The 230,686-nt window shown below is 71.4% G+C and carries 197 protein-coding genes, 2 tRNA genes and 3 pseudogenes (1 of these 202 cut by a window edge); 88 read left to right on the top strand and 114 right to left on the bottom strand.

The window, feature by feature from the left end:
- The 3 genes in view from OP04_RS32810 to pseI are tightly spaced (each overlapping or abutting the next) and all read left to right on the top strand, a layout consistent with a single transcriptional unit that may run on beyond the window.
- On the top strand, window positions 1-686 hold the end of the coding sequence (locus OP04_RS32810) for a hypothetical protein (protein WP_033343755.1). 1,009 nt of this gene lie to the left of the window's left edge; 686 of the gene's 1,695 nt are visible here — the last part of the coding sequence; the start codon falls outside the window, past its left edge; the stop codon is at window positions 684-686.
- Window positions 683-1,210, top strand: a complete 528-nt coding sequence (locus OP04_RS32805) for a GNAT family N-acetyltransferase (protein WP_051799443.1) — start codon at window positions 683-685, stop codon at window positions 1,208-1,210. The genes OP04_RS32810 and OP04_RS32805 overlap by 4 nt, the downstream gene beginning before the upstream one ends.
- Entirely contained in the window at window positions 1,207-2,262 is a 1,056-nt protein-coding gene (pseI, locus tag OP04_RS32800; RefSeq protein ID WP_051799442.1) for a pseudaminic acid synthase, read from the top strand. Before OP04_RS32805 ends, pseI begins: the two co-directional genes overlap by 4 nt.
- Window positions 2,263-2,307: 45 nt before the next feature.
- Here pseI and OP04_RS32795 read toward each other — a convergent pair whose 3' ends face one another.
- The 5 genes from OP04_RS32795 to OP04_RS32775 all read right to left on the bottom strand — a co-directional run bounded on the left by OP04_RS32795 (window position 2,308) and on the right by OP04_RS32775 (window position 8,895).
- Window positions 2,308-3,000 carry a GH12 family glycosyl hydrolase domain-containing protein gene (locus OP04_RS32795; RefSeq protein ID WP_232323825.1) on the bottom strand — a complete coding sequence of 231 codons (693 nt, stop codon included), beginning with the start codon at window positions 2,998-3,000 and terminating at the stop codon, window positions 2,308-2,310.
- Between the two features lie 74 nt (window positions 3,001-3,074).
- Complete coding sequence (locus tag OP04_RS32790; RefSeq protein ID WP_157240685.1) at window positions 3,075-4,121, bottom strand: SGNH/GDSL hydrolase family protein; 1,047 nt, start codon at window positions 4,119-4,121, stop codon at window positions 3,075-3,077.
- 161 nt (window positions 4,122-4,282) lie between these two features.
- Window positions 4,283-6,973, bottom strand: a complete 2,691-nt coding sequence (locus OP04_RS32785; RefSeq protein WP_198154056.1) for a fibronectin type III domain-containing protein — start codon at window positions 6,971-6,973, stop codon at window positions 4,283-4,285.
- Window positions 6,974-7,198: 225 nt separating this feature from the next.
- Complete coding sequence (locus tag OP04_RS32780; protein WP_033343751.1) at window positions 7,199-7,963, bottom strand: SDR family NAD(P)-dependent oxidoreductase; 765 nt, start codon at window positions 7,961-7,963, stop codon at window positions 7,199-7,201.
- The gene (locus OP04_RS32775) at window positions 7,951-8,895 is read right to left on the bottom strand and encodes an aldo/keto reductase (RefSeq protein WP_033343750.1); all 945 of its coding nucleotides are present in this window, start codon (window positions 8,893-8,895) and stop codon (window positions 7,951-7,953) included. The genes OP04_RS32780 and OP04_RS32775 overlap by 13 nt, the downstream gene beginning before the upstream one ends.
- Window positions 8,896-8,988: 93 nt before the next feature.
- Here OP04_RS32775 and OP04_RS32770 point away from each other — a divergent pair, with 93 nt between their 5' ends.
- On the top strand, window positions 8,989-9,822 hold the full coding sequence (locus OP04_RS32770; protein WP_033343749.1) for a hypothetical protein: 834 nt from the start codon (window positions 8,989-8,991) through the stop codon (window positions 9,820-9,822).
- Window positions 9,822-11,687, top strand: a complete 1,866-nt coding sequence (locus OP04_RS32765; RefSeq protein WP_157240681.1) for a hypothetical protein — start codon at window positions 9,822-9,824, stop codon at window positions 11,685-11,687. Before OP04_RS32770 ends, OP04_RS32765 begins: the two co-directional genes overlap by 1 nt.
- 53 nt (window positions 11,688-11,740) lie before the next feature.
- Here OP04_RS32765 and OP04_RS32760 read toward each other — a convergent pair whose 3' ends face one another.
- Window positions 11,741-12,937: an acyl-CoA reductase gene (locus tag OP04_RS32760; protein ID WP_033343747.1), complete on the bottom strand. Its 1,197-nt coding sequence runs from the start codon at window positions 12,935-12,937 to the stop codon at window positions 11,741-11,743.
- On the bottom strand, window positions 12,934-13,998 hold the full coding sequence (locus OP04_RS32755) for a LuxE/PaaK family acyltransferase (protein ID WP_033343815.1): 1,065 nt from the start codon (window positions 13,996-13,998) through the stop codon (window positions 12,934-12,936). The genes OP04_RS32760 and OP04_RS32755 overlap by 4 nt, the downstream gene beginning before the upstream one ends.
- 96 nt (window positions 13,999-14,094) lie before the next feature.
- Between OP04_RS32755 and OP04_RS32750 the strand changes: the two genes are divergently transcribed.
- Both OP04_RS32750 and OP04_RS32745 read left to right on the top strand, forming a co-directional pair.
- Window positions 14,095-14,826 carry a cytidylyltransferase domain-containing protein gene (locus OP04_RS32750; RefSeq protein WP_033343746.1) on the top strand — a complete coding sequence of 244 codons (732 nt, stop codon included), beginning with the start codon at window positions 14,095-14,097 and terminating at the stop codon, window positions 14,824-14,826.
- 38 nt (window positions 14,827-14,864) lie between these two features.
- Window positions 14,865-15,842 (top strand): PseG/SpsG family protein, encoded by a 978-nt coding sequence (locus OP04_RS32745; protein ID WP_051799452.1) that lies wholly within the window; start codon window positions 14,865-14,867, stop codon window positions 15,840-15,842.
- 398 nt (window positions 15,843-16,240) lie between these two features.
- Here the strand turns inward: OP04_RS32745 and OP04_RS32740 are convergent, their stop codons facing one another.
- A complete protein-coding gene (locus OP04_RS32740; RefSeq protein WP_033343814.1) occupies window positions 16,241-16,921 on the bottom strand; it encodes a GOLPH3/VPS74 family protein in 681 nt (226 codons plus the stop codon).
- A 59-nt stretch (window positions 16,922-16,980) separates the two neighbouring features.
- On the opposite strand from OP04_RS32740, the gene OP04_RS32735 reads away from it, so the two are divergent.
- Window positions 16,981-17,472 carry an NUDIX hydrolase gene (locus OP04_RS32735; protein ID WP_085066955.1) on the top strand — a complete coding sequence of 164 codons (492 nt, stop codon included), beginning with the start codon at window positions 16,981-16,983 and terminating at the stop codon, window positions 17,470-17,472.
- A gap of 337 nt (window positions 17,473-17,809) precedes the next feature.
- Here OP04_RS32735 and upp read toward each other — a convergent pair whose 3' ends face one another.
- The gene (gene upp / locus OP04_RS32730) at window positions 17,810-18,442 is read right to left on the bottom strand and encodes a uracil phosphoribosyltransferase (protein ID WP_033343743.1); all 633 of its coding nucleotides are present in this window, start codon (window positions 18,440-18,442) and stop codon (window positions 17,810-17,812) included.
- Complete coding sequence (locus OP04_RS32725) at window positions 18,423-19,871, bottom strand: glycosyltransferase (RefSeq protein WP_198154055.1); 1,449 nt, start codon at window positions 19,869-19,871, stop codon at window positions 18,423-18,425. The genes upp and OP04_RS32725 overlap by 20 nt, the downstream gene beginning before the upstream one ends.
- 120 nt (window positions 19,872-19,991) lie before the next feature.
- On the opposite strand from OP04_RS32725, the gene deoC reads away from it, so the two are divergent.
- The 8 genes from deoC (at window position 19,992) to cydC (ending at window position 29,152) form a co-directional block, all read left to right on the top strand.
- Window positions 19,992-20,930 (top strand): deoxyribose-phosphate aldolase, encoded by a 939-nt coding sequence (deoC, locus tag OP04_RS32720; protein WP_033343741.1) that lies wholly within the window; start codon window positions 19,992-19,994, stop codon window positions 20,928-20,930.
- A 5-nt stretch (window positions 20,931-20,935) separates the two neighbouring features.
- Entirely contained in the window at window positions 20,936-22,372 is a 1,437-nt protein-coding gene (locus tag OP04_RS32715; RefSeq protein ID WP_033343740.1) for an aldehyde dehydrogenase family protein, read from the top strand.
- A gap of 130 nt (window positions 22,373-22,502) precedes the next feature.
- A complete protein-coding gene (locus tag OP04_RS32710; RefSeq protein WP_033343813.1) occupies window positions 22,503-23,306 on the top strand; it encodes an aldehyde dehydrogenase family protein in 804 nt (267 codons plus the stop codon).
- Window positions 23,307-23,340: 34 nt separating this feature from the next.
- A complete protein-coding gene (locus OP04_RS32705; RefSeq protein ID WP_051799441.1) occupies window positions 23,341-23,874 on the top strand; it encodes a Uma2 family endonuclease in 534 nt (177 codons plus the stop codon).
- A gap of 34 nt (window positions 23,875-23,908) precedes the next feature.
- Entirely contained in the window at window positions 23,909-24,280 is a 372-nt protein-coding gene (locus OP04_RS32700; RefSeq protein WP_051799440.1) for a BlaI/MecI/CopY family transcriptional regulator, read from the top strand.
- Window positions 24,277-25,182, top strand: coding sequence for a M56 family metallopeptidase (locus OP04_RS32695; RefSeq protein ID WP_033343739.1), 906 nt, complete (start codon window positions 24,277-24,279; stop codon window positions 25,180-25,182). Before OP04_RS32700 ends, OP04_RS32695 begins: the two co-directional genes overlap by 4 nt.
- Window positions 25,183-25,265: 83 nt before the next feature.
- The gene (gene cydD / locus OP04_RS32690; RefSeq protein ID WP_033343738.1) at window positions 25,266-26,924 is read left to right on the top strand and encodes a thiol reductant ABC exporter subunit CydD; all 1,659 of its coding nucleotides are present in this window, start codon (window positions 25,266-25,268) and stop codon (window positions 26,922-26,924) included.
- Window positions 26,925-27,433: 509 nt separating this feature from the next.
- Window positions 27,434-29,152, top strand: coding sequence for a thiol reductant ABC exporter subunit CydC (gene cydC, locus OP04_RS32685; protein ID WP_085066954.1), 1,719 nt, complete (start codon window positions 27,434-27,436; stop codon window positions 29,150-29,152).
- A gap of 601 nt (window positions 29,153-29,753) precedes the next feature.
- Here cydC and OP04_RS32680 read toward each other — a convergent pair.
- Entirely contained in the window at window positions 29,754-31,283 is a 1,530-nt protein-coding gene (locus OP04_RS32680; RefSeq protein WP_063746725.1) for an MFS transporter, read from the bottom strand.
- A gap of 144 nt (window positions 31,284-31,427) precedes the next feature.
- Window positions 31,428-31,745: a PadR family transcriptional regulator gene (locus tag OP04_RS32675; RefSeq protein WP_033343737.1), complete on the bottom strand. Its 318-nt coding sequence runs from the start codon at window positions 31,743-31,745 to the stop codon at window positions 31,428-31,430.
- A 160-nt stretch (window positions 31,746-31,905) separates the two neighbouring features.
- Here OP04_RS32675 and OP04_RS32670 point away from each other — a divergent pair, with 160 nt between their 5' ends.
- The 3 genes from OP04_RS32670 (at window position 31,906) to OP04_RS32660 (ending at window position 36,724) form a co-directional block, all read left to right on the top strand.
- Window positions 31,906-32,895, top strand: a complete 990-nt coding sequence (locus OP04_RS32670; protein WP_085066939.1) for a DNA primase — start codon at window positions 31,906-31,908, stop codon at window positions 32,893-32,895.
- A 37-nt stretch (window positions 32,896-32,932) separates the two neighbouring features.
- Complete coding sequence (locus tag OP04_RS32665; protein ID WP_033343736.1) at window positions 32,933-35,353, top strand: hypothetical protein; 2,421 nt, start codon at window positions 32,933-32,935, stop codon at window positions 35,351-35,353.
- Between the two features lie 210 nt (window positions 35,354-35,563).
- Entirely contained in the window at window positions 35,564-36,724 is a 1,161-nt protein-coding gene (locus OP04_RS32660; RefSeq protein WP_198154054.1) for an ABC transporter substrate-binding protein, read from the top strand.
- Between the two features lie 151 nt (window positions 36,725-36,875).
- Here OP04_RS32660 and OP04_RS32655 read toward each other — a convergent pair whose 3' ends face one another.
- The 4 genes from OP04_RS32655 to OP04_RS32640 all read right to left on the bottom strand — a co-directional run bounded on the left by OP04_RS32655 (window position 36,876) and on the right by OP04_RS32640 (window position 41,866).
- Window positions 36,876-37,448, bottom strand: coding sequence for a GTP-binding protein (locus OP04_RS32655; protein ID WP_033343734.1), 573 nt, complete (start codon window positions 37,446-37,448; stop codon window positions 36,876-36,878).
- Window positions 37,449-37,464: 16 nt separating this feature from the next.
- Entirely contained in the window at window positions 37,465-37,842 is a 378-nt protein-coding gene (locus tag OP04_RS32650; protein WP_033343733.1) for a DUF742 domain-containing protein, read from the bottom strand.
- A gap of 110 nt (window positions 37,843-37,952) precedes the next feature.
- Window positions 37,953-38,357 (bottom strand): roadblock/LC7 domain-containing protein, encoded by a 405-nt coding sequence (locus OP04_RS32645; RefSeq protein WP_033343732.1) that lies wholly within the window; start codon window positions 38,355-38,357, stop codon window positions 37,953-37,955.
- Window positions 38,354-41,866, bottom strand: a complete 3,513-nt coding sequence (locus OP04_RS32640) for a sensor histidine kinase (protein ID WP_085066953.1) — start codon at window positions 41,864-41,866, stop codon at window positions 38,354-38,356. The genes OP04_RS32645 and OP04_RS32640 overlap by 4 nt, the downstream gene beginning before the upstream one ends.
- 172 nt (window positions 41,867-42,038) lie before the next feature.
- Between OP04_RS32640 and OP04_RS52240 the strand changes: the two genes are divergently transcribed.
- Window positions 42,039-42,683, top strand: a complete 645-nt coding sequence (locus OP04_RS52240; protein WP_085066938.1) for a uridine kinase family protein — start codon at window positions 42,039-42,041, stop codon at window positions 42,681-42,683.
- A gap of 35 nt (window positions 42,684-42,718) precedes the next feature.
- Here OP04_RS52240 and OP04_RS32635 read toward each other — a convergent pair whose 3' ends face one another.
- The gene (locus OP04_RS32635) at window positions 42,719-43,807 is read right to left on the bottom strand and encodes an adenosine deaminase (RefSeq protein WP_033343731.1); all 1,089 of its coding nucleotides are present in this window, start codon (window positions 43,805-43,807) and stop codon (window positions 42,719-42,721) included.
- A gap of 59 nt (window positions 43,808-43,866) precedes the next feature.
- Between OP04_RS32635 and OP04_RS32630 the strand changes: the two genes are divergently transcribed.
- On the top strand, window positions 43,867-44,703 hold the full coding sequence (locus OP04_RS32630) for a putative RNA methyltransferase (protein WP_033343730.1): 837 nt from the start codon (window positions 43,867-43,869) through the stop codon (window positions 44,701-44,703).
- Here the strand turns inward: OP04_RS32630 and OP04_RS32625 are convergent.
- The 8 genes from OP04_RS32625 to OP04_RS32590 all read right to left on the bottom strand — a co-directional run bounded on the left by OP04_RS32625 (window position 44,695) and on the right by OP04_RS32590 (window position 53,462).
- A complete protein-coding gene (locus OP04_RS32625) occupies window positions 44,695-45,375 on the bottom strand; it encodes a DUF4272 domain-containing protein (RefSeq protein ID WP_033343729.1) in 681 nt (226 codons plus the stop codon). The two genes, OP04_RS32630 and OP04_RS32625, sit on opposite strands and share 9 nt — an antisense overlap.
- A gap of 114 nt (window positions 45,376-45,489) precedes the next feature.
- A complete protein-coding gene (locus OP04_RS32620) occupies window positions 45,490-46,800 on the bottom strand; it encodes a thymidine phosphorylase (protein WP_033343728.1) in 1,311 nt (436 codons plus the stop codon).
- Between the two features lie 14 nt (window positions 46,801-46,814).
- Complete coding sequence (locus OP04_RS32615; protein WP_033343806.1) at window positions 46,815-47,516, bottom strand: cytidine deaminase; 702 nt, start codon at window positions 47,514-47,516, stop codon at window positions 46,815-46,817.
- Between the two features lie 58 nt (window positions 47,517-47,574).
- Window positions 47,575-48,837, bottom strand: a complete 1,263-nt coding sequence (locus OP04_RS32610; protein WP_408606803.1) for an ABC transporter permease — start codon at window positions 48,835-48,837, stop codon at window positions 47,575-47,577.
- Window positions 48,838-48,839: 2 nt separating this feature from the next.
- Complete coding sequence (locus OP04_RS32605) at window positions 48,840-50,093, bottom strand: ABC transporter permease (RefSeq protein WP_033343726.1); 1,254 nt, start codon at window positions 50,091-50,093, stop codon at window positions 48,840-48,842.
- Window positions 50,090-51,733, bottom strand: coding sequence for an ABC transporter ATP-binding protein (locus tag OP04_RS32600; RefSeq protein WP_332309693.1), 1,644 nt, complete (start codon window positions 51,731-51,733; stop codon window positions 50,090-50,092). Before OP04_RS32600 ends, OP04_RS32605 begins: the two co-directional genes overlap by 4 nt.
- A 102-nt stretch (window positions 51,734-51,835) precedes the next feature.
- On the bottom strand, window positions 51,836-52,900 hold the full coding sequence (locus OP04_RS32595; protein WP_085066952.1) for a BMP family lipoprotein: 1,065 nt from the start codon (window positions 52,898-52,900) through the stop codon (window positions 51,836-51,838).
- Window positions 52,901-53,186: 286 nt separating this feature from the next.
- Window positions 53,187-53,462: an SCO4848 family membrane protein gene (locus OP04_RS32590; RefSeq protein WP_408606801.1), complete on the bottom strand. Its 276-nt coding sequence runs from the start codon at window positions 53,460-53,462 to the stop codon at window positions 53,187-53,189.
- Window positions 53,463-53,640: 178 nt separating this feature from the next.
- Here OP04_RS32590 and OP04_RS32585 point away from each other — a divergent pair, with 178 nt between their 5' ends.
- Window positions 53,641-54,351, top strand: coding sequence for a DUF305 domain-containing protein (locus OP04_RS32585; RefSeq protein ID WP_033343724.1), 711 nt, complete (start codon window positions 53,641-53,643; stop codon window positions 54,349-54,351).
- A 462-nt stretch (window positions 54,352-54,813) separates the two neighbouring features.
- Here the strand turns inward: OP04_RS32585 and OP04_RS32580 are convergent, their stop codons facing one another.
- On the bottom strand, window positions 54,814-55,695 hold the full coding sequence (locus OP04_RS32580) for a LysR family transcriptional regulator (RefSeq protein ID WP_033343723.1): 882 nt from the start codon (window positions 55,693-55,695) through the stop codon (window positions 54,814-54,816).
- A 73-nt stretch (window positions 55,696-55,768) separates the two neighbouring features.
- On the opposite strand from OP04_RS32580, the gene OP04_RS32575 reads away from it, so the two are divergent.
- Window positions 55,769-56,047, top strand: coding sequence for a CBU_0592 family membrane protein (locus OP04_RS32575; protein ID WP_033343722.1), 279 nt, complete (start codon window positions 55,769-55,771; stop codon window positions 56,045-56,047).
- A gap of 703 nt (window positions 56,048-56,750) precedes the next feature.
- Here the strand turns inward: OP04_RS32575 and OP04_RS32570 are convergent.
- A pseudogene (locus OP04_RS32570) lies at window positions 56,751-58,118 on the bottom strand (LVIVD repeat-containing protein); the annotation flags it as partial.
- A gap of 213 nt (window positions 58,119-58,331) precedes the next feature.
- Between OP04_RS32570 and OP04_RS32565 the strand changes: the two are divergent.
- Window positions 58,332-59,384 (top strand): LacI family DNA-binding transcriptional regulator, encoded by a 1,053-nt coding sequence (locus OP04_RS32565; RefSeq protein ID WP_033343721.1) that lies wholly within the window; start codon window positions 58,332-58,334, stop codon window positions 59,382-59,384.
- A gap of 209 nt (window positions 59,385-59,593) precedes the next feature.
- On the opposite strand, the gene OP04_RS32560 is transcribed toward OP04_RS32565, so the two are convergent.
- The 4 genes from OP04_RS32560 to trpS are packed head-to-tail and all read right to left on the bottom strand — an operon-like array spanning window position 59,594 to window position 62,473.
- Window positions 59,594-60,019 carry a hypothetical protein gene (locus OP04_RS32560; RefSeq protein ID WP_033343720.1) on the bottom strand — a complete coding sequence of 142 codons (426 nt, stop codon included), beginning with the start codon at window positions 60,017-60,019 and terminating at the stop codon, window positions 59,594-59,596.
- 7 nt (window positions 60,020-60,026) lie between these two features.
- Entirely contained in the window at window positions 60,027-60,923 is an 897-nt protein-coding gene (locus OP04_RS32555; protein ID WP_232323823.1) for a YihY/virulence factor BrkB family protein, read from the bottom strand.
- Window positions 60,924-60,933: 10 nt separating this feature from the next.
- A complete protein-coding gene (locus OP04_RS32550) occupies window positions 60,934-61,455 on the bottom strand; it encodes a 2'-5' RNA ligase family protein (RefSeq protein WP_033343719.1) in 522 nt (173 codons plus the stop codon).
- Between the two features lies 1 nt (window position 61,456).
- The gene (gene trpS, locus OP04_RS32545; protein WP_033343801.1) at window positions 61,457-62,473 is read right to left on the bottom strand and encodes a tryptophan--tRNA ligase; all 1,017 of its coding nucleotides are present in this window, start codon (window positions 62,471-62,473) and stop codon (window positions 61,457-61,459) included.
- 135 nt (window positions 62,474-62,608) lie between these two features.
- On the opposite strand from trpS, the gene OP04_RS32540 reads away from it, so the two are divergent.
- Both OP04_RS32540 and OP04_RS32535 read left to right on the top strand, forming a co-directional pair.
- Window positions 62,609-63,253 (top strand): RNA polymerase sigma factor, encoded by a 645-nt coding sequence (locus OP04_RS32540; protein WP_232323822.1) that lies wholly within the window; start codon window positions 62,609-62,611, stop codon window positions 63,251-63,253.
- Entirely contained in the window at window positions 63,243-64,505 is a 1,263-nt protein-coding gene (locus OP04_RS32535) for a WD40/YVTN/BNR-like repeat-containing protein (RefSeq protein WP_033343718.1), read from the top strand. The genes OP04_RS32540 and OP04_RS32535 overlap by 11 nt, the downstream gene beginning before the upstream one ends.
- A 273-nt stretch (window positions 64,506-64,778) precedes the next feature.
- Here OP04_RS32535 and galK read toward each other — a convergent pair whose 3' ends face one another.
- The 11 genes from galK to OP04_RS32480 all read right to left on the bottom strand — a co-directional run bounded on the left by galK (window position 64,779) and on the right by OP04_RS32480 (window position 76,577).
- On the bottom strand, window positions 64,779-65,906 hold the full coding sequence (gene galK, locus OP04_RS32530; protein WP_051799438.1) for a galactokinase: 1,128 nt from the start codon (window positions 65,904-65,906) through the stop codon (window positions 64,779-64,781).
- Window positions 65,903-66,880 carry a UDP-glucose 4-epimerase GalE gene (gene galE, locus OP04_RS32525; RefSeq protein ID WP_033343716.1) on the bottom strand — a complete coding sequence of 326 codons (978 nt, stop codon included), beginning with the start codon at window positions 66,878-66,880 and terminating at the stop codon, window positions 65,903-65,905. The genes galK and galE overlap by 4 nt, the downstream gene beginning before the upstream one ends.
- Before the next feature lie 174 nt (window positions 66,881-67,054).
- Complete coding sequence (gene cysN, locus OP04_RS32520) at window positions 67,055-68,347, bottom strand: sulfate adenylyltransferase subunit CysN (RefSeq protein ID WP_033343715.1); 1,293 nt, start codon at window positions 68,345-68,347, stop codon at window positions 67,055-67,057.
- A 2-nt stretch (window positions 68,348-68,349) separates the two neighbouring features.
- A complete protein-coding gene (gene cysD, locus OP04_RS32515; RefSeq protein WP_033343714.1) occupies window positions 68,350-69,261 on the bottom strand; it encodes a sulfate adenylyltransferase subunit CysD in 912 nt (303 codons plus the stop codon).
- Window positions 69,262-69,321: 60 nt separating this feature from the next.
- Window positions 69,322-70,122, bottom strand: a complete 801-nt coding sequence (locus tag OP04_RS32510; RefSeq protein ID WP_033343799.1) for a 3'(2'),5'-bisphosphate nucleotidase CysQ — start codon at window positions 70,120-70,122, stop codon at window positions 69,322-69,324.
- A 159-nt stretch (window positions 70,123-70,281) separates the two neighbouring features.
- Complete coding sequence (locus OP04_RS32505; protein ID WP_408606800.1) at window positions 70,282-71,967, bottom strand: sugar transferase; 1,686 nt, start codon at window positions 71,965-71,967, stop codon at window positions 70,282-70,284.
- Window positions 71,968-72,095: 128 nt separating this feature from the next.
- Entirely contained in the window at window positions 72,096-72,698 is a 603-nt protein-coding gene (gene pth / locus OP04_RS32500; RefSeq protein ID WP_033343713.1) for an aminoacyl-tRNA hydrolase, read from the bottom strand.
- Between the two features lie 126 nt (window positions 72,699-72,824).
- Window positions 72,825-73,433, bottom strand: coding sequence for a 50S ribosomal protein L25/general stress protein Ctc (locus OP04_RS32495; protein ID WP_033343712.1), 609 nt, complete (start codon window positions 73,431-73,433; stop codon window positions 72,825-72,827).
- Between the two features lie 421 nt (window positions 73,434-73,854).
- Window positions 73,855-74,835 (bottom strand): ribose-phosphate diphosphokinase, encoded by a 981-nt coding sequence (locus OP04_RS32490; protein ID WP_033343711.1) that lies wholly within the window; start codon window positions 74,833-74,835, stop codon window positions 73,855-73,857.
- Between the two features lie 77 nt (window positions 74,836-74,912).
- Window positions 74,913-76,391 (bottom strand): bifunctional UDP-N-acetylglucosamine diphosphorylase/glucosamine-1-phosphate N-acetyltransferase GlmU, encoded by a 1,479-nt coding sequence (glmU, locus tag OP04_RS32485; protein WP_033343710.1) that lies wholly within the window; start codon window positions 76,389-76,391, stop codon window positions 74,913-74,915.
- Window positions 76,392-76,505: 114 nt separating this feature from the next.
- Window positions 76,506-76,577, bottom strand: a tRNA-Gln gene (locus OP04_RS32480).
- Window positions 76,578-76,715: 138 nt separating this feature from the next.
- Between OP04_RS32480 and OP04_RS32475 the strand changes: the two genes are divergently transcribed.
- Complete coding sequence (locus OP04_RS32475) at window positions 76,716-77,396, top strand: TetR/AcrR family transcriptional regulator (RefSeq protein WP_033343709.1); 681 nt, start codon at window positions 76,716-76,718, stop codon at window positions 77,394-77,396.
- A 939-nt stretch (window positions 77,397-78,335) separates the two neighbouring features.
- On the opposite strand, the gene OP04_RS32470 is transcribed toward OP04_RS32475, so the two are convergent.
- The 7 genes from OP04_RS32470 to OP04_RS32440 form a co-directional block, all read right to left on the bottom strand.
- Window positions 78,336-78,791, bottom strand: coding sequence for a DUF4383 domain-containing protein (locus tag OP04_RS32470; protein ID WP_051799437.1), 456 nt, complete (start codon window positions 78,789-78,791; stop codon window positions 78,336-78,338).
- 169 nt (window positions 78,792-78,960) lie between these two features.
- Window positions 78,961-79,404 carry a hypothetical protein gene (locus tag OP04_RS32465; protein ID WP_033343707.1) on the bottom strand — a complete coding sequence of 148 codons (444 nt, stop codon included), beginning with the start codon at window positions 79,402-79,404 and terminating at the stop codon, window positions 78,961-78,963.
- Window positions 79,405-79,519: 115 nt separating this feature from the next.
- Window positions 79,520-81,322 carry an ABC-F family ATP-binding cassette domain-containing protein gene (locus OP04_RS32460; protein ID WP_033343706.1) on the bottom strand — a complete coding sequence of 601 codons (1,803 nt, stop codon included), beginning with the start codon at window positions 81,320-81,322 and terminating at the stop codon, window positions 79,520-79,522.
- An 18-nt stretch (window positions 81,323-81,340) separates the two neighbouring features.
- Window positions 81,341-82,291 (bottom strand): 4-(cytidine 5'-diphospho)-2-C-methyl-D-erythritol kinase, encoded by a 951-nt coding sequence (locus OP04_RS32455; RefSeq protein WP_033343705.1) that lies wholly within the window; start codon window positions 82,289-82,291, stop codon window positions 81,341-81,343.
- Window positions 82,292-82,404: 113 nt separating this feature from the next.
- A complete protein-coding gene (gene rsmA, locus OP04_RS32450; RefSeq protein WP_033343704.1) occupies window positions 82,405-83,250 on the bottom strand; it encodes a 16S rRNA (adenine(1518)-N(6)/adenine(1519)-N(6))-dimethyltransferase RsmA in 846 nt (281 codons plus the stop codon).
- A gap of 225 nt (window positions 83,251-83,475) precedes the next feature.
- Complete coding sequence (locus OP04_RS32445) at window positions 83,476-83,661, bottom strand: DUF397 domain-containing protein (protein ID WP_033343797.1); 186 nt, start codon at window positions 83,659-83,661, stop codon at window positions 83,476-83,478.
- Window positions 83,657-84,544: a helix-turn-helix domain-containing protein gene (locus tag OP04_RS32440; protein WP_033343703.1), complete on the bottom strand. Its 888-nt coding sequence runs from the start codon at window positions 84,542-84,544 to the stop codon at window positions 83,657-83,659. Before OP04_RS32440 ends, OP04_RS32445 begins: the two co-directional genes overlap by 5 nt.
- 333 nt (window positions 84,545-84,877) lie before the next feature.
- Between OP04_RS32440 and OP04_RS53800 the strand changes: the two genes are divergently transcribed.
- From OP04_RS53800 to OP04_RS32430, 3 genes are all read left to right on the top strand, one after another.
- Window positions 84,878-85,162, top strand: coding sequence for a hypothetical protein (locus tag OP04_RS53800; RefSeq protein ID WP_157240677.1), 285 nt, complete (start codon window positions 84,878-84,880; stop codon window positions 85,160-85,162).
- Window positions 85,156-85,422 carry a hypothetical protein gene (locus OP04_RS32435; RefSeq protein WP_033343702.1) on the top strand — a complete coding sequence of 89 codons (267 nt, stop codon included), beginning with the start codon at window positions 85,156-85,158 and terminating at the stop codon, window positions 85,420-85,422. The genes OP04_RS53800 and OP04_RS32435 overlap by 7 nt, the downstream gene beginning before the upstream one ends.
- Before the next feature lie 95 nt (window positions 85,423-85,517).
- Complete coding sequence (locus OP04_RS32430) at window positions 85,518-85,895, top strand: SDR family NAD(P)-dependent oxidoreductase (RefSeq protein WP_085066932.1); 378 nt, start codon at window positions 85,518-85,520, stop codon at window positions 85,893-85,895.
- 7 nt (window positions 85,896-85,902) lie between these two features.
- On the opposite strand, the gene OP04_RS32425 is transcribed toward OP04_RS32430, so the two are convergent.
- Both OP04_RS32425 and OP04_RS32420 read right to left on the bottom strand, forming a co-directional pair.
- Window positions 85,903-86,751 (bottom strand): TatD family hydrolase, encoded by an 849-nt coding sequence (locus tag OP04_RS32425; protein WP_051799448.1) that lies wholly within the window; start codon window positions 86,749-86,751, stop codon window positions 85,903-85,905.
- Between the two features lie 44 nt (window positions 86,752-86,795).
- Window positions 86,796-88,844: a PAS domain S-box protein gene (locus OP04_RS32420; RefSeq protein WP_033343700.1), complete on the bottom strand. Its 2,049-nt coding sequence runs from the start codon at window positions 88,842-88,844 to the stop codon at window positions 86,796-86,798.
- Window positions 88,845-88,952: 108 nt separating this feature from the next.
- On the opposite strand from OP04_RS32420, the gene OP04_RS32415 reads away from it, so the two are divergent.
- A complete protein-coding gene (locus tag OP04_RS32415; protein WP_033343699.1) occupies window positions 88,953-90,239 on the top strand; it encodes a hypothetical protein in 1,287 nt (428 codons plus the stop codon).
- Between the two features lie 5 nt (window positions 90,240-90,244).
- Here OP04_RS32415 and metG read toward each other — a convergent pair whose 3' ends face one another.
- Window positions 90,245-92,041 carry a methionine--tRNA ligase gene (gene metG / locus OP04_RS32410; RefSeq protein WP_033343698.1) on the bottom strand — a complete coding sequence of 599 codons (1,797 nt, stop codon included), beginning with the start codon at window positions 92,039-92,041 and terminating at the stop codon, window positions 90,245-90,247.
- A 215-nt stretch (window positions 92,042-92,256) separates the two neighbouring features.
- On the opposite strand from metG, the gene OP04_RS50345 reads away from it, so the two are divergent.
- The gene (locus OP04_RS50345; protein WP_051799436.1) at window positions 92,257-93,756 is read left to right on the top strand and encodes a hypothetical protein; all 1,500 of its coding nucleotides are present in this window, start codon (window positions 92,257-92,259) and stop codon (window positions 93,754-93,756) included.
- Here OP04_RS50345 and rsmI read toward each other — a convergent pair.
- A complete protein-coding gene (gene rsmI / locus OP04_RS32400) occupies window positions 93,695-94,531 on the bottom strand; it encodes a 16S rRNA (cytidine(1402)-2'-O)-methyltransferase (protein ID WP_033343697.1) in 837 nt (278 codons plus the stop codon). The genes OP04_RS50345 and rsmI overlap by 62 nt on opposite strands.
- Window positions 94,532-94,617: 86 nt before the next feature.
- Between rsmI and OP04_RS32395 the strand changes: the two genes are divergently transcribed.
- The 4 genes from OP04_RS32395 to OP04_RS32380 all read left to right on the top strand — a co-directional run bounded on the left by OP04_RS32395 (window position 94,618) and on the right by OP04_RS32380 (window position 102,224).
- Complete coding sequence (locus OP04_RS32395) at window positions 94,618-96,198, top strand: dolichyl-phosphate-mannose--protein mannosyltransferase (protein ID WP_033343696.1); 1,581 nt, start codon at window positions 94,618-94,620, stop codon at window positions 96,196-96,198.
- Window positions 96,199-96,283: 85 nt separating this feature from the next.
- Window positions 96,284-97,888 (top strand): dolichyl-phosphate-mannose--protein mannosyltransferase, encoded by a 1,605-nt coding sequence (locus OP04_RS32390; protein WP_033343695.1) that lies wholly within the window; start codon window positions 96,284-96,286, stop codon window positions 97,886-97,888.
- A gap of 797 nt (window positions 97,889-98,685) precedes the next feature.
- A complete protein-coding gene (locus OP04_RS32385; RefSeq protein ID WP_033343694.1) occupies window positions 98,686-100,017 on the top strand; it encodes a hypothetical protein in 1,332 nt (443 codons plus the stop codon).
- Window positions 100,018-100,019: 2 nt separating this feature from the next.
- Window positions 100,020-102,224: a bifunctional polysaccharide deacetylase/glycosyltransferase family 2 protein gene (locus OP04_RS32380; protein WP_408606806.1), complete on the top strand. Its 2,205-nt coding sequence runs from the start codon at window positions 100,020-100,022 to the stop codon at window positions 102,222-102,224.
- A 16-nt stretch (window positions 102,225-102,240) separates the two neighbouring features.
- On the opposite strand, the gene OP04_RS32375 is transcribed toward OP04_RS32380, so the two are convergent.
- A complete protein-coding gene (locus OP04_RS32375) occupies window positions 102,241-103,482 on the bottom strand; it encodes a GAF domain-containing sensor histidine kinase (RefSeq protein ID WP_033343693.1) in 1,242 nt (413 codons plus the stop codon).
- A 347-nt stretch (window positions 103,483-103,829) separates the two neighbouring features.
- Here OP04_RS32375 and OP04_RS32370 point away from each other — a divergent pair, with 347 nt between their 5' ends.
- Window positions 103,830-106,127: a beta-xylosidase/alpha-l-arabinosidase gene (locus OP04_RS32370; protein WP_332309692.1), complete on the top strand. Its 2,298-nt coding sequence runs from the start codon at window positions 103,830-103,832 to the stop codon at window positions 106,125-106,127.
- A gap of 94 nt (window positions 106,128-106,221) precedes the next feature.
- A complete protein-coding gene (locus OP04_RS32365) occupies window positions 106,222-107,145 on the top strand; it encodes an NADP-dependent oxidoreductase (RefSeq protein ID WP_033343692.1) in 924 nt (307 codons plus the stop codon).
- An 18-nt stretch (window positions 107,146-107,163) separates the two neighbouring features.
- Here the strand turns inward: OP04_RS32365 and OP04_RS32360 are convergent, their stop codons facing one another.
- The 7 genes from OP04_RS32360 to OP04_RS32330 form a co-directional block, all read right to left on the bottom strand.
- Window positions 107,164-108,612 carry a glycoside hydrolase family 43 protein gene (locus OP04_RS32360; RefSeq protein ID WP_033343691.1) on the bottom strand — a complete coding sequence of 483 codons (1,449 nt, stop codon included), beginning with the start codon at window positions 108,610-108,612 and terminating at the stop codon, window positions 107,164-107,166.
- A 97-nt stretch (window positions 108,613-108,709) separates the two neighbouring features.
- Entirely contained in the window at window positions 108,710-110,137 is a 1,428-nt protein-coding gene (locus OP04_RS32355) for an endo-1,4-beta-xylanase (RefSeq protein WP_033343690.1), read from the bottom strand.
- Between the two features lie 148 nt (window positions 110,138-110,285).
- Window positions 110,286-111,299, bottom strand: a complete 1,014-nt coding sequence (locus tag OP04_RS32350) for a LacI family DNA-binding transcriptional regulator (RefSeq protein WP_033343689.1) — start codon at window positions 111,297-111,299, stop codon at window positions 110,286-110,288.
- 199 nt (window positions 111,300-111,498) lie between these two features.
- Window positions 111,499-112,494: a galactofuranose ABC transporter, permease protein YjfF gene (yjfF, locus tag OP04_RS32345; RefSeq protein WP_033343792.1), complete on the bottom strand. Its 996-nt coding sequence runs from the start codon at window positions 112,492-112,494 to the stop codon at window positions 111,499-111,501.
- Window positions 112,491-113,552, bottom strand: a complete 1,062-nt coding sequence (locus tag OP04_RS32340; protein WP_033343688.1) for an ABC transporter permease — start codon at window positions 113,550-113,552, stop codon at window positions 112,491-112,493. The genes yjfF and OP04_RS32340 overlap by 4 nt, the downstream gene beginning before the upstream one ends.
- Entirely contained in the window at window positions 113,549-115,084 is a 1,536-nt protein-coding gene (locus OP04_RS32335) for a sugar ABC transporter ATP-binding protein (protein ID WP_033343687.1), read from the bottom strand. The genes OP04_RS32340 and OP04_RS32335 overlap by 4 nt, the downstream gene beginning before the upstream one ends.
- 343 nt (window positions 115,085-115,427) lie before the next feature.
- A complete protein-coding gene (locus OP04_RS32330; protein ID WP_033343686.1) occupies window positions 115,428-116,420 on the bottom strand; it encodes an ABC transporter substrate-binding protein in 993 nt (330 codons plus the stop codon).
- Between the two features lie 390 nt (window positions 116,421-116,810).
- Here OP04_RS32330 and OP04_RS32325 point away from each other — a divergent pair, with 390 nt between their 5' ends.
- Both OP04_RS32325 and OP04_RS32320 read left to right on the top strand, forming a co-directional pair.
- Window positions 116,811-117,929 carry a LacI family DNA-binding transcriptional regulator gene (locus tag OP04_RS32325; protein WP_033343685.1) on the top strand — a complete coding sequence of 373 codons (1,119 nt, stop codon included), beginning with the start codon at window positions 116,811-116,813 and terminating at the stop codon, window positions 117,927-117,929.
- A 511-nt stretch (window positions 117,930-118,440) separates the two neighbouring features.
- Window positions 118,441-119,676, top strand: a complete 1,236-nt coding sequence (locus OP04_RS32320) for a pyridoxal phosphate-dependent aminotransferase (RefSeq protein ID WP_232323820.1) — start codon at window positions 118,441-118,443, stop codon at window positions 119,674-119,676.
- Between the two features lie 82 nt (window positions 119,677-119,758).
- Here the strand turns inward: OP04_RS32320 and OP04_RS32315 are convergent, their stop codons facing one another.
- Window positions 119,759-121,858, bottom strand: a complete 2,100-nt coding sequence (locus OP04_RS32315) for a glycosyltransferase family 39 protein (RefSeq protein WP_085066930.1) — start codon at window positions 121,856-121,858, stop codon at window positions 119,759-119,761.
- Between the two features lie 53 nt (window positions 121,859-121,911).
- Window positions 121,912-122,730 (bottom strand): annotated as a pseudogene (locus OP04_RS32310) (dolichyl-phosphate beta-glucosyltransferase); the annotation flags it as partial.
- A 119-nt stretch (window positions 122,731-122,849) separates the two neighbouring features.
- Between OP04_RS32310 and OP04_RS32305 the strand changes: the two are divergent.
- The 4 genes from OP04_RS32305 to OP04_RS32290 all read left to right on the top strand — a co-directional run bounded on the left by OP04_RS32305 (window position 122,850) and on the right by OP04_RS32290 (window position 128,113).
- Entirely contained in the window at window positions 122,850-124,565 is a 1,716-nt protein-coding gene (locus OP04_RS32305) for a hypothetical protein (RefSeq protein WP_157240675.1), read from the top strand.
- Between the two features lie 236 nt (window positions 124,566-124,801).
- Entirely contained in the window at window positions 124,802-125,278 is a 477-nt protein-coding gene (locus OP04_RS32300) for a hypothetical protein (RefSeq protein WP_033343684.1), read from the top strand.
- Window positions 125,279-125,420: 142 nt separating this feature from the next.
- Window positions 125,421-126,377 carry a hypothetical protein gene (locus OP04_RS32295; RefSeq protein ID WP_033343683.1) on the top strand — a complete coding sequence of 319 codons (957 nt, stop codon included), beginning with the start codon at window positions 125,421-125,423 and terminating at the stop codon, window positions 126,375-126,377.
- Complete coding sequence (locus tag OP04_RS32290; protein ID WP_051799433.1) at window positions 126,374-128,113, top strand: M16 family metallopeptidase; 1,740 nt, start codon at window positions 126,374-126,376, stop codon at window positions 128,111-128,113. Before OP04_RS32295 ends, OP04_RS32290 begins: the two co-directional genes overlap by 4 nt.
- 7 nt (window positions 128,114-128,120) lie before the next feature.
- Here the strand turns inward: OP04_RS32290 and OP04_RS32285 are convergent, their stop codons facing one another.
- From OP04_RS32285 to OP04_RS32265, 5 genes are all read right to left on the bottom strand, one after another.
- A complete protein-coding gene (locus OP04_RS32285) occupies window positions 128,121-128,759 on the bottom strand; it encodes a pyridoxamine 5'-phosphate oxidase family protein (protein WP_033343682.1) in 639 nt (212 codons plus the stop codon).
- Between the two features lie 131 nt (window positions 128,760-128,890).
- Window positions 128,891-130,213: a UDP-glucose dehydrogenase family protein gene (locus OP04_RS32280; RefSeq protein ID WP_085066928.1), complete on the bottom strand. Its 1,323-nt coding sequence runs from the start codon at window positions 130,211-130,213 to the stop codon at window positions 128,891-128,893.
- A 20-nt stretch (window positions 130,214-130,233) separates the two neighbouring features.
- Window positions 130,234-131,337: a right-handed parallel beta-helix repeat-containing protein gene (locus OP04_RS32275; RefSeq protein ID WP_232323819.1), complete on the bottom strand. Its 1,104-nt coding sequence runs from the start codon at window positions 131,335-131,337 to the stop codon at window positions 130,234-130,236.
- Window positions 131,334-133,190 carry a right-handed parallel beta-helix repeat-containing protein gene (locus tag OP04_RS32270; protein ID WP_051799432.1) on the bottom strand — a complete coding sequence of 619 codons (1,857 nt, stop codon included), beginning with the start codon at window positions 133,188-133,190 and terminating at the stop codon, window positions 131,334-131,336. Before OP04_RS32270 ends, OP04_RS32275 begins: the two co-directional genes overlap by 4 nt.
- Window positions 133,187-134,473, bottom strand: coding sequence for a glycosyltransferase (locus OP04_RS32265; protein WP_033343680.1), 1,287 nt, complete (start codon window positions 134,471-134,473; stop codon window positions 133,187-133,189). The genes OP04_RS32270 and OP04_RS32265 overlap by 4 nt, the downstream gene beginning before the upstream one ends.
- A 735-nt stretch (window positions 134,474-135,208) precedes the next feature.
- On the opposite strand from OP04_RS32265, the gene OP04_RS55940 reads away from it, so the two are divergent.
- Together OP04_RS55940 and OP04_RS52230 are read left to right on the top strand one after the other, a co-directional pair.
- A complete protein-coding gene (locus OP04_RS55940; protein WP_232323818.1) occupies window positions 135,209-139,000 on the top strand; it encodes an RHS repeat domain-containing protein in 3,792 nt (1,263 codons plus the stop codon).
- A gap of 257 nt (window positions 139,001-139,257) precedes the next feature.
- Window positions 139,258-141,294, top strand: coding sequence for an RHS repeat-associated core domain-containing protein (locus OP04_RS52230; RefSeq protein ID WP_408606805.1), 2,037 nt, complete (start codon window positions 139,258-139,260; stop codon window positions 141,292-141,294).
- Between the two features lie 705 nt (window positions 141,295-141,999).
- Here OP04_RS52230 and OP04_RS32255 read toward each other — a convergent pair.
- The 3 genes from OP04_RS32255 to OP04_RS52225 are packed head-to-tail and all read right to left on the bottom strand — an operon-like array spanning window position 142,000 to window position 151,141.
- Complete coding sequence (locus tag OP04_RS32255) at window positions 142,000-142,914, bottom strand: fatty acid desaturase family protein (protein ID WP_033343679.1); 915 nt, start codon at window positions 142,912-142,914, stop codon at window positions 142,000-142,002.
- Between the two features lie 25 nt (window positions 142,915-142,939).
- Window positions 142,940-143,839 (bottom strand): pyridoxal-phosphate dependent enzyme, encoded by a 900-nt coding sequence (locus tag OP04_RS32250; protein WP_051799430.1) that lies wholly within the window; start codon window positions 143,837-143,839, stop codon window positions 142,940-142,942.
- A 9-nt stretch (window positions 143,840-143,848) separates the two neighbouring features.
- Window positions 143,849-151,141, bottom strand: a complete 7,293-nt coding sequence (locus tag OP04_RS52225) for a non-ribosomal peptide synthetase/MFS transporter (RefSeq protein ID WP_035086949.1) — start codon at window positions 151,139-151,141, stop codon at window positions 143,849-143,851.
- Window positions 151,142-151,552: 411 nt separating this feature from the next.
- Here OP04_RS52225 and OP04_RS32240 point away from each other — a divergent pair, with 411 nt between their 5' ends.
- The 4 genes from OP04_RS32240 (at window position 151,553) to OP04_RS32235 (ending at window position 156,651) form a co-directional block, all read left to right on the top strand.
- Complete coding sequence (locus OP04_RS32240; RefSeq protein ID WP_085066925.1) at window positions 151,553-152,998, top strand: ATP-binding protein; 1,446 nt, start codon at window positions 151,553-151,555, stop codon at window positions 152,996-152,998.
- Window positions 152,999-153,611: 613 nt separating this feature from the next.
- On the top strand, window positions 153,612-154,964 hold the full coding sequence (locus OP04_RS53795; RefSeq protein ID WP_157240673.1) for a hypothetical protein: 1,353 nt from the start codon (window positions 153,612-153,614) through the stop codon (window positions 154,962-154,964).
- A 357-nt stretch (window positions 154,965-155,321) separates the two neighbouring features.
- Window positions 155,322-156,116, top strand: a complete 795-nt coding sequence (locus OP04_RS53790; RefSeq protein ID WP_157240671.1) for a hypothetical protein — start codon at window positions 155,322-155,324, stop codon at window positions 156,114-156,116.
- Complete coding sequence (locus tag OP04_RS32235; protein ID WP_085066924.1) at window positions 156,109-156,651, top strand: type II toxin-antitoxin system VapC family toxin; 543 nt, start codon at window positions 156,109-156,111, stop codon at window positions 156,649-156,651. Before OP04_RS53790 ends, OP04_RS32235 begins: the two co-directional genes overlap by 8 nt.
- Before the next feature lie 21 nt (window positions 156,652-156,672).
- On the opposite strand, the gene OP04_RS52220 is transcribed toward OP04_RS32235, so the two are convergent.
- Window positions 156,673-156,909 (bottom strand): DUF397 domain-containing protein, encoded by a 237-nt coding sequence (locus OP04_RS52220; protein ID WP_085066923.1) that lies wholly within the window; start codon window positions 156,907-156,909, stop codon window positions 156,673-156,675.
- Entirely contained in the window at window positions 156,897-157,736 is an 840-nt protein-coding gene (locus OP04_RS32230) for a helix-turn-helix domain-containing protein (protein WP_051799429.1), read from the bottom strand. Before OP04_RS32230 ends, OP04_RS52220 begins: the two co-directional genes overlap by 13 nt.
- 206 nt (window positions 157,737-157,942) lie before the next feature.
- Here OP04_RS32230 and OP04_RS32225 point away from each other — a divergent pair, with 206 nt between their 5' ends.
- From OP04_RS32225 to OP04_RS32215, 3 genes are read left to right on the top strand one after another with little or no spacing between them, the layout of a single operon-like run.
- A complete protein-coding gene (locus OP04_RS32225) occupies window positions 157,943-158,317 on the top strand; it encodes a hypothetical protein (RefSeq protein ID WP_157240669.1) in 375 nt (124 codons plus the stop codon).
- A 3-nt stretch (window positions 158,318-158,320) separates the two neighbouring features.
- Window positions 158,321-158,764, top strand: coding sequence for a hypothetical protein (locus tag OP04_RS32220; RefSeq protein WP_157240667.1), 444 nt, complete (start codon window positions 158,321-158,323; stop codon window positions 158,762-158,764).
- Between the two features lie 3 nt (window positions 158,765-158,767).
- Window positions 158,768-159,034, top strand: a complete 267-nt coding sequence (locus tag OP04_RS32215; protein ID WP_157240665.1) for a hypothetical protein — start codon at window positions 158,768-158,770, stop codon at window positions 159,032-159,034.
- Here the strand turns inward: OP04_RS32215 and OP04_RS32210 are convergent.
- Both OP04_RS32210 and OP04_RS32205 read right to left on the bottom strand, forming a co-directional pair.
- Window positions 159,031-159,567 (bottom strand): ATP-binding protein, encoded by a 537-nt coding sequence (locus tag OP04_RS32210; RefSeq protein ID WP_033343674.1) that lies wholly within the window; start codon window positions 159,565-159,567, stop codon window positions 159,031-159,033. The two genes, OP04_RS32215 and OP04_RS32210, sit on opposite strands and share 4 nt — an antisense overlap.
- Window positions 159,564-160,415: a GntR family transcriptional regulator gene (locus tag OP04_RS32205; protein WP_033343673.1), complete on the bottom strand. Its 852-nt coding sequence runs from the start codon at window positions 160,413-160,415 to the stop codon at window positions 159,564-159,566. The genes OP04_RS32210 and OP04_RS32205 overlap by 4 nt, the downstream gene beginning before the upstream one ends.
- Before the next feature lie 219 nt (window positions 160,416-160,634).
- On the opposite strand from OP04_RS32205, the gene OP04_RS32200 reads away from it, so the two are divergent.
- The 9 genes from OP04_RS32200 to OP04_RS53785 all read left to right on the top strand — a co-directional run bounded on the left by OP04_RS32200 (window position 160,635) and on the right by OP04_RS53785 (window position 169,334).
- Window positions 160,635-160,889 (top strand): DUF6284 family protein, encoded by a 255-nt coding sequence (locus OP04_RS32200; protein WP_051799428.1) that lies wholly within the window; start codon window positions 160,635-160,637, stop codon window positions 160,887-160,889.
- Window positions 160,889-161,092: a hypothetical protein gene (locus OP04_RS32195; protein WP_033343672.1), complete on the top strand. Its 204-nt coding sequence runs from the start codon at window positions 160,889-160,891 to the stop codon at window positions 161,090-161,092. The genes OP04_RS32200 and OP04_RS32195 overlap by 1 nt, the downstream gene beginning before the upstream one ends.
- Window positions 161,089-161,811, top strand: a complete 723-nt coding sequence (locus OP04_RS32190) for a hypothetical protein (protein WP_033343671.1) — start codon at window positions 161,089-161,091, stop codon at window positions 161,809-161,811. Before OP04_RS32195 ends, OP04_RS32190 begins: the two co-directional genes overlap by 4 nt.
- Window positions 161,812-161,911: 100 nt before the next feature.
- Complete coding sequence (locus tag OP04_RS32185; RefSeq protein WP_051799427.1) at window positions 161,912-163,999, top strand: cell division protein FtsK; 2,088 nt, start codon at window positions 161,912-161,914, stop codon at window positions 163,997-163,999.
- Window positions 164,000-164,389: 390 nt separating this feature from the next.
- Window positions 164,390-164,671 (top strand): hypothetical protein, encoded by a 282-nt coding sequence (locus OP04_RS32175; RefSeq protein WP_033343670.1) that lies wholly within the window; start codon window positions 164,390-164,392, stop codon window positions 164,669-164,671.
- Window positions 164,672-164,699: 28 nt separating this feature from the next.
- On the top strand, window positions 164,700-166,655 hold the full coding sequence (locus OP04_RS32170; RefSeq protein WP_157240692.1) for a DUF3987 domain-containing protein: 1,956 nt from the start codon (window positions 164,700-164,702) through the stop codon (window positions 166,653-166,655).
- 189 nt (window positions 166,656-166,844) lie between these two features.
- Complete coding sequence (locus OP04_RS32165; RefSeq protein ID WP_051799426.1) at window positions 166,845-167,201, top strand: helix-turn-helix domain-containing protein; 357 nt, start codon at window positions 166,845-166,847, stop codon at window positions 167,199-167,201.
- 26 nt (window positions 167,202-167,227) lie between these two features.
- A complete protein-coding gene (locus OP04_RS32160) occupies window positions 167,228-168,754 on the top strand; it encodes a tyrosine-type recombinase/integrase (protein ID WP_033343668.1) in 1,527 nt (508 codons plus the stop codon).
- A gap of 7 nt (window positions 168,755-168,761) precedes the next feature.
- The gene (locus OP04_RS53785) at window positions 168,762-169,334 is read left to right on the top strand and encodes a hypothetical protein (RefSeq protein WP_157240663.1); all 573 of its coding nucleotides are present in this window, start codon (window positions 168,762-168,764) and stop codon (window positions 169,332-169,334) included.
- Between the two features lie 368 nt (window positions 169,335-169,702).
- Here OP04_RS53785 and OP04_RS32155 read toward each other — a convergent pair.
- The 6 genes from OP04_RS32155 to OP04_RS32130 all read right to left on the bottom strand — a co-directional run bounded on the left by OP04_RS32155 (window position 169,703) and on the right by OP04_RS32130 (window position 175,976).
- Window positions 169,703-169,779: transfer RNA gene (locus OP04_RS32155), tRNA-Ala, on the bottom strand.
- Between the two features lie 86 nt (window positions 169,780-169,865).
- A complete protein-coding gene (gene sepX, locus OP04_RS32150; protein ID WP_033343667.1) occupies window positions 169,866-170,723 on the bottom strand; it encodes a divisome protein SepX/GlpR in 858 nt (285 codons plus the stop codon).
- A gap of 123 nt (window positions 170,724-170,846) precedes the next feature.
- The gene (locus tag OP04_RS32145; RefSeq protein ID WP_408606804.1) at window positions 170,847-171,485 is read right to left on the bottom strand and encodes a GNAT family N-acetyltransferase; all 639 of its coding nucleotides are present in this window, start codon (window positions 171,483-171,485) and stop codon (window positions 170,847-170,849) included.
- A gap of 7 nt (window positions 171,486-171,492) precedes the next feature.
- Window positions 171,493-172,815, bottom strand: a complete 1,323-nt coding sequence (locus OP04_RS32140) for a molybdopterin molybdotransferase MoeA (RefSeq protein WP_033343665.1) — start codon at window positions 172,813-172,815, stop codon at window positions 171,493-171,495.
- The gene (locus OP04_RS32135; RefSeq protein WP_033343664.1) at window positions 172,812-173,741 is read right to left on the bottom strand and encodes a UTP--glucose-1-phosphate uridylyltransferase; all 930 of its coding nucleotides are present in this window, start codon (window positions 173,739-173,741) and stop codon (window positions 172,812-172,814) included. Before OP04_RS32135 ends, OP04_RS32140 begins: the two co-directional genes overlap by 4 nt.
- A gap of 51 nt (window positions 173,742-173,792) precedes the next feature.
- The gene (locus OP04_RS32130; RefSeq protein ID WP_033343663.1) at window positions 173,793-175,976 is read right to left on the bottom strand and encodes a GGDEF domain-containing protein; all 2,184 of its coding nucleotides are present in this window, start codon (window positions 175,974-175,976) and stop codon (window positions 173,793-173,795) included.
- An 86-nt stretch (window positions 175,977-176,062) separates the two neighbouring features.
- Here OP04_RS32130 and OP04_RS32125 point away from each other — a divergent pair, with 86 nt between their 5' ends.
- Both OP04_RS32125 and OP04_RS52215 read left to right on the top strand, forming a co-directional pair.
- Window positions 176,063-176,689: a 5-formyltetrahydrofolate cyclo-ligase gene (locus OP04_RS32125; protein ID WP_033343662.1), complete on the top strand. Its 627-nt coding sequence runs from the start codon at window positions 176,063-176,065 to the stop codon at window positions 176,687-176,689.
- A gap of 129 nt (window positions 176,690-176,818) precedes the next feature.
- Entirely contained in the window at window positions 176,819-177,169 is a 351-nt protein-coding gene (locus OP04_RS52215; protein ID WP_085066921.1) for an FmdB family zinc ribbon protein, read from the top strand.
- A gap of 91 nt (window positions 177,170-177,260) precedes the next feature.
- Here the strand turns inward: OP04_RS52215 and OP04_RS32115 are convergent, their stop codons facing one another.
- Window positions 177,261-177,443, bottom strand: a complete 183-nt coding sequence (locus tag OP04_RS32115; protein WP_033343660.1) for a hypothetical protein — start codon at window positions 177,441-177,443, stop codon at window positions 177,261-177,263.
- An 83-nt stretch (window positions 177,444-177,526) separates the two neighbouring features.
- On the opposite strand from OP04_RS32115, the gene OP04_RS32110 reads away from it, so the two are divergent.
- Window positions 177,527-177,826: a hypothetical protein gene (locus OP04_RS32110; protein WP_033343659.1), complete on the top strand. Its 300-nt coding sequence runs from the start codon at window positions 177,527-177,529 to the stop codon at window positions 177,824-177,826.
- Here the strand turns inward: OP04_RS32110 and OP04_RS32105 are convergent.
- Window positions 177,823-178,290 (bottom strand): DUF2231 domain-containing protein, encoded by a 468-nt coding sequence (locus tag OP04_RS32105; protein ID WP_033343658.1) that lies wholly within the window; start codon window positions 178,288-178,290, stop codon window positions 177,823-177,825. The genes OP04_RS32110 and OP04_RS32105 overlap by 4 nt on opposite strands.
- Before the next feature lie 169 nt (window positions 178,291-178,459).
- Between OP04_RS32105 and OP04_RS32100 the strand changes: the two genes are divergently transcribed.
- Window positions 178,460-178,888: a Fur family transcriptional regulator gene (locus tag OP04_RS32100; protein ID WP_033343657.1), complete on the top strand. Its 429-nt coding sequence runs from the start codon at window positions 178,460-178,462 to the stop codon at window positions 178,886-178,888.
- A 389-nt stretch (window positions 178,889-179,277) separates the two neighbouring features.
- Here OP04_RS32100 and OP04_RS32095 read toward each other — a convergent pair whose 3' ends face one another.
- The 10 genes and pseudogenes from OP04_RS32095 to OP04_RS32055 form a co-directional block, all read right to left on the bottom strand.
- Entirely contained in the window at window positions 179,278-180,210 is a 933-nt protein-coding gene (locus OP04_RS32095) for a RecB family exonuclease (protein ID WP_051799424.1), read from the bottom strand.
- A gap of 29 nt (window positions 180,211-180,239) precedes the next feature.
- Window positions 180,240-180,860, bottom strand: coding sequence for a MarC family protein (locus tag OP04_RS32090; RefSeq protein ID WP_033343656.1), 621 nt, complete (start codon window positions 180,858-180,860; stop codon window positions 180,240-180,242).
- A gap of 28 nt (window positions 180,861-180,888) precedes the next feature.
- Complete coding sequence (locus tag OP04_RS32085; RefSeq protein ID WP_033343655.1) at window positions 180,889-181,737, bottom strand: PHP domain-containing protein; 849 nt, start codon at window positions 181,735-181,737, stop codon at window positions 180,889-180,891.
- A gap of 14 nt (window positions 181,738-181,751) precedes the next feature.
- Window positions 181,752-182,933, bottom strand: a complete 1,182-nt coding sequence (locus OP04_RS32080; protein WP_157240659.1) for a hypothetical protein — start codon at window positions 182,931-182,933, stop codon at window positions 181,752-181,754.
- Window positions 182,930-183,649 (bottom strand): SigE family RNA polymerase sigma factor, encoded by a 720-nt coding sequence (locus tag OP04_RS32075; RefSeq protein ID WP_408606799.1) that lies wholly within the window; start codon window positions 183,647-183,649, stop codon window positions 182,930-182,932. Before OP04_RS32075 ends, OP04_RS32080 begins: the two co-directional genes overlap by 4 nt.
- 92 nt (window positions 183,650-183,741) lie before the next feature.
- Window positions 183,742-184,359, bottom strand: a pseudogene (locus tag OP04_RS32070) (PH domain-containing protein); the annotation flags it as partial.
- A 73-nt stretch (window positions 184,360-184,432) separates the two neighbouring features.
- On the bottom strand, window positions 184,433-184,594 hold the full coding sequence (locus OP04_RS54915) for a hypothetical protein (protein ID WP_198154052.1): 162 nt from the start codon (window positions 184,592-184,594) through the stop codon (window positions 184,433-184,435).
- 117 nt (window positions 184,595-184,711) lie between these two features.
- Entirely contained in the window at window positions 184,712-185,449 is a 738-nt protein-coding gene (locus OP04_RS32065) for a DUF6758 family protein (protein ID WP_332309691.1), read from the bottom strand.
- Window positions 185,382-186,059, bottom strand: a complete 678-nt coding sequence (locus tag OP04_RS32060) for a TrmH family RNA methyltransferase (RefSeq protein WP_051799423.1) — start codon at window positions 186,057-186,059, stop codon at window positions 185,382-185,384. Before OP04_RS32060 ends, OP04_RS32065 begins: the two co-directional genes overlap by 68 nt.
- A gap of 12 nt (window positions 186,060-186,071) precedes the next feature.
- Entirely contained in the window at window positions 186,072-186,584 is a 513-nt protein-coding gene (locus OP04_RS32055) for a hypothetical protein (RefSeq protein WP_033343652.1), read from the bottom strand.
- 669 nt (window positions 186,585-187,253) lie between these two features.
- Here OP04_RS32055 and trxA point away from each other — a divergent pair.
- Complete coding sequence (gene trxA, locus OP04_RS32050) at window positions 187,254-187,613, top strand: thioredoxin (protein ID WP_033343651.1); 360 nt, start codon at window positions 187,254-187,256, stop codon at window positions 187,611-187,613.
- A 70-nt stretch (window positions 187,614-187,683) separates the two neighbouring features.
- On the opposite strand, the gene OP04_RS32045 is transcribed toward trxA, so the two are convergent.
- Both OP04_RS32045 and OP04_RS32040 read right to left on the bottom strand, forming a co-directional pair.
- On the bottom strand, window positions 187,684-188,493 hold the full coding sequence (locus tag OP04_RS32045) for a sugar phosphate isomerase/epimerase family protein (RefSeq protein ID WP_033343650.1): 810 nt from the start codon (window positions 188,491-188,493) through the stop codon (window positions 187,684-187,686).
- Window positions 188,490-189,638 (bottom strand): Gfo/Idh/MocA family protein, encoded by a 1,149-nt coding sequence (locus OP04_RS32040; protein ID WP_033343649.1) that lies wholly within the window; start codon window positions 189,636-189,638, stop codon window positions 188,490-188,492. The genes OP04_RS32045 and OP04_RS32040 overlap by 4 nt, the downstream gene beginning before the upstream one ends.
- A 150-nt stretch (window positions 189,639-189,788) precedes the next feature.
- On the opposite strand from OP04_RS32040, the gene OP04_RS32035 reads away from it, so the two are divergent.
- From OP04_RS32035 to OP04_RS32015, 5 genes are all read left to right on the top strand, one after another.
- Window positions 189,789-190,808 carry a LacI family DNA-binding transcriptional regulator gene (locus OP04_RS32035; protein ID WP_033343648.1) on the top strand — a complete coding sequence of 340 codons (1,020 nt, stop codon included), beginning with the start codon at window positions 189,789-189,791 and terminating at the stop codon, window positions 190,806-190,808.
- Window positions 190,809-190,949: 141 nt separating this feature from the next.
- Window positions 190,950-192,008: an Rv2578c family radical SAM protein gene (locus tag OP04_RS32030; RefSeq protein ID WP_033343647.1), complete on the top strand. Its 1,059-nt coding sequence runs from the start codon at window positions 190,950-190,952 to the stop codon at window positions 192,006-192,008.
- 25 nt (window positions 192,009-192,033) lie between these two features.
- The gene (locus tag OP04_RS32025; RefSeq protein WP_033343646.1) at window positions 192,034-192,444 is read left to right on the top strand and encodes a CoA-binding protein; all 411 of its coding nucleotides are present in this window, start codon (window positions 192,034-192,036) and stop codon (window positions 192,442-192,444) included.
- 10 nt (window positions 192,445-192,454) lie between these two features.
- A complete protein-coding gene (locus tag OP04_RS32020; protein WP_232323817.1) occupies window positions 192,455-193,282 on the top strand; it encodes a TIGR02452 family protein in 828 nt (275 codons plus the stop codon).
- An 18-nt stretch (window positions 193,283-193,300) separates the two neighbouring features.
- Window positions 193,301-194,038 (top strand): hypothetical protein, encoded by a 738-nt coding sequence (locus tag OP04_RS32015; protein ID WP_033343645.1) that lies wholly within the window; start codon window positions 193,301-193,303, stop codon window positions 194,036-194,038.
- On the opposite strand, the gene OP04_RS32010 is transcribed toward OP04_RS32015, so the two are convergent.
- Entirely contained in the window at window positions 193,952-194,902 is a 951-nt protein-coding gene (locus OP04_RS32010) for a GntR family transcriptional regulator (RefSeq protein ID WP_051799422.1), read from the bottom strand. The two genes, OP04_RS32015 and OP04_RS32010, sit on opposite strands and share 87 nt — an antisense overlap.
- Window positions 194,903-195,020: 118 nt before the next feature.
- Here OP04_RS32010 and OP04_RS32005 point away from each other — a divergent pair, with 118 nt between their 5' ends.
- The gene (locus OP04_RS32005; RefSeq protein WP_033343644.1) at window positions 195,021-196,121 is read left to right on the top strand and encodes an FAD-dependent monooxygenase; all 1,101 of its coding nucleotides are present in this window, start codon (window positions 195,021-195,023) and stop codon (window positions 196,119-196,121) included.
- On the opposite strand, the gene OP04_RS32000 is transcribed toward OP04_RS32005, so the two are convergent.
- On the bottom strand, window positions 196,118-196,933 hold the full coding sequence (locus tag OP04_RS32000; protein ID WP_033343643.1) for an SDR family NAD(P)-dependent oxidoreductase: 816 nt from the start codon (window positions 196,931-196,933) through the stop codon (window positions 196,118-196,120). The two genes, OP04_RS32005 and OP04_RS32000, sit on opposite strands and share 4 nt — an antisense overlap.
- A gap of 109 nt (window positions 196,934-197,042) precedes the next feature.
- Between OP04_RS32000 and OP04_RS31995 the strand changes: the two genes are divergently transcribed.
- A complete protein-coding gene (locus tag OP04_RS31995) occupies window positions 197,043-197,621 on the top strand; it encodes a DUF4190 domain-containing protein (RefSeq protein WP_033343642.1) in 579 nt (192 codons plus the stop codon).
- A 15-nt stretch (window positions 197,622-197,636) separates the two neighbouring features.
- The gene (locus OP04_RS31990) at window positions 197,637-197,951 is read left to right on the top strand and encodes a DUF4190 domain-containing protein (RefSeq protein ID WP_033343641.1); all 315 of its coding nucleotides are present in this window, start codon (window positions 197,637-197,639) and stop codon (window positions 197,949-197,951) included.
- A 49-nt stretch (window positions 197,952-198,000) separates the two neighbouring features.
- On the opposite strand, the gene OP04_RS31985 is transcribed toward OP04_RS31990, so the two are convergent.
- Genes OP04_RS31985 through OP04_RS31975 form a run of 3 tightly spaced genes read right to left on the bottom strand, consistent with a single transcriptional unit; the run spans window position 198,001 to window position 200,381 of the window.
- A complete protein-coding gene (locus OP04_RS31985; protein ID WP_033343640.1) occupies window positions 198,001-198,930 on the bottom strand; it encodes an HpcH/HpaI aldolase/citrate lyase family protein in 930 nt (309 codons plus the stop codon).
- A gap of 29 nt (window positions 198,931-198,959) precedes the next feature.
- Window positions 198,960-199,469, bottom strand: coding sequence for a hypothetical protein (locus OP04_RS31980; RefSeq protein WP_051799421.1), 510 nt, complete (start codon window positions 199,467-199,469; stop codon window positions 198,960-198,962).
- Window positions 199,470-199,493: 24 nt separating this feature from the next.
- Entirely contained in the window at window positions 199,494-200,381 is an 888-nt protein-coding gene (locus OP04_RS31975) for a DMT family transporter (protein ID WP_232323816.1), read from the bottom strand.
- Window positions 200,382-200,591: 210 nt separating this feature from the next.
- Between OP04_RS31975 and OP04_RS31970 the strand changes: the two genes are divergently transcribed.
- Window positions 200,592-201,290 (top strand): HAD family hydrolase, encoded by a 699-nt coding sequence (locus OP04_RS31970; RefSeq protein ID WP_033343638.1) that lies wholly within the window; start codon window positions 200,592-200,594, stop codon window positions 201,288-201,290.
- Window positions 201,291-201,300: 10 nt separating this feature from the next.
- Window positions 201,301-201,795, top strand: coding sequence for a hypothetical protein (locus OP04_RS31965; RefSeq protein WP_033343769.1), 495 nt, complete (start codon window positions 201,301-201,303; stop codon window positions 201,793-201,795).
- Between the two features lie 290 nt (window positions 201,796-202,085).
- Here OP04_RS31965 and OP04_RS31960 read toward each other — a convergent pair whose 3' ends face one another.
- Window positions 202,086-202,958 (bottom strand): PhzF family phenazine biosynthesis protein, encoded by an 873-nt coding sequence (locus tag OP04_RS31960; protein WP_033343637.1) that lies wholly within the window; start codon window positions 202,956-202,958, stop codon window positions 202,086-202,088.
- Window positions 202,959-203,044: 86 nt separating this feature from the next.
- Here OP04_RS31960 and OP04_RS31955 point away from each other — a divergent pair, with 86 nt between their 5' ends.
- The 3 genes from OP04_RS31955 to OP04_RS31945 all read left to right on the top strand — a co-directional run bounded on the left by OP04_RS31955 (window position 203,045) and on the right by OP04_RS31945 (window position 206,319).
- Window positions 203,045-204,316, top strand: a complete 1,272-nt coding sequence (locus OP04_RS31955; RefSeq protein ID WP_033343636.1) for a magnesium transporter MgtE N-terminal domain-containing protein — start codon at window positions 203,045-203,047, stop codon at window positions 204,314-204,316.
- Window positions 204,309-204,923 carry a DUF1003 domain-containing protein gene (locus OP04_RS31950; protein ID WP_051799420.1) on the top strand — a complete coding sequence of 205 codons (615 nt, stop codon included), beginning with the start codon at window positions 204,309-204,311 and terminating at the stop codon, window positions 204,921-204,923. The genes OP04_RS31955 and OP04_RS31950 overlap by 8 nt, the downstream gene beginning before the upstream one ends.
- Before the next feature lie 244 nt (window positions 204,924-205,167).
- Window positions 205,168-206,319 carry an Mrp/NBP35 family ATP-binding protein gene (locus tag OP04_RS31945; protein ID WP_033343635.1) on the top strand — a complete coding sequence of 384 codons (1,152 nt, stop codon included), beginning with the start codon at window positions 205,168-205,170 and terminating at the stop codon, window positions 206,317-206,319.
- 102 nt (window positions 206,320-206,421) lie between these two features.
- Here the strand turns inward: OP04_RS31945 and OP04_RS31940 are convergent, their stop codons facing one another.
- Window positions 206,422-206,856: a Sec-independent protein translocase family protein gene (locus OP04_RS31940; protein WP_033343634.1), complete on the bottom strand. Its 435-nt coding sequence runs from the start codon at window positions 206,854-206,856 to the stop codon at window positions 206,422-206,424.
- A gap of 73 nt (window positions 206,857-206,929) precedes the next feature.
- Complete coding sequence (locus tag OP04_RS31935) at window positions 206,930-208,186, bottom strand: S1C family serine protease (RefSeq protein WP_033343767.1); 1,257 nt, start codon at window positions 208,184-208,186, stop codon at window positions 206,930-206,932.
- A 328-nt stretch (window positions 208,187-208,514) separates the two neighbouring features.
- Between OP04_RS31935 and OP04_RS31930 the strand changes: the two genes are divergently transcribed.
- Complete coding sequence (locus OP04_RS31930; protein WP_033343633.1) at window positions 208,515-209,129, top strand: O-methyltransferase; 615 nt, start codon at window positions 208,515-208,517, stop codon at window positions 209,127-209,129.
- On the opposite strand, the gene OP04_RS31925 is transcribed toward OP04_RS31930, so the two are convergent.
- Window positions 209,113-210,603: a leucyl aminopeptidase family protein gene (locus OP04_RS31925; RefSeq protein ID WP_033343766.1), complete on the bottom strand. Its 1,491-nt coding sequence runs from the start codon at window positions 210,601-210,603 to the stop codon at window positions 209,113-209,115. The two genes, OP04_RS31930 and OP04_RS31925, sit on opposite strands and share 17 nt — an antisense overlap.
- Window positions 210,604-210,713: 110 nt before the next feature.
- Complete coding sequence (locus tag OP04_RS52205) at window positions 210,714-210,881, bottom strand: DUF3117 domain-containing protein (RefSeq protein WP_007455245.1); 168 nt, start codon at window positions 210,879-210,881, stop codon at window positions 210,714-210,716.
- Between the two features lie 293 nt (window positions 210,882-211,174).
- On the opposite strand from OP04_RS52205, the gene OP04_RS31920 reads away from it, so the two are divergent.
- Window positions 211,175-211,981, top strand: a complete 807-nt coding sequence (locus tag OP04_RS31920) for a PaaX family transcriptional regulator (RefSeq protein WP_033343632.1) — start codon at window positions 211,175-211,177, stop codon at window positions 211,979-211,981.
- Between the two features lie 53 nt (window positions 211,982-212,034).
- Window positions 212,035-212,826, top strand: a complete 792-nt coding sequence (locus OP04_RS31915) for an enoyl-CoA hydratase-related protein (RefSeq protein ID WP_033343765.1) — start codon at window positions 212,035-212,037, stop codon at window positions 212,824-212,826.
- A gap of 784 nt (window positions 212,827-213,610) precedes the next feature.
- Here OP04_RS31915 and OP04_RS31905 read toward each other — a convergent pair.
- From OP04_RS31905 to ndhC, 5 genes are all read right to left on the bottom strand, one after another.
- The gene (locus OP04_RS31905) at window positions 213,611-214,171 is read right to left on the bottom strand and encodes a hypothetical protein (protein WP_051799419.1); all 561 of its coding nucleotides are present in this window, start codon (window positions 214,169-214,171) and stop codon (window positions 213,611-213,613) included.
- A gap of 61 nt (window positions 214,172-214,232) precedes the next feature.
- Window positions 214,233-214,814 (bottom strand): DNA-3-methyladenine glycosylase I, encoded by a 582-nt coding sequence (locus tag OP04_RS31900; protein ID WP_033343630.1) that lies wholly within the window; start codon window positions 214,812-214,814, stop codon window positions 214,233-214,235.
- A 32-nt stretch (window positions 214,815-214,846) separates the two neighbouring features.
- Window positions 214,847-215,344, bottom strand: a complete 498-nt coding sequence (locus OP04_RS31895; RefSeq protein WP_033343629.1) for an SRPBCC family protein — start codon at window positions 215,342-215,344, stop codon at window positions 214,847-214,849.
- The gene (locus tag OP04_RS31890; protein WP_085066915.1) at window positions 215,341-215,835 is read right to left on the bottom strand and encodes a DivIVA domain-containing protein; all 495 of its coding nucleotides are present in this window, start codon (window positions 215,833-215,835) and stop codon (window positions 215,341-215,343) included. The genes OP04_RS31895 and OP04_RS31890 overlap by 4 nt, the downstream gene beginning before the upstream one ends.
- Before the next feature lie 53 nt (window positions 215,836-215,888).
- Window positions 215,889-216,266, bottom strand: a complete 378-nt coding sequence (gene ndhC, locus OP04_RS31885) for an NADH-quinone oxidoreductase subunit A (RefSeq protein ID WP_033343628.1) — start codon at window positions 216,264-216,266, stop codon at window positions 215,889-215,891.
- Window positions 216,267-216,538: 272 nt separating this feature from the next.
- Between ndhC and OP04_RS31880 the strand changes: the two genes are divergently transcribed.
- Window positions 216,539-218,383, top strand: coding sequence for a 2-oxoacid:acceptor oxidoreductase subunit alpha (locus tag OP04_RS31880; protein ID WP_033343627.1), 1,845 nt, complete (start codon window positions 216,539-216,541; stop codon window positions 218,381-218,383).
- Complete coding sequence (locus tag OP04_RS31875; RefSeq protein WP_033343626.1) at window positions 218,376-219,392, top strand: 2-oxoacid:ferredoxin oxidoreductase subunit beta; 1,017 nt, start codon at window positions 218,376-218,378, stop codon at window positions 219,390-219,392. Before OP04_RS31880 ends, OP04_RS31875 begins: the two co-directional genes overlap by 8 nt.
- 40 nt (window positions 219,393-219,432) lie before the next feature.
- On the opposite strand, the gene OP04_RS31870 is transcribed toward OP04_RS31875, so the two are convergent.
- From OP04_RS31870 to OP04_RS52200, 3 genes are all read right to left on the bottom strand, one after another.
- Complete coding sequence (locus OP04_RS31870) at window positions 219,433-219,990, bottom strand: phospholipase (protein WP_033343625.1); 558 nt, start codon at window positions 219,988-219,990, stop codon at window positions 219,433-219,435.
- Between the two features lie 416 nt (window positions 219,991-220,406).
- Window positions 220,407-223,148, bottom strand: a complete 2,742-nt coding sequence (locus OP04_RS31865; protein ID WP_085066914.1) for an adenylate/guanylate cyclase domain-containing protein — start codon at window positions 223,146-223,148, stop codon at window positions 220,407-220,409.
- 308 nt (window positions 223,149-223,456) lie between these two features.
- The gene (locus OP04_RS52200) at window positions 223,457-223,669 is read right to left on the bottom strand and encodes an FmdB family zinc ribbon protein (RefSeq protein ID WP_033343624.1); all 213 of its coding nucleotides are present in this window, start codon (window positions 223,667-223,669) and stop codon (window positions 223,457-223,459) included.
- Between the two features lie 383 nt (window positions 223,670-224,052).
- Here OP04_RS52200 and OP04_RS53780 point away from each other — a divergent pair, with 383 nt between their 5' ends.
- The 3 genes from OP04_RS53780 to OP04_RS31845 all read left to right on the top strand — a co-directional run bounded on the left by OP04_RS53780 (window position 224,053) and on the right by OP04_RS31845 (window position 230,059).
- Window positions 224,053-225,621, top strand: coding sequence for a lytic transglycosylase domain-containing protein (locus tag OP04_RS53780; RefSeq protein ID WP_051799418.1), 1,569 nt, complete (start codon window positions 224,053-224,055; stop codon window positions 225,619-225,621).
- A gap of 69 nt (window positions 225,622-225,690) precedes the next feature.
- The gene (locus OP04_RS31850) at window positions 225,691-226,695 is read left to right on the top strand and encodes a GNAT family N-acetyltransferase (RefSeq protein ID WP_033343623.1); all 1,005 of its coding nucleotides are present in this window, start codon (window positions 225,691-225,693) and stop codon (window positions 226,693-226,695) included.
- Between the two features lie 115 nt (window positions 226,696-226,810).
- A complete protein-coding gene (locus OP04_RS31845; protein ID WP_033343622.1) occupies window positions 226,811-230,059 on the top strand; it encodes a lamin tail domain-containing protein in 3,249 nt (1,082 codons plus the stop codon).
- Here the strand turns inward: OP04_RS31845 and OP04_RS31840 are convergent.
- Window positions 230,046-230,663, bottom strand: a complete 618-nt coding sequence (locus OP04_RS31840; protein WP_085066943.1) for a helix-turn-helix transcriptional regulator — start codon at window positions 230,661-230,663, stop codon at window positions 230,046-230,048. The two genes, OP04_RS31845 and OP04_RS31840, sit on opposite strands and share 14 nt — an antisense overlap.
- Window positions 230,664-230,686 lie beyond the last annotated feature (23 nt).

Raw genomic sequence — 230,686 nt, 5'->3', positions numbered from 1 at the left:
AGCTGCTGGCCGCCTGCGCGGCCCATGACCTTCCGGCGGTACGGGAGTTGCTGCGCGCCTATGCGACCTGGCTGGCCGCCACACCGTCGGCGTTCGCGACCTGCGACAACGTGCTGGCCGACGGCGACCGGCACGAGCTGCTGGACCCGTCCTGGCACCTGTCCGCGCCGATCGGGGCCGACGAGGCGCTGGCGCGGGCGCTGCGCGGGTTCGCGGTCACGCTGCTCACCTCCGGTCTGCCGCACCCGTGGCCGGCCAGCCTGGACGTGGAGAGCCTCACCGTGTCCCTGGCCGCGGCCGCGGGACGGCCGCTGACCAGGGAGGACGCGCGCGCGGCGGTGGCGTTGGAGTGCGAGATCCAGGCCGCGCGCCAGGTGCTGCCGGAGCAGGCCGAGCAGGAGCTGCGCTGCGAGCTGGGCACGGTCACCGCGCGGCACACCGCGCTGGCCGCGCGCGACTGGCGGTCGATGACCGGCGCGATGGACCGGCTGGCCGGGGAGCTGGCCGAGGCGCGCGACGAGATCACCTGGTGGGAGGAGCGGGTCCGCACCTCCACCCGCGAGCACGAGCGCCACCTGCACCGGTACCGCAGCTCGCGCAGTTTCCTGGTCGGCCGCGCGGTCACCGCGCCGCTGCGGCTGGCCCGCCAGACCGTCCGACGCGTCGCCGGGAGCAGTGACACATGAGTGCCGTCCCCACCATCGAACTCCGCCCGGCCCAGGACGCCGACCGGGACATGATCCTCGGCTGGCGCAACCACGCGGCGGTCCGTCAGGCCAGCTTCACCACGCACGTGATCGCCGTGGACGAGCACGCGGCCTGGTGGTCGCGCGTGGCCGCGGACGACGCCCGGCAGGTCCGCATCGCCTGCGACGGGGAGACGCCGGTCGGCGTCGTGATCTTCACCGAGCGGGACGGCGGCGCGGACTGGAGCTTCTACCTGGACGTGGACGGGCTGGAGGCGCGCCGCGCGCTGCTGCCCACCTGGATCGCCACCGAGGTCGCCACGCTGGACCACGCGTTCGGGCCCGCCGGGTACACCGAGCTGCGCGGCGAGGCGCTGGCCAGGAACTCGGCCGTGGTCAGGCTGCACGAACGCTTCGGCTTCACCGTCACCGGCGAGTACCAGCGCGAGGTGGACGGCGAGCCCGAGACGGTCCGGCGGTACTCGCTCACGGCCGCCGCCTATCGAAAGGAAGTCCCCGCATGACGGTTCGCCAGACGCGCATCGACCAGCAGAACATCGGCACGGCGTACCCCCCGTTCGTGATCGCGGAGATGTCCGGCAACCACAACGGCGACCTGGACCGCGCGCTGCGGATCGTGGATGCGATCGCGGACGCCGGGGCCAGCGCGCTGAAGATCCAGACGTACCGCGCGGACACGCTCACCATCGACGTGGACGGGCCGCGTTTCCGGATCAGCTCCGGGCACGAGCTGTGGGGCGGCGAGAACCTCTACCGGTTGTACGAGCGGGCGCACACGCCCTGGGAGTGGCACGAGCCGATCTTCGACCGGGCGCGGGAGCGCGGGCTGATCGCGTTCTCCAGCCCGTTCGACCCGACCGCGATCGATCTGCTGGAGAAGCTGAACGCGCCGGCGTACAAGATCGCGTCGTCCGAGATGGTGGACCTGCCGCTGATCCGGCTGGCCGCGTCCACCGGCAAACCGCTGATCATCTCGACCGGCATGGCGAACGTGGCCGAGATCGACGCGGCCGTCCGGGCCGCGCGCGGTGCCGGCTGCGCGAACCCGATCCTGCTCAGCTGCACCGCCACCTACCCGGCACCGGTCGAGGCCGCGAACCTGCGGCGCATCCCGGTGCTGGCGGACGCGTTCGACACGATCGCCGGGCTCTCCGACCACACGCCCGGCATCGGCGTGGCGGTGGCGTCCGTGGCGCTCGGCGCCTGCGTGATCGAGAAGCACGTGACGCTGGACCGGGCCTCAGGCGGCGTGGACGCGGAGTTCTCGCTGGAGCCGGCGGAGCTTTCGATGCTGGTCGTGGAGGCGCGGCGCGCGCACGCGGCGCTCGGCTCGCCGCGGATCGGCGCGGACCAGTCCGAGGAGGAGGGTCTGCGCTACCGGCGGTCGCTCTACGTCGTCGAGGACGTGGCGGCCGGCGATGTGGTCACCCGGGACAACGTGCGGTCGATCCGGCCGGCCGGCGGGCTCGCGCCCGGCGACATCGACCTGGTGCTGGGTCGCACGTTCCGCGCCGCTCACCCCAAGGGCACGCCGTTGACCTGGGACATCGTCTAAGAATGCGATCGGGGCCGCCGCGCGGGCGGGGCGCGCGGCGGTTCCTCAGGACGCGGTGACGGAGAACGAGTTCGTGACGAAGTCCTTGCCGCCGGACGAGCTGGTGATCTCGTAACCGAACTGGACGTTGCCCACGGTCACGTCACCCCACCAGCCGTTCGTGCGCAGCCACTGGGCGATCGCCCGGATGTCGACCGTGCCGGAGCTGGTGTTGCCGGTCCGGACGAACGAGTAGACGTTGTTGGCGCCGTTGGACCCGCGGTAGATCTGCCAGGTGTGGCCGCCGACGCTCTGTGTGGTCTGCAGCGTGCCGAGCGGGCCGACCGCGCCGTACTTGTTCATCCACAGCATGATCTCGTGGGCGTTGTCCGAGGACCAGATGTCGTACGCCGTGGTGAACGCGACGCCGCTGGTCGGGACCGTGACGTTGAAGCTGCTGGTGGTGGTGCCCAGCGCGCTGACCTTCTTGCCGACGTACTTCGTCGCGTTCGGGTACGACTTGATGCCGCCGGTGTTCGGGTGGTTCGCCCAGACGCCCCAGTTGCTGTACGAGTTCGCCCAGATGGACTGTGCGCCGTAACCGGAGCCCCAGATGTTGTTGTAGAGCGTGTAGCCGCCGTTGGTCCAGGTGGCCCAGCGGTCGCTGGAGCCCCAGACGGCCGCGTGGGCGGGCGCGGCGACGGCGAGCGCCAGCACGCTGACGAGCGCCATGGCCAGAAGACGTGCGGTACGCAGCACGGTGACACCTCCGATGATTCCGCGCGACCGTACCCACGTTAGTTTTGGCTTCAAACGAAGTCAAGTGACCGACATCAATGCCTGCCGACGGCCAGCAAGCGCCTGGCCAGCAGGTAGATCGCCGCGCCGGCCGAGACCAGCGCCAGGCCGGCCAGGATCTCCATCACCACGTCCGGCCCGGTGAGCGGCAGCGTGCCACCGCCCCCGCCGGACCCCGGCGCCGCGATCGCGGACTCCGACGGGCCCGGCGTCACGGTGCCGGACGGCGGCGGGGAGGCCGGGCCGTCCCGCTCGGTGATCCACTGCGCCACGTCCTGCGGCGTGCCGACCGCCTTGGTGAACAGCGGCAGGTAGCCCTCGGCCTGCCCGGCCGGGTTCGGGTGCAGGATCGTGCCGTCGGCCTGGCCCTCGAACCCGGCCACCCACGGCGTCGTGGAGCAGATCTCGTGCGCGGTGAACGCGGGCTCGACGTCCACATAGGCGATGCCGGCCAGCTTCGCCTGCGCGGCCAGCACCGTGTTCAGCCCGCCCATCACGCGGTTGCCGATCCCGCGGATCTCCGCGGGGATGTCCGGCGTGCCGCAGTCCCCGTCCACCGAGAACGGCTGGGGATAGCCGGTCAGCACCACCTTCGCCTGGGGCGCACGCTCCTTCACGGTGGTCAGCACGGTCCCGACCGCGGACGGCAGCGCGGACTGCAGCGCCTCCTCGATCCGGGCCTGAGCGGCCGCGCAGTCCGCCGCCCGCGCCGGGTCCAGGCAGACGGCGAACGCGCCGGTCACGCCCAGATCGTTCGCCCCGACGGTGATGCTGACCAGGTCGGTCTCCCCGGTCAGCGCGGCGGCCGCGGCCAGCACGTCGGCGGTCTTGGCACCGCTGCACGTCGCGGTGGTCAGCCGGGCCAGACCCGGGTCCGTGGCGGTCCAGAGCCGGGAATAGGCCCCGGCCGTGTTACGGCAGGCGTCCAACGGCGTCCCGGCGCCCACCCCGGCGGCGTACGAGTCACCGAGCGCCACGAAGTCCACCATGGGCAGTGCGCTCGCGGCGGCGGACGCGGGCGCGGGCGCCCCTGCCAGGACCACCAGCGAAACGGCCGCGGCCGTGCGCAGAATACCGGACAACAACAAGACGATCTCTCCTCAGCACGCCCGTGGAAACGCTTCCAGCAGGCTGGCACTCCCGGTAGCTCAGGGGAAGACCACTTACTGTTCACTCACCGGAATACAGGGGAACACCCCGCCGGCCCGGAGGCCGACGGGGTGCGCCCGTGTTGTCGTACCGCTTACCAGATCTTGATGTAGGCGTTCTGCCAGCGAACCATGTTGTCCTGGCCCCAGCCGCCGGCCAGGAGGCGCTTGCCGCCCTTGGTCGCGTTGGCCGGGATCTGGATCGCCGCGGCGAACGTACCGTCCGCCTTGGCGGTCGCGCCGCCCACCTTCCACTTCATGGTGCCGGAGTAGAAGTACACCCAGACCGACTCGCCCGGCTTCCAGCCGTAGCCGGTGACCGTGGTCCACGACGTCGGGTACAGGTTGTACCCGCCGCTGCTCGACAGGCCGCCGCCGGTCGGCGAGGTCGCCGGCCAGACGATGGTCGGCAGAGCGGCGTCCGGCGTACCGGTGACACCGGTCGACCAGTCACCGTTGACCTCGCCCTTGACCGCGCGGACCGTGACGGTGTACTGCGTGCCACCGGCGAGACCGCGGATGGTGCAGACCTTGTTCTCGGCGCCGATCGCGGCGCACCAGAACGACTTGCCACCGGCGACGGCCATCGCCTGGTACTTGGTGGCACCCTCGACACCGTTCCACATGACCCGCAGGCCCTGCGCCACCTTCATCACCGAGACGCCGCCCGGGACGCCGGGCTTGTCGCCCGTGCCGCCGCCGATCGCGTCCGTGGTGACCTCGGAGCTACCGGCAGCCGCCGTGTTCGCCCAGATGGTGTACTTGGTCCCCGCCGCGCCGGCGTCGAAGACGCACTCGAGCGGGGTGGCGGACGACAGGATCTCGCAGGAGTTACCGGCCGGAACCGACTTCACCGTGTAGCTGGTGATGCTCAGCGCGGTGCTGGTCGGCGCCTTCCAGGAAACCTTGACCTTGCCACCGTCGATCGCCTCGGCCTTGGCCTCGGTGACCGGTCCGGGCGGACCGGCGACGACAGCGCTGCTGGTCACGGTCTTGGAGTCGTCGTTACCGGCGACACCCAGCGCCTTGATCGAGAACGTGTAGCTGGTGCCACCGGTCAGACCGTTGACGGTGCAGCTGACCACGTCGTCCGTGGCCATGTAGGCCGCGGTGCACATCTTGTTGTCCGGCGACGAGTTGACGCTGTAGGACGCGATACCCGCACCCAGCGCCGCCGGGCGGCGGAAGCTGACCTTCACCGCACCCGGACCGGCCGGCGTGGCGCCGGCGAGGTACGGGACGCCCGGCGAACCGGTGGCGGAGGTGACCTTCTCGCTGTCCGAGAAGTAGTTCACGTCGGACGCGAGCGTCCGCACCCAGTAGGAACGGGTGCCCGCGGGCAGCGGAACCTCGTACTCGCACTCCGTGGACGTGGCGGTCACACCGGCGAGCGCGTTGCAGGCGGCGGAGATGTCGCCCTCAGCGCTGCTGTAGACCCTCAGCGAGCCCACCGGCACCTGGTTCCCGGTCGGCAGCGCCCAGGTGACCTTCACCTTGTTGGTGCCGATCGGCTCCACCTTGACCCCGGTCGCGGCGGACGGACGTCCGACCACGTCGTAGGAGTCGGTGTAGCTGGTCGGCGTGAGCGCACCGGCGATCGAGCCGCCCAGCGCCTTGACCTTGAACTTGTAGCTCCGGCCGGCCTCGAGACCGGTGATGGAGCAGCTCGTGTTCGCAGTGCTGACGCAGGTGTCCGTGACGGCCTTGACCGCCGGCGACGCCTCCACCGTGTAGAGCGGCGCGGGCGTCGAGTTCATCTTCTGGTTCGCCGCGTTGTACTGCGGCGCGGTCCACTGCAGCAGGATCGACGGACCGGTCATCATGGCCGGCGGCGACACGAGCTGCGGCATCGACGGCGAACCACCCCAGTAGGTGGTGGTGGCCGCGGCCGAGATGCCGACCGAGTTGTTCGCCAGCACCCGGACCGAGTACTGCTCGCCGTCGACGAGGTCGGTGACCGCGCAGCCCGCGAGGGCGGTCACGGCCGCACAGGTGTAGCTCGGCGGCGTGGCGATCGCCGAGTTCTTCGGCGTCACCGTGACGGTGTAGTTGTCCACCGGGCCGCCGGACGAGGCCGGCGTCCACCAGACCGTGCCGGTGTGCGTGAACGGCGCCAGAGCGGCCGCGTCACTGGTCGCGTCCACGACCACGTCGAGCGGCGCGCCCGGAACACCGGGCGTGATGGCCGCGGACGCGGTCGACGACGTGGTGCCGGTGTCGCCGCCACCGATGGCGTTGACCCAGAACGTGTACGCCTTGGCCGGGTCGAGACCCTCCACGACACACGTGGTCGCCGAGGTCGCGCAGCCCGCGCTGGTCGGCGTCGTGGTGACCGTGTAGGAGCTCGCGCCCGCGGCCATGGTCCACGACAGGTCCACCTTGCCCGAGCCGGAGACGGCCGGGTAGCCCATCGTCCAGGTCGGCTTGGCCGGCGGGCCGGGCGTCGCGGAGGAGGAGGCGGTCGCCGCGGTGCCGCGGGACGTCGACTCCGCGGTCTCGTAGCCCGCGACGTCGACCGAGTAGGTCTTCAGCGCGGTGAGACCGCCGATGAGGCAGCTGGTGGTGCTGACGTTGCAGGTTGCGGTGTTGCCATCCGTGTCCGTCGCCGTGGCGACGTAGTGGTTGACGGTCGCGCCGGCAATCGCGTTCCAGGTGACCCAGATCGAGTTCTGCTTCGGCGTGACGGTCACCCCGCCCGGGGCGGCCAGGGCCGCCGAGGCCGGCGCGGCCAATAGTGTTGTTGACAGAGCACCTGCGAAGGCCACGGCGCCGAGACGGGCGCTCAAGCCTTCCCGTGATGCCCAGCGTGAACGCGTTGCGCGTTCGCCGCCATGGACTATCGACATTCTTCGTACCCCCGTGTGGGTGCGGCCGGCACCTGTTTTGACCGGCGGAGACTCTCCGTAAGGTAAGCCAGCACGGAGGGTGATTGTTGGCGTTTCGCGCAGATCGGTTGTGACTTGCGCTCGGAAGTCACGATTCGGTCCCAACGGGGGCGTTCCGGCCCGCATCTACCAGGCGGTCCGGCCACCATCGATGACAACGTTCGCACCGGTCACATACGACGACCGGGGTGACGCCAGGAACAGCAGCGCGGTGGCCAGCTCGGACGGCTCCCCCACCCGGCCCAGCGGCGTCTGCTCCCCGAGCCGCCGCACCAGCGCCGGATCCCCGCCGGCACCCGGAAACGCGCCGGGGGTCAGCGTGTTCACCCGGATGCCGAGCGGGCCCAGCTCCACCGCGGCGTACCGCGCCAGCTGCACCAGACCGGCCTTGACCGCGCCGTAGTAGGGCGGGTTCCCCACGGCCGGGTCGTCGTAGACCGGACGTGGGCTGACCAGGCCGTACATGGACGACACCGCGATCACCGAGGGCGAGCCGTCCACGGCCGCCTTCACCATCAGGTCCCGGGTCGCGCCGACCAGCCGCTGAAACGCGGACAACGCCAGGTCCGCCGCCTCCGCGTAGTCCCGCGGCGTCGCCGTGGCCAGCGAGCCGGACCGGCCGACGTGCGCGTTGTGTACCAGCACGTCCAGCCGTCCCGTGCTGTCACGAAGCTCCCGCGCCAGCCCGGCGACCGCGGCGGTCGAGGTCACGTCGCAGGCGTGCGAGAGACAGCCGTCCACCGGGCCCCCGGAGCGGGACACCGCCCACACGGTCGCGCCGGCCGCGGACAGCACGGCCGCGAAGACGCGACCGAGCCGGCCGGTCGCGCCGGTCACCACGGCGGTCCGGCCGGTCAGGTCGAAGAGCGCGGCCGGCGTCACGGCGTCCACCGCGCCGGGTCAAGCAGATCCAGCGGTACGGCCGGCAGCTCCGCCAGCACGAACGCGCGCTCGTCCGCGGTCAGCGGCGTCCGGGCCGCCAGCGCCGCGTTCGCCCGCAGCTGCACCTCCGTGTCCGCGCCGACCACCACGGACGTCACCCACGGCAGGCCCAGCACGTACGCCATGCACAGGTCCGCGCGCCCGTCCCGGCCCAGCGCGGCCGCGGTCCGATCCAGCACGCCCACCACCCGGTCCCGGTCCGGCGGTGTCAGATGCGGCCAGCGTGTGCCGGAACCGGCCGCCAGCAGCCCCTGGAGATACACGCTGCGCACGGTCACCACCAGGTCCGGCCGCTCCGCCAGCGAGGCGGCCAGGTCCGGCGCGGTCCACCGCCGGTCCAGCACGTTGCACGGCAGCTGCACGTATCCGAGGCCGGGCAGCCGCAGCACGGCGCGCAGCTCCGCGGGCGACTGCACGCTGACCCCGACCCGTTCGGCGAGGCCGCTCTGGGCGTACCGGCGAAGGGTCTTCCAGCCCGCGCCGCCGACCGCCAGCGCGTCCGCGGCCCGGTGCAGCAGGATGGTCAGCGGCTCCCCCAGGTGCCCGGAGCTGCGGACCACACTGGCGGTGACCGCGTCGGCGAGCGAGGACTCACCGCTCGCGACCGCGCCGAGCGGTGCCACCTTCGTGATCACGCCCAGGCCGGAGCGGGCCGCGCCGATGCGGCGCTCGCTCTCGCCGTACGCGCGTGCCGTGTCGACATGGGTGATGCCGCAGGAGACCGCGGCGTGCAGGAGCGAGGCGGCGGCCGCGTCGGACAGGCCGCCGGTGGTGTTGGCGATGCCGTAGGCGCCGCCGAGTTGAGCGCCGCCGAGCACGAGCGCGGATTGCCGGTAACCGCCCCGCTCTCGCACGGGCAGCGCTGCGCGCAGGTCCGTCATGCAGGGACCAACGGTGAAGTCACCGTTCGGGAATCGGCGCGTTGGTCACTGCGGAAACGTCGCCGTCGAGCCCCGGGAGCTGTGGGCCACCCCATGCATCATGCGAACTACTACTACGGGCATGCGCACGTGCTCGCCCGGTACTGCGGCCTCACCGATCCGGCGCACCCGCCGCGGATGCTCGGATATCTGCAGCACGGCTGGAACATCGGGGACGGGATGGCGCCGGGCGTGCCGCTCGTGGACGGCAGCCCGATGTTCGTCTGGTCCGAGGAGACCCGCCGCCGGTCGGTCTCCCAGGGCCGCCGCAACGTGCTGGCGATCGGGGCCCCGTTCGCGTACCTGACCGAGATGACGCCGGATGCGGGCGCGCCCCGGGAGGGCACGATCTTCTACCCGTTCCACGGGTGGGAGGGACAGCAGGTCATGGGCGACCACCAGCGCCTGATCGACGAGGTGAGGTCCGTTGAGGACGGTCCGGTCACGGTCTGTCTCTACTGGAACGAGCACCGCGTCCGCGGCATCCGCCGGCTCTACGAGAAGGCCGGCTTCCGGGTGATCTGCCACGGCTACCGCGGGTTCTGGTGGCGTGACCACGACCGTGAGTTCCTCGGCCGTCAGCTCGCGGAGCTGCGCCGGCACCGCCGGGTCGTGTCGAATCGGCTGTGCAGCGCGATCTGGTACGGCCTGCTGGCCGGCTGCGACGCGGCCGTCTACGGCGACCCGATGGTGCTGGAGGACGGCGACCTGACGTTCGGCGGCGAGCCCCGGCTGCGCCGCCAGTGGCCCGAGGTCTACGGCTACGCCACCGACCGGGAGACCTGCCGGGCGCTCGCCCGCCGGGAACTCGGCGCCGACAACCTGGCCCGGCCGATGGAGTTGCGCAACGCGCTCGGCTGGGCCGAGCCCCTGGAGAGGTGCGCCTGATGTCCGACCGTCCCGCCGCCCTGCTGCCCGAGCCGGCCCACGCCGCGCCGGAGCCGCCGATCCCGGGCCAGGTGAACCCGGCCGCGGCCGTGCTGACGAACCTGATCCGGATCGGCGACGAGATGTTCGCCTGGTCCGACGCGGTGACCGGGTACAGCGGCGCGCTCCGGCACCTGGTGCGCACGCTGATCGCCGGGCCCGGCACGCACGCGCTGATCGCCGGCCCGCACCACGACGAGATGATCACCTCGCTGGTGGACTCCGGCGCGGAGGTGACCTGCCTGGTCCGCTCGCTGCGCGACGCGGAGGCGCTGGCGCTGCGGTTCCCCGCGGTCGGCGTGCTCTGCGGCAGCGCGTCCCGGCTCGGCCCGGCCCACCGGTACGACCTGGTCGTCTGCCTGGACGGCCTGGACCGGCTGAACTCGGCCGAGGGCACGCCGCTCACCGACGACCAGCTGCTGGCCACGCTCGCGAAGGCGGTCACGCCGGACGGCACGCTGGTGCTGCGGCACGAGAACCCGCTCGGCATCCACACCGCGGTCGAGCTGGACCCGGGCGCGCGCGAACGCGCGGACTCCGCCTGGTATCCGCCGGGCTCGTCCGCGGACCGGCCCGCGTCGCTGTCCGAGCTGACCGCCCGGCTGGCCATCTTCGGGTTGCACGCCACGGCCGGCTACGCCGCGTTCCCGCTGCCCGCGCACCCGTCCGTGCTGGTCGGGCCCGGTCTGCTCGGCGAGGTGGGCGCGCCGCTGCGCGGGCCGTTGCAGGCGGTGCTGGCGCGCGCGTACACGGACGCGTACCGGGACTCGCCGGTGCTCAGCGACCCGCGCCGGATCGCCGGCCGGGCCCTGCGCGCGGGCGCGGAGGCGGTGCTGGCCCCGGCCTGGGTGACGGTGTCGCGCGCGTCCGGCGAGGTGCCGTCGCACGCGCTGCTGGCCGGCGACGCGGACGGGCCGCACGCGTACACGCTGACGCCCGCGGACTGGGGCGCGACCGCGACCACGCTGGTCCCGGCGGACGAGACGGCCGTGCGCGGCGGCTTGCGACGGGTGAACGGCGCGTTCCCCGTCGCCACGGGCGTGGTGCTGGAGGAGCGCCTGTTCGGGCTGTGCGCGTCCGCGGACCTGCCCGGCCTGCGCACCGAACTGTGCCGGCTGGCCGCCTGGCTGGACGGGCACGCCCGGGACGGACTGGTGACCGGGCCGATGGCGCTGGCCGACGCCGGTGAGCTGCTGGACGACGGCACCCAGCTGGGCCTGGCGCCGCCGCGCTGGTCGCCGGAGCAGCCGGTCGCGGCCGGCACCGTGCTGACCCGGATCGCATGGCGGTTCGCGGCGCGGCTGATCACCTCCGGCCAGCCGCACCCGTGGCCGGTGACCAGCAGCGCGACCGACCTGGCCGGGCTGCTGCTCGGCATGATCGACCGGCCGTTGCGCGAGGACTCGCTGCGCGCCGCGCTGGAGCTGGAGCTGGACCTGACCGGGCTGCCGCTGCCGGACCGGGACACCCGCCGCCGGGAACTGCTGGCGATCGCGCCGGGCGCGGCCACGATCGACGTGCCCGGCTACCGCGAGCTGGCCGAGGCGCTCTGGCGGCAGCGCTACCAGGCGAGCCACCTGCTGGCGCAGATGACCTGGACCGAGCAGATCATCCGCTCCCGCGACCTGCACCTGTCCAAGATGGACTGGGAGATCCAGCTGTACCGCAGGTCGTGGCCGGGCCGCTTCCTGATGGTCGCGCGAAGCGGCTACAAACTGGTCCGCAACGACACCCGCAAGCTCTCCAAGAAGATCGGCAAGCGCCGCGCCGCCGCCCGCCGCGCCAAGCGCGACCTCAACTTCCCGGAGCCGGGCGAAGTGATTTGATACGTGCCCCGGCCGGTCTCTCGAAAGATCAAGACCGGCCGGGGGTACGGTCCTCAGCCGCGGATCGTGGTCCGGGTGGTGAACTCCTCCAGCAGGTCGTGGCCGTCCCAGACCGGGGCGAAGGAGAGCGCCTGACCGAACGGCACGATCCGGTCCAGCCCGCGGCCGGGCACCGCCTCCACCAGGCCGCGCAGCTCACCCGCACCGAAGCCGAAGTGGCTCAGCGTCTGGTCGCGCGGCGTGATCAGCGGCGCGAGGTCGCGCAGCGCGTCCAGCCGGGCCACCGCGACCACGCCCGTGCCCAGCCACCCGCGCGGCGGCTCGCCCGCGTCGGCCAGCCGCAGCCAGGCCAGCTCGTTGCTCGGGAACCGCACGCCGGTCGCGCGGCCGTCCGCGGCCAGGCCGTACGCGCGGACCCGCTTCTCCACGGCCATCGCGGCGTCGACCGTCCACCCACGACGGGCCACGGCGTCGGCCAGCTCGCGCCGGAAGCTCTCCAGCGCCTTCTTCACGTCCGCCGGCGTGCCGGTCACGTAGAGCGCGCGCGGCGACGAGCAGGCCGCCTGGTCGAACCAGTAGACGTCGTTCGCGTAGCCGTCCGCGGCCGTGCGCCGGGCGTCGTCGCCGGCGGCCAGCCAGCCGGTCGCGGAGAGCGCGGCGAACGACGACCGGTCCGGGAACGTCAGGTCGCGGGCGAGCGGGCTCAGCGGGAAACGCCGCAGCTCGGTCACGCTGGCGTCGCCGCCCCAGAGCACGCGCAGGTCGCAGGCGGCGGAGAGCTCCGCGGTGACCGCGTCGTCCCGGCCGTAGGCGACCATCCGCTGGGTGCGGGCGATCACCGGGTCCGCGTCCGCGAGCGCGTCGTTCAGCGCGGCCAGCACCGCGTCGGCCGCACCGGCGGACCGGCGGGACAGGCGCACCACGTTGCGGTTGCCGGCCAGCGCGCTGAGCGCCCAGGAGTAGACGAACACGGTGTCCACATTGGCCGGTGGCACGTGGAAGATCAGGCCGCGCGGACGGCGTACCGTGTGCTGGTCTGTTTTCCGCAGGGTTTCGGCGGTGCGGGCAAGCTCGGCGCGGCGCAGGAAGAAGCCGAGCGACCCCAGCTCCGGGTGGGCGCGCGCCACGGACGGCGCGAGCAGCCGCGCGGAGAGCGCGCCGAGGAAGCGGACCACGCGCGGATCACCCACGGTCAGCGCGTCGGCCGAGGGCAGCAGGCCGATGGCCCCGGCCGGGAAACGGACGGTCATCGCGCGGCCCTCCCCTGCGCCGGCACGGCGTAGACGTCGCTGCAGCCCCGGGCCTCCGCGCGCGGCAGCCGGCCGATCACCTCGAACCGTTTACCCGGCCAGGCGCCGTCGTCCACGCCGTGGATCACGCCCAGATCCTCGGTGAGCAGGACGTTCCCCGGGTAGGAGGTGGGCAGCGTGCTGATCAGCTCGATCAGGCCCGGCTCGCCCGGCGGCAGCACGGCCCAGGTCCGCGGGTCCCGGATGATCACGTCGGCGAAGTCCGGGCAGTAGAGACCGCCACCGTCCGGCCCCTCCAGGAAGACCGTGCCGATCTGCTCGACCATGCCGTAGAAATTGTGGATCCTGGTCAGGCCGGTGTCCCGGGTGAAACGCTCGCGGAACTCGGCCGGTGAGACCGCGAGGTCCTGCAGCTTCTTCCAGCCGCCGGAGTGGACCAGAATGCCGTTGCCCAGGTCCCAGCCATGATCGCGGGCAAGCTCGTAGAGGTGCTGCCACACCATGAACGTGAACCCGAAGATCAAAAACGGTTGACCACCATTTTTCCGGATAAATGCCTCAATAGTGGTGTGGTCCGGGACGCCGTCCGCGTCCAGCGCCCACGCGTGGTCCCGGCCGAAGCCCATCATGCCGAGCACGCCCGCACCCCGCGCGCTGAACGTGCGCCGGTCGGCCAGGATCGCCCTCGTGTCGACCAGCAGCATCGGCAGCCGGTGCGGGCCGAGCACGGTCTGCATGGTGCGCGACAGCATCCGGCTCTGCGCGGCGGCCGCGTGCTGGTCCAGGAAGATCCGGCTCGGCTCGCCGGTGGTGCCGCTGCTGGTCAGCGTCTTGAACACGGCCTCGTCCGGGATGCTCTTCAGCGCGTGCGTCTTGAACATCCGCACCGGCAGCCAGGGCAGCGCGTCCAGGCTGCGGTAATCCCGGTCCGGCCCGTGCCCGGTCGCGTCCAGGATCCTGCGGTACGGCGGGCAGCCCGCCCGATGCGCCGTCAGCCGCGCGGCGACCTCCGGCAGCAGTCGCTCCTCCTTGGCCGGCTGCGTCAGCCGGAAGACGCCCAGGGTGTCGATCGACACGCGGTCACCCCCGCCCCTCCTGCTCGTTTGACGTGCGGGCCGATCGGCCCTTTCCGGACAACGAGAGCGGGAGCGGCACGGATGCGGATCGTGGGAATCGTCCAGGCGCGGATGGGCTCCGAACGGCTGCCCGGCAAGGTGCTGCGCCCGCTCGGCGACCGCAGCGTCCTCGGCTGGGTGATCCGCGCCGCCCGAGCAGCCGACTGCCTGGACGACCTGGTCGTGGCCACCAGCGACCGCCCCGAGGACGCCGCCGTCGCCGCCGAGTGCGATCACCTGGGGGTACGTGTGTTCCGTGGCCCCGCGGAGGACGTGCTGACCCGGTTCGTGGGCGCGGTGCCGCTGCAGGGCGACATCGGCGCCGTGATGCGGTTCAACGCGGACTGCCCGCTGCTCGACCCCGCCGTGATCCGCACCGCGGTGCGGCACTTCGCGGCCTCGCCCGGCCTCGACTACCTGAGCACGTCGCTGCACCGGGTGCTGCCGCTCGGCACGGACGTGGAGATCGTCTCGGTGGACGCGCTGCGCCGCGCGGACCGGCTGGCGACCGGCTTTCACCGCACGCACGTCACGTCGTACGTCTACACCCATCCGGAGGACTTCAACGTCACCGGCATCGCACTTCCCCCGGACCGCTCCGGCCTGCGCGTCACGCTCGACACGATCGAGGACTGGCGGCTGATCGAGGCCGTGGTCGCGCACTTCGGCGACCGGATCGTGCCGGTCGCCGAGCTGTCCGCCTGGCTCGACGCGAACCCGGACGTGCGCGCGCTCAACGGCACGGTCCGGCAGAAGGCGCTGGCCGACCGGTGACCGTCGCGGTCGGCCTGCGGTGCGACGCCGGCGCCGCGATGGGCGTCGGGCACCTGGTCCGCTGCCTGGCACTGGCGGAGGAGCTGCTCGGGCGCGGTATCCAGGTGGCGCTGCTCGGCGACGTGGGCACGGTGCCGTGGACCGCCGCCGAGATCGACCGGCTCGGGCTGCCGGTGATCGCCGCACCCGCCGCACCCGGCGCGCTGGCGATGACCGCCCGGCGGCTCGGCCTGGACGCCGTGGTGATCGACTCCTACGTCACGAACCCCGGCTGCGCGGCCGCGCTGCGCGAGGAGGGCATCGTGGTGCTGGCGATCGTCGACGGCGACGCGCGCGGGCAGGCCGCAGACCTCTACCTGGACCAGAACCTGGGCGCCGAGCTGACCCCGGCCCCCCTGCCGCCCAGCGCTTCCCGGCTGGCCGGGCTGCCGTACGTGCTGCTCCGCGACTCGGTCCGGTCCCGCCGCCCCGCCACGCCCCGGCCGCCGCACGCCGGTGGGCCGCCGTCCGTGGTCTGCTTCTTCGGCGGCACCGATCCGGCCGGGGCCGCGCCGGTGCTGGCCGGCATGCTGGCCGCGACCGGCGTCCCGCTGCACGCCACCGTGGTCACGCCGTCCACGTCGACGGTCGCGCCCGCGCCCGGCCAGACGTTCCGCTTCGTGCCGAACACGCCGGAGCTGCCCGCGCTGCTCGACGGCGCCGACCTGGTGCTGTGCGCGGCCGGCACGTCCACCTGGGAGCTGCTCTGCCTGGGCGTCTGCCCCGCCCTGATCATGGTCGCGGACAACCAGCGGCTCGGCTACGACGCGATGCTGGCGGCCGGGCTCGGCTTCGGCCTGGGCCGGGTCGCCGACCTGCCGTCGCCGCCCGCGATCGCGACGCTGCACGAGGCGCTGACCTCCCCGGAGCGGCGGCACGCACTGGCCGCCCGGGGCTGGGCCGAGGTCGACGGCGAGGGCCGGGTCCGGGCCGCGGACGCGCTGCTGGCGGCCGTTGCCGCACGCCCGGCACGATGATCCGCTCGCGACCCCGGGCGGCAGTCCTCGCGTCAGGCTTTGCTCTGCTTACCTGGACAAACCGCCCATGCCCCGCCGGCCCCGCCCACCGCTTCGCTCTGCGTGGGCGACCGGCAACCGGGCGGCGAGGCCCAGGCACCGCCGGCAAACGAACCTCGGCCTGCCGCGCCAGCCGCGAGGCCGCTATTTACCGAAATTTCGGGCACGGAGTGCCCGCTGATCGCCGCCGGACCGGACCTCCGACGCCGCCGGACCGGGCCCCCGATGCCGCCGGACCGGGCCCCCGATGCCGGAGGCTCCACGTCAAGAGAACGCCCATCACCCGAGTGCCCGGTGAGGACGGGCACGGAGCGGGCAGACGAGCCCCGATCCGTACCCTCTGGGGCTGATTTTGATCTTCAGGCGCGGGCGCCGAGGGCCTGGCTGATGGCGCGGCCGAGGGCGGCGATGACCAGCGAGATGCTGGGGCGGATCGTGGATTCCTCCATGCTGATGCCGCCGCCGAAGCCGGCACCGGCCGAGATCTCCTCAAGCCGCTTGTGGGCCTGCTCCAGCGCATCGCTGTCCAGGTGCAGCGTCGGCTCCATCCGGGCGGCGGCGAGCAGCGTGGCCAGCGCGGCGGTGCGCTCGTCCGGCACGGACTGGCCGGTGAGCGCGTCGGCCAGGCGCGCGCGGATCGCGGCCTCGTGGCTGCGGTCGGCGGTCGGGTAGCGGTGCAGGTGGATCACGCCGCCCATCGCGGTCTCGTCCACGTCGCGGACCACGCCGCGCTCGACCAGGTCGGCCAGGACCTTGTCGCGCAGGCCGTGGCGCAGGCGCTGCAGCCAGGACGCGGCCGCGTGCGGCGTGTCCGAGTCGATCTTCGCGAGCACCGCGTCCAGGATCGGGTCACCGACCGGGGTGTTGTCCTTCACCACGAGCATGTCGGCCGACATCGTCAGGCGGCCCACCAGCGCCAGCTCCACCAGGATCGCCGCGGCCATGCCGAGGTCGAGCGCGATCCGGGACCCGACCGCGCGCCCCGACTCGTCGTCGTACGCCAGGACCAGCAATTCCTCGGGCAACGTAATGGGAGCCATGGCCATGACCATAGTGGCCGCCCCCAAGGCGACGGTAGTGGCTGGATAGGGTGAGCACGGTGCACGCCATCATCGCCACGCTCGGCTACGTCTTCTCGCCCGACCAGCGTGAAATCCTCATGATCAGACGCGATGCGCGCCCGGACGACGTGCATTTCGGCTACTACAACGGCCTCGGCGGCAAGCTCGAACCGGACGAGGACGTGGTGTCCGGAATGCGACGCGAGATCCGCGAGGAGGCCGCGATCACCTGTGACAGCCTGGACCTGGCCGGCACGATCTCCTGGCCCGGCTTCGGCCGCAACGGGGAGAACTGGTTCGGTTTCGTCTTCCGGATCACCGCCTGGTCCGGCACGCCGCTGACCTCCAACCCCGAGGGCACGCTGGTCTGGACGCCGGTCGCGGACGTGCTGGCCGGCGCCGTGCCCATGCGGGAGAGCGACCGGCACTTCCTGCCGCTGGTCTTCGCCGAGAAACCCCAGGTCTTCCACGGCATCATGCCGTTCTCCGCGGGCCGCGCCCTCTCCTGGGACTACTCCACGACCGCCTGAAACCCCAAGATCAAAAGCCCGCCACGGTACGCCCGGGGCGCCCCACGATCCGCTCCGGGCCCGTCTGCTCGCCGGGCCGGTGCGGGCGGTCAGCGGCCCGGTCGAGCTTCCGGCGCCGGAGCCCGGTCCGGGAGTTGCGCCGCGGCCCTGTCGAGTTCCCGGTCCGGACGCGCTGCGCCCGAAATTTCGGGAAATAGCGGTCCGGATGACGTGACGGGTCGGGTACGGGCCCTCTGTGCCTGAAATATCACCCTATGGTGGACGATCGCTATCACGCCGACGTCGGAGGCGAGACCGGCGTCCGGCGGGCCGCACGGGCACCGCCGGACGGGGCGGCTCAGAAGCGGGGCATGCCGCCGAACTGACGGTCGCCGGCGTCGCCGAGGCCGGGCACGATGAACATGTGCTCGTTGAGCCGGTCGTCGATCGAGGCCGTGACCAGGCGCAACGGCAGGCCCGAGGTGCGCAGGCGCTCGATGCCGGGCGGCGCGGCCAGCACGCAGATGACCACGATCTCGGTGCAGCCGCGGTCGGTCAGCAGGCGGCAGCAGTGCTCCAGCGAGCCGCCGGTGGCCAGCATCGGGTCGAGGACCAGCACCGGGTGGCCGGTGAGGTCGACCGGGAGCGACTCCATGTACGCCCGCGGCGCGAACGTCTTCTCGTCCCGCGCCAGCCCCACGAAGCCCATCGACGACTCCGGGAGCAGCGCCAGTGCCGAGTCCGCCATGCCGAGCCCGGCGCGCAGCACCGGGACGATCAGCGGCGGCTTGGCGAGCCGGGTGCCCGAGGTCGGCGCCACCGGCGTCTCCACCGGGAAATTCTCGACGTCGAAGGTGCGCGCGGCCTCGTACACGAGCATGGTGGTGAGCTCGGTGAGGGCCGCGCGGAACGTGGCCGAGTCGGTGCGCGCGTCGCGCATCGCGGTCAGCCGGGACTGGGCAAGGGGATGATCAACGACGAGTACGTCCACGGTCGTTCAACCTACCGGCAGCGGCGCCGGCGAACGAGTAGACCTCACACATCGTCTCCGCGTAGGCCGCCGGCGTGTGCCGGGCCGCCTTCTCCGCCGCGGCCTCGCCGATGCTCCGCGCGACCTCCGGCGCGTCGAGCAGCGAGACGACCGCGTCCGCGAAACCGCCCGCGTCCGGCGAGGCGAGCTTCGCGGCACCGCCGAGCGGGCCCTGCGCGTGCAGCACCTCGTCGCACATGACCGCGGGCACCCTGGCCAGCGCGGCCTCCTGCAGCACCAGCGCCTGCGTGTCGGACAGCGACGGGAAGACGAAGATCTCGGCGGCACCGTACGCGGCCGCGACCACGTGCGACGGCTGCTCGCCGACGACGGTGATCCGCGCGGCCGCGGCCGGGCCCACGTCCTCCAGCAGCGACGTCAGCCAGCGGCGGTCGAAGATCGCGCCGACCAGCACCAGCCGGGCCTCGGGGTTGCGGGCCACGATCGTGCGGAACGACTCGATCAGCAGGTCGACGCCCTTCTCCCGGTTGACCCGGCCGACGAAGAGCAGCACCCGGTCGGCGTCGGCGATGCCGTGCTCGGCCTTGAACGCGGCGACCGCGTCGTCGGTGGTGGGCCGTGCGGCCACCCCGGTCGGGACCAGGAAGATCCGCTCGTCCGGGACGGGCAGCGTGATCCGGTTCAGCGCGGCGCGGGTGGGCACGATGACCGCGTCCGCGTCGCCGAGCAGCAGCCGGTTGTAGCCGTCCACGGCCGTGTGCCGGAGGCTGACCGCGCGCTCCTCGGTGAACGACCCGAACGTGCCGACCGGCGCGGGACGCCGCCCGGCCGCGCGGCGGGCCACGCTGGCGGCCCGTCCCGCCACGCTCGCGGCGCCGCTGGCTGCCCTGCCTGCCACGATGCGGGTGCGTGCGGCAGCCCGGCGGGCGTAGCGCACCGCGCGCGGGCCGGTGACCTGGATGGTGTGCGACCACGGCACGGGCACGCCGAGCCGGCGCGCGTAGAGCCTGGTCAGCGCGTTGAGCGCGGAGACCGGGACCCGGTACGCGTCCGCGTACGCGTGCAGGTCGGTGTGGTAGGTGTGCACGACCGGCAGCCCGAGCTTGCGGGCCGCGACCACGCCGAGCAGGCCGACCGGGCCGGGCGTGTGCACGTGGACGATGTCCGGCTCGAACGCCGCGATCTCGTCCAGCACGCCGCTGGCGCCGGTCTCCCGCAGCAGCCACGGTGAGAGGCGGAGGTTGGCGACACCGCACGGCAGCGCCCGCAGCGTCAGCAGACCGTCCTCGGCCGTCTGGTCGGGGTGCCGGGGCACGATGGTCATGCCGGGGTGGCCCTGCTCGGCGAGCGCGGAGGTGAGCGTCCTGATGGACGTGATCACGCCGTCGCGGCGGGGCAGGTACGTGTCGGAGAAGTGCACTACTCGCACAGCGAGAGACAATCGGAGCCGCCGGTCAACGTCAAGTGTCAATTACCTCTCAGAACGATGAAACTTGCCGATCCGGTCGTGTTTGATCATGAAACGTGAGACGTGCGTAGACTCCGGGTCATGACGGTTTCACTGGCTGCGCTGGCGGACGTGGCACGCTCGGAGGCCAGCCTGCGTGCGTTCCTGCACGGTCTCCCGGGGGTCGACAAGGTCGGCGCGGAGCAGCGCGCGGCGGCGCTCGGGACCCGTTCGATCAAGACCTCCGCCAAGGCGTGGGCGATTGATCTTTCCATCCGAATGGTGGACCTCACCACGCTGGAAGGCGCGGACACTCCCGGCAAAGTGCGCAATCTGTGCCAGAAGGCGCTGAACCCGGGTCACGGCGCGCCGCGCGTGGCCGCCATCTGCGTCTACCCGTCGATGGTCGCCACCGCGCACGAGGCGCTCCGGGGCTCCGGCGTGCACCTGGCCAGCGTGGCCACCGCGTTCCCGTCCGGCCAGGCCCCGCTGAGCGTGCGGCTGGACGACACCCGGGCCGCGGTCGCGGCCGGCGCGGACGAGATCGACATGGTGATCAACCGGGGCGCGTTCCTCTCCGGCCGCTACACCGAGGTCTTCGAGGAGATCGTCGCGGTCAAGGAGGCGTGCGGCGACGCGCACCTGAAGGTGATCCTGGAGACCGGCGAGCTGGCCACGTACGACAACGTGCGCCGCGCGTCCTGGCTGGCCATGCTGGCCGGCGGCGACTTCATCAAGACCTCCACCGGCAAGGTCCCGGTCGCGGCCACGCCCCCGGTCACGATGATCATGCTGGAGGCGGTCCGCGACTTCCTGGCGCAGACCGGCCGCAAGGTGGGCGTGAAGCCGGCCGGCGGCATCCGCACCACCAAGGACGCGGTCAAGTACCTGGTGCTGGTCAACGAGACGGCCGGCGAGGGCTGGCTGGACCCGGACTGGTTCCGCTTCGGCGCGTCCACCCTGCTCAACGACCTGCTGATGCAACGCAGCAAGCTCGCCACCGGCCACTACGCCGGCCCCGACTACGTCACCCTGGACTGAAGCCAATGGCAGCCTTCGAGTACGCGCCCGCGCCCGAATCCCGGTCGGTCGTCGAGATCAAGCCTTCCTACGGGCTGTTCATCGACGGCGACTTCACCTCCCCTCGCGACGGCGGGGTGATCAAGACGGTGAACCCGGCGACCGAGGAGATCCTGTCCGAGGTCGCCGAGGCCGGCGAGGCGGACGTGGACCGCGCGGTCGCGGCCGCCCGCGCCGCGTTCGCGAACGTCTGGGGCCCGATGCCGGGCGCGGAGCGGGCGAAGTACCTGTTCCGCATCGCCCGGCTGATCCAGGAGCGGGCGCGCGAGCTCGCGGTGCTGGAGACGCTGGACAACGGCAAGCCGATCAAGGAGTCGCGCGACGTCGACGTACCCCTGGTCGCGGCACATTTCTTCTATTACGCCGGATGGGCGGACAAGCTCGGGCATGCCGGGTTCGGTCCGGCGCCGCGCGCGCTGGGTGTGGCCGCGCAGGTCATCCCGTGGAACTTCCCGCTGCTCATGCTGGCCTGGAAGATCGCGCCCGCGCTGGCCGCGGGCAACACGGTCGTGCTCAAGCCGGCCGAGACCACGCCGCTGACCGCGCTGCTGTTCGCGGAGATCTGCCGGCAGGCCGAGCTGCCCGCCGGCGTGGTCAACATCGTCACCGGCGCCGGCGCGACCGGCCGCTACCTGGTGTCGCACCCGGACGTGAACAAGGTCGCGTTCACCGGTTCGACCGGGGTCGGCCGGGAGATCGCCCGCGCGGTGGCCGGCACGTCGAAGAAGCTCACGCTGGAGCTGGGCGGCAAGGCGGCGAACATCGTGTTCGACGACGCGCCGATCTCGCAGGCGGTCGAGGGCATCGTGAACGGGATCTTCTTCAACCAGGGGCACGTGTGCTGCGCCGGGTCCCGGCTGCTGGTGCAGGAGCCGATCGCGGACGAGCTGATCGACGCGCTGAAGCGGCGCATGTCCCAGCTGCGCGTCGGCGACCCGCTGGACAAGAACACGGACGTCGGCGCGATCAACTCGGCCGCGCAGCTGGCACGCATCACGGAGCTGTCCGCCGCGGGCGCCGAGGAAGGCGCCGAGCGGTGGGAGCCGGACTGTGAGCTGCCGTCCCAGGGCTACTGGTTCCGTCCGACGCTGTTCACCGGCGTGTCCCAGTCGCACCGGATCGCGCAGGAGGAGATCTTCGGGCCGGTGCTGTCCGTGCTGACGTTCCGCACGCCGGCCGAGGCGATCGAGAAGGCCAACAACACGCCGTACGGGCTGTCGGCCGGGATCTGGACCGAGAAGGGCTCGCGGATCCTGGCGGTCGCGGACAAGCTCCGGGCCGGCGTGGTCTGGGCCAACACGTTCAACAAGTTCGACCCCACCTCGCCGTTCGGCGGTTACAAGGAGTCCGGATACGGCCGCGAGGGCGGCCGCCACGGCCTGGAGGCGTACCTAGATGTCTGAGCTGACCGGCCAAAACCCGGACGCCGCAACACGAGGCCAAAACCGGGCCTCACGTTCTGAGCTGACCGGCCAAAACCCGGACGCCGCAACGCGAGGCCAAAACCGGGCCTCACGTTCCGGCTCTAGCCGTCTGGCAGTCCGCAAGACCTACAAGCTCTTCATCGGCGGGGCGTTCCCGCGCAGCGAGTCAGGGCGGACCTACGTCGTGAACGACAACAACGTGGCGCTGGCCTCCCGCAAGGATCTCCGGGACGCGGTCGTCGCCGCGCGGAAGGCGTTCCCCGGCTGGTCCGGCGCGACCGCGTACAACCGCGGGCAGGTCGTCTACCGGATCGCCGAGATGGCCGAGGCGCGCCGCAAGGAGTTCAAGTCGCTGGGCGTGCCGTCCGACGAGGTGGACGCCGCGATCGACCGCCTGGTCTGGTACGCCGGCTGGAGCGACAAGATCGCCCAGGTGCTCGGCGGCGCGAACCCGGTGGCCGGCCCGTACCTCAACATCTCCTCCCCGGAACCGACCGGCGTGGTGGGCGTGCTCGCGCCCGCCGACTCCGCGCTGCTCGGCCTGGTCTCCGTGGTCGCGCCCGCGATCGTCACCGGCAACACGGTCGTGGTCCTGGCCGCCGAGGCCCACCCGCTGGTGGCGGTCACGTTCGCCGAGGCGCTGGCCACCTCGGACGTACCCGGTGGCGTGGTCAACCTGCTCACCGGCCGTCCCGCCGAGACCGCCCCCTGGCTCGCCTCGCACGCCGACGTCAACGCGCTCGACCTGGCCGGCGCCGCCACGGACCTGGCCCGCGACCTGGAGATCGCCGCCGCCGGCACGCTCAAGCGCGTCCTCCGCCCCGCCCCCGCCGACTGGCACGCCGACCCCGGTCTCACCCGCCTCACCGCTTTCCTGGAGACGAAGACCGTCTGGCACCCGAAGGGGGTATGACCCGTACCCTTGGGGCAGCGAACGGAGGCTCCTGATGACTACGCTGCATCTGCCTGACGTCGTCGAGGACGGATTCACCGTCGACGATCTTGAGGGTCTTCCTTCTGGGCTGCGTTACGAGGTTCACGACGGGAGGCTTGTCATCATGTCGCCGGCCCGCCTCTGGTACCAACGGATGGCTCGACGGATCGCAAATCTTCTGGAGAAGGCGGGTTACTTCGCCGAAACGGAGGTCGGCGTTCGTCGCACGCCTCGCGACGCCCGCGTGGCGGATGTCGCGGTCTTCAAGGAAGTGCCGAAAGATCTCAACGAGGCCTGGCACAGCCCGACCGTCATCGCGCTCGCCGTGGAGATCTGGTCCCCGTCGTCCGACAGCAAAGACCACGATCTGCGCTGGTACGCCGAACAGAGCATCGCAACCTACTGGCTCGTCGAACCTATCGACGGTGAACAACTCGGCGCTTTGGTGACCATCTACGACCTGGTGCGGGCAGAGTCCGGTAAGGCCACCTATCTCGAACGCGAGAAGACCACGCTTGAGCGGCTCGAACTGGACGGGCCACGCTAGCCGCCTCGTGTACTACGGGCGGTAGGATTGCGGCGTGATACGGCTGGGTGACCTTGAGCGTGCGGTGATGGACGTCCTGTGGGACGGGACGACCGGCGGGGGTCTCACGGTGCGCGACGTGGCGGATGCGCTGTCGGACCGTGGGCTGGCCTACACGACCGTGATGACCGTGCTGGACCGGCTGGCGGGCAAGGGCATGGTGGAGCGCGAGCGCGCGGGCCGGGCCTGGAGCTACCGGGCCGCGGCCGCGCGCGAGGCCTACATCGCGCAGCTCATGCTGGACGCGCTGGACCTGGCGGGCAGCCGGGACGCGGCGCTGGTCCGGTTCGCCCGGTCGGTGAGCGGGACCGAGGCCGAGGTGCTGCGCAGTGCCCTGTCGGACGAGGCCGGAGGCGGACAACAATGATCCACGCGCTGCACTTCGCCGGCGGGGCGCTGCTCGCCTATCTGGCCGCGCGGGTGCTGGCGCGGGCCCGGTGGACCTGGCGGATCCCGCGGGTCGCGATCATCAGCTGGCAGTTCATCGGGCTGGGCTTCGGGCTGAGCGCGATCGGCGTACCCCTGGCGCTCGGTCTTGATCCTTATGACGCCGCGCCCGGGACCGCGCTGCGGTTATTGGCCGCGGACCTGGCCGGCGGGCGGCTCCCGGCCGGGCTCGGCGTCGGGCACCTGGCCGCGATCGCGGTGAGCCTGGGCATCGCCTGCACGCTGGCCGGCACCACGATCAACTCGCTGGTCCGGGCCGTGCGCGCGCAGCGGCGGCACCGGGACCTGCTCTCGCTGGTGGCGCGCGACGATCCGGCCGCGCCCGGCGCGCTGGTGCTCGACCACCCGAGCGCGGCCGCCTACTGCCTGCCCGGCCTGCACCCGCGCGTGGTGGTCAGCGCCGGGACGCTGAGCCTGCTGGATCGCGCGCAGCTGGCCGCGGTGCTGGAGCACGAACGCGCGCACGCGGACGAGCGGCACGACCTGGTGCTGCTGCCGTTCACCGCGCTGTGCCGGGCGCTGCCCTGGGCCGGCTGGCTGCGGGCCGCGGCCGCGATGGTGGCGCTGCTGGTGGAGATGCGCGCGGACGACAGGGCGCTGGACAAGCACGCGGAGGGGCCGCTGGCGTCCGCGCTGCTCCGGTTCGCCACGGCCGGGTCGCGGCTGACGCCGTCCGGCGCGCTGGGCGCGGCCGACCGGGACGTGGAGGCGCGCGTGCACCGGCTGCTGGTGCACGGCCGGCCGGCCAGGTTCCGCGGCGCGGTGGCGCTGGCGGCGGCGACACTGCTGGTCGCGCTGCCGATCTCGCTGTTCCTCGCCTGACGGTCGGCACCGGAATAGTTCCCGGACATGTCGGGTCGAAGGTCACTCGCCGGAGTTCGGCCGACTCTGGTTGACTTACCGCGATGCGCCCGTTCGATCCCCGCCTGCTGAGGCGAGTGCCCGCGACCCGGCGCCACCTCGCCCTGCTGGGCATCTTCGGGGTGGCGGCCGGAGTGCTGATCATCTCGCAGGCGACCGCGCTCGCGGCCGCGCTGACCGCCGCCTGGCAGGGGCGGCTGGACACCACCGCGCTCGCCGCGTTCGTCGTGACCGTCGTGCTGCGCTCCGCCCTGACCTGGGCGCAGGGCGTGGTGGCGGCCCGCAGTGCCGCGACCGTCAAGGCCGCGCTCCGCGCGGAGCTGCTCGGCGCGGTCGGCGCGCGCGGCCCCGGCTGGCTCGGCGGCCAGAAGGCCGGCGAGATCGCCACGCTGGCCGGCCGTGGGCTGGACGCGCTGGACAACTACTTCACCGGATACCTCCCGCAGCTGATCATGGGCGTGACCGTGCCGATCGCGGTGCTGTCCCGGCTCGTCCTCACGGACCTGATCTCCGCGATCACGATCGCCGCGACGCTCCCGCTGATCCCGGTCTTCGGCGCGCTGCTCGGCTGGCAGGCCCAGGCCGCCACCGAACGGCAGTGGCGCCGGCTCTCCATGCTCGGCGGCCACTTCCTCGACATGGTCGCCGGCCTGCCCACGCTGCGCGTCTTCGGCCGCGCGCGGGCCCAGGTCGAGGTGGTCCGGCGGATGGCCGACGGGCACCGGGCCGCGACCATGAAGACGCTGCGCATCGCGTTCCTGTCCGCGCTCGCGCTGGAACTGGTCTCCACGCTCTCCGTCGCGCTGGTCGCGGTGCCGGTCGGGCTCCGGGTGCTGGACGGCGCACTCACGCTGCACGTCGCGCTGCTGTTGCTGCTGCTCGCCCCGGAGGCCTACCTCCCGCTCCGGGCCGCGGGCGCGCGCTTCCACGCCAGCATGGAGGGCCTGACCGCGCTCGACGCCGCGTTCACGCTCTCCGGCCCGCCCGCGTCGGCCGCGATCGGCACGGTCCCGGCGCCCGCGGCCTTCACCGAGATCCGCTTCGAGAACGTCACCGTCGAGTACGACCGCGTGGTCGCGCTCCGGAACGTCTCGCTGACCGTCACCGCCGGTGACCGGATCGCGATCGTCGGCCCGAGCGGCGCCGGCAAGAGCACGCTGCTCGGCCTGCTGCTCGGCTTCGTCACGCCTGCCTCCGGCCGGATCCTCGTCGACGGCACGGACCTGGCCACGCTCGACCCGGAGCAGTGGCGCCGCCGCCTGGCCTGGGTGCCGCAGCAGGCGCACCTGTTCGCGGCCACCATGGCCGACAACATCCGGCTCGGCGCGTCCGCGGCCTCCGACGCGGACGTCACCGCGGCCGCGCGCGCGGCGCTGCTGGACGACGTGGTCGCCGGGCTCCCGGAGGGTCTGCGGACCCGGCTCGGCGAGCGCGGGCACGGCCTCTCCAGCGGGCAGCGGCAGCGGGTCGCGCTGGCGCGCGCGTTCCTCCGCGCGGACGCGCCGTTGCTGCTCCTGGACGAGCCGACCGCACGGCTGGACGGCGCGTCCGAGGCCGCGGTGCTCGACGCCAGCCGACGACTGGTCGTGGGACGCACGGCGCTGCTGGTCGCGCACCGTCCCGCGCTGCTCGGCGAGGCCGGCCGCATCATCCGGATCGAGGACGGGCACCTGACCGAACTGCCCGCGCTGGTGACGACATGACCACAGACCATTCCGCGGGTACGACCGGGGAGGCGGCCGGCTCCGCCGACGACGACGCGGGAGACGGCACGGCGGCGGTGTCACGGGCCGACGCGGGTGGCACCCCGGCTTCGGGCGGCAGCCCGGCCTCGGGCGGCAGCCCGGCCTCGGGCGGCAGCCCGGCCTCGGGCGGCAGCCCGGCCTCGGGCGGCAGCCCGGCCCTGCGCGGCAGACCGTCCGCAGGTGGCAGCGCTGCCGCGCGCGGTGCCCCTGCTGTAGGTGACGGACCGGCCGTATCCGGCAATCCCGACATCGACGGTGGTCCTGCCACAGCCCGTGGACCAGCCGCAGGCGGCAGCCCTGCTGCGCGCGGTGCTCCCGCGGTAAGCGGCGGACCGGCCGTATCCGGCAATCCCGACATCGACGGTGGTCCTGCCGCAGGAGGCGGACCGGCTGTAGGCGGCGATGCCGCTTCCGCCGGTCGCACGCGCAGCGCCCGGGTGCCACGGCCGGAGGCGGTCGTGCTGCGGATGGCACGGCCCTACCTGGGACGACTGATCGGCGCCGGGCTGCTGGCCGCCGGGACCGAGCTGGCCGGGCTCGCGCTGATGGCCACCGCGACCTGGCTGCTGATCACCGCAGCCGACATGCCGCCGCTGCCGGTGCTGACCGTCGCCATCGTCGCCGTGCGCGCGCTCGCGATCGGGCGCGGCGTGCTGCGCTACACCGAGCGGCTGGCCAGCCACGACGCGGTGCTGCGGCTGCTCACGGACGTACGCGCGCGGGTCTTCGGCGCGCTCGCCGCCCGCCGCTCCCCCGAGCCCGGCGCGCACTCCGGTGACGCGCTCAGCCGGCTCGTCTCGGACGTCGACGCGGTGCAGGATCTGCTGATCCGCGTGGTGGTACCGGCCGCGGCCGCGGTCTGCGTGGCCGTGCCGGCGCTGGCCACCACCGCGTTCATCGCGCCGCTCGCCGCGCTGCCGCTCGCGCTCGGGCTGCTGGTCGCGGGCGTGCTGCTGCCGGTGGCCGCGGTCGCGCTGACCCGGCGTACCGCGGACCGGATGGCGCCGATCCGTGGCGAGCTGGCCGCGGACGCGATCGATCTCACGCACGGCGCGGCGGACCTGGCCGCGTACGGTGCGACCGGCGACGCGCTCGCCGCCGCGTCCGCCCGTGCGGACGAGCTGGCCCGGCTGGAACGCCGCCTGGCGCTGACCGGCTGGGCCGTGGACGGCGCGGGCGTGCTGGTGTCCGGGCTCACCGCGGCCGCGGTGCTGGCGGCCGCGCTGCGCACGGACGCGAGCGGCGCCGAGGTCGGCGTGCTCGCGGTCGGCACGCTGGCCGCGGTCGAGGCCACGCTGGCGCTGGTGGTGTCCGCACGGCAGTGGGCGCAGCTGCGCGGCGGCCTGGCCCGGGTCGCGGAACTGCTGTCCGCGCCGTCGCTGTCGGACGCCCCGCCCGGACCCGCCCGCGACGTGCCGGACCACGGCGCCGGGCTGGTCCTGCACGACGTGGTGGTCCGCTACCGGGCCGGCGACGCGCCCGCGCTGGACGGCGTGGACCTGGCGCTTCCGGCCGGTGCCCGGATCGCGATCGCGGGCCCGAGCGGCGCAGGCAAGAGCACGCTGCTCGCGGTGCTGGTCGGCGCCGTCACGCCGGAGTCGGGCGAGGCCACGCTGGACGGGGTGCCGATCTCCGCGTACCCGGAACAGAAGCTCCCGCGCCAGGTCGGCGGCCTGCTGGCCGAGGCGCACGTCTTCCACGCGGGCGTCCGGGAGAACCTGCTGCTCGGCCGCGACGCCGCGGACCCGGAGGAGCAGGCCGCCGCGATGCGCGCCGCGGACCTGCTGGACTGGGTCGGCGAGCAGCCGGACGGCTGGGACACGCTGGTCGGCGAGGACGGCGCGAAACTCTCCGGCGGCCAGCGGCAACGGCTGGCGCTGGCCCGCGCGCTGCTCGCCGCACCGCGCCATCTGCTGCTGGACGAGCCGACCGAGGGCCTGGACCCGCAGGCGGCCGACCGGGTGCTGCGGCAGGCGCTGGACGCGCTGCCCGCCGGGACCGCGGTGCTGCTGGTGACGCACCGGCTGCGCGGCCTGGCCGGCTTCGACGAGGTGCTGGTCCTGGACCGGGGCCGGATCATCCAGCGCGGCCGGCACGAGGACCTGGTGCGCCGGCCCGGCTGGTACGCGGACACCTGGCTGGCCCAGGAGGCCGCCGAGCGGGGCTACCTCGCGGTGGCTCCCTGAGGCGTCGCTCGGCGCACGGCCCGCGTTGCCGGCCCGGTCCACGCTCGACGCATGCCCACGTGGCCGGCTCGATCCGCGCTCGACGCATGCCCACGTGGCCGGCTCGATCCGCGCTCGACGCATGCCCACGTGGCCGGCTCGATCCGCGCTCGACGCACAGGCCGCGTCGCTGACCTGATCCGCGAGGCACACGACAGCGTGGCGGGCACGCGTCGCGCTGACACCCGGACCCGGACTGGCGCGCACGCGTCCGTGCGGGCTGACGGCCCGGACCCGGCTTGGCGCGCACGCGTCCGTGCGGGCTGACGGCCTGGACCCGGCCTGGCGCGCACGCGTCATGCCGACGCACGGACACGGCCTGTCGCGGTCCGCGCACTCGGCGTGCGCAATGCGGTCAAGGCGAGGGCGGCGCGCGGCTGCGGACGGCGACGATGACCGCACGATCACCTTGAGCGGCCGGGGTGACTCATGGGCGCGGCAGGAAGGAGGCCGCCGGCGTACCCTCGCGGCTTGAAAGGCTTTTGAGGGACGTGAGACGGCTCAGGCGGGCCTCCGCGGGACGCGACGGACCGCCCAAGCCGGGAATGGTTTTCGCGACGCGTCAGCGGTGCACGGCGGGGCGGTCGAGGCGGCCGGCCGCGGCGGTGACGGCACGGCCGCGGCGGCCGGTGCCGAGCGAGATCAGCGTGCGTCGGCCGCGGGCAGGCTGCTCGGTGACGTGAGCGGTGCCGGGCGGGCGCACGAACGCGCCGGGACGGCTCGGACCGGGATGCGTGGACCCGTGCGGGGCCGGAGCACCGTGCGAAGCAAGAGGACCGTGCGGAGCCAGAGGACCGTGAGCTGCCGGGAGCGCACGCCGGGCCTCGCCCGGTGGCGGGAAGACGATTCGCGAGCCCGCCGGAGCCGTCGACGGCCGCTGCGCCGGGACCACGGGGGCGACCGGGCCGGCCGCGCGGGAGAGGCGGGCCAGCACGAGCGCGCCGATCAGCGCCGCCGCCGTCGTGATCACGCCGGCCACCGCGAGCGCGCCCCGGGCGCCGATGGTGTCGGCGAGCCGGCCGAGCGTGGGCGCGCCGACGATGCCGGCCAGCGAGGAGACCAGCGCGAGCGAGGCCAGGACCCGGCCGCGCATGTCCTCGCGGGTGTCGAGCATCACGCGGGTGCCGACGACCGTGTCGAAGACCACCGCGCCGGCCGCGATCGGCAGGATCAGCAGCGCGAACGTGAGCAGGCCCGGGGCGGCCGCGGAGAGCAGTTGCAGCGTGCTGATCAGCGCGGCGGCGCCGGCCAGCACGCGGTAGCCGGCGCGCCCGGTGCCGGCCACGAGCAGGCCGCCGAGGACCGCGCCGGCCGCGAAGACGGTGGAGACGATGCCGTAGCCGCCCGCGCCGCCGCCGAGCGGGCCGGCGACCATCGCGGCCATCGTGACCTGGTAGTTACGGCCCAGCCCGCCGATGACGAACGCGAGCACCATGACGACGAGTACGACCGGCTGGGTGGCGAGGTAGCGCAGGCCGGACAGCACGCCGCCGCCGGTGGACGAGGCGCGGGCCAGCGGGTACATCTCGGCGGGGCGGATCAGCGCGAGCGCGAGGATGACGGCGCCGAAGCTGGCCGCGTTGATCGCGAAGAGCACGCCGGGGCCGGCGAGGCCGATCAGCACGCCGCCGAGCGCCATGCCGAGGATGCGACCGGCGGAGCCGAGCACGGAGCCGAGCGCGATGGCCGGCGCGAGCGCGTCCCGGGAGACCAGTGCGGAGCCGAAGCGGCCGAGCACCGGGACCTCGATCGCGCTGATCACGCCGGAGAGCAGCGCGACCAGGTAGATCGGCCAGAGCGCTCCGGCGCCGGCGGCGGCGACCAGGAGCAGGGACAGCAGCGCGCGCACGGCCTGGCTGGTCAGGAGCACCGGGCGGGCCGGGAGCCGGTCGGCGAGCGCGCCGCCCCAGCTGCCGAGGATCAGGACCGGTGCGGACTGGAGCAGCACGATGACGCCGGTCGCGGCCGCGGAGCCGGTGGCGCTGAGCACCAGCCAGTTCAGGCCCAGCACCTGCATCCAGGTGCCGCCGACCGAGACCAGGTCGGAGGCGGCCCAGAGCCGGTAGTTGCGCTCGCGGAGCGGGGTGAGCATCGGGCGGGCACCTCCTGTGAAAGCCGGTAACGGGCTTTCCTTCGGCGGGCCGCCTCCTGTCCTGCGGGCGGGGCGCGGGAGGCAACGCGATGGCAACGCCCGCCGGACGACCGGAGACGTTCATCACGTGAGAAATGGGACGCGCTACCCGCCCAGGAAGCGCGCGATGGTGCCGCTCAGCTCCGCCCAGCTGGCCCGTTCCCCGGCCAGTGCGTGCCGGCCGGCGCCGGTCAGGCGGTAGGTGCGCCGGTCACGGCCGTTGACGGTGCTCCACTCGCTCTCCACGTGCCCGGCGCGTTCAAGACGGCGCAATGCGGGGTAGATGGTGCCGGTGGGCAGGTCGAGGGTGCCGCCGCTGCGCGCCTTCAACGCCTCGATGATGGCGTAACCGTGCAGCGTGTCCCCTTCCAGGACGGCGAGCAGGAGCGCGTCGAGGTGGCCGTGCAGCGAATGCGCCTTCACAAGTAGCTAGGCTACTAATGGAGCCCGGCTTTCCCACAGGACCGGGGTGAGGCGTTCACGTTCATTCACGGCACACTAGGGTGTCCTGTGCGCGACGTCACCGATCTGGCTGCCTGCATCGCCGCAGAGCGCCGCACACGAGAGCTATACGGAGGTCACCGTGGCCGCCCAGACGCCCAACCGGCAGGATGCCGACGAGCCCGAGACCGGTGTTGCCGACGAGCCCGAGATCGGTGCTGCTGACGAGCCCGAGACCGGTGCCGTTGACGATGCCGGGACGAGTGCGGCGGACGACGGCGCCGACGACGAGGTGACCGCCGAGGCGGACCGTGCGCTCTGGGAGGAGACGAAGGTCGACCCGGTGTCGCTCGCGCTCCCTTCCGGCGTGGGTTACACGCTTCGCGCGTACCGGCTCTCCACCGAGGTCGCACCGACCGAGATCGAGGCCGCCGACGATGACGACGACCCCTTCGCCGCGCGCACGCGCCGGCTGGAGGAGGACGACGAGTCGTTCGACGACGACGAGGACGGCGAGGTCGTCATCCTCGACGAGAAGGCCAAAGAGCTCTTCGAGGCCGCCGAGGCGGACGAGAAGTCCGGCGCCTCGGACGACGAGGATGACAAGAAGGACGAGCCCGAGGCGGAGGAGGAGAAGGAGGACGCGGAGGAGATTCCGGCCTTCCTCACCCACAAGGGGAAACTTCTCCTGTTCAAGAGCCCCGAATCGCTTGTCGCTTTCGTCCGTTCGGGTGCTCCGCACGACCTCGCTCAGCTCGATACTTGGGATACGCTGGCCGACCGGCTCCAGCCCGCGGACGTGGTGCCGCTGGAGGAGGACGCCTACGAGCTGGACCTGGTGGTGGAGAACCTCCGGGGTGGCGCCGACACGTGGGACCTCGATCTGCTGATCGAGGCCGGCGAGGCTGCGCGCGACCTGGGCTACGCTCTGCGGCTGGCGCCGGTGCTGACCGCGCTCTCACCCGGGTCCCCTCTGGACGACCTGGACGAGGCGCTGCGGTCCGCGTCGAAGGGTGGCATCGGCGGCTTCATGGGCCGGCGTCGCCTGAAGCGCATCGGTGCGCAACAGGCCAGTCTCGGCTGGCGCACCATTATCGGCAAGATCTCTGCTGTCGTGGACTGGCGCGACTGACCCTTTACGGGGAGCATCAGTCTTCGGCACGCGACATGTGTCCTGGGAGGAGGACGACGCCGTGGCGCTCGTGCGGGTGTACTGCGGTTTGGCGTCGGCGGATTCGTCCGCTCGCCGGTCAGCCGAGGGCCAGACCCTCATGGTGGCCGTGGTGGACGACGCCGGCCGCCGGCTGCACGTCTCCGGGATAAGCGACGACGCGGCCGGCTACGCCCGGCTCAGCGCGCTGCTTGCCGAGCGTGCCAGCGGCTCCCCCAGCGTGTCGGTCGCCGCCGACAGCGACGACCTCCTGGTGACCTCGCTGCTGACCGCGGCGGGGCGCCCGCTGGCCGTGGCGGACGATGACGACGCCGACGACTTCGCCGAGCGTTTCGCGGACGACCAGTCGGTCGAGGAGATGCAGTCCTCCCCGGAGGCCCGCCGGGCCGTCGGGCTCGCCCGCGCGTTGCAGGCCGGCGCGCTGACCGCGATAAACGTGGCGCCGCCGGCCAGCCTGATGGGCTACCAGCCGGTGCTCAACGCGCACGCCGCGCTCAGCACCGGGCGGCACGCGGCCGCGGTGGCGCTGCGCGAGGTGCTGCGCGAGCTGTACCCCGCGGCCCTCCGGGCGTACCCGGATCCCGCCGAGCCGCTGGCCCTGGCCGTCCTGGCCGCCGTCCCCGAGCCCGGTGGGCTCGGCGGCGGCACGCCGGGCCGGGGCCGCGAGATCACCGCCTCCACCGAGACGATCGCCTCCCAGATCGTCGCGGACGGCGTCGCACCCGCGGAGCACGTCCACGCCGCGATCACGGCACTCCAGGTCTCGATCAACGAGGCCGCCCGCCGCGGTGTCAACCGCGCGCTCGCCCCCACGGTCGCGGAGACGGTCCGGCACGCGGTCGCGGCCGTCCGTGCCTGCGACGTGGCCTGCGAGACGCTGGTGGCCACGCTCGCGTCCCGGCTCACGACGCCCGCGCCGATCAACGGCCGCATGCTGGGCGGCGCCCCCGCCGAGCAGGCCGCGCCCGGCCCGGTGCCGATCCACCCGACTCGCGGCGGAGGCGCGGCGGCCGCCATGGGCAGTCGCCGGGCCCGCATCGCGGCTGCGGCCGGTGAGGCCGCCGCGCCGCAGCCCGCCTCGGCACCGCCGCTGCAGCAGCGCCCGCCGCTCTCCCCGGCCGCATCCGTGGACCTGAACGGGCCGGACACGTCGCTCAGCCCGCTGAGCCGTCCGGACACGTCCTCGATCCAGCTGGACTCCACCACGGGGGCGTACCGGCGGGTCGAGCCCGGGGTTACCCGCTGGGCCGCCCGCGACAACACCGGCGAGAACACGCCGGTGAGCCCGGCCGGCCGTCGCCCGGACAGTCTGGCGAACCGGCCGGTCTCCGCGCCGCCGCCTCCGCCGCCCGGTCTCACGCCGATACAGCCCGGTGTCCGGCCCGGTCCGAAGCCGCCGACGCGCTCGCAGAGCCCGGCCGATTCCGGCGAGCCGTTCCGTGCGCCGCTCACCACGGCCGCGATCAACAACAGCCGTGCCGAGCACCGGCAGCGCATCTCGCAGCTGGTCTCGCGGGACGACGAGCAGGCCGGCCCCACGGTCAACACACCGCCGCCGGCGTCCGGCGGGGTCACCGACATAAGGCTCGGCATGCCGCCGGCGCGGACCTCCCCGCAGATGCCGCAAATGCCCCAGATGCCACAAATGCCGCAGATGCCCGAGCCCGGTTCGCGAGCGGCCTGGCCGACGAGCCCGGATGCCGCGGAGGAGCGCGCCCACACCGGCGAGCAGCAGCAGGTGCGCGGCCCGTCGGGCCCCGGCGCGCCGACCATGTCCGAGACGATGCGGGTCCGCCCGCCGTGGCAGTCGGACGACCTGCCGCCGGAGCCTCCGGTGCTGCGCCTGGTCGAGGGCTCGCCGCGCGGCGACCGCGGCGACAACGGATACACGCCGCCGCTGCGCCTGGTCGACACCGCCCGCCGCGCCTCCGGGCCGGACGCGCTGGACATGACCACCCCGCTGCCGGTCTCCGAGGGCGACAACGACCTGCTGATCTTCTCGGCGACCGCGTCCGCCTGGTTCACCGGCCGCGACGAGGACGCCGAGGCTACGCCGGAGCTCGAGTGGGCCAGCCTCGCCGACCAGGGCTGGCAGGCCGCCGAGCAGGCGGCCCGCCCGGCCGTGGGCGCCGAGACCGGCGCCGGCCTGCCGAAGCGTGTGCCGCAGGCCAACCTGGTGCCCGGCTCCGCGCTGCGCGAGGAGCGTCCGCTGCGCGTCGTCCGGGACGCGCAGTCCCTGGCGGCGAACACCACCGGCTACTTCCGCGGCTGGCGTCGCGGGCAGGAGATCGGCGGTTTCGCGGTCGGCGGGCGTCCGGGCCGGGAGGCCGCGGGCGGCTGGGACTTCACCCGGGACCAGGGCGACATCCAGAACGACGACGAGGACTACGAGTTCCGCCCGGCGACTTATCGCTCTTAGTGTCACTTTGAGTAGTTCTGCACATCTGCACGCTGACCTGCGTGTCATTGGCCACATGTCGGCCTATTGACTACAGGGCGTGATTGCAAGCACGATTCTGCTGGGGGCGTGGCGGCTCCACATCCCTTGTCGCCACCCCGTGGCGAAAGGCTTGGAACCATGCTCAACCGCACCGTTGGCGTGCCCACCATCACGCGGCGGGGCCTTCTCGTGGCGACCGCTTCCGTCTTCACCGCGGCCGCCTGCGGCACCGGCGACGAACAGACCGGCCCGAAGACGGCCTCCGTCACCGATCTCGTCGTCGGCGGCATCCTGGAGCGCACCGGCACCGGCGCCGCCATGGGCGAGCTGCAGGCCCGCGCGCTGGAGCTGTTCCAGGCCCAGGTCAACGCGGACGGGTTCCAGGTCGGCAACCAGCGCCGCAAGCTCCAGCTGAAGCTGGTGGACAGCGGCGGCGACCCGGCCAAGGCCGGCGAGCTCGCCACGCAGCTGGCCAACCAGGAGGGCGTCAACGCGTTCATCGGCGGCACCGTGCCGGAGACCTCCACCGCGATCTCCGACGTCGCCCAGGAGCTCCAGGTGCCGTTCCTGTCGCTCGCCTCCGCGGACGACATCCTCACGCCGCTGTCCGAGCGCACCTACACGTTCAAGGTGACGCCGGACGCCCGTGACGTGGCCCAGGCCCTGTCGAACGAGCTCAAGCGACAGAAGATCGCCAAGGCGTCGATCCTGGCCGGCACCGGCCGGCACGGCGACGCCGGCGTGCGGCACACCGGCTCCGCGCTCGCCGGGCAGAGCATCACGCTCGGCACCACCACCCGGCTGCCCGCGGGCGATCAGGACTTCGCCGCCGCGGCCGCTGAGGCGGTCAAGGGGCGCCCGGGAGCGGTCATCATATGGGCGATGTCCCCGGACGCCGGAAAGGCCGCCCGTGCGGTCCGTGCGGCCGGTTTCACGGGCAAGCTGTTCTTCCCGCCGGAGGCGGTCACCGAGGAGACGCTCTCGACGGACAACGCGGACGCGGTCGAGGGCGCCTACGCGATCAGTCCGGGCTCGCTCGGCAGCTCGTCGCTCACCGAGACCGGCTCCGAGGGCCAGCGCCGCCGGGACCTGATCCGGTCGTACGTGACGAAGTACGGCTCGTTCAAGGGCTTCGCGCCGTACGCGGGCGACGGCATCAGCCTGCTGGTCCAGTCCGCCTACCTGGCCAAGAGCATCGACCGCGGCCGGCTGCGCGCCTACCTGGAGCGGTCCACGCTGGAGGGCATGGCCGGTGCCTACGCGCTCACCACGATCCGGCACGGCGGCATGGAGGCCGGCTCGCTCGGCGTCTTCACCGTGAACCTGAACGCCTGGGTCCGCACGGCCTGACCGGCACGCGCAGACGCCCCGTCCACCGGCTCGGTGGGCGGGGCGTCTGCCTGTCCAGGCTCACATTCAAGAAAAACCTGCAGGGGTACGGGAGTGTCCCGTACCCCTGATGGGTCTTCCGGCGTTGGTCCGGTGGGACCTTATGCCACCCCTACGCCGGCGCGACGGCACGCGAACGGCGCATCGACAGCACGTACTCCACGAGGGAGATCAGCACGTGCTTCGTCGACTCGCGGTTACGCGCGTCGCAGCTCACGACCGGGATCTCGCTCGAGATGGCGAGGGCGTCCCGCACATCCTGAGCGTTGTGGTACTGCATCCCGTCGAAGCAGTTGATCGCGACCAGGTAGGGCAGCCGCCGGTGCTCGAAGAAGTCGATCGCCGCGAAACAGTCGGCGAGCCGGCGGGTATCCACCAGCACCACCGCACCGATCGCGCCACGCACCAGCTCGTCCCACATGAACCAGAACCGTGTCTGACCCGGTGTACCGAACAGGTACAGGATCAGGTCCCGGTCGATCGTGATACGACCGAAGTCCATGGCGACCGTGGTGGTGGTCTTGCCCGGCACCTGCGGGGTGTCGTCCACGCCCACGCCCGCCGACGTCATGATGGCCTCGGTGGTCAGCGGAGTGATTTCCGAGACCGAGCCGACCAGCGTCGTCTTACCGACGCCGAAACCACCGGCGATTACGATCTTCGCCGATGTCACGCGCCCGGCCATAGGGCGGTGCGCCGCGTCAGAGCCTGCGAAGTCCACTCAGCACCCTCTCCAGCAATTCCGTGCCCACCGCGTCGTTCGCATCCTCCAGGGACGTCGGCTCGTACACCGCGACCATGCCCTCTGCGGCCATGTCTGCGATGAGGACCCGAGCGACCCCGAGCGGAAGTGACATCCGCGCGGCGATCTCCGCGAGTGACTGCAGCCGGCCGTCACACAGCGCGGCTATGTATTGATGCTCTCGACCTTGTCCGCCGTTGTTGGCACCGGCGGACCGGCCCCGCACCGTCGTCTCAATCAGCGCTTCGAGTGCGATCTCCAACCGTGGCCGGGTCCGGCCTCGGGTAACGGCGTACGGCCTGACCAGCGCGCCGGTCGGCTCTTCGCGTTCGGCCATCGTCGCCGTTCACCCCCTCTGTTTCCTAGAAAGCGGTTCCAAGATCGCGGTAACCCGTCGCATTTACATCCTGCAACGGCCGGCTCGCACCGGCCGTCGCCTTGGCCTAACTAGCCAACCATCCCTGCTGCGGTGCGCGGAGCCGGGGTCAGGGCATCGCCCACCCGGTCCACCAGCAGAGCCATCTCGTACCCGACCTGACCGACGTCGCAGCTGCGCGCGGCGAGCACGGCGAAGGACGAGCCATCGGAGATCGACATCAGGAAAAGGAACCCGTTGTCCATCTCCACGACCGTCTGGAGCACCGCGCCGCCCTCGAAGCAGCGGGCCGCGCCCTGGGTCAGGCTGACCAGACCCGAGGCGATCGCCGCCAGCTGGTCGGCCCGGTCCCGCGGAAGGTCACGGGACCCGGCGAGAAGCAGACCATCAGCGGATACGGCGACCGCATGCGCGACACCCGGAACGCGGTCGGCGAAGTTCGCCAGCAGCCAACCCAGGTCCTGCGTTGTTGTCATCCCTCATGCTCCTTGCCAGCCTGCGAGGATTGCTTCCCGTCCAATGTTCCCTCTGAACCGGTCGGGTTGTCCGAAGGACCCGTCCGCCCGCGCTGGACGCCCCGGTGGTAGGCGGACAGCAGCCCGCGCACCCCCTCGGGCGACCGCTTGTTGACGGTCGGTGTTGCCTTCTCGATTCCACCAGGAACGAGCTGTGCCATCGGCTTGCGCTTCGGCAGGCCCGCCTGGGTGGTATCAGTCGCCGTCTCGCCCGCCGCCGCCGCGACCGAGGCGGCGGTGCGCCACCCGTCGTCGGCCGCGGTCCGCCAGCTGGCGGGCTCGGTCGAGATCCGCTGTGCGTTGCCGTCGCCCGCGGGCACCGGCCGGGAGGCCAGCGGGTCCGCGGAGCGCGCGCCGGGGGTCGGCAGACCCCGCGACGTGGTCGCCAGCTCCGGCTTCTTGGTGTCGAGCGTCCCGTACTGCTCGGTCGGGGCGCTCGTCGCGGCCGCCGGGGCCGGCGTGGGCGCGGCACCGGTCGGGCCGGTGGCCGGCTTGCCGTCGTCGACCCGGGTGCGGAACCACGCGGACTCCAGCTCCCGGAAGATCGGCAGCTCCATCGTCTCGTCCACGACCGGCTTCGGCGCGGCCTGCGGGGCCGGCGGAGCCGAGGCGGGACGGGCGATCGGGCCCGGCACCGGCATGGCCGACACCGGCACCGAGGTGACCGGCGGCACCACGTGCGACGACCGGGGCGCGGGCGGTGCCGCGTTGTCCGGGCGGTAGCGCGGGATCTCGGCGGTCAGGTCCAGCGAGGACGCGAGCCGGTCCGGCACGGCCGGCGGGTTGTCCGCGGGCGCGATCGGCGGCCACACCGGCGGCGCCGACGAGGACGGGCCGTTGGCCGGCGGTGCCGAGGCGACCGGCGGGACGGAGAGCGGCGGGACGGCGCCACGCTGCTGCTCCGGGCTCACCGGCTTCTGCCGCGGGATGGTCGGCGACGCCGGCCCGGCGTAGTCGTCCAAGGGCATCGGCTCGTCGGTGCGCGGGCGCTGAGGCAGGCCCTCGCTCCGGTTGCCGCCGGTGCCGAACGCGTCGGTCGCACGACCGTTGCGCGGGCCGCCGCCGTTGCCGTTGCCGCCGAAGCCGTTGAAGCTGCCGAAGCCGTTGTTCCCGTTCGGCGCGCCGCCGCTGTGCGACCCGTTGGTGCCGCCGCCGCTGGGTGCGGCGCCGGTCAGATCGGACCAGGCCGGCATGGAGCGGGACGACGACGGGCCGCCCGAGGTGGGCGCCGGGTCGTTGCCGAACCCGGCGAAGGACTGCGGGAGCTCGGTCGCGAAACCACCGAGCGACGGCGCGGACTCGCGCTGCGACGGCGGACGCCCGTGGCCGCCCGGCTCCAGCGCCAGCGGGGAGCCGAAGCCACCGCCCTGGCCGCCACCACCGAACGCGGGCGCCTCCTGCCGCGCGCCACCGACCGCGGCCGGGGCCCGGCCACCGGAGACGGCGGCGTGCGACATCAGCACGCCGGCGGGGAGCGCGACGTCGGCGACCGTGCCGCGCTCGTTGCCGGGACGCAGCTCGACGCGGACGCCGTGCCGGGCCGCCAGACGGGCGACCACGACCAGGCCCATCATCCGGGAGACCGTGACGTCCACGGTCGGCGGACGCTGAAGCCGCTCGTTCAGGTCACGCATCTGGTCGACCGCGATGCCGATGCCACGGTCCTCGACGTAGAGGACGGCGCGGTCACCGACGATCCGGGCCTCCACCATCACCTGCGAGTCCGGCGGCGAGAACGCGGTCGCGTTGTCGAACAGCTCGGCGACGAGGTGCACGAGGTCGTTGACGGCGTGCGCCGCGATCTCGATGTCCTTGTCGATGTTGCCGAAGTGGATGCGCGTGTAGTGCTCGACCTCGGACTGCGCGGCGCGGAGCACGTCGATCAGAGCGGCGGGCTCGCGCTGCACACGGGTGGAGTCGGCACCGGCGAGGACCAGGAGGTTCTCGTCGTTACGACGCATTCGGGTGGCCAGGTGGTCGAGCTGGAAGAGCTCGGCCAGCCGGTCCGGGTCCTCCTCGCCGCGCTCCAGGCGGTCCAGGTGACCGATGAGCCGGTCGACCAGGATCTGGGAGCGCCGGGCGAGGTTGACGAACATGGTGGAGACGGACGCGCGGAGCACGGCCTGCTCGGCCGCGGTGCGCACGGCCTCGAGGTGGACCGCGTTGAACGCCTCGGTCACCTGGCCGAACTCGTCACGGCTGCGGACCGGCAGCGGCTCGGCGATCTGGTTCGCCACCTGGACCGGGGACAGCTGCGCGGAGATCGCGGGATCGCGGAGCCGGGCGACCGCCTGGGGCAGGCCGTACTGCGCGACGGAGAGCGCGCCCTGGCGCAGCTCCCGCAGCGAGCGGGCCATCGACCGGGCGACGAGCCAGGCGAAGAGGATCGCCAGGAGGAGCATGCCGAGCAGCACGCCGGTCTCGACGAGCACCCGGCGCTGGACCTCGTTGCGCGTCTGGGTGGCCAGGTCCACGGTCTCGGTGTCGAGACGCTGCTCGACCTTGCGCATCAGCGCGTTCTTGCCGGCCATGCCCTCGTCCCACTGCTGGGGCGTGAAGCCGAGCGCGCTGATGTCACCGTCCAGGTTGGCGCTGATCTTGTCGGTGTTCAGCGTGGCCTCCCGCAGATCCGGGCCGGCCACCTCCTGACGCCGGAAGTCGCGGTCCTCGCGGGTGGCGACGGTCTCGAACGTGGCGCCGGCCTGCTGCTGGCCGGTCAGCGTCGCGATGTAGGACTCGCGGAGCTTCGGCGTGATCTCACCCTGCGCGAACGCGTCGTGCACGATGACGCGCTGGGTCGAGACGTACTCCTTCTCCAGCGCGAGCGCGGCGCTGGCGCGCATCCGGTCGCTCAGCGCGGTGCTGCCGGCGAGCTGGGACGCGGACTCGCGGATCCGCAGGAGGTCGTCGACGAAGATGTCGTAGCTGCCCATCGCCTGGGACAGCTGCAGCGAGTTGTTGCTGACCTGGCTGCGCGTGGCGGGGAGCTCTTCGAGGCTGGCGTCCGCCGCGTTCAGCAGGGCCTCGAAGTTGCTGTCCTCCTGCGCGAGGTCGGTCAGCAGGGTGCGCTGCTGGGAGTAAGGCTTCTTGGCGGCGTCGACCAGCGAGTGCGTCTGGTTGAAGGCCTCGAGCAGCTTGGCCTTCTCCTCCCGCTGCTGATTCGGCGTGCTGAGGAAACGGGCGGCAGCGGCGCGCTCGCTCTGCAGGGTGTCGACCAGCTCACCGGAGAACTGCTCCAGCTGAGCGATCGTCCTCGCCTGGTCGGCGGCCCTGGCCTCGTCGATGTGGTCGATGAGACCACTTGTCCCCACGACGATCGTGGCCATCGTCGGCACGATCATGATCAGTCCGAGCTTGGACCAGATCGGCAGGTCGCGGAGCCGGCTGCCAGGCCATCGGAGACGCGAAGAGACGGCGGACTTCCCCGCCTTCTTCTTTGGCTGCTCGCTCACGTCACCGCCCCTCAGCATCCGCGCCACCCCGAGTGGGTGGCTGCCGAACATAGTTCGGCCCGGGTGGGCCGAACCTTCGAGATTCCATCACGACGAGTGTCAAAGAGAAAGCCCAGGTTGGGTCGGACTGGGAGTGTGGTGGGATGTTCATGACGTTTGACTGCAACGTGTCTTCCCGGAGCTACCCATAGTGACCAGTTCTCCTGCCCGCGTCGTTCTGCTGGCCGGACCCTCGGGGTCCGGCAAGTCCTACATAGCCCGGCGAGCCGGATTTCCTGTGCTTTGCCTTGACGACTTTTACAAGGATGGCGATGACCCGACGGTACCTCGAACGGCCGATGGTACGGATTGGGAGTCGCCTCAAGCCTGGGATTCTGCCATGGCGGTCGAGACGATCACCCGCCTGGCCGAGACCGGTAGGGCCGAAGTGCCGGTTTACGCAATTGGGGTAGATCAACGGATAGCCACTCGGCTGCTTGACCTGGCCGGTTCGCCAATTTTTATGGCCGAGGGGATATTTGCCGCCGAGATCGTACGTGAGCTGAGGGACCGAGGGCTACTCGCCGAGGCATATGCATTGCGGCGCCCACGGACCGTCACGTTCGCCAGAAGACTCGGACGCGATCTGACAGAACGGCGCAAACCGCCGGCCCTGCTGGTACGGCGCGGACTCCAGTTGCTGCGTGCCGAGCCCGCCGTGCTGCGCCGCCAGGTCTCGCTCGGCTGCCGGGCCGCGAGCGCGGCGCGGATCGTCCGCGAGGTGCGGGCGATGGCCGGCGCCCCGGACGCGACCGGGACGCACGGCGAGCCCGCGATCAACCGACAGTGCGGATGATCTAAGGAACGGCAAAGCAACTCGTAACAGATCTTTTACAGCGGCTGCTCGGAGATCAACTTTGAGTAGGCGGGCTTGATCACTTCGTTGATGATCGAGAGGCGCTCGTCGAACGGGACGAACGCACTCTTCATGGCATTAATGGTGAACCACTGCATGTCGGCCCATCCGTAGCCGAACGCCTCGGAGAGCAACGCCATCTCACGCGACATGGACGTTCCGCTCATCAGGCGATTGTCCGTGTTGACGGTGATCCGGAATCGCAGATCCTTCAGCAGCCCGATCGGGTGTTCCGCGATCGAGGCGGCGGCACCGGTCTGCACGTTCGACGACGGGCACAGCTCCAGCGGGATCCGCTTGTCCCGGACGTACGCGGAGAGCCGTCCCAGCACCGGGTCGGTCCCGCCGGTGATGTCGTCGACGATCCGGACGCCGTGACCCAGCCGGTCCGCGCCGCACCACTGGATCGCCTGCCAGATCGAGGGCAGGCCGAACGCCTCGCCCGCGTGGATGGTGAAATGGAAGTTCTCGCGCTGCAGGTACTCGAACGCGTCCAGGTGACGGGTGGGCGGGAAGCCCGCCTCCGCGCCCGCGATGTCGAAGCCGAACACGCCGGCGTCGCGGTGCCGGACCGCCAGCTCCGCGATCTCCTGCGAGCGCGCGGCGTGCCGCATCGCGGTGACCAGCGTGCCGATCCGGATGTGCTTCCCGGACGCGGCCGCCTCCGCCGCGCCGTCCCGGAAGCCGGCCAGCACGGCCTCCACCACGGCGTCCAGGCTGAGCCCGCGCTCCAGGTGCTGCTCCGGCGCGTAGCGGACCTCGGCGTAGACGACGCCGTCGGCCGCGAGGTCGAGCGCGCACTCCTTGGCGACCCGGTGCAGGCCCTCCTCGGTCTGCATGACGGCGACCGTGTGCGCGAACGTCTCCAGGTATCGCTCCAGCGAGCCCGAGTTCGCCGCGGTGACGAACCAGTCGCCGAGCGCGGCCGGGTCCGTCTCCGGGAGCTCGTGACCGATCCGGTCCGCGAGTTCGACTATCGTTGCTGGCCGCAGCCCCCCGTCCAGGTGGTCGTGGAGCAGAGCCTTGGGTGCCTTGATGATCTCGTCATACGGGATTGCGACCATGTAGAGACACTAGTGCCCACCTCGGCGGATGTGAGCCCGGGAAAGGAAAACAGGCCGGTTTGAACGCGTCCGTGCTCCGATGGCTCCACTGTCCGGTCTGCGCCGCCCGAGGGGCGAGAAACCCGCTCGACCAGGGTGGGTACGCGGTGCGCTGCCCCGCCGGGCACAGCTTCGACATCGCCCGTCAGGGCTACGTGAACCTCACCACCGGGCGCACGCCGCACTCCGGCGACACCGCGGAGATGGTCGCCGCGCGGGAGGAGTTCCTGACCGCCGGCCACTACGACTTCGTGGTGCGCGCGCTCGGCGGGGCCGCGCGCACGGCGTACCCCGGTATGGGTCTGATCGTGGACGCGGGCGCCGGGACCGGGCGGCACCTGGCCGGCGTGCTGGCCGGCCTGCCGGACGCGGAGGGGCTGGCGCTCGACGTGTCGAAGCCCGCGCTGCGCCGCGCCGCACGGGCGGATCCGCGGATCTCCGCGGCGCTGGCCGACACCTGGCAGGGCCTGCCGGTCGCGGACGGCGCGGCCGGGCTGGTGCTGAACGTGTTCGCGCCGCGCAACGGCGCGGAGTTCCGCCGGGTGCTGCGCCCGGACGGACGGCTGCTGGTGGTCACGCCGGAGCCGGACCACCTGCGCGAACTGGTCGCGGCGCTGGGCCTGCTGACCGTCGACCCGGACAAGCCGGAGAAGATCGCCCGGAGCTTGGGCGGCCACTTCACCGAGGCGGCGACGTCCACGCACACGGCCGTGCTGACGCTCGGCCGGGCGGAGACGGCGGCGCTGATCGGCATGGGCCCCAGCGCCTGGCACGGACGCGCGGACCCGGGGGCGCTCCCGGAGCGGACCACGGTGACCGCGGCCGTCCGGGTGAGCACGTGGCGGCCGTCAGACTGACAGGTCGATCTCCTCCCAGCCCACCGGCGGCTCGTGGTACGGCCCGCGGAACACGATCGACCACTCCAGCGCCCACCGCCGCTGACCGATCGCGTTCGCGTCTATGGCGCCGGGCGAGGGCAGCCCGAGCCGCTCGGCCTCCAGGTAGCCGTAGTCCAGGCAGTAGTAGAGGTCGAGCAGCGCGGCCGCCTCCACCGCGTCGCGCGGTGCGACCAGCGTGCGGGACCGCCACTGCCGGTACGTCTCCCCGGCCGCGAGGTTCGGCAGCAGACCCATCAGGCGGCCGTCCGGCGGCTCCATCGGATCCAGATGTTTCGTCAGGCCCAGCACCCAGGCGAGCGCGAACACGGCGTCGTGGTGCAGGACGAACGACCGATGGTCGCCGCGCCCGCCCATGACGAACTGCCACTCCGGGCCGGTGACGCTCTCCACCAGATGTGAGCCGAGCAGCCAGCTCATCGCGGCCTCGGGCGGCATGCCGAAACAGCGTGCCAGCACCACGTGCAGAATCGCCGCGCGTGCCTCGATCTGGTCGGCGGAGCGGAGCTCCACCTCGTCACCCGGCTCCCACACCAGCGGAAACCCGTCGGGCGGCAACGGCAACCTGAGTCGGCGCAGCTCTTCGAGACTGGCCGCACGCACCGCCTGGGGGTCGGGAACGGCTAGGACCACAGCATCCTTCCCAATGGCGTCCTGCCCGGCGACACCCGTCGGCGCTCCCCCGCCTGCGGGACACATCACCGGGGACTGTCGACACAGCACCCCAATGCTCTCGCGCCGGAAACCTTAGCTGTTCAGCGACGACTGCACCATGGGGAGTCCGATCCGTTCAATGATGAGCGGCGACGTGGCCGCCGGGGCGCTGTCGATGGAAATAGCGCGGCGGGCCAGCTCACGGGCGGTCTCGATGCGCGCGGGGTCGTCCGCGCGCAGCTCCAGCAGCGGCTGACCGCGCTTGACCGCGTCGCCGGGCTTCACCTTGAGCATGATGCCGGCGCCCGCGCTGACCGCGTCCTCCTTGCGTGCGCGGCCGGCGCCGAGCCGCCACGCGGCCACGCCGATGTCGTACGCGTCCATCGCGGTCACGTAGCCGTCCGCGTCCGCGGTCAGCGTCTCGGCCTCGGCGGCGACCGGCAGCGGCGCGTCCGGGTCGCCGCCCTGCGCGCGGATCATCTCGCGCCAGCGGTCCATCGCACGGCCGTCGGCCAGCGCGTCCGCCGGGTCGACGTCGGTGTGCCCGGCCGCGGCCAGCATCTCGCGGGCCAGGATCAGCGTCAGCTCCACCACGTCCGCGGGGCCGCCGCCGGCCAGCACGTCGACGGACTCGGTCACCTCGATCGCGTTGCCGACCGCGAGGCCGAGCGGCGTGGACATGTCGGTGAGCACCGCGACCGTGTTCACGCCGTGCGCGCCGCCCAGCTCGACCATGGTGCGGGCCAGCTCGCGCGCGTCGTCCAGGTTCTTCATGAACGCACCGGAGCCGACCTTCACGTCGAGCACCAGCGCGCCGGTCCCCTCCGCGATCTTTTTGCTCATGATGGAACTTGCGATCAGCGGGATGGCCTCGACCGTGCCGGTCACGTCGCGCAGCGCGTAGAGCTTCCGGTCCGCCGGGGCCAGGCCGTCGCCGGCCGCGCAGATCACGGCGCCGACGTCGCGCAGCTGGGTGCGGAACTCCTCGTTGCTCAGCCGCGCCCGCCAGCCCGGGATCGACTCCAGCTTGTCCAGCGTGCCGCCGGTGTGGCCGAGGCCGCGCCCGGACAGCTGCGGCACCGCGACGCCGCACGCGGCCACCAGCGGCGTGAGCGGGAGCGTGATCTTGTCGCCGACGCCGCCGGTGGAGTGCTTGTCCGCGGTAGGGCGGCCGGCCGCGCTCAGGTCCAGCCGCTCGCCGCTGGCGATCATCGCGGCCGTCCAGCGGGCGATCTCCGGCGCGGTCATGCCGCGCAGCAGGATCGCCATGGCCAGCGCGGACATCTGCTCGTCCGCGACGACGCCGCGGGTGTAGGCGTCGATCACCCAGTCGATCTGGGCGTCGCTCAGCGTGTGCCCGTCCCGCTTGGCCCGGATGACGTCGACCGCCGCAAAGTCCTTCATACCGGATTCCCCGCTCACGACTCGCGCCCCTCGTTGAATGCCGCCGGCTGCTCGCCCTCGCCCGCCCAGGTCATCGTGCCCTCCGCGTCGACCACGATCACCCGCGGTGTCCGGGCCCGGCCCCACCGCACACCCTCCTCGGTGTCCGGCCAGATCGGGCCCTCCTCCAGGATTCCGGCCCGCTGGTCCTCCGCGGTGCCGCTGGAGCGGTCCCAGTAGCCGGTCCACACCTGCCTGCCGCCGTCGACCTCCGGGTGGACGAAGACGGTGCCCTGGCCGATCCACTTGCCCAGCCGCAGCGGCACGCTCGGCGCCGGCGAGCTGGTCACCACGGCCAGGTCCGCCGGGCCGAAGCCGTGCGGCATCAGCTCGTCCATCAGCAGCGGCGACGGGATCGCCTCGACCAGGCAGCTCGGCCCGCCGTTCTCCCACAGCAGCTGGCGGCACCGGCCGCACGGCATGATCGGCTCGCCGGTCGCGTCGACGCAGGAGATCGCCACGATCCGGCCGCCGCCGCTGGCGTGCAGCTGGGACACCACGCCGCACTCGGCGCAGAGCGCGACGCCGTACCCCGCGTTCTCCACGTTGCAGCCGACCACGACGCGCCCGTCGTCGATGAGCGCGGCCGCGCCGACCGGGAAGCGTGAGTAGGGCGCGTACGCCCGCTGCATCACCTCGACGGCGGCCGCGCGCAACTCGACCCAGTTGATCTCCATCTTCACGCCCTCAATCCTGAACCACGCACACAGTCCCGGGCACCCGGAACCGGCAACCCTAGCTCTTCACATAGGGCTTGCCGTCGGCGGCGGGCGCGCGTACCCGGCCGACCAGGCCGGCCACCGCGATGATCGTCGCGATGTACGGCAGCATGTTCAGGAACTGGCTCGGCACCGGGCTGCCGATCGCGCTCAGGTAGATCGCCAGCTTGTTCGCGAAGCCGAAGAACAGCGCCGCGAAGAGCGCGCCCACCGGCCGGAACCCGCCGAAGATCAGCGCGGCCAGCGCGATGAAGCCCGCGCCGGACGTCATGTTCTTGCCGAACGCGCCGGTCGACACGAGCGTGAAGAACGCGCCGCCGAGACCGGCCACCACGCCGCCGAGCAGCACGTTCAGGTACCGCGTGCCGCGCACCCGGATGCCGACCGTGTCCGCCGCGGTCGGGTGCTCGCCGACCGCGCGCGTGCGCAGGCCCCACCGGGTCCGGCCGAGCCCGAAGTGGATCACCGCGACCAGGATCAGCGCGATGTAGACCAGCGGGCTCGCGTTGAACAGCACCGGGCCGATCACCGGGATGTCGGCCAGCACCGGGATGCGCAGGTTCTGCATGTGCGGCGGCGTGTTGAAGCCGGCCGCGTCCGTCTGCATCAGCCGCTCGTAGAGGAAGCCGGTGACGCCGAGCGCGAGCAGGTTCAGCACCGTGCCGATGACCACCTGGTCGACCAGGAACCGGATCGCCAGCACGGCCAGCAGCGCCGCGATGATCACGCTGCCGGTGATCGCGCCGACCACGCCCAGCCAGACGCTCGCGGTCATGGTGCCGACCAGCGCCGCGCCGAACGCGCCCATCAGCAGCTGGCCCTCGATGCCGATGTTCACCACGCCGGTGCGCTCGCAGAGCACGCCGCAGAGCGCGCCCAGGATCAGCGGCACGGCCAGATCCAGCGAGCCGCTGGCGGTGTCGACCAGCGGCATGAAGCTGCCGGCCACCTGCCAGCACAGGAACGACAGCACGAAGCCGAGCACGCCGGCGCCGAGCAGCACGTTGAACCAGCGTCGTGCCACACCGGCCAGCAGGCCCGCGCCGGCCGCGACCGTTATCGCGCCGAACACGACGGCGCCGAGCTTGCCGTTGATGCTCAGCGCCGCGCCCTGGGCGTCGTCGCTGAGCGTGAACCGCGCCTCCGCCGACTCCGCGATCAGGCCGAACAGCACCGCGGCCACCAGGCCGAGCCCGACCAGCGTCGCGCCGCCCTTGCGCTCACGCGTCCAGTACTTGCCGGGCGCGAGCTCGTCCACCGTGAGAAGGGTCGTGGACACGGTCACCACCCCTTCGCGATGCTGGTCGACAGCCGGGCCGCGCGTGCGGCCCGCAGCCGGAAGATGGCCTTCACCAGGGCGGGCGCCGCGATGAAGATGACGATGAGCGCCTGCAGCACGGTCACCAGTTCCAGGGAGACGCTGGCGTACGACTGCATCCGGTTCCCGCCCGCGCGCAGCGCGCCGAACAGGATCGCGGCCCACAGCACGCCCCACGGCCTGCCGCGGCCGAGCAGTGCGACCAGCAGGCCGTCGAAGCCGATGTTGCCGGCCACCTGGCCGCTCAGCGCGTAACTGGTGCCGAGCACCTGGGTGGCGCCACCGAGACCGGCCAGGCCACCGGAGACGACCATCAGCATCGTGTACGTCGCCGTGACGCTGATGCCCGCGGTCTTCGCCGCGTCCGGGTTCGCACCGACCGCGCGCAGCTCGAAGCCGAACGTCGAGCGGTTGAGCAGCCAGGAGACGCCCCAGGTGGCGAGCCCGGCCAGCACGATGCCGAGGTGCACGCGCTGGTCGCCGCCGAGCAGGCCGGGCAGCTGCGCGGACGGGTCGACCGCCTTGCTGATCGCGTCCGTGCGCTCCGGGTCGTGGACGCCGGGCTGCATGATGATCCAGCCCAGGAACAGGCCGGCGATGTAGTTCAGCATGATCGAGGTGATCACCTCGTGCGCGCCGAACCGGGCCTTCAGGATGCCGGGCAGGAAGCCCCAGAACGCGCCGCCGATCATGCCCGCCACCAGCGCCACCACCAGGTGCACGCCGATCGGCAGCGGGATCAGGAAACCGGCGGTGGCGGCCAGGATCGTACCCATGATCGCCTGGCCCTGGGCACCGATGTTGAACAGGCCGCCGCGGAACGCCAGCGTGACCGCGAGGCCGGTGAAGACGATCGGGGCCGCGTAGGTCAGCGTCTCGGAGATCGGCCGGAACGCGGCGGACCCGGACGCCTCCGGGTCGAAGATCGCGCCCTTGAACAGGTTCGCGTACGCCTCGCTGACCAGCTCCCAGCTCGCGGTCAGCGCGTCCGCCGGGCGGGCCGTGAAGTAGCCGTAGGTGGCCAGCACGTCCGGGTCCGAGATGATGATCAGCACGGCGCCGATGACCAGCGCCGCCACGATCGCCAGGACCGTCACGGTGACCGTGTTCGCCGACCAGATCGCCTGCACGATCCGCGCGGCCGCGTTCTCGTCCCGGCCGGGGCCGCCCTTCGCGGGCGCCTCCGGCGCGGAAGCCCCGGGAGCCTCGGTGCTCACGCCTGCTCCTTCTTCTCTATCGGCTCGGCGGCCTCGGCCTCAGCCGACTCCGACTCCGTGACACCGGCCATCAGCAGGCCGATCTTCTCCACCGGGGTGTCCGGGCCGACGACCGCCAGGATCCGGCCCCGGTACATGACCGCGATCCGGTCCGCGAGCCCGATCACCTCGTCCAGCTCGCTGGAGACCAGCAGCACGCCGGTGCCGGCGTCGCGCTCGTGCACGATCTGCGCGTGGATGAACTCGATCGAGCCGACGTCCACGCCGCGGGTCGGCTGGCAGGCGACGAACAGCTTGAGCGGCCGGGACATCTCCCGGGCCACGATGACCTTCTGCTGGTTGCCGCCGGAGAGCGTGCCGACCGGCGCCTCCGCGGACGGCGTGCGGACGTCGAACTTCCCGATCCGCTCGGCCGCGTTCGCCGCGATCCTCTCCGGCTGGAGCACCATGCCCTTCGCGTACGGCGCCTGGTGGTAGAGGTCCAGCACCAGGTTCTCCGCGACGCTGAACTCCTTGACCACGCCGTCGACGCTGCGGTCCTCCGGCACGTAGCCGACGCCGGCCCGCAACACCTGCTTGGTGGAGCGCCCGGCCAGCGGCGCGCCGTCGAGCGAGACCGTGCCGCCCTCGATCGCGCGCAGGCCCATGATCGCCTCGATCAGCTCGGTCTGGCCGTTGCCCTGCACGCCCGCGATGCCGAGAATCTCGCCGGCCCGCACGGTCAGGTCCACGCCCGCGACCTGCACGGTGCCGCGATCGTCGCGGACCGTCAGCCCGGCCACCTCCAGCACCGGCGCACCCGGCTGCGCCGGCTCCTTCTGCACCTCGAGCACGACGTCGCGACCGACCATGAGCGCGGCCAGCTCGTCCTTGCTCGCGGACGGGGAGGCGGTGCCGACGGTCCTACCGCGCCGGATCACGGTGATCCGGTCGGCGATCGTCTTCACCTCCTGCAGCTTGTGCGTGATGAAGACGATCGACTTGCCGGACTCCTTGAGCGTGCGCATGACCGCGAGCAGCTCGTCCGTCTCCTGCGGCGTGAGCACGGCGGTCGGCTCGTCCAGGATCAGCAGGTCGACGTTGCGGGTGAGCGCCTTGATGATCTCGACGCGCTGCTGCACGCCGACCGGCAGGTCCTCGACCAGCGCGTCCGGGTCGACGTGCAGGCCGTACCGTGCGGAGACGTCCTTGATCTCCCGGCGGGCGCGGCGCCGGTCGAGCCAGCCCAGCTTCCCGCCCCGGACCTGCTCGGCGCCGAGCATGACGTTCTCCGCCACGTCGAACACCGGGATCAGCATGAAGTGCTGGTGCACCATGCCGATGCCGGCCGCGATCGCGTCGCGAGGCCCCTTGATCTGGACCGGCTTGCCGTCGACCACGATCTCGCCCTCGTCCGGCTGGAGCAGCCCGTAGAGCACGTTCATCAGCGTCGACTTGCCCGCGCCGTTCTCGCCGAGCAGGGCGTGAATCTCTCCCGGCTCCACCGTCAGGTCGATGTGGTCGTTGGCGACCAGGTCACCGAACCGCTTGGTGATGCCACGCAGTTCAAGCTTCAGGGCGGACCTCCTGGATCCGGTGCCTCGGCGGCTGGTGGCCGTCTGGGGGTGAGGCGATGTCGGGCCGGCGATGCTGCGGGGCACCCGGCACACGCGGGTGTCCTGCGGCCCCGCCGGGGGCCACATCCGCACCGGCCGCCGCATGGGTGTCCACGCGGCGGCCGGGTCGGAACAGCTCAGGGATTGTTACTTCGGCGCGGCGGCCGACTCAACCTTGATCTTGCCCGCGATGATGTCGGCCTTGAGCGCCTCGATCTCCGCCTTCAGCTCCGGGGTGACCTTGGAGTCGAACTCGTGGTACGCGCCGAGCGACACGCCCTCGTTCTCCAGGGTGCCCTTGTAACCGACGGCCGCGTCGAGCTTGCCGCCCTTGGCGCCGGCCACGACGGCCTCCTTGACGCCACCGGACACGCTCTTGATGACCGTGCTCAGGAACGCGGAGCAGTACTGCGCCGCGACGTCACAGCCGTCCGAGTCGACCCAGATCACGCTGTACTTGCCGCCGGACTCCTTGGCCGCGGCCGCGGTGCCCAGGCCGGTGCCGCCGGCGACCGGCAGGATCACGTCCGCGTTCTGGCCGACGAACGTGTCGGAGATGGCCTTGCCCTTGGCCTGGTTGGTGAAGTCCTCCGCGAAGGTGCCCTGCTGGGTGGCCTTGTCCCAGCCGAGGACCTTGACGGTCTTGCCCTTGACCTCGTTGTACTTCGCGACGCCGTCGACGAAGCCGTCCATGAAGATGGTGACCGGCGGGATGTTCACGCCGCCGTAGGTCGCCACGACACCGGTCTTCGAGTAGCCCGCGGCCAGGTAGCCGGCCAGGTACGACGCCTGCGCGGTGTCGAACTGCAGCGGGTAGACGTTGGTCTGGTCCGGGATCGCGGAGTCCACGATCGCGAACTGGGAGCCGGTGTTGGCCGCCGAGATCTTCTTCGTGGCGTCGGTCATCAGGCCGCCGACCGCGAGGATGAAGTTGCACTTCTGGTTCACGAAGTCGGTCAGGTTGGGCTCGTAGTCCGCGATCGCGGACGAGGCCACGTACTTCGTCTTGACGTTCGACGCCTCGGCCTTGGCGGCCTCCATGCCGGCCCAGGCGGACGCGTTGAACGACTTGTCGTCGATGCCGCCGGTGTCGGTCACCATGCAGGCGCTGTACTCAGCGGCGGTGTCGCCGCCCGCGGCGTTCTCCTCCGGAGCGTCGCCGCACGCGGCCAGGGCGAGCCCGGAGGCCGCCAGCACCGCAAGAATCTGAATCCCACGCGCAGTGCGCACAGGGGTCTCCTTCCAATGACCGCACACCGCACGTGCGGTGATCCCACGAGACGGAGAGCGTACGCTGCCCCAGGTCACGGGTTGGCCTACCGTGCACGACCTGTTGGACCACCGTTACCCGCACGTAACTCTCCTGATCAACCTTGCACCGCTGATCAGGAGCTTCGTGGGCGAATTCGCCACATGTAGCACGCTCGCAACCGGCCGCGCCGCCGCCGCACTGTGACACAACAGTGACCGAACAAAGTCCGGCCGCCATGAAAAAAGTTTACGAACCGGTAACGCGGTCCGGTTTCGCCGAGGCCCGCGCGGCCCGCCGGCCACGCACACCGAGCACCCCGACGGTCGTCCCGATCGCCAGCGACGCCACGATCAGCACCGCGTGCACCCACAGGAACGGGGTCGGCGCGCCGTCCGCGAACGACCGGTCATCGTTCCAGATCGCGAGCCCGAACCTCGGCCAGATCACCCAGGTCCACACACCGACCAGCACCAGGAACGCCGACCAGCGGCGGGACAGCATCACGCCGACCGAGTATTCCACCCCTCAAGATCAAAATCATCCGAGGGTACGGCCGGAACTCCCCCGGCCCGGCCGTGCGGCGGCCGCGCACCGTACCCACATAGATCTTTCAAGAATGGGGAATCGATCACTATCGGTCAGGCAATGATGACGGGATAGGATCGGGTGGATCGAAGGCGGGCGAGCGTCGGGAGTCCACATGCGACTGACGGACCGGCGGGTCCTCATCGGAGCCGGCGTGATCGCGGTGCTGGCCGTCGCCGTCACCGGCATCGCGCTGGCCTCGTCGCCGGGCGGGCCGGATCCGGCCGCGGCGCCGGGCGCGAGCTCCGGCAGCGCGGGGGCGGCCGAGCCCGCGCCGCAGCGCTCCGTCCTGCTGCCCGGCAAGCCCGGCGAGTCCGCCCAGGTCGTGCTGCCCTCGGTGCCGACCGCGAACGCGGACGTCCCCGGCGCGAACGAGCCGTGGAACCAGGCCGACGCCGACTTCCTGCGCGACATGATCCCGCACCACCGCCAGGCCGTGGAGATCTCCGCGCTGGCCAAGACGCGCGCGGCGAACCCGCAGATCACCGCGCTGGCCGAACGGATCTCGGTCACCCAGGCCGGCGAGATCAACGCCTACCGCGGCTGGCTGACCCAGCGCAACCTCGGCGAGAACTCCGGCCACGACCACGCCACCATGCCCGGCATGCAGAGCCCGGAACGGATCGCGGAGCTGACCGCGCTGACCGGCGACGAGTTCGACCGCACGTTCGTCGAGATGATGAAGGACCACCACGGCGGCGCCATCGCCATGGCCGGCGACGTCCTCAAGGCCGGCCAGGACCCCTGGGTCCGCCAGACCGCCACCTCCGTCGCCCACGAACAGGGCGTCGAGATCGACCGGATGAACTCCATCCTCGTGGGGTAGTAAGCGTTCGCGCGCTTCGCCTGCCGAAGCGGGCGCCTCATGCCCTCGATCTCGCCATGTATCGAGCTTTCAGCGTCAGGCCCGGACCGCACGGCGGCGCCCCGGGCCGGAACCACACGAGCCAGGGCCACGCCAGCCGGAGCCACGCCAGCCGGAGCCACGCGAGCCGGAGCCACGCGAGCCGGAGCCACGCGAGCCGGAGCCCACGCCGCAACGCCATGCAGGTGGCGATCGTGGCCGGCGGCTCGCCGCGAGAGGCGGCCTCGCCCGCAGCGTGCGGGCCCTCGTATCGCCCCGATCGACGGGCACTTCGTGCCCGAAATTTCAGGAAATAGCGGCCTGGCGTGCTGCGACATCCCACCCTGGCGCCGACAGCGCAGTGGCGAGCGGGCTGAGGCCGGATCAGCGCGGTGCCGGTCGGCGACGCCGACTACGGGACGCGGTGCCGGCCGGCAACGCCGGCTACGGGACGCGGTGGAGGACGGCCAGCAGGGTCTCCACCGCGGGGCGGCCGGCGCGGCCGGTGCTGACCAGGGCGTCCAGGCGGCGGGCGCCGGTGCCGGGGAGCCCGGTGATGCGGACCGAGGCGTCGACGTGGCGCAGGGCCAGGTCGGGGGCGACCGCGGCGCCCTGACCGGCGGCGACCAGCGACAGCATCGCGGGGAAGTCCAGGCAGGAGTGGGCGCGTCGGGGCACGAACGCGTGCTCGCGGGCGATCCGCTCCAGCGCCTGGCCGGTGGCGGACGACGCGGGCGAGGCGATCCACGGGCGGTCCGCGAGGTCGGCGTAGGAGACGGGCTCGGGCCAGGCCGCCGGGACCACGATCCGGTACGGGTCCGCCCGCAGCGGCACCACCGTGACCTGCCGCCTGGTGTCCAGGGTCAGGCTCTCGTCCCGCTCGAACAGCATCAGGTCGATGCCGCCGAGCCGCAGCTCGCGCAGCGCCGGCGCGCCCTCGATCTCGACGATCGTGCAGGTCACGGCCGGATGCTCGGCGGCCAGCAGCGCGAGCGCGGGCACCAGCAGGTGGCGGATGACGGTGGAGAACGCGGCGACCCGGACCAGCCCGGCCGCGCGGCCGCCCAGCCCTTCCAGCTCCTGCTGCGCCTCGGCCAGCTCGCGCTCGATCGTCTCGGCGCGCGCGGCCAGCAGACGCCCGGCCGCGGTGAGCACGGCCCGCCGCCCGGTGCGGTCGACCAGCGGCCGGCCGACGCTGTGCTCCAGCTGAGCCAGCTGCTGCGAGATCGCGGACGGCGTGACGTGCAGCGCCGTGGCCGCGCCGGCCAGGCTGCCACGCCGGGCGATCGCCGCCAGCACCCGGAGCCGGCGCGGGTCGAGATCCACTGAAGTCTGCCTACAGTTGCGCTTAAGGAAGTCTCGCTTCCACGTTAGCCCTCCTACCGTCAGGATCGGCGGCATGGATGCGATCGTCATGGTTCTCGGCTGGGCCGGCGCGGGTGTGTTGCTGCTGGCCTACGCGCTGGTCTCCACGAAACGGCTGGCCGGCGACGGCTGGCGGTTCCAGCTCCTGAACCTGGCCGGCGGCCTCGCGCTGGCCGTCAACTCGGCCTGGTCCGGCGCCTGGCCGTCCGCCGTGCTGAACGTCGTCTGGGTCGGCATCGGCGCGGTCGCCATCGCCCGCCTGGCCGCGGCCCGCCGCCTCCCGGACCGCAAACCCCGCGCCACCGCCGGCTGATCACCCGGCACCCGGACCCGAAGATCACCCGTCGGCCCCGCTCTGCCCACCCGCGCCGCTTTGCTCTGCTTACCTGAACTTATCCGGACGAATTACCCCGCCTGGCCGGGCAGATCGCCCCGCGGGCGTGCGGCGAGGCCTGGGTAAGCAGAGCGGAGTGCGTTACGCACCCCGGGACAGCGAGGGTGTTTTGTCCAGGTAAGCAGAGCAAAGGCGGCCGGAGAACGAGCATGGGCCCGCCCCCGGAAGGGGCGGGCCCATGCGCGGAACCCAGGAGCTAGAGCGCGTAGCACGCGCCCTTCTCGCGATGGTCGACCGTGTTCTTCACACCGTCGTTGATCGGGGCGACCTTGTTGTACTCGCACTCCAGGCTGCCGGCGATCGTGTTGCCGGAGATGACGACCGTGCCGGAGGTGTCGTGCACGTCGAGGTCGCCGGAGATCCGGTTGCCGGAGACGAGGACCTGCTTCAGCTCGTCCGCCCAGACGTTGCCGGCGACGCTGCTGTCGACCAGGGAGAACGTGCCGCCGCCGGTGACCCGGACCGAGCCCGCCACCGTGGCCTTGTAGGCCAGCAGCGTCGCGCCCTTCGACACCTCCACCTTGCCGCTGATCGTGCCGCCGTCGATGCAGGTCACGCCGGTCTTCGCGGTCACGCCGCGGGAGGCGTCGCGGAGCACGGTGTCACAGACCGGGTAGTCGGGCTGCGTCTGCACGTTGAGGCCGGCGAACCGGATCGCCTTCGCGCTGTTGGTGCGCGGGTCGTCGAGCTTCAGCACGTCGAAGCCCTTGGCGATGTCGTTCGAGTAGATGTGGCCGTTGTAGTAGTACGCCGACCAGGAGCCGCCGGTGATCGGCGTGGTGGTGCTGAGCGGGCCGCGCTCCCAGTAGCCGAGCTCGACCGGGTTCGCCGAGTCGGTGAAGTCCCAGACCGAGATGCCGCCCTGGTACCACGCCTGGACCAGGATGTCGCGGCCCATCGCCGGGATGATCGAGCCGTTGTGCGCGACGCAGTTCTCCGTCATCGCGTTCTCACGCGGGATCTTGAAGTAGCTCTTGAAGGTCAGCTCGCCGCCGGCCAGGTCGTAGACCGCGTCGGCGCCGCGGTTCGGGCCGGTGGTCGGGTTGCACTCCGCGGTGCCACCGCCGCCCAGCTCGTCCGTAAAGATGACCTTGGTACCGGCGTTGTTGAACGAGGCGGAGTGCCAGAACGCGAAGTTCGTCAGGTCGCGCACGCGCTCGGTCACGACCGGCTGCTCCGGGTCGGAGATGTCGAGCAGGATGCCGTCACCCATGCAGGCACCGGCCGCGATCTTCTTCGCCGGGTACGCCGTGATGTCGTGGCAGCCGCTCGTGGTGGAGCTGCCGTTGCCGCCGGGGTTGCCGCCGTCCGGGAACAGGTTCGGCTCCGCGAGGACGGACGCGTCGGTGGGCGTGGCCAGCGGCACCTTGACGATCGAGATCGAGTCGTGCGGCGGGGCGCAGTCCGGGTACGACGAGGAGGGCGAGTACGACGAGACGTACAGGTACGCCACCGTGTCGCCGGGGATCAGCGTGTGCGTGTGCGAACCGCAGCTGGTCTCCACCGACTTGATGTACTTCGGCGCGGCCTTGTCGCTGATGTCGAAGATCTTGATGCCCTCCCACGCCTCCTTGACCGAGGCCGAGGACGCGGTGCTGGTGCACGAGTCGTCGCTGCGCGGCGCGTCGGTGGAGAGGAAGAGCAGATTGCCGAGGACGGAGATGTCGTTCTGCCCGCCGGGACAGAGCACCTCGGTCACCACGGCCGGAGCCGACGGCGTGCTGATGTCGTAGATGACGAAACCGTTGTAGTTGCCGGAGAACGCGTACTTCCCCTGGAACGCCAGGTCGGAGTTCAGCGAGTTGAACGCGGCCGACTTCGGCACGTTCGCCAACTGGGTGAGGTTGTCGCTGGAGGCGATCTCGTCGACACCGGGTATCTCCGCGTAGGCGGCGGTCGGAGCCACCGCCACGGCCACGAGTGTGGCGGCGGCAGCGGCGATCCCGGCGAAGCCGATCCTGCTGAACCCTCGTGGGGTGCGGCTGGTCATCTGGCCCTGCCCTTCGTTCGAGGACGGCGAGACGACCGCCGTCCCGGACATCGAAGCATTCAAAATCAGCGAACGCTACCCCATTGTGAACTTGCCGCCACCCAACGTTCGGCACGCAACAAGAACGTCACAATGGACGATGATGTTGACTGATCTGTCGCTCAGCATCGGGCCGTGGCCGGAGCGCTCGGAGATCCTCGCGGGCAGTCGCGGATGGGTTACTGTGCTCGAATGCGCGCACGTCTGTCCGACATCGCCCAGCAGGCGCAGGTCAGCGAGGCGACGGTCTCCCGCGTCCTGAACGACCGGCCGGGAGTCTCCACCGACACGCGCCAGGCCGTGCTCACCGCGCTCGACGTGCTGGGCTACGAGCGCCCCGCGCGGCTCCGCAAGCGCAGCGCCGGCCTGGTCGGACTGATAGTGCCGGAACTGAACAATCCGATCTTTCCGGCGTTCGCGCAGGAGATCGAGTCGAGCCTGGCCCAGACCGGCTACACGCCGGTGCTCTGCACGCAGACCCCGGGCGGCGTCACCGAGGACGAGTACGTGGAGATGCTGCTGGACCGGCAGGTCTCCGGCATCGTCTTCGTCTCCGGCCTGCACGCGGACACCACGTCGGACCGGGATCGGTACCGTCGCCTCACCAGCCGCCCGATGCCGATCGTGCTGATCAACGGCTACGCGCCGGACATCGACGCGCCGTTCATCTCCTGCGACGACCGGGAGGCCGGCGAGCTCGCGGTGTCACACCTGGTCGCGCTGGGCCACCGCCGGATCGGTTTCATCTCCGGGCCGGACCGGTTCACGCCGGTACAGCGCAAGATCGACGGCTACCGCGCGGCCATGCAGCGCCTGGTCGGCTCGACCGCCGCGGAGCTGGACGCGCTCATCTCACTGTCGCTGTTCGGCGTGGAGGGCGGCGACGCGGCCAGCACGAAGCTGCTGGACGCGGGCGCGACCGCGATCATCTCCGGGTCGGACCTGATGGCGCTGGGCGCGGTGCGGGCGGCCCGGCGGCGCGGTCTCTCCGTCCCCGGCGACCTGTCCGTGGTCGGCTTCGACGACTCCCCGCTGACCGCGTTCACCGACCCGCCGCTGACCACGCTGCGCCAGCCGGTGAACCCGATGGCCGTGGCCGCGGTCCGCGCGCTGGTCGACGAGATCAACGGCCATGCGGCGCCGCGCTCGGAGTACGTCTTCCGGCCGGAACTGGTGGTCCGCGGCTCCACCGCGGTGGCGCGCTCTCCGCTCGCCGTGCCCGCGTAGGGGTTTTCGTTCCGGCACCGCGCGGGACTGGAGCCCGCGGGAGCATGCGGACCGCAACCACCCGGGAAGTGGGTAAATCCAGAAATGCTTGTGTAAGACGATCCCGGGTGGGGTAGCCGGAGGTTCCGTAGGTACGGACGGGCCCCTTGTGGTGGGGGGTTGGTGTGTGTGCGGAGGCCCCGGGAGCGATGCTCCCGGGGCCTCGATCGTCAGACCGGCAGGCGCGCCGCGATCCGCCGCATCCCGGCCTTGATCTCGGCCGGCGTGGGTGGCTCGGACGACTCCAGGTGATCGTGGTCGTGGTCGTGCTCGTCGAGCAGGCCGTCCAGCCCGGTGTCGCCGAAGCTCTCGTCCCCGAGCTGTGGCGGCTCCTCCTCGGCCAGGCGGCGTGCCTTCTCGATCTCGTCGCGCACCTCGCTGACCGCGGTGGACGGCAGCAGCGGCTCGACCACGGCCATCAGTTGCTCGTCCGCGACCACGGCCTCGGCCAGCGACAGCGCGTGCTGCCGTTCGTACGGCCCGCAGACCACCGGCTCCCACTCGTCGTCGTCCGACAGCGGCCCGAACGTGATGATCCACGGCAGGTCCAGCGTGGGCGAGTCGTCCGGCAGGTCAAGCGTTACCAAAGCCCCCATGTGGCCATCATGCCAAGTGGAGCCGGTCGCCGTCATGATTCTCCACCGGGCCGCCGGAGTAGTCCCAGACCTTGCCGTGCGGGCTGGTGGCGGCCCAGGCCGCGGCGAAGAGCAGGACCCGGTTGAGCGCGTAGAGGTAGACCAGCAGGCCGACCGCGCCGGTGACGACCGTGTACGCCGGATTGTGCTGGGCGAGACCGATGATGTAGCGGCCGACCGAGTTGAGCAGCGTCACGCCGATGCCGACCTGGAGCACCGGTGGCGCCACCCGGCGCATGGTCATCCGCAGCCGGGGCACGGCCACCAGCAGCGCGGCGCCGAGCAGCATGTTCAGCAGCAGCTGCATCAGCCAGGCGTAGGCGGTCTTCAGGAAGCCGAGCCCGCCGGCCAGCCAGTCGATCAGGCCCTCCAGCGCGTCCACCGCGGCGATCGAGGCGGCCAGCATGATCAGAATGCCGACCAGCACGCCCAGGTCGACCAGCCGCCGGATGATCACGTTGCCGGGCTGCTGCTCCAGGTGCCAGATCAGCCGCTGCGAGGAGCGGATCGCCTCCACCCAGCCGATGCCCGAGAAAATCAGCCCGACCAGGCCGATCAGGCCGACGCGGCCTCGGCTGTCCAGGATCGCGTTCGGGTCGATGATCTGCATGTTCTGCGACAGGTAGTGCCGGACCGCGTCGAACAGGTCCAGGTTGAAGCTGAGCAGGAAACCGAAGACGGAGTACGCCAGCAGGCCGATCGCGAACAGCGCGAAGAACGAGTAGTACGCGAGCGCGGCCGCGCACCGCCCGGCCAGCACCTGGTTGTACCGCTCCTGTGCCTTCCAGAAGTGGTCGAAGACACGGCTGCGCCGGCGCGCGCCGTCGATGGTGTCATCGACGGCCTGGAGCATCCGGCCGAGCACGTCAGGCACCCTAGCGCAGCGGGAAGTCGCGCCGGGGCTGCCAGGCCCCTTCGCCGCCGTGCAGGAACAGTGTGAACGCGTCCACCTCGAAGCGCGCCTCGAAGTCCGCCAAGTCCTCGTACGCCGCGTCGAGCGCGTCCACGGCCACGTCCTGGGCGATCGTGACGTGCGGGTGGTACGGGAACTTCAGCTGCCGGTCGATCTCCTCCGCGCTCGCGATCGCGGAGGCCAGTCGCTCACACTCGCCGATGCCGGTGGCGACCGCCACGAACACCACCTGGGTCAGCGGCCGGAACGTGCCGGTGCCGCGCAGATGCAGCTCGAACGACGGGTGCGCGTCCGCGACGGCGGCCAGGTGCTTCTCGATCGCGGGCAGTGCCTCCGCGTCGACCTCGGTCGGGCCGAGCAGCGTGACGTGCGCGGGCACGAACGCGGCCTGCGGGTCGCCGGCGGTGGCCCTGCGCTCGGTGAGCAGGCGCCCCCACGGCTCCGGGATGTCGACCGCGACGCCGACCTTGGTGGTGCGGGGCACGCTAGATCTTCCCCGCGAGGAAGCCGATGCGCTCGTACGCGGACGCCAGCGTGGCGGACGCGACCTCCCGTGCCTTCTCCGCGCCGGTGGCCAGCACCTTGTCCAGCTGGGCCGGGTCGTCGAGGTAGGCCTTGGTGCGCTCCTGGAACGGCGTGACGAAGTCGACCACCACGGCGGCCAGGTCCTTCTTCAGGTCGCCGTAGCCCTTGCCGTCGTACGCCCCGGTGAGGTCCTCGATCGTCCGCCCGGTGAGCGCGGAGTAGATGGTGAGCAGGTTCGAGATGCCCGGCTTCTGCTCCGGGTCGAAGACGATGTCCCGCCCGGTGTCCGTGACCGCCGACTTGATCTTCTTGGCGGACCGGGACGGCAGCTCCAGCAGCTCGATGATGCCGGTCGGCGAGGAGGCCGACTTCGACATCTTCGCGGTCGGCTCCTGCAGGTCGGTGATCTTCGCGGTGTCCTTGATGATGAACGGCGCCGGCACCGTGAACGTCGGGCCGTAGCGGTGGTTGAAGCGCTGCGCCAGGTCTCGGGTGAGCTCCAGGTGCTGCCGCTGGTCCTCGCCGACCGGCACCGCGTCCGCCTGGTAGAGCAGGATGTCCGCGGCCTGGAGGATCGGGTACGTGAACAGGCCGACGGAGGTGCTGTCCGCGCCCTGCTTCTGCGACTTGTCCTTGAACTGGGTCATCCGGCCGGCCTCGCCGAACCCGGTGATGCAGTTCATCACCCAGGCCAGCTGCGCGTGCTCGGGCACGTGCGACTGGACGAAGAGCGTGCAGCGGTCCGCGTCGAGCCCGGCCGCGAGCAGCTGCGCGGCGGAGACGCGGGTGCGCTGGCGCAGCACGGCCGGGTCCTGCGCGACCGTGATCGCGTGCAGGTCGACCACGCAGTAGAACGCGTCGTGCGTGTCCTGCAGCGGGACCCAGTTGCGCACCGCGCCCAGGTAGTTGCCGAGGTGGAACGAGTCGGCGGTCGGCTGAATGCCGGAGAGCACCCGGGGACGCGGCGTTTCGGACATGGACGCCATTCTGTCAGCGTCCCGGGAACCTTGTCACACAGGTATGGGTCGTACTCTGCGTGGGAAGAGTAGGTTGAACCTTCAACTAGTCCCGAGCTCGGGACTCACCTGACGGACGACGCCGGGAGGCCACGCTTGTTGGCACAACGCGACGAGGGAGTCGGCCGCGAGTCGGCACGCGACGAGGACGAGCGCGCGCTCACGGAGATCTACCACGCCTGCTACCGGCGGCTCGTGACCCAGGTCTACGCCTTCACCACCGATCTCACCGAAGCACAGGACGTGGTGCAGGAGGCGTTCGCGCGTGCCCTGGCCCGGCCGGGCACGCTCACCTCGCTGGACAATCCGGAGGCCTGGCTGCGCACGGTCGCGATCAACGTGATCCGGCGCCGCTGGCGACGCCGGAAACTGCTCGACACGATCCTGCTCCGGGACCGCCCGCTGGTCGAGGCCGTCACGCCGCCCCCCGGCCCGGAGCGGCCGGACGTGCACGCGGCGCTGGCCCGGATACCGGCCGGCTACCGCCAGGTGATCACACTGCACTACTTCGCCGACCTGCCGGTCGAGGAGATCGCCCAGCTCCTCGACCTGCCCACCGGCACGGTCAAGTCCCGCCTCTACCGGGGCCGGGCCGCGATGTCCGAGCTGCTCGCGGACTACCCCGGGCACGCACCAGAACAGGCCCCGGAGAAGATGCCCACACCAGCGACGGTACGACGCAAGCCCGCCACCCTGCCCGGTGTCGCGGCCGCGGGGGTGGAGGTGGTCCGTGCCCGCTGAGGAGCAGCCCACGCTCGATGCTCAGCTCGACGCCGCCCGCAACGACATGCTCGCCCGCATCGACCAGCCGCCGCTGGGCGCGGTCCGGGCCCGCGCGCACGCTCACCGTGCCCGGCGGCGCCGCGTCGTCACGGCCGCGGTCGCCACGCTCGCGGTCCTGACCGGCGGCGCGGTCGCGCTGCGCCCGCAGCTCGGCGGCGACGGCGCGGACCGGCAGGCGCCGATCGTGGCCGCCCCGGTCTCCGCGAGCCCGTCACCGAGCGCCACCGACGAGATCACCACGGACGGCATCAGCCTGATCGGCCTGACCGCGGGCGCGGAGGTCGAGGAGCTGCCGGGCCGCATCGGCCAGGTCGCGTTCGTGGACGCCAGCACCGGTTACGTGCTGAACGACTGCGCCGGCGACAAGACCTGCGTGCGCATGCTGGCCCGCACCACGGACGGCGGGCGCCGGTGGGAGACCAGCCCGGTCGGCACCGAGCAGGAGATCACCGAGCTGAACGCGTTCGCCGGCGGCAGCGTGGTGCTCACCACCACCGGCGGATCGCTGGTCTCGCAGGACTCCGGCCGCACCTGGAGTCCGGGCTCGGACGAGGGCGCGTCCACGGACGCGCTGCCGGACGGCGACGTGATGTGCCGCCGGCCCGTCGAGAACGGCGCGTTCAAGACCGCGGCGCTGTCCACCGGCGGTCGCGCGGTCGCGCTGGCCACCCAGCCGGAGCTGGACGTGCGCTGGGTCGCGCCGGCCGCCACCGTGTCGCACGCCTGGTGGGTGGCGGGCATCGACCACTACGGCCGGCCCGCGGTCGCGGTCACCCGCGACTCCGGGCAGAACTGGCAGCTGGAGTCGTTCGACGTGGACGGCGTCACCGGCATCTCGGTCGCGGTCCGGGACCGGGACGTCTACGCGATCCTGACCGGCGACGGCGACGCGCTGAAGGCGATCTACCACTCCGACGACGGCGCGACGTTCCACCCGACCCGGGCCGCGGGCTCGGATCTGAAGCCGGGCTCGGTCGCCGGCGAGGCCGTGCCGCTGCCGGACGGCCGCCTGCTCGTCGCCAGCGGCGGCGCGACCTGGTGGGTCAGCGCCGACCACGGTGCCACGTTCGAGAAGCTGACCGGCGCGATGCCGTCGGTCGGCGAGCTGCGCCGGACCGCGGCCGGCTGGGTCGCGGACAACCTCTACGGCACCGGCTACGTCGCGTTCTCCACCGACGGCGCCACCTGGCAGAAGCTCTGGATCAAATAGCCGCTCCGGCCGACCGGGCAACGGCTCGCGCCCCCTCGGCGCAAGCCGCTTTGCTCTGCTTACCCAGCCGCGCCATGCCCGCTTTGCTCTGCTTACCTTGCCACGACGTGCCTGCTTTGCCGGCTTTGCGCCGGCCTTGCGCCGGGCGGGTCGGGGCCGCCCGCACCGGCGCCGGCGCGCGGTCCGCCGCAGGTCACGGGGCTGCCGCGGTGAGGTAAGCAGAGCAAAGCGGCCCCGGGCACCTGCCCGGGGCCGGTCAGCCGAGTGGATCGATCAGAGCCGGTGCGCGCCCGGCGCGGCCGTGGCGACGAACGTGGTCGGGGGCGTGAAGGAGCGGGCCGCGTAGGCCTTCTCCACCGCGGTCCGGACCTCGTCCGCCGCGGACGTCTCGACCAGCGCCAGCACGCACCCGCCGAAGCCGCCACCGGTCATCCGGGCGCCGTACGCCCCGGCCTCGAGCGCGGCCGAGACCGCCAGGTCCACCTGCTCCACCGTGATCTCGAAGTCGTCGCGCATGGACGCGTGCGACGCGGTCATCAGCGGGCCGATGCCGCGCACGTCGCCGGCGCGGAGCAGCTCCACCGTGCGCAGGACCCGGTCGTTCTCGGTCACGATGTGCCGGGCCCGGCGGCGCAGCACGTCGTCGTCCAGCCGGGCCAGCGCCGCGTCCAGCGCGTCCAGCGTCACGTCGCGCAGCGCGGGCACGCCGAGCGCGGCCGCGGCCGCCTCGCAGCTGGTCCGGCGGGCCGCGTACTCCCCGTCGACCAGCTGGTGCGGCGCGTTGCTGTTGATCACCAGGATGGCGAGGCCCGCGGAGGCCAGGTCGAACGGGATGTGCTCGACCTCGAGCGACCGGCAGTCCAGGAACAGCGCGTGGCCCTCCCGGCAGCGGATCGACGCGGACTGGTCCAGGATGCCGCTGGGCATGCCGACGTAGCCGTTCTCGCCGAGCTGGGCGATCGCGGGCCGCTCCTCGACCGGCACGTCCAGGCCGCCCAGGTCGACGAGCGCGCCGAGCACGGCGGACTCCAGCGACGCGGACGAGGACAGGCCGGCACCGAGCGGCACGTCGGAGGTGATGGCCAGGCGGGCGCCGGGCACGTCGTGACCCCGCTCGCGCAACGCCCACACCACGGAGGCGACGTAGGCGCCCCACCCGGAGACACCGCCGGGCGTGAGGTCGTCCGTGGTGAAGCGGATGGTCTCGCCGTTCAGCGCGGACCAGGCCTGCCAGACGCCGGGCTCGCCGCGCGCGGCCGCCACCTCGGTGCGCTGCGGGATCGCGAACGGCAGCACGAACCCGTCGTTGTAGTCCGTGTGCTCGCCGATCAGGTTGACCCGGCCGGGCGCGACCCAGGTGCCCTCGGCCGTACCCCCGAAGATGTTCGCAAAATTGCTCATCGAGCCACGTGCTCCCGGTAGAAGGTCCATGCGTCGCCGATCATCGCCTGCAGCGTGGGCTTGGCCGGGACCCAGCCCAGCTCGGCGCGCGCCTTCGCGGACGACGCGACCAGCGTGGCCGGGTCGCCGTCGCGGCGCGGGGCGACGTCGACCGGCAGCTCCGCGCCGGTGACCTCGCGGACCGCCGCCGCCACCTCGCGGTTGGAGAAGCCCTGGCCGTTGCCGAGGTTGTAGAACCGGTGCTCGCCGGGCGCGGACGTCTCCAGCGCCAGCAGGTGCGCACGGGCCAGGTCCTCGACGTGGATGTAGTCGCGCACGCAGGTGCCGTCCGGCGTCGGGTAGTCGTCGCCGAAGAGCGTGAGCTTCTCCCGCCGGCCGGCCGCGACCTGCAGCGCGATCGGGATGAGGTGGGTCTCCGGGTCGTGCTTCTCGCCGATCGCGAGGTCGTCGCGGATGTAGGCGCCGGCCACGTTGAAGTAGCGCAGCGACGTGACACCGAGCTTGTGCGCGAACGCCTCCGAGGTCAGCGCCATGTCGAACGCGAGCTTGGTCGCGCCGTAGGTGCTGGTCGGCAGCGTCACCGCGGTCTCGGTGATCGGGATCTCGGTCGGGTTGCCGTAGCAGGCGGCCGTGGACGAGAACACGAAGCGGGGCACGCCGGCCGCACGGACCGCGTCGAGCAGCGCCAGCGACCCGACCACGTTGTGCTGCCAGTACAGCTCCGGCTTGGCCATCGACTCGCCGGCCGCGATCAGCCCGGCGAAGTGCAGCACGCCGTCGAACCCGGACCCGGGCGTGAGCACCCGGGCCGCGTCCTTGATGTCCGCCTGGACGAACGTGGCGTCCCGGGCGACCGACTCGGCGTGCCCGGTGATCAGGCTGTCGAGGACGGTCACCTCGTGCCCGGCGTCGAGCAGCAGCCGGCTGACGACGCTGCCGATGTATCCGGCGCCGCCGGTGACGAGCAATTTCACGTCCGTGGCCTCCTAGGTCGGGCGGAATGCGGTGATGTGAGGTTATGCCCGCACCGTGCAGGCCGAGCCTGCGACCATAGTTCCACCATAATCGCTCAAAGGTCAACACATTCAAACATCGTGGGTACGGGAAAGGGGCCGCCCGGTCCGGGCGGCCCCCTCGTCGTGGAAACCTCAGCTCGCCTCGCGGATGATCCCGGCCGCGACCGTGCGGTTCGTGGTCTCGTCGATCAGGATGAACCCGCCGGTGGTGCGGTTGCGCCGGTACTCGTCCGCGAGCAGCGGCACCGTGGTCCGCAGCCGCACCCGGCCGATCTCGTTGAGCTTGAGCTCGGTCGCGGCCTCGTTGCGGTGCAGCGTGTTCACGTCGATCTGGTACTGCAGCCCGCGCACCACGGCCCGCGCGGTCCGGGTGGTGTGCTTTATCGCGTACTTCCCGCCCACGGTCAGCGGCCGCGACTCGTCCATCCAGCAGATCATGGCCTCGATGTCCTGGGCCGCGCTCGGCTGGTTGTGCGGGCGGCAGATCATGTCGCCGCGCGAGATGTCGATCTCGTCCTCCAGCCGCACCGTGACGGACATCGGCGGGAACGCCTGCGCGACCGGGCCGTCCGCAGTGTCGATCGACGCGATCTTCGACGTCATGCCGGACGGCAGCACCATCACGTCGTCGCCCGGCTTGAGCACGCCGGACGCGACCTGGCCGGCGTAACCCCGGTAGTCGGTGACGGTGGTGGACTGCGGGCGGATCACGTACTGCACCGGGAAGCGCACGTCGACCAGGTTGCGGTCGGACGCGATGTGCACGCGCTCCAGGTGGTGCAGCAGCGACGGGCCGTCGTACCACGGCGTCTTCTCGGACCGGGTGACGATGTTGTCGCCGTGCAGCGCGGAGATCGGGATGACGGAGAGGTCCGGCGCGTCCAGCTTCGCCGCGAACGAGGTGAACTCGTCCGCGATCCGGTCGTAGACCGCCTGGTCCCAGTCGACCAGGTCCATCTTGTTGACGCACAGGACCAGGTGCGGCACGCGCAGCAGCGAGCACAGGAACGCGTGCCGCCGGGACTGCTCGACCAGGCCCTTCCGCGCGTCCACCAGGATCAGCGCGAGGTCCGCCGTGGAGGCGCCGGTGACCATGTTGCGCGTGTACTGGATGTGCCCGGGGGTGTCCGCGATGATGAACTTCCGCCGCGGCGTGGAGAAGTACCGGTACGCGACGTCGATCGTGATGCCCTGCTCCCGTTCGGCCCGCAGGCCGTCGGTGAGCAGCGCGAGGTTCGTGTACTCGTCACCGCGCGCGGCGGAGACCGCCTCGACGGCCTCCAGCTGGTCGGTGAAGAGCGACTTGGTGTCGTAGAGCAGGCGGCCGATCAACGTGGACTTGCCGTCGTCCACCGAGCCCGCGGTGGCGAAACGGAGCAGATCCACGGTACGGGCCTCGTCCGCCGCTAACGCCGGAGCAGTCATCTCTAGAAGTAGCCTTCCCGCTTGCGGTCTTCCATGGCGGCCTCGCTGACCCGGTCGTCGCCGCGCGTCGCGCCGCGCTCGGTCAGCCGGGTGGCCGCGACCTCGTCGATGACCTTCTCGACCGTGTCCGCGTCCGACTCGACGGCCGCGGTCAGCGACGCGTCGCCGACGGTCCGGTACCGCACCCGGCGGGTGACGATCTCCTCGCCGTCGCGGGCGTGCAGGTACTCGTTCACGGCGTAGAGCATGCCGTCGCGGACCACCACGTCCCGGTCGTGCGCGTAGTAGATCGACGGCAGGTCGATCCGCTCGCGCGCGATGTAGCGCCAGATGTCCAGCTCGGTCCAGTTGGAGAGCGGGAAGACCCGGATCGACTCGCCCGGCGCGTGCCGGCCGTTGTAGAGCGACCACAGCTCCGGGCGCTGGTTCTTCGGGTCCCACTGGCCGAAGTCGTCGCGGAACGAGAAGACCCGCTCCTTCGCGCGCGCCTTCTCCTCGTCCCGGCGGGCGCCGCCGAACAGCGCGTCGAACCGGTACTTCTCCTGCGCGGCCAGCAGCACCGGCGTCTGGATCCGGTTGCGCGTGCCGTCGGCCGGCTCGCGGACCGTGCCCGAGTCGATCGCCTCCTGCACGGACGCGACCACCAGGTTCAGCCCGAGCTGGGCGACGCGGCGGTCCCGGTACGCCAGCACCTCCGGGAAGTTGTGGCCGGTGTCCACGTGCATGACCGGGAACGGGATGCGCGCGGGCGCGAACGCCTTCTCCGCGAGGCGCAGCATCACGATCGAGTCCTTGCCCCCGGAGAAGAGCAGCGCCGGTCGCTCGAACTCGGCGACCACCTCGCGCATCACGAAGATGCTCTCCGCCTCGAGGGCATCGAGGTGCGACACCCGATATGTCGGTGCCTGACTCATGCCATTCCCCTCATGCGAATTCCCGACCTTTCCGGTTGGTCAAGTGCTCAATCCAGAGCATCACGGTACCTGCAGGTGACCGCTCAGTGCAGAAAGCAACCGAGGGGCGAGATCCTTACGGCAGACCACCAGGTCGGGAAGACGGGGATTCGCGCCGTTATATTCCAGCGCAGATCCATCGACGCGGCTAGCGTGCAGGCCCGTGGCCGTCGCCACAGCCACCGGCGCGGCCGAGTCCCACTCGTACTGACCGCCCGCGTGCACGTACGCGTCGACCTCCCCTCCTATCACCGCGGCGATCTTCGCGCCGGCCGAGCCCATCGGCACCAGCTCCGCGCCGATCTCCTCGGCCAGCGCGGTCAGGAACGCCGGCGGGCGGGACCGGCTCGCCGCCAGCCGCAGCCGTCCACCGGTCGCGGACGTCACCGGCATCGGCGGGTACGCCGGCGGGTGGTCCGTCGCGATCACCCGGTGCTGGGCCGGGAGCGCCACCGCGCCCGCGGCCAGCCGGTTCGGGTGCGCGCAGTCCGCGCTCCACAGCGCCACGTGCACGGCCCAGTCCGCGCGGCCCGCCTCGGAGAACTCCCGGGTGCCGTCCAGCGGGTCGATGATCCACACGCGTTTCGCGTCCAGCCGGTTACCGCCGCCGGTCAGCTCGCCGCGCGCGCCGTCCTCCTCCTCGGACAGCACCGCGTCCGCCGGGCGCCAGCGGGCCAGCTCGGACGTCAGGAAGTCGTGCGCGCGCTTGTCGCCCGCGGCCTTGAGCGCGGCCGGGTCGTCGTGGCCGACCTCCGCGCGTACCTCCATCAGCAACTGACCGGCGCGGCCGGCCAGCCACCGGGCGAACGCACCGTCGATCACCGGCGGGCTCGCCTGCGCGCCCTCCGCGTGCGGCTCGCGGCGTTGCCCGGCCAGCGGCGCGCGCTCGGCCACGTTCTGACTCTCACCCATGCTTCGTCCCACCATTCGCCTTGCTCCCGGAGCCGCGGCGCCCTCGGCAGGCGCCCTCGGCAGATGCCCTCAGTAGGCGCCTGAGGAGCGGGCCACCACGGCCACCGTACGCAGCAGGATCGTCAGATCCAGTGACAGCGACCAATTCTCCACGTAGCTGAGGTCCAGCCGCACCGCCTCGTCCCAGGTGAGGTCGGAGCGCCCGGAGACCTGCCACAGCCCGGTCATCCCGGGTTTGACCACCAGACGGCGACGGGCGTCGTCGGGGTACGCGGCGACCTCGGCCGGTAACGGCGGCCTCGGCCCCACCAGCGACATCTCCCCGCGCAGCACGTTCAGCAACTGCGGGAGCTCGTCCAGGGAGAGCCTGCGCAGCCAGCGGCCGACCGGCGTGACCCGGGGATCGTCACGGATCTTGAAGAGCACACCGTCGTGCTCGTTGAGGTGGCGGAGCTCGGCGAGCCGGGCCTCCGCGTCCGGGTACATGCTCCGGAACTTGTGCATGACGAACTCGCGCCCGTCCCGCCCGACACGTACCTGCCGGAAGAGTACCGGCCCGGGTGAGCTCCACCGCACGGCGGCGGCCAGCCCGAGCAGCACCGGCGCGCCCAGCAGGAGCAGCACGGCCGCACCGGCCCGGTCGACGATCTCCTTCACCACCCGGGTCGCGCCGTCCAGCCGCGGGTGGTCGACGTGCAGCATCGGCAGGCCGTCCACCGGGCGGACCGTCGTCCGGGAGCCGGCCACGTCGATCAGCGCGCTGGCCACGATCAGGTCGGCCTCGTTGCGCTCCAGCCGCCACGCGAGCCGGCGCAGCGCCTGCCCGTCCAGCTCCGGGCAGCTCAGCACGATCACGGTGTCCGCCGCGGCCGCGTCCACGGCCTCGGCCACGTCGTCGAACGTGCCGTAGACCGGCAGGCCCACCGCGCCGTCGTGCCGTGGCGGCAGGCAGGCGCCGACCACCTCGTACCCGTGATAGCGCTCGCGGCGCAGCTGACGGCTCATGTGGATCACGGCGAGCTCGTGGCCGACCAGGATCACCCGGCGCAGGCACTGGCCCCTCGTGCGCGCCACGTGCAGCCGTTTGCGCAGCAGGAAGCGGACCGACACGGTGGCGGCGGTGGCGACCGGCAGCGCCATCAGCACGTAGGAGCGGGCCAGCGGCAGCTCCAGCGCGTACGAGACGATCGCGGCCGCCGCGGTCAGCCCGAGCCCGGCCCGGATCACCCGCTGGTACTCGTCGATGCCGACGTAGAGGAACCGGCGCTCGTAGCAGCGGCCGAGCGCCAGCACCGCGATCAGCGCGACCGGCAGCAGACCGGAGAGCAGCGCGTAGACCCAGTTCCGGGCCGTGACGACCTGGCCGAAGCGCAGCGCGAACGCGAGGCCGCCGGCCAGCACACCGACCGTGAGGTCCGCCGCCAGCAGGTGCCGGACGTAGCGGCCCTCCCAGCCGTAGCGGCGCGAGGCGGCCGCGTGCCGGCCCGGGGTGCGCCGCAGCGGGCGTGCCGGTGGGGTCACCGGGCTGACCGGCGCCACCGTGCGGTCGAACTCCTCCTGGATGCGCTGCATCGACACCGTGGACGCGGGATCGTCCCAGTCCAGCGGGGCATGCGCGGGCTGCCGGGGCGGCGCGGCCGGCGGTAGGCCCGGAGGTTCCGGGGGATGGACCTCCTCGACCAGGATGCCGTCCGGGGTCACCCGGTAGAGCACCGGCCAGGTGGCGTCCGCGTCGCGCACCCGCCCTTGCTCCACCGTGCCTCACCCCCGCAGCCTGCGATGACGGACCGGCTGTACCGACCCGCCCACAGGGAGACCAACGGAGTTCGGACGGCCACCGACACGGCTACGCGCGGGTGGACATATCCGGATAAATGGTGGAATCAGCTGCCGTGGTAGTAGTTCTGCGCGGGCTCCAGGCCCTTCTCGACGATCATCTCGGTGAAGTCCGCGGCGCGGTCCACCAGGAACTCGAGCTCCTTGCGCTCCGCGCCGGCGAAGTCGGACAGCACATAGTCCGCCGGGTCCTGCCGGCCGGGCGGGCGGCCCACGCCGAAGCGCACCCGCGCGTACTCCTTGGTGGCCAGCGACTTCGAGATCGAGCGCAGGCCGTTGTGACCGCCCTCGCCGCCGCCGCGCTTCGCCTTCAGCTCGCCGAACGGGATGTCCAACTCGTCGTGCACCGCGATCACGTGCTCGACCGGGATCTTGTAGAACTGCGCCAGCGCGGCCGTGGGCGCACCGGAGAGGTTCATGTAGGTCAGCGGCTTCGCCAGCACCAGCCGCGGGCCACCGATCCCGAGACGGCCCTCGGCCACGTCCGCCACCGCGCGCTTGTGCCGGCCGAACTTTCCGCCCGCCCGCTTCGCCAGCAGGTCCGCGATCATGAAACCGACGTTGTGCCGGTTCCCCGCGTACTCCTTACCGGGATTGCCGAGGCCGACGATCAGCCAGGGCGCGTCATCGATCGAGACCTCGTCGGCCATGGCTCCCCTTCAGGACACAGGACGGATGCGATGAAGGCGCCCGCCCCACACCGGGACGGGCGCCTCACGACGAAAGCAGAGCAGCTACTCCATCGGCCCGTGGTGCGGGCCGGAAGCGGTGGTGAATTACTCGGCCGCGGCCTCGGACGACTCGGCGGTCTCGCCGGAGTCACCCTCCAGGTCCTCGGCGGTCGGCGCCGCGTTGATGATCGCGAGGACCAGCGACGGGTCCGCGATCAGCTCGGTGCCCTTCGGCAGCTTCACGTCGGCGGCGGTGATCTGCGTGCCGGCCTCGAGGCCGTCGATGGAGACCTCCAGGGTCTCCGGCAGGTGCAGCGCCTCGGCGGAGACCGACAGGGTGTCGTTCTCGTGCTGGATCAGCGTGTTCTTGGCGGCCTCGCCGGTGAGCACGATCCGGATGTCGACCGTGACCTTCTCGCCACGCTTGACGATGATCAGGTCGATGTGCTCGAACGTGTCCTTGATCGGGTCACGCTGGATGGCCTTGGCCAGCGCCAGGATCGGGCTGCCATCGGTGATGTCGATCGCGAAGACCTGGTTGGCGCCACCATGGCGGATGGCGGCGGCGAACTCACGGGCGGGGAGCGCGATGTGCTGCGGCTTCTCGCCGTGCCCGTACAGCACGGCGGGGACCTTGCCGGCGCGGCGGGTACGGCGGGCGCCGCCCTTGCCGAACTCGGTGCGAAGCTCGGCGCTGATCTTTACCTCGGACACGGAAGTAACTCCTGATGCTTTCGTCGGGCTCGTGTGCGATGCTCACCCGATCTGGACCGGATGAAGTGGCTGCGGTGCCGGGCGAGAGGGGCGCGCTGGGCGCGGGGCCCTAGGCTCTCGAACGAGCCCGGAACACCGCGTCGATCACGATGCCTCCATGCGGCCAGTGCTTCGTCAGCAGCGGCCCGCAGGGCACCCTCGCCGTGGCAACCTGACCAGTCTACCCACGGCGTTTCGCCACCCCGACGTGACCCCCGCTCCTCCGCACCCTCCGGCTGGTCACAGCCGCCGAGCGCCACAGGACTCCGTCGCCGGTCGGGGCTACCCGACCGGCGACGGTCCTACCGGAGCTTCCGCTCACCAGTTGACACCATCAGCCACAAACGGCGGAGGGTTTTCAGCAGGAAAAACGGGGCGAAACCTAAGAAAGACCACCGAACAGCGTGGTCACCGAGCCGTCGTCGAAGACCTCGCGGATCGCGCGCGCCAGCAGCGGCGCGATCGACAGCACGGTGATCTTGTCGAGCGTCTTCTCGGTCGGCAGCGGCAGCGTGTTCGTGATGACGATCTCGCTGATCGGACCGTTCTTGAGGCGCTCCGTGGCCGGGTCGGACAGCAGCGCGTGCGTCGCCGCCACCACGATGTCCGCCGCGCCCTGCTCGTGCAGGATCTCCGCGGCCTTCGCGATCGTGCCGCCCGTGTCGATCATGTCGTCGACGATCAGGCAGACCCGGCCCTCGACGTCGCCGACCACGCGGTTCGCCACCACCTGGTTCGGCTTCAGCGGGTCGCGGGTCTTGTGGATGAACGCCAGCGGGCAGCCGCCCAGCCGGTCCGTCCAGCGCTCCGCGACGCGCACCCGGCCGGAGTCCGGCGCGACCACGGTCATCGGGCGGCCCTCGTACTTCTGCTCGACGTAGGACGCGAGGATGTCCATGGCGAACAGGTGGTCCACCGGGCCGTCGAAGAAGCCCTGGATCTGCGCGGTGTGCAGGTCCACGGTGAGGATCCGGCTGGCGCCCGCGGTCTTCAGCAGGTCCGCCACCAGCCGGGCCGAGATCGGCTCCCGTCCGCGGTGCTTCTTGTCCTGCCGCGCGTACGGGTAGAACGGCAGGACCACGGTGATCCGCTTGGCTGACCCCCGCTTCAGCGCGTCCACCATGATCAGGGTCTCCATGACCCAGCGGTTCACGCCCTCGGTGATCGACTGGACGACGAACGCGTCCGAGCCCCGGACCGACTCATTGAACCTGACGAAGATCTCGCCGTTCGCGAACTCGTACGAGTCCGACGGCGTCGGTGCGATCCCCAGAGTCTTACCGATCTCCTGCGCGAGCTCCGGGAACCCCCGGCCGCTAAAGAGCATCAGGCTCTTACGGTTCTCCGCGACGATGCTGCCCATCGGCGTAACGCTCCCCGATCGAGGGTGTGTGGTCACCAGCGGACATCATCGTCGCCAGCAGATGCAGTATCTCCCCGTCAGCTACCCGATCCATCGGGGTCCGCAACCTCGTTAGAAGCCTCACCCTGGCTTGCGCGCGCCCTGCCTGCGGCTTCGGCTGCCGCGGTGCCCGCCCGCCGGCGCTCCACCCAGCCTTCAACATTGCGCTGACGTGCCCGGGAGACGCCCAGCGCGCCCGGCGGGACGTCCTCGGTGATCGTGGAGCCGGCCGCGGTGTACGCCCCGTCCCCCACCGTGACCGGCGCGACGAACGTGTTGTCCGACCCGGTGCGGGCGTGCGAGCCGACCGTCGAGCGGTGCTTCTTCACGCCGTCGTAGTTGACGAAGACCGTGGCCGCGCCGATGTTGCTCTGCTCGCCGATGGTCGCGTCCCCGACGTACGACAGGTGGGGCACCTTGCTCCCGGCGCCGATCTCCGAGTTCTTCGTCTCGACGAACGTGCCGACCTTCGACTTCTCGTGGAGCGTGGACTTCGGGCGCAGGTACGCGTACGGCCCGACGCTGGCCCGTGCGCCGATCACCGACTCCACCGCGTGCGCGCGCAGCACGGTCGCGCCCTCGCCCACGCTCGTGTCGATCAGCGTCACGTCCGGCCCGACCGTGGCGCCGGCGGCCACCGACGACGTACCCCGGATCTGGGTGTTCTGGTCGATGACCGCGTCCGGCGCGACGCTGGCCGTCACGTCGATCCACGTGGTCGCCGGGTCCAGGATCGCGACGCCGGCGCGCATCAGCGCGGTGTTGACCCGGTCGCGCAGGCGGGCGCGCAGCCCGGCCAGCTCCACCCGGTCGTTGCAGCCGAGCGTCTCCTCCGCGTTCGCCGCCACGTGCACGCCGACCGGCTCGCCGGCGGCCGCGAGCAGCCCGAACACGTCGGTCAGGTACTCCTCGCCCTGGTCGTTGTCGGTGGAGAGCTTGCCGAGCGTGGTGCGCAGCGTCGCGGCGTCGAACGCGTAGATCCCGGCGTTCACCTCCGCGATCAGCCGCTCGGCCGCCGACGCGTCCCGCTCCTCGACGATCCGCTCCAGCCCGCCGTCCGCGGCCCGCACGATCCGGCCCAGGCCGGTCGGGTCCGCCACGGAGGCGGCCAGCACGGTCGCGGCCGCACCGGCGCTCTCGTGCGCCTCGATCAGCGCGGACACGGTCTCCGCGCGCAGCAGCGGCACGTCGCCGTTGAGCACCACCACGGTGCCGGTCAGCTCCGCCTCCAGCGACTCCAGCGCGATGCGCACCGCGTGACCGGTGCCGTTCTGCTGCTCCTGGCGGACGGTCAGCGCGGCCGGCGCGATCTCGGCCAGATGATCCGGCACCGCGCTCCCGCCGTGGCCCACGACCACCAGCGTGCGGTCCGCTCCGGCGGACGTGGCGGCGGCCAGCACGTGGCCGACGAGCGTGCGCCCGAGCAGCGGGTGCAGCACCTTGGGAAGGCTGGATTTCATCCGCTTGCCCTCGCCGGCGGCGAGAACGATGACGGTGCGGGACCGGGCCTGGCTCACGAGGTTGCTCCGATTCAGGCGGTAGCGGGGTGCGGCCCCATGCTAGGCCAGAAGGCGCGGGCGGGCCGGACTTCCCCCAGTCGCCAATCGGACGACGACCTCGTTCGTGCACAGCTCGGCCGCTAGGACTCGAACCTAGAATGTCGGGACCAAAACCCGAAGTGTTGCCAATTACACCACGGCCGATCGCGATGCCCCGTCAGCCTAGCGCCTCACGCCACCGGTACGGAATCGACATTACCGGCGCACGCCGAACGCCTTTCCCGCCGTGACGCCGGTCGCCTCGGACCGATCAGATCCGGCCGCTCCTGGCAGGATGGCAGGATGGCCGACGACACGCAGAGCAATCACGCACGTGACCATGCGCGTCCGCCCACGCCCCCGAAGAGCGCCCGCGTGCGGATGTCCGCCGCTCAGCGCCGCGAGCAGCTCATCATGATCGGCCGCCAGCTCTTCGCCGAGCGCGGCTTCGACGCCACCTCCATCGAGGAGGTCGCCGCCCGCGCCAAGGTCTCCAAGCCCGTCGTCTACGAGCACTTCGGCGGCAAGGAGGGCCTCTACGCCGTCGTCGTCGACCGCGAGGTCCGCGCGCTGCTCGATCGGATCACCACCGCGCTCACCGCCGGCCACCCGCGCGAACTGCTCGAGCAGGCCGCGCTCGCGCTCCTCGACTACATCGAGGAGGAGACGAACGGCTTCCGCGTCCTCACCCGCGAGTCCCCGCTGCTCTCCGCCGCGGGCAGCTTCTCCAGCGTCATGAACGACGTCGCCCACCAGGTCGAGCACATCCTCGGCGCCGAGTTCAAGTCCCGCGGCTACGACCCCAAGCTCGCCGAGCTCTACTCCCAGGCGCTGGTCGGCATGGTCGCGCTGGTCGGCCGCTGGTGGCTGGAGGTCCGCAAGCCCCGCAAGGAGACGGTCGCCGCCCACCTCGTCAACCTCTCCTGGAACGGCCTCTCCAACCTCGACGCCAAACCCACCCTCATCACCCGCCCCGGCAAATAATCCACTCCTGCCCGCGAACCACCCCGAAACGACCCCAGAGCCCGATCTTCCCGCTTCCGGCGTGGTCCAGCCCGTTCGCTCCCGCGGGCAAACCTCCCGGCGTTCGGAAGACTCCGCTGGCGCTCCGCTTCCGATCGCCGGTCGGAGCCGGTCCCGTCGTTGGTCCCGCAACCCCACGCGCCTCCGCCGGCCTCACGTCCGCGGAGGCGCCGCCATCCCGCGGCCCACGATCGACGTGAGGCGACCGGCCGGTGCAGCACCCTCCGCACCGCCGGAAGTCGCACCACGTCAAGATCCGCACACCAAGATCCGCCACACGCCGCCGGCCAGGCCCTTTCCGCCAGGCTTTGCTCTGCTTACCTAAACAAATCGGGCGAAACGGCCGGTCGGCGAATCGGGTGATTTCACACCGCGGCATCTAGGTAAGCAGAGCAAAGGGCGCGGGAAGCGGGGGTTGATCTTGTCCATGGGCACCGGCTCCGAGCGACGAGCGGAGCGCCGGAGAGACCGGCACGAGGTGTGCCCGCAGGAGCAGCGACCCGTTGCCTCATTCGCGATGAGCACGCTGCCGCACTGAAGCCCGTCCGCGCCCTCGCCGCGCAGAGCACCCCGCGCCCCCGCCACGCAGAGCACCCGGCGCCCGCCGCGCAGAGCACCCGAGGCCCTGCCGCACAGAACACCCGGGCGTCCGATACCGGATATTTCATCTCATGGCGCCCGCGCGCGGAACGCGACGGGCCTTGATCAACGGTCGTAGGTACGTTCTCCACGCTTCGACGCACTCGAAGCGTGGAGAACGTACCTACCGCCATGATCACGACCGGAGTCCACCACCGGCCTACGGCACGAAAGCCACAAGACAGGCTGCCCCGCCCCGAGAGAGCGCGCACGAAGAGTGAACCGACGGAAGCGGACCCGCGGCGATCGCGACCCGGTTCGTCAGGGTTTTGCGGGGACCACGCGATTGTGGCGGAAGGCGTCCTCGGTCTCGGGGGAGCCGGGCTTGTCGTAGAGGCCGGCGGTGAGGATGAGCGTGCCGATGACCATCGAGACGATGACGTTGACCATGGACCAGTTGAAGATGTTGGCGTCGGTGCGCATGACCGCGATCCCGGCCAGTCCACCGGCCAGCAGCGGCCAGCTGCCGTAGTAGTTGATCCGGTGGCTGAGCTCGCCGCCGACGATGTAGCCGGCCACCAGGATCGCGCCGAGCAGGATCGAGAGCAGCGAGAACGCCATGTTGGTCTTGAGCCAGAGCGCCCAGATGCTCTCCCGGGAGAAGAACGACTCACCGCTGGAGGCGATCGCGCCCATGATGCCGAAGGCCAGGATAAAGACGCCGCACAGGCCGGAGACGGCCCGGTAGAACGGCCGTAGCGGGTGGTTGATCGGCATGTGAGCCACTTCGCCCACGCTCCTCGCGCGCTTGTCCGTCATGGATGCGGTGTTTCCCGCGCGGCGCGCGGTGACACCTCGGCTCCATAGTTCCCCACTACACCTGCGTATATGCACAAAACCGCCCAAGGTACCCGGGGCACCTTGGGCGGTCGGTGAAGCGGAAGCGTCAGTGCGAGGTCGCGACGGCCCGGCCGGCCGGGGCGCTGCGCGCGTAGAGGCCGGCGGTGATCAGCAGCGTGCCGACCACGAACCACACGATCGTGGTGTTGACCGTGTGGTTGAGCACGTTCGCGTCCGTGCGGACCACGGCCAGGAAGAACATGCCGACGACCAGCAGCGCCCAGCCGAGGTACGTGAACGCGAGCGTGTCCGCGTTCCGCCCGATCACGGTGCCGAGCACGACCAGCGCGCCGATCACGATCGCGAACAGCGAGTTCGCCAGGTTGGTGCCCTGGCCGAGCACCTCACCGACGCCGATTCCCAGCGGCGGCTCGCCGCCGGTCGTGATCGCGCCCAGCACACCGAACACGATCATGTAGAGCCCGCTCAGGCCACCGACGATGCGGTAGATCGGCCGCAGCGGGTGGTTGACGGGCATGTGCGACGCCATGGTCCTCAGCCTCCAAGGGGGGCGCACGCCGGTCGCACGCCGCGATCATCCGAACCGAGATTGTGACGCACGTGGCCGCCGGGGCGGCAGGAGCCCCGGCGGGACGCGGTCCAGCTCACGCGTCGCCGAGTTTGTCGGCGAGTTCCAGCCAGGCCTCCTCGGCCTCGGCCATCTCCGCCTGAACCGCCTTGAGCTGCGCGTCCAGCTCGGAGATCTTGGCGTAGTCGGTGGCGTTCGCGGCGAGTTGCTCGTGCAGCTGCGCCGACTTCTGCTCCAGCCGGGCGACCGTACGCTCCAGCTTGCCCAGCTCCTTCTTCCCGGCACGCGCGTCGGCGGCGGAGAGCGTGGAGGACGGCGCGGCCGCGGTCTTCGTGGACGTCGTCGACGAGATCGTGGCGGTCTGGACCGAGCCGATGCGCTGCAGATATTCGTCGATGCCGCCCACCAGGTGGGTGATCGCGCCGTCGCCGAGCAGGCCGTACGCGGTGTCCGTGACGCGCTCCACCAGGTACCGGTCGTGGCTGGCCACGATCAGCGTGCCCGGCCAGGTGTCCAGCAGGTCCTCCAGCGAGGCCAGCGTGTCCGTGTCCAGGTCGTTGGTCGGCTCGTCGAGGAGCAGCAGGTTCGGCTCGCCGGCCAGCAGGCGCAGCAGCTGGAGCCGCCGTCGCTCGCCGCCGGAGAGGTCGGAGACCGGGGTCCAGAGCCGCCGGTCGGTGAACCCGAAGACCTCGGCCAGCTGGGACGCGGAGAGCTCCCGGTCCCCTAGCTGGACGCGCCGGGCCACCTCCTCGACCGCTTCCAGCAGGCGCAGGTGGCCGGGCAGCTCGTGCAGTTCCTGGGAGAGGAACGCGGCCTTCACGGTCTGGCCCCGGCGGAACGTGCCGGACGTCGGCGACGTGATGCCGGCCAGCAGGCGCAGCAGCGTGGTCTTGCCCGCGCCGTTCGCGCCGAGCAGCGCGATCCGGTCGCCGGGGCCGATCCGCCAGGTGACGTCGTCCAGGATCGTCTTGGGGCCGGCGTGCAGCGTCACGTTCTCCAGGTCGTAGACCTGCTTGCCGAGGCGGGACGTGGCCAGCCGGGTCAGCGACACCGAGTCGCGGGCCGGCGGCACGTCCGCGATCAGCGCGTTCGCCGCGTCGATGCGGAACTGCGGCTTGGAGGTACGCGCGGGCGGCCCGCGCCGCAGCCAGGCGATCTCCTTGCGCAGCAGGTTCTGCCGGCGGGCCTCGGTGGCGGCCGCGACGCGCTCACGCTCGGCACGGGCCAGCGTCCACGCGGCGTACCCGCCCTCGTAGGCGCGCACGGTCTGGTCCGCGACCTCCCAGGTGGCGGTGCAGACCTCGTCCAGGAACCAGCGGTCGTGGGTGACCACGATCAGCGCGCCGCGGCGCTTGAGCAGGTGGGCGGCGAGCCAGTTGACGCCGGCCACGTCCAGGTGGTTGGTGGGCTCGTCCAGGATCAGCAGGTCGGACGTGCGGATCAGCAGCGCGGCCAGCGCGACCCGGCGGCGCTCGCCACCGGACATCGGGCCGACCGGCTGGTCCAGGCCGAGGTGCGGCATGCCGAGCCCGTCCAGGACCGCGCGCACGCCGGCGTCGCCGGCCCACTCGTGCTCCGCGCCGAAGCCCTCGTCGAGCCAGGCGGTGCCGAGCACCACGTCCCGGACCGAGGCCTCGGCGGACAGCTGGAACGTCTGCGGGAGCGTGGCCACGCGCAGGTCGCGGCGGTGTGTCACGCGGCCCTCGTCCGGCTCCTCCTGCTTGGTCAGCATGCGCAGCAGCGTGCTCTTGCCCGCGCCGTTCAGACCGACGACGCCGATGCGGTCGGTGTCCTCCAGCCCGAGCGAGACGTTGGTGAGCAGCGCGCCCACGGCGCCGTAGCCCTTGGAGACACGGTCGAGATTGACCAGGTTCGCCATAACTCCCCAGATGATTTTTTACAGAATGCGGGCGCCGGGAACCGGTCCGTACGCGGGGCCGGCGGCGCGGCAGAGGCCGGACGCCTCGATCTCCGCGGTGAGCGATTCCGCGTGTGCGGCGTCGCGGGCGAGGAACAGGCAGGTCGGGCCGGAGCCGGAGACCAGGCTGGCGCAGGCGCCGGCGGCGAGGCCGGCCTTGAGCAGGTCGGCCAGGGCCGGGCGGAGCGAGACCGAGGCGGCCTGGAGGTCGTTGCCGAGTGCCGCCGCGAGCACGGCCGGGTCCCGCTGCCGGAGCGCGGCCAGCAGCGCGTCCGCGCTGCCGATCGGCTCGGGGCCGTCCAGCCCGGCGCGCAGCCGGTCCAGCTCCCGGAACACGTCCGGCGTGGCGAGGCCGCCGTCCGCGACCGCGACCACCCAGTGCCACGAGTTCGGCCGGACCAGGACCGGGCTGATCGTCTCGCCGTGGCCGGTGCCGAGCGCGGTGCCGCCGTAGATCAGGAACGGCACGTCCGAGCCGAGCGTGGCCGCGACCTCGGCCAGTTGGTCACGGGAGAGGCCGATGCCCCAGAGCGCGTCGCAGGCGACCAGCGCCGCGGCCGCGTCCGCGCTGCCACCGGCCAGGCCGGCCGCGAGCGGGATCTGCTTCTTCAGGTGCAGTCGCGCGTGGGCGGGGACGCGGGCGTAGTCGGCCAGCGCCTGCACCGCGCGGATGATCAGGTTGGTGCCGTCCAGCGCGAGCGAGCCGGTGCCCTCGCCCTCCATGGTGAGGCTCAGCGTGTCGCCGCGCCGCGCGGTCAGCTCGTCGTAGAGCGAGATCGCCTGGTAGACCGTGTTCAGCTCATGGAACCCGTCCTCGCGCAGCGGCCCCACGCCGAGGTGCAGGTTGATCTTCGAGGGGACGCGGACCCGCACCGGGCCCGGCATCGCCATCCGGGGACGGTCGTCCTCCGGTCTCCAGGCCTCCGTCACCGATCGGCGCCCCGGCCCGGGACGGCGCTCATGCCCGCCGTATTGATCATCGCCGTCCACCTCCTCGTCGTCCGCTCGGCTGGGCGCAACTCTACCGCCACCGGCTTCCGGGGTTAGGAACCCGCCGCGGCCGCGATCGCGATGAAGCTCTCCACGTCCAGCTGCTCGCCCCGGGCCCGCGGATCCACGCCCGCGGCGGCCAGCGCCTTCTCGGCCCGGTCCGGTCCGCCGGCCCAGCCGGCCAGCGCGGCGCGGAGCGTCTTGCGGCGCTGCGCGAACGCGGCGTCCACCACCGCGAAGACCTTCTCCCGGGGTACGCCTCCGCGCGGCTGCTCCCGCCGGGTGAACGCGACGAGGCCGGAGTCCACGTTCGGGACCGGCCAGAACACGTTCGGCGGGACCTTGCCGGCGGCCCTGGCCGTGCCGTACCAGGCGAGCTTCACCGAGGGCACGCCGTAGATCTTGGAGCCGGGGCCGGCGACCAACCGGTCCGCGACCTCCTTCTGCACCATCACCAGGCCGCTGCGCAGGCTCGGCAGCGTGGCCAGCAGGTGCAGCACGACCGGGACCGCCACGTTGTACGGCAGGTTCGCGACCAGCGCGGTCGGCGCCGGGTCGGGCAGCGTGGTGACCTTGAGCGCGTCCTGCAGGTGCACGGTGAGCCGGTCCGCCCGGCCCGGCAGGCGCTCCGCGGCGGTCTGCGGCAGTCGCGCGGCGAGGACCGGGTCGATCTCCACGGCGTGCACGTGACGCGCGACGCCGAGCAGGCCCAGTGTGAGCGAGCCGAGCCCGGGGCCGACCTCCAGCGCCACGTCGTCCGGGCCCAGGCCGGCGGCCGCGACGATGCGGCGGACCGTGTTGGGGTCGTGGACGAAGTTCTGCCCGAGTTTCTTGGTCGGCGACACGCCGAGGCCCGCCGCCAGCTCGCGGATCTCCGCGGGGCCGAGTAGTCCGTCCATAAGGCGAGATCCTAGGGCGTGTTCGGTGGATCCGCGTCGAGCCGAGGCGAGGTCCAGGTTTCGTCTGGGTGTGCGGCGCGGGCGCCCTCATCCTGGGTGGATGTGGGTGTTCGCGCCGTGCGCCCAGGCGGAAGCCGGGCCACGCCGCAGGCCGGCGCGGATCCACCGAACACGCCCCAGGGCGCTCCCCCGCACCGACCTCGGGGGAGCGCCCTGGAGGTGGAGCTAGCGCGCGTGCCGGAGGCTCGTGGTGAAGGCGCGCCACGAGCCGGGCGAGAAGGCCAGGACGCCGCCGGCCGGGTCCTTGGAGTCACGGACGGCGACGAAGGCCCCGAGGTTGTCCGCGACCTCGACGCATTGGTTCGCGCCGCTTCGGCTTGACTTGCGCCAGCGAGCGCTCGACGAGTCAATCACTGCGATTCAACTCCCCTATAAGTCTGTCGATCAAGACCGCTGAATCACTCTCACTCAGCGCCGATCCGGTAAGGCTAACCCAAACTTCTTCATAGGCGGATATCTCTTGGCTTTTATCGAGATAGATCGCCCCTGTGAGTGATTCGCTGTAGACCGTTGGAGGTTCTCTTCGCTCATTTCCCTCGGATGGAAATTCCAGAATCGTGAAAGCACCGGCCGCGGAGGCCCGATGCAGGCCGCCCGAAAGAGGGAGGATGCGGATGGATATGTGCGGCTGCTCGCCGGCCTTCTGGAGGTACGCCAGCTGCCGTGCCATCACGCCCGGCGGGCCCGGGTCGCGGCGCAGCACGGTCTCGTCCACTATCGCCTCCAGCGTCGGCGGCTCCGGGAACGGCCGGGCCAGCAACGCCTGCCGCTCCGCGCGCAGATCCACCCGCCGGCGGCGCTCCTCGACGCTCATCCCCGGCTGGTCGGCCCGGATCGCCGCGTCCGCGTAGCCGCCGGACTGCAGCAGGCCCGGCACCAGCGACGGCTCGTACATGCGCAGGCGGGACGCGGCGGCCTCCATGTCGACGTACATCTCGAACCAGCGCGGGACCACGTCACCGTACGAGTGCCACCAGCCCTTCGCCTTGGTCTCCCGTGCCAGCGCGACCAGCGCGTCCGTCATCTCGGCGGACGCGCCGTACCGCTGGCAGAGCACTTTCACGTCGGCGCCGCGCACCGGCACCGCGCCCTTCTCGATCCGCCACAGCTTCTGGATGGAACACTCCAGCTCCGCGGCGGCGGCCTTGACCGTGACTCCGGCCTGCTCCCGCAGGCGTCGCAGGTATCGGCCCAGCTGACGGCGGGGGACCGTCGATCCGGGTTCGGCGTCCACTCGCTCTCCTCCGCTCATGGAATGCTCGGTGTTCCATCATGGAATGCCTACCGACCGATCAAGGCGAAAGTCAATGGCGGACGGCGATTTCAGGCCATGGAATATTGCACCGTCGGTCCTTAGCCCAAATGATTGGACGGCGCGGCCCGGTCCCGGGCCGCCGACGTCGACTGCCGCGGCCGGGCGGCACTGCGACGGGGAAGCGACGCTGCCCCGTTCGTGCCAGTCCGGGAGGTGTGCGGTGTCGTTCGGGCGAAGATGCGTGGATTCACGTTTGCCGGGTGCGCGGCGAGTCCTATTCTCAGCGGGCGCCCGCCCGCCGGTGCCGGCAAGATGAATGAATTTCGAACGAGCCCGGCCGGGACCGGGGCTCCGGCCGTCCGGCACATTCCGGATGCGTGCTGGCAGTGTGCGCGCTGCCGGTCCGAATGGCCGTGCGAGACGTACAAGCGGACCGCGTTGCGTGACTACCGCCGCAACCGGGTCGCGCTGGCCATGCTGATGGCGACCTACCTGCACCGGTTCGCACGGGACCGGCCGGCCGCGGAGTGCGTCCGGGCCGGCGCGCGGTTCCTGGGCTGGTGCCGGACCCGGCGCCCGGGGCGTGCGGCATGGTGACCCCGCACACCCGCCGGCACGCCCCGGCCGAGCCGCTCGTGGGCGAGACGCTGCACCTGCGCGAGCAGGACTACCGGTTCGGCGTGGGCGCGCTGGTCGCCACCGTGTCGTTCGTGGTGGACGAGGTGTATTTCGACAACGAACCGTGGTGGCACATCCGCGCCTGGTGCCGTCGTGCGCCGTCCGACCCCGGCGCGCAGCGTGAGCTGTACGTGCGCGCCCGCTCGGTCCCGTCCGCCCGCCACCCGGGGTGGGCCTAGCGTCAGCCCGCGGCGGTGTGGAGCACGTACCAGTGGCCCCGCTCGGTGTCCTGCAGGATCTCGTTCTGGAAGGCCAGCCAGCCACGGTCGGGGTGATGCGGGTGCTTCACGCCGGACCGCTGTTTCGACACCTCGCCCCGGACCAGTGGTCGAGGGCACGGGCCGGCGCGGTGGGCTCGCTGACCACCGTGGCCGACCCGGGCTTCCCGTTCCGGGCCGCGTTCGAACCGATCTACGCGGCGTCGAAGTCCGCGCTGAACGCCGTGACGCTGTCCATGATGATCGAGACGGAGACCACCGGCATCAAGGTCAACCTGGTCTCGCCGGGGTTCGCGCGCAGTGCGCTGACCAACTTCGAGGGAACCGACACGGTCGAGGACGCGGCCCGGGAGATCGTGCGCGTCGCCCGCCTCGGGCCGGACGGGCCGGGTGGCACGTTCACGCTCTGGCCCGGCGTGGACGTGCCGTGGTGACGGCCCGCTAGGCCCAGGGCCCGAACACCCGCTCGCCGTTCGCGGACACCGCGGCGCACAGCGCGTCCAGGTCCCGGCCCGTGGTCGCGGCGAGCGCGCGCATGGTGAGCGGGATCAGGTAGGACGCGTTCGGCCGGCCCCGGTACGGCGACGGCGTCAGGTACGGCGCGTCCGTCTCCACCAGCAGGTGCTCCGGCGGCGTGATCCGGGCCGCCTCGCGCAGGTGCTCCGCGTTCTTGAACGTCAGGGTCCCGGCGAAGCTGAGCAGGTATCCGCGGCGCACGCACTCGGCCGCGAAGGCCGCGTCGCCGGAGAAGCAGTGCAGCACCACGGTGTCCGGCGCGCCCTCGGCGTCCAGCACGCGCAGCACGTCCGCGTGCGCGTCCCGGTCGTGGATCATGAGCGCCTTGCCGTACCGCTTGGCGAAGCCGATGTGCGCGCGGAAGCTCTCCTCCTGCGCGGCCCGCCCCTCGTCGCCGGTCCGGAACGTGTCCAGCCCGGTCTCGCCGATCGCGCGGACCCGGTCCTGCGCGGCCAGCGCCTCGATCTCGCGCAGCGCCGCGTCCAGGCCGGCGCCGAGCCGGGGCGCGTCGTTCGGGTGCAGCGCGACCGCGGCCAGCACGGACGGGTGCTTCGCGGCCAGCTCCGCGCCCCAGCGGGAGGACGCCACGTCCACGCCGACCTGCACCAGCCGGTCCACGCCGGCCGCGGCCGCGGCGTCCACCAGCGCCTGAACCGGATCGGCACCGGAGTCCGCGCCGGGCACCCCGGCCTCGTGCACCGTGATGTCCAGGTGGGTGTGGCTGTCCAGCACCGGGACCGGCAGCGGGTCCGGTGCGTCCGGGAACTCGCCCATCCGGCGGGCGTCGGTCTTCTGACGGCTGTTCACGACCGTCAAGGCTAGCGACGGGTGCCGAGCGCCTTCGCCACGGCCGTGAGCAGGCTTTCCCGGTTGAACGGCTTCTGGATCAGCGTGCTGTCCTCGTCCAGGTGCCCGCGCGGGTTGAGCACGCCGGCCGTGTAGCCGGACATGAACAGCACGCGCAGGTCCGGGTAGAGCTCGCGCATCTGCTTGGCCAGCTCCGAGCCGGTCATGCCGGGCATCACCACGTCGGTGAGCAGCAGGTCCGGCCGCGCGCCCGCGTGCAGGTGCGAGACGGCCGCGGCCGGGTCGGTGGCGACCGTGACCGTGTACCCGGCGGGCTGCAGCAGGTAGCGGACCAGCTGGGCCAGCTCCGGCTGGTCCTCGACCACGAGCACGTGTCCCTGGCCGCGCAGGTTCTCCACCGGCGGCAGGACCGGCGGCTCCTCGGTCGTCTCCTTGGCCGGGAGGAAGATCTTGACGGTGGTGCCGATGCCCAGGTCGGAGACGAGCCGGATGTGGCCGCCGCTGTTGTGCACGATGCCGTAGACCGTGGCCAGGCCCAGGCCGGCCGCGCCGCGCGCCTTCTTCGTGGTGAAGAACGGCTCGAACGCGTGCGAGCGGGTCTCCTCGTCCATGCCGCTGCCGGTGTCCGAGACGGCCAGCACCACGAACCGGCCGGACGCCTGCGCGTCCTCCAGCCCGCCCGGGTCGATCTCGGTGTTGTGCGCCTCGATGGTGAGCCGCCCGCCCTTGCCCATCGCGTCCCGCGCGTTGACCGCGAGGTTCGCCAGCGCCTGCTCCAGCTCGCCGCGGTCGGCCTGCACCGCCCACAGATCCTCGTCGATCTTGACGCGCAGGTCGATGTGCTCGCCGAGCGCGCGGGTGAGCAGGTCGCGGGCGCCGTCCAGCAGCTCCGGCACGGAGACGGTGTGCGCGTTCGGGCTGCGCCGGCCGAACGCCAGCAGCTGGTGGGTGAGCGCGGCGCCGCTGGCCGCGGCCCGCATGATCGACTGGGACATCGCCTCGACGTCGGAGTCCGGCTCCGCGTCCGAGGCCAGCACCTCGGCCGAGCCGGCGATCACGGTCAGCAGGTTGTTGAAGTCGTGCGCGATGCCGCCGGCCAGCTGGCCCAGGCTGTCCACCCGGCGCAGCTGGTCCAGCTGGCGCTGCATGTCCCGGGCCGCGATCCGCTCGGTGATGTCGCTGACCAGCGCCAGCGAGCCGACGATCTCGTCGTCCTGGCCGAACAGCGGCGCGGCGGACATCTGCACCCAGAGCGCGGTGCCGTCCGCCCGGATCAGGCGGCACTCGTACACCTCGGAGCGGCCCTTCTGCCTTTCCTCCAGCCGGCGGGCGAGCCGTTGCTGGCCGTTGTTGTCCAGGAAACCCCGGACCGACAGGCCGGACAGCTCCTCGCGCTTCAGCCCCAGCATGCGGGCCATCTGCGCGTTCGCGAACGTGGTCACGCCGTTGCGGTCGAACTGCCAGACGCCGTCCAGCGTGGTCTCGACGATGTTGCGGTAGCGGTCCTCGGACGCGCGCAGCTGCGCGACCGAGCGCGCGGCGACCAGCGCGGCCGAGGTGTGCTCCGCGATCGTCCGGGCCGTCTCCACGTCCGCGGCCACGTACGTCGCGTCCGGCGAGGTCCGGGCCAGCGCCAGGTAGCCGAGGAACGCGCCGTCCCCGATCAGCGGGCAGGCGAGCACCGCGGAGATCCGCGCGCCGGCCAGGTTCGTCCAGTGCTGCGGCGGCGCGAGCTGCTGGAACTCCTGCTGGGCCATGGAGCTGAAGACGATCGTGGCACCGGCCCGGAGCCGGTTCAGGTGCCCCTGGTCGACCCGGTCGCTGAACCCGCCGAGGAACTCGCCGAGCATCTCCGGGCCGTCGTGCGTCCGGTGATGGGTGATCATCGGGCCGAACCGCCCGTCCTCCCGGACCAGCCGGATCCCGCCGCCGTCCCCGACGATCCGGGCGGCGGCCTCGGTGGCGATCTCGAGGACCGACTCCACGCGCGTGCATGCGGCCATCAGCGCGGAAGTGAGGTCCGTCAACGCATCGTGGGTGATTCGCGCCGCGGTCTCCATGAAGACACTATCCGCTGGTCAACGGCCTCCCCGTGGCAGAACGAGGAACCTTGCTCGCGTCACCTTCCGTTCACCGGTCGTCTACCATGCGACAGTAGGTTGCGGCGAGTGAGCGTGTTCCCCGAAGCCCGTAACACCAACGACGCTCCGACGGGTCTCCGCGTCGGCTTCAAGGGATCCTTCTACCCGGCCGAGCAGATCGCCCGTGGCGCTGCCTTCGAGCTGTTCAGTGCCGTCGACGCCGACGGTTTCCGCCGCACCTCGCGCAGCAGCGCCCCCGCGCCCTTCCACCGGTTCGTGCACGCCTCCGAGGTCGAGGGCGTCAGCGTCGGCGGTCACGCGCAACCCGGTCTCGGCGTGCTCGGCGACGGCACGCCGGAGGACCCGCTGGACGCGCCGCTGATGGTCCCGCTGTCCCGGGGCATCCGCTGGTCCGAGGTGCACCGGGCGTCGCAGTCCCCGGCGTACCGGGACGATCCGATGCTGGCCGGCATCCGCCGCACCGCCGCGATCCGCCGCGGCACCCGGATGGTCAAGATCCTCTCCCCCGGTCAGCTCGCCGGCTACCTGCGTGGCTGGCTGCCCTACGGCTTCTGCTACCGGGAGTACGACGTCGCCCACCTGCGCACGCCGGCCGACCTGGCGCTGCTGCGCACGGACGGCGAGGCCGGCCGCGGCGTGCCCGACGTCGTCTACGCGCTGCGCTGGCGGGCGAACTCGCCGGACGACTACGAGATCCCGGCCGGCGGCGAGCAGGCCGGCCTGAGCACGGTCCCGCCGCACGACCGGATCGGCGCGCCCGTGCTCGGCACCGGCTTCACGCCGAGCGAGCGGCACCTGATCCCGGAGTTCGTGACGAAGGACCTGGCCGACCTGCCGATGCCGGCGAACGCGGCACTGATCGCGTACACGGCCGAGGGCGCCGAGGTCGTGCTCTACACCTACCAGCCGGAACAGCGCGGCTGGCTGCGCATGGTCGGCCCGCAGTGGCGGCACCTGGTCACCGGCGTGCCGGAGATCCCGCCGGACCAGGAATATCTCCCGGTCGGCGACGCCGTGCGGTCCACGATCCTGGTCGGCACCTACGGCGAGCGCGAGTACGAGGCGATAGCGGACCTGCCCGGCGGCTTCCGCGTGCTGGCGATGACCCGCGCCGCGCGCTACGCGGTGGAGAACGCGAGCCGCCGTGCCGCGTTCGCGCGCTGGCGCGGCGTCTACTGCCAGGTGCTGCACACCGACTCCGGCTGGACGCGGCTGCGCCTGGCCCGGCCGGACGCGGACGCGATCTCCAGGCTCGGCGCGCAGTGCTACGAGCGCGGCATACACGAGGTGTGGGCGCCGGCGGGCGAGCTCACCGATCACGAGACCGTGACCGTGGCCTACCCGCCGGCCTAGAAGTCCTAGCCGCCCAGGCGGGCCAGCTCCTCCTCGATGATCACCGGGTCGAGCTTGCGGAAGACCGGCTTCGGCGCGGCCAGCGGCGTGCCGGCCGTGATGCCGGCCGGCTCCCAGGTCGCCCCGACCGTGTAGTCACCGGTGAGGATCGGGTACGACGGGCCGCCGTCCAGATCCTCGACCTCCTCGATCCGCGGCTGCGGCGCGTGCACGCCCTCGCCGCCGAGCAGCTCGTGGATCTTCTGCGCGGAGTGCGGCAGGAACGGCGTGAGCAGCCGGTTGCAGTCGCTCACCGCCTGCAGCGCCACGTGCAGGACGGTGCCCTGCCGCGGCTTGTCCTCCTCCGCCTTCAGCTTCCACGGCGCCTGGTCGGAGAGGTACTTGTTGACCTCCGCGACGATGCGCATCGCCTCGCCGATCGCGGCCTTCTGCCGGTGCTTGGCGAGCAGCCCGCCGACCGACTCGAACCCGCCGCGCACGGTCGCCAGCAGCGCCTCGTCCTCGGCCGTCGGCGCAACGGCTTCCGGGATCACGCCGAAGTTCTTCGCCGCCATCGAGATGGACCGGTTGACCAGGTTGCCCCAGCCCGCCACCAGCTCGTCGTTGTTGCGGCGGAGGAACTCGGCCCAGGTGAAGTCCGTGTCGTTGCTCTCCGGGCCGGCGGCCGCGATGAAGTAGCGCAGCGCGTCCGCGTCGTACCGCTCCAGGAAGTCGCGCACGTAGATCACCACGGACCGGGAGGAGGAGAACTTCTTCCCCTCCATCGTCAGGTATTCGCTGGAGACCACCTCGGTCGGCAGGTTCAGCCGGCCGTAGGAGCCGGCCTCGCCGCCGCGGTCGCCCTCGCCGGAGTAGCCGAGCAGCAGCGCCGGCCAGATCACCGAGTGGAAGACGATGTTGTCCTTGCCCATGAAGTAGAACGCGGACGCGTCCTTGCCCTCGCCGTCAGCGGACCACCAGCGGCGCCACGCCTCCGGGTCGCCGGTGCGGCGCGCCCACTCCACGGACGCGGACAGGTAGCCGATCACCGCGTCGAACCAGACGTAGATCCGCTTGTCGTTGCGGTCCTTCCAGTCGGCCAGCGGGATCGGCACGCCCCACTCGAGGTCGCGGGTGATCGCGCGCGGCTGCAGGTCGTCGACCAGGTTCTTGGAGAACCGCAGCACGTTCGGCCGCCAGCCCTCGCGGGCGTCGAGCCAGGTGTTCAGCGCCTCCACGAAGCCGGGCAGGTCGAGGAAGAAGTGCTCGGTCTCGACGAATTTCGGCGTCTCGCCGTTGATCTTCGACTTCGGGTTGATCAGATCGGACGGATCCAGCTGGTTCCCGCAGTTGTCGCACTGGTCGCCGCGCGCGCCGTCGTACCCGCAGATCGGGCAGGTGCCCTCGATGTAGCGGTCCGGCAGCGTGCGACCGGTGGACGGCGAGATCGCGCCCAGCGTGGTCCTGGAGATGATGTAGCCGTTCCTGTGCAGCCCCTCGAAGACCTCCTGCACCACCGCGTAGTGGTTGCGCGTGGTGGTGCGGGTGAAGAGGTCGTAGGAGAGGCCGAGGCCGTGCAGATCCTCCACGATCACCCGGTTGTAACGGTCCGCCAGCTCGCGCGGCGTCACGCCCTCCTTGTCCGCCTGGACCTGGATCGGCGTGCCGTGCTCGTCCGTCCCCGACACCATGAGCACGTCGTGACCGGCCATCCGCATGTACCGGCTGAAGACGTCGGAGGGCACCCCAAAGCCGGAAACGTGACCGATGTGGCGCGGGCCGTTGGCATATGGCCAGGCAACCGCCGCGAGAACGTGACTCATAGCGGTCAACTGTAGTGACCCACCCCGGCTCGCCGCGAACCGATTGACCCGCGCCTCAACTTGCGATCAACACGCGACGCAATATGCATACGATTGCGGGCAATTCATAGTCAAATGGGACGGTGACGGGAAACCCGAACCAAGATCAACCCCAAACGCCTTCGCCGGTACGGGAGGGAGGCGCGCCCGTCACGCCCACGGCGCCACCGTCCGAGGTGCGGCACACGGTCCCGCTCCTGCTGCACCGTCCCGCGCCGCCGGCCGCCGAGCCCGCGGACCCGGGCCGGAACCGCATCACCGAGAGCATCCCGGTCATCCGCCGCCCCCGCCACGGCCTCCCCGACCTCGCGGCGGACTCCACCACGGACGCGGCCGGGCCGCCCGAGGAGGACACCGCCGCCCGGGAGGCAGAGCCGGTCTCCGGCCCGGCCGGGGAGCTGGCCTCCAGCACTGCGGCGGAGCCGGTCTCCAGCACTGCGGTGGAGGCGGTTCCCGGCCGGGCGGCGATGACGGCCGCGGAATCTGCCTCGGGCAGGACCGCAGAGCCGGTCTCCGGGGCGTCGCCACTGTCCAGCGCGGACGCCGCGCTCGGCACCGAGAGCCAGGCCGGTTTCGAGATCCTGGCCGGGCCGACCGGCAACACGCCCGCGCCACCCACCTCACCCGCGCCGTCCGCCGAGCACGCGCCGCTCGGCTCACCCGCACCGCTCGACCCACCCTCGGCGCCCGCCTCGCCCTCGGCGCCCGCCTCGCCCTCGGCGCCCGCCTCGCCGCCGGTCCAGCCGAACACCGACCACCCGGTCTCCCCCGCCGCGCCGGTCGCGGTCCCGCCCGCGTTCTTCCCGTCCGCGGCCGCCGCCGACGCGCACACGGTCGCGGCACCGCGCGAGCGCGCCACCTGGCTCAACCCGGCCGAGCCGCGCACCGTGCAGGACGATCCGCGCGCGATGCCGGCGGAACCGAGGATCGCGCAGGCCGAGCCGCGGACCGTCCAGTACGCCGAGTGGCCCTCGCCCGCGATGCGGATGGGCCGGCCGGCCGGCTACGACGCCCCCGCGGTCACGCCGCCGCGCCCCGCGGACCGGCTCCCACGCAACCCCGCCACCAGCCTGCCGCTGCTGGTGCTGCTGGCGCTGCTGGCCGCGTTCTTCGGCTGGGTCAGCGCGGAGCCGCTCTGGCTCGCGGTCGGCCACGGCACCCCGGGCACGGTGACCGTCGCGCACTGCTCCGGGCCCACGTCGTTCCAGCGGTGCGAGGGCACGTTCACCGCCCGCGACTTCACCGTGAAGGACGTCGCGGTCCTCGGCGTGCCGTCCGGCAGCCGCGCGGACGGCACCGAGCTCCCGGCCCGGATGGTGGACCGGGACGCCGGCCGCGCGCACGCCAGTTTCGGCGGCCTCGGCCTGCACCTGCGCTGGTCACTGGGCCTGACGCTGGTGTTCCTGTGCGGCCTCGGCATCGCCTGGGCCACCGGCGCCACCCGCCTGGAGACCCGCCGCAACCGCGCCCAGGCCGTCCTGCTCAGCGTCGCTGTTCGGCAGAGCGGTGCCTTCGCCGGGAGTGGCGCCGAGCCCGGAGGAGCGAAGCGACGACCAGCAAGCAGAGCGTGGCGCCGAGCCCGGAGGAGCGAAGCGACGACCAGAAACAGAGAGCTCACATCACCAGGTTGTAGACCTCGCGGCGGCGCAGGCCGTGCAGCGTGGCCACGGCGGTGACCGCGTCGCGGCGGGACACGCCGGTCGCCTCCTCCTCGGCCACCTCGGCCTTGAGCTGCTCGTCCGAGGGGCGCTCGTTCGCCGAGGGCGCCGCGCCCGCGACCACGACCGTGATCTCGCCGCGCGGTGAGGACTCCGCGGACCACGCGGCCAGCGTGGCCAGCGCACCGCGGCGTACCTCCTCATAGGTCTTGGTCAGTTCGCGGCAGACCGCGGCCTCCCGGTCCGTGCCGAAGACCGCGGACAGGTCGGCCAGCGTGTCCGTGATGCGATGCGGCGCCTCGAAGAAGACCAGCGTGCGGGGCTCCTGGGCGAGCTCGCGCAGCCGGGACCGGCGCGCGGACCCGGAGCGCGGGAGGAAGCCTTCGAAGCAGAACCGGTCGCTGGGCAGCCCGGACAGCGCCAGCGCGGTGGTCACCGCGCTCGGGCCGGGTGCGGCGGTGACCGGGATGCCGGCGTCCAGCGCGGCCCGGACCAGCCGGTAGCCGGGGTCGGACACGCTGGGCATGCCGCCGTCCGTCACGATCGCCACCACGGCGCCGCCCTCAAGAGCGGAGACCAGTTCGGGGGTACGCCGTTCCTCGTTCCCCTCGAAGTAGGAAATGATCTTGCCGGGTACCGTCACGTCCAGGTCGCGCGCGAGCCTGACCAGCCGTCGCGTGTCCTCGGCCGCCACGATGTCCGCGGAGCCGAGCACGTCCCGGAGCCGCGTGGACGCGTCCCCGACGTTTCCCAACGGCGCGCCCAACAAGATCAGCCGTCCAGCGTCCACCACGAGCTCACCCCAGAATCCGGTCGTACATCGATCGGCGGGGAGGGTGCGTCACCCACCCGGCCACCCACGCAGCCTACGATCGCCCGGTGATCACGGCGGCAACCGCGCAGACGGACAGCCTGGCGTCCCCCACGATCGAGCGGGCCACCGGGGCCGACGATCGTGGCGTGCCCGCGATCGTGCGGCGCCGGCTGATCCCCCCGGAGGTGCCCGGCGGCCGGTCCTGGGCCGCGACCGGCTTCGTGGTGGCGATCGCCGCGCTGCTGCGCCTGGTCGGGCTCGGCACGCCGGGGAAGCTGATGTTCGACGAGGTCTACTACGCGACCGACGCGTACGACATGCTCTCCCGCGGCATCGAGTGGGACGAGGAGACCGGCGGCCCGGCCTACGTGGTGCACCCGCCGCTGGGCAAGTGGCTGATCGCGGGCGGCGAGGCGATCTTCGGGTACAACGCGGTCGGCTGGCGGATCGCGGCCGCGGTGGCCGGCATCCTGTCCGTGCTGATCCTGACGCGGCTGGCCATCCGGCTGTTCGGCTCCGTGATCCTCGGCTGCGCGGCCGGGCTGCTGCTGGCGCTGGACGGGTTCCACCTGGTCATGTCGCGGGTCGCGCTGCTGGACATCTTCCTGCAGCTGTTCATCCTGGCCGCGTTCGCCGCGCTGGTCCTGGACCGCGACCATCGGCGACGGCACTGGCTGCGGGCCGTCGCGCGGGGCAGCGTGCCGACGACCGGCCACGTGGTGTTCGCGTTCCCGGGCGGCGTGCCGTGGTGGCGACTGGCCGCCGCGGTGCTGATCGGGCTCGCCTGCGGCGTCAAGTGGAGCGCACTCTACGTACTCCCGGTGGTGTTTCTCCTGGTCTGGCTCTGGGAGGGCGGGGCGCAGCGCACGGCCGGCATCCGCTGGGGGTACGTCAAGTCGCTGCCCTACGCGGTCGGCTGGAGCGTGGTCGCCGCCGTGATCATCGCCGTGGTGTACCTGGCGACCTGGACCGGCTGGCTGGTCACCGACGACGGCTTCTACCGGCACTGGCTGGCGGACACCGGCCACACCGAGACGCCGGTGCTGGGCGCGCTGCAGAACCTGTGGCACTACCACGAGCAGGCGTACGGCTTCCACAACCAGCTGGAGCAGGCCCACCGGTACCAGTCGTGGCCGTGGCAGTGGCTGATCCTGGGCCGCCCGGTCGCGGTCCACTGGAATCCCGACCTGCCGCCGGAGCTGGCCGAGGAGGTGCTGCTGCTCGGCACGCCGATCCTGTGGTGGTCGTTCGTCCCGGCGCTGATCGCGCTGGTCTGGCTCGGCATCGCGCGGCGCGACTGGCGGGCGCTGTTCATCCTGCTCGGCGCCGCGGCGAACTGGGTGCCGTGGTTCTGGTTCGCCGTGACCGAGAACCGGACGATGTTCGCGTTCTACATCCTGCCCTCGGTGCCGTTCCTGGTGCTGGCCGTGGTCTACGTGTTCGGCGCGATCATGACGCCCACGCTCGCGCCGGCGCGCGCCCTGGACCCGTCACCGGATCGGCTGACGTTCGGCGCGATCGTGCTGGGCGTCTATCTCGTCCTGGTCGCGGTCTGCTTCTGGTACTTCTATCCGATCTTCACCGCACAGACGATCACGTACTCGGAGTGGTCGGCGCGTCTGTGGCTCGGCAACCGCTGGATCTGAGAATCTGCTCCACATCAGCTCGACCATCGATGGGAAGTGGGGGCGGGTTACCCCCTCGCCCCCTCCGGCAGCCTACGATCGTGCGGTGACCTCGGCGGCAACAGCGCAGACAGACGGCCTCGCGTCCCCCGCGATCGCGCAGGCCACCCCCACGACCGGGGACGACGGTGGCGGGGTCCCCGCCATCGTCCGGCGGCGCCTGGTCCCGTGGGACGACCGCTTCGACGGGTACTCCTGGCTGGCGACCGGCTTCGTGGTGGCGATCGCCGCGCTGGTCCGGCTGGTCGGGCTCGCGGATCCGAAGGGCCTGGTCTTCGACGAGGTCTACTACGCGACCGACGCGTACGACATGCTCTCCCGCGGCATCGAGTGGGACGAGAAGACCGGCGGCCCGGCCTACGTGGTGCATCCCCCGCTGGGCAAGTGGGCGATCGCGCTCGGCGAGGCGGTCTTCGGCAACAACGAGTTCGGCTGGCGGATCTCCGCGGCCGTGGCCGGCATCCTGTCCGTGCTGATCCTGACCCGGCTGGCGACCCGCCTGTTCGGCTCCGTGATCCTCGGCTGCGCGGCCGGCCTGCTGCTGGCGCTGGACGGCTTCCACGTGGTCATGTCCCGCACCTCGCTGCTGGACATCTTCCTGCAGCTGTTCATCCTGGCCGCGTTCGCCGCGCTGGTCCTGGACCGCGACCATCGCCGCCGGCACTGGCTCGGCGCGATCGCGAAGGGCAGGGTCCAGGCGACCGGCCGCGTGGTCTTCGCGTTCCCGGGCGGCGTGCCGTGGTGGCGCTTGGCCGCCGCACTCATGCTGGGCTGCGCGGTCGGCGTCAAGTGGAGCGCGCTGTACGTGCTGCCGGTCTTCTTCCTGCTGGTCTGGCTCTGGGAGGGCGGCGCGCAGCGCACGGCCGGCATCCGCTGGGGGTACGTCAAGTCGCTGCCCTACGCGTTCGGCTGGAGCCTGATCGCCGCAGTGATCATCCTGGCGACGTACCTGGCCGCCTGGTCCGGGTGGTTCATCACGGACGACGGCTACTTCCGGCACTGGCTGGCGGACAGCAACCGGTCCGAGCCGCCGGTGATCGGCGCGCTGATCAACCTGTGGCACTACCACCAGGAGGCGTTCGGCTTCCACAACCAGCTGGTGACCAAGCACCCGTACCAGTCCTGGCCGTGGCAGTGGCTGCTGCTGGGCCGTCCGGTGGCGTTCTTCTGGTCCGGCGACCTGCCGTGCGACGCGCCGTCCTGCGCGTCCGAGGTGCTGCTGCTCGGCACGCCGATCCTGTGGTGGTCGTTCGTCCCGGCGACGCTGGCGCTGATCTGGTTCGGCATCGCGCGGCGCGACTGGCGGGCGCTGTTCATCCTGGCCGGCGCGATGGCGAACTACGCACCGTGGTTCTACTTCGCCATCGCCGAGGGCCGGACGATGTTCTCGTTCTACATCCTGCCGTCTGTGCCGTTCTTCGTGCTGGCCGTGGTCTACGTCCTCGGCGCGATCATGACGCCCACGTTCGCCGCGCAACGCGCGGACGCGGAGCTGTCGCTGGAACGGCGCAAGGTGGGCGCGGTGGTGCTGGGCGTCTACCTGATCCTGGTGGCGGTCTGCTTCTGGTACTTCTACCCGATCTTCGTGGGCCAGCCGATCCCCTACGCGGACTGGTCCGCGCGCATGTGGCTGGGAAGCCGCTGGATTTAGAGCGCTGGGAAGCCGCTGGATCCAGCGCGGCGGGCGTGTGACCTGGGGGCTCATCCTGATCGGGATGGGCCCCCAGATCTTTGTGGCGGGCCGAGCCGCGCGCCCTGCGTTCCCGTTGCCACCCCGATGTCTCGGGCCGGAACCCCACCCGTGAGAGGTAGAGCGCCCCCCGTTGCCGATCAGCCTTCATTCGGGTGGAGGGGGTGTCAACAGCGCTGAATAGGAAACGACAGAACGTCGCGCGACAGTTGATCTTCGAGACAGATGGCCTCGGAAGGGGCTGCAATACGAACCGTAAAGGTTCTTTAATGTAAAGCCCTGAAAATAAGGGCGCGCTCCGATCGCCTGCCACGGGGGAAGCGGGCGATAGGAGCGCGCACCAACGATGTTAACCACACGGCATCGCACGCACAACGGGTGGGCCGTCAACAGATTCGCCGCTATAAATCACCTTTTTGGGCGTTAACGACCATAGTGGACAAACCGGACAGCTCACGGCACGAATTCCGGGCCCGGGAACACAGTGGATCTTCGGTTCCGCCCGGCAAACCGGGCGCCTGCTGACTTTTCCCTCAGTCACCTTGCGGACAGCGAAGCATCGCACGGTACGCCGTAACCTTTTCGGAAACGCGACGGCACCCCACGTCAATCGCTTAAGAAATCATAATCGGCAAATGCCCGAACGGTGTCACCGGTGCGATCATCGGCAATTCGGTCTATTCCATCATGCGATCGGCCATCATCCGGGCGAGTGACGAGAGAGGGATTTGTATCCGCACTTTTCATAATCTCGCAGGGTGACTCAGCACGATCCCCCCACTGACCGGTCGAACGGCCCGAGCGGCCCCGACGACACCCGCACCGCCCCCGCGGACCGGGGGCACGACCGCACGCTCCTGCACGAGGAGAACGATCTTCCGCTGGCCGGAATGGCGCACGCGGACACCGTGAACATCGAACTCGGCTACACGAAAATCAATTCTCCGGACCTGTCCACGGACTCCATCGACCCGGGCGACCTCACGCTCGTGACGGAGGCGCTGCCGATCAATTCCTCGTCGGCCGGACCGGTCTTCGTCGACGTGACCGGCCGTCGCCGGAAGCGGGTGCGGCGCGTCGCGTTCGCGGTCGGCGCGCTCTGCATGGTCTACACCGGAATGGTCGGCGTCAGTCTGGCCGGCGGCCCGGTCAGCCCGCACGCGCTGCTGCCGTTCCCCGAAGCGCTGGAGAACGTGCTGCCCGGCCTGCTCCCGCCGGAGCCGACACAGACCCCGGCGCAGCCGAACCGGTCCGCCGAACCGCAGCAGAACCCGACCGGGCCGTACCAGGCGTTCCCGCAGCCGGACGCGGCCCCGCAGCTCCCGCCGGTCCCGACGCAGACCGTCGGCGTCGGGCTGGGCACGGCGCCGACGCCGGTCCCGACCACGTCGCCACGGCCGCTCGAGTCGGCCGCGGTGACGCCGACGCCGTCGAAGCCGGCCGACGCGACGCCGAGCGCTCCGGCGCCGAGCGGCACGGCGGTCCCGCCGGTCACGCCGAGCCCGTCGATCCCGCCGGTCCCGGGCCCCGGCGGCGGCGTGGGTGCCGGCGCGGGCGTGCCGGTCCCGGTCCCGGTCCCGGAGTCCGGCGGCACCACCAGCGGCGGCTCCAACGGCGGCGGCACCACCGGCGGCGGCACCACCGGCGGCTCCAACGGCGGCGGCACCAGCACCGGCGGCTCCAACAACGGAGGCCCAGGCACCGAAACCGGCAGCGGCACGGGCACCGGCACCGGTGGCAGCGGCGGCGTCACGACCCCCGTCGTGCAGCAGCCCCCGGCCGGCGGCACCGGCGGGGGCGGCGAGGTCGCGCAGCCGCAGCCCGAGTCCACCTACGTGGCCCCCGTCCAGCCCGAGCCCACCTACGCCGCGCCCGCCCCGGTGGAGCCGGCGCCGGCCCAGCCCGAGTCCGCCTACGTCCCGCCCGCCCCGGTCGAGCCCGCGCCGGTCCAGCCCGCTCCCGAGTACCTCCCCCCGATCGACGTGCCCCGCCCCGCCGCCCCCGTCGAGGTGACCACGGAGGAGCAGGCCGGGGACGCGACCGCGCGGACCGCCGAGACCGACGACGAGAGCCCGGAGATCGACACGTGATAGTGACGCCGCCCCGCTCGGACACCACCCAGCAGCCCCGCCGGCACGCCCGCACCGCGACCCCGGCCCGGCGCATCGTCCCGCGCCCGCGCCTGCTGGTCGCGGCCACGCTGCTGTTGCTGCTGGTCAGTGTGCTCATGGTGCGTGCCTACGCCGGATCCGCGCTCTCGCCCGACGGGCTGCACGAGAGCTCCGGCGAACAGGACGCCGTCCCGACGGAGATCGTCGAGGGCGGACCGATCATCAACACCGCGCAGGGCGGCGCACAGTCGTACCGGCTGCCGGACAAGACCATCGCGCTCACGTTCGACGACGGCCCGGACCCGTGGTGGACCGGGAAGGTGCTGGCCTCGCTGGCGAAGCACGACGTGGACGCCACGTTCTTCGTGGTGGGCAGCGGGGCGGCGCGGCACCCGGACCTGGTCCGGCAGATCGCGGCCGAGGGCCACGAGCTGGGCGTGCACACGTTCACGCACCCGGACCTGACGCAGATGCCGGAGTGGCAGCGGCGCGCGGAGTACTCGCAGACGCAGATGGCGATCGCGAGCGCGACCGGCGTGAAGACCTCGCTGATCCGGTTCCCGTACTCGTCGAAGGCGTACGCGATCGACGACGAGAACTGGCCGCTCTACCGGGAGGCCGGTGAGCTGGGCTATCTGTCGGTGCTGAACGACACGGACAGCCAGGACTGGGCCAAGCCGGGCGTGGCGCAGATCGTGGAGAACTCGACGCCGGAGGGCACCAAGGGCGCGATCATCCTGTTCCACGACGCCGGTGGTGACCGCGCGCAGACCGTGGCCGCGCTGGACCGGTTCATCCCGGCGATGAAGGAGCGCGGTTACCGGTTCGTCACGGTCTCCGAGGGCCTGACCCAGGCGATGGAGAAGGCGGCGCCGGCCGGGAACGTGACCGCGCGGACGGAGCAGCCGGCCACGGACGGCGAGGTGTGGCGTGGCTCCGCGCTGGTGTGGGCGATCCGGATCGCGGACACCACGGTCGACGGGCTCGGCGTGCTGTTCGTGATCGCGGGCGCGCTGACGCTCATCCGTACCCTCCTGATGCTTGTCCTGGCTGGTCGTCACGCCCGGAAGCGGAGGGCGAAGGACTTCCGCTGGGGCCCGGAGGTGACCGACCCGGTGTCGGTGATCGTCCCGGCCTACAACGAGAAGGAGGGCATCGAGGCGGCCGTGCGCTCACTGGCCGGCGGCGATTACCCCGAGATCGAGGTGGTGGTGGTCGACGACGGTTCGTCGGACGACACCGCCGCGATCGCGGACGGGCTGGGCCTGCCGAACGTGCGCGTGGTCCGGATCCCGAACGGCGGCAAGCCGAACGCGCTGAACACCGGCGTCGCGTTCGCCAGCCACGACCTGATCGTGATGGTGGACGGCGACACGATCTTCGAGCCGGACTCGATCCGGACGCTGGTGCAGCCGTTCGCGGACCCGACCGTGGGCGCGGTGGCCGGCAACGTGAAGGTCGGCAACCGGAACAGCCTGGTGGCCCGCTGGCAGCACATCGAGTACGTGATCGGCTTCAACCTGGACCGCCGGCTCTACGAGACGCTGCGCTGCATGCCGACCGTGCCGGGCGCGATCGGCGCGTTCCGCCGGCAGGCGCTGCGCGAGGCGGGCGGGATGAGCGACGAGACGCTGGCCGAGGACACCGACGTGACGATGGCGTTCCTGCGCAACGGCTGGCACGTGGTGTACGAGGAGAACGCACGCGCCTGGACCGAGGCGCCGTCGAAGCTGAGCCAGCTGTGGAAGCAGCGGTACCGCTGGTCGTACGGCACGATGCAGGCGATGTGGAAGCACCGGAAGGCGCTGGTGGAGTCCGGTTCGTCGGGCCGGTTCGGCCGGGTGGGACTGCCGATCCTGGCGCTGTTCGGCGTGACGCTGCCGCTGCTCGCGCCCGTGATCGACCTGCTGACGCTCTACGGCCTGCTGTTCCTGGGCCGCACCGAGACGCTGATCGGCTGGGTCGCGATGCTGATCATGCAACTGCTGACCGCGGTGGTGGCGTTCAAGCTGGACCGCGAGTCGATGAAGCCGCTGTGGACGATCCCGTTGCAGCAGTTCGCGTACCGGCAGCTGATGTACCTGGTCCTGATCCAGTCCGCGGTGACGGCGCTGACCGGGGCACGGCTGCGCTGGCACAAGCTGCAGCGCACCGGCGACGCGCTGGTCGGGTCCGCGAAGTCGTAGCCGGTGTGGGCGCCGCTCAGCGTGGAGCGGCGCCCGCCGGCGTCTCCAGACCGGCCGTGACCGGCGGGAACACCACGCGCATCGAGGTGCCCTCGCCCGGCCGGTCGGTGAGCGCGAGCGTGGCGTGGTGGACGTCGAGGATCCGCTTCGCCACGGAGAGGCCGCGGTCCGGCCCGCCGCGGTCGTCGAGCTGCGCTATCGCGCTGTAGTAGAGGTGCGTGAAGAGGCTCGGTCGTTCGGCGCCGGGCTGGTCGAGGTCGTCCAGGCGCACGGCCGGCCCGCCCTCCGCCTCGGTCGTCACCCGTACCCGTCCGCCGGCCGGCGTGTATTTCACGGTCGCGAAGAGCAGGTGCATGAAGACCTGTTCCAGCCGTACGGGGTCCGCGTAGATCGGCAGCGACGGGCCCTGGCCGTGCAGGATCCAGATCTCCTTGGTGGCCGCGATCGGCCGGACCGCCTGCACCGCGCGCTCGGTGATCCGGGTGAGGTCGACCTCACGCATGTGCAGCGCCTCGTAGCCCTCGTTCTCCGGGTCGGCCATGGTGAGCAGGTGCGCGACCAGCTGCCGCATCGGGTCGAGGTGGTGCCGGGTGGTGCGGACCAGCGCCTCGGCCAGCACCGGGTCCGGTTCCTGGCCCGCGCTGACGCTCTCCAGGTACGCCCCGAACTCGTGCAGCGGCGCGCGCAGGTCGCCGGCGAGCAGGTTCGCGAAGTCGTCGTGGCGGCGCTCGATGTCCTGCAGCCGGGCCACGGTCTTGTTGAGCGCCTTCGCGTACCGCCGGAGCTCCAGTTGCGCGGTGACCTGCCGGGAGAGCGCGCGCAGCGCCTGGAGCTGGTCCAGGTTGAGCCGCCGGGGCTCGGAGTCGACCACGCAGAGCGTGCCCAGCGCGAAGCCGTCGCTGGTGACCAGTGGCGCGCCGGCGTAGAAGCGCACGCCGGGGTCACCGAGCGCCATCGGGTTGTCCGCGAACCGCCGGTCCTCCTGCACGTCCGGCACGACCAGCAGGTCCTTGCCGAGGATCGCGTGCGCGCAGAACGACAGCTCGCGCGAGGTCTCGGTCAGGTCCATGCCGACCTTGGCCTTGAACCACTGCCGGTCCGCGTCGACCAGGCTGACCAGCGACATCGGGACGCCGCAGACCTGCGACGCGAGCGCGACGATGTCGTTGAACTCCTGCTCCGGGTCGGTGTCCAGCACCTCCAGGTCGTGGAGGGTGGCGAGCCGGCCGGCCTCGTTCTCGGGGAGCGCCGCCTTCATCTGGTCACCTCCGGTCCGATCGCCGAGATCTGGTCCTCAAGATCTAGCAGGCGAAAGGTGCGAACCCGGCCACTTCAGGTACAGGGACGTCCGAAACTCTCCATACATCGATGAACTTCTTGCTATTGTCGCGCTGCGAGCCCCTTGACCTCACGGGCCGAAACTTTCGGAAGATCATCGGTAATTCAGGTGATGTTCCGCACGCTACGACGGCGTGAATACCCGGTCAACCCCTGTCTATGTGTGGCCGCACGCGTTACTTTGTAGTGACCTTGGCGCCTCACGGGCTCCAGAGCTTTCCGGAAACACATCGGAACTTGCGCACCAAGACTCTCAGGAGGTCGCTCGTGACCGAGCGAGGCGAGTCGGCCGGCCCCGCAACCGTGGTCGCCGAGCCCTGGCGGGACCCGTCCCGCCCCGTCGGCGAGCGCGTCGCGGCGCTGCTGGCCGCGATGACGCTGGAGGAGAAGACGGCGCAGCTCTGCTCCGTCTGGATGGGCGCGACCGCGACGGACGGCGACATGGCGCCGCACCAGCACGACCTGCTCGACGAGCCGGACTGGCCCGCCGTGACCCGCACCGGGCTCGGGCAGATCACCCGCGCGTTCGGCACCGCGCCGATCGGTCCGGCGGACGGCGCGGCCGCGCTGGCCGCGCTGCAGGCCGAGATCGTCGCCGCGAGCCGGCTCGGCATCCCGGCGGTCGCGCACGAGGAGTGCCTGACCGGCTTCCTCACCTGGCAGGCCACGGTCTATCCGACGCCGCTGGCCTGGGGCGCCGCGTTCGACGCGGAGCTGGTCGAGCGGATGGCCGGGCAGATCGGCCGATCACTGCGCGCGGTCGGCGTGCACCAGGGGCTCGCGCCGGTCGTGGACGTGGCACGCGACCTGCGGTGGGGTCGCGTCGAGGAGACCATCGGCGAGGATCCGTACCTGGTGGGCACGATCGGCGCGGCGTACGTGCGCGGTCTGGAGAACGCCGGCGTCGTGGCCACGCTGAAACACTTCGTGGGCTACTCCGCCTCGGCCGCCGGCCGCAACTTCGGCCCGGTCTCGATCGGCCCGCGCGAGGTGGCGGACGTGCTGCTCCCGCCGTTCGAGATGGCGCTGCGCGACGGCGGCGCGCGGTCCGTCATGGCCGCCTACGTCGCGCTGGACGGCGTGCCGGTCGCGGCCGACCCGGTGCTGTTCACCACGCTGCTCCGCGACGAGTGGGGCTTCACCGGCACCGTGGTCTCCGACTACTTCGGCGTGTCCCACCTGCGGATGCTGCACCACGCCGCGGCCGACGACGCGGGCGCGGCCGGGCTGGCGCTGGCCGCCGGCGTCGACACGGAGCTGCCCGGCATCCGCTGCTACGGCCCGCCGCTGGTGGACGCGGTCCGGGCCGGCGTGATCCCGGAGTCGCTGGTCGACCGCGCGGCCACCCGGGTGCTGACCCAGAAGTGCGAGCTCGGCCTGCTCGACCCGGACTGGTCGCCCGCGCCCGCGGCCGCGGTCCCGGATCTGGACCCGCCGGAGGCCCGCGCGCTCGCCCGCACGCTGGCCGAGCGGTCCGTGGTGCTGTGCGCGAACGACGGCGTGCTGCCGCTGGCGCCGGAGACCCGGATCGCGCTGGTCGGGCCGCTGGCCGACGATCCGGCCGGGATGCTCGGCTGTTACACGTTCCCCCGGCACGTCGGCCCGCACCACCCCGGCCTGGAGCTGGGCGTGCCGATCCCGACGCTGGCCGCGGCGCTGGACCGGGCGGCGATCCCCGGCTGCACGATCGACGGCGACGAGGAGCCGTCGATCGGCGACGCCGCGGACGCGGACGTGATCGTGGCCGTGCTCGGCGACCGCTCCGGGATCTTCGGCGTGGGCACCTCCGGTGAGGGCTGCGACGTGCCGGACCTGCGCCTTCCCGGCCGTCAGTCCGAGCTGCTGGAGCTGCTGCTCGCCACCGGGCGGCCGGTGGTGCTGGTGCTGCTCTCCGGCCGGCCGTACGCGCTCGGCGCCTACGCGGACCGGCTGGCCGCGGTGGTCCAGGCGTTCTTCCCGGGCGAGGAGGGCGGCCCGGCGGTGGCGGGCGTGCTCACCGGCGTGGTCAACCCGTCCGGGCGCCTGCCGGTCAGCCACCCGGCCTCGACCGGCGGCCAGCCGTCGACCTATCTCGCGCCACTGCTCGGGCACCGCACGGACGTGAGCACGGTGGATCCGACGCCGCTGTTCCCGTTCGGGCACGGCCTGTCCTACACCACGTTCGCCTGGACCACCCCAGATCAAGATCAATCTTTGGGTACGGACGGGGAGGCCACGGTCGCGGTCACCGTCCGGAACACCGGCGGCCGGGCCGGCGCCGAGATCGTGCAGCTCTACCTGCACGACCCGGTGACGCAGGTGTCCCAGCCGGTGCGCCGGCTCGTCGGCTACGCCCGCGTCGCGCTCGCGCCCGGCGAGGCCCGCACCGTCACGTTCACGGTCCCGGCCGACCTGGCCGGCTTCACCGGCCGCGACGGACGCCGCATCGTCGAGCCCGGCGAGCTCCACCTGCTGCTGGCCGCCTCCAGCACGGACGTGCGCCACACGGCCCGCGTCACGCTGACCGGCCCGGAGCGCGTCCTCGGCCCGGACCGGCACCTCACCACCGGCGTCCGCATCGAGTGACCCAGACCGCACTAGCAAAGTGGGGTACCCCTCCGTATCGTGGCGATCAGTCATACGGGGGGCCACCCCATTTTTGCGAGCCAGAGGCGGAGCCATGCGCGCAGTACGGTACGACCGGTACGGACCACCCGAGGTGCTGCACGTCGCGGACGTGCCGGATCCGGTCGCGACGCCGGGCGAGGTGCTGGTCGACGTGCACGCGTCCGGCGCGGGCCTCGGCGAGGTGGCGATCCGCGAGGGCCGGCTGCGCACGGTCATGCCCGGAAAGCTCCCGCGCGGCATCGGCAACGACTTCGCCGGCGTGGTCGTGCACGACGCCGGCGGCTTCCACGCCGGTGACCGGGTGTGGGGCGTGCTGCCGTGGCGGACGTTCGGCGCCACCGCGGAGCGGATCGCGCTCCCGGCCGCCCGCCTGGCCCCGGCACCGGCGAACCTGACGCTGACCGAGGCCGCCGCGCTCCCGGTCAGCGGCACCACCGTGCTGACCGCGCTGGACGACCGGATCACGCTGCGCAGGGGCGACCGCCTGCTGGTCCGGGGCGCCGCCGGCGCGGTCGGCGTGGTCGCGGTGCAGTACGGCCGCGCGGTCGGCGCGCACGTCACCGCGCTGGCCGGTGCGCGCGCCCTGGACCTGGTGCGCGAGCTTGGCGCGGACGAGGCGCTGGACTACCGCACCACGTCGCCCGCGGATCTCGGCCGCTTCGACGTGGTCCTGGACCTGGTGGGAACACAGCTGCGTGCGTACCGCCGGCTGCTCTCCCCGAAGGGCCGCCTGATCGCGCTGGTCGCCGACCCGGACCACCTGCTCCGGAGCCTGCTGGCCGGCCTGCTGCCCGGCGTGGTGGCGTTCAGCAACAACCCGCCCGCGGCCCGGATCGCGCAGCTCACCGCGCTGGTCGAGCAGGGCGCGATCCGGCCGGTGATCAGCGCGACGCTGCCGATGACCGAGGCGGCCGAGGCCCATCGGCGCGTGGCGAAGGGCGGCGTCCCGGGCCGGCTCGTGCTCACCAGGGCGTGACCGTGGCCGGGCAGGCCGCTAGGCGCCCACGTAGCTGAACCAGTCGAAGTGGACGGTGCCGCGCATCGCGGACATGCCGATCACCCGGCCGGTGAAGCCGCCGGCCACCTCCGTCGACACGTAGCGGCCGTCCAGCTCGGCCAGCGACACGAACGCGCCGTCCGTCACCAGCCCGAGCCGCACCAGGTCCGGCGAGTCCGTCGGCGAGTCCGGGTCCGGGCCGGCGCCGTCGATCGCGACCGTGAGCAGCACCGGGCCGTCCGGGCGGCGGTGCATGCCGAGCACCTGGCGCAGCGGGCCGATCCGGGCCTCCGCGATCACCTGGTCGCCGTCGATGTGCACGCCGTACCAGTGGCGTTCGTCCAGCCGGACCATCAGGCCGCCGGCCGCGCCGGGCTCCGCGTCGGCCAGCGTCTGCACGCGGCAGCTCAGGTGCTGCTGGCGGCGCCCGGCGAAGCCGCCCTCGGGCACGGTCAGCCAGTCCTCGCGCACGTCCAGCCGGGCGGTGGCGGCGCGCGGCTGGATCCAGCGCGGGTGCAGCCGCGGCGCGCGGAAGTCGTCACGCTCGTCCTCGTCCGGCCAGGGCGCGGCGGGCAGTATCGGCCCCTCGGTCACCGGCGCGACCTCGCCGATCACCGGCCAGCCGTCCACCCAGGTCACCGGCGCGAGGAACGTCTCGCGGCCGAGCACGTGGAAGCCGGGGCTGCCGCCGCGCGGGCGGACGCCGAGGAACAGCAGCCACCAGCTGCCGTCGTGCGCCTGGATCAGGTCGCCGTGGCCGGTGTTCTGGATCGGCCGGTCCGTGCTGCGGTGGGTGAGGATCGGGTTGGCCGGGCAGGGCGCGAACGGGCCGTCCGGCCGGGGTCCGCGCGCGATCGAGATGCCGTGCCCGCGCTCGGTGCCGCCCTCCGCGATCAGCAGGTACCACCACTCGCCGATCCGGTAGAGGTGCGGCGCCTCCGGGTACTGCGCACCGGGCGTGCCGGACCAGATCCGCCGCGGCGTCTCCAGCACCTCGCCGGTCTTCGGGTCGATCCTCGCCTGCGCGATCCCGGCGAACGTGCACCAGCAGTTGCCGTCGTCGTCCCAGGCCAGGTCCGGGTCGATGCCGGTGATGCCGGGCAGCCGCACCGGGTCGGACCACGGGCCGGCCGGGTCGGTCGCGGTCACGATCACGTTGCCGCCGCCGGAGACGTTCGTGGTGATCAGCCAGAACAGCCCGTCGTGGTACCGCAGCGTGGGCGCGTAGACGCCGCCGGACGCCGGGACCGTCGCACCGAACCCCAGGTGCTCCTCGCTCAGCGCGTTGCCGATCTGCCGCCAGTGCACGAGGTCGCGGCTGTGCAGGATCGGCACCCCCGGCACGTACTCGAAACTGGAGCAGGCGAGGTAGTAGTCCCCACCGGCCCGGCACACGCTCGGGTCGGGGAAGAATCCGGGGACGACGGGGTTCCGAAAGGCGCCGATGAGAGTCTCCTGAAAACCTCAGAGATCGACCAGGGGGTACGGCGTGACCGTACCCCCTGAATCTGCGTTAATCCATGCTCTTGATCTTCGGGCGCCGTCAGGCGACCGTGCAGGCCGCACCGTTCAACGTGTACGCGGCCGGCGCCGGGTTGCTGCCGCCGTGCGTGCCGTTGAAGCCGAACGACGTGCTGCCGCCGGCCGGGAGCGCCGCGTTCCATGCGGCGTTCGTCGCGGTGACCGCGCTGCCGGACTGCGTCACCGTGGCGCTCCACGCCTGCGTCACGGTCTGGCCCGCGGTGTAACTCCACGTCAGAGTCCAGCCGTTGATCGCGCTGCTGCCGGTGTTCCGCACGGTCACGGTGGCGGTGAAGCCGGTGTTCCACTGATTCACCGCATAGCTCACCGCGCACGCACCGGCGGGGGCCGGCGTGGTCGGGCCCGGGGTCGTCGGTGTCGGTGTGGTCGTGGTGCCGCCGAAGCCCGCGGCCGCGCCGTCATAGGCAGGCTTCTTGCCGTAGTTCTCGTCCCAGATCAGCGCCGCGCCGTAGCCGGAGAACACGTCCGGCACCCACGAGTACTTGTCCGTGAGGCCCCAGACCGTGACGCCGGTGCAGCGGGTGACGTTCGCGCAGGCGGTGAAGACCTTCTGGAAGTCGCTCTTCTGCGTGGCCAGTTCGGACGCGTCGGACGGCGTGGTCATCCGCACGTCCAGCTCGGTGATGCGCACGTCCACGCCGAGGTTCGCGAAGCGCTGCAGGTTGGCCTGCAGGTCGGACGGGACCTGCCCGAGGATCAGGTGCGCCTGGAACCCGACGCAGTCGATCGGGATGCCGCGCGCCTTGAAGTCCTGCACCAGGTTGTAGATCGCGGTGCTCTTCGCGTTGACCGCGTCCGTGGAGTAGTCGTTGATGCAGAGCTTCGCGGCCGGGTCGGCGGCGCGCGCGGCCTTGAACGCCTCCTCGATGTACGTGTTGCCGATCCGGGTCTGGAAGATCGACTGACGCCGGGAGCCGTTGTCCTCGAACGCCTCGTTCACCACGTCCCACGCGGTGACCTTGCCGGCGTAGTGCTGGGCAACGTTCGTCACGTGGTTCTTCATGGCCGCGAGCAGGTCGGTGCCGCTGCTGATGCCGTCCACCCAGCTCGGGTACTGCTGGTGCCAGACCAGCGTGTGCCCGTAGAGCTGCTTGCCGCCGGACGCGGCGTAGTCGGCGACCTGGTCACCGGCCGCGTAGGTGAACGAGTTGCGGGACGGCTCGGTCGAGGACCACTTCATCGCGTTCTCGGCCACGACCAGGTTGAACTCGGTGTCGGCGATGTTCTTGTACGCGGACTCGCTCAGGTAGCTCGACGTGAGCGCGAAGCCCACGGTCTTTCCCTTCGCCGCGGCCAGGCTCTGCAACGTGGTGGCCGCCTCGGCGAGCTGCGGGATCGCGATCGCGGCGCCGGCCGCGAGCAGCACGGCGGCCGCGACGGACAGCGGGCGGCGGTGACGTCTCGGCGGGCGCTTCGAGTCGTCGGTCATCGGGGCTCGGTCCTCTCTGGTGGGGAAGCTCCCGATCCCGGCGGTGGAGGCGCCGTTTACGTTGATGCGTATCGATGGGAGCGATCCCAAGTATTGGCCGGGCCGCGCGACGGCGTCAATGCGTTACCGGAAATGTCCCGGAAATAGATCAGATGGCCGCGGTGCTGTCCCGGACCACCAGGTGGGTGGCCAGCTCGATGCGCGGCGTGTCGATGTCCTCGCCCTGGGCCAGGCGCAACACCGTACGCGCGGCCAGCAGCCCCATCTCGGCCAGCGGCTGACGCACCGTGGTCAGCGGCGGCGAGGCCCACTGCGTCTCCGGAAGATCGTCGAAACCGACCACGCTGACGTCGTCCGGCACACGCAGGCCACGGCGGCGGACCGCCTCGTACACCCCGAAGGCCATCTGGTCGCTGGACGCGAAGATCGCGGTCGGCGGATCGTCCAGCTCCAGCAGCGCGGTGCCGCCCGCGAACCCGGACTCGTGGTAGAAGTCGCCCTGGAAGAGCAGCTCCTCCCGCATCTCGATGCCGGCCGCCTCCAGGCCGGCGCGGTAACCGTCCAGCCGGGCGCGCGAGCAGAGCAGCCGTTTCGGGCCCGCGATGAAGCCGATCCGCCGGTGCCCGAGCGAGAGCAGGTGCTCGGTGGCGCTCAGGCCGCCCGCCCAGTTCGTCGCGCCGATGGTCGGGATGTCCATCGCCGGGACGCCGGCCGGGTCGACCACCACCATCGCGATGTTCAGCCGCCGGAGCTCGGCCAGCAGCGGCGGCGACAGGTCGGAGACCACGAAGATGACGCCGTCGGTGGCGCGGGCCCGCAGGTTCTGCAACCACTGGCGGGCCGAGGTGGAGCGCTGGTGGATCGCGGAGACCACGGTGCCGACGCCGGCCGCGTGCGCCACGTCCTCCACACCGCGGATGATCTCGACGGCCCACGGGCTGTCCAGATCGTTGAAGACCAGGTCGATCAGGCTGGCGGAGACGCGGCTGCGGGCGGCGCGGCGCCGGTAACCGTGCCGGCGCAGCAGCTCCTCGACGCGCTCCCGGGTCTGCGGCGACACGTCCGACCGGCCGTTGAGCACGCGCGAGACGGTCGGCACCGACACGCCCGCCTCCGCGGCGATCGCGGTGATGGTGACCCTGCGGCCCTCCCCGACGGTCACGGAGCCCTCCCTCTACGCACGCGGCTGTCCCGCCTATCTTGCCCCAGCGGCGCACGTTCCGGGATCCCGAAATTTCCGGTCCCCTGTTCGGCAGAGCGGTGCCTTCGCCGGGAGTGGCGCCGAGCCCGGAGGAGCGAAGCGACGACCAGCAAGCAGAGCGTGGCGCCGAGCCCGGAGGAGCGGAGCGACGACCAGAAACTCAAGTCTTGCGGGCGCCGATCACGCGCTGGAGCACGATGAAGACCAGCAGCAGCGCGCCGACCGCGATCCGCGTCCACCAGGACAGCAGGCCCTGGAACTGGATGATCGTCTGGATCACGCCGAACACCAGCACGCCCAGCACCGTGCCGAGCACGAAGCCGGAGCCGCCGGTCAGCAGCGTGCCGCCGATCACCACGGCCGCGATCGCGTCCAGCTCCATGCCGATGCCGGTGTTGCTGTACCCGGCGCCGGTGTAGAACGTGTAGAGCACGCCCGCGCCGGTCGCGCACAGGCCGCTGACCGCGTAGACGCCGACCTTCGTGGCCGCGACCGGCAGGCCCATCAGCAGCGCGGACTGCTCGTTGCCGCCGATCGCGTAGACGTTGCGGCCGAACCGCGTGTAGTGCAGCACGCCGAACGCGAGCGCGACCACGATCAGCGACGTCACCACGCTGGGATCGATCCGGTAGTCGCCGAGCGGGACCATCTGCGTCGCGGTCTCGGTGAAGAACGGGTGGCTGATCCGGATCGAGTCCGTGCTGATCACGTAGCAGAGGCCGCGGGCCAGGAACATGCCGGCCAGCGTGGCGATGAACGGCGGCACCTCGAAGAAGTGGATGATCGCGCCCATCGCGCTGCCGCTCACCGCGCCGACCACCAGGACCAGCGGGATCACCACGCCGGGCGACCAGCCCTCCTCGGTGATCAGCCAGGCGCAGAGCATGGTGGAGAGCGCCAGCATCGAGCCGACGGACAGGTCGATGCCGCCGCTCACGATCACGAACGTCATGCCGACCGCGAGCACGAGCAGGAACGCGTTGTCCTTGAACACGTTCAGCAGCACCTGGAGGTCCGCGAAGTTCTCGTACCGGATCGAGCCGCCGATCCACATCAGCAGCAGCACGGCCGCGGTGGCGAGGATCGGGACGTACCGCTGGCGGCTGTTGAAGACCTTCGCCAGTCGCGTGCCGGTCGGAGAGGTAATGGTCGTCATGCCGGCACCTTCACGTTCGTCGGCTCGGACGGCGCGCTGCCGGACGCGGGTGGCGTGCGGCGCGGGCCCCATCGGCCGAAGACCTTGCGGCGGAACGCCGGGGACTGGAGCAGGCAGACGATGGTCACCACGACCGCCTTGAAGATCAGCGTGGTCTCCGGCGGCACGCCCAGCGTGTAGACCGTGGTGGACAGCGTCTGGATCACCAGCGCGCCGATCACGGTGCCGCCGATCGAGAAGCGGCCACCGGTCAGCGCGGTGCCGCCGATCACCACCGCGAGGATCGCGTCCAGCTCGATGAGCAGGCCGGCGTTGTTGCCGTCCGCGGACGAGACGTTCGAGCTGATCATCAGGCCGGCCAGGCCCGCGCAGAGCCCGCAGATCGCGTAGACCAGCAGCACCAGGCTGCGCGACTGGATGCCGACCAGCCGGCTCGCCTCCGCGTTACCGCCGACGGACTCCAGCAGCAGGCCGAGCGCTGACCTGCGCATGATCAGCGCGGTGACGGCGATCATGGCGAGCGCGATCAGCACCGCGGCCGGGAGCGTGAAGAGCCAGCCCGCACCGATCCACTTGTACGGCGTGCTGTTGATCGTGATGATCTGCCCGTCCATGATCAGCTGGGCGATGCCGCGGCCGGCCACCATCAGGATCAGCGTCGCGATGATCGGCTGGATGCCGATCCGGGACACCATGATGCCGTTGAACGCGCCGAACAGCAGCGCGGCGCCGAGCGCCATCACCACGGCGATCAGCACGCCGCCTATCGCGTTCTGGTCCGGCTGCTTGCTGATGTGCAGGCAGGCGACCGCGCCGGCGATGGCGACCACGGACCCGACGGAGAGGTCGATGCCGCCGGTCGCGATGACCAGCGTCATGCCGAGCGCGACCAGCATCAGCGGTGCGCCGAACCGGAGGATGTCGATCACGCTGCCGTACAGGTGGCCGTCCTGGATCCTGATCGCGAAGAAGTCCGGCTTCTCGAGCAGGTTGCCGAGCAGCAGCACCACCAGCACCACGACCGGCCAGAAGAGACGATGTCTCGTCAGGGTGATCATGCCGCGCCCCCTTCTCCGCTCGCGATGGTCTGCATGATGCGGTCCGCGGTCAGCGACTCGTCGTTGGCCAGCTCCGCCACCAGACGGCGGTCGCGCAGCACGCCGACCTTGTGGCTGAGCCGCAGCACCTCCTCCAGCTCCGCGGAGATGAACAGCACCGACATGCCCTCCTCGGCCAGCGAGACCACCAGCCGCTGGATCTCCGCCTTCGCGCCGACGTCGATACCGCGCGTGGGCTCGTCCAGGATCAGCAGCTTGGGCTGCGTGATCAGCCAGCGGGCGAGCAGCACCTTCTGCTGGTTGCCGCCGCTGAGGTTGCGGACCAGCGCCTCCGGGTTGGCCGGCCGGATGCTCAGCGCCTCGATGTACTTCCCGACCAGCTCGTCACGCCGGCGCGCCGGCACCGGGCGCAGCCAGCCGCGCGCGGCCTGCATGGCCAGGATGATGTTCTCCCGGACGGTGAGGTCCTCGACCAGGCCCTCGGTCTTGCGGTTCTCCGGGCAGAACGCGATGTTCCGACCGATCGCGGTGCGCGGCGTCTTCACGGACAGCGGTGTGCCGTCGATCGTGACGGTCCCGCTCTCCGCCCGGTCCGCCCCGAAGATCAACCGCGCCACCTCGGTACGCCCGGAGCCCAGCAACCCGGCCAGCCCGACCACCTCGCCCCGGTGGATCGCCAGGTCGAACGGTGCCACCAGCCCGGTCTTGCCCACCTGCGCGGCCTGCAGGAACGGCTCCTGCCGCTCCAGCGCCGCCAGCTCCCGCTTCGGCTGCTCCTCCAGCGCCTCCAGCACGGACAGCTCCGTGCCGATCATGCGGGAGACCAGCTCGATGCGGCTCAGTTCGCTGGTGCGCCACTCGCCGACCAGGCGCCCGTTGCGCAGGATCGTCATCCGGTCGGAGATCTCGTAGATCTGCTCCAGGAAGTGCGACACGAACAGCAGCGCGACGCCGTCCTCCTTGAGCCGGCGCATCACCCGGAACAGCTGCGCCACCTCGCCGGTGTCCAGGCTGGACGTGGGCTCGTCCAGGATCACCACCTTGGCGGAGATGTCCACGGCCCGGACGATCGCGATCAGCTGCTGGATCGCCAGCGAGTAGCTGGCCAGCGGCGCGGTCACGTCGATGTCGAGCTCGACGCGGGCGAGCAGTTCGCGCGCGCGGCGCCGCATCTCCGGGTAGTTGTTGATCAGCCCGAACAGGCGCGGCTCACGGCCGATGAAGATGTTCTCCGCCACCGAGAGATTGGGGCAGAGGTTGACCTCCTGGTACACGGTGCTGACGCCGGCCTGCTGGGCCTTGAGCGGGCTGCTGAAGTGCACCCGCTCCCCGGCCAGCACGGCCTCGCCGGCCTCGGCCTGGTAGACGCCGGTGAGCACCTTGATCAGGGTGGATTTACCGGCGCCGTTCTCGCCCATCAGGGCGTGCACCTCGCCGGGGAACAGGCGGAAGTCGACGTCGGCCAGCGCGGTGACGCCGGGGAACTCCTTGGTAATGCCCTTCATCTGCAGAATCGGCTGGGGGTCCGGCATCGCGCCGTGCTCCTCTCCTTGCTGATCGCGGCGATGCCGCCGGCCCGGTGGACGGGCCGGCGGCACGCGCGACTGGCGCTGCGTTTCGATGAGCCCTCCGGGCCGGCCGGGCGTTGCCGCGCGGGCCGGGCTCCGGGAGGGCTCGAGTGCCGCCGGGGCCGGCCGGCGCGGCTTCGCACCGGCCGGTTCCGGACGCTCAGTACTGCCGGTGCCGGCTGAACGGTGTCGCGCCGCCGGTTCCGGGAGCGATACCGCCTGTGCCGGCCGGAGCGGTGTCGCGCCGGCCGGTTCCAGCGGCTCCGTGCTGCCGGAGCGGTGCCGCCCCGGGCGGGTGCCCGAAGGCTCAGTACTCCCGGGTCGGGAGCGCGGCGGCGGCCTGGTCCTGCGTGAAGACGCCCTCCTCGGTGAGGATGCGCTTCTCGATGGTCTCGCCCTTCGTGACCTTCTGGACCAGCTCCATCAGCTGCGGGCCGAGGAGCGGGTTGCACTCGACCACGACGTTGATCTTGCCGTCCACCATGGCCTGGAACGCGTCCTTGACGCCGTCGATCGAGATGATCTTGATGTCGACGCCGGGCTTCTTGCCGGCCTCCTCGATCGCCTGGATCGCGCCGAGCGCCATGTCGTCGTTGTGCGCGTAGAGCACGTCGATGTCCGGGTTGGACTGCAGGAAGGCGGTCATGACCTCCTTGCCCTTGGCCCGGGTGAACTCGCCGGTCTGCGACGCGATGATCTTGAAGTTCGGGTTCGCGGCGATCGCGTCGCCGAAGCCCTTCTTCCGGTCGATCGCCGGCGCCGCACCCGGGGAGCCCTGCAGCTCCACGATGTTGACCTGCTCGTTCTTGCCCTCGTACTGCTTGAGCAGCCAGTCGGCGGCGCGCTGGCCCTCGACGATGAAGTCCGAACCGATGAACGTGACGTAGAGCGAGGTGTCGGTCGAGTCGACGGCGCGGTCGGTCAGGATGACCGGGATGCCCGCGGCCTTCGCCTCCTTCAGCACCGGGTCCCACCCGGTGTTGACCACCGGCGAGAACGCGATGACGTCGACCTTCTGCTGGATGTAGCCCCGGATCGCCTTGATCTGGTTCTCCTGCTTCTGCTGAGCGTCGGAGAACTGCAGCTCGATCCCGGCGGCCTTGGCCGAGTCCTGGATGGACTTCGTGTTCGCCGTACGCCACCCGGACTCCGCGCCGACCTGCGCGAAACCGAGGACGATCTTGCCGTCGTCGCCGCCGGCGGCATCGTCCTTCGTGCCGTCACCGCAGGCCGCCAGCCCGCTGGTGACGAGACCGGCCGCCGCGACGACCGCGAAGATCTTCCTCCTGCTTACGTGCATAGCAATTACTCCTCTGCCGATGACCGCCGACCATCGCCGCGCGCCGGCGTCCGGTCGTGACCCCTAGGAGCGGGGGCCGTGAAGGTGGGGAACGTGTGGTGCCGCATTGCGTGAACCAGGTGCCATGTGCTTTGGTGCCATGTGCCGTGGTGCAAGGGCTCGGCCGGACGCGACCGCACACGCCGGAGGTGCCTGCCCGGCTTTGCGGCCTTGCTGTCACGGCCTGGTTACAGGGACGTTGCGCAGTAGTGTTAGCGCTAACAATCGATGAGTCAAGGGGTGCTCGGGGTCACAACTTGGCCACGATGATCACAAATGTCTACAGGTCGGGCCAAGAAATCGGTCTACCAGCGCAATCACCGTTGCGTACGTGGGCGATAACCTAGGGCCGTGACATCGACACCCGAAGCGGCGCGGCCGGCGGTCATGACCGACGTCGCCCGGCTGGCCGGTGTCTCGCACCAGACCGTCTCCCGGGTGCTCAACAACCACCCCAGCGTCCGGCCGGACACGCGTGAGCGCGTGCTGCGCGCGGTCACCGAGCTGAGCTACCGCCCCAACGCCATGGCCCGCGGCCTGGCCAGCCGCCGCTCGCGCGTGCTGGGCGTGGTCAGCTTCGACACCATTCTGTACGGTCCGGCCTCCACGCTGCTCGGCATCGAACGGGCCGCCCGCCGCGCGGGTTACGGCGTGAGCATCGTCGCGCTGGAGCGCGTCGACCGCGCCGGCGTGCTCTCCGCCGTCGACGGCCTGGCCGCGCAGGGCGTGGACGGCGTCATCATCATCGCGCCGCAGATGGCCGCCGCGGCCGCGCTGCACAGCCTGCCGCGCGGCATGCCCGCGGTCGCGGTCGAGACCGGCCCGGAGGGCGTGCTGCCCGCGGTCTCGGTCGACCAGGCCGCCGGCGCCACGCTCGCGGTCCGGCACCTGCTGGAGCTGGGCCACACCACGGTCTGGCACGTGGCCGGCCCCGGCGACTGGCTGGAGGCGCGCGACCGCGTGCACGGCTGGCGCGCCGCGCTGGAGGAGGCGGGCGCGCCCGTGCCGCCGGTGATCTCGGGCGACTGGGGTGCACGCTCCGGCTTCACGGCCGGCGCCGCGCTGGCCGGCCGCCGCGAGGTGACCGCCGTCTTCACCGCGAACGACCAGATGGCGCTCGGCCTGCTCCGCGCGCTGCACGAGCGCGGCGTCCGCGTGCCGGACGACATCAGCGTGGTCGGTTTCGACGACATCCCGGAGTCGGAGTTCATGCTGCCGCCGCTGACCACGGTCCGCCAGGACTTCGACGAGGTCGGCCGCCGCAGCATGGCCGCGCTGCTCCGCCTCATCAACAGCGCCCGCCGAGGCGGCGGTCCGAACGGCGGCGGCTCGCACGGTGGCCCGGACAGCCGCGGCCCGCAGGTCGGTGAGTCCTCCGAGGACGGCGGCGAGGCGGACGAGGAGGTGGGCGCCTCGGTGGTCCCGCCGACGCTCGTGGTGCGCCGCTCCACCGCCCCGCCGCGCGCCTGACGGCGCCGCTCCACCGCACGCCGGTCCCACCGCGGCTGCTCCACCGCCCCGCCGAGCGCCTGACCGCGCCGCTCCACCGCACGCCGGCCCCACCGTGGCCGCCCCACCGTGCGTCTGACCGCACCGCTCCACCGCACGCCGGTCTCACCGCGGCCGCCCCACCGCTCCGCCGCGGCCGACCGCGCCGCTTTTCTGCGCGCCGGCCCACCGCAGCCACCCCGCCGCTCCGCGCGCCGCCCTCACACGCCCCGCCCCGCCGCTCCGCGCGCCGCCCTCACGCGCCCGCCCCGCCTCTGCTGCAGCCACTCCGCCGCGCATCCTCAAGCGCGCCGCGCACCCGGCCAAGCCGCCACCCACCACCAGATGTCCCGAAATTTCGCTATATATCAATGCCGGGACGGCTTTTTGTTGATCGTTTGATCCAAGCTGTGCTGGCGTGCGTACTTGTTGCCGGACACGGGCGGCGAGACACGCGGGGTTAGGGCCTGGCGAACGACAGCTGGAGGGTGCATTGCGACACGGCAGCAGCATCGACCTGAGTCTTCTGCGGCAGGGTGCGCACAGCGCGTCCATCGCGACGCTGCAGCGGAACATGGGCGAGGGAGCGCGGATCGTCGACTTCTGCATCCCCTGCAACCCGTACTTCCCGACACCGGAGATGTTCGCGGAGCTCTCCGCCAATCTGGAGAGCATTCTCAAGTACTACCCGAGCAGCGCGGAGACGATCACCAAGCAGCTGTGCACCGCGCTCGGGCTGCACCCGCAGACCGTGGCGATGGCGAACGGCTCCACCGAGCTGATCACCTGGATCGACCACCTCCTGATCAAGGAGAGCGTCGCGATCCCGATCCCGACGTTCGGCCGGTGGACGGACCAGCCGCTGGAGACCGGCAAGCGGGTCGACATGTACCCGCTGCAGGAGGCGGACAACTACCAGCTCGACCTGGACGACTACGCGCGCTTCATCCGGCAGCGCGGCTCCCGGGTCGCGGTCATCTGCAACCCGAACAACCCGGACGGCGGCTACATCCCGCGCCGCGAGATCCTGCGGTTCGTCGACATGCTGCACGACCTGGACCTGGTGGTGATCGACGAGTCGTTCATCGACTTCGTGGACCAGGAGCGGCAGCCGTCCGTGGCGGCCGAGGCCGGCATCCGGTCGAACATGCTGGTGCTGAAGAGCCTGGGCAAGAACTTCGGGCTGCACGGCATCCGGTTCGGCTACATGGTGGCGAACCCGGCGCTGGCCACGAAGATCGGCGGCGCGCTGCCCAAGTGGAACCTGAACTCGCTGGCCGAGACCGTGGTCCACATGATCAAGGACCACGAGTCCGAGTACCGGGAGAGCCTGCGCCGCCTGTCCCGTGACCGGATGCGGATGGCGGACGAGCTGACCCGCGTCCCCGGCCTCACGGTCTGGCCGTCCCAGGGCAACTTCCTGCTGGTCAAGCTCGGTCCCGGCTGGGACGGCGTGGAGCTGCGCGACTTCCTGATCTCGCGCTACGGCATCTACGTCCGCGAGTGCGGCAACAAGCTCGGCATGACCAGCCAGTACCTGCGCTTCGTGGTCCGCCCGCCGGAGGACGTGCTCCGGCTGGTGGACGGCATGCACGCGTACGGGCGCTACCTGCACAGCGAGGGCATGATGCACATGGAGGCCGACAACGAGAGCGCCGACCTCATCGTGCATCCGGCCAACCGGTCGGCACTGACCAACGGCACCGGCGTCCACGCCATCATCAGATAGTGACCCACGAAGGCCGTGGCCACCGGATCGGGCCGGTGACCACGGCTTTCGTGCTTTCCCAAACCTTTCCGGGGGTACGAGGTCAGCCGTGCAAGGCGTAGACCGTGCTCGTGCCGACGGTCGTCGCGGTGAACGTGGCCTCGACCCAGGCGGAGATCTGGGCGGCGGCGCTCTCGGTGCCGTCGCCGCCGGGACCGCCCGCGCCGCCGCCACCCATGCCGCCGCCGGAGATGTAGTAGCTGACCCGGCCCTCGGCCACGTACTGCTGGAACTCGGCGAGCGTCGGGGCGTCGTCGCTGCTCGACCAGCCACCGATCGCGATCACGGCGGTGCCGGTGGCGAGCTCGATCTCGGCCGCGGACTGGGAGCCGTTGACCGCGGCGGACCAGGTGGTCGTGGTGCCGGTGAGCAGTGCGGTGAGTTCGGCGCTGGTCTGGCCGCCCATGCCCATGCCGCCGCCCCGCGTCTGACCGCCGTCGCCGCCCCCTGTCTGCCCGCCCTGGGCCTGACCGTCTCCCTGCGCCTGACCGCCGTCGCCACCCTGCGTCTGGCCGTTGCCCTGGGTCTGGCCGCCGTCCTGGGTGCCGTCGGTGCCCGGTGCCTGCGCCGCGGCGTCGGGCGCGTCGGGCGTACCGTTGGCGGAATTTGAATTTGATCTTCCGCCCGTGCCCGTGCCGCCCATGCCGCCGGCGCCGGACGGGCCGGAGGCCGGGATGGAACCGGTGTGCGGCTGGCCCGCGGTGGCCACGGCCCACGCGGCGGTGCCGCCGGCACCGGTGAGGATGCCGGCCAGCGCCAGCACCACCGCGGCGCGCGTGAGGCGGGCGGCGCCGGCGAGCAGTCCGATCGCGGCGATCAGGCCGGTGGCCGGCACGACCCAGCGTAGCCAGGGCAGCCAGCTCGCGTCCGAGGACAGCAGCACGAAGCTCCACACGCCGGTCGCGAACGCCATCAGCGCCAGCGCGGCACGTGCGCCGATCGCGTCGCGGCCGCGCCACAGCTGGACCGTGCCGATGCCGGTCAGCGCCGCGATCGCCGGGGCCAGCGCGACCGTGTAGTACGGGTGCATGGTGCCGCTCATGAAGCTGAACACCAGGCCGGTGACGAGCAGCCAGGTGCCCCAGACGATCAGCTGCGCGCGGGTGCCGTCGGTGCGCGGCGCGCGGCGGGTGAACCAGAGGCCGGCGACCAGCGCGATCAGCGCGGCCGGGAGCAACCAGGAGATCTCCGTGCCCATGCTGTCACCGAAGAGCCGGGTGATGCCGGGCGAGCCGCCGAAGCCGGTGTTGCCGCCGCCCATGCCGCCGCCACCGCCACCCCCGTTGCCGCTGCCGCCGAGGATGCGGCCCAGGCCGTTGTAGCCGAGCGCGAGCTCCAGCAGGCTGTCGCCCTCCGAGCCGCCGATGAACGGGCGGGAGTCCTTGGGCCAGATCTCCACCAGCGCGATGAACCAGCCGGCCGAGACGGTCACGCTGAGCGCGGCGACGAGCAGGTGCCGGATCCGCTTCCACATCGTGGCCGGCGCGGCGATCAGGTAGACCAGCGCGAAGCCGGGCAGCACCAGGAATCCCTGCAGCATCTTGGTCAGGAACGCGAAGCCGATCGCGACGCCGCAGAGCGCCAGCCAGCGCAGGCTCGCGGTCTCGGTGGCGCGGACCACGGCGTAGGCGGCCGCGACCATCAGCAGCACCAGCAGCGCGTCCGGGTTGTCGAAGCGGAACATCAGCACCGCGACCGGCGTCAGCGCCAGCGTCGCGCCCGCGATCAGGCCGGCGACCGCGCCGAAGCGGCGGCGCACGGTCGCGTGCAGCAGGGCGACGCTCGCCACGCCCATCAGCGCCTGCGGGACCAGCAGGCTCCAGCTGTTGAAGCCGAAGATCCGCGCGGACAGGCCCATCACCCACAGCGAGGCGGGCGGCTTGTCCACGGTGATCGCGTTGCCGGCGTCGAGCGAGCCGAACAGCAGCGCCTTCCAGCTCTGCGAGCCGGCCTGGACCGCGGCGGCGTAGAAGCTGTTCGCGTAGCCGGACGCGCTCAGGTCCCACAGGTAGAGCAGCGCGGTGCCGGCCAGCAGCGCGGCCAGCGCCAGGTGCTCGTTCCTCGGCCTGCGCCGTGGCCGTTCCGGCTCGACGGCCACGGGCCGTCCGGCGTGTTTCGGCGGTCTCGGGGGTGCCAGCGTCATCGTTGTCGTCTCCGCGTCGTGGGGTGTGGGGTGAGTGAGAGGCGTCAGGCGACGCGGCCGTAGCGGCTGCGCAGCGCCGCGATCGGCAGCGTTCCGGCGGCGAACGCGCGCCACATCCGGACGATGCCGCGCAGGTCGTCGGCGGCGGTCCGGACGATGTCGACGCGGCTGTCCGGGTCGTCGACCCAGTCGACCGGCACCTCGTGGATGCGCAGGCCGGCGCGCTCCGCAAGGACCAGCATCTCGGTGTCGAAGAACCACCCGGTGTCCTGCACCATCGGCAGCAACTGGGTGGCGACGTCGCGGCGGATCGCCTTGAAACCGCACTGGGCGTCCGTGAAGCGCACGCGCAGGCCCAGGCGGAGGATCAGGTTGTAGCAGCGCGAGATGAACTCCCGCTTCGGCCCGCGGACCACGCGCGCGCCCCGGGCCAGCCGCGACCCGATCGCCACGTCGCTGTGCCCGGAGATCAGCGGCGCCACCAGCGGCAGCAGCCCGGCGAGGTCGGTGGAGAGGTCCACGTCCAGGTAGGCCAGGATCGGCGCGTCCGAGGCGGACCAGACCGCGTGCAGCGCCCGGCCGCGCCCCTTCTGCTCCAGGCGCACGTGCCGCACGCCGGGGATCTGCCGGGCCAGCCGGGCCGCGATCGCCGGCGTCGCATCGACGCTGGCGTTGTCCGCGACGGTGATCCGGAACGGGTACGGGAACGCGCCGGCCAGGTGCGCGTGCACCCGGCGGACGGACCGCTCCAGGTCGCCCTCCTCGTTGTAGACCGGGATGACCACATCGAGGACCGGCGCACGAGCGCCTGCCGGCTCGGCGATGGACTCCTCGGTGCGGGGCGCGTGCGCGGTGGCGAAGGTGGTGGTCATGCCGGAAACGATCGACGGCGGGCCTTTCGGAGGGCTCGGCGTTTCCTGTGCACCCGCTGTGGGCTGCGGTGATCCACGTCACGCGCGGATCGGCGCCGCGGAGATCTATGATGCGCGCCATGCCCGCGCGCCTGATGGAGATCGACGGAGTGCCGCTGCTGCGCGCGACCGGACCCGGACCGGCCCGCGCCGGGCTGGCCTTCCGGGCCGGGCGGGCGGACGAGACGCCGGCCACCGCGGGCGTCACGCACCTGATCGAGCACCTGGTGCTGCGCCGGCTGCGGGCCGCGCCCGGCAGCTGCGGCGGCGGTGCGCCGGTGCTCACCACGTTCGCCACGCAGGGCACGGCGACCGAGGTCTCGGCGTTCCTCACGGGCGTCTGCGCCGCGCTGGCCGACCTGCCGTCCACCCTGGACGACGCGCGGGCCGAACTGCGGGCCGAGGCGGCCGCGCGCACGCCCACGGTCTTCGACTCGCTGGCCGTGGTCCGGCACGGCGTGCACCATCACGGGCTGGCCGGGATGCCGGAGTGGGGCCTGCACACGCTCACCGCCGACGACGTACGCGCCTGGGCCGCCGAGTACTTCACCGGTCAGAACGCGGTCCTGTGGGTGACCGGGCCGGAACTGCCGTCCGGGCTGCGGCTGGCGCTGCCGCCCGGCGTCCGGAAACCGGTGCCGGACGCGACGACCGAGACCGGGCCGTTCGGCGAGTTCCGACCGCCCGCGCACGACACGATCGTCCGCGACGAGGTGCAGCCGGCCGGCATCGTCACCGCGGTCTACGCCGGCGTGCTGGAACGGGCCGTCTTCCACGCCACCGGCCGGGTGGCCGGTGACGGCGCGCACCGGGTCGAGGCGCGCTACCGGCCGCGCGGCGACGGGCTCGCGGCCGTGACCGTGCTGGCCGAGGTGTTCGCCGGCAACCCCGGCCCGGTGGCCGGCGAGTTCCTGGACGCGCTGGCCGAGCTGCGCGCGCACCCGATCCGCGAGGAGCACGTGGCGGCCGTGGTGGCCGAGACCGACCGTACGCTGCTCCGCTCCGGTGCCCGGCTTCCCGAGCAGGCGTTCGCGCTGCTCACCGGCCACCCCGAACCGCCGCTCGCGGAGCTGCGGGCCCGGCTGCGCGCGGTCACGGCCGATGAGGTCGGCACGCTCGCGGCCTCGTCCCAGGCCGCGGAGTTGCTGCTCACCTCGTGGAACGGGCTGATCGGGCCGTCCCCGGCCGGCGCCGCGCCGGTCGCGGGCCGCCGTTTCCGGTCGCTGGAGAACCGCCGGGCCGCGCTGACCATGGACAAGACCGCGATCACCCGGACCTGGCCCCGCAGCCGCCCGGTGACCGTGCCGTTCGCGTCCGCCGCCGTGCTGCTCAAGTGGCCGGACGGCGGGCGGCGGCTGATCGGCCCGGACGCACGGCACGTGGACGTCGAGCCGACGCTGCACGAGACCGCGCCGGACGTGGTCCCGGCCATCGACGCGGCCGTGCCCGCCGACCGGCACGTGCCACTGCCCGCGCGCGAGGCGGACGCGATCCCGATCCCCCGGCCGCGCGGCGAGCAGGCGGTCCGCTACGGCGGTGCGGGCGCGCTGCTGATGGGCCTGATCGCCTGGGTGCTGGCCTGGGGCAGCATGACGCTGGCCATCACGCCCGGCGCGACCTCGTGGCCGGTCACGCTGTTCGGCATGTCCTGGCTGTCCGGGTTCTGGGGCGCGGTGCGGCTGCGCTCGGTGCGGAACACGGTCGTCGCCCACCGCCGGATGACCCGCGCGCACTCTGCTTCCGGTCGTCGCTCCGCTCCTCCGGGCTCGCCGCCACTCCCGGCGAAGGCCCCGTAACGGCAGGCGAAGAGCGTGTCTGCCGCTGCGCGACCTTCTCTGGTCGACCGCGTCTCACGACGTGGTCCGGCAGGCCACGGGTCAGGGGAGACTTCCACGGTCCTGGGTGGCTGAGTTGAGCGCGGCGGGGTCCTAGCGAGTCCTGAGGCGGTGCACAGGCTGTGGACAGGTGCGGCTTACAGGCTGGTGCTCCAGGCACGCCACGCGACCGCGGGGCAGCACGGAGGGACGCAGCGATGACGACGGAGCAGATGACCCCCGACCGGCCCCGGACCGGCGTGGTCGAGGGCACGCTGATGCAGCCGGCCACGGTCGCCACCACCACGTCGAACGCGGCGCCGTTCGCGCCCGCCGCGGTCGATCCCGGCGTGAGCGACACGTCCGCGGGCTGGGGCGCGCCGGCGAAGGACGGCGGCCGGTGGACGCTCAAGACCGTGCTGATCGCGCTGACCGTGACCGCGCTGGTGGCGGGCGGCGGCGGGTTCCTGGCCGGGCAGGCGTTCGGCGGCGGTACGAGCGGCACCGGGACGACGCAGCAGGGGCCGGGCGGCGGCGGTTTCCCGGGCGGCGGGCAGGGCGGCTTCCCCGGCGGAGGGCAGAACGGCGGTGGTCAGTTCCCCGGCGGCCAGAACGGCGGCACCGGCGACTCCACTCAGGACGGTGCCCCGCAGCAGAACGGGACCGCACAGTCCGGCCAGGAGGCGACGGCCTGACCCCGTACCCCCGCTGGATCTTCGGGTCTTCCGCCGTGGAGGGGACTTTGTCAAAGCCCCTCCACATCCACCTCATCGGACGCTGAACCCTGCCTGAAAACAAGGCTGCGCAACAACTTGAAGATCATCTAGTATCCGCGGCATGCTTCCGGTGCCCGATTTCGACGCCGCCACCGCGTACCCCGAAGTCGGCGTGCTCCGCGCGGCGCTGGCCGCCGGTGACTGGCCCGCCGTCCGCCGCCTCTGGGACTCGCTCGACTGGGCCGGTCGCGGGGAGCTGGCCCACGCGGCCGGCGACGTCGAGCGCCCCGGCGAGACCGAGCACCTCGTCACCGTGCTCCGGGCCGCGCTGCAGGCCGACGCCGCCGATCCGGCCGCCGGCGCGCTGCTCGGCCGGCACCTGATCGCGGCCGCGTGGCGGATCCGCAGCGGGGCGCGCGCCCAGTACGTCTCCGGCGACCGGTTCGCGCGCTTCCACGCGGAGCTGCGTCGCGCCGAGGAGGTGCTGATCGAGGCGACCGCGCGCAACCCGGGAAACGTGACCGCCTGGCAGGCGCGCGTGACGATCGCCCGCGGCCTGCAGGTGGGCCTCGCGGAGGCCCGCCGCCGGTACGACAAGGCGGCCAGGATCGACCCGCACCACCTGGACACGGAGCTGTCGTACCAGCAGATGGTCTGTCCTAAGTGGGACGGCTCGTGGGAGCTGCTGCACGCGTTCTCCCGCGAGCGGATGCTGGCCGCCCCGGAGGGCGCGCTCAACGCGGTGCTGGTGCCGGTCGCGCACCTGGAGCACTGGCTGGAGCTGAGCGAGGAGGAGGACACCGCCTACCTCAGGTCGAAGGCGGTCCGGGACGAGATCTACGAGGCCGCGCACCGGTCGGTGTGGCATCCGGCGTTCCGGCGCACGATCGGCTGGGTCTACGTGACGAACGTCTTCGCCGGCATCTTCTCGCTGCTGGAGGACCAGCGTGCGGCGGCCGGCCAGTTCGCCGCGCTCGGGCCGCTGGCCAGCAGGTTCCCCTGGTCGTACATCGGCCGGGACGAGGGCGAGACGTTCATGTGGCGGCGGAGCATGGCGATCAACGGGGCGGCGAAGTGACGATCAAGCGGACCGACATCGACGGCGTGCCGACCGTGATCGCGCCGAAGGACGGCCCGGTCGCGGCCGGGCTGGTGTTCCGCGTCGGGCGGGCGGACGAGCCGCTGGCGCGGGCCGGCATCACCCACCTGATCGAGCACTTGGCGCTGCACGGTCTCGGCCTGACCGACTACCACTACAACGGCGCCACGTCGCCGCTCACCACCACGTTCCACCTGGAGGGCACCGAGGGCGACGTGGTGACGTTCCTGAACGGTGTCTGTGCCGCGCTCGCGGACCTGCCGACGGACCGGATGGCGGTGGAGAAGGAGATCCTGCGCACCGAGGCGGCCGGGCGTGCCGGGCTGGCCGAGCCGCTGGCGATCTGGCGGTACGGCGCCCGCGGCTTCGGCACGATCGGCTACCCGGAGTACGGCCTGTCCGCGTTCACGCCGGACGACCTGCGCGCCTGGGTCGCCCGGTACTTCACGCGTGAGAACGCGATGCTGTGGATCGCCGGCGAGGGCGTCCCGGCCGGGCTGCGGCTGGCGCTGCCGGACGGCGGCTCCCGGATGCCCGTGCCCGCGGTCACGTCCGCGCTGCCGGTGACGCCAGCGTTCTTCTGCGGGCCGAGCGATCGCGCGGTCGCCTACGAGGCGATCGTGCCGCGCAGCACGGCCGCCGGTGTCTACGCCGGCGTGCTGGAGCGGATGCTGTTCCGGGCGCTGCGGCAGGAGGGCGGCTACTCGTACCAGGTCGGGGCCGAGTACGCGCCCCGGGACGGCAGCCACGCCACCGTGGTCGCGGTCGCGGACGCGCTGCCGGAGAAGCACGACCCGATGCTCGGCGAGTTCGTCGACGTGCTGGCCGCGGTCCGCTACGGCGTCATCGATCCCGCGGACGTCGCCGCGGTGGTGACGAAGACCGAGGCGGGCATGTCCGGCGCGGACCGGGACGCGCGGCGGCTGCACTCCGTCGTGCACAACGACCTGCTCGGCTACCGCAACCTGGAGGCGGAGGAGCTGCGGGCGGAGCTGCGCGCGGTCACGCCCGCGGACGTGGCCCGGATCGCCGGCGAGGCGCACGCCACGGCGCTGCTCATGGTCCCGGACGGCCGGGGCGCGGACTGGGCCGGTTTCACGGCCGCGCCGACGGAGTCCGAGGAGGCGGTCACCGGCCGCCGGCACCCGCTGCTGGCCGACCGGAGCCAGGCGCTGATCCTGGGCCCGGACGGCGTCTCGCTGCAGGGCTCCCGGAGCCTGGTCACCGTGCGGTACGCCGAGACCGCGCTGATGCTGGCCTGGCCGGACGGCGCCCGCCGCCTGATCGGCCACGACGCCGTGATCGCCCACGTGGAGCCGGGTCTGTTCGCGGTGGACGCGGCCGCGCTGACCCTGATCGACGCGGCCGTGCCCGCGGAGCTCCGGGTCGACCTGCCGGCCCGCGAGCCGGGCGAGATCCCGCGGCCGCCGTCCCGGCTCCGGCGGGCGCGCCGCCGGGCGGGCCGGGCACTCGCGGTGGCCGCGAACCGGTCCGCGAACGCGATCGACGGGATCTCGCCGACGATTCGCTGGCTGGCCCGCGCCGGCCTGATCTACGTCGGGATCCGGCTGGTGATGCTGCTCTTCTCGCCGATCCCGAAGAGCATCACGGTGCCGGCCGTGGTCGTCTGGCTGCTGGTGCTGCTCCTGCTGTCCCGCACCGGGCCGCGGGCGCTCCGGTGGGCCCGCGACCGGTTCTCACGTCTGGCGAGGTGACGCCGCCTCAGCGCGCGCGGTAGAGCCCGTCGAGGTAGCTGGGGCCGTAGTAGGCCTCCAGCTCCTCCAGCGACTCCGTCGCCTGCGGCTGGACGTCCTTGGTCAGCCGGGCGGTGCTCGGCAGCACGTCCGGGTCCCAGGTCTCCTGCTTCCACAGCGCGGAGCGGAGGAACGCCTTGGAGCAGTGGAAGAAGATCTGCTCGATCTCCACCTCCAGCGCCAGGATCGGCCGGTGTCCCTTGACGACCATCCGGTCGAAGTAGGGCGCGTCGCTGACCAGCCGGGCCCGCCCGTTGATCCGCAGCGTCTCGGTGCGGCCCGGGATGAGGAACAGCAGGCCGACGTGCGGGTTGCTCAGCACGTTCAGGTACCCGTCGGCGCGGCGGTTGCCCGGCCGCTCCGGGATCGCGATCGTGGCGTCGTCCAGCACCAGCGTGAAGCCGGCCGGGTCGCCCTTGGGCGAGGCGTCGCAGGTGCCGTCCGCCGCCGCGGTGGAGATCACGCAGAACGGGGAGGCGGCCAGCCACTCCCGGTCCCGTTCGTGCAGCGTGACGCGTTCCTTGGTGACCGCGCGCGGCATCGGTGCGCCGAGCAGCGCGCGCAGCTCCTCCGGTGTGCCGATGACGGCCGTCTGGGCGATGTCCATCGATGCTCCTCTCCCCGTGTCCCGTGGAACCCGAGTCTAGGAGAGCCGGACGGCCCGTTCGAGCATGTTTCTCGTCGGGGCCGCCCGGCCGAAGATCAAGATCCAGATCAAGATCCCGCCACGGTACGACGTCAGGGGCGGCCGAGCGCCCGGTACTCCCAGCCCGCCGCGCGCCACTCGGCCGGCTCCAGCGCGTGCCGGCCGTCCACGATCGCGGCCGTGCCGACCACCGCGGCCATGGCGGCCGGGTCGATCTCGCGGAACTCGGTCCACTCGGTGAGCAGCACGACCACGTCCGCGCCGGCGGCGGCGTCCAGCGCGTTCTCGCCGTAGGTCAGCTCCGGGTGGACGCGCTTGGCGTTCTCCATCGCGGCCGGGTCGAAGACCGTGACCTCGGCGCCGAGCCGGTGCAGCGTGCTCGCCACGTCCAGCGCGGGCGCGTCGCGGATGTCGTCGGAGTTCGGCTTGAACGCCGCGCCCAGCGCCGCGATCTTCTTGCCCCTCACGTCGCCGCCGGCCAGCTCCGTGACCAGGTCCACGGTCCGGGCGCGACGCCGCTGGTTGATGCCGTCGATCTCGCGCAGGAAGCCGACGGCCTGGCCGACGCCGAGTTCCTCCGCGCGGGCCATGAACGCGCGGATGTCCTTGGGCAGGCAGCCGCCGCCGAAGCCGAGGCCGGGCCGCAGGAACCGGCCGCCGATCCGGGTGTCGAACGCCAGCGCCTCGGCCAGGTCGCTCACGTCCGCGCCGGTCGCCTCGCAGACCTCGGCCATCGCGTTGATGTAGGAGATCTTGGTGGCCAGGAACGAGTTCGCCGCCACCTTGACCAGCTCGGCCGTGGCGAGGTCGGTGACCTTGACCGGCACGTCCTGGGCCAGCACGGGCTCGAACGCGGCGCGCAGCCGCTCCTCGGCCCAGGCGGACGCGACGCCGAAGACCAGGCGGTCCGGACGCATGGTGTCCTCGACCGCGAAGCCCTCGCGCAGGAACTCCGGGTTCCACGCCAGCTCGATCTCGTCGCCGGCCGGGGCCAGCTCCTTGACCATGGCGGTCAGCCGCGCCGCGGTGCCGACCGGGACCGTGGACTTGCCGACGACCAGTGCCTTGCGGGTCAGGTGTTTCGCCAGCGCGGCGACGGACGCGTCGACGTAGGTCATGTCCGCCGCGTGCGAGCCCTGCTTCTGCGGGGTGCCCACGCAGATGAAGTGCACGTCGCCGAACGCGGCCGCCTCCTCGAACGAGGTGGTGAAGCGCAGCCGGCCGGACTCGAGCGCCTTGGCCAGCAGCTCCGGCAGGCCGGGCTCGAAGAACGGCACCTCGCCGGAGGCCAGCCGGTCGATCTTGGCCTGGTCCACGTCCACGCCGAGTACCTCGAAGCCGAGGACGGCCATGCAGATCGCGTGCGTCGCGCCGAGGTAGCCGGTGCCGATGACGGTGAGGCGGGGGGTGTTCACAGCAGTCTCCCGAGGGGTCTTCACGAGCAGGGGGTGTTGGATGTGCCCTGAGCAGCGCCGGTGACCTCGTTGTCGCAGGCGACCCGGTTGTCTTCGACCGGGGTGAGGTGGAAGCCGTAACCGGGCCCGTTGACGTGCGCGACGTTACGGGTGAAGACGTTTCCCTTACCCCAGCCGTCCACGACCACATGCGTCTGGAAGCCGTCGAGCCCGGAATTCGTCCCCGTGTTACCGGAAATGGTGTAGCCGTTGCCTTTCACGTCGACCCAGGAGTCGGCGTTGCCGCCGGAGAGCGCGCCGCCGTCGAAGGTGTTCCCGGCGATGATGCCGCCGGTCGTCCCCTCCTTGACGTCGATGTTCTCCGCGGTGACCGCGGTGATCGTGTTGTCCCGGACCACGTTGCGGTCGCTGGTGTCCGGCGCGCAGGCGGTGATCTCGCACCAGTTCGACTCCGCGGTGCCGATGTAGACGCCCTCGCCGAACTGCGGCTTGCGCTGTCCCGTACCGCGGATGGTGTTGCCCTCGACCACGTTGTCCGAGCTGAACTTCCGCAGGTGCACGGCCTCGTCGCCGATCTGCTCGACCGTCAGGCCGGCGATCGTGGTGCCGCTGACGCCGTCCGCCATCACGCCCTTCTGCGCGTTGCGGACCGTGAAGCCCTGCACCCGCCAGTGGCTGGCACCGTTCAGGTGCAGGCCGTAGCCCTTCTTGACGCCGCCGCCGTCCAGGACCGCGCCGGCGCCGCCGCAGAGCGTGATCGGCGCGTCCGCGGTGCCGGGCGTCGTGGCGACGAACCGGCCCTCGTAGACGCCGTCCCGCAGCGAGATCACCGTGCCCGGCGTCGCCGCGGCCAGCGCCGCGGTGAGCCCGGCCGCGTCGGTGACGGTGGGGGCCGGGCAGTTCGCGGCCGCCGGCGCGGTCCCGGTGCCGCTGCCGGCGCCGGTGCCGACCGGGCCGGTCGCGAGCGGGTCCGCGGTGCTGATCGGCTCCGGCACGGCGGTGGTCCCGGACGGGGCCGCGACCGGTGTGCCGTCCGCGCCGCCGTGCAGCGCCGCGACCAGCGCGATCAGCGAGATCCCGACCGCGGCACCGCCGAGCCAGACGCCGGGGGTCTTCGGTGTCACCAGGACGCTCCCTGCAGGGCCGGCTGCCGCTGCTCGGCCGGGACGACCGTGGCCCGCAGCGTCTTCGTGTTCTCGTACGGGTGGTGGAACCCGGTCCGGCGCCGGCGCACGCCCTGGACCGCGGAGAACGCGATGATCAGGACGATCGCGGCCCACAGCATGGTCATCGGGCTGGCGTAGTGCCGGAACTTGATCCAGAACGAGCTGGTGTCGTACCAGGCGCTGGACTGGTTGTCCTCGGTCGTCAGATCGCCGTCGGCCCGCGAGGTGTCCACCGCGCTCGGCCCGACCCCGGAGATCACGTTGTGCGAGACGATCGAGCCGCCGATCGCGCCGACCAGCGCGATGCCGTGGTTCTTCGCCTCCTCGACCGTGTTGCCGCGGATCTCCGCGGACGAGTCGCGCACGTACAGGCCGTTCTCGACGTCCGTGATGATGTTGCCGGTCACGGTCGCGGCCGTCACCTGGTCGCGGACCGCGATGCCGTGCCGCGTCTGGCCGTGCACCCGGTTGCCGGTGATGGTCACCCGGTCCGCGCCCTGGCGGGCCACGATGCCGGCCTCACCGCCGACCACCTCGTTGTTCTGCACGTCGACGTTGAGGCCGCCGATCACCTCGATGCCGTACCGGCCGTTGCGGGTGACCTTGCTGTTCGCGACCGTGTTCGAGCCGTACGCGCCGACGAACTGCCCGGAGGCGGACGCGTCGTCGGCCAGCGGCAGCCCGTTGACCGTGATGCCGTTGCCGCCGTTGTGGTCCGAGGTGGCGTTGCTGATCCGGACCTGCTGCGCCGCGCGGGACAGCACGAACCCGTCGCCGCCGTTGTTCTCCGACACGACCTTCTCGATCACCAGGCTGGACGCGAAGCGGTGCATGACCACGCCGTCCTCCAGGCTGTCGCGGACCGTGGAGTCGGTGAGGTTCACGCCGGTCGCGCTGGAGATGAAGATGCCGAACGCGTTGCCGCTGATCGTGGCGTGGTCGATCGAGCCGGAGACGTAGGAGAGGCCGGGCACGTCGAACCGGGTGTCCGGCGCGACCAGGTCACCGGTCGGCGAGGCGTAGACGTCGCCGGCGCCGGGCGCCACGTTCACGCCCTTCTGCCGGTCCGCCTTGGCCTTGTCCCGGGCCGCGTTGCCGCTGACCTTGGTCTGCTCGACGCCGCCGGTGTTCGGGCGGTCCGTGCCGGTCAGGCTGAGCCCGCCGGTCCGGCCGCTCCAGAAACCCAGATTCTCGATCGACGCGTACGTCATGGAGAACTGCCCGCCGATCGCCCGGAGGTACGCGCGGCCGTCGTCGACCAGCGTGTCCGTCGTGCTGGTCCGCGGATCCCAGCTCATGATCTTCGTCGGCGCCTGCGCGGAGCCGTCGATGATCAGCTCGCCGCCGAACGACACGATGGAGACGAAGCCGTTCGCGCTGCTGGCCAGCTTCAGCGTGAGACCGCCCGGGTTGGACAGTCGCAGCTTCGCGCCCATGCTCAGGTAGATGTTCTCGGTCAGCAGGTAGCTGCCGTCCGACTGGCGCACGAACGTCTGCGGCGCGAGCTTGAGCAGGTCCGCGACGGTGTACGGCTCCTTCTGCTGGGTCAGTACCAGCGTGTAGCCGTCGCCGGTGTTCAGCCGGTACGGCTTGTTCCAGTCGCCGCCCTTCATCCGGGCGACGCCGGTCACCGCGCGCACCGCGTTCAGCCGGGTGTCCTCGCCGACGACGAGCGCGGCCTGGCGTTCGGCGGCTTCGGTCGTACCCGCGGCGGTGGTGGGGCCGGTGTTGTCCTCTGCCGCGGCCGGGGTCTGGAGCGCGGTGGCGCCGATGAGCGCGGCGCCGATCACGGCCGCGATGCGGTGCTTCATACCGTCTCCTCGACGAGCACGGGAGCCGGCGCGGCCGGCGTGGTGAGCGTGGTGGCGCCCTGGCCCTCGCCGCCGATCGACTCGCTGGTCCGGGTCAGCCAGCCCTGCTTGTTCATGGTCACGAAGGCGTAGAGCTTGATCGGCAGCGCGATGAAGATGACCACCAGCGCGGTGACCGGCAGCAGCAGGATCTCCTGCGGGTGGCGGCGCAGGTGGGAGTACCCGCGGATGCCGCGGCCGAGCAGCAGCCAGATCAGCGCCAGCATGATCGAGTGGCCGGTGAGCTCCAGCCGGCTGAAGAGCAGGTAGCCGAGCGCCATGCCCATGGTCACCGGCGTCAGCAGGATCTGCAGCACGGTGATCTTGGTGACCATCGGCACCCGCCACAGCCAGCCCTTCCACAGCGCGGTCAGGTACGTCCGGTACGAGTTCCGGCTCCACCGCACCCGCTGCTTCACGAACGCCCGGAACGAGGACGGGAACATCGACAGCGCGCGGGCCGAGGACTGGTGCACCGTCTTGTAGCCGGACGCCAGCACCAGCCAGGTCAGCCGGCCGTCGTCGCCGGCCACGCAGCGCCGTCCCAGAAAGAACTCGTCCTCCAGGTTCGGCACCACGGGCAGGATCGCGGAGCGCCGGTACGCCGCCGTCCGCCCGGAGAGGCAGGCCACCGCCCCGGCCCGGCCCATCGCCGGCACGTAGTCGTAGTAGCGCAGGTTGACCAGCCAGTCCGCGATCCGGCGCCACACGCTGGTGGTGCGCTGGTAGACGTTCTGCTGGGTGCCGACGCCGCCGACCTCCGGGTCCGCGAACGGCATCTGCACCGCGTCCAGCAGGCCCGGCAGCCACCGGGTGTCGGAGTCGACCAGCACCACGACCTCGCCGTGCGCGGCCCGGATGCCGACCCCGAGCGCGGACCGCTTTCCCTTGTGGGCGAACGGGATCACCCGCACCCGCGGGTCCTCCACCGCGCGCAGCCGGCGGATCACCTCGGTGTCCTGCAGGTCCGGCACGATGATGATCTCGGTCGGGTCCTGGGCCAGCCAGCTGTCCAGGCACTCGAGCAGGATGTCCGGGTCCTCCCGGTAGGCCGGCACCACCACGCTGGTGGTGGTCCGGAAGTCGTTCACCACCGGCACCGCGAACCGCGACAGCACCGCACGGTAGAGCCACAGGCACCACACGAAGATGCCGGCGATCCCCAGCGGCATGAGGTCACGCCACGAGGTCTGGCCCACCGCCTGCACGATCCACGACCAGACGACGTCGAATACTTCCGACACGATTCGGCTCCCTAGTACCCCGCGCCGGGCGCGGTCAAGCGAAGGTGCTCACACGCCGCGCAGCACCCATCGCCACGTCCTCAAGCGCCGCAGGCGCGAGAACGCGGGAATGCTGTTACGCGGAAAGAAGGTCCGGCCGGTGGCAACGCTGCCGCCGACGACTCAGCGGTCTAGCGGAAAGACGCCGATGCGCGTGGAGAGGTCAGCGCGCCGAACCTGTGACGTGCGAGCACCCGGCTCCGGGAGCTGCAGTGACGACAGAACATGAGCGATCTCCTTGGATGACCCCAAGGACGTCGGTTTCGCCTCTGGCTCCCCACCGGACATGGGCGACCAACTCGCCCGGTGGATCAACACCTCGCCCCGGCCCCGGTGGGGCCGATGCCGAGAATCTTGTCATCCAATCGTCAAAGAAGCAAGAAAACCCTAAGCCCGGAAATGGCACTTTACACCCGCAAAGAATGGGACTCCCCACCATTCCCAGCCCCATTTTCGGCGCCGAAACAAAGCTTTAACAGATCTTATGAGACGCCCGCCACCCTGCCCGATATCGGAGGAATAGCCGATTTGCGGCATTACCATAAGTAGGTCCAGCATCACAATGGGTCATTTCTCGCGGCATTTGGTGGCCTAGGCCCGAAATGCGCTAACCAGTTGTATATCGACGTTGCGGAATGTTGATCACCGTCTTTAAGGTGCCTCGGGATTCCCTTGCAGGCCCCTGAAAGGAGCCTTGTGAAACCAACATTCCGCTCGTCTGCGTATTTCCAGCGACGGAGACCCGCGCCCTCCCGGCTCGTCCCGCTGACCGTGGCGGTACTGGCCTCGACCCTCCTCACCGCCACCCCCGTACTGGCAGCCCCGCCGTCGTCGGACCCCGCTATCGGTGACCGCTCGGTCGCGGTCTCGCCGGTGCCGGTCAAGACCTCCCCACCGGCCCAGAGCGACACGGACCTCTGGCGGCCCGGCACGGTCGCGCTGCCGAAGGCCGGCACCGCGGAGATCGCGGTCTCGGGCGACCGGAAGACCGTCGCGGTGGGCGGGCTGCCCGTGACGCTGAGCCCGGCCACCACCGGCGCGGCGGCGGACACGACCGACCGGCGCGCGGCCGCGGCAGCAGGCCGGCAGCCGTCCACGGCCCGGGTGACCGTCGTCGACACCGCGATCGCGAAGCGGGCCGGTGCCGTCACCGCCGTGCGGGTGAGCCGTGCGGACGGGGACTCGGCCACGGGCTCGGTCCGGCTGACCATGTCGTACGACGCGTTCGCGCAGGCCTACGGCGCCTCCTGGGCCGACCGGCTGCGCCTGGTGCAGCTCCCGGACTGCACCGAACAGGCGCTCGCGACCGGCGGCTGCACGATCACCGAACTGAAGGGCGCCGCGCAGGACCGGGCGGCGCGCACGATCTCGGCCGACGTCGAGCTGGCCGGGGCCACCGCCGCATCCGCGCGGGACACGATGGTGGCGCTGGTCGCCGGCGTGTCCTCGCAGACCGGCACGTTCGCCAAGACGTCGCTGGCGCAGTCCTACAACTGGGCGGCCGGCGAGTCCGCGGGCGACTTCAGCTGGTCGTACCCGATCACGGTGCCGCCGGCGCCGGGCGGCTTCAACCCGCAGATCGCGCTCAGCTACAACTCGGGCGCGATCGACGGGCAGACCAACGGCGAGAACACCCAGACGGGCTGGCTCGGCGAGGGCTGGAGCTACTCCCCCGGGTACGTCGAGCGGTCCTACCGGGCGTGCAAGGACGACCTCGCCGGTACCCCGGCGCCGGTGCACACCAACGCCACGTCCGACCTGTGCTGGCGTGACTACAACCTGACGATGGTGCTCAACGGCACGTCGACGGAGCTGGTGCGGGACAGCACCAGCGGTCAGTGGCGCCTGATGAGCGACGACGGGTCGAAGGTCGACTACCTCAGCGACGCCAACAAGGACATCACCGACAACTGGCACAACGAGCGGTGGCGGATCACCACGCCCGACGGCACGAAGTACCACTTCGGCTGGAGCAAGATCGACGGTAAGTCGACGTCGTCGGTCTTCGGCGCGCCGGTCTTCGGCAACCACACCGGCGACCCCTGCATCCAGACCACGTTCGCGGCATCGTGGTGCTCCATGGCGTACCGCTGGAACCTCGACCTGGTCGAGGACCCGAACGGGAACGCGATCACGTACTTCTACTCCAAGGAGGTCAACAACACCGCGCTCGGGAACGTGGCGAACGTGGTCTCCGGCTACGACCGTGGCGGAAGCCTCGCGCGCATCGAGTACGGCGCGCGGGCACCTCAGCCGGCGAACCCGCCGATGCGGGTCCTGTTCGGCACCGACGTGCGCTGCCTCGCCAGTTCCTGCGGGACGGAGGCCGCCCCGGTCACCGCCAACTGGCCGGAGACGCCCTGGGACCTGCAGTGCAACAGCGCCACCTGCGCGAACAACGGCGTGCCGACGTTCTGGTCCGCGCGCCGGCTGTCGACCATCACGACCGAGGTTCTCAGCGGGTCGAGCTACCAGCAGGTCGACAGGTGGACGCTGACCCACCAGTTCCCGTCCACCGATGAGGACACCACGCTCACCAGCCCGTCGCTGTGGCTGGCGAGGATCTCGCGTCAGGGTCTGACCAATGGGACGATCACCTACCCGGAGGTCGCGTTCGGCGGCACCCGGTTCGCCAACCGCACGGACTTCAACACCACCACGGCCGTGCCGAGGACGAACAAGTACCGGATCACCGAACTCCAGGACGAGACCGGCGGATCGATCAAGGTCACGTACGAGGGCTCGGACTGCTCCCCGACCAACCTGCCGGACGACTCCTCGAACAACACCATGCGGTGCTTCCCGCAGTACTACGCGCCACCGGCCAGCGCCGGCGGCTGGTCCTGGTGGAACAAGTACCGGGTCAGCGAGGTCCGCGAGGGCGACCTGGTCGGCGGCTCGCCGGACGTCGTCCACACCTACGGCTACGGGGTCGACAGCACCACCTCCAGCGCGGTGCTCTGGCACCACAACGACGCGTCCTGGAGCTCGTCGCTGCCGTTCCGCAGCTGGTCGGACTTCCGCGGCTGGCCCACCGTGACCGAGACGACCGGCGCCACCGGCGAGACGCAGGAGAAGACGGTCCGCACCTACCTCCGCGGCCTGCACACCGACCGCACCGGCACCGGCGAGTTCACCCGCGTCGTCACCCAGACCGACAGCCTCGGCACGGTCTGGAACGACGAGCCCGCCTACGCCGGGCACCTGCTGGAGGAACGGGTCTATCCCACCGCCTCCGCCACCACGCCGATCAGCAAGACGCGGTTCCAGCCCTGGATCTCGCAGACCGCGCAGCGCAACCAGGCGAACTCCGCGCCCAGCGTGTTCAGGTCGTTCTACCTGGAGACCGGGATCGAGGAGACGTACGACTACGTCGCCGCGACCGGCGCCTGGCGGAAGTCGGAGGTCCGGCACGAGTTCGACACCACGTACGGGCAGAAGACGAAGACCACCGACCTGGGCGACGTGTCGACCGGCGACGACGACACCTGCACCACCTACGCCTACGCGCGCAACACCACCACCTGGCACCTGGACTACGTCTCCGAGGAGATCACCGGCGACTGCGCCGGGAACACGCTGTCCGGCACCCGCACCTCGTACGACGGGCTCGGCCTGCACGCGGCGCCCACCGCGGGCAACCCGACCCGGGTCGAGCAGCTGACCACGGGCCAGACGTGGGAGACGACCTCACAGGCGACCTACGACGCGCTCGGCCGCCCGCTGACCGAGCTCGACGGCCTCAACTTCAAGACGGAGACCACCTACACGCCGTCGGGTGCGAGCCCGACGACCTCGATCAAGGTCAAGAACCCGGCCGAGCACGAGGTCGTCACGAACCTCAACGTCCGCGGCCAGGCGACCACCGTCGTCGACGAGAACACCAAGACCACCACCACGCAGTACGACGCGCTCGGGCGGATCACCAAGGTCTGGCTGCCCGGTCAGGCCACCACCGCCACACCGAACGTGGAGTACGTCTACGGCGGCAACCGGACCACGGCCAACTGGGTGCTGACCCGCGAACTCGGCCCGAACGGCAACCAGATCGGCACCTACGAGATCTACGACGGCCAGTTGCGCCTGCGCCAGACGCAGACGACCGCGCCGGACGGCAACCGCACCGTGTCCGACGTGCGCTACAACTCGGCCGGGCACCGGGCGAGGACGTCCGAGTTCTACAACGCGGCCGTACCGGCGAACACGCTGCTCAGCTACTCCGACGCGGACGTGGGGTCGCAGACCCGGTACGCCTACGACGGGCTGGGCCGGATCAGCCGTGAGTCGCTGTGGTCGCTCAACGCCGAGCAGTCGGCGATCGTGACCACCTACGACGGCGACCGGGTGAGCGTGGACCCGCCGGCCGGCGGCACCCCACCACCACGCTGCTGGACACCGCGGGCAACCCCACCGCGCTGCGCCAGTACACCGGCGACGCGCCGACCGGCACGTCCTACGACACGACGACCTACACGTACGACCGGCTGAACCAGCTCGTCACCGTCACCGACCCGGCCGGAAACGCCTGGACCAGCACCTACGACCTCCGTGGCCGCGCGCTGACCAGGACCACACCGGACTCCGGCACCACGACGCTCACCTACGACAACGCCGACCAGGTCGTCACCCGCACCGACGCACGGAACATCACGCTCACCGATGTCCACGACAGCCTCGGCCGGGTCACCGCCCGCTACCAGGGCGGCACCACCGGGACGCTGCTCACCTCCGCCACCTACGACACCGTGGCGAAGGGACGGCCGTCGACCAGCACCCGGTACAGCAACGGGAACGCCTACACTAGCGCCATCACCAGCTATGACAACGGCTATCGTCCACTGTCGACGACAGTGACGGTTCCGGCTGCCGAGGGCGCGCTGGCGGGCACCTACACCAACCAGTTCACCTACAAGCCGGACGGCTCGCCGAACACGGTCGTCACCGCGGCCGTCGCGGGCGCGTCCGTGGGCGGTCTGCCGCTGGAGACCGTGCAGTACGGCTACGACAACGCCGGCAACACGACCACGCTCGCCTCCGGCGCCGGCAGCTACGTCTCCGGCACCACGTTCACCTTCGACGGGCTCGTCGCCCAGCAGGTGCTCGGCAGTACGGCGAACAAGCGGCTGCGCGTCTCCAACGCGTACGACGCGGCCACCCGGCGGCTGACGAACCGGCAGATCGACACCGAGAACGCCACCACCGCCAACGTCTGGGACGACAGGTTCACCACCGAGTACCGCTACGACCAGACCGGCAACGTCACCGGGATCGGCGGCAAGACCTCCGGCGCCCGCGACCAGGTCGAGTGCTACAGCTACGACTACCTGCGACGGCTGACCCAGGCCTGGACGGAAGCGGACTGGGGCTGCGCCACCCCGCAGCGCGCCGGCACCGACCCGTACCGGCTGTCCTGGTCCTACGACAAGACCGGCAACCGCACCACCCAGACGGTCCACGGCGCCTCGGCGACGACCACCGACACCTACGTCTACCCGGCCGCCGGTGGCCCCAGGCCGCACGCGGTCAGCAGCATCGGCGCGGACACGTTCACCTACGACAACGCCGGAAACACCACCGGTCGTACGGTCGGCGGCGTCTCCCAGACCCTGACCTGGGACGCCGAGGGCCGCCTGGCCACCGCCACCCAGGGCACCGACCAGCACGGGTACGTCTACGACGCGGCCGGCAACCGCCTGCTCCGCCGCACACCCGGCGCGGTGACGCTCTACCTGCCCGACGGCACCGAGCTCACGCTCGCCACCGCCACCGGCCAGGTCGACGGCACCCGCTACTACGCCCACAACGGCGAGACGGTCGGCGTCCGCACCATCACCGGCCTGACCCGCCAGACCGCCGACCACCACGGCACCAGCTCGGTCAGCGCCACCGCGGACAACGTCGTCACCCGCCGCCGCTCCCTGCCGTTCGGCGAGCCCCGCGGCACCGACCCCGCCTGGGCAGGCGACAAGGGTTTCGTCGGCGGCACCAAGGACCCGACCGGCCTGGTCCACCTCGGCGCCCGCGAATACGACGCGAGAACCGGCCGTTTCATCAGCCAGGACCCGGTCATCGACGTCCACGACCCCCAGCAGATGAACGGCTACGCCTACTCCAACAACAGCCCTGCCACCTTCTCCGACCCCGACGGCCTCCGCTCCACCGACGTCGTCACCAAGCGCGTCGTCAAAAAGGCCACTGCCACCATCGCCAAAAAAGCGGCCGCCAAGCCGGTCGCCAAGATCGGCACCAAGAAGACCGGCGGCAAGATCGGCACCAAGAAGACCGCTGCTACCCCCGTCAAGAAAAAGGTCGGCGGCAGCATTGCCAAGAAGTCGACGACCGGGTCCGGAAAGATCAACACATCCGCACCCAAGACCAAACTAGTGTCAAATCCCACACCTCAACCGCCCGGAACTATTTTCAATTGCAACGCCCCCAACTCCTGCAATATCTATCAGTGCAATGTCCCTGGCGCCTGCATCATCAATCAATCACCCGGAGGACAGGACAGCGGAGAAAAGAAGGATCCACAGCGCGAAGCGCTCGACAAAGCCATCAGCAGAGGGCTCGACTACGGCGAAGCAGGCACCTTCATTGGAGCGGGTGTCGCATGCTTCATTACACTCCCAATCGGCTGCACAGGCGCTCCAATAGGAATGGCGGTCGGCTTTCTGGCAGGCTGGCAGGCTGGGACGTGGTCGCAAGCCCTATCCGACGTACAGGACTGGTGGAAGGCACGTCAGAATCAACCTCAGCTCAGGTGGGTAGACCCCACCCCCTAACTTGAAGAATGAATGTCAACACAAGGATCACAGTAACGACTTCCACGCGAGGAGAAATGGACAGTAAAACAAACCTAGACTTGGTAATCAGATGCCTTGCCATCGCGTTCCTGATATGGGCCGCAATGACTACGTTTGCGGCAATCCTTTTTGGAATTCTCGTTACAACCATAACCGTCCCGCTATGGGTTCAATATTCGCTCATGGCGGTCTATATTGGATTTTCGCCCATAGTGTCACTAGGCCTGCCCGTGTTGAGATACACCGATATTCTCAGGAATTTTAAGTAAACGCGCGACGCACATAGTTTCTCGGGCAACGGCCCGGTGGCAGCTTCGCAAGTCATCGGGCCGGAAACGACGTGCAAGCGCTCGAAGTCCGGTGGCACGATTCCGTGTCCCGGGCTTCGAGCGCCCGCCACTTCGACGCCCCTGCTACATGAAGATGGCAAGTAGGAGTTCTGAAACGGCCGAATCCGCGCAGGAACCGCAGGCCCGAGTGGGCGGACCTCCGACGTATCCGCAGTCGCGACTCTCCCGCGGTCCCCATGCACTCCCTGTCGAGACGCAGATCGCCCCTCGTCGATTCCTTCGGACCCGATGAACTTTCATTGCCCGAAGACCTGTTCAGATGTGCTTTGCAGGCCGTCACATAGAAGACGCCTTCCACCTCGGCAGGTGGAAGGCGCCCGGGGACAAAGGCGAATCAGCCGCGCAGCTGCTGCCAGAGCTTGGCGTAGAAGTCCGCGTACGTACGCTCCACGTGCGTCGCGAACTGTTTGACCTCCTCGTGACGCGACGGGAGCTGGTTGATCGGGACGCTCATCGCGGCGTGGTGCTCGATGTGCAGGTTGTTGCCGTTGGTGAACCAGGTGCTCAGCCGTCCGCCGCGGATCGAGCGGGTGTTGCGCAGCACGTCCGTGGTCTCGGTGTCGCAGAGGATGTGCTCGGGCAGCTCGACCAGGAAGTGCATCGGGACGGCCGCGATCAGCGGCAGCACCCAGAGCAGGAGCACATACTTTCCGAAGCCGGCCACGCTCAGTCCCACGGCCGCGAGCACGACGAACCCCAGGATCAGGTGTTCCTGCACCACCTTGCGGCGCATCTTGGGGCTGATGTCGCCGTACCGGTAGGTCCACCGGCCCAGCGCGGACTGCACCACCTCCCACAGCACCGACACCAGCCGCGGGTAGTCGAAGAGACCGCGGGCCAGCAGCCCGAACGTCAGCGGCTTGCGGGTGTCGAAGCCGAAGAACTCGGTGTCGTCCGGCGTGCCGAGCGCGCGGTGGTGCTGCAGGTGCCGGACCCGGTAGTGGCTGTAGACCACGAACAGCGGCAGGCCGAGCGGCACCCCGACCAGCCGGTGCGGCCAGGACTTCGTGAACGCGGAGTGGTGCAGCGCCTGGTGCTGGAGTTCGACCGCGTGCGTATACATCGCAGCGAGCAGCAGCACGCCGGCGACAGCCGCGACCGGTGAAGGGCTCAGCGCAAGCACCGCGCCGAGACAGGTAAGCAGAGCGAGGAGGGCGAGTTTGCCCAGGTAGACGCGTTCGTCCGCGGCCGTGGTGCGGGCACGGGCGAACAGCAGGACCGGCGCGGGCGCGGTGGCGGTGGCGGTCATCGGTTTCTCCGGGAGACAGAAGGGCTCAGCGGCCGCTGAGCAGGACGACGTGGGTTCCGGACAATTCGGTGGCGGCCAGCAGCCCGGCCATCGCGACGGAGCCGCCCGCGGTCGGGTGCGCGCCGTGCGCGTGCAGGACCGTCTGCGCGGCCAGCAGCTGTTCGTCGGTGGCCGCGTGCACCGCGCCGCCGGTGGCCGCGATCGCCGCCATCGCCTCCGCGCCCTGCAGCGCATGCCAGTTGACCAGCGGCTGGTTGTGGTCGGTGGTGGTCACCTCGTCCGGTCCGAGCATCCGGTACTCGCCGGGCCAGCTGGTGACGATCGGGTTGTTCCCGGCCGACCCGACGCCGTGGATCGGCACGTCCCAGCCCAGGTCCCGGAAACGGCGCGCAATGGCGATCACGGTGGTGCCGTTGCCGACCGGCACCCACAGCGCGGCCGGCGGCTCTCCGCCGAGCGCGGCGTGCAAAGCCACCGCGACCAGCCCGTGACCGGCGAAGACGTCCGCGACGTAGGGCCCGTCCACGTTGCCGTCCACCGCGCCGTCGGCCTGGGCGAGCCGCTTCGACTCGTCGACCGCGTCCTCGTAGGCGCCGTCGACCAGCACCACGTCCGCGCCGGCCTCGCGCATGAACGCGCCGCCGTCGCTCCAGCCGGCCGGCAGCACCACGGTGCAGGGCATGCCGAGCGCGCCGGCGCCCATCGCCATCGCCCGGCCGTAGTTGCCGCAGGTGGCGATCACGATGCGCCGTTTGCCCTCGGCGATCGCGCGGGCGACCACGGCGCGGGCCGCGGGCTCCTTGTGGCTGCCGGAGGCGTACCGCGTCTCGTCCTTGATCAGGATGCGCGCGCCGGGGACCAGCTCCCCCGCGTCGATGAGCGGAGTCTCAAAAGCATTGATGGGGTACGAAACGGAGGTGGGCACAGCGATTCCTTAAGAGGGTGAGTGGGTCAGGGCCGCATCGGCCTGCCGTTGCAACTCGTCACGGGAGCCGATCTCGGCCGGTGGCAGCGCGTCCGGCAGCTCGTCCTCGATGCGCCGCAGCCGTGGCGTGAACCAGCCGCGGACCGCCCAGGCCAGTTGCAGCACGCCGCTGAGGATCACCAGCAGCGCCAGCCCGCGCCCCGGCCCGGTGCCGATCACCGCGCCGACGGAGCCGGCCAGCGCGCCGCCGTCCGCCAGCAGCGGCCGGACGAACCGCTCGGCCGGCGGCCCGACGACCAGGTAGCCGATCGGCATGGTCAGCATCATCAGCGTGATGAAGATCGACAGCACCCGGCCCTGCAGCTCGAAGCCGACCTTGCGCTGCACGATCGCGATCCAGTGCCCCTCGGCCATCACCTCGCCGAACGTCAGCAGGAACATGCCGGCGATCACCCAGGCCGGCCCGGCACCGATCCCGACCACGGTCATCGAGACGCTGGCCAGGCCCATGAAGAGCAACAGTCCGTGGGTACGCCGTAGCGTCCCTCCCCACAGGCCCATGGTGACGGCGGCCGCGAGCCCGCCGAGACCACCGGCCCCGAGCGCGGCGCCGAGCGTGGCCGGGCTGTGCTCGATCAGCAGCATCGGCGTGATGACCGCGAAGCCGAGCGTGTAGAACGCGTGGTCCACCACGAAGAAGCGCAGCGCGGCCCGCATGCCCGGCCGGCGCGTGACGTACCGCCAGCCGTTCCTGATCTCGGTGGTGAAGGTTTCCTCGCGGCGGTGGAACATCAGGTCCGGGAACCGGACCAGCAGCAACGTCAGCACGCCGGCCGTGAACGTGCCGACGTCCAGCAGCAGCACCCCGGGCACGCCGATGCTCGCGATCAGTCCGGCGCCGAGCAGCGGCGCGAAGACCGTGCCGACCGCGACGCCGAGCTGGCTGATGCCGTTCGCATGCCCCAGGAACCGCTTCGGTACGAGCTGCGCGACCGCGGCCAGGTAGGCGGGCCGCTGGAACGCGCCGGCGATCGAGGTGACGGAGACGACCAGGTAGATCTGCCAGAGTCGCAGGTCGCCGCCGGTGAACACGAGGACCGCGAGCGCGGCCATGGCGAGCCCGGCGACCGCGTCGCTGGTCAGCATCACGCGCCGGCGGTCGAAGCGGTCCGCGACCGCGCCGGCCACCGGACCGGCCACGATGCCGGGCAGCAGGCCGATCGCGTTCACCACCGCGAAGTCGGTGACGGATCCGGTCCGCTGGAACACCCAGATGCTCAGCACCAGCGAGCTGAGCCCGCTGCCGACCATGGACAGGAACTGTCCGATCGCGACGATCGCGAACCGGCCGAGGCTGGGCGGTGGCCCCTCGGCCTCCCGCACCGGCTCGACGGGCTCGGGTCCGGCCGCGAAGGACGTCAGCGCCGCCGCCAGCGGTTCCGCGTGCGACTTGACGAAGAAGTGGCCGGCCTTCGGCAGCACCGCCAGGCTCACGCCGCCGTCCGTGAAGTGCTCCCACTCCCGGTGCCGTTCCTGGTAGTGCTCGGTGACCCGGTCGCGGGCGCCGACGACCGCGAGGACCGGCACGGACAGCCGTTCGGCCGCGTCCCGGTACGCGCCGGTGAAGTACTCCTCCGCGTCGCGGGCGTCGTGCCGCACGTTGCGCAGCACGAACGCCTGCTGGTCCGCGTCGTCCAGGTCGGTGAACCCGCCCCGGCCCCGCAGGTACGCCAGGTACTCCCGGTCCGAGGTGAACCGGTCGGTCGGCACCAGCCGGTAGAACCAGTCGAAGAAGCGTCCGGGAAGCCGCGCGGTCGGGAAGCCGGCGCCGAGCGCGACGCCGGTCAGCGGCAGCCCCTCCGCCTCGGCCCGCCGCGCGATCTCCACGGTGGTGGCGACGCCGAGGCAGTGGCCGTAGAGCAGGATCGGGCCGCGGATCGCCCGCATCTCCGCCACCACCTTGTCCGCGATCACGGACGCGGTGAGCAGCGGCTCGTCCGGCCGGGCGTAATCGTGGCCGGGCAGCTCGACCGCGCGCAGCGCCCAGCCGTCCGGGAGCGCGTCCGCGAGCGGCTGGTAGGCGATCGCGCTGCCGCCGGAGAACGGCACCGCGACCACGGTCACGCCGTCCGGGCCCGCGTCGCTCGCGGTGAGCCGGTGCAGCATCGTCCGGGTCTTCTCGACGCCGGCGCCCAGGAACGCGGCCAGCCGCCGTACCGTCGCATGCTGGTAGAAGTCCAGCAGCGTCGGCTGCGGCGAGAGCCTGCGGACCACCTTGAGCACCGCGAACGAGTCGCCGCCGAGCGCGAAGAAGCTGTCGTCCACGCCGATCTCCGGCACGCCGAGCACCTCGGACCAGACGGCCGCGACCTCGCGCTCGCGCGGCGTGGACGGCGCCGGGCCGGAGGCCGCCGCGGGCGTGTCCGGCGGCGCGGGCAGCCGCTTCCGGTCGAGCTTGCCGTTCGGGGTGAGCGGCAGCGCGTCCAGCGTGAGCACCCGGGCCGGGATCATGTGCACGGGCAGCCCTGCCTGCATCGCGTCCCGGATGGCGGTCTCGTCCACGTCGCCGCCGGTCACCACGTATCCGATGAGCCGGGTGTCGTGCACCGCGACCGCGCAGGAGACCACGCCGGGCAGCGCGCCGAGCGCGGCCTCGACCTCGCCCAGCTCGATCCGGTAGCCGTTGACCTTCACCTGGTCGTCGAGCCGGCCGAGGAAGTCGACCGTGCCGTCGAGGTGGAAGCGGGCCGAGTCGCCGGTGCGGTACATCTTCCGTCCCGGCACGAACGGGTCGGGCAGGAAGCGGTCCGCGGTCAGCTCCGGGCGCTCGTGGTAGCCGGGCGCCACGCCCAGCCCGCCCAGGTACATCTCGCCGGCCACGCCGGCCGGGACCGGCTCGCGGTGCGCGTCCAGCACGTACACCCGGTTGTTCGGGAACGGGCGGCCGATCGGCAGCGGCGCGTCCGCGGGCAGGTGCGCGGCGGACCCGTCGAACCACACGTTGTCGACGGTCACCTCGGTCACGCCGTAGGCGTTGACCACGCTGCCGGCCGGCCCGACCAGGCGGCGGGCCAGCTCGTACTCGTGCACGTGCCACTTCTCGCCGCCGCCGATCAGGAGCTTGACCCAGGGCAGCCCCTCGCCGGTACGGTCCGCGTGCCCGAGCAGCCCGCGGAGCACGGCCGGGACCAGCTCGGTGCATTCGACGCGCTCGGCGCGCATCAGCGCGTACAGCTCGGCCGGGTCGAGCAGCGTCTCCCGCGGCACCACGACGAGCCGGCCGCCGGTGGTGTGCGCCCGCAGCGTCTCGCCCACGAACATGTCGAACGAGAAGCTGGCAGCCTGCTGGTACGTCCACTCGCTCCGCAGCCGGTAGGCGCGCTGCCACATGCCGGCCGCGTGCACCAGGTTCCCGTGCGTGACCACGACGCCCTTGGCCTTGCCGGTCGACCCGGAGGTGTAGATGACGTACGCCGGATCGTCCTCCGTGGCAAGTCCCGGCAGGTCGGTGTCCTCTGCCGGGAGGACGTCGAGGTAGGCCGCGTCCACCAGCACCGCGGCGCCGCTGTCCGACAGCATGTAGTCCAGCCGGTCGCGCGGGTAGGCCGGGTCCAGCGGCACGTACGCGCCACCGGCCTTCAGCACGCCCCACATCGCGGCGAACAGGTCCAGCCCGCGGTCCAGGCAGATCGCCACCTGATCCCCCGGCCGTACGCCCTCCGCGCGCAGCCGTCGTGCGATCCGGTTCGCCCGCGCGTTCAGCTGCCCGTAGCTGAGCGTCTCGCCGCGGAACGTCAGCGCGGGCGCGTCCGGCGTCGCGGTGGCGTGCCGTTCGAACAGCTCCGGCAGCGTGGCCGCGTCCGGCAGCGGGGCCTCGAACGCGTTCCACTCGTGCAGGATCCGGTGCCGTTCCGCGCCGGTGAGCATCGGCAGCCGGGTGATCTGCGCGCCCGGGTCGGCCACGGCCGCGCCGAGCAGCGTCAGCAGGTGGTCCAGCAGCGCGCCGACGCGCGGCGCGTGGAACAGCTCGGTCGCGTAGTCGATGCTCAGCACCGGCCCGTCGACCGGGAAGTCCAGGCCGACCGCGAGATCCACCATGGTGGCGGCCGGCGCCAGCTCGCCCGCGTAGGCGATGCCCGGCTCGGCCGGCGCGGGCGTGTTGTGCACGGTCAGCATCACCGGGCTGATCCGGTTCCGGTTGCCTTTCTGCGGGCGGGCCATCGCGTCCAGCAGGTCCGGCAGCGCGAGCGCCCGGTGGTCGAGGTCGGCCAGCAGCCCGTCCCGCACGCGCGCCACCAGCTGCGCGAACGTGGGCGCGCCGCTCAGGTCACCGCGCAGCGGCAGGATGTTGAGCAGCGGCCCGACCGCCGACTCCAGGTGCGGCCCGGTCCGCCCCGCGACAGGCGACAACACCGTCACGTCGGTACGCCCGGTGTAGCGCGACAGCACGGCCTGCAGCCCCGCCAGCATCACCATGAACAGGCTGGCCCGCTGTTCCCGGCCGAGCGCGCGGAGTTGATCGAGCAGCGCGGGGTCGAGCGGGCGGCTGATCCGCGCGGACGTGAACGAGCGGGCTGCCGGGCGGGGACGGTCCGCGGGCAGCTCCAGGTCGAGATCCGCATCGGCGAAACGCTGTCGCCAGTAGTCACGCAGCGTCTCGTCGGCGCGCGCGGCCGCGTCCCGGGCGGCGATGTCCGGCGCGGTCCCGGCGACCGGGATCACCGCGCCGGCCGTAGCAGTCCTGCCGGCCGGAGCAGTCGCGTCGGCGGGAGTCGGCGCGTCGCCCGGACCAGCCGTCGCGGCCTGGCCGGTCGCGTCGGCCTGACCCGGCGCGACGGCCTGGGTCGCGCCTCGGTAGAGCGCGGCGAGGTCGTCGCCGACCACCGCGGCGGACCAGCCGTCGAAGATCAGGTGGTGCACGACCAGCACCAGCTCGGTGCGGTCCGGCGTGAGGTAGGCGCGGGCCAGCGGTCCGGCCGCCAGGTCGAACTTCCCCTTGACCGGCTCACCCACGGTCAGCCCGATCGTGCCCTCGGGGTCGATCACCATGTGCGGCTCGGTGCCGTTGTCGGGGAAGCGGGCGCGCAGCAGCGGATGCTTCCTCACCAGCGCGGACAGCGCCGTGACCAGCGTCTTCTCGTCCGCGGCGCGATCGAAGCGGTAGCGGATGCCGAGCGTGTGCGCGGGAAGCCCTGCACAGACCTGTTCCGCGATCCAGAAGTCCCGCTGCATCGGGCTGAGCGGCAGCTCAACCCCCTCGGGAAGCCCGGCCATGACCGCGTCGTCGCCGGTCACGCCGCTCTCACCCGGGCCGCGCACGATCGCGCGGTTCCGTGCCTCCGCGGTCGCTCGGCTCCCTGCCCAGCCGCTCTCCTCAGCGGCGGCCCGGCCGCCAGCGCCGTGCTCAGCCACGCCGCCTTCGCCCGCTACGCTCCCGGCCCGATCGGCCGCGCCATCATCGCCGACCGCACCCCGGCCAGCGCCACGATCGGCCGCGTCGTCGATCTTCGCCGCGATCGTGTGCAGGGACGGGTCCGCGTAGAGCTCGCCGAGTGTGAGGGTCACGCCGTGGCGGTGGCGGAGTTCGCTGATCAGGCGTACCGCGTCGAGGGAGTCGCCGCCGAGCGCCGTGAAGTCGTCGTCCGGGTGCACGTCGGTGGCACCGATCAGCCGGGTCCAGATCTCCGCGACCGTGGTCTGCGCCGGGGTCAGGCCGTCGGACGCGGCAGCGACCGGCACGTGCGTCGCGGCCAGCGCCCGCCGGTCCACCTTGCCCTGCGGCGTCAGCGGGAAGCGGTCGTGCCGGACCAGAACGGCCGGGACCAGGTGAGACGGCAGCAGGTGTGCGAGTTCCGGCCGTACCGTGGAAAGATCTTGATCTTGGTTTGTGATCACGTGCCCGACGAGTCGCAGGTGCCCGTCCGCATCGGCCGCCACCACGACCGCGTCCACGATCCCGGCGACGCCGCGGAGCACCGCCTCGATCTCCCCCGGCTCCACCCGGAAGCCGCGGATCTTGATCTGATCGTCCAGACGACCCAGAAATTCAAGAGCGCCATCGGGGGTACGCCGTACGCGGTCCCCGGTCCGGTACTCGCCGTCCGCCGTGAACCGCTCCGCCGTCAGGTCGTCCCGGTGCAGGTAGCCGGCCGCGACCTGCGCACCACCGATCAGCAGCTCACCGGTCTGCGCCTCGTGCCCGTCCGCATCCAGGATCCGGCAGGTCACGCCGGACAGCGGCCGGCCGATCGGCACCGGGCCGCCGTCCCAGCCGGTCAGGTCCGCCGTGGTCGCCACCACCGTGGTCTCGGTCGGCCCGTAGGTGTTGACCAGCCGCGTCGCGCCGCCGCGTGGCCAGTGCCGCACCGCCTCCGGCTGCGCCGCCTCCCCGCCGATGATCGTCAGCCGCACCGTCGCCGGCACCGCCGCCTCACCGCGGGCGACCGCCACCGCCAGCTCGTGCCAGTACGCGGTCGGCAGGTCCAGCACCGTGATCCCGAGCGCCGCGCACCGGTCCAGGAACAGGTCCGGCCGGCTGATCATGTCGTCGTCCCGCAGCACCACGGCCGCCCCGCAGGTCAACGACGGGAAGATCTCCTCCACGCTCGCGTCGAACCCCAGCGACGCGAACTGCAGCACCCGGTCCGTCCCGGTGAGCTCATAGCGCTCCACCGCCGCCACACAGAACGCCGCCAGCGCCCGCCCCGGGACCAGCACGCCTTTCGGCCGCCCCGTGGACCCCGAGGTGTAGATGACGTAGCCCGGATCGTCATGCACACCGCCGTTCCCGGCCGTCGCGGCGTCGATCCGCATGCCGGAGGCGTCGACGTGCGAGTGCGGGACGTCGACGTGCGGGACGTCGACGTGCGGGACGTCGACGTGCGGGTCGCCGGCACTCGCGCCGCGGAATGTCGCGGGCAGGAAGCCTGCGGTTTCGATCCCCTGATCGGTCACGATCGCGCGCGGCCGGGCGTCCTCCAGGATCAGCTCCTGCCGGGCCGCCGGATAGGCCGGATCCACCGGCACGTACCCCGCCCCCAGCCGCCGGCACGCGAGCATCGCCACGATCGCGCCCCGCCCGCGCCGCATCCGGAGAGCGACGAGATCCCCGCGACGCACACCCGCCGCCGCCAGCTCTGCCGCGACCACACCCACCCGCGCAACAAGCTCGGCGTAGCTGACCTCACCGTCGCCGTCGACCACCGCCGGTGCCGCCGGCCGCCGCACCGCCTGCCCGGCGATGCTCCGCCACAGCGGCTCCTCCCCCACGATGTACGCGGGGACGTCCGTGGCCTGACTCATCGAATCTCCAATTTTCCGCAGCTCTTCGGCGACGTGCGGCGGAGACTCTATAGACAGTTGAACGTTCAAAGATGAACTGAACCGGAAGCCTCAATGGCAGTTCGCTCCCCACCACCTCACCACTCAGCGTGACGATTCAGTCGTCCACAGTGGCCGCCTCAGCGTCCGCGCAACTCATCGAAACCTCGGAATCAGCTGATAGACCGCCACCCGCCGACCACCGAACCGATCACTGAGCGCAACCAGACCCCGTCCACCCACCCGCACACGCCGTTCACCTTGTTAGCCCTGAATTCGATTTCCCAGCTTTCGGCATATCGGACGAAAGCCCCCTTGGGCGAGGCGTCAAATGTAACTCCAAATGTAACTACAACCGTTGAAATGTAACTAGCGGCCAGTTACATTCGCACGGTGAACAGGGATCTGGACAGCCTCGTACGCACCCTGCGCGCCTCGGGCGGGGACACCGCGGCCGTCGAGGTCACGTCGGCCGCCGGCGGCCTGCCCATCTCGCTGACTTCTTCGTTGAGCGCGCTCGCCAACCTCGCGGGCGGCGGAACGATCATCCTCGGTTTGGACGAACGTGCCGGCTTCCGCCCCGTACCCCTGGCCGACCCGCAGGCGCTCAAGCAGGGCCTCGCCGCGAAGGCACGCGCTTACACACCGCCGGTGCGCCTGTCGATCGAGGACGGCATGGTCGACGGGCAGCCGGTGATCGTGGCCCGCGTACAGGAGTGCGACCCGTCTGCCAAACCGTGCCGGGTGACCGCAAGCGGCGACGGATACCTGCGCGGTTACGACGGCGACTTCCTGCTCTCCGACGTGGAGGTCCAGGGTTTCCTCGCCGCACGCCGACCGCCGCTGTTCGACCGCCGCCCCGTCGACGGCGCCGACCCGGACGACCTCGACCCCGACCTGATCGCCTCCTACCTGACCACCGTGCGCGCGCGGGACTCGACCGGCCTCGGCCGGTTCACCGACGACGCGGAGCTGCTGCGCCGCGCCGGCGTGACGGTCGCGGGAGGGCAACCGACGACGGCCGGACTCCTCGCGCTGGGCCTGCATCCACAGCAGTTCTTCCCGCGCTTCGTCATCCGGGCCGCGGCGGAACCCCGGCCTCAGGATTCGTCGGCGGTACGCGCGCGTAACCAGGTCACCATCACCGGCCCCATTCCACGGATGCTCGACGCCGCTCTCGACTGGGCTCGCCGCACCTTCGACACGAAGATCGTCGAGAACCCCGGCGGCAGCGTCACGGACGAACCCGCGTACCCGCTGCTCGCCTTCCGCGAGATCATCGCCAACGCGCTCATCCACCGCGACCTCGACGACTGGTCACAGGCCTTCGCAGTCGAGGTACGGCTACGCCGCGACCGGCTCGTCGTCACCAACCCCGGCGGCCTGCACGGCATCACCGTCGACCGTCTCGGACACGATGCGGTCACCTCCGCCCGCAACGGACTCCTCGTCGGCATCTGCCAGCACGTCCGTACGCCCGGCTCGGGCGGCCGGGTCATCGAGGCCCTCGCCGGCGGCATCCCCACGATCACCCAGGAACTGTCGAGTCACGCGCTGCCCCCCGCACAGTTCATCGACGCCGGCATCAGATTCACCGTGCTGCTGCGCCCCACCACCGGCGCCGCGCGATCACGCCCGCCTCTCGGCGCCACCGAGCTGCGCATCCTCGAAGCCCTCACACCCGCCCCGCAGACCGTCGCCGGCCTCCAGGCAGCCCTCGGCCTGTCCGCCCCCAACATCCGCAAAGCACTCCGCAATCTGCGCAATCGCGGCCTCGCCCACCAGGACGGCGGCCAAGGCCGCCCCACCACCTACCGCATCACCGCCGCCACCAACTGACCCACGAACCGCCAACACGACGGAGTGCACCAACACGACGGAGGTGCGCCCCCAGGCAACGCACCAACACGACGTGCCGCGCCCACCGGGCAACGCACCAACACGACGGAGGTGCACCCCCGGGCAACGCACCAACACGACGTGCCGCGCCCACCGGACCGTGGGGTTTCCGGGGCTCGGCCCCGGAGCAGAAATGACGAGACGCTCTACGTTCGCGCTTTCCGCGAACATAGAGCGTCCAAGAGTCTCGTGGAGCTGTGGGGATTTGAACCCCAGACCCCCTCGATGCGAACAAAGTTCACTTCTTGGTCGAGGTCGCGCAACTCGCTGCCCAGCAGGTCACACTACCTCGATGAGGTCCCCCAACCGCATCTAGCTACGCCTCGCCCCCATCACCCACTCCCACTCGGCTCCCACTGAAGCGAACGCCAAACCCCCGCACGGCTGGCTGGCTATCCCTCGCCCCACCGAGCGCATCCTCGACACACGGGGCAGCTTTGATCATCAATGCTCGATACGCTCACGGCTACGCAGGCAGAGGGGGAGAGTTGGTAGCGCCTCAGGAAAAAGCTAACAAAGCATCGGTCAGCCCAACTAGCTTTGGGCAGCCTCGATGAACCTTCTTTCACAGATCATTCCCGGCCTGCGAGAAACCCGCGCCCCACTTGCCATTGGCACCCTATGGCTGACAACAGGCTGGCTTTGTTACTTTTTGCTCCCAGAGAAAAATTGGGATAATACCTACGTTGAAAACGTCACAAAGCCTCTGTCCGTCATACCCGACGAGATTCTGATTTCTATTGCAATTCTCGTAGTCTACATCTTAGGAATTCTGCTGGAGGCTATCGGAAAGATATTCTACCCGCTCATGCTTACGGTATTGTTTCTTGGCCTCGCCGCTATCATATTTTTCGGATTCACATCAACGGCCGCAACAACTGGCATGCTAATCCTCGCGGCTACGATTTTTACGCTCTACAGCCTTCTAAGGGCGGCTCAGATGCAGAGGCAACTACCGGATGAGCCATATAGCACGTTAGCAGCAGACGCAATGATGACCTCTTTGGAGAGTTCCGGTGCCGCGATCTCCGACCTATATCGAAAGGTGCGCACGGCGGCCGAACCCGACTTTGAAGTCTTCCAAGAGCTACTAAGGGAAGACATCGAACGAACGTTCGGAGATGATAAAGGAATCATCCCCGAAGCCGTAGAACAGCTCAATGTGAGGGTACTAAGCAGAGTTTCAGAAGCAGTCTACCTCTCGGCCAGCGACCTTTACAACAAGGTAGGAGAATCTAGCCAGGAGAAGTTAAGGAAAGCTACTACACCAGCTTTACTAGCATATTACGTTCGGGATAACGAAGAAATTGCAGAGGCCGCACGTGAAGCCTTACGGGACCGCCTCAATGTAGACCCTCAATCGCGATTCACCTTCGCGCAGACAGTCTTTCCAATCGACGAAATGCGGGCGCGTCTCAAGAATCGAATGAGCCAGGCAGAGATTGCGCTACGAGCTAATTTTCGAGAGCTTCACGATGAGATCGACCGCACCAGAGCTGAAGGCGAATTCAGAAAGGGCATCTGCTTTCCCATTGCCGCCCTATTAACAGCAGTCTCAGCGTCGCTCGCGAAAGCGTTCGCAGCACAGAGGCTTGACGAAATCACCCTGGCCGCAGCGACCGTTTCTTTTGTCGTCGCGCTAATTATCTACGCGGCAGGCGCCCGACGAACCAAGGAGGCCAATCAGCTACTCTACGCTTGCCTTCTGCAGAACATAGTTGGAGTCACTAGAGAGAACCTTTACGGCAAGCAAATCTTTGTCCCGGCAGAGAGTATCCGCATAACCCCGCTGCCCGGCATCCGACACAAGCTTGCCGAACTCTTGCGCGAACGGGCCACCTCGGCCCTGGAAGGCGCCATTGAATCTACAAAGAAAAAACGAGGGTCCCGGCGACCGCAAACATAGATCCAACATTAGCACAAACCAGCCTCAGCGGTCCCCTGCGTTGGCGCGAACTGCATACAATTAAGCGGACTTGATGTGGGCATTTATCGGCGGCCTAGCCGAGATATCCCTACACTAAAAGTCAGCAAAACTCACCTAGGCAGCAACGTATGACGATAATAATCTCTCAGACCCTCCAGAGCTTAAGCACACTACAAGAATGAAATTCTTCCCCAATGGGATTATTTAGGGGCATAACGGCGACGTGGCTTGCCCCAAGGGGCTTCGTAGCGAAGACTCAACCTAGAGTTACGGACGCAGGGGAGGTGATGGATCATGGCATCGACAAGTACCGCCTGGGCGGACTCAGATGTGAGCGTGGAGGTCTCCATCGACGGCCCGCGCCGCGCTGTCGGCGTACGGGCATACACCCGCCTTCTAGACCAGGTTCTTTTGTCTCTCGAAGAGGTCGATCGCGTCGCCCTGCCAGGACGAGTTGCTCGCTTAGAGTGGGCAGTAGAAGATCTCTCGTTTAAAGGCGGACTGAAAGCCGTTATCGCGCCCCGCAAAGTGCCACGCCTACGGCCTTTCGGGACGGTGTCAACTCCCGCATTGAGCCTGGTTAGCGGAATCAAAAATCTTCACGCCACGCCAGAAATTCCTCAATTCTTCTCCCCTGGAATCGTCGAGCGAGTTGAGCAGATTGGCCGCCCAGTTGGAGACAACGGCATCGAAAGAGTAGAAATCAGACCACTATCTCACGGTTCCGTGAGTGCAGTAGTGGATTTCGAGACCGTCAGCAATGCTAGGCAGGCTATTAATGTTTCAAGGCGGTCCTGGGGCAGCATTCAAGGTCAACTTGATGTCATCAAAGCCAATACAAGATCTGGCCCACGAGCGCAAGTTCTCATTGAAGGCACTCGCAGAGCAATCACTGTCAGAGCGTCTGCCGATCAAGCTAACACGCTCAGGGATGCTTGGGGGAAAAGGGTGCTGGTCGGAGGCGAGTTGCACAGGAACGTTCTAGGTCAAGCGGTACGCCTCGACATGACCGAGCTACAAGTTTTACCCGAGAGGAGCGCTACTTCGACGTTTGACATACTCGGCATTTCACCTAATTGGACTGGAGATCTAAGTACCGAGGAATTTATGCGGCAGGTTCGTAGTGTCTAAGGCTTCTTCCGCGCCGAAAGTGTACGTAGACACCTGCGTCTTCCTAAATGTAATCAAGCGGGAAGCTGGCCTCTGGCCCGATTCCTTGAAGATTCTAAGGGCGGCGGAACGCGGCGACATCCGCCTGATCGCATCCACGCTCCTGATGACGGAAATTGCCTCCTGGAACGGGGAGGTCGATCCGATCACGCGTGACAAGGTCCTGTCCGACTACCTCGAAAACTTGCCGGTAGAATGGGCGGAGCTCGACCTTTTCGTCACTTACGATGCGCGAAAGCTATGTGATCGCTACAGGATGCGGGGCGCCGACGCCGCGCATCTCGCAACGGCCATCCGGCGCAAGGCCGATTATCTGATCACACGCGACAAAGGTTTCCCCTACGGCCATCTCGACGGAACCAGCCTGCGAGTCTCTGAGCCGACAATTCTATGGAATCCTACAATCGACGATAGCCACATCGACCTCATGGCGTCAGAGTTAGATCCTGACGGCCCACTGAGGCAGCGCCAACCAAATTCTCGGCAGGGCAACTAAAGGTCTAGACTTACCTGCCATTCATTTGCTTTTAGTTAGGAAAACTCCGGCACGGAAGGGCTCGGCGCGATGGAGATCTTCAGCCCTGAGCTGTAGAAGGAAGACATTCCAGTCAGCCTTCGGAAATTGGAGCTGACCGCCGTGCGGATCCTTACTATCTCGAACGAACACCCCAGCGAGACTATTCAAGGCCACCTCTACACACTGGCCGCCGTTGGGGCTGGAGCGAGAGGACTTGCGCCAGGTTAGGGCTTCCATGAGTGTGCGGCCTCCTGGATGAGTTTGAGGGACTGGCGTTTGGGGAGGGCTTCTCCTAGGAGACCTTCCCAGATGCGGCGGGTGGCATCAACGTCTGTGGGGGTCTCGATGACCAGGCCGCGGAGTTGGGTGTCGATGTAGGTGACCTCGGTGTGGCCGGGGAGGGTGGCCAGGACGAAAGCGCCAGCTAAGCCTCGATGTGCGCCTACCTCGGTGCGGAGGACGTGGAGTTCGGCGGTGCCGGTGGTGGCTGCGGTGATCAGGTGGTCCAGTTGCTCGCGCATCAGGCTGGGAGCGTCGCCGATGGGGCGGTGGAGGATGGACTCTTCGAGGATCGTGATGAGGCGGGGCGGGTTGGGCCGGCTGAGGGTCTGCTGACGCCGAATGCGGGTCTCTACCGCGCGCGTCAGGGTTTCCTCGTTGGCTGCGGGGTCGCCGGCCTGGAGCATGGCGCGGGCGTAGGCGGGGGTCTGGAGCAGCCCATCCAGCACTAAGGGCTGGTAGGAGCGGAGCGCGGTGGCGGTTGCCTCGACTTCCGCCCAAGGACGAAACCATTCCGGCATGACCTCGTGGGTGGCGGTTGCCTGCGCTGTCTCCAGGAGCCGGCCGAGTAGTCCCCCGGTGCTGAGCACGTCGTCCGCGCGCTGGACGAAGGCGTCGCTCGGTGGGCGTTTGCCGGTCTCGACGGCGGATATCTGGCTGTCCGAGAAGTGGATCTCTTTGGCGAGTTCCTGCTGCGTGATGTCCTTGTATTCGCGCGCGATCTTCAGCTCTCTACCGAGGGCAATCAGAATCGGGTGAGCACCGCTCATGTGGTCAGTGATCATGGCGTTCCTCAGCCATTCCACAACAAGCGTCCCAGACTCCCGCCGTCATTTCGCCCTTTCCACAGCGGCCAGGCGAGGCATCAAATCGGTTCTCTTCTACTCCCGACTCGGAAATAGTCCTTGTAACAAACGGGCGGATAGGCGTTGTGCCACAAGGTGACTCGGGCTCGCACGACCGCTCACCGACTGCTGAGGAGGAGATTTCCGTGAGGGCTGGAAGCAAAGACGAAGAGGTTTCGGCGATTGCCGAACATCCATCGTTCTGCGATCCGGGCGAGTGCCTGGTGGGGGCGACTGGGGTGGAGTTCGAGCGGCATCGGTCGGCACCTCGCAGCATGACTCTCAAGGACGACATGTTGGGCACGCGGTTCGTCACCCGCGTGACGGAGGCGCTGTTGGAGCCGGGGGTGCCGTATCTGGAGGTCGACGTGTATGCGGCGGATGAGGACGACCCAGTTGCCGAGTTGCGGTTCACCTCCCACAACATGCTCATGATAATCGATTTCCTTTTCGGTCTCATGCACATCGGGCAACCGATGGCGGTCGACGCGGCCGAATTCGTCGTGCGGGAGATGGCGTAGTTGATGGCCGACGACAACGCAGGTGGCGTCGGGCCTGAGGCACGCGATCGGGCGCCGGCGCCCGAGGAGGTCTCCGTGCCTGAGCCGACGAATGGTCCAGCCGTGGTGGACGTGGATGAGCATCCGGAGTGGTGCGATCCAAAGGAGTGCATGGCCGGAGGTCTGCCGGTGCCGTACCGGCACCGGTCTGCGCCGATGACGCTGGAGCTGTGTAACGACCTGACCGGCGCTTGGCTGGACGCGAGGATGACGGAGTCGGTGTTTACGCCGGGGGCTCTGGGGTTCGAGGTCGACGTGCGATGGGAAGGCGAGGACGAGCCGGAGCACAAGGCGATCATCAGTCTGCAGGGACTGGCGAGGATGAACAGGCTGACGCTCTCGCTCATGGTCCGAGCGATTATCGAAGAATCGCTACCGGTGCGGCCTCTCACCGGACTGGAGTTGTAGGCCATGACCGGTGAGCGCGGTCGTCGTGCCAGTCCCGATGATTTCCGTGCCGTGGGGGACATCGTTCACCTCGACAGGTTCAATGTGAAAGATGGTGAGCGAGATGTGGAGATTCGGATTCTGCATATCTCGCATCTGCTGTGGTCTGTGCCGGATGTGCAGTGGGTCCGAGTTCTCGGTGTCGAGATGGACGGCGGTACGGAAAAGGGGCCTCAGAGCCTTTTCATCGTGCATAAGGATTCCCTGAGGCGTGAAGAGGCTGAGGTTTAGGCGGGGCTGAGGCTCATCGCGTCGTGGATGGCGCGGGCGGCGTCGGCCGGCGGGGTCTCGGCGGTGTTGAGGAAGAGATCGGGCTCGGGAACGGGCTCGGTCTCTTCCCACGCGCGGAGGCGGGCGGTCGTGTCGCCGGTGGCGCGGGCGATGATGCGGGACTCGGCCACGTCGCGGGGGCACCAGAGGTAAACGACCGTCCAGCGGGTGCCGGGGGTGGCGCTCACCAGCGCGTCGATCGCGGGGACCTGGCCGAGGTGGATGACCGGGATGCCGGTGGCGAGAGCGTCGGTCAGGCCGGGGCGGTCGATGACGTAGAGGGCGTCGTATCGGCGGTTCTCCCAGAGCACGTCACCGGTCGCGCGGAGGCGGTCGATCTCGGGCTCGGTGGTCATGCGGTATGTGCCGGTGCGGCCGGGGCCGGCCTTGAGCCTGCGGAAGAGACTGACGGCGGGGTCCAGCTCGGCCAGGGCGTGAGTAACCGTGTCTTTGCCGCTGGCGGGTGGGCCGTAGAGGATGATCGCGCGGCTCATGCCGTACCGCCGAGGATGGTTTTGATCAGGTCTTTGGCCTGGGCTTGCAGGGGGCGGCTGGACGCGGAGTTGTCGATCACCTTGTGGGGCACCGGCGGGCGGAAGCTGGTGTCGAACTTCGACAGGTAGCCGGACCAGTCCGCGAGTTTGGCCGCGTCGCGGGCGGCTCCGCGATGGCGGACGTAGGTGTGCATGGTCGCTTCGTCGCAGTAGACCCACACGTAGGTCACCGTGGCGTTCAGCTCGGTGAACGTGGCCTGGGTGCGCTCAATCCAGGCGGGGTCGCTGAGTTCGCGGATGAACGGGGCGGTCAGGATGACGCTGTTGCCGCAGGCCAGGTTCTCGGTGGCGGCGGCGATCAGGGCCTCGTACTCGCGGGGGCGGATCAGGGTGAAGTATTCGTCGGACTCGCGGTCGTGGGGTGAGTGGCCGATGGTTTCCAGGGCGGCCTCGACGACGGGGCGGGTCAGGGTGTCCTTGTCGAGCATCGACCAGCCGGTTTCGCGGGCGAGTATGCGGCCCAGCTCGGTCTTGCCGCTTCCGGCGTAGCCGCCGACCACGAGCACCCTGGGCTGGCGGGGGCGGACGTCGGCTTTGCGGTCCTGGCCGGGCGCGTGCACGTAGCGCTTGGAGCGGGACTTGCTGATCACCAAGCCTTCCTCAGCCAGCAGGCGCATGGCCTCGCTGATCGTGAAGACGCTGACATCCCAGCGCTCGGCCAGCTCACGGGTGGACGGGAGCACGTCTCCGTCGCGGAGTACGCCGGCCTCGATGTCGTTGCGGATGTTCCGGGCGACCTGCTGATGCAGCGATTCCGCCCGTGAGAGCGGTGGACGGGGGGCCGACATGTGGTCTCCTTAACTCGATGCCGTGCAACTGGTATCCAAAAATATCAGGTGTTTTGGACGCCAGTCATGCTGTTAGCTCTCGTTTTGGCAGCTCAGCGCCCTTCTCAAGAAACTTCTCGATCTAACAGTTGACCTGTTTACATATCAACTGTTAGCTTCGTGGCACAGAGATCGCCGTCACAACGACGGAGATCGAAGAAGCCACAAGAGGAGTGCGTCTTGGCACCGAACGACTGGCTCAACGACATCGACGGGCCTTCACCGGCCGAACTCGCGGAGATCAGGGCTGAGGAGCCGCTGATCAGCGCGGAGGTCGCGTTGGTGGATGCGGAGATCCGCGTGCTGTGCGCGGAGGACGGGCCGACGGATCTGGACTGGCACCGGCTCCGGATCGCGGAGAAGCGGGTCGCCAGGGAGGCGCTGGCGCTGCACCGGAAGCGGCGGATCAGCGCGGACCTCGGGTGGGTGGCGTGATGACCTCTGCCTTCCCGATCGCCGCGCCGGCCGAGGACGCGCGCTTCACGTTCGGCCTGCTGCTGGACCTGGCCAAGGTGCTGGAGCAGCACGGTTACCCGCCGGTCGAGGCCGGGGCGGACCTGCTCCGGCTCCAGAAGAGCCTCTTCGGGTTTCTCTACGTCCAGCCCAGCACCACCGAGCTTGAAGGAGTCCTGCGATGACCGTCTCCGCGTACCCCCGCCAGATTGAGGATCTTCTGCCCCGCGCTGCGGAACTGGTCTCGGCGCTCGGGTTCATCCCCTCCGAGAACCGGCTCAAGAATGAGCTGAACGTGGGTCGGCCCAAGGCCAAGGCGATCCGGAAAGCGCTGGAGTCGGAGGCGCTGCCGGACCCGGTTTCCGAGGCGGACCCGGTGGTCAGCGTGGCGGAGCCGATCGCGGACGACGTGCCGGTGGCCGAGGAGGCGTCGGTGCTGCGTGAGGAGGTCGCGGACCCGGGCACGTCCGCCACGTCCCGGTCGGTCGCGTCGTGGCCGGTGCTGATTCTGGCGCTGCCCGCGTTCGCGGCGGTGTGGTCGGGGTGGGTGGGGCTCGGGGAGATGACCGGGTTCGGGGTGGTGCACCCGCTTCCGGGGATCGCGGACGGGTTCAGCCTGAACACCGCGATCACGCTCCCGATCGGGGTCGAGACCTACGCGGCGTACGCCCTGCGGGTCTGGCTCGCCGGACACGGCACGAGGGTGGCCCGGCGGTTCGCCAAGTGGTCCGCGATCGGGTCGCTGGTCCTCGGCGCGCTCGGCCAGGTCGCCTACCACCACATGGAGGCCGCGGGCGTCACACACGCGCCGTGGCAGATCACGACCGTTGTCGCGTGCCTGCCGGTGGCGGTCCTCGGGATGGGCGCGGCGCTGGCGCACCTGAACCACGACACCCGTTCCTAGCTCTGCCCGGCGGCGCGGCCCTCTGGCCTGGAAACCTGCGCCGCGCCGCCGGCCCCTTCTGCTCCATTCGCCTGGTGAGGCTTCAGGAGGAAGAACCCTCATGCTCGCAGAGACAGACACGGAACACACCGGCCGGCCGGATGAGGTGCTGGTGGGTGAGGTGGTCATGGTCGACCAGCCTCGCGCCGGCACCGATGACGAGTGGCTGACCGAGTTGGCGCGGCAGGCCGCGCAGCGCAAGCCGATCCTGCCCGCGTGGATGCTGTCCGGATCGGACTTCCGCCACACGTGCCGGTGGATCGCGGCCCACTACCTGCACGTCTCCGCGTATCACGCGGTCCGGATGCCGGTCTACGGCGGAAAACTCGCACTGCGCTCGCCGCGCGGCCTGTGGAGATTCATTTCCGGGGGTACGCGGTGGGTGCTGGATCTTGAGGGCCTGCCGGTACGGCTTGCGGCGGTCCGGCGGGAGGACGCGGAGCAGTACCTCCGGCTGTCCCGGCAGCGTGACGGCCGTGTGCGCCTCCGGACGCTGATCGCGGCGTCGGTGGCGGTGCTCGGGGTGACCGGGACGTTCGTGCTCGCGGTGCTCGCGCCGAGCTGGGCGCACTGGGCGACGCTCGCGGGTCTGGTGGCCGCGTTCGGGCTCGGCGGGGCGCGGGCGGATCGGCCGTTGGTCTCCCGCGCTGTGGTCCCGACGCACGTCCAGGAGCTGACCTCGAATCAGGTCACGCTCGCACTGTCGGTGCTCGGGCTCGCGGGGATCAACCAGGCGGTGTCCAAGCTCGGCGACAAGGCGATCGGGTTCCCCGCGCCGATCACCCGCGACGGACCCGGCTGGCGTGCCGATGTCGACCTGCCGCCGGGCGTCACAGCAACCGAGGTGATCGAGCGTCGGGAGAAGCTGGCCGGCGCGCTGACCCGGCCGCTGGGCTGCGTGTGGCCGGAGGGCAACGCGCAAGTCCACCCCGGCCGGCTGATCCTCTGGGTCGGGGACCAGGACATGTCCAAAGCGCGCAAACCCGCGTGGCCGCTGCTCAAGGGCGGGCCGATCGACCTGTTCAAGCCTCAGCCGTACGGGACGGACCAGCGCGGGCGGTGGGTGAGCCTGACGTTGATGTTCATCGCGATGGTGATCGGGTCGATTCCGCGGATGGGCAAGACGTTCGCGCTGCGTGAGGCGCTGCTCATCGCGGCGCTCGATCCGCGGGCGGAGATCCACGCGTACGACCTGAAGGGCACCGGTGATCTGTCGGCGCTGGGGAAGGTCGCGCACCGGTGCCGGGCCGGAGAAGACGATGAGGACGTGCTCTACGCGGTCCACGCAATGCGGGAGCTGCGGGCCGAGCTGCGCCGCCGGGCGCGGGTGATCCGGGACCTGCCGCCGGACCTGTGCCCGGAGAACAAGGTCACGCCCGAGCTGGCGACCCGGCGCTCTCTCGGGCTGCATCCGATCGTGGTCGGGGTCGATGAGTGTCAGGTGTGGTTCGAGCACCCGGAGTACGGGGCCGAGCTGGAGGAGATCTGCACGGACCTGGTGAAGCGGGGGCCAGCTACCGGGATCGTGCTGATCCTGGCGACCCAGCGGCCGGACGCGAAGAGCCTGCCGACCGGGATCTCCGCGAACGCGTCCACGCGGTTCTGTCTGAAGGTCATGGGCCAGATGGAGAACGACATGGTGCTCGGGACCAGCCGCTACCGCAACGGCGTCCGGGCGACGATGTTCGCGTGGGAGGACAAGGGGATCGGCTACTTCGTCGGTGAGGGAGCGGACGCGCGGATCGTGTCCACGGTGTTCATCGACGGGCCGGCCGCGAACGTCCTCGCGGAGAAAGCGCGGGCGTTGCGGGAGCGTGCGGGGCGGTTGTCCGGGTTCGCGCTCGGGGAGAGGGCCGAGGTGGCGCAGGCCACGACGTATCACCTGCTGGACGACATCCTGTCCGTGGTGCCGGTCGCGGAGCTACGGGTGTGGAACGAGACCGTGGTGGCGCGGTTGGCCGATCTCCGGCCGGACGCCTACGACGGGTGGGCGCCGGAGCAGTTGACGGCGGCACTCAAGCCGTACGGGATCGAGGTCGACCAGATCGGCCGGCGCGTTGACGGGAAGACCGTCAACCGGCGCGGCATCACCCGCGCGGACATCGCCGCGAAAGTTGCCGAGCGTAACCAGTCGAAGGCTGCCGCATAGGCCATCCGGAGGGTGCTGGCGCTAGCACCTGAGCCTGCTAGCGCTAGCACCTCCGCTAGCACACGAATCAATGCCCTGCCAGGACGCTAGCACGCTAGCGGCCCTGGCCCCGTGCACTCGAAAACCGCCCCTGGAGGCGTTCGTGGACACCCCCGCCCTGATTGCTAGCTTCCTCTGCTTCGCTCTACCGCCCGTCACGCTCTGCTACGCCGCTAGCTGCGCGATCTGGCCCTGGAAAGCGTGCGCAACCTGCCACGGCACCGGGCGGATCAAGAGCCCGTTCGGCCGTGTCTTCCGGCTCTGCCGCCGCTGCGACGGCACCGGGCGGCGCATCCGGATCGGGCGGCACGTGTGGAACGAGTACCGGCGCGTGCACCGGGACGGCCACCGATGAGCCCGCACACCGCATGGTGCGCCGCTGACCATCGCTGCGGGCTCGGGGAGCACCGGGGCGCGGAGATCGTGGTCGACCTGGCGCGGCATGGCCGGGCGGTCGTCTGGCGCACACGAACCGACAACGGCCGCGAGTACGCCGAGGTCCGGCTGTGGGTGGCGCTCGCTCCCCACGAGACGCGAGCGCGACGGCAGTTGCTCGCCATGCTCACCGGTTTGCGTGTCCTGCTCGGCCGGGTCGCGTTGGCCGCGCGGCCGGCACCACGGCCGCATCGCTGATCCGCCGCTCAACTCGAAAGGAGGCCGCATCATGACCAGCCCCGCGCATGACCTGGGCGCTGAACGAGCCGTCATCGGCGCGGCGCTGCTCGCGCCAGCGACCGTTGCCGAGCTTGCGGCCACGCTCAACCCCGGGGACTTCTACCGGCCCAACCATGGCGCGCTGTGGGCCGCGATCTGCCGACTCACCGACGCCGGTACTCCGGCCGATCCGATCACGCTCGCGGCGCACCTGGCCGAGACGGGAGACCTGGCGCGGGTCGGTGGCGCGCCGTACCTGCACACGCTGATCTCCGAGGTGCCGAGCGTCGGGAGCGCCGGCTATTACGCGGAGATCGTGGCAGGGCACGCCAAACGCCGTGAGGTCTCCACGCTCGGGCTCCGTCTCACGCAGCTCGCCGATTCCGGCACGGACACGGCTGACCTGCTCGCCACCGGCCGCGCGCTGCTGGACGACACCAACGCCGGCGCGGCGTGGCCGCCGCTGATCCCGCTGGGCACCGGGCGGCATCTACCGGTCTTTCCGGCACACGTGCTGCCGGGGTGGGTGGCGGACATGGTGAACGCCGTCGCGGAGTTCACGCAAACCCCGGTCGACCTGGCCGGGAGCATCGCGCTCGCGGCGCTGTCGACAGCCGCCGGTGGGCGGGCCGAGGTGGAGGTGCGCGGGTCCTGGCGGGAGCCCACGAACCTGTTCACGGTCGTCGTGCTCCCGCCGGGATCGCGGAAATCGGCGGTGTTCGCGGCGATCACCGGGCCGCTGCTGGCCGCTGAATCGGCGCTGACGGAACGGATCAAGCCCGCGATCGTCGAGGCCGAGTTGGCGGCGCGGGTCGCAGGGAAAGCCGCCGACAAGGCCGCGATGGCTGCCGCGAACGCGGACGCGTCCGGACGGGACGCACTGCTCGCGGAGGCGTCGGCCGCCGCGATGCAGGCCGAGGCAATCAGCGTGCCGCGTTTGCCTCAACTGGTGGCCGATGACGTGACCAGCGAAGCGGTGGCGCAGTTGCTCGCGGAGCAGGGCGGCCGGTTGGCGGTCCTGTCGCCGGAGGGCGGGATCTTCGCCACGATCGCCGGCCGCTACTCGGGCACGCCGAACCTGGAGGTGTTCCTCAAAGGCCACGCCGGGGACATGATGCGGGTCGGCCGGCTGTCCCGCGACGCGCTGCACATCCCCAAGCCAGCGCTGACGCTCGGCCTGGCCGTGCAGCCGGACGTGCTGCGGGACATCGCGTCGATGCCGGGATTCCGCGGACTCGGTCTGCTCGCGCGCATCCTGTTCGCGCTGCCAGAGAACACAGTCGGGTTCCGCAAGATCGGCGCTGACCCGGTGCCGGCCGAGGTCGCGGACGCATACCGGGAGACCTTGGGTGCGCTGGTCTTGGCGCTCGCAGAGCGGACCGACCCGGTCGTACTACCGCTCACCGAGGATGCCAACGCGCGGGTGCTCGACATCGAGCGGGCGGTGGAGCCACGGCTTGCGCCTGGTGGGGCGTGGGGACACGTCGTGGACTGGGGCAGCAAGTACACCGGAGCCGTCATCCGCATGGCCGGCCTGATCCACCTGGCCGAGCATTTGTGCGACGGGTGGGGACGCGCTGTCGAGGCGGTCACGGTCGACCGGGCGGCCCAACTGGGCGACTACTACGCCGCTCACGCCCTGGCCGCGTTCGACGACATGGGCACCGACCAGGCCACCCGCAACGCCCGACACATCCTCGCCTGGATCGAGCGCACCGGGTCGACCACGTTCACCAAGCGCGACCTGTTCCGGGCCACGAAGTCCGCCACGATCCGGGCCGTAGCCGATCTGGAGCCGGCGCTGAGCGTGCTGGACGCCCACGGCTACCTCCGCCAGGTCGACCCACCGGCGCGGCCCCGGACGGGCGGCCGGCCGTCGTCGCCGACCTTCCTCGTGAACCCCGAGGTGCACCAACCCGCCGCCACCGTCCACCCGATCCGCGACGCGCGGCGGACGGCATGAGGGTGCTGACACAACTGACAGAACCGCCACAACCCCCGTACCGCAGAGGTTCTGTCAGTTCTGGCAGTTCTGTCACCGCCGTCCTGGGCCGCGCGGGTGCCGGATGTCTCCGCCGACGAGGACCGCCTCTGCGCTGTCGGCTCCCCTGGTCTCGCTTCGATCTCGCCCATCGGCCGGAAGGGCTCCCGAGTGCACCCCACCGAGAACGACGACACCACAGCCCACGGCACTCCGATGATCGCCGTGGGCACCATCTTCACCGCCGCCGAAGCCGCCGTGATCCTCCGCGTTCGGAGGAGCTGGCTCGAACGGCAGGCGGGATCACGGCGGATTCCGTTCACGCTCCTTGGCGGCTCCTACAGGTTCACTGCGGTCCATATCCGGGAGATCATCCGGATCTTTGAACAGGCACCCGCGCCAGCGGCCGGACCCGCTGAGGTCACGGTGATCACCCCGCGCCGGAGCAACCGCCAGGCCAGCGCCTCCGGTCGTGAGCCGCTGCAAGCGAGACCACGCAAGAACTCCTCACGGCAGAACGCCGCCTAACCCCACCCCCACGATCCGGAGGAACGATGGCGTACGCGGAAAAGCGCGGGAATCTCTGGCGCGCCCGGTGGGTGAGCCCGAGCGGCAAGCTCGAATCGCAGTCTGGTTTCAAGACACGCAAGGCTGCGGAGGATTACGCGAACGATAAGGAATCGTCCGTCAGGAAGAACACGTACGTGGATGTCCGGGCCGGTCAGGTGACCGTCGCGGAGATCGCGAACGCCTGGTATTCGGGGCTGGACCTGGAGCCGACCACGATGAGCAACTACCGGTACATGACCGAGGTCTACATCTTGCCGAAGTTCGGGGACCGGGCGGTCGCGTCGCTCACCGAGCATGAGATGCCGATCTGGGAGCGGGAGTTGGTGACGGGCGGGCTCAGCCGGCGCTCGGCCAGCGACGCGCGGTCGACGTTCGCGACGATCCTCGCGAGCGCGGTTCCGCGGTACATCCAGATCAACCCGGCGGCGCGAAAGAAGGGGACCGGGCGGAAGGGCACACGCCGGATCGAGAAGATGCAGCAGCGGCAGAAGGTATGGGCGTCACCGCTAGACGCGCTCCTGATCGCGGAGCGCGCGGCAGCGCTCTCCGGGCAGGACACCGACTTCGTCATGGCGATCACGATCGCTTACACCGGTATGCGGTGGGGCGAGGCGATCGGCCTAATGCCGGACTGCGTCGGGAAGAACAAGATCGACGTGCACTGGAAGCTGTACGAACTGAACGGGCGCTTCTACCGGGGCCGGCCGAAGGACGGCTCAATGCGCACGCTGGATCTCCCGCCGTTCCTCAGCACGATGCTCAGCGAGTACATGCGCCTCAATCCGCCACGGACCTGTTCATGCTCGCTGAAGGCGACGGACACGGGTGAGATTCCATGGTGCGCCGGAGACGCGTACGTCTTCCTTGGTGCGCAACGCGGCCACTTCCGCCGATCCAACTACAGCGAGCGCGTCTTCCGGCCGGCGGCGGATGGCTGGCATCCGGCGCGCAGAGGCAGTAGTCCACGCGCCCGGAAGCCGGTCCTCGTTGACGCGAGCCAACCGTGGCCGGGGAGCCCGTTGGCACCGTGGCCGGCGGCGATATCGGGAGAGCCCTTCCGGGAGCCACGGGGGCGCGGCATCGTGCCGGTTCCGGCCGAGATGCCGGTGGCATCCTGGCTGCCGATCCTGCCCGATCTGACGCCACACGGGCTCCGCCACGGGCATCACACGTGGATGGATGAGGCGGGAGTGTCGTACGTGCTCCAGTCGGAGCGCATGGGGCATGAGGTTCCTGGCATGCGGGGCGTATACAACCACGTCAGTCCGATGATGCGCTCAGCTCTCATCAGCGCAATGGAGCGACTGTGGGGCGACTCGCTCCGTTTGCGATCCCAACTATCGCCACAGTCCTCAGTCCCGATTCTCAATAGACTTCTGCACCCCCGAGGCAATAGCACATCAAATACAAGTTTTGTTCAAGTGCGCCCAACAGAAGAAGACATACACGCAAAGAAGCACTCGGACGACGCTCCCGTTCGGATTCCACTGCTAGCCTATACGCAGCATTAACGCCAGCATGGAGGAGGCAGAAGCAAAAATGTGCACAACCAGCTTCACGCAGTTTCTCACGGTAGGAGTTTCACTCTTTGCAGCATATTCTGCATATCGATCGTCGCAGGCGGCTCAACAAAATGCATATCGCGCACACTCTCCAAAATTTAAGGCGTTCGTCGAGAAGGCTCACCCAAACGAGCAAGGCAAACCAACGCTGAACCTTGTCCTACTTGAGCCCAATGACTTCGAAAAAGTCGAGGTTAAGCTCCTTCCGCCAGATCCTGTTAGATTCACCGCCAATCAGAACGGCGTCTCGACCACACCCAACGACCCCCAAACCTCCGCACTATGGGCTACGGATAAACGCAAGCCAGCAAGGTTGGAAGTCGGCGAAACCGCCAACTGGAAAGTCGAATGGCCAGAAGGCACAGATCCCGATGGCCGTGAAGTAATGCTACGCATCACCGCGGCAACAAGAGACTACGAATGGAGCGTTACAGAAACCGCACAGGTTATCGATTCAATCGAGCACACGCGCCAGCAGAAAACTATCGATAACGTACTGAAACGCAACGGAATGCAGCCCAAGCACTAACCACCTTAACGCTGGACCCACAGAGGCACGCACCACCCGACGAGTCCGAACCAACTAGGGCGTGTTTGGTGGATCTGGGCGAGCCGAGGTGAAGCCCAGGTGTCGTCTGGGTGTGCGCGGCGGAAGCCCTCATACCGGTGTTGCATGTGGGCTTTGTCCCGTGCGGCCAGGCGGAGGCTGGGTCACGCCGCAGACCGTCAGCCCTAGAGCGCACCGAGCAACAGCGGACGTCCTTGGGGCACCCCGTCGATAGAGGCCAACCGGGGCTAGACAGAGATCCACTCCCATCTCGCTCCCAAATTCGGACACCAAAAGGTCAAGGGCGGTCACCGAAATTTCGGTGACCGCCCTTGACCTTTGAGTCTTGTTGGTGGAGCTGTGGGGATTTGAACCCCAGACCCCCTCGATGCGAACGAGGTGCGCTACCAGACTGCGCCACAGCCCCAACCCTCCGCCGCAGGTCACCCCGCTGGCGGAACGTGGACAACATTAACAGGTGGCACGAGCGCCGCGCGAATCGCCCCCGGCGTGTCAGGCGGAGTCGGGGCGGCGGCCCTGGTTGGCCCCGCCGCCGGCCTGGTACGGCCGCCCGCGCAGCCCCGGTGACGGCCGGTACGACACCGATCCGCCGCGTGGCTTCGGGGGTGGCACCGGTGGTCCGGCGGTCCCGTCCGCTGCGGCCGGCAGCTCGGTGTCCGGTCCCCGGTCCAGCCCCATCGCCGCGCGCCGCACCGCCTCCCGCTGGGCGGCGAGACGTCGCCGGTCCTCGCGGCGGGCCGCGGCCCGCCGCTCCTGCTCGCGCCGCACCTCGGCCTGGCGGCGGGCCAGCCACAGCGCCTCCCGCGCCTGCTGGCGGCGTCGCCGGCGGTCCGCTATGGCCCGGTTGCGCAGGTGTACGACATAGACCGCGAGGAGCAGCCCGGTGACGGAGACGCTGATCCAGAAGCCGGGGCCGACGACCGCGACGCCGAGCAGCTCGACGCCGTTGAGCAGGACGAGTGAGGCGAGGACGCGGCGGCGGCGGGTGACGGCGGTGGCGTGGCCGCGACGGGCGCGGGGGCGGCGGCGCCGGGCGCCGTCGGGCACCGCGCGGAGCGTGCGCCGGCGGCCACGCCGACCCGGAGATGCCGCAGAGCTGGACAAACCGGCATGATCAGGCGAAGATGGCACAGACTTCTCAGAAGTCGGCGGCATCATGTGGCGTGGCGGGTTGATCGGGCGTCGTCCGGGCACGGTGCGGCGACGGCGGCGGCGCTCGAGCACCCTGGCCGTCGACTGCGCCCGCTCCGCCACCTGGCGCTCGGTTGCGTCGTACCGGCGGACAAGCGCCGGCGCAAGGGCGAGCAGCCCGGCGGCAGCGAGGACGGCGAGGAGCACCGAGGTCGGCACCCTCAACCCTCCCGTCACCCCATCGACGACCGCCCAGGCCGCCGTCAAGTCCCAGTTCTTCGAGGTTACGGGGGCGTCAGGGGCAAATTAGGACGGCACGCCGACCGAACTCCGTAGAAAAGATCATGCCGTGTGCTGCCGCAGTCGATGCCACCGCCGCAGCAGACCACCCTCCGCGGCCACATCTTCGCTGGTCAGCGTGTATCCGATGTGATCGCGCCAGTTGCCGTCGATGTGCATGTAGCGCGCGTGGTAAGCCTCCTCACGAAAACCGAGCTTCTCCACGACGCGCCGGGACGGCCGGTTCTCCGGGCGGATGTTGACCTCGATGCGGTGCAGGCCGGCCGCGCCGAACGCATGGTCCACGGTGAGCGCGAGCGCGGTCGGGATGATGCCCCGGCCGGCCACCCGCGAGTCGACCCAGTAGCCCGCGTACGCGGAGCAGAACGCGCGCCGCACGATGTTGCCCAGGTTGATGTGGCCGACCACGCGTTCCGCGCCGTTCTCGCGCAGGCAGACCGCGAACGGCATGCTCTCGCCGCGCCGCCCGGACCGCCGCATGTCCGCGTAGACGTACCGGTAGGCGCGGGTGGAGTTGAGCTCCTCCCACGGCCCGGGTGGCGCGGACTCCCACGGCGCCAGCCACTGCCGGTTCGCGATCCGGACCTCGGACCAGGCGGCCGCGTCGGAGCGCCGGTACGGCCGCAGCAGCACCGGCCCGTCCGCCAGCACGACCGGCCACCCGGGAGTGTCCCCCCAGATCACGCGGTCACCGCCGGCGGTCGAGCAGCAACACATCCACGGTGGAGCCCGCGGCCGCGCTCGTCACCCGCTCGCCGAGCACCAGCAGCCCGTTCGCCTCGGCCATGCCGGAGAGCGTGTAGGGACCGCCGGCCAGGGGCTGGACCGTGTAGCCACCGCCGCGCCGCTCGGCCACGTGTGCGGGCCGGAACTCGCGCAGGCCCGCCGGCGACGACACGGTCTCCAGCAGGTGCGCCCGCACGCTCGGCCGGAACACCGGCTCCGCGCCCGCGAGCAGCTGGATGGCCGGCCTGGCGAGCACCTCGAAACCCACCAGTGCGGCGCCTGGATCCCCGGGCAGACATATGATCGGCACCTCCTCGGCACCGACCGTACCGAATCCCAGCGCCGTTCCGGGATAGAGCGCCACATCGGTGAACGTGACCGGCCCGGTGCGCCCGACGTCACGCCGGGAGAGTATCCGCCGGACCATGTCGCCGGGCCCGATCCCGGTGCCGCCCGTGGTGATCAGCAGGTCGGCGCGCAGCGTCTGGTCCTCCAGCAGCGTGCGCAGGCCCTCCGGGTCGTCGTCGCAGATCCCCAGCCGGTACGCCAGCGCGCCCGCCTCCACCGCGGCCGCGGTCAGCGCGTGCGAGTTGGCGTCCACCACCTGGCCGGGCTGGCTGGCGCGGCCGACCTCGACCAGCTCGTCGCCGGTGGCCACCAGGACCACGCGCGGGCTGGGCCGCACCACCACGTGCCCGATGCCGGACGCGGCGAACACCGCGACCAGCGCCGGGCTGACGTAGGTGCCGGCCCGCGCCAGCACCGCACCGGCCGGCAACTCCTCACCGGCGCGGCGCAGGCCGTACCCCCGTTTGGGGGCCTGGTAGATCTCGACCGCGGCCATGCCCTGGTCGGTCCACGGGACCGGCACCACCACGTCCGCGCCCATCGGCAGCGGCGAGCCGGCCGCGACCGAGAAGCACGCGCCCGGGGTGAGCCGGACCGGCCGCCAGCTGGCCGCGCCGAGGTCGCCAACGACGTTGAGGCGCACCGGCCGCGGGTCCGGCACCCGGCCCTCGTGCATGCCGAAGGCCGGGTGCGAGCCGCTGCGGCCGGCTGCCGCGATGTCCTCCCAGCGCGCCGCGTACCCGTCGATGGCCGCCTGGTCGAAGGCCGGCACCGGGTGCGGGCCGACGACGTCCTCGGCGAGCACGTTGCCGTACGCCTGGGTGAGGTCGAGGTCGAGCGGCGGCAACGGCCGTAGCCTGCGCAGCACGCTGCCCAGGTAGTCGGCGAGTGGCGTCAGCTCGTTAGCGGCCGCCTCGGCGTCGGCCGTCGCAGTCATCCGGTTTGTCCTCCGACGTAGTCGCCGAGCCAGGCGCGGAACGCCGGCCCGATGTCGTCTCGCTCGGCCGCGAGCTGGACCACGGTCTGCAGGTAGCCGAGCGGCATCCCGGTGTCGTAGCGGACGCCGCGGTAGACGATGCCGTGCACCGGCGTGCCCTCGGCGAGGAGCGTGGCCATGGCGTCGGTCAGCTGGATCTCGCCGCCGCTGCCGGGCTTCGTCTCCCTGATCACGTCGAAGATCTTCCCGGGCAGCACGTACCGCCCGACGACCGCGTAGTTGCTCGGCGACTCCTCCTTCGACGGCTTCTCCACGAGGCCGGTCACCCGGACCACCTCGCCGAGCTCGTCGAAGCCCTCGGCCGGCGCGACCGAGGCGATGCCGTACCGGGAGACCTCGTCGTCGGGCACCTCGATGAACGCGAGCACGATCCCGCCGGTACGCGCCTGCAGCTCCAGCATCGACGGCAGCAGCGGCTTGTCCTCCTCGACGAACTCGTCGCCGAGCAGCACCGCGAACGGCTGGTCACCGACGTGCGCGGCCGCGGTGCCGACCGCGTGGCCGAGACCGAGCGCCTCGCCCTGGCGCACCGTGTAGATGTCCGCCAGCTCGCTGGTGCGCCGCACCTCGTTGAGCCGTTTGTCGTCACCCTTGGAGCGCAGCCGCTCCTCGATGTCCGGGCGCCGGTCGAAGTGGTCCACCATGGAGGTCTTGCCGCGGCCGGTCACCAGCAGCACGTCGGTGATGCCGGCCGCCGCGGCCTCCTCCACGATGAACTGCAGCACCGGACGGTCGACCACCGGCAAGAGTTCCTTGGGCACGGCCTTGGTCGCGGGCAGGAACCTGGTCGCGAGCCCGGCGGCGGGGATGACCGCCTTGACGGCTCTGCGGCCGGGGGTGGCCTGCGGTGAGTCTGACGTGGTCATGGCTCGGGTCACGGCACCTTCGCTGAGGGTGGGGTCCGACATGCCGCGAGACTATCGGCCACGGGTCTGCCGCGGCGTCGCTGGTCCATACGGCACGCCGGTTGCGGTCGCGGCTGCCTCCTCATCATCTGCCCCATCAGCCTCACCCGCCACCGAAACAGGATTAAGACGGACATCAAGCTCAGAATTAAGATCAAGTTCCATCAGCGGTACGGCCGGAATGGTCTTTCTCACGCCACCGGCAAGGACAGGCGCCGGCGCGCACAGCCGGTACGTGTCCCGGCCGCCCGCCTTCGCCGCGTAGACCGCCTCGTCCGCCGCGTCCAGCACCCGCTGCGCGCTCGCGCCGTGCCGCGGGTAGACCGCGATGCCGATCGAGACCGTCACCGGCACCCGCAGCCGGTCCGCCACCGGCACCGGGCTGTCCCGCACGGCCGCGCCCAGCCGTTCCGCCACGGTGGCGGCGCCGTCGGTGTCCGTCTCCGGCAGCAGCACCACGAACTCCTCGCCGCCCTGCCGGAACGCCAGGTCGACCTCGCGCAGCCCGGCCCGCACCCGCCGGGCGAACTCGACCAGCACCGCGTCGCCGACCGCGTGGCCGTACGTGTCGTTGACGGCCTTGAAGTGGTCCAGGTCCAGCACCAGCACGGCCAGCGTGCGCCCGAACCGGCTGGCCCGCTCCACCTCACGCCGGATCGATTCCTGCAGGTAGCGGTAGTTCCACAGCCCGGTGACCGGGTCGGTGAGCGAGAGCCGCTGCGCCTCCTCGTGCACGCGCACGTTCTCCACCGCGACCGCGGCCTGCCCGGCGAACGTGCGCAGCGTCCCCAGGTCCACGTCGTCGAAGTCGTCCGCACCGAGCCGGTCGTAGAGCGCCAGCACGCCGGTCGCGGCCGGCCCGGTCTCGCCCGCGGCGTCGTCGCCCGGCGGGCAGAACGGCACGGCCACGTAGGTCAGGCAGCGCGGCTCCTCCGGGCAGAGCGGCGCGCCGTCCGGGTGCACCCGGCCCCGGCGCGGCTCCGCGGTGGCGGCCACCGATCCGAGCAGGCCACGCCCGACCGCGATCCGCAGCGCGGCCGGCTCCGCGTGCGGCGCGCGCTCGCCCAGCCCGTCCGCGCAGCGGCCGACCAGGTGGCCGGTGTCCGGGTCGTGCAGCAGCACCAGGCCGGCCCGTGCGCCGGTGGCCGCCATCGCGGTGCGCAGCAGCACGCGCAGGATCCGGTCCAGGTCGTGCGTGCCGGACAGTGTCTCGCCGAGGATGCGCAGATTGCGGCGCAGCTGGTCGCGGCCAGCGGTGAGCGCCTGCACGTAGGCCTGCGTCTCCCGGGTCATCCGGTTGAACGCGCCGCCGAGCCGGGCCACCTCGTCGTGCCCGCGGACCGGCACGCGCACGTCCAGGTCACCACCGGCCACCCGGTCCGCGGCCAGGGCCAGCTCGGCCAGCGGGCGGGTGGTGGACCGGGCCAGCCAGGCCGCGGTCAGCACGGCCAGCGCGCCGGCCAGCAGCACGATGCCGGACAGCACGGCGAACAGGTCGCGGCGGTCCGGGCCGGGGACGGAGACGGCCAGCGGGAGCGGCTGGCCGGGCGCGGGGCCGAGGCGGCGCACGTACCGGCCGCCGTCCGCGACCGCGGTGCCCTCGCCGGTCAGCCAGCGCACGGACGTGGTCACGCCGGCCCGGTCCGCCGTGGTCTCGGTGCTGCGCACGGCCGCGCCCGCGTCGTCCAGCAGCGTGACGCCGCCGCCGGTCGCGGCCGCGAGCCGCCGGACCAGGCTCTCGTCGACGGCCTGGGTCACGTAGACCGCGGCCACCCGGGCGCCGGTGCCGTCCCGGATCTCCACCCGGGCCGCGAGCGCGCGCGGCGGCCCCTGCGGCGAGGGTGCCGCGCAGTCCGCCCACGGTGTCGCGGGCGCGTTCGCACTGGTCAGCTCCGGTGCGCCGGTCGCGTCCACCACCTGGACCGCGGTGGCCAGGCCGCGCGCGACGACCAGGTCCGCCAGGACCGCGCGCTGGGCCGGGTCGGGCAGCACCGCGAGCGCGTCCGCGCTGGCGGAGAGCCGGGCGCAGAGCTCGCCGATCGCGGTACGGACCGCGCCGGCCGCGGTGTCCAGCCGCTCGTGTGCGCGGTCGCGGCCGAGCGCGTCCACCGCGCCGCCCACGAAGACGGCGCCGAGCAGCACCGGGCCGAGCACGACCGCGAGGAAGGCGGAGGTCAACCGTCCGCGCAGGGTCACCGCCTCTCCCCCCATGACGCCGGGCCCGTTAGCTGCGATGCTGGCATAGGACGACCCGATTGCCGGGGTTGTGGCTGGAGTGTTGCGTGCCGGATTTTTCGGATCAGGACGAGTTTGTACGAGAGCCGGACGACCGGGCGCGGAAGACCACGGTCCGGGGCCGGCTGCTGGCCGCGCGACGGGCGCTGCCGGAGGATCGGCGCCGTCAGGCCGCCGCCGCGGTGCGCCGGGCGCTGGGTGCGCTGATCGAGGCCGAACGACCGGCGGTGGCCACGGCGTACGTGCCGGTCGGTGCCGAACCCGGCGGCACCGACCTGCCGGACGCGCTGGCCCGCATGCTCCACCCCGGCGGGACGCTGCTGCTCCCCGTACTCCTGCCGGATCTTGATCTTGATTGGGCCGTGTACGCCGGACCCGCGTCACTCACCGCCACCGGACGCGGACTCCGCGAACCCAGCGGGCGCCGCCGCGGGCCGGACTCGGTCGCGGACGCGGCGCTGGTCGTGGTGCCCGCGCTCGCGGTCGACCGGCGCGGCGTGCGGCTCGGCCGGGGCGGCGGCTCCTACGACCGGGCGCTCGCCCGATGCCCGTCCGCGCTGGTGGTGGCGCTGCTGCACGACGACGAGCTGGTCGACGAGCTGCCCGCGGAACCGCACGACCGGCGGGTGCAGGCCGTGATCACCCCGGGCGGCGGGCTGCTCCGGCTCGGGTGAGCACCACCTCGCTGGACGGATGGCGCCCCGATGGCGGATCATTGGCACTCGGAATTCCCGAGTGCCAACCGCGCGTTGTCTCGCACTGAGCATCACAAGAGCGCCGCCGAAGATCCTCCGGAGGGGAACGTGCCCACCTACCAGTACGCCTGCACCGAGTGCGGCCACCAGCTCGAGGCGGTGCAGTCGTTCAGCGACGCGCCGCTGTCCGAGTGCCCGGTCTGCCAGGGGCGCCTGCGCAAGCTGTTCAACTCGGTGGGCATCGTGTTCAAGGGTTCCGGGTTCTACCGGACCGACTCGCGCGGCGGCAGCACGTCGTCCGAGGCGTCCGGCGCCAGCTCCTCGGAGTCGAAGCCGGCCGAGACGAAGAAGCCCGCGGAGACGCAGAGCTCGTCGAAGAGCGGGGCGGACAGCAAGCCCGCCGCCGCGCCCGCCGCTTCCTCGACGTCGTCCAGCAGCACGACATCCACAGCCTCGTAACCCGTCGTCCACAGAACGCGCGAGTTATCCACAGATCTACGGGTTATCCACAGGCCGGAATCCTCAGCCTGTGGATAACTTTTTGTCCGGCCTACCAGTGCGGCGGGCGGTCCTCCAGCAGACGGGCATCGTTCCCGCCGCCGGCGGTGTAGTCGCCCCAGCCGCGATCGGTGTCGTCCGAGGTCTGGTCCGGCAGCACGGGCAGGTCGTCGTCGACCAGGTCGACGGTGCGCTCGTCATCGATGCCGGCACGGGGCTCAAGCTCCGGGTTCACGCGAACCAGCGTACCCACCCGCAGATGACCGGCATCCCCCGCAGGTGGGTCGCCCGGATGGCGCGTTGGTAGCGTCAGATGGCGTGACGACCCCCAGCGGTGCCCCGGACGACCACAGCCCCTGGCGGGACGTCTCCGGCCCTCCCCCGTCCGCCGAGGAGACCGGCTACACCGGCCCGCCGCCGCAGACCCCGCCCGCGCCGGGCTGGCGGCCGCCGGTGCTGCGGCCGTCCCCGCCGCCGCGGCAGCTGCCCGGCCAGAACCTGGGCGCGCTGGACGCGGCCGAGTCCCGCGCACGACAGCTCAGCTACGGCGTCGGGATCTGCGCGCTGGTGGTCATGACGGTCGCGCTCTGCACCGTCTGCGGACGGTTCCTCTTCTAGGAGATCTTCCAGTTCATCGACGCGCCGGTGTCGCCGGTCATCACCACGAAGTAGCCGGTGACCAGCGCCAGGAGCACCGCGACCACGCTCAGCCCGATGGTGACCGCCTTCGGCGTGCCGGCCCGGCGGACCAGCAGGAGCAGCGCGCCGGTGACCAGCCCGAGGCCGAGCGAGAAGAAGAACGTACGCTGCCCGTACGAGGCGTGCACCCCGATCTGGTCGAGGAACTCCTCGGGCGTGCCGTCCTCCTCGCGCATCTTGTAGAACGCGTTGCCGGAGAGCATCGAGAACAGCGCGGCGAGCGGTGCCACCACCGCCAGCATCGCCACGGCCCAGTCGATGCGGTGCCGTACCGCCGGCCAGACCGCGAAGACGATCGCGCCCAGCGCGAGCAGCGGCACGAACACGACCGCGGCGTGCACCAGCAGCACGTGCGCGGGCATCCCGTTGATGGTCTCGAACACGATGACTCCTCAGGCCGTTCCCTCGATGACTACGTCAACACAGTCACTGCCTGATCGGTCCGGTTCCCGATGTTTGCCCCCAATCTGCTTCTGTGTTCGTCACCACCACCTGGGAGCCTGTCCGGTCCGTGACCTTGAGTGCCGTGCGGTGACGTGTTGTCATAGTTGAATGCCCACCGCCGATGACCAGCTCCGGGAGCACGGCCTGAGGGTCACCCGCCCTCGCCTCGCCGTGCTGGACGTGCTGTCCGGCGGCGGTCACCTGGAGGTCGAGGAGATCGCCCGCCAGGTCCGGCTGCGTCTCGACTCGGTCTCCACCCAGGCGGTCTACGACGTGCTCGGCGCGCTCTCCCGGGCCGGCCTGGCCCGCCGCCTGGAGCCGGCCGGCAGCCCCGCCCGCTACGAGGCCCGCACCGGCGACAACCACCATCACATCGTCTGCCGCGGCTGCGGCGAGATCGCCGACGTCGACTGCGTCGTCGGCCGCGCCCCCTGCCTGGAGCCGCACTCCGCCGCCGGCTTCGCGGTCGACGAGGCCGAGGTCACGTTCTGGGGCCTCTGCCCCGCCTGCCAGTCCCGCCGCGCCGCCGACCGATAGCGCCGCCGCCCCATCCCCCGCAGGCCCGTTATCCCCCCTTTCCGCCCGCCTTTGCTCTGCTTACCTACGCGCTTTGCTCTGCTTACCTACGCGGCGCCGTGCGGTTCTGCGCCACTTCACCGCTACTGCGCCGTTTCGCCGCTCCCGATCCGTTTTGTGTCAGGTAAGCAGAGCAAAGGCGGGCGGAGGAGAGCCATCGGCCTGCAGCCGGGAAAATTCAAGATCTTGATCTACCCGGTTGGTCTCGCATCACCTGCCGAGGCCTCCCGGCGACACCGGTCGGTCGTTGACCGACCTTCCTGCCAGTGCCGTGGGCGCACGGTCAAGACCCGCCCGGCCCTTCGACGATGAGGGGAGGGTGCGCGGGGAGGGTGGTGGCGGGCGGGCCGTCAGGCCTGGTCGCCCTCGCGCGGGCGGGGTGCGGGATCGGTCCGCAGCGTCGCCTCCATCGCGGACCACGGGTCCTTCGGCTCGGCGGTGGCGCCGTCCGGGCAGGAGGCGCGGAAGTCGCACCAGGAGCAGAGACGGCCGGGCGCGGTGGGGAACGCGGTGTCGGGGTCGGCGCCGTCCGCGATCGCCTGCTCCGCGGCCATGATGTCCTGGGCGGTGTCCTCGGCGCGCCGGACCTGGCGGGCCAGCGAGTCGTCCGTGTGCTCGTGGGCGGCCACGGCACCGCTCGGCAGGTGGTGCAACTCGACGCGGTGGCACGGCTGGTGGAAGACCTTCTCCGCGGCGAACGCGTAGAGCGCCAGCGCCTGGGAGCCGCGCGCCTCGTCCGGCTCGGAGCCGGACCGGCCGGTCTTGTAGTCGACGATCACCAGCTCACGGCGCCCGTCCGGCATCACGCGGGCGTCGATCCGGTCGGCGCGGCCGCTCAGCGCCAGCACGGCGGTGCGGGCCGCGACCACGCGCTCCACACCGACGGGCTCGGACGCGGGGTCGAGACCGGAGACGTAGCCCTCCAGCCAGCCCAGCGCCTTCCGCCAGGCCTCGCGCTCCTGCTCCACGTCGCGGTAGCCCTCCCGTACCCACGTGGCCTTGAGCAGTGTGGCCAGTGCCTCGGGGCGGCGGCGGTCGGCGGGCAGGCCGAACCAGTTCTTCAGCGCGGTGTGCACGCTGGCGCCGAGCGAGTTGTGCGCCCACGGCGGCCCCTTGGGCGGGGTGGGGCGGTCGACGTACGAGTACCGGTACCGCCTCGGGCAGTCCGCGTATGACCCCAGCTTGCTGGGTGTGCAGACGAAGAGCCGCTGCGGCATGCCGGGGAAGCCGAGCTGCTCGGGCACGGCGGAACGGCCGGTGGACGACGACGAAGACCTGCGCACCCCCCGATCCTGCCAGGAGGCGACCGGACCTACAGCGCGTGGCGGGTGTATTCGGTCACGAACGCGGCCACCGAGTCCGCGATCAGCTGCACCGCGATCGCGGCCAGCAGCAGGCCGGCGATGCGGGTGAGCACCTCGATGCCGCCCGGCCGGAGCACCTTCACGATCCCGCCGGAGAAGCGCAGGACCAGCAGGACCACGCCCATCACGGCGACGACGCCGAGCGCGATGGAGACGTAGTCGGCCGCATTCGACGCGTTCTTGACGAACAGCATGGTGGCCACGATCGCGCCGGGACCGGCCAGCAGCGGCACGCCGAGCGGCACCAGCGCCACGTTCGAGGTGACCTGACGGTCGGGCGTGGCGTCGGTCTTGCCGGTGAGCAGTTCGAGCGCGATCAGGATCAGCAGCAGGCCGCCGGCGCCCTGGAGCGCGGGCAGGTCGACGTGCAGGTAGTCGAGCAGCGTCTGGCCGAGCAGCGCGAAGACCACGATGACACCGAACGCCAGCGCGACCGCCTGCCGCCCGGCCTTGCGGCGCTCGCGCACGGGCAGTGTTCCGGTGAGTGCCAGGAAGATCGGCACCATGCCGGGTGGGTCCACGATGACCAGCAGGGTCACGAAGACCTCGCCGAACAGTTTGAGATCCACGTGATCACGGTAGCGTGATCAACTTCGGTCAGAGCGGCGGGACTCCGTGACCGGCCGCGACGATCCGGTCCAGCACCTCCGGCGCGGTGGTGAACGCGCCGAGCCGTACGGTCTTGTGCGCGCCGTGGAAGTCGGACGAGCCGGTCACCACCAGGCCGAGCCGGTCCGCGAGCGCGCGCACGTGCTCCCGCTCCTCCGGCGAGTGGTCCTCGTGGTCCGCCTCCAGGCCGAACAGCCCGGCCGCGGCCAGCTCCACGATCATCGAGTCCGGCACGATCCGGCCGCGGCGGCTGGCGCGGGGGTGGGCGAAGACCGGTACGCCGCCGGCGTCACGGACCAGCCGTACCGCGGTGAACACGTCGATGTCCGCCTTGGGCAGCCGGTAGCGGCGGCCCAGCCACTGCGGCCCGAACGCCTCGGACGTGGTGGTGACCAGGCCGAGCCGGATCAGCGCCTGTGCGATGTGCGGGCGTCCGACCGCGCCGCCGGCCGCGTACTCCATCACCTCGGCCCAGCTCACGTCCACGCCGTCCGCGCGCAGCAGGTCGACGATCGCCTCGCCGCGCCGTTCCCGGTCGGTGCGTACCCGGGCCAGCTCGGTGGTGAGCGCCGCGTCCGCGGGATCGATCAGGTACGCCAGCAGGTGCAGCCCGATCCCCTGCTCCGCGCCGTGCCACCGGCAGGAGATCTCCGCGCCCCGGATCAGCGTCAGCCCGTCCGGCCGGGCCCGCTCCGCCTCGGCCCAGCCGGCCGTGGTGTCGTGGTCGGTGATCGCCATCACGGTCAGCCCGGCCTCGGCCCCGGCCCGGACCAGCTCGGCCGGGCGCAGTGTGCCGTCGCTGGCGGTAGAGTGGGTGTGCAGGTCGATACGCGTCACTGATCGAGTGTGTCCTACTTCGTCCCGAGGTCGTCCGTCGGCCCGAGCCACGGCACGTACTGCCATCCGTCCGGCACGCCCGCCGGCAGCGCGGCCGTCTCCCGCCCGCCGTCGGCCCGGCAGCTGATCGACAGCCGGTCCGAGCCGGCCAGCAGCAGGTCGCCGGTGGCCCAGACCGCGGTCGTGGCGGTGCGGGCCGCGCACTGCGCGGTCTCCCGCCCGCTGTCGACGTCGATCATCCGGAGCGCGCCCACGCCGGCCTGGTAGAGGTGGCTGCCGTCGGCGGACAGGCGCGCGCCCGCGTCGCCGTCCCGGGTCAGGCCCAGCTCGCATCCGGTGGTCTCACCGATCGCCAGCTCCGCCCCGGCCGCGGTCAGCCGGGCCAGGCAGATCCGGTCGCCGTCCTCCTCGCGGACCAGCGCGGTGACCGCGCCGCCGGCCCGCGGCCCGAACACGGCGAGCACGCGCGCGTTGGCCGCGGGCTCGGCCGGCGCGGCCGGGTCGAACAACGCGTACCCGGCGTCGCCGGTGCGGATCAGCACCCGGTCGCCGACGAAGCCGACCGGGCGCACGTGCGCGCCGACCGGCCCGCCACCGGTGACGGCCAGGCCCTTCGCGGTCACGGCGGCGACGTGCAGCCGCCCGTCCGCGACGAACGTGATCCGCCCGCCCTCCGGGTCGAGCGCCCAGTCGTCGCCCTCGCCGGTGAGCGCCTTGGTGGTGCCGTCGGACCGCAGCAGCAGCCGGACGCCGTGCTCGCCGCCGTAGACCCAGCCGATCGGCACCCGGTACGCCCGGGTGACCGCGCCCACGCCGGACAGCGTCACCACGGACCCGCCGGTCGTCCAGAGCTGGTCCCCGGCCCGGAGGTCCAGGTCGAGGCCGGTGTCGCCGGGGCCGTGCTCGACCTCGGCCACGGCCGGCGGCAGCGGCGGCGCCTGACTGCTCGGCTCGACCAGCGCGCCGTTGGGCAGCATGGCCGTGGGCGACATGCCCACGCCGGGCCGGAGCGCGCCCAGCCCGAGCACGGATGCGCCGGTCAGCAGCACCGCGGCCGCGGACGCGAGCGTCAGCCGCCGTTTGCGGACGACGCGGGCACGGGCGATGGCGCGGGTCGCGGGGTCGTCCGCGGAGCGCGTGTTCTGCGTGGTGGCCGCGAAGAGGTCACGGAGCCGGTCCTCCAGCATCGGGCTCACCGCCCCTCCCGGGCGAGCTGCCCCTCCCGGGCCGGCTGTGCCTCCCGGGCCGGCTGCGGGCGGGCGACCGGCACGGGGCGCGCGGGCAGCGGCCGGGTCGGGATGACCGGCTCGGGGCGCAGCGCCGGCTCCGGCGTCGCGGCGGGGACCGGCACGCCCGAGTCCGGGTCGATGCCCTCGGCGGCCAGACGCTGGCGCAACGCGTTCAGCGCCCGGAACGTCTGGCTCTTCACGGTGCCGGGCGAGATGTTCAGCATCGCGGCGGTCTGCGCCTCGGACATGTCCTCGTAGAACCGGAGCACCAGCACGGCCCGCTGCCGGGCGGGCAGTTCGCGCACGTGACGCCAGAGCGCGTCCCGCTCCAGCTGTGCCTCGATCTCGTCCGGCGCGGCGCGTTCCGGCAGCACCTCGGTGGGGCGCTCGCCGTGCCAGCGGCGGCGCCACCAGCTGGTGGCCGTGTTGACCAGGACCCGGCGCGCGTACGGCTCGACGGCCTCGATCTGCCCGAGCCGGCGCCAGGCCAGGTACGTCTTGGTGAGCGCGGTCTGCAGCAGGTCCTCCGCGGTCGCCCAGTCACCGGCCAGCAGGTACGCGGTGCGCAGCAGCGCACTGGACCGGGCGGAGACGAAGTCGCGGAACTCGTCGTCGATGCTGTTCGCGATCGTGTGCAGGTCTCGATCGGCGCTGACCGGCGCCGCCTCCGAGTCGCCTTCCACGCGTCACTCTCCCCCCGCGTCGCAGCAGTCCCGATCAGACTCACACGACATGGAGGGTGATAGCTATCGGCGAACGGTTGAAATACGCGTCGTCACGCGTCGTCGCCGGGGTCGGCGTTCTTGCCGAGGCGGGCCTCGACGGCCTGAGGCTCGTACATCTCCTCGACGACGCGCAGGTACAGCTCGTTCGGGTTCGGCAGGTGCTTGACCTCGCGGAGTGCCTGGTCCTGACCTGCGGACTCCAGCACGAACGTGCCGTAGTTGAGCATGCGTCCCACCGGGGACTGCTCGTACTTCATGTCGGTGACGCGGGCGAGCGGCATCATGGCGACCTTGCGCGTGATGATGCCGTTGACGACCATCACCCGCTTGTTGGTCAGGATGAACCGGTCGAAATACCAGTCCGCGACCTTCCACGCCACGAAGCCCATGACGCCGAGCCAGACGATGACGGCCACCGTGGTGAACCCGCTCGCCGACTCCTGTTTGGCCAGGAAGCCGGAGAGGTACCCGAGCACGAACGTGGCGCCGGCGCCGATCAGCAGCGGTGTCCACAGGTGGACCCAGTGCCGCTTCCACTCCCCCCGGTATCGCTCGGTGGGGAAGAGGTAGCGCGCGACCAGGGTGGTCGGCTCGTCCTCCAGCGGCAGGACGCGCCGGGCGGACCCCAGCGGCATGCCGGAGGCGTCGACGCGCAGCCCTTCGAACTCCTCGGCCTCGAACTCCGGGGCGACATACCCCTCGTCGGGGCCGGTGGGCCTCGATGCCGTCGTCATGACCGACTCAGGCGACCAGGCTGGTGAAGAACTCGCTGAATCCCTGTGCGATGTCGCCGATCGTGCTGCCCAGAGACTGGAACACGTCGGCTGCCGAGTTTGGCCGGAACGCAACGAAGAAGATCAAGAAAGCGATTCCGAGCCAAGTGAGGATCTTCTTGGGCGACATTGCGGGCCATCCCCCTCTGCGGCTGTCGAGAAACCGTGTGCGCCGCGCACTCAGAGTATCAGCTGTGCATCTGGCTGTGAACGAATGACCCAAGCCCGGACCATTCACTCAGGGCACTCACGCCCGTCCATGAAGGTACGGAGACGGGGCACCGTACACAAGCTCGGGTGGGACCCACTCCGACAGGTCGTGCAGGACGACGTGCTCGGCGAACAGGTAACCCGCACTCGCCGGCCAGGCTACCGCATACAGCCACATCCCCCGGGCCTCTCCGGCGTAGGCGCTGCGGTCCGCCGGGGACTTCACCGACCACAGTGGAGTCGGATGCCCGCCCACCTTGATCTTGGCGTGCGAGCCGGAGCAGTCCGCCATCGCGGTGCCGATCAGGTCACCCAGGTCGAGGCCGGGCAGGCCGGCCAGCCGGTTGCCCAGGCCCACGCCGGGCTCCTCCGCCACCAGCACGATGTCGGCCGGTCCGTCGCCGAGCGGGGCCGGCCCGCTGTACGCCAGCGCGGTCGCGCGCACCCCGGTCCGTTCGTCGCCGGCCCAGCCGACGCCGGTCACGGTCCACCCCGGCAGCAGCGGCCACGGGCACCAGAGCGGGATGCGCGAGTGACCGTTCGCCGTGTGCGCGGTCACGCTCTCCACTATCTCCGGACCGATGTGCTCGGCCACGTGCAGGGGCGCGACCGGGCCACAGCCGTCACACCGCCAGTCCGGGTTCATCAGGTCCGGCGGCCTGACCGAGCCTCCGCATCGAGGACAACTCACTGTCACGCCCACAGGACTACGGTGCGTGCCCGCCGCCCCCGGCGTCAAGCGAATCGGGTTTTTCACCCCCGACCGGGACGGCATGGGCGCGGATCCAGGCGTGCATGGCGATCCCGCTGGCCACTCCGGCGTTGATCGACCGGGTCGAGCCGTACTGTGCGATGGAGAACAGCTGGTCGCAGCCGTCACGTGCGACATCGGACAGCCCGGGGCCCTCCTGTCCGAAGAGCAGCACGCAGCGCCGCGGCAGCACCTCGGACTCCATCGGGCGCGCGCCGGGCAGGTTGTCGATGCCGATCACCGGCAGGTCGCCCGCGTGCGCCCAGGCCACGAACTCCTCGATCGTGGGGTGGTGCCGCACGTGCTGGTAACGATCGGTGACCATGGCGCCACGCCGGTTCCAGCGGCGGCGGCCGACGATGTGGACCTCCGCGGCGAGGAACGCGTTCGCGTTGCGGACCACGGTGCCGATGTTCAGGTCGTGCTGCCAGTTCTCGATCGCGACGTGGAAACCGTGCCGGTGCCGGTCCAGGTCGGCCACGATCGCCTCGCGCCGCCAGTAGCGGTAGCGGTCCACGACGTTGCGCCGGTCGCCCTCGGCCAGCAGCTCGGGGTCGTACCGCGCGTCGTCCGGCCACGGCCCCGGCCAGGGACCGACGCCGACCTCGAGGACGGGTTCTTCAACGGGCTCCACGGAGTCCAGACATTAGACCAGGCCCAGCGCGGCCCCCAGGTCGGTCAGGAAGCGCCGTTCGTCACCGGAGACGCGAGGACCGGCGAAGTGGCCGGAGCGGGAGGCGGCGCAGACCTTCGCGGCGATCGCCTGGATCCACTGCCGGTACGCGGCGGAGTCGGCCGGGTCCGCGTGCTCGGCCAGCACCCGGGCCGCCTCCCGGCACGCGGCCAGCACGGCGGCGAGCCCGGCGTCCCGGTCGGTGAACTCCTCCGCGTCCGGGCCGTCGCCGTCCGTCTCCGCGTAGACCGCGGACACCACGGCGCGGACCAGGTCGCTGTCCGAGGCGCGGCCGGCCGCGATGGCGGCGAGCCCGGAGAGCCCTTCGGCGACAGTGCGGCCGGGTGAGTCGTGCTCCGCGGAGGTGGCCGCGATCACCACGCGGCCGGGCAGCCTCACCAGGAGGGTCCACTGCGCGGCCGGTATCGGCGACGCGGGCGCACGTGCGGCGAACCGGCGGCGTTCGGAAGCGGACGGGCTCGGCATGGCGACGACCTCCCACGGTCAGCATAGGACCGCGCGAGCCCCGCCCCGCGACCAAACCCTGAGATCAGACCCCGTCGCGGGTACGGAAAGAGGCGGCCGGGTGTGACAGTCGTTACCGCGCCGCGGGGAAATCGCACGTCCTGAGGGCGGAGCGGGATCCTCACGCTCAAACTTTCCCTGGACGCAATGAGCGGCGGGGCCCTCCCCGGCACCCGCCGCCCACGCTCTGTTGGAGAAGATTTTGCCTCACCGTCCGTATTGAAGGGAAGGGCTCGGGCTAGTTGTTTGGGCGACAGTTATCTATTCGAGATGTTACTTATCGTATTTTTAAGTGAGGGATAACACAGTGTCACCGCAAGGGAAATCCCTACCTCAGCCTCACACTGCAGGTCGGACAGGTTGTGCGAGGACACTCGTCCGGAACCGCTCCCACCACTGTGGGTGACGCGTGAAAGATCCTCGTTCTCAACTGACACCGTTGCGGAGAGGAATCGTGTGGGAATTGCACACAGGGAATCTGCACCGGCGCTCCCGACTGAATCCGCCCCGGAACGGGTAACGACCCAGGTGAGGCGGGCGCCACTCCCCCGCGGGAATGCCCGCCGCCAGGGTTTCGTTCCGATGACCGGAACCTCTGCCCGCCAGATTGCCCCAGATCGGAGACATCACATGGCGACCGTTGCGCTGACCGACGCGAACTTCGACGACGTGACGAGCAAGGACGGCATCGTGCTCGTCGACTTCTGGGCCAGTTGGTGCGGCCCGTGCCTGAAGTTCGCCCCGACGTACGAGGCCGCGTCCGCCAAGAACGAGGACATCACGTTCGGCAAGGTGGACACCGAGGCCGAGCAGATGATCGCCGCGAAGTTCGGCATCCGCTCGATCCCGACCATCATGGCCATCCGCGACGGCGTGATCGTGTTCTCGCAGCCGGGCGCGCTGCCGTCCTCCGCGCTCGACTCCATCATCGAGCAGGTGCGCGCGCTCGACATGGACGAGGTCAAGGCCCAGCTCGCCGCGCAGAGCTAAAAGATCAACTTCATAGGACTTCGAGGGTACGGACGAGAGGTTCTCTCCTCCGTACCCTCGAAAGGTCTTCTCAGGCCACGTGGGTGAGGTAGCCCTCCAGGGCCTCGGCGAGCACCTGGGCGCCGGGGCGGGACCAGACGTCGGCGTCGAAGACCTCGACCTCGACCGGGCCGGTGTAGCCGGCCGCGTCGACCGCCTCACGGAAGCGCCGCAGCTCGATCACGCCCTCGCCGGGCAGGCCGCGGCCGAGCAGCACGCCCTCGGGCAGCGGCGTGATCCAGTCCGCGGCCTGGAACGTGGCGATCCGGCCCTCCGCGCCGGCGCGGGCGATCTGCTCCCAGACCTCCGGGTCCCACCAGAGGTGATATGTGTCGATGCACACACCCACGGACGCCGCCGGGTACGGCCGGGCCAGGTCGAGCGCCTGGCCGAGCGTGGAGACCACGCACCGGTCGGAGGCGAACATCGGGTGCAGCGGCTCGATCGCCAGCTGCACGCCGGCCGCCTGCGCGTAGGGGACCAGCTCACCGATCGCGTCGCCCACGTGCCGCCGGGCCGCGTCGACGTCGCGCGAGCCGTCCGGCAGGCCGCCGGAGACCAGCACCAGGACCGGCGCGCCGAGCGTGTGCGCCTCGTCGATCGCGCGGCGGTTGTCGTCGAACCAGTCCGCCTGCTGGAAGAAGCCGCCGCGGCAGAGCGTGGTGATCGGCAGGCCCAGGTCGCGGGCGAGCGCGGCCGCCTTCTCCACGCCGTACGCCCGGGTCTCCTCGCGCCACAGCCCGGCACCCCCGATGCCGGCCTCGGCGCAGCCTCGCAGCAGCGCGTCCACCGGCCAGTACTTGGTGGTGGCCGAGTTGAGCGAGAAGCGCTCCCGGGTCACGACAGCTCCGGGATCTCGACCCGGCGGCCCTCACGGGCGGACTGCAGGCCCAGCTCGGCCAGCTGCACGCCGCGCGCGCCGGCCCACAGGTCCCAGGTGTAGGGCTCGTCCTCGGCGACGTGCCGCAGGAACAGCTCCCACTGCGCCTTGAAGCCGTTGTCGAACTCCGCGTTGTCCGGCACGGTCTGCCACTGGGCGCGGAAGTCCTCGGTGGCCGGCAGGTCCGGGTTCCACACCGGCTTGGGCGTGGACGCGCGGTGCTGGATGCGGCAGTTGCGCAGGCCCGCGACCGCGCTGCCCTCGGTGCCGTCCACCTGGAACTCGACCAGCTCGTCGCGGTAGACGCGCACCGCCCAGGACGAGTTGATCTGGGCGATCACGCCGTTGTCCAGCTCGAAGATGCCGTAGGCGGCGTCGTCCGCGGTCGCGTCGTAGGCGGCGCCTGACTCGTCCCAGCGCGTCGGCACGTGCGTGCGGATCTGCGCGGTCACGGACCTGACCTCGCCGAAGATCTGCTCCAGCACGTAGTGCCAGTGCGGGAACATGTCGACCACGATGCCGCCGCCGTCCTGCGACCGGTAGTTCCACGAGGGGCGCTGCGCGGCCTGCCAGTCGCCCTCGAAGACCCAGTAGCCGAACTCGCCGCGGATCGACAGGATGCGGCCGAAGAAACCGCCGTCGACCAGCCGCTTCAGCTTGAGCAGGCCGGGCAGGAAGAGCTTGTCCTGCACCACGCCGTGCTTGATCCCGGCCGCGTCCGCGAGGCGGGCCAGGTCGACGGCGCCGGCCAGGTCCTCCGCGGTCGGCTTCTCCGTGTAGATGTGCTTGCCGGCGTCGATCGCGAGCCGCAGCGCCTTCTCCCGCTGCGCGGTGACCTGGGAGTCGAAGTAGATCTCGACGTCCGGCCGGGCCAGCGCGGCGGACAGGTCCGTGGTCCAGTCGGTGAGCCCGTGCCGCTCCGCGATCTCGCGCAGCTTCGCCTCGTTCCGCCCGACCAGGACCAGCTCGGGGTAGAGGCGGTCACCGTTCGCCAGCGGCAGGCCGCCCTGCTCGCGGAGCGCCAGCAGCGAGCGGACCAGGTGCTGCCGATAGCCCATCCGGCCGGTCACGCCGTTGAGCACGATGCCGATCGTCCTTCGCGCCATGGTCGCAGTCCTCCGAGCTTCCCAGGTAAGCGCTTTCCTGGGCACCCTACTGTCGCTCCCAGCAGGCGGGCAAGGGCTTTCCGGTAACCATCGCCGCCGCCGGTGTCGATATTCTGCTCGCGCAGCTTCTGACGAAGGGACGGACCGTCCATGGCGACGTTGGCCGAGGTCGCGAAGCGGGCGGGCGTCTCACCCGCGACCGCCTCCAGGATCATCAACGGCAGCCCCAAGCCGGTCACCGAGGCGTTGCGGGAGCGTGTGCTGGCCGCGGTCGAGGAGCTCCAGTACGTGCCGCACGCGCACGCGCAGTCGCTGGCCAGGGCGAACCGCAGCGCGATCGGGGTGATCGTGCACGACGTCTCCGACCCGTACTTCGCGGAGATCACCCGGGGGCTCCAGCGGGTGGCGACCGAGCACGGCCGGCTGGTGATCATCTGCAACAGCTACCGCGACCCGGCCCGTGAGCTGGAGTACGTGGAGCTGCTGCGCGCGCACCAGGTGGCCGCGCTGGTGCTGGCCGGCTCCGGGTACCACGACGAGGACTTCACCAGGGCACTCACCGGCAAGCTCCAGGTCTACGAGCAGGGCGGCGGGCGGGTCGCGGTGATCGGACGGCACCAGCACGCCGGCGACGCCGTGGTGCCGGACAACGAGATGGGCGGCTATCTGATCGGCGCGGAGCTCTACGCGCGCGGCCACGACCGGATCGGCGTGATCGCCGGCCCGAAGCTGCTGACCACCACCACGGACCGGCTTACCGGGCTGCGCCGCGCGGCCCGCGAGCGGGGGCGCACGCTGCCGGCCCGGCGCATCGCCTACGCGGACTTCACCCGGGACAGCGGCGCCGCCGCCGCGGCCGCGCTGCTGGACGCGGAGCCGGGCCTGACCGCGATCGCGGCGCTGAACGACTCGATGGCGATCGGCGCGCTGGCGCTGCTGCGCAGCCGGGGCGTGGACGTGCCGGGGCAGGTCAGCGTGACCGGGTTCGACGACATGCCGGTGGCGCGCGACGTGACGCCGGCGCTGACCACGGTGCGGCTGCCGCTGGCGGAGATGGGCGCGCGGGCGATGACGCTGGCGCTGGACGGCGTCGGGGGCGGCGGGAACCGGATCGAGGAGGTCGGCGCGGAGCTGGTCCTCCGCGACAGCGCCGGCCCGGCCCCGCGCTAGCCGGCCCCGCGCCCTGGTGATCCAGGTGTCGTTCACGCCGGAATGACGCCTGGGTCAGGGTGGCGGTGCGGTCGCGAGCAGGTGGGACGCGCGTCGTGTCGTTGCTGGACAACGTGTCGAACATGTGTTCGAATACTGGTCATGCGCTGGGCGAACTTGTCGGCTCCCCCCGACGGCCGTTCCCTTCAGGAGCCCCTGGAGGCGGCGCCGGCGGCACCACCCCTGCCGCTGGCGCTGCCCAGCGCCGTCGTCCGGACGTTCGACACGCCCGGTTTTGCCGGCATGACGTTCTACGAGGTCCAGGCCAAGTCGATCATCAACCGGGTGCCCGGCACGTCGCACGTGCCGTTCGAGTGGACCGTCAACCCGTACCGCGGCTGCAGCCACGCCTGCACGTACTGTTTCGCCCGCAACACGCACACCTACCTGGACCTGGACGCGGGCGCCGACTTCGACAGCCGCGTGGTGGTCAAGGTCAACGCGGGTGAGCTGGTCCGGCGCGAGCTGGCCGCGCCGCGGTGGCAGGGGCAGCACATCGCCATGGGCACCAACGTGGACTGCTACCAGCGCGCCGAGGGCCGCTACCGGCTGATGCCGCAGATCATCGCGGCGCTGCGCGACTTCGCGAACCCGTTCTCGATCCTGACCAAGGGCACGCTGATCCTGCGCGACCTGCCGCTGCTGCGCGAGGCCGCGTCCGTGACCTCGGTCGGCATCTCGCTGTCCGTCGGGTTCGTGGACGAGGGCGTGTGGCGGTCGGCCGAGCCCGGCACGCCGAGCCCGCGCCGCCGGCTGGACGCGGTGAAGGCGCTGACCGACGCCGGCTTCGACGTGGGCGTGCTGATGGCCCCGATCCTGCCCGGCCTGACGGACACGGCCGCGTCGATCGAGGAGACCGTGGCCGCGATCGCGGGCAGCGGCGCGGTCAGCGTGACGCCGCTGGCACTGCACCTGCGGCCCGGCGCCCGGGAGTGGTACGCGCGGTGGATCGGGCGCGACCATCCGCACCTGGTGCCGCGCTACCGGGAGTTGTACCGGTCCGGGTCGTACGCGCCGACGGCGTACCAGCGTGAGGTGGCGGCGCTGGTACGGACCGCGGCGCGACGGCACGGGCTCGACCGGGCCGGGTCCGGCGAGGCCCGCGCGGTCCCGGCGCCCGGCCCGATCGTGGCCGCCGTGGAGCAGCTCACTCTGCTGTAGAGGCCGACCGGCATAGAGTCGAGGGGTGAGAGACCCGAAGCAGATTCTGGCGGAGGCGTCCACGATCGTGGTGGTCGGCGCCTCGCGCGATCCGGAGAAGCCGTCGCACAGCGTGCCGTTGCAGATGATGCGGCACGGCTGGCGGATCATCCCGGTCAACCCTTTCGTGGACGAGATCTTCGGCGTCCAGGCCTACCCGAGCCTGGCCGACGTGCCCGAGCCGCTGGACATGGTGAACGTGTTCCGGCCGTCCGCGGACGCGCTGGAGGTGGTGCGGCAGGCGGTGTCGATCGGCGCGCGGTCGATCTGGCTGCAGCTCGGCATCGTCAACGCGGAGGCGCGGCGGCTGGCCGGTGAGGCCGGGATCGAGTACGTGGAGGACCGTTGCCTCGCGGTGGAGCGGGCCGTCGGCAGACTCTCCCGGGTGAGCGGCTGAGGGGCCGGCCGTGCCGAACGACCGGCAGTGGGCCGCCGCCATCGCGGCCGAGACGTTGCACGCGCTCGAGACCGGCCACTACGGGCTGGACGGGCACCGGGTCGACCTGACCGGGGCGGTGCAGCGTGCGATCGACGGGACCGTGACGTACCCACCGGGGCCTGTGGATCTTCCGGCGGCCGGGCCGCCCGGGACGGTCGAGGTGCGCGGTGAGACCACGCTGGCCGCGACGCGACGGCTGGCCGCGGCCGGTCACCGGGTGGCGGCGCTCAACTTCGCGTCCGGGCGGAACCCGGGCGGCGGTTTCCTGCGCGGCGCGATCGCCCAGGAGGAGACGCTGGCCCGGTCGTCCGCGCTCTACCCGTGCCTGGCGGGGAACGCGATGTACGCGGCGAACCGGGCGTCCGGCGACCCCGTCTACACCGACTCGGTGATCTACTCGCCGGGCGTGCCGGTGTTCCGGGACGACCGGGGCGGATGGCTGGACGAGCCGTACCTGTGCGCGTTCCTGACCTGCGCGGCCGTGAACGCGGGCGTGGTCCTGCAGCGGACGCCGCCGGACGGGTGGGACCGGGCGCGGGCGGAGATCGCGGAGGTCATGCGGCGGCGGATCACCGGCGTGCTGGCGGCCGGGCTGCGGCACGGGCACGACGCGCTGGTGCTCGGCGCCTGGGGCTGCGGCGTGTTCGGCAACGACCCCGCGACCGTGGCCTCGCTCTTCGCGGAGGCGCTCGACGGCCCGTTCGCCGGGGCGTACCCCCTGGTGGTCTTCTCGATCTTCGATCCTTCCGCCCGGCAGCCGGTGCTGCGCACGTTCCGTGAGGCGTTCGAGCGCTGACCTCCTACACTGCCGCGCGTGTCCGTGGTGGTGCGTCTCGTGGTGGCGCTGATCGTGCTCGGCGTGAGCGTGCCGGCCGGCTGGTCCGCCCGGAACGGTACGGACCTGTCCGGCGGTGCGCTCGTCGTGGTGGTGCTGTCCGGTGTGGCGTGGGCGCTGGGGCAGCGGGACCGGAACCGGCCGATGCGCTGGCTGCCGGCGGTCCGGCTGCCCGGCGGCGGGACCGCGGCCGGGCTGGTCGCGCCGCTGTCCCGGACCGAGGCGGTGTGGTGGCTGCTCCTGGCCGCGGGCGGCACGGTCGGTCTCGGCGCGGTGGCCGGCCGGCTGGCCCGCCCCGGCGGGTGGCTGGGCCTGACGCTCGGCGCGGCGGCCGCGCTCGCGGCGCTGTGGGCGCTGCACCGGCTGTGGGACGACCTCCCGGACCTGTACCGGATCGCGATCGTCGAGGACGGTGTGCTGGCCCGCGGCCGGCTGATCCCGTGGTCGGAGATCGAGGGGGTACGCGCGGTGCCGCCCGCCGACGACGAGGACGAGGGCGGCGTGGAGCTGCGGGTGGCGGGCGGACGCGCCGTCGACCTGCTGCCGGCCGGCTCGATGATCGACCCGCGCGAGCTGCGGGTGGCCGTGCTCACCTATCTGCACGCGCCGCAGCGGCGGGCCGAGCTGCGCTCACCGGTCGACCCGCGCGGCGCGACCGTCCTCCCCGGTGCCGGTGAGGCGCCACGTGAGGCCGTCGAGGGTGGTCCGGAGCCCTAGTTCGAAGAGCGCGTCCAGGTCGAGGTCGAAGCCGTCCGCCGTGATCACGGCCATCATCGCGGACCAGACCGGGTGCCGGTCGTCGTCGAGCAGCGCGGTCATCGCCGGTGAGGTGCGCTCGACCCACTCGTCACCGGAGATGCCGCTCGCGGCCTGGGCCTGCGCCTCACGCTCGATGTTCATCGCCAGGCTCTGGACCTGGTTGTAGAACATGATCGAGTAGTTGAGCATCTCCTCCGGCGCCAGCCCGTGCCCCTCCAGGCCGCGCAGGATCTGCTCGTCGTGGGCCAGCAGGTGCGGCAGCGGCAGCGGGCGGTAGAGCGAGTCGACGTGGGCCAGCCAGGGGTGACGGCGGTAGAGCGTCCAGAGCGCGCGGGCCGCCCGCTCGATCCGGGGGCGCCAGGCGAGCGGCGGCTCGTCCGCGGGGTAGCCGATCTCGCCGTACGCCGCGTCGGCCATCAGCGCGACCAGCTCCTCCTTGTCCGCGACGTGCCGGTAGGTGGACATGGTGGCGGCGCCGAGCCGGGCGCCGAGCGCGCGCATGGACAGCGCGTCCAGCCCCTCCGCGTCGGCGAGCTCTATCGCGGCCCGGACCAGGCGCTCGCGGGTGAGCTCCCCGGTCGCGGCGCGGGCCGGCCGCGCGTCCGTCAGGTCGGCCACGATCGTGCCGGAGCGCGGCTCCGTGCGGACCAGGCCGAGGTGGCGCAGCGTGGTGAGCGCCTTGGTGGCGGTGGCCATCGCGACGCCGTAGTCCTTCGCGATCCGCCGGGTGGACGGGACGCGGTCGCCCGGGGCCAGCTCGCCCTTCCGGATCCGGCGGCCGATCTCGGTGACGATGCGCTGGAACGGGGGTTCCTCGGTCACTGCTGCCTCCCTCTGCACTAGTGCACATGCTAGCTGCACTAGGGCACATTTCTGCTGTTCAAAGCTGTATGTACGTCGTACAGTCAGATGCGTACACAGTACGAACGAGGAGGCCGACATGACCACTGTTCTCATCTCCGGCGCGAGCGTCGCCGGACCCGCGCTGGCCCTGAACCTGCGCGCCCACGGCTTCGACGTCACCGTCGTCGAGCGCGCCCCGGCGCTGCGGCCCGGCGGCCACGCGGTCGACGTGCGCGGCGCCGCGCTCGACGTCGCGGACCGGATGGGCATCCTGCCGCAACTGCAGGCCATGCGGACCCGGATGCGCGGCATGTCGATGCTGGACGCGGACGGCAACGAGCTGTTCCGCTCCGAGGAGTACGCGGCCAGCAGCGGCCGCCTGGACAGCCCGGACCTGGAGGTGCTCCGCGAGGACCTGACCGGGCTGCTGCACCGGCGCTCGGCCGAGGCCGGCGTGGAGTACGTCTTCGACGACACCGTCACCGCGCTGACCCCGCTTGACCACGGCGTGCGGGCCGAGTTCCAGCACGGCGCGGCGCGCGAGTTCGACCTGGTGGTAGGCGCGGACGGGCTGCACTCGGCCACCCGGCGGCTGGTCTTCGGCCCGGAGGAGGCGTTCGTCCACCACCTCGGCGTCTACGTGGCCGTCTACACCATGGAGAACATTCTCGGCCTGGACGAGTGGCAGGTGTGGGTGCAGGCGCCGGGCGCGGGCGGCGGCATCTACCCGGCCCGCGGCAACACCGAGCTGCGCGTCAACCTGGGCTTCGAGTCCGGGCCGATCGAGGGCTTCCACCGCGACCGGCAGGCGCAGCGCGCCGAGCTCGCCCGGCGGTACGCGGGTCTGGGCTGGGAGTTCCCCCGGCTGATCGAGGGCGCCCTGGCCGCGCCGGACTTCTACTGCGACGCGATGGCCCAGGTGAAAATGGACACCTGGTCACGCGGACGGGTGACGCTGCTCGGCGACGCCGGGTACTGCGCGTCGCCGCTCTCCGGCCAGGGCACCAGCCTGGCGCTGATCGGCGCGTGGATCCTGGCCGAGGAGCTGGGCCGGCTGCCGGTCGACGCGGCGCCGGCGGCCTACGAGACCCGCATGCGGCCGTTCGCCGAGCTCAACCAGGCGCTGGTGAAGAACGAGCCGGGCAGCCCGGAGGCGGACGCCGCGATCGAGTTCGCGAAGTCCGCCATCCGGGTCTAGCGGTTGTACTGCGACTCGCGCACGCTGTTGCCGCCGTCGACCACCAGCATCTGGCCGGTGATGTACGAGGCCGCGGGCGAGCAGAGGAACGTGATCGCGGCCGCCACCTCCTCCGGCGTGCCCGGACGCCGCATCGGCGTGTCCAGGCCCTGCTTCAGCTCCGCGACCGTGGACGCGGCCGTGTAGATCGTGCCGGGCGCGACCGCGTTCACGTTCACGCCGTCCGCCACGACCTCCATGGCCAGCGCACGGGTCAGGCCGACCACGCCGGCCTTCGCGGCCGCGTACGCCGCCTCGGTCGGCAGCGCGTTCACCGGGCCGGTGGTCGCGGCCAGGTTCACGATCCGGCCCCAGCCGCGCTCGGCCATGCCGCCGACGAACGCGCGGCTGCACAGGAACGCGGTGGTCAGGTTGCGGTCGATCTCGGTGCGCCACTCCTCGTAGGTGAGCTGGGCGACCGGCCGCAGCACCTCCGGGCTCGCCCGGCTGGTCAGGCCGGCGTTGTTGACCAGCACCTCCACGTCGCCGAGCGTGTCCGCGACCGCGTCGGCGAGCGCGCCGACCTCGGACTCGTCGGTCAGATCCGCGACGAAGCCGGTGACCGAGAGCTCGTCCGCGCGCTCGTGGATGCGGCGGGTGGTGGAGACGATCGCGACCTTCGCGCCCAGGTCCCGCAGGCGGCGCGCTGTGGCGTAGCCGATGCCGTCCGGGCTGCCCGCGCCGGTGACGAGCGCGACGCGGCCGTCCAGCCGCAGCGTGGTCGACTCGAGCGAGGGAAGGTCGGCGGGCACTGGATCGGAGTCGGGTGTCATAGCCGAAATCCTGCCCGGTCACCGCGAACGGGGCAACGACCGGGGCTCGGCGGTGCGAGCGTGGGGCGTCTACCCTCATGGTCTACCCGCGCCCAGACGGAGATCGCGAATGACATACCCGCCGCAGCAGCCCGAGGGCTGGAGCGACCCGGCGTATCCGGCATATCCCCCGGCCACGCACCCCGCCAGTGGCCTGCCGGGCCAGCCGCCGGTCTCCGGCCCGGCCATGCCCGGCTACCCCCTGATCCCCGACCCGGCGAACCCGAACCCCTACCCGAACCCGCAGCCCGAGGCGTACCCGGCGGACAAGGGCGGCGGTTATCCGTACGCGCCCGGCTACCCGGGGCAGCCCGGTTACGGCTACGGCTACGGGTGGCCGGAGCAGCGCAGGACGAACGGGATGGCGATCGCCTCGCTGGTCGTCTCGATCCTCGGCGTGTTCTCGCTGGCCTGCTACGGCGCCGGCGTGCTCCCGGCCGCGATCGGCGCGATCCTCGGCCACGTGGCCCGCCGCCAGATACGCACGAACGGCGACGACGGCGACGGCCTGGCGCTGGCCGGCATCATCACCGGCTGGATCGGGACCGCGCTCGGCGTGCTGATCATCGGTTTGATGGTGTTCCTCTTCGTCACCATCTGGGCGACCTCGGGCACGACGGACCCCGGCACCGGGGGCCCGTACTACTAGGAAGGGCCACCTGCTGTGACGGACAAGGCGTACGCGTACCCGCCGCAGATGCCACCGCGCCGGCCGACCAACTCGATGGCGATCGTCGCGATCGTCCTCGGCATCGTCTCGGTCTTCAGCTGCCAGCTGATCGGCATCGGCGCGATCATCTGCGGCAACCGGGCCCGCGCCGAGATCCGGGCCAGCGGTGAGGACGGCGACGGCCTGGCGCTGGCCGGCATCATCACCGGCTGGGTGTCGCTGGCGCTCGTCGCGCTGTCGCTGCTGGTCCTGGTCGCCTACTTCGCCTTCTTCGGCCTGATCCTGGCCGGCAGCGCCGCGCAGTCCTGATCCTGGCCGCGCCGCGCGGTCCTGATCTGGCTGGCCGCGCCGCGCGGTCCTAGCCCTCGGAGGTCCGGGTCAGGCCGGCGGCGCGGCCCTTCGCGGCGATGACCAGCGCCATCTTCCGGGACGCCTCGTCGATCATCTCGTCGCCGAGCATCACCGCGCCGACGCGGCCGCCGGCGTCGGAGGTGGCGTGCGCGTACGCGTCCAGGATCCGCTCGGCCCGGTCGTAGTCGTCCTGGGCGGGTGAGTAGACCTCGTTCGCGGCCTCGATCTGGCCGGGATGCAGCACCCACTTGCCGTCGAAGCCGAGCGCGGCCGAGCGCCCGGCCACCTCCCGGAAGCCGTCCACGTCCCTGATCTGCAGGTACGGCCCGTCGATCACCTGTTTGCCGTGCATGCGCGCGGCCATCAGCAGGCGCATCAGAATGTAGTGGTACGGATCGCCGGGGTAGGCCGGGATCAGCCCGCCGACCACCAGCGACCGCATGTTGATGCTGGCCATGAAGTCGGCCGGGCCGAAGATGATCGTCTCCACCCGGGGTGACGCGGCGGCGATCGCATCCACGTTCACCAGGCCGGCCGCGTTCTCGATCTGGGCCTCGATGCCGATCGCGCCGACCTCCAGGCCGAGCGTGCGCTCGATCTGGGTGAGCGTCAGGTCCAGCCACTCGATGTGGCTCGCGCTCTGCACCTTCGGCAGCATCACGCAGTCGAGATGCGGGCCGGCGCCCTCCACCACGTCGACGACGTCCCGGTACGTCCACGGGGTGGTGAGGTCGTTGACCCGGACCACGCGCGTCTTGCCGGCCCAGTCGCCCTCGGTCAGCGCGGCCACCACGTTCTTCCGCGCGTCCGCCTTGGCCAGCGGGGCCACCGCGTCCTCCAGGTCGAGGAAGACCTGGTCGGCGGGGAGGCCCTGGGCCTTGCCGAGCATCTTGAGACTCGATCCGGGGACGGCGAGGCAGGAGCGGCGGAGGCGCATGGGCACCACGTTACCCACGGCAGCGGAGATCAGCGGGCGACGAGCGGGCGGGGCGGGGCCTCGTCGCGGACGAAGATCGGGACCTCCGGGCCGTACCGCCGCGGTAGTTGATCTTCTGCCTCCGCCACCTGACGCGTGCTGACCTCGACGCCGGAACCGTCGTGCCGGCAGGACACCACACCGATGTCGATGCCGGCGGCGTGCCAGTGTCCGAGGTCGGCCACGATGCGTTCCTGCAGCGTCAGCAGCGTGCGCAGGTCGTGCCGGGCGTCGCGGACCACCAGGCAGACCTCGGCACCCTCGGCGCGCAGGAACGCGTCGAAGTCCGCGGACGGCACCCGGTGGACGATCCCGAGCACGGCGGCCTGGTCCACCTCCAGCCCGGCGTAGCTGTCCGGGAAGTCCGCGCGGCCCGCCGACTCCACCCTGGCCAGCACGGCCGCCAGGTCCGCCGGCGTCACCAGCAGCGCGCCGGTGACCGCCTGGACCCGCTCCGGCGCGCGCCGCACGCCGCACCCTCCGGTCCGCCACTCCGCCATGCAGGCCTCCTCGTCGGCCGAGGGTCACACCTCGGCGCCGGTCGATGTGGTCAGCGCAACCGTACGTCGTCCGGCCCGCGCGCCGCCCAGCACGACCACCGTCACCCCGGCCACGATCAGCAGCACGCCCGGCACGGTGGCCGCCGGCGGCGCCTGGCCGAGCCACGCCCAGGCCAGCAGCGCGGAGCCGGGCACCTCCAGCAGAATCAGGATGCTGACCGTGGTCGCCGAGACGCGGCGCAGCGCGAAGTTGAACATGGTGTGCCCGAGCAGCTGCGCGCCCGCGACCAGGCCGAGGATCGCCAGCCAGGTCGAGGCCGGATAGCCGCCGAGCGGGGTGCCCGCGGCCAGGCACACCACCAGCAGGACCAGCGCGCAGACGCCGTAACAGACGGTCGTGTAGACCGTGGTGCTGAGCGTGGTGCGGGCCCGCTCGCCGAGCGCGGTGTAGGCGGCCGCGCAGACGCCGCCCGCGATCGCCATCAGGTCGCCGAGCACGGCCCGGCCGGAGACGCCGAGGTCCGCACCGGTCGCGGCCGCCGCGCCGGCCACCGCCATGCCGATGCCCGCCCAGGTCACCCACGGGAGCCGGCGGCCCTGACCGAGCGCGATCAGGCCCTGCCAGACCGGCTGCGTGCAGACCAGCGCCGTCGAGGCCGCGACCGAGGTGAGCTTGATGCTCGGCACCCAGGTGCCGAAGTGCGCGGCCAGCGCCACGCCGGACAACACACAGAAGATCAACTGCCGGCGGTACGGCCCGGCGAGCGCGCGAAGCTCGGCGCGGCGCCGGACGATCGCCAGCGGAGTGAGAACGCCCACAGCGAGCGCGTTGCGCCAGAACGCGATGGCGAGCCCCGGCGCGGCTGCGAACGCGATCAGCGGCGACGACGTGGTGATCGCGGCAACCGCCACCGCAAGTGCGGTTACGGTCCCCGCGCCGAGGGGTGAGCCAGGCCGATCCGGCTGATCATCTGGGCTCACGGTGTTTCATCCTTACACGTCGCTTCTTGCACTGCAGCGGCTACGGCTTGTGCATCTTCCACAGACGGAATGTCATATAACGGCTACGCTCCGACATCGGGCGCTCGCCCTTTCCCACCTTTCGAGAGGGATTGATTAACTATGTCCGCGTACCGTGCGGTGCTGTTCGACTTCTTCGGCACCCTCACCCGGGCGGTCCGGCGCGGGCCGGCCCACGCCGGGATAGCGCGGCTGCTCGGCTGCGACCCGGCCGCGCTCGTCGAGGTGCTCGACCGCTCCTACCACGCACGCGCCCGCGGCCGGTTCGGCACCGCGGAGGAGACGCTCCGCTGGGTCGCGGCCGAGGCCGGCGCCCACCCCAGCGACCGCACGCTGCGCACCGCCGCCGCCGCTCGCCGCGAGGCCATCTGGGCGGACACCACCCTGCGCCCGGAGGCGGTGCCCACGCTGCGCGCGCTGCGCCGCCGCGGCCTGCGCACGGCCGTGGTCAGCGACTGCACGCACGAACTGCCCGAGGTGCTGCCCCGGCTCCCCCTGCACGGGCTGCTCGACGCCCGGGTCCTCTCCGTCGAGATGGGCGTCTGCAAGCCCGAGCCCGCCATGTTCCTCTCCGCCGCGGCCCTGGTCGGCGCGCGCCCGGAGGAGTGCCTCTACGTCGGCGACGGCGGCAGCCGCGAGCTCACCGGCGCGGAGGCGGTCGGGATGACCGCGGTCCGGCTGCGCGCGCCGGACCTCGCCGGGCACCTCACGTTCAACCCGGACACCGCCTGGTCCGGCGCGGACATCACCGGCCTGGATGACACGATCGGACTCGTCGACCGGGTGCTGGAACCGGCCTAGAGTGTCCGGTATGGCTGCCCACCCGCTCGTGGACGAGGTGCTGAAGAAGGCCGCGGTGGCCTGGGTCTCGGCCGGCGGGCGCCCGGCGTCCGCGGTCTGGTGCCTGGCCGTGGACGGCGTGCTGCACGTGGTCAGCGGCGCGGGCGAGCAGGCCGCGCCCGGCCTGGCCGACGCCGCGACCGCCCGCGTCACGCTGCGCGGCGACCACGGCGGCGCGGTGGTCGAGTGGGAGGCCGCGGTCTCCCGCCTCACCCCCGCGGACCCGGCGTGGGACGACGTCGCGACCCAGCTGGCCGGCAAGCGGCTGAACGCCTCCGGCTCCGCCGCCGAGCTGGTCGCGCGCTGGGCGAAGGAGTGCGCGATCAGCCGCCTCACCCCGGTCCCGGACGAGGCGCTGACCGGTGCCGCGCTCCCCGCCTCCTCCCAGGCCGCCCCGCCCCGCGAGTCCCCGGCCGCCCGCCCGGCCCGCAAGCCCTTCCGTCTGCACCGCGTCCGCCGCCGCTGACCGGCAGCCCTCAAGATCATCGGCGCCCGAGCCCCCGGCGCCCCCACCAGCAGCCTTTGCTCTGCTTACATTGACAAAAGCCGCAAATCATCGGCCGGACATATGCCGCGTATCCGGTGGCATCACCGCCGGGGCAAAAGCTGACAAACCCCGCATTTCGGCATTCCGGCATCCGCCGCGAATCCGGCGGCAGCGGTCGCCGGCGACCTCGACAAAGCCGCGAATCACCCACCGGACATTCCACCGCGAATCTGGCGGCACCAGATAGGTAAGCAGAGCAAAGGTGCGGGTCAGCCGATGAAGGGCGGGACGGCGATCTCGCCGCGGGCGATCTTGACGACGTGGCCGGCGACGGTGGCGGAGAGGGCGGCGCCGGAGGCGGCGGTGACGGTGCAGTCCAGCGTGGACGGGCGGTGGATCTCGGCTCCCTGGTGGACCATGTAGGCGGCCTCGCCGTCGGCCGGGAGCAGGCCCGAGGCGACCAGCCAGACGCCGAGGCCGAGTGCGGCCGAGCCGGTCGCCGGGTCCTCGGTGACGCCGACGCCGGGGGCGAACATCCGCAGGTGGGCGGCGCGTGCGTCCGCGTCCCAGGCCAGCACGGTCAGCTTCCGCACGCCGTGCCGGGCGGCCGCGGCGGCGTCGGGGCGGGCCCGGGAGACCGCGTCCGGGCGGACGGACAGGAAGAGGTGCTCCAGGCCGCAACCGGCGGTACGCGGCGGTGGGCCGTCGAGGTCCGCGGCGGTCAGGCCCGCGATCTCCAGCAGCGGCGCGGGATCCTGCGGGGCGCCGAGCGTGGGCGTGCCGCCGGTCAGCCGGGCCTCGCCGTGCGCGGTCACCTCGATCGGCAGCACGCCGGCGCCGCACTCCTGGCGGATGGTGCCGGGCTTCGCGTCGCCGCGCCGGACCACGGTGACCGCGGCGCCCACGCTGGGATGGCCGGCGAACGGCAGCTCCGTGACCGGCGTGAAGATCCGCGCACGGTACGTCGCGTCCGGCACGGACGGTGGCAGCACGAAGACCGTCTCCGAGAGGTTGAACTCGCGGGCCAGCGTCTGCATCTGGTCGCCGCCGAGCGCCTCCGCGCCGAAGACCACGGCCAGCGGGTTCCCGGCAAACGGGCGGTCGGTGAAGACGTCCACGATCTCGTACGTCACTGTCGTCATAGGCAGCACGGTAGGCGGGCGCGGGGCCGGACCGGCGTTTCGATCACCGGCGCGCCGGGGCGGGTCCCGGCAACTAGGCTGTGGGCGTGCAGACGGCGACGCGGGTATACCTGGCCCGGCTCAACGGGCTGCCCGTCTTCGATCCGAACGGCGACCAGGTCGGCCGGGTCCGGGACGTGGTCGCCCGGCTGCGCACCTCCAGCCGTCCGCCGCAGGTCGTGGGCGTGGTCGCGGAGGTGCCGGTCCGCCGCCGGATCTTCCTGCCGATCAGCCGGATCGAGATCACGGCGGACGCGGTGGTGCTCGGCACCGGCTCGCTGAACCTGCGGCGGTTCGAGAAACGGGCCAGTGAGCTGCTGGTCCTGCACGACCTGCTGCGCCGCCCGGTGACGATCGCGCCGGAGGGACGGCACGCGGTCGTGGTCGACGTGGCGATGGACGCGAACCGGCTGGGCGAGTGGACGATGAGCCGGGTGGCGGTCCGCGACCAGACGATCCGGCTCGCCCGCCGCATCCACCTGGAGCAGGTCGACTGGGACGAGGTCCGCGGCCTGATCGCGCAGAGCGGCGCGCATGCCACCGCCACCATGCTGGCGATGCTGGAGAAGATGCGCCCGGCCGACCTGGCGAACGCGTTGCAGGATCTGCCGGACGCGCGGCGCAACGAGGTCGCGGCCGCGCTCGACGACGAGCGGCTGGCGGACGTGCTCGGTGAGCTGCCCGAGCACGACCAGGTGGAGATCGTGTCCGCACTGGACCGGGAGCGGGCCGCGCACATTCTGGAGGAGATGGATCCGGACGACGCGGCGGACCTGCTGGCCGAGCTGCCGCCGACGGAGCAGGAGGAGCTGCTGGACCTGATGGAGCCGAACGAGGCCGATCCGGTGCGGCAGCTGATGGCGTACGGCGAGGGCACGGCCGGTTCGGTGATGACGTCCGAGCCGGTGATCATGCCGCCGGACGCCACGGTCGCGGAGGCGCTGGCCCGGATCCGCGAGCCGGAGCTGTCGCCGGCGGTGGCGGCGCAGGTCTTCGTGACGCGCGGCCCGATGGCGACGCCGACCGGGAAATACCTGGGCGTGGCCTTCTTCCAGCGGCTGCTGCGGGAGCCGCCGTCCCGGATCCTCGGCGGTGTGGTGGACAACGACATCACGCCGCTGCACCCGGACATGGTGATGTCCGAGGTGACGCGGCGGATGGCGACCTACGACCTGGTGGCGATGCCGGTGGTGGACGAGCAGCAGCGGCTGGTCGGCGCCGTCACGGTCGACGACGTGCTGGACCACTCGCTGCCGGAGGACTGGCGCGAGCGGGAGCCGGGACCGGCGCGCAACCCGACGGGAGACAACGGTGCCTGAGATTCGGCGGCGAGACCGGCTGGACCAGCCGCAGGAGCCCGGACGGATCCGGCTGCCGAAGTTCGACCCGGAGGTCTTCGGCCAGTGGTCCGAGGGGATCGCGCGGTACATGGGCACCGCGAAGTTCCTGGTCTACATGACGGTCGTGATCGTGGTGTGGATCGGGTGGAACGCGCTGGCGCTGCCGTTCGACCCGTTCCCGTTCATGTTCCTGACGCTGTTCCTGTCGCTGCAGGCGTCCTATTCGGCGCCGCTGATCCTGCTCGCGCAGAACCGGCAGACCGACCGGGACCGGATCGCCTCCGAGGAGGACCGGCGCCGGGCCACGATGCAGAAGGCGGACACCGAGTATCTGGCGCGGGAGATCGCGTCGCTGCGGGTGGCGCTGGGTGAGGTGGCGACGCGCGACTTCGTCCGGACCGAGCTGGCACGGCTGGCCGAGGAGCTGGACGAGCAGGCCAACCGCCGGCAGCGGCGGCTGGAGAAGGCCGCGGAGAAGGTGTCCGAGAAGCTGGAGAAGAAGACGTCCAAGCAGCGGAAGCCGGCGAAGCTGGACGAGCCGATCGACGCCGACTCATACGACCCGGAGCACGCGGAACCGCTCTGAGCGGATCGGGGCAGGTCAGGGCAGCGGTGAGCCGCGCGCCCCAAGGGGCTGGGCGCGCGGCCGCGCCCTGTGATCGTGACACCCCGGCCGCGGTCCCGTCCAGTCGAGATGCGGATAATTGGGAAGAAGCATCATTTATCGGCTTATCGGCCTACAATGGTCGGTTGCCGCGCGTAACCAACGTCTCCGGGTTACCGGACCGGCGGCCGGTCGGGCACGCCACGGCGGGACGTAGCATGGGCACATGTCTGTCCCCGTCACCACCGTCGAAGACGCCGTTCGGGCCGCGCTGGCCACGGTCGACGACCCGGAGATCCGCCGCCCGATCACCGACCTCGGCATGGTCGGCTCGCTGAAGATCGACGACTCCGGCGGGGTGCTGGTGGGCATCCTGCTCACCGTGTCCGGCTGCCCGCTGCGCGACAAACTGACCAATGACATCACCGCCGCGGTCGGCGCGGTCCCGGGCATCACCTCGGTCGCGATCGACTTCGGCGTGATGAGCCCGGAGCAGCGCCAGGAGCTGCAGCAGAAGCTGCGCGGCGCCGGCGGCCAGCAGCAGGCGGTCATCCCGTTCGCGCAGCCCGGGTCGCGCACCCGGGTCTACGCGGTCGCCAGCGGCAAGGGCGGCGTCGGCAAGTCCAGCGTCACCGTCAACCTCGCGGCCGCGCTCGCGGCCAAGGGCCTGAGCGTCGGCGTGATCGACGCGGACATCTACGGCCACTCGGTGCCGCGCATGCTCGGCGCGGACGGCCGGCCCACCCGCGTCGAGGACATGATCATGCCGCCGCAGGCGCACGGCGTGAAGGTCATCTCGATCGGCATGTTCACGGACGGCAACGCGGCCGTGGTCTGGCGCGGGCCGATGCTGCACCGCGCGCTGGAGCAGTTCCTGGCGGACGTCTACTGGGGCGACCTGGACGTGCTGCTGCTCGACCTGCCGCCGGGCACCGGCGACGTGGCGATCTCCCTCGCCCAGCTCCTGCCGAACGCGGAGATCCTGGTCGTCACCACGCCGCAGGCCGCGGCCGCGGAGGTGGCGGAGCGGGCCGGCGCGATCGCGCTGCAGACCCACCAGCGGCTGGTCGGCGTGGTGGAGAACATGTCCTGGCTGGAGCTGCCGACCGGCGAGCGGATGGAGATCTTCGGCTCCGGCGGCGGCGCGGCCGTGGCGGAGTCGCTGACGAAGACGATCGGTGCGCAGGTGCCGCTGCTCGGCCAGATCCCGCTGGACACGCGCGTGCGCGAGGCCGGGGACAGCGGCGCGCCGATCGTGGTCTCCGCGCCGGAGACGCCCGCGGCGCAGGCGCTGCTCGGGGTCGCGTCGAAGCTGGCCGTGCGCCGGGAGTCGCTGCTCGGCAAGCCGCTGGGTCTCACGCCGAGCGGTCGCCGCTGACCCGCACGGGCCACTGAGCCGTCCCGCACACGGATCTTTCCCGAAAGCAGGAGCGCCGGGCGCGCGTACCCTCGCCGGCGTTTCTGCTTTTCGGGTGTGATCTCAGGTCGCGTCGAAGTCGAACGTGGCCGGCTTGTTGGCCGGAGACGCGGCGGCCGGGGTGGCGGGCGTGACGGCCGGGGCCGGGTCGGGACGGCGCGGGTCGACGGCGGTGGCGACGTCCTTGAGCCCGTCGTTGATGCCGGACACGTCGCGCTTCACGGAGTCGACCAGGCCCTGGATCGGGTTGCGCAGCGCGGCCTCGTCCTCCTCGCTGAGCAGATGCTTGCGGATGAACGCCTTGGGGTGCAGATCCTCGAGCTGGATGTCGGTGCCGAGCTCGCGGCTGAGATCGCTGGTGGCATCCCTCGCCATGTTGCGCAGATTGCGGATCAGGCGCAGACCGTCCTGGATGACCTGCGGAAGACGATCACCGAAGATCAGCAGGGCGAGCAGGATCAGCGCCCCGATTTCCCACCAGTTGAGGTTCTCGAACACAGTGCCCCTCCTACGACCATCCCCGGCAAGAGTACGCACGGACCGGTGACATTGGCAGGGGCCCGGCGAACAGTTACTGGGCGTCTGCGGCCAAGGTCACCGACGCGGTCGCGACGGTCGACCCGCGACGGTACTCCACGGTGACGACGGAGCCGGGCGCGTACTTGCGGACCAGCGCGACCAGGTCGATCGCGTCACCGAGCGGGTGGTTGTCCAGCCGGGTGACCACGTCGCCGGCGAGCAGGCCCGCGGCCGAGGCCGGCCCGTTCTCCTGCACGCTGCCCAGGCGCACGCCGCCGGTCAGCCCGGTCGGCGCGTTGCCGACCTCGGCGCCGATCACGGTCCGCCGGGCCTTGCCGGTCGCGATGATCTCCTGGCTGACGCGTTTCGCCTGGTTGATCGGGATGGCGAAGGCGATGCCGATGTTGCCGGCCATCTCCTGGTTCCCGGCCACGGACTTGATCACCGCGTTCACGCCGACCACCCGGCCGGCCGCGTCGACCAGCGGGCCGCCGGAGTTGCCCTGGTTGACGGCCGCGTCGGTCTGGATCGCCGCGTAGTAGCGCACCTGACCGGACTGGTCCGACTGGATGGGGCGGTCGAGCGCGCTGACGATCCCCTGCGTCACGGTGCCACTCAGCGCCAGCGGCGAACCGAACGCGAGCAGCGGGTCACCGACCGCTACCGAGTCGGAGTCGCCCAGCTCGACCGGGAGCAGGCCCTCCTTCGCCACGCGCAGCACCGCAAGGTCCGACTCCGGGTCCTGGCCGACCAGCGTGGCCGGCGTCGCGGAGCCGTCGGAGAAGACCACGGACAACACGTTTCCCGAGGCGCCCTCGACCACGTGGTGGTTGGTGATCACGTAGCCGTCCTGGCTGACGACGAAGCCGGACCCGATGCCGCCCTGCGGGCCGCTGACCCGGATCGTGACCACGCTCGGGCCGACCCGGGCCGCGACCCCGGCCAGCGACTCCGGCGGCCGGACCGCGGCGGACGGCACGGCGAGCGCGCCCGGCCCGGCGGCGTAACCGCCACCGGCGGCGCCACGCATCACGAACAGGGCGCCGAGCGCGCCGCCGAGCAGGCCGGCCAGCAGGGCGCTGAGCACGCAGAGCAGCACGACCGGACGCCAGACCCGGTCCCGGGGTGCGTCCGGATCGAGGACCGGCTCGGGGTCGCCGTCGGTGGCCGGCTCCGCGGGCAGCACCACGGCCGCCTGCGTATACGGATTCCGCCAGGGGTCGGACATGGCGTCGGACCACCACGCGGAACCGGGCGGGGCCGTCGTGCCGTGTGCGCCCGGCTGGGGCGGAATCCCGCCGTCGGTCACGTTCGGTGCCTCCGCATCTCGCCGGAATCGCGCCAGCGTCACCCGTCCAGGATTACACGGATCCGCCCGGCCTCCACCCTTCCATACCTGCGAAAGCCGGGACCGCCGGATCGATCGGCACACTACGAGCGACGCAGGTCACAGCGGGCGACGGGCGTGCGGCCCGTCGATCGGCGGGAATGGATCGCGCGGGGGCCGCGACCGTCGATGCAGGGCCTCATCACCACCCGTGTACCGCCCCGCCTTACGCTCATATCCACGCCAGCCGCCCAGGAGGTGCGTCATCGCCACGGTCGCCAGATCGGCTGACACCCCCGGTGGGCAGGCCATGCAGTTCAGCGAGGGGTACGTCACGGAGGATCTCATCCTGCAGACGGCACGCAGCCTGGCCCACGAGGTCGGGCTCGGCGCGGTCACGCCCGGGGCCGGGGCCGCGCTGCGCCTGCTCGCCGCCGCCGGCAACGCGAAGGCGGTGGTGGAGATCGGCACCGGCATCGGCGTCAGCGGGCTCTGGCTGCTGCGCGGCATGCGGCGCGACGGCGTGCTGACCACGATCGACGTGGAGAGCGAGTACCAGCGGATCGCCCGGCGGATCTTCGTGGAGAGCGGCTACCCGTCCGGCCGGACCAGGATCATCACCGGCCGGGCGCTGGACGTGCTGCCCCGGCTCGCGGACGGCGTCTACGACATGGTGTTCGTCGACGCGGACGTGGCCGAGTACGCGGCCTGCACGTCCGCGGCCCTGCGCCTGCTCCGGCCCGGCGGCGTGCTGGCGATCAACAACGCGCTGGCCGGCGGTCGGATCGGCGACCCGGCCGCACGCGACCTGGCCACCGTCACGATCCGCGAGCTGGTGAAGGCGATCCGGGAGTCGGAGGACTGGGTGCCCGCGCTGCTCCCGGTCGGCGCGGGCCTGCTCACCGCCGTCAGGCGAGCGTCGTGAGGTAGCGCACCAGCGTGCGCACGCCCCAGCCGGTCGCGCCCTTGGCCAGCACGCCGTCCACGCTGTCCGACCAGGACGGCGGGGACATGTCCAGGTGCGCCCAGCGGTCCCGCAGGTCGCCGGCGAACTCGCGCAGGAACAGCGCGGCCGAGATCGTGCCGACCGCGGGCGGCGCGCTGTAGAGGTCCGCGATGTCGCTGTGCAGGCCGTCCGCGTACTCGTCGGCCAGCGGCATCCGCCAGGTGCGCTCGCCGGCCGCCTCGGCCGCGTCCGCGAGCGCGGTGGCCAGCGCGTCGTCCGGGCTGAACAGCGCGGCCATGGTCTTGCCCAGCGCCACCGCGGCCGCGCCGGTCAGCGTGGCGAGGTCGATCAGCTGGTCGGGGGCGAGCCGGTCCACCGCGTACGCCATCGCGTCGGCCAGCACCAGCCGTCCCTCGGCGTCGCTGTTCGTGGTCTCGCTGGTCAGGCCGCCGTAGTGGCGCACGATGTCGCCCGGCCGGAACGCGGACCCGCTCACCATGTTCTCCGCGAGCGGCGCGAGCGCGGTCACCCTGACCGGCAGCCGCAGCGCCGCCGCCGCGTGCACGGCCGCGATCACCGCCGCGGCACCACCCATGTCCTTGCGCATCAGCTTCATGAACGCGACCGGCTTGATCGAGATGCCGCCGGTGTCGAACGTGATGCCCTTGCCGACCAGCACGACGTGCGTGGTCGCGCCCTCCGGGTTCCAGGACGCCTCGACCAGGCGCGGGCGGTTCACGGACCCGCCGCCGACGGCCAGCACGCCGCCGAAGCCCTCCGCGGTCAGCCACGCCTCGTCCCGGACCGTGACCTCGGCACGGCCGCCGACACCGTCCAGTCCGGGCCGGTCGCCGGCGGACGCCATCACGCCGGCCAGCCACTCCGGGCTCTTCACGGACGACGGCGCGTTGGTCCAGTCGCGGGCCAGGCTCGTCGCGGCCGCCACCACGGACGCGGTGGTCAGCTCCGCCGCGAAGTCCCCGCCGGTCGCCAGCGCGATGTCGGCCGGCTCCGGGCCCGCCTCGTTGAACCCGGCCGGCACGGTGAACCGGTAGGCGCCGAGATGCAGCCCCTCCGCCAGGCCACGCACCACGTCACCGGTCGCGCCGGCGGGCAGCAGCACGGTCGCGGCCGGCCCCTTGCCCAGCGCGCGGGTCACGGCCGCACCCGCCGCACGCCACCCCGCCTCGTCCGCGTCGCCGACCCCGACAAAGATCAATTTCCCGGGGGTACGGGCCGGGCGCGGCAGGATCGCCGTGCTCCCCGCCGTGCCGGTCGCCTCGGCCTCGGCCAGGAACGCGGTCGCCTCCGCGATCACCTCGGCCGGAAGCGCGCCGCCGGCCTCCACCAGCTCGGCCGCGGGACCGTCCTCGGCGGGCTCGGCCACCGGCCGGACCGGCAGCACCACCACCCCGGTCAGATCCGGCGCAGCGACCAGGCGGACGTTCGGCATGCTCTTCTCACCCTCCAGGCGTTCCATGCGGTCGACCACCGAGATCATCGGTGATCGTGGCAGCAAAGACCCGCCGGTACGGGATCCCGTACCGGCGGGTGCGAAAACAATCAGCCGGCGGCGGCCTTCAGCGCGTCGCCGAGCGCATTTGCCTCGTCCGGGGTCATCTCGACGACGAGCCGCCCACCACCCTCCAGTGGAACCCGCATGACGATCCCCCGGCCTTCCTTGGTGACCTCCAGCGGACCGTCGCCCGTCCGCGGCTTCATCGCCGCCATGTTGTCTCCCCTCAGACCTACACCAGGGTCAATGGGTTGCCCCACAGCCACTTCCCATCACCGCCGGCACGCACAGCCCGCACCGGCGACGGCCCGGGTCACCGGGCGGACCGCTGCCCGCCCTGCGCCACCCGGTTTGCGGGCCGGAACATGCCTGATTTCCCATCTGACCGGCCCAGCCCACGCTGCCGACCAACGATTTTCCCTGATGAACGCCTCAAGACCCAAACCGAGGCTGCAGACTTATGACAGTCTCTAGCTTATACGTTTTTTGGCTGTCACAATGTGCGGTCATGCAGGCACGGTCTGCCCTCTTCGACCTCTACGGGGACCATCTCCGCGCCCGGGGCGGACGCGCCCCCATCGCCGCCCTGGTCAGACTGCTCGCCCCCCTCGAGATCGCCGCACCCGCCGTGCGTACCGCCGTGTCCCGCATGGTCCGGCAGGGCTGGCTGCATCCGCTCCGCCTCGCCTCCGGCCCCGGGTATCAGCTGACCCCGAAGGCCGTGCGCCGCCTGGACGACGCGGCCGTCCGGATCTACCGCACCGGCCGCCCCGCGTGGGACGGGCGCTTCGACTTGATCATCTTACGGCTTCCGGCCCAGCGGCGGGACCGTCAGCGCCTCGCCGACACGCTCTCCTACCTCGGGTACGGCGCGCTGGACGAACAGACCTGGGTGGCCCCGCGGCCCGGCGAGGACGTGGATCGCCTGATCACCGAGGCCGGCGTGAGCTACGAGCGGTTCAGCTCCGCGCACACCGGCGGCACGGCCGGGGCCAGCTCACTGGTGCGCCGGGCCTGGGACCTGGGCGAGATCGGCAGGGCGTACGAGCGGTTCGTCACCGACCTGACGCCGCTGGTGTCCGGCGTGACGACGCGCAGCCAGGACCTGGAGGCGTACGCGGCCCGGTTCCGGCTCGTCCACTCCTGGCGGCAGTTCCTGTTCCGCGATCCGCAACTGCCGCCCACGCTTCTCCCGGACGGGTGGCCCGGCACGTCCGCCGCCACGTTCTTCGACCGACACGCGTCCCGGCTGCGCCCCGCGGCGGACCGATACGTCGAGCATTGTCTTGCGCAGTCCGGACGCGGTACGGCTTGACGCCGGACCGCACGCTGGACCCGCTCCATCCACCACAGAAAGGCCCGCGCATCGTGACCGAACCGTTGCTGATCGAGCGCTCCGAGGGCGTCCTGACGCTCGTCCTGAACCGTCCCGAGTCGATGAACTCACTGGACGTGGCGCTGAAGGAGGCCCTGCGGGACACGCTCCTGGAGATCGAGACGGACCGGACCGTCCGCGCCGTCGTGATCACCGGCGCCGGAAAGGCGTTCTGCGTCGGCCAGGATCTGCGCGAGCACGTGGCCACGCTGGAGACCCGCGGCGCCGACCCGCTCTCCACGGTCCGCGCCCACTACAACCCGATCGCCCAGCGCCTGGCGAACCTGCCCAAGCCCGTGATCGCGGCCGTCCGCGGCACCGCCGCCGGCGCCGGCGCCTCCCTGGCCATGCTGGCCGACTTCCGGATCGGCGGCCCCGCCACCACGTTCCTGATGGCCTTCGCGAACGTCGGCCTGGCCGGCGACACCGGCATCTCCTGGTCGCTCCCGCGCATCGTCGGCCACGCCAAGGCCGTCGAACTGCTGCTCCTGGCCGAGCCGGTGGGCGCCGCGGACGCGTTCCAGCTCGGCATGCTCACCCGCCTCCTCGACACCGACGAGCAGGTGCTGCCGGTCGCTCAGGAACTGGCCGCGCGCCTGGCCGCCGGCCCGACCGTCGCCTACGGCGCGATCAAACGCGAGCTGTCCGTGGGCACGGCCGGCACGCTCTCCGACGCGCTGGCCGCCGAGGCCCAGGCCCAGGCGATCACCGGCGGCACCTCGGACCACCGCAACGCCACCGTCGCCTTCGTGAAGAAGGAGAAGCCGGTCTTCGAGGGCCGCTGACCCACCCGCCGAGCCGCCGCCCACTGTCTTCCCGGGCGGCGGCTCCGTCACCGCGCCCGCCGCCCCCGACTCCTCCCCACCGTCGCCCGAAGATCAAGAATCCGCTCGCCCCGCAGCCTCCCTCCGCCCGCCTTTGCTCTGCTTACAAGGGGTCAAAGTTGTGGCGAGGGCGCATGTATGTGCTGCTCAGGTCCGTGGTCGTGCGGGCCGACGGGCAAACCGCGCACCGCGGCGGGCGGGCGGCAGCGAACTGAGCCGATGGGCGTCCGCACCGCAGCGCATGGTCAGCCGACGGGGCATCCTCACCGCCGCAGGCGGTCGGCCGACGACCGGCGGCCAGCACGTCGCCGCACGATCCGCGGCGCCACGGATCGGCGGCCGACGGAACCGGCAATCGTCCGCGCGCCGCACCGGACGCCGCCGGTGCGGTCCGGCGGTGCGGTCCGGCGGTGCGGTCCGGCGGTGCGGTCCGGCGGTGCGGTCCGGCGGAACCGGCGTATCGCCTCCGCGCCGCAGTGGATGCCGCCGGCGCGGCCCGGTGGAACCGGCGCCTCACCTCGCACCGCAGCGGACGGCGGCGTCGTGGTCCGGCGGCCGCCGAAACCGGCACACGGCCCGTGCACCGGCGGCCGGCGGCGCCGCGGACCGGCCGCCGACGGATAGGTAAGCAGAGCAAAGCCTGCGGAAACACGGGTGCGGGCCGGAGCGAAAGTGATCTTGGAGGCGGCCGGCGGCGGGGTGGGAACGCGGCCGGGACCGGGCGGGTGCCGCGGTCAGGAGGGGGTCAGTCCTCGTCCTCTTCCTCGGGGTCGAGGTTGGTCTCCTCGCCGAGGACGAAGGCCTGCATGGCCAGCTCGTCGCCGGACGGGGAGACGAACGCGGGGAGCTCGGCGGGGCCGAGCTCGCGCACGTAGGACCAGAAGAGCCGGACCGCCTCGGCCTGGGTGGTGGCCTCGATCGGGAGGTCGACGCTGACCAGCCAGGTACGGCGGTCGAGCGGCGGGCCGAAGCGGCCGACCAGCGACGCGAACTCGTCGCCGGTGATGCGGGTGGCGGGACCGTCGAGCGTCAGCGTGCCGGCGGGCTGCGGATGGTCGAAGGCGCGACGGGAGTAGACGACCTGGCGGGCGTTCTCGTCGTGGTTCGCCAGGCCGCCGATGTGGCCGACCGCGACCGCGCGCGGCTTCGGCTCGTCCGTGACCAGCACGACCTCGTCGCCGAGCTCCGGGTGCGCCGACGCGGGGCTCCCGGCCAGCACGTCCGTGAGCTCCACGAAGTCGTGGTGGTAGAGCCGCTCCTGCCTCAGCCGCTCGTCCGGAAGCACAATCGCCCATTGCTGCACCATGTGCCCATCTCATCACGACGTCGCGCGGCCGGAGCCGAGACCCCGCGCACGCGGGCACGCGTCACAGCCCGGCGGGCTCCAGCTCGACGTGGCAGCCGCGGAGGTGGTCGTTGACCATGCCGGTGGCCTGCATCAACGCGTACGCCGTGGTGGGGCCGACGAAGCGGAAACCGCGCTTCTTCAGCGCCTTCGCCATCGCGGTCGACTCCGGCGTGACGGCGGGGACCTCGGCGAAGGTGGCGGGGCGCGGGCGGGCCGGCGGGGCGAACGACCAGAGCAGCGCGGACAGGCCCTCGGGCAGGTCGAGCGCGGCCCGCGCGTTCGCCAGCGCGGCCTCGATCTTCATCCGGTTGCGGACGATGCCGGCGTCGGCCATCAGGCGTGCCTCGTCGGCGGGGCCGAACTCGGCGACGCGCGCGATCGAGAAGCCGGCGAACGCGGTACGGAACGCGGGGCGCTTGCGCAGGATCGTCAGCCAGGACAGCCCGGACTGGAACGCCTCCAGCGTGAGCCGTTCGAAGAGCGCGTCGTCGCCGCGCACCGGGCGGCCCCACTCGCCGTCGTGGTAGAGCGCGTAATCGGGCGTGCTGGCGCCCCACATGCAGCGGGCGAGGCCGTCCTCGCCCATGACCAGGTCAGACATGCGGCAACCCTAGGCGCGGGGTACGACACCGGTTACGGCAGGCGACCGCTCTCGACCATGGTGGCGAACCGCTTCAGCGCCTGTTTGAGGCTGACCTTGGAGCCGGGCCAGAGCAGCGGCCAGGTGAGCTTGCCGGCGGCGCCGTTCGGCAGGTGGAACCACTCGTGCCAGACGACCTGGGTGCGGTCGTTCTCCATCGGGGTGCAGCGCAGCACGCCGGGGCCGCGCAGCAGTTTGCCGCAGTGGACCACCCGCACCTCGTACGGCGCGTCGAGGCGGACCACGCGCATCTCGTCCTTGAGCACGGCGGGGCCGATCGCGGTGATCGCCTCGACCAGGCTGCCCTCGCCGCCGTCGCCCTCGACCACCCGGACCCGGGTGAACGGGATCCACTCGGACTGCTTGGTCCAGGCGGTGAACGCGGCGAAGACCGTCCGGGCGGGCGCGTTGACGATCACGGTCGCGGTCACCTCACCGGCGCCGGGGGTGGCGGCCTCCCGGAGGTTCTCGGCCGGGTCGGGCTGGGTCATGCCTTCACCGTAGAGTCGGTCGCCGCCGGCTCGTCGGCCTTTGCGTCAACCTCGGGCTCCACGGTCGTACCGTCGGATTTGTCGTTGTTTTCGGATGGTGTCGATGGGGACACCGAGGGAACGGGGGCGGCCGGGGCGAGCGCCTCCTCGCGGGCCTTGCGGAGCGCGTCCGCGTCCTCGAGCCGGCCGTCGCGCAGCGCGGTGACCTCGGCCTCGAGCACGCTGATCAGCTCCTCCTTGTACCCGATGTCGTAGGCGGCACGGCGCAGCGCCTGGTCCACCTGGGCCATCCGGTATCCCCGCAGCGCGGTGTCGAAGCGGACGTCGGCGATGTCCGCCTCCAGCAGCGGGCGGCTGCCCGGGAGCGGGACGGCACGGCCGTCCGGCTCCGCCGTCGACAGCGCGGGATCGCCGCCGCCGACCAGGACCGTGACGCCGAAGATGATCGCCGCGACGACGAGCGCCGTGATGAGAGTGATGAACAGACCCATAGCGGCGATCGTGGCATGGCGGACTGATCATGGCGAGACCGCCACCCCGTGCGTCAGCTCCAGCGAAGGACGTTCTTGCGCCAGGCGTACAGGATGCCGAGCGCCAGAACCGCGACGAACACGGCCATTTCCACCACCGTGGTGACGCCGAAACCGGGCCGGTCGAAGACCACCGCCCACGGGAAGAGAAACACGCTCTCCACGGCGAAGAGCACGTAGAGGTACGCGTAGACGTAGTACCTGATCTGCGCCTGGGCCCAGTCGCCGCCGACCGGGTCGAGGCCGCACTCGTACGGCTCACGCTTGCCGAACGGGTCGGCGGGCGCGGACGGGCGCAGCACCCTGTTCGCCCCGAACGCGGCCGTGAAGAACAGCACGCCGGCCAGCAGGAGCAGGCCGAGCGTGGCGTAGGAGCCCAGATATCCCTCCACGTCCGCCGAGCCTAATCGCTGCGCGGGCGGCGCACACGTACCCACGGATGATCTGCCTGATCGGTGAGCGAACCGGGCGCGACATGAATCAGCGGATTCACTCCTGTCAACCCGGGGGCGCTTCCGGTGCTCGTCAGCCCGTTGCCGCCACGCTGGGTCATCGCCACGACAGCCGATCGTCGCGGAATCGACGTAGGCTCTGGTGTGGTGTGGCCTTGACCACATCGGCTCCTGAGGAGATCGGGCCTTTGACGTGATCGAAGGGTGGGTCAATGAGCAAGCAGGTGCGCCGGCTGGATCGGGTGGTCATCCGCTTCGCGGGCGACTCCGGTGACGGCATGCAGCTCACCGGAGACCGGTTCACGTCGGAGACGGCGCAGCTCGGCAACGACATCTCCACGCTCCCCAACTTCCCCGCCGAGATCAGGGCGCCGGCCGGCACCCTGCCCGGCGTCTCCAGCTTCCAGGTCCATTTCGCCGACTACGACATCCTGACGCCGGGCGACGCGCCGGACGTGCTGGTCGCGATGAACCCGGCCGCGCTCAAGGCGAACCTGCCGGAGCTCCCCTCCGGCGCCGAGATCATCGTCAACACCGACGAGTTCAGCAAACGAAACCTGACCAAGGTGGGGTACGCGGAGAGTCCGCTGGACGACGGCTCGCTCGACCGGTTCGCGGTGCATCCGGTGGCGCTCACCTCGATGACCGTGGCCGCGCTGGCCGGCACCGGTGTGTCGAAGAAGGACGCCGAGCGGGCCAAGAACATGTTCGCGCTCGGGCTGCTGAGCTGGATGTACTCCCGGCCCTACGAGTCCACGCTGCGGTTCCTGGAGCGCAAGTTCGCGGCCCGGCCCGAGCTGGTCGCGGCGAACCAGACCGCGTTCCGCGCCGGGTGGAACTTCGGCGAGACGACCGAGGACTTCGCGGTGCGGTACGAGATCGGCCCCGCGCCGATGGCCTCCGGGACGTACCGCAACATCACCGGGAACGCCGCGCTCGCGCTGGGCCTGGTCGCCGCCGGCGTGCGGGCGAAGCTGCCGGTGTTCCTCGGGGCGTACCCGATCACGCCGGCCTCGGACATCCTGCACGAGCTGTCCAAGCACAAGCGGTTCGGCATCACCACCATGCAGGCCGAGGACGAGATCGCGGCGATCGGTGCCGCGCTGGGCGCGTCCTACGGCGGCGCGCTCGGCGTCACCACCACCAGCGGTCCGGGCGTGGCGCTCAAGGGCGAGACCATCTCGCTGGCCGTGGCGCTGGAGCTGCCGCTCGTCATCGTGGACGTGCAGCGCGCCGGCCCGTCGACCGGTATGCCGACCAAGACCGAGCAGGCCGACCTGAACATGGCGTTGTTCGGCCGGCACGGCGAGGCCCCGGTCGCGGTGGTCGCGCCGCAGTCGCCGTCGGACTGCTTCCACGCCGCGATCGAGGCGGCACGGATCGCGCTCACCTACCGCACGCCGGTGATCCTGCTGTCCGACAACTACGTGGCGAACGGGTCGGAGCCCTGGCTGCTGCCGTCCGTCGAGTCGCTGCCGGACCTGACCGTGGAGTTCGCCTCCGCGGCCAACGCGCCGGACGGCCGCTTCCTGCCGTACCTGCGGGATCCGGAGACGATGGCGCGGCCGTGGGCGGTCCCGGGCACGCCCGGTCTGGAGCACCGGATCGGCGGCCTGGAGAAGGCGGACAAGACCGGCGACATCTCGTACGACCCGGCGAACCACGACCTGATGGTGCGGACCCGGGCGCAGCGCATCGAGTCGATCCCGGTGCCGGACCTGGCCGTCGACGACCCGGACGGCGAGGCCCGCGTGCTGGTGCTCGGCTGGGGCTCGACGTACGGGCCGATCGGGGCGGCCTGCCGGGCGCTACGGCAGCGCGGGCTGACCATCGCGCAGGCGCACCTGCGGCACCTGCACCCGATGCCGGCCGACCTCGGCGCGGTCCTCGCCCGCTACGACCGGGTGGTCATCCCGGAGATGAACCTGGGCCAGCTCCACCACGTGATCCGCGGCCGGTTCCTGATCGACGCCGTCCCGTACAACAAGGTCAACGGCCTCCCGTTCACGGCCGGTGAGCTGGAGTCCATGCTGGAGGACGTGGTAAAGAATGGCTGAGCTGCTCAAACTCACCGCGAAGGACTTCAAGTCCGACCAGGAGGTCCGCTGGTGCCCCGGCTGCGGGGACTACGCGATCCTCGCCGCCGTGCAGGGCTTCATGCCGGAGCTGAACATCCCGCGCGAGCGGATCGTCTTCATCTCCGGCATCGGCTGCTCGTCCCGCTTCCCGTACTACATGAACACGTACGGCCTGCACTCCATCCACGGCCGCGCCCCCGCGATCGCGACCGGGCTCGCCGCCAGCCGCCCCGACCTGTCCATCTGGGTGGTGACCGGCGACGGCGACGCGCTCTCCATCGGCGGCAACCACCTGATCCACGCGCTGCGCCGCAACGTCAACGTGAAGATCCTGCTGTTCAACAACCGGATCTACGGGCTCACCAAGGGGCAGTACTCGCCGACGTCCGAGCTGGGGAAGATCACCAAGTCGACGCCGGTCGGTTCCGCGGACGCGCCGTTCAACCCGCTGTCGCTGGCGCTCGGCGCGGAGGCCGGCTTCGTGGCCCGCACCATCGACTCCGACCGCAAGCACCTGCAGTCCGTGCTCCGCGCCGCCGCCGCGCACCGGGGCTCCGCGTTCGTGGAGATCTACCAGAACTGCAACATCTTCAACGACGGCGCATTCGAGACCCTCAAGGACGCGGGTACGCGGGACGAGTACCTGATCCGGCTGGAGCACGGGCAGCCGATCACGTTCGGCGACTCCTGCGTGGTCCACCCGCCCGGCGGCTTCGGCCTCTCCGTGCGGCCTACCGCGTCCGTCGACCCCGCCGAGATCGTGGTGCACGACCAGGGCGTGGCGGATCCGGCGTACGCGTTCGCGCTCTCCCGCCTGCCCGCGCTCGACCTGCGGAACACCCCGATCGGCGTGTTCCGTGCCGTGACCCGGCCGACCTACGACGAGGTGCTGCAGCAGCAGGTGGCGGACGCGCAGGCCGCCGCCACCGGCACGCCCGAGGAACAGCTGGCCGGCTTGCTGCACGCCGGCGACACCTGGACGATCTAGCGCGTGGGGCCTCCGCCGTGGAGGCCCCGCACCTCACCGGTCAGGCCGCGTTGGCCTCGGCCTTCAGTCCCTGTGCCTTCAGCTCCGCGGCCGCGTCCAGGTCCGACTGCCTCACCGCGGAGATCGACCCGAAGATCGACACTGCCTGGTAGTAGACCCAGGCCAGGCTGTAGCAGGCCGGGCGGGTCGCGGTCGAGTAGGTCGCGCACTTGCGCTTCAGGTCCGCGTAGAACGCGGAGTCGAGCCGGCTCTTGTTCGCGGAGAACGTGCCGGCCGCCTTGTAGTTCCGGTACCCGAAGTCGTGCCGGTAGCAGGAGAGCGTGAAGTCGAACCCGAGCGGGTTGTCCGGGCTCGACGAGCAGTAGTCGGTGGACCAGTCGAACCCGTACTCCGCCCACGCGTCCTGGTTCTGCCGCGCCGAGTTCCAGGTGTTGTAGCTGGTCGCGCTGGTCTGGGTGAAGCCGGCGAGCGTCGTGGCCTTCTGCTGCGGCGTCACGGCCGCCGCGGCGGGGCTGGCGATCGCCAGTACGGCCAGCATCGACACCAGGACGGTGCCGGCCCTCTTGAGGGTGGATTCAGCCGAGAGCGAGAGGAACATCCAGGGCTCCTGAACGGTGGGCCCGCGGGGTGCCGCGGGGCGTCCGGCATCTCTGCCGTTCCGGCAGCCCGCCGCATGGTTACCGACGAGTCACCACAACGAGTCCTCAGTTTTGCGCGAATAGTCTGACTTCAAGGGAGGGTGGGGTGGAGCGGGGCAGAGGGCGCCCATGGTCTGATAGTGCGAAATTTCGGGCGTGGAGCGCTCGGTGCGGGTGGCGCGAAGGTGACGCTGTGTGGGGGCGTGAGGGGGCGGCGGCACGCGCGTACGGGGGTTTCGGGACCAGCGGCGGGACCGGCTCCGATGCGGCGTGCGGAACGGAGCCAGCGGAGGTGGAGCCCGCCGCGAGGTTTGCCCGCGGGAGCATGCGGGCTGCACCACGCTGGAAGCGGGAAGAGGAAATTGATCTTCGGTTGTCAGGGGCGGCGGCCGGGAGGCAGCTCGATGGTGCGGGTGTCGAGCGTGAGGAGGCGGCCGGCGTCGAGGAAGCGGCCGGTGTCGGAGGTGAGGTCCGGGTGCTCGATGGCGAGCGCGGCGGCGGCGGCCTCGGGGAGGGAGAGGTCGTTGCCCTCGGCGTAGGCGCGGTCGAAGGCGGTGTCGCCGATGACGGCGCGGACGAACTGCTGGTGCTCGGTCCAGTAGTTGGCGAAGATGCCGGGTGAGCTGCGCAGCGACGAGCGCATGGCGGCGGTCGCGCCGAAGAGGCGGGCGGCGTTGACCGGGTCTCCGCCCACGGCGCAGCGGACGGCCATGGCGTTGATCGTGTCGCAGGCGCGGCGGTGGAAGCCGTGGCCCATCCGGGAGCGGAGCGCGACCACCAGGTGCTCGTGCGCGGCGACCAGGTCACCGCGGCCGAGCGCGATCATGCCGAGGAGCATGTCGACGCCGCGGCGGCCGCGCTCCAGCGGGCGGCCGGCCTCGACGTTGCGGGCGGCGCCGAGCAGTTCGGCGGCCTCGTCGAGTGCGCCGCGGCGCCAGAGCAGCTCGGCGAGGCTGTAGATGGCGTAGAGCGCGTCGCCGGGCACGCCGTTGGCGGTGGCCCACTCGATGACCTCGCAGCAGTGGCGCTCGGCCTCCGCGTACTGGCCCTGGAAGATCAGCGGGCCGCCGCGGGTGGAGAGCACGCGGACCAGCAGGCCGGGGTCGCCGGAGCGGCGGGCGTGGGCCTCGGCGCGCTGGGCGAAGCGCTGTTCCTCGGCGGACTCGCCGTCGGCGCCGGCGTGCAGGGAGTGCATGTGGTAGGCCAGGGCGAGCTCGGCGTCCGGGATCGGCTCGCCGGTCTCGGCCATCCTGCCGTACATGCGGAACAGCCACAGGCGGCCCTCGCGGGCGAGACCGCGCTCGCGCCACCACTGGTCCAGGCCCTGGGCCAGGTGCAGGCCGGAGCGGGCGCTGCCGCCGGTCGAGGTCCAGCGCAGCGCGGCGCGGACCTCGTCGGCGAGCGGGTCGAGCGCGTAGAGGGACAGCGTGATCGGCAGGCCGCCCTGGTCGAGGTGGGCACGCTGGAGCGCCTGCATGGACCAGTCGACGTGCTGGTCACGGGCGAAGTTCTCCTCGCCGGCGTCGGCCAGGCGGCGCGCGCCGTACGCCTTGATCGGGTCGAGGATGCGGTAGAGCGTGCCGGACGCGTGCGGCTCGACCTGGACCATCGACTTGTCGACCAGCACCGCGAGGGGGTCGAGCGGGTCGTCCTTGAGCACCCACTCGACCGTCGGCAGGTCGACCGGGCCGGCGAAGACGGACAGCCAGCGCAGCAGGCGGGCGGCGCGCGGGCCGAGCGTCCGGTACGACCAGGTGACCGTGGCCTGCATGGTCTGGTTGCGGGAGGCGGCGGACGCGGCGCGTGCGGCCGGGCCGATCGCGACCGTGGCGTCCGAGTCGCCGGAGCCGGCGTCGAGCACGCCGAGCAGGTCGTCGAGCCGCTCGGCGAGCTGGCTGGCGGAGAGCAGGCGCAGGCGGGCCGCGGCCAGCTCGATCGCGAGCGGCAGGCCGTTGAGGCGCCCGGCGACCCGGGCCAGGTGGGTGACCTCGGCGGGGCTGGGGGCGCGGCCGCCGCGGGCCAGCGAGGTGCGGTCCATGAGCAGCGCGACCGCGTCGGAGGGGGCGCCGCCGGGGCCGGGCGCGACGGAGAGCGGCGGGATGCGCCAGACGACCTCGCCGGCGACCCGGAACGGCTCGCGGCTGGTGGCCAGCACCTTCGCGCCGGTGCCGCCGGTCAGCAGCGAGGAGATGACCTCGGCGGCCGCGGCGAGCTGGGCGTCGCCGGTGTCCAGGACGAGCAGCATGCGGCGGCCCGCGGCGGACTCGACCAGCGTGTCCAGGATCGGCCGGCCCGGCTCGGGGCGCAGGCCGAGGACGGCGGCGACCGCGAACGCGACCAGTCCGGAGTCGGTGACCGGGGCGACGTCGACGTACCAGACACCGTCCGGGAAGCGCTCGACCAGGCCGCCGGCGGTCTCGACCGCGAGCCGGCTCTTTCCCGCGCCGCCGGGGCCGACCACGGTGACCAGGCGGTGGGTCTCGACGAGCGTGGCGAGCTCGATGCACTCGGCACCGCGGCCGACGAACGTGGTCGCCTGGTGCGGGAGGTTGTGCGCGGCCGCCTCGGTGCGGGGCCGGGGGAAGTCGGTCTCCAGGCCGGGCGCGGCCAGCTGGAACAGGCGCTCGCGGCCGTCGAAGCCGCGCAGCCGGTGCAGGCCGAGGTCGAGCATCGACGTCTCGGGCGGTATCGCGGCGGCGAGGCGGGCGGTCGCGGCCGAGCAGAGCACCTGGCCACCGTGCGCGGCCGCGGCGACCCGGGCGGCGCGGTGCACCTCCGGGCTCGCGTACTCCCGGCCGATCGGCGTGGCGTAGCCGCTGTGCAGGCCCATCCGGACCTTGGGCGCGATGCCGGGCGCGGGCCAGATGTGGGCGGCGAGCGCGCGCTGGGCCGTCAGGCAGGCCTTGACGGCGTCGGACGCGTCCGCGAACGCGACGAAGAAGGAGTCACCCTCGGTGAACAGCTCGGTGCCGTTGTGTGCCGCGATGATGTCGCGAAGCAGCCGCCGATGCTCTTCGAGCACCGGGCGATATCCGCCGCCGAGCATCTGGGCCAACCGGGTTGAACCCTCGATGTCGGTGAACAAGAACGTCACCAGGCCGCTTGGCAGGTGATCCATTGCCGGCACGCGTGGAACCTCCGCCCCCCTGGAAGTCGCGAATCATGCTGCCGTACCCGCTCGACCAGGTACATCCTCGAAACGGATGGCCCCGGCTCCCCCAAGGTAGTAGCCGTGGGTGAGGTCATCGAGCCGCCGTTTCGGCCGCACCGGGGTCGTCCGGGCGACTACGGCTGGGCTAACGAGACCGACCGGGGCCGGTTGTGGCACGACAGGTCAGAGCTGAGGACCATCCGGATGATCATCCGAAAGGCCCCGCCGCACGGTTTAAACCACCGTCATGTGCGGATATATAGGACTTTTGCGGTTTAACCGCAACCGCAGGAGCCGCCGCAGCAACCGCCGCCCCCGGACGGTGCCGGGGCACCCCCGACGCGCCCGGTGACCGCGACGGTGGAGAGCAATTTCACGGTGTCATCGTGTCCGTCCGGGCACGATGCGGGACGACCGGCCTCGGTCATCGGGCGGTTGACCTCGAAGGTTGCGCCGCAGGCTCGGCAGCGGAAGTCGTAGCGTGGCATGAGGAGAGGGTACGGCGGCGCGCGCCGGTTCCGGCAGCCGCGCGGACATGGGTATCGTTCGGACCGTGATGGACGGGGACGGCCGGCCGGAGTCAGTGATGCCGAATATGGACAGTCCGAGCAAGGAACCATCATCCCCCGCAACGGCGCCGTCGGCGACAAAGCCGACAAATGCCGATAAAGGCGCCATTCCTGGGCCTCGTTCGTGGGGCGTGGCCAGCGATTCGATCGAGCAGCCCGAGCCACCTTCGGACAAAAACCCCAAAACAGATCAATCCCACGAGGGTACGGCCGGAGCCGCGGGACGGGTCTCGCGCGAGGCCGACGCCGCGCCACGCGGGAACGGGACTTCCGTGATCGAGGTCGATTCACCCGATAGCGGGATGCACGAAGGCCCTCGTCATGCCCGGACGGCACCGGCACCGGCCGCCCCGGCACAGTCGGCCGGCCCGGAGAAGCAGGCAGCCCCGGCCCCGGCGAAGCCTGCCGGGAAGACCACCCCGGACGTCGGCAAGGCGGAGGACGCTCCCGAGGCGGGCACGCCGACCGACTCCGCGCCGAACACCGCGGGTGCGTCTGGCGCCACCACGGCGACGTCCAGCCCGGCAGCGTCCGGCACGGCCGCCCCCGGCACGGCAGCGTCCGGCACCACGGCGACCCCAGCCACGGCGACCTCCGGCACGGCGGCCCCCGGCACCACGGCAACGCCCGGCACGGAGTCGACGGCCGTCGGCGCGGCCCCGGCAGGCGGCACCACGCCGGCCGAGACGACGAAAGCCCCGGCACCGGCCGGAGAGGCCACGGCCGTGCCCGCCGCAGCGGCAACCGAGCCTGCCGTTCCGGGCAAGCCCGCCACCCCGACCGGCAAGAACGACGACCTGACCGCCACCAAGGCCGACCTTCCCCCGGTCGGCGCGGACAAGCCCGCCGAGGGCGAGCCGGCCGTCAAGGCCGCCTACGGGCTGGCCCGGCTCACCCGGCGACGCCTGCGCCCGCCGGGCACCGCACGGCACGCCGCCGTGCCGCTCAACCCGGTGCTGCGCCGCTTCCCGGCCGTACACGGGATGGCGCAGCGTTCTTTCGACGGCGCGGCCGCCTGGCGACGCGGCCGATGGGGCCGGCTGACCCTGCCCGGCCTGCTGCTGCTCGGCCTGCTCGGCGCCGCGGGTGCGACCGGCGGCCTCCTGGTCCCGGCCGTCGCCGGCACCCGGGCAGCCCCGCAGGCCTCGCCCGGCACCGAGCCCGCGCCCGGCGCGATCGACCCGACCGCGGCCGCCCCGGGGCCGGAGTTCCCGGTGCCGCCGCTGGTCACCGGCCTGCCGGAGTTCCCGATCGACCCGACCGCGGGCGCCACCCCGACCGCGCCGGCCGCGGGTGCCCGCCCTGCGGACGCGCTGGCGAGCTGGGCGCAGGGGGTCAGCACGAAGTCCGGCATCCCGCTGACCGCGATGCAGGCCTACGGGTACGCGGAGTGGGTGGTCGGCCAGCGCCAGCCGAACTGCCACCTGACCTGGACCACGCTGGCCGCGATCGGCAAGGTCGAGTCCAACCACGGCCGGGCGAACGGCGCCACGCTGATGCCGGACGGCCAGTCCAGCCCGCCGATCCAGGGACTGCCGCTGGACGGCAAGGGCGACCGCAAGCTGATCCCGGACACGGACCAGGGCCGGCTGGACGGCGACAGCACGTACGACAGGGCGGTCGGGTCGATGCAGTTCATCCCGACCACCTGGGCGATCTGGAAGGTCGACGCGGACAACGACGGCGTCACCGACCCGAACGACATCGACGATGCGGCGCTCGCGGCCGGTAACTATCTGTGCGCGAACGGGAAAGACCTGTCGACCACCGAGGACTGGTGGAACGCGATCCTCACCTACAACAACGTGGAGCCTTACGCCCAGTCGGTGTACGAGGCGGCGAACGACTTCGGCGTCCGGAGTCGCACGTAGAGTGACGACATACGCACATTGGAGGAGCGGTGTCTTCCGTGCGGCGGGCGATCACGGCAAGCTGTAGGCGTGACAGTGCGCGAGTGGGACCCCCGGACGGCGCCGGACAGCGAGCTCCAGTCCCTGCTGGAGACGCTGAACGCGGTGCTCGCGGCCGATCTGCCGGACGACCCGCCGTGGCAGAACGACCATCTACGGGCGTATCTCACCGAGACCATGCCGAGCGAGCGCCGCGTCTCCTGGGTCTCCGAGGACGGTGACGGCCGGCTGGACGGCATGGTGAACGTGCTGCTCCTGGGCGGCATCGGCGTGCTGGAGGTGCTGGTCCATCCGAGGGCTCGCCGCACCGGACTGGCCCGCCGCCTGGTCGCCACGGCCGCACGCCGCCTCTTCGCCGAGGGCTTCTCCTCGGTCGGGGTGGAGGTGGTCGGCGGCACCCCGGCGATCGCGTTCTTCGAGTCCCTCGGCTTCGCCCGGGAGTACGTGGAGACCCGCAGCGTCCTGCACCTGTCCACGGTGGACTGGCTGGCGCTCGGCGAGATGGCGGGCGGGATCGCGGCCGGCTACCGGATGGCGTACTACCCGGGCGGCCCGCCGGACGACATGCTGGAGGCGTACGCGGTGGCCAAGGCCGAGCTGCGCGACAACGACAGCGGCGACCTGGAGTTGCGCCCCAGCTCGTACGACGCCCGCCGCCTCCGGGAGAGCCTGAACACGCTGCACCGCCGCGGCATGACCCCGCACATCGTGCTGGCCGTGCACGAGAAGACCGGCGCGGTCGCGGGCCTGACCGAGGTGGTGGTCCCGGCACAGCACCCGACGCGTGCGGACCAGTACGACACGATCGTCGTGCAGGACCACCGGGGGTACGGCATCGACCGGGCGATCAAGGCGCGCATGCTGTTCGAGCTGCGGTCCGCCGCGCCGCGCCTGACCGAGGTGCAGACGTGGAACGCACAGTCCAACGAGCCGATGCTCAAGGTCAACGCGGAGCTCGGTTTCCAGCCCGACCGGGAGTGGTGCGAGTACGGCGCGGACGTCGGCGAGCTCGTGCACCGGCTTGAGGGCATCTGACCCGAAGCGCTTCTCCGCGCACCAAAAGTTAACAGCGACGACTGCCGGGCGATAGACGACGGCCGGTGTGGCGCCTTACCGTGCGTTGATCCTGATCTCCCTCTCTGGAGGATTCATGCGTCAACGACTCTGGCGCGCCACGCTGGCCGGCACGGTCACCGCCGTCGCGGCGGTCGGCCTGGTGCCCGGTGTGGCGACCGCCGCGTCGCCTGATCTGTTCATTTCGGAATACGTCGAGGGCAGCAGCAACAACAAGGCTGTCGAGATCTACAACGGTACGGGCGCGGCGGTGGACCTGTCCGCGTACGCGTTGCGGTTCTACTTCAACGGCGCCACCTCGTTCAGCAGCGTGCCACTGACCGGCACCGTCGCCGTCGACGACGTGTTCGTGCTGGCCCACGCGTCCGCGAACGCGACGATCCTGGCCGTCGCGGACCAGACGTCCAGCGCCAGTTTCTTCAACGGCGACGACGCGATCGTGCTGGCCAAGGGCACGACCGTGGTCGACTCGCTCGGTCAGGCAGGGGTGGACCCGGGCACCGAGTGGGGCGCCGGGCTGACCAGCACCGCCGACAACACGCTGCGCCGTCTGCCGGGCGTGACCGCGGGCGACACCGTGATCGACGACGCGTTCGACCCGGCGGCACAGTGGACCGGGTTCGCCACGGACACCGTGGACGGGCTGGGCTTCCACGTGGCCGACGGGGGCGGGCCGGTGGACGTACCCCCGGTGCTGTCCTGTGCTCCGATCTCGACCGTGGTCGGCACGGCCGGCAGCGGCACGGTCACCGCGACCGACGCGGACGACGTGATCGTGGACCTGGCCGTCGCGACCGGCACGCCCGGCATCACCCGGACCGCGTTCACACCGGCGGTCACCGCGGGCGGCACCGCGTCCGCGACCGTCGGCGTGGCCGCGGACGTGCCGGCCGGCACCTACCCGGTCACGGTCACCGCGGCCGACGCCGACGGCGGCGCCGCGACCTGCACGGTGAGCGTGACGGTCGCCGAGGTGCTGACCGTGGGCGAGGTGCAGGGCGCGACCCCGGACACCGGAAACGCCCGCGCCCACCGCTCGCCGCTGGCCCCCGCGTCCGGGAACGGCAGCAGCACCGGCTACCACTTCGTGCAGGGCGTGATCACGCAGCCGGCCCAGGCACGGACCTCGGCCGGCGCCACCACCTACGGCTTCTTCCTGCAGAGCCGGCTCGGCGCCACCGACGGCGACCCGCGCAGCGCGGACGGCATCTTCGTCTTCATGAGCACGTTCACGTCGCTGATCGGCGGGTACGTGCCGGTCGCCGGCGACGAGGTCGTGCTGCGCGCCCGCGTCTCCGAGTACTACGACTACACGCAGCTGGCCGGCGCCTCGCTGGTCCGCACCGTCGCGTCCGGCCTGGACGTGAACGCCGTGGTCGCCACCACCGACGCGCGCCCGCCGGCCGACCTGGCCGCCGCGGACCGCTTCTGGGAGCGGCACGAGGGCGAGCAGGTCCGCGTCCGGTCCGGTTCCAGGACGGTCAGCGGCCGGAACGTGTTCCCGTCGACCGCGGACTCCGAGGTGTGGCTGCTCGACCGCGACGACCCGATCCTGAAGCGCAACGACCAGTACGCGCGCCGCGTCTTCCGGGACGCGCACCCGCTGGACGACGTGCCCGGCGAGCTGTTCGACAACGGCAACGGCAGCCGCATCATGATCGCAGGCATGGGCGTGAAGGCAGCCGCGAACGACAGCACCGCGCTGCTTCCCGGCGCCAAGACGTTCGACGCGCTCGCCGCCGACGCGGTCGGCGGCCTCTACTACACGTTCGAGAAGTACGTGGTGCAGGCCGCGGCCGTCTCGTTCACCAACGGCGCCGACCCGTCGAGGAACAACCCGCCGAAGGCCGCCGACCGCGCCTCCGAGCTGGCGATCTCGTCGTACAACGTGGAGAACCTCTACGACTACCGCGACGACCCGTTCGACGGCTGCGACTTCACCGGCAACACCGGTTGCGCCGGCGTCTCCCCGCCGTTCGACTACGTGCCGGCGAGCCAGGCCGAGTACGACACCCAGCTGGCCAACCTCGCCGACCAGATCACCCGGGATCTGCACTCGCCGGACCTGATCCTGGTCGAGGAGGCCGAGGACCAGGACATCTGCACGGTCGCCGGTGGTGAGCTGGTCTGCGGCACGACGAACAACGCGGACGGCGCGCCGGACACGCTCCAGGAACTGGCGCTGACCATCACCAGGGCCGGCGGACCCGCCTACGCCACCGCCTACGACCGGAACGGCGCGGACGCCCGGGGCATCACGACCGCGTTCCTCTACCGTACGGACCGGCTGTCCCTGGCCCCCGCGACCGCGGCCGACCCGGTGCTCGGCGCGTCCCCCGCCGTCCGGTACCGCAGCGCGGGCCTGGCCACCAACGCGGACGTGCAGAACCCGAAGACGCTCAACGCGCTGCTCCCCGCGGACGTGGACACGTCCACCGGCACCGACGGTGCGAACGTGTTCACCCGCGCCCCGCAGGTCGGCAGGTTCACCGTGAAGGCCGCGCCCGGCTCGTCCGACACGTACACGCTGTGGGCGGTGGCGAACCACTACTCGTCCGGTCCGGACAGCCGGGTCGGGCAGCGCCGTGAGCAGGCCGCGTACGGTGCCGCGATCGTGGACGCGATCGAGGCCGGGGACGCCAACGCCAAGGTCGTCTACGGCGGCGACCTGAACGTGTTCCCCCGCCCCGACGACCCGATCGCCACCGCCGCGAATCCGGCCGTCTCGGACCAGCTCGGCCCGCTCTACACGTCCGGCCTGCACAACCTGTACGACGACCTGCTGGCCGACGTGCCGTCGTCGGCCTACTCGTACTCCTACGAGGGTCAGACGCAGACGCTGGACCACCTGTTCGTGAACGACGCGCTCTACGCCGACCTGATCGAGATGCGCGCCGCCCACATCAACGCGGACTGGTCCGCCGAGGACGAGACGAACGGCTCCCGCGGCAGCAGCGACCACGATCCGCAGGTCGCCCGCTTCCACACCCGTCCCGCGCTGACCGTCACGGACGCGCAGGCCGAGGAGGGCGACAGGGGCACGACCCCGCTGACGTTCACGGTGTCGCTGTCCCGCGCCACCAATCGGGCGGTCGTCGTCTGCGCCACCACGCTGGGCATCACCGCCTCGGCCGGTACGGACTACACGCCGCTGATCCGCTGCGGCACGATCGCCGCCGGCCAGACCGCCACCACGTTCACGGTCCTGGTCAACGGCGACCGCACGAAGGAGGCGGACGAGAAGCTCACGCTGCTCGTCGCCGGCATTCCCGGCCTTCGCCAGGCCGACCCGATCGCGATCGGCACCATCCTCAACGACGACTGACCTCACCGAACAGCGCATAGGGAGGAGGCCCGTCACCGACCCCGGTGGCGGGCCTCCCGTTCTCGCCCGCCTCGTCCACCCAGACCGTGCACAGCGGCGGCGGGGGATCGTTGCGGTACTTCGCCACCCGCACCTCCCACTGGCTGCGCCGCCGCTGCCGCTCCCGCAGCTCACGCGACCGGTGGAACGTCTCCGGCGGCCGCGCCAGCCCATACTGGTCACCCCACCAGTCCCCTGCCCGCGGGTCCAGAATCGTCGACAGGTGCGCCGGGTAGCGCCGCTCCGCCCCGTCATAGGTCTCGTCCCACACCCGCATCGGCTGCACAATGTGCCCGTCCGGATCAACGACCACCAGGTGCAGCCCCGCCACCGCCAGGATCCGCTGCAGCAGCGCCACACTCGGCGCCAGCCCTTCCGTCTCCACCCGCGCCACCGCCGCCGGCGACACGCTCGCCTCCCGCGCCAGGTCCCGCTGACTCATGTCCGACATCCGCCGCGCCCGCCGCACCAGCCCCGCCACCGGAAACCCGTCCACCCCACCCACCTTCGCCACGCCCCCATACCCCGCCGCCCGCCGCTTCCTCTTCACCTTCGCCCTCGTCATGCCGCCCACCCTCCCCCTCACCC

Origin of the sequence: Catenuloplanes japonicus (assembly GCF_000717135.1) — a bacterium.
GTDB classification, from domain to species: domain Bacteria; phylum Actinomycetota; class Actinomycetes; order Mycobacteriales; family Micromonosporaceae; genus Catenuloplanes; species Catenuloplanes japonicus.
This window is presented reverse-complemented; position numbering and strand designations above follow the sequence as displayed.

Bases quoted from the DNA above. Each gene is read 5' to 3' on its own strand.
- OP04_RS32190 (WP_033343671.1), top strand. From the start codon at position 161,089: ATGACCGTCTCCGCGTACCCCCGCCAGATTGAGGATCTTCTGCCCCGC.
- OP04_RS32340 (WP_033343688.1), bottom strand. From the start codon at position 113,552: ATGATCACCCTGACGAGACATCGTCTCTTCTGGCCGGTCGTGGTGCTG.
- OP04_RS32375 (WP_033343693.1), bottom strand. From the start codon at position 103,482: ATGAAGGCGGCGCTCCCCGAGAACGAGGCCGGCCGGCTCGCCACCCTC.
- OP04_RS31880 (WP_033343627.1), top strand. From the start codon at position 216,539: ATGAGCAAGCAGGTGCGCCGGCTGGATCGGGTGGTCATCCGCTTCGCG.
- OP04_RS32680 (WP_063746725.1), bottom strand. From the start codon at position 31,283: ATGCTCACCCCGCTCCGCGAGCGCAACTACCGGCTCTGGGCCGCCTCC.
- OP04_RS32295 (WP_033343683.1), top strand. From the start codon at position 125,421: ATGCTTCCGGTGCCCGATTTCGACGCCGCCACCGCGTACCCCGAAGTC.
- OP04_RS31925 (WP_033343766.1), bottom strand. From the start codon at position 210,603: ATGCCGAACGTCCGCCTGGTCGCTGCGCCGGATCTGACCGGGGTGGTG.
- OP04_RS32175 (WP_033343670.1), top strand. From the start codon at position 164,390: ATGAGCCCGCACACCGCATGGTGCGCCGCTGACCATCGCTGCGGGCTC.
- OP04_RS31865 (WP_085066914.1), bottom strand. From the start codon at position 223,148: ATGGATCACCTGCCAAGCGGCCTGGTGACGTTCTTGTTCACCGACATC.
- OP04_RS32705 (WP_051799441.1), top strand. From the start codon at position 23,341: ATGACTACGCTGCATCTGCCTGACGTCGTCGAGGACGGATTCACCGTC.
- OP04_RS32475 (WP_033343709.1), top strand. From the start codon at position 76,716: ATGGCCGACGACACGCAGAGCAATCACGCACGTGACCATGCGCGTCCG.
- deoC (WP_033343741.1), top strand. From the start codon at position 19,992: ATGACGGTTTCACTGGCTGCGCTGGCGGACGTGGCACGCTCGGAGGCC.
- OP04_RS31945 (WP_033343635.1), top strand. From the start codon at position 205,168: ATGTCTGTCCCCGTCACCACCGTCGAAGACGCCGTTCGGGCCGCGCTG.
- pseI (WP_051799442.1), top strand. From the start codon at position 1,207: ATGACGGTTCGCCAGACGCGCATCGACCAGCAGAACATCGGCACGGCG.
- OP04_RS32160 (WP_033343668.1), top strand. From the start codon at position 167,228: ATGGCGTACGCGGAAAAGCGCGGGAATCTCTGGCGCGCCCGGTGGGTG.
- OP04_RS32210 (WP_033343674.1), bottom strand. From the start codon at position 159,567: ATGAGCCGCGCGATCATCCTCTACGGCCCACCCGCCAGCGGCAAAGAC.
- OP04_RS31965 (WP_033343769.1), top strand. From the start codon at position 201,301: ATGGCTGCCCACCCGCTCGTGGACGAGGTGCTGAAGAAGGCCGCGGTG.
- OP04_RS32425 (WP_051799448.1), bottom strand. From the start codon at position 86,751: ATGGGCGAGTTCCCGGACGCACCGGACCCGCTGCCGGTCCCGGTGCTG.
- OP04_RS32030 (WP_033343647.1), top strand. From the start codon at position 190,950: ATGCGCTGGGCGAACTTGTCGGCTCCCCCCGACGGCCGTTCCCTTCAG.
- OP04_RS31985 (WP_033343640.1), bottom strand. From the start codon at position 198,930: ATGCGCCTCCGCCGCTCCTGCCTCGCCGTCCCCGGATCGAGTCTCAAG.
- OP04_RS32770 (WP_033343749.1), top strand. From the start codon at position 8,989: ATGCATCATGCGAACTACTACTACGGGCATGCGCACGTGCTCGCCCGG.
- OP04_RS32195 (WP_033343672.1), top strand. From the start codon at position 160,889: ATGACCTCTGCCTTCCCGATCGCCGCGCCGGCCGAGGACGCGCGCTTC.
- OP04_RS32100 (WP_033343657.1), top strand. From the start codon at position 178,460: ATGCCCACCGCCGATGACCAGCTCCGGGAGCACGGCCTGAGGGTCACC.
- cysN (WP_033343715.1), bottom strand. From the start codon at position 68,347: ATGACTGCTCCGGCGTTAGCGGCGGACGAGGCCCGTACCGTGGATCTG.
- OP04_RS31840 (WP_085066943.1), bottom strand. From the start codon at position 230,663: ATGACGAGGGCGAAGGTGAAGAGGAAGCGGCGGGCGGCGGGGTATGGG.
- OP04_RS52220 (WP_085066923.1), bottom strand. From the start codon at position 156,909: ATGGAAGCCCTAACCTGGCGCAAGTCCTCTCGCTCCAGCCCCAACGGC.
- OP04_RS31930 (WP_033343633.1), top strand. From the start codon at position 208,515: ATGCAGTTCAGCGAGGGGTACGTCACGGAGGATCTCATCCTGCAGACG.
- OP04_RS32620 (WP_033343728.1), bottom strand. From the start codon at position 46,800: ATGAAGGACTTTGCGGCGGTCGACGTCATCCGGGCCAAGCGGGACGGG.
- OP04_RS32575 (WP_033343722.1), top strand. From the start codon at position 55,769: ATGGATGCGATCGTCATGGTTCTCGGCTGGGCCGGCGCGGGTGTGTTG.
- OP04_RS31845 (WP_033343622.1), top strand. From the start codon at position 226,811: ATGCGTCAACGACTCTGGCGCGCCACGCTGGCCGGCACGGTCACCGCC.
- OP04_RS54915 (WP_198154052.1), bottom strand. From the start codon at position 184,594: ATGTCGCCCAAGAAGATCCTCACTTGGCTCGGAATCGCTTTCTTGATC.
- OP04_RS32805 (WP_051799443.1), top strand. From the start codon at position 683: ATGAGTGCCGTCCCCACCATCGAACTCCGCCCGGCCCAGGACGCCGAC.
- OP04_RS32465 (WP_033343707.1), bottom strand. From the start codon at position 79,404: ATGGCGTCGCACATGCCCGTCAACCACCCGCTGCGGCCGATCTACCGC.
- OP04_RS31900 (WP_033343630.1), bottom strand. From the start codon at position 214,814: ATGTCTGACCTGGTCATGGGCGAGGACGGCCTCGCCCGCTGCATGTGG.
- trpS (WP_033343801.1), bottom strand. From the start codon at position 62,473: ATGTCCGAAACGCCGCGTCCCCGGGTGCTCTCCGGCATTCAGCCGACC.
- OP04_RS32215 (WP_157240665.1), top strand. From the start codon at position 158,768: ATGACCGGTGAGCGCGGTCGTCGTGCCAGTCCCGATGATTTCCGTGCC.
- OP04_RS53780 (WP_051799418.1), top strand. From the start codon at position 224,053: ATGCACGAAGGCCCTCGTCATGCCCGGACGGCACCGGCACCGGCCGCC.
- OP04_RS32035 (WP_033343648.1), top strand. From the start codon at position 189,789: ATGGCGACGTTGGCCGAGGTCGCGAAGCGGGCGGGCGTCTCACCCGCG.
- OP04_RS31920 (WP_033343632.1), top strand. From the start codon at position 211,175: ATGCAGGCACGGTCTGCCCTCTTCGACCTCTACGGGGACCATCTCCGC.
- OP04_RS32640 (WP_085066953.1), bottom strand. From the start codon at position 41,866: ATGCTGAGGGGCGGTGACGTGAGCGAGCAGCCAAAGAAGAAGGCGGGG.
- OP04_RS32760 (WP_033343747.1), bottom strand. From the start codon at position 12,937: ATGACCGTCCGTTTCCCGGCCGGGGCCATCGGCCTGCTGCCCTCGGCC.
- OP04_RS32765 (WP_157240681.1), top strand. From the start codon at position 9,822: ATGTCCGACCGTCCCGCCGCCCTGCTGCCCGAGCCGGCCCACGCCGCG.
- OP04_RS32315 (WP_085066930.1), bottom strand. From the start codon at position 121,858: ATGACGCTGGCACCCCCGAGACCGCCGAAACACGCCGGACGGCCCGTG.
- OP04_RS32305 (WP_157240675.1), top strand. From the start codon at position 122,850: ATGCCCGCGCGCCTGATGGAGATCGACGGAGTGCCGCTGCTGCGCGCG.
- OP04_RS32715 (WP_033343740.1), top strand. From the start codon at position 20,936: ATGGCAGCCTTCGAGTACGCGCCCGCGCCCGAATCCCGGTCGGTCGTC.
- OP04_RS32355 (WP_033343690.1), bottom strand. From the start codon at position 110,137: ATGACCGACGACTCGAAGCGCCCGCCGAGACGTCACCGCCGCCCGCTG.
- OP04_RS31960 (WP_033343637.1), bottom strand. From the start codon at position 202,958: ATGACGACAGTGACGTACGAGATCGTGGACGTCTTCACCGACCGCCCG.
- cydD (WP_033343738.1), top strand. From the start codon at position 25,266: ATGCGCCCGTTCGATCCCCGCCTGCTGAGGCGAGTGCCCGCGACCCGG.
- OP04_RS52200 (WP_033343624.1), bottom strand. From the start codon at position 223,669: ATGCCACGCTACGACTTCCGCTGCCGAGCCTGCGGCGCAACCTTCGAG.
- OP04_RS32205 (WP_033343673.1), bottom strand. From the start codon at position 160,415: ATGTCGGCCCCCCGTCCACCGCTCTCACGGGCGGAATCGCTGCATCAG.
- OP04_RS53785 (WP_157240663.1), top strand. From the start codon at position 168,762: ATGGAGGAGGCAGAAGCAAAAATGTGCACAACCAGCTTCACGCAGTTT.
- OP04_RS32000 (WP_033343643.1), bottom strand. From the start codon at position 196,933: ATGACACCCGACTCCGATCCAGTGCCCGCCGACCTTCCCTCGCTCGAG.
- OP04_RS32135 (WP_033343664.1), bottom strand. From the start codon at position 173,741: ATGACCACGTCAGACTCACCGCAGGCCACCCCCGGCCGCAGAGCCGTC.
- OP04_RS32490 (WP_033343711.1), bottom strand. From the start codon at position 74,835: ATGGGCAGCATCGTCGCGGAGAACCGTAAGAGCCTGATGCTCTTTAGC.
- OP04_RS31870 (WP_033343625.1), bottom strand. From the start codon at position 219,990: ATGTTCCTCTCGCTCTCGGCTGAATCCACCCTCAAGAGGGCCGGCACC.
- OP04_RS32005 (WP_033343644.1), top strand. From the start codon at position 195,021: ATGACCACTGTTCTCATCTCCGGCGCGAGCGTCGCCGGACCCGCGCTG.
- trxA (WP_033343651.1), top strand. From the start codon at position 187,254: ATGGCGACCGTTGCGCTGACCGACGCGAACTTCGACGACGTGACGAGC.
- OP04_RS52205 (WP_007455245.1), bottom strand. From the start codon at position 210,881: ATGGCGGCGATGAAGCCGCGGACGGGCGACGGTCCGCTGGAGGTCACC.
- cydC (WP_085066954.1), top strand. From the start codon at position 27,434: ATGGCACGGCCCTACCTGGGACGACTGATCGGCGCCGGGCTGCTGGCC.
- OP04_RS32460 (WP_033343706.1), bottom strand. From the start codon at position 81,322: ATGGCGAACCTGGTCAATCTCGACCGTGTCTCCAAGGGCTACGGCGCC.
- OP04_RS32230 (WP_051799429.1), bottom strand. From the start codon at position 157,736: ATGATCACTGACCACATGAGCGGTGCTCACCCGATTCTGATTGCCCTC.
- OP04_RS53800 (WP_157240677.1), top strand. From the start codon at position 84,878: ATGAATGAATTTCGAACGAGCCCGGCCGGGACCGGGGCTCCGGCCGTC.
- OP04_RS32435 (WP_033343702.1), top strand. From the start codon at position 85,156: ATGGTGACCCCGCACACCCGCCGGCACGCCCCGGCCGAGCCGCTCGTG.
- OP04_RS32615 (WP_033343806.1), bottom strand. From the start codon at position 47,516: ATGGAGATCAACTGGGTCGAGTTGCGCGCGGCCGCCGTCGAGGTGATG.
- OP04_RS32645 (WP_033343732.1), bottom strand. From the start codon at position 38,357: ATGACAACAACGCAGGACCTGGGTTGGCTGCTGGCGAACTTCGCCGAC.
- OP04_RS32420 (WP_033343700.1), bottom strand. From the start codon at position 88,844: ATGGAGACCGCGGCGCGAATCACCCACGATGCGTTGACGGACCTCACT.
- OP04_RS32775 (WP_033343750.1), bottom strand. From the start codon at position 8,895: ATGACGGACCTGCGCGCAGCGCTGCCCGTGCGAGAGCGGGGCGGTTAC.
- OP04_RS32695 (WP_033343739.1), top strand. From the start codon at position 24,277: ATGATCCACGCGCTGCACTTCGCCGGCGGGGCGCTGCTCGCCTATCTG.
- OP04_RS32585 (WP_033343724.1), top strand. From the start codon at position 53,641: ATGCGACTGACGGACCGGCGGGTCCTCATCGGAGCCGGCGTGATCGCG.
- OP04_RS31980 (WP_051799421.1), bottom strand. From the start codon at position 199,469: ATGGCGGAGTGGCGGACCGGAGGGTGCGGCGTGCGGCGCGCGCCGGAG.
- OP04_RS32330 (WP_033343686.1), bottom strand. From the start codon at position 116,420: ATGCACGTAAGCAGGAGGAAGATCTTCGCGGTCGTCGCGGCGGCCGGT.
- OP04_RS32740 (WP_033343814.1), bottom strand. From the start codon at position 16,921: ATGGCTCCCATTACGTTGCCCGAGGAATTGCTGGTCCTGGCGTACGAC.
- OP04_RS32140 (WP_033343665.1), bottom strand. From the start codon at position 172,815: ATGACTGCGACGGCCGACGCCGAGGCGGCCGCTAACGAGCTGACGCCA.
- pth (WP_033343713.1), bottom strand. From the start codon at position 72,698: ATGGCCGACGAGGTCTCGATCGATGACGCGCCCTGGCTGATCGTCGGC.
- yjfF (WP_033343792.1), bottom strand. From the start codon at position 112,494: ATGACGACCATTACCTCTCCGACCGGCACGCGACTGGCGAAGGTCTTC.
- OP04_RS31905 (WP_051799419.1), bottom strand. From the start codon at position 214,171: ATGGTGCAGCAATGGGCGATTGTGCTTCCGGACGAGCGGCTGAGGCAG.
- OP04_RS32750 (WP_033343746.1), top strand. From the start codon at position 14,095: ATGCGGATCGTGGGAATCGTCCAGGCGCGGATGGGCTCCGAACGGCTG.
- OP04_RS32220 (WP_157240667.1), top strand. From the start codon at position 158,321: ATGGCCGACGACAACGCAGGTGGCGTCGGGCCTGAGGCACGCGATCGG.
- OP04_RS32430 (WP_085066932.1), top strand. From the start codon at position 85,518: ATGCGGGTGCTTCACGCCGGACCGCTGTTTCGACACCTCGCCCCGGAC.
- OP04_RS32365 (WP_033343692.1), top strand. From the start codon at position 106,222: ATGCGCGCAGTACGGTACGACCGGTACGGACCACCCGAGGTGCTGCAC.
- OP04_RS32565 (WP_033343721.1), top strand. From the start codon at position 58,332: ATGGGTTACTGTGCTCGAATGCGCGCACGTCTGTCCGACATCGCCCAG.
- OP04_RS32065 (WP_332309691.1), bottom strand. From the start codon at position 185,449: ATGCCGTCCCGGTCGGGGGTGAAAAACCCGATTCGCTTGACGCCGGGG.
- OP04_RS32055 (WP_033343652.1), bottom strand. From the start codon at position 186,584: ATGCCGAGCCCGTCCGCTTCCGAACGCCGCCGGTTCGCCGCACGTGCG.
- OP04_RS31875 (WP_033343626.1), top strand. From the start codon at position 218,376: ATGGCTGAGCTGCTCAAACTCACCGCGAAGGACTTCAAGTCCGACCAG.
- OP04_RS32650 (WP_033343733.1), bottom strand. From the start codon at position 37,842: ATGGCCGAACGCGAAGAGCCGACCGGCGCGCTGGTCAGGCCGTACGCC.
- OP04_RS32745 (WP_051799452.1), top strand. From the start codon at position 14,865: ATGGGCGTCGGGCACCTGGTCCGCTGCCTGGCACTGGCGGAGGAGCTG.
- OP04_RS32040 (WP_033343649.1), bottom strand. From the start codon at position 189,638: ATGGCGCGAAGGACGATCGGCATCGTGCTCAACGGCGTGACCGGCCGG.
- OP04_RS53795 (WP_157240673.1), top strand. From the start codon at position 153,612: ATGAACCTTCTTTCACAGATCATTCCCGGCCTGCGAGAAACCCGCGCC.
- OP04_RS32470 (WP_051799437.1), bottom strand. From the start codon at position 78,791: ATGCCGATCAACCACCCGCTACGGCCGTTCTACCGGGCCGTCTCCGGC.
- OP04_RS52225 (WP_035086949.1), bottom strand. From the start codon at position 151,141: ATGAGTCAGGCCACGGACGTCCCCGCGTACATCGTGGGGGAGGAGCCG.
- metG (WP_033343698.1), bottom strand. From the start codon at position 92,041: ATGAGTCACGTTCTCGCGGCGGTTGCCTGGCCATATGCCAACGGCCCG.
- OP04_RS32285 (WP_033343682.1), bottom strand. From the start codon at position 128,759: ATGGACATCGCCCAGACGGCCGTCATCGGCACACCGGAGGAGCTGCGC.
- OP04_RS32635 (WP_033343731.1), bottom strand. From the start codon at position 43,807: ATGGTCGCAATCCCGTATGACGAGATCATCAAGGCACCCAAGGCTCTG.
- OP04_RS32335 (WP_033343687.1), bottom strand. From the start codon at position 115,084: ATGCCGGACCCCCAGCCGATTCTGCAGATGAAGGGCATTACCAAGGAG.
- rsmA (WP_033343704.1), bottom strand. From the start codon at position 83,250: ATGGACGGACTACTCGGCCCCGCGGAGATCCGCGAGCTGGCGGCGGGC.
- OP04_RS32560 (WP_033343720.1), bottom strand. From the start codon at position 60,019: ATGGGGGCTTTGGTAACGCTTGACCTGCCGGACGACTCGCCCACGCTG.
- OP04_RS31895 (WP_033343629.1), bottom strand. From the start codon at position 215,344: ATGACCCAGCCCGACCCGGCCGAGAACCTCCGGGAGGCCGCCACCCCC.
- OP04_RS32300 (WP_033343684.1), top strand. From the start codon at position 124,802: ATGACGACGGAGCAGATGACCCCCGACCGGCCCCGGACCGGCGTGGTC.
- OP04_RS31890 (WP_085066915.1), bottom strand. From the start codon at position 215,835: ATGGGTCTGTTCATCACTCTCATCACGGCGCTCGTCGTCGCGGCGATC.
- galK (WP_051799438.1), bottom strand. From the start codon at position 65,906: ATGAGCAATTTTGCGAACATCTTCGGGGGTACGGCCGAGGGCACCTGG.
- cysD (WP_033343714.1), bottom strand. From the start codon at position 69,261: ATGAGTCAGGCACCGACATATCGGGTGTCGCACCTCGATGCCCTCGAG.
- OP04_RS32185 (WP_051799427.1), top strand. From the start codon at position 161,912: ATGCTCGCAGAGACAGACACGGAACACACCGGCCGGCCGGATGAGGTG.
- OP04_RS31970 (WP_033343638.1), top strand. From the start codon at position 200,592: ATGTCCGCGTACCGTGCGGTGCTGTTCGACTTCTTCGGCACCCTCACC.
- OP04_RS32255 (WP_033343679.1), bottom strand. From the start codon at position 142,914: ATGACCGCCACCGCCACCGCGCCCGCGCCGGTCCTGCTGTTCGCCCGT.
- OP04_RS31995 (WP_033343642.1), top strand. From the start codon at position 197,043: ATGACATACCCGCCGCAGCAGCCCGAGGGCTGGAGCGACCCGGCGTAT.
- OP04_RS32270 (WP_051799432.1), bottom strand. From the start codon at position 133,190: ATGAAGCACCGCATCGCGGCCGTGATCGGCGCCGCGCTCATCGGCGCC.
- OP04_RS32655 (WP_033343734.1), bottom strand. From the start codon at position 37,448: ATGGCCGGGCGCGTGACATCGGCGAAGATCGTAATCGCCGGTGGTTTC.